Annotated in this window: 191 protein-coding genes, 6 tRNA genes and 2 pseudogenes; 106 read left to right on the forward strand and 93 right to left on the reverse strand. The window is 73.4% G+C overall.

What is annotated here, in order from left to right; all coding sequences use genetic code 11:
• Positions 1-90 precede the first annotated feature (90 nt).
• On the reverse strand, positions 91-651 hold the full coding sequence (locus tag ACIQI7_RS27455) for a hypothetical protein (protein ID WP_401114630.1): 561 nt from the start codon (positions 649-651) through the stop codon (positions 91-93).
• 134 nt (positions 652-785) lie between these two features.
• On the opposite strand from ACIQI7_RS27455, the gene ACIQI7_RS27460 reads away from it, so the two are divergent.
• The 3 genes from ACIQI7_RS27460 (at position 786) to ACIQI7_RS27470 (ending at position 4,629) form a co-directional block, all read left to right on the forward strand.
• Positions 786-1,490, forward strand: coding sequence for a response regulator transcription factor (locus tag ACIQI7_RS27460; protein WP_401114633.1), 705 nt, complete (start codon positions 786-788; stop codon positions 1,488-1,490).
• A gap of 17 nt (positions 1,491-1,507) precedes the next feature.
• Positions 1,508-3,010 carry a sensor histidine kinase gene (locus tag ACIQI7_RS27465; RefSeq protein ID WP_401115098.1) on the forward strand — a complete coding sequence of 501 codons (1,503 nt, stop codon included), beginning with the start codon at positions 1,508-1,510 and terminating at the stop codon, positions 3,008-3,010.
• Positions 3,011-3,228: 218 nt separating this feature from the next.
• On the forward strand, positions 3,229-4,629 hold the full coding sequence (locus tag ACIQI7_RS27470; protein WP_401114636.1) for a glycosyltransferase 87 family protein: 1,401 nt from the start codon (positions 3,229-3,231) through the stop codon (positions 4,627-4,629).
• A gap of 206 nt (positions 4,630-4,835) precedes the next feature.
• On the opposite strand, the gene ACIQI7_RS27475 is transcribed toward ACIQI7_RS27470, so the two are convergent.
• The gene (locus ACIQI7_RS27475) at positions 4,836-5,252 is read right to left on the reverse strand and encodes an SsgA family sporulation/cell division regulator (RefSeq protein WP_097237712.1); all 417 of its coding nucleotides are present in this window, start codon (positions 5,250-5,252) and stop codon (positions 4,836-4,838) included.
• Positions 5,253-5,657: 405 nt separating this feature from the next.
• Here ACIQI7_RS27475 and ACIQI7_RS27480 point away from each other — a divergent pair, with 405 nt between their 5' ends.
• Positions 5,658-7,295 (forward strand): RDD family protein, encoded by a 1,638-nt coding sequence (locus ACIQI7_RS27480; protein ID WP_401114639.1) that lies wholly within the window; start codon positions 5,658-5,660, stop codon positions 7,293-7,295.
• Between the two features lie 73 nt (positions 7,296-7,368).
• Positions 7,369-8,115, forward strand: a complete 747-nt coding sequence (locus ACIQI7_RS27485; protein ID WP_401114642.1) for an RDD family protein — start codon at positions 7,369-7,371, stop codon at positions 8,113-8,115.
• Between the two features lie 36 nt (positions 8,116-8,151).
• Here the strand turns inward: ACIQI7_RS27485 and ACIQI7_RS27490 are convergent, their stop codons facing one another.
• The gene (locus ACIQI7_RS27490) at positions 8,152-8,436 is read right to left on the reverse strand and encodes a hypothetical protein (protein ID WP_401114644.1); all 285 of its coding nucleotides are present in this window, start codon (positions 8,434-8,436) and stop codon (positions 8,152-8,154) included.
• Between the two features lie 278 nt (positions 8,437-8,714).
• Here ACIQI7_RS27490 and ACIQI7_RS27495 point away from each other — a divergent pair, with 278 nt between their 5' ends.
• From ACIQI7_RS27495 to mycP, 4 genes are all read left to right on the forward strand, one after another.
• Positions 8,715-9,443: an endonuclease V gene (locus ACIQI7_RS27495; RefSeq protein ID WP_401114647.1), complete on the forward strand. Its 729-nt coding sequence runs from the start codon at positions 8,715-8,717 to the stop codon at positions 9,441-9,443.
• A 98-nt stretch (positions 9,444-9,541) separates the two neighbouring features.
• Positions 9,542-9,991, forward strand: coding sequence for a hypothetical protein (locus ACIQI7_RS27500; protein WP_401114649.1), 450 nt, complete (start codon positions 9,542-9,544; stop codon positions 9,989-9,991).
• Positions 9,992-10,028: 37 nt separating this feature from the next.
• Positions 10,029-11,465: a hypothetical protein gene (locus tag ACIQI7_RS27505; RefSeq protein WP_401114652.1), complete on the forward strand. Its 1,437-nt coding sequence runs from the start codon at positions 10,029-10,031 to the stop codon at positions 11,463-11,465.
• 166 nt (positions 11,466-11,631) lie between these two features.
• Entirely contained in the window at positions 11,632-12,756 is a 1,125-nt protein-coding gene (gene mycP / locus ACIQI7_RS27510) for a type VII secretion-associated serine protease mycosin (protein ID WP_401114654.1), read from the forward strand.
• Positions 12,757-12,776: 20 nt separating this feature from the next.
• Here the strand turns inward: mycP and ACIQI7_RS27515 are convergent, their stop codons facing one another.
• Positions 12,777-13,358: a GNAT family N-acetyltransferase gene (locus tag ACIQI7_RS27515; protein WP_401114657.1), complete on the reverse strand. Its 582-nt coding sequence runs from the start codon at positions 13,356-13,358 to the stop codon at positions 12,777-12,779.
• Between the two features lie 204 nt (positions 13,359-13,562).
• Here ACIQI7_RS27515 and ACIQI7_RS27520 point away from each other — a divergent pair, with 204 nt between their 5' ends.
• Positions 13,563-14,141 carry a DinB family protein gene (locus ACIQI7_RS27520; protein ID WP_401114660.1) on the forward strand — a complete coding sequence of 193 codons (579 nt, stop codon included), beginning with the start codon at positions 13,563-13,565 and terminating at the stop codon, positions 14,139-14,141.
• A gap of 75 nt (positions 14,142-14,216) precedes the next feature.
• Here ACIQI7_RS27520 and ACIQI7_RS27525 read toward each other — a convergent pair whose 3' ends face one another.
• Both ACIQI7_RS27525 and ACIQI7_RS27530 read right to left on the reverse strand, forming a co-directional pair.
• Entirely contained in the window at positions 14,217-14,657 is a 441-nt protein-coding gene (locus ACIQI7_RS27525; protein WP_387756902.1) for a hypothetical protein, read from the reverse strand.
• 608 nt (positions 14,658-15,265) lie between these two features.
• Positions 15,266-15,937 carry a hypothetical protein gene (locus tag ACIQI7_RS27530; protein WP_401114664.1) on the reverse strand — a complete coding sequence of 224 codons (672 nt, stop codon included), beginning with the start codon at positions 15,935-15,937 and terminating at the stop codon, positions 15,266-15,268.
• Positions 15,938-16,193: 256 nt separating this feature from the next.
• Between ACIQI7_RS27530 and ACIQI7_RS27535 the strand changes: the two genes are divergently transcribed.
• Positions 16,194-17,198: a hypothetical protein gene (locus ACIQI7_RS27535; RefSeq protein ID WP_401114666.1), complete on the forward strand. Its 1,005-nt coding sequence runs from the start codon at positions 16,194-16,196 to the stop codon at positions 17,196-17,198.
• Positions 17,199-17,247: 49 nt separating this feature from the next.
• Here the strand turns inward: ACIQI7_RS27535 and ACIQI7_RS27540 are convergent, their stop codons facing one another.
• Together ACIQI7_RS27540 and ACIQI7_RS27545 are read right to left on the reverse strand one after the other, a co-directional pair.
• Complete coding sequence (locus tag ACIQI7_RS27540) at positions 17,248-17,838, reverse strand: isochorismatase family protein (protein ID WP_401114669.1); 591 nt, start codon at positions 17,836-17,838, stop codon at positions 17,248-17,250.
• Between the two features lie 293 nt (positions 17,839-18,131).
• Entirely contained in the window at positions 18,132-19,466 is a 1,335-nt protein-coding gene (locus ACIQI7_RS27545; protein WP_401114672.1) for a nicotinate phosphoribosyltransferase, read from the reverse strand.
• A 139-nt stretch (positions 19,467-19,605) separates the two neighbouring features.
• Between ACIQI7_RS27545 and clpS the strand changes: the two genes are divergently transcribed.
• The 7 genes from clpS to ACIQI7_RS27580 all read left to right on the forward strand — a co-directional run bounded on the left by clpS (position 19,606) and on the right by ACIQI7_RS27580 (position 24,443).
• A complete protein-coding gene (clpS, locus tag ACIQI7_RS27550) occupies positions 19,606-19,899 on the forward strand; it encodes an ATP-dependent Clp protease adapter ClpS (RefSeq protein WP_401114675.1) in 294 nt (97 codons plus the stop codon).
• Positions 19,900-20,029: 130 nt separating this feature from the next.
• Positions 20,030-20,602, forward strand: a complete 573-nt coding sequence (locus tag ACIQI7_RS27555; RefSeq protein WP_401114678.1) for a DUF2017 domain-containing protein — start codon at positions 20,030-20,032, stop codon at positions 20,600-20,602.
• Between the two features lie 224 nt (positions 20,603-20,826).
• Positions 20,827-22,257 (forward strand): amino acid permease, encoded by a 1,431-nt coding sequence (locus ACIQI7_RS27560; RefSeq protein WP_401115101.1) that lies wholly within the window; start codon positions 20,827-20,829, stop codon positions 22,255-22,257.
• Positions 22,258-22,312: 55 nt separating this feature from the next.
• On the forward strand, positions 22,313-22,744 hold the full coding sequence (locus ACIQI7_RS27565; protein ID WP_401114681.1) for a Mov34/MPN/PAD-1 family protein: 432 nt from the start codon (positions 22,313-22,315) through the stop codon (positions 22,742-22,744).
• A gap of 138 nt (positions 22,745-22,882) precedes the next feature.
• Positions 22,883-23,002 carry a putative leader peptide gene (locus ACIQI7_RS27570; protein ID WP_310593142.1) on the forward strand — a complete coding sequence of 40 codons (120 nt, stop codon included), beginning with the start codon at positions 22,883-22,885 and terminating at the stop codon, positions 23,000-23,002.
• Positions 23,003-23,119: 117 nt separating this feature from the next.
• Positions 23,120-23,398 (forward strand): MoaD/ThiS family protein, encoded by a 279-nt coding sequence (locus ACIQI7_RS27575; protein ID WP_030242903.1) that lies wholly within the window; start codon positions 23,120-23,122, stop codon positions 23,396-23,398.
• Between the two features lie 76 nt (positions 23,399-23,474).
• Positions 23,475-24,443, forward strand: coding sequence for a PLP-dependent cysteine synthase family protein (locus tag ACIQI7_RS27580; protein WP_401114684.1), 969 nt, complete (start codon positions 23,475-23,477; stop codon positions 24,441-24,443).
• 41 nt (positions 24,444-24,484) lie between these two features.
• On the opposite strand, the gene ACIQI7_RS27585 is transcribed toward ACIQI7_RS27580, so the two are convergent.
• Complete coding sequence (locus ACIQI7_RS27585) at positions 24,485-24,934, reverse strand: type II toxin-antitoxin system PemK/MazF family toxin (protein ID WP_401114686.1); 450 nt, start codon at positions 24,932-24,934, stop codon at positions 24,485-24,487.
• Positions 24,935-25,188: 254 nt separating this feature from the next.
• On the opposite strand from ACIQI7_RS27585, the gene ACIQI7_RS27590 reads away from it, so the two are divergent.
• Positions 25,189-25,380 (forward strand): MarR family transcriptional regulator, encoded by a 192-nt coding sequence (locus ACIQI7_RS27590; RefSeq protein ID WP_387756913.1) that lies wholly within the window; start codon positions 25,189-25,191, stop codon positions 25,378-25,380.
• A 244-nt stretch (positions 25,381-25,624) separates the two neighbouring features.
• Entirely contained in the window at positions 25,625-26,371 is a 747-nt protein-coding gene (locus ACIQI7_RS27595) for an MBL fold metallo-hydrolase (protein WP_387756914.1), read from the forward strand.
• Between the two features lie 49 nt (positions 26,372-26,420).
• Here the strand turns inward: ACIQI7_RS27595 and ACIQI7_RS27600 are convergent, their stop codons facing one another.
• Positions 26,421-27,335, reverse strand: a complete 915-nt coding sequence (locus ACIQI7_RS27600) for a branched-chain amino acid transaminase (protein WP_401114690.1) — start codon at positions 27,333-27,335, stop codon at positions 26,421-26,423.
• Between the two features lie 190 nt (positions 27,336-27,525).
• Here ACIQI7_RS27600 and ACIQI7_RS27605 point away from each other — a divergent pair, with 190 nt between their 5' ends.
• Positions 27,526-28,530: a response regulator transcription factor gene (locus tag ACIQI7_RS27605; protein ID WP_401114693.1), complete on the forward strand. Its 1,005-nt coding sequence runs from the start codon at positions 27,526-27,528 to the stop codon at positions 28,528-28,530.
• Between the two features lie 11 nt (positions 28,531-28,541).
• Here the strand turns inward: ACIQI7_RS27605 and ACIQI7_RS27610 are convergent, their stop codons facing one another.
• The 4 genes from ACIQI7_RS27610 to ACIQI7_RS27625 all read right to left on the reverse strand — a co-directional run bounded on the left by ACIQI7_RS27610 (position 28,542) and on the right by ACIQI7_RS27625 (position 34,271).
• A complete protein-coding gene (locus tag ACIQI7_RS27610; protein ID WP_387756917.1) occupies positions 28,542-29,828 on the reverse strand; it encodes an LLM class flavin-dependent oxidoreductase in 1,287 nt (428 codons plus the stop codon).
• Positions 29,825-30,880, reverse strand: a complete 1,056-nt coding sequence (locus tag ACIQI7_RS27615; RefSeq protein WP_401114697.1) for an LLM class flavin-dependent oxidoreductase — start codon at positions 30,878-30,880, stop codon at positions 29,825-29,827. The genes ACIQI7_RS27610 and ACIQI7_RS27615 overlap by 4 nt, the downstream gene beginning before the upstream one ends.
• A 423-nt stretch (positions 30,881-31,303) precedes the next feature.
• On the reverse strand, positions 31,304-32,581 hold the full coding sequence (locus ACIQI7_RS27620; RefSeq protein WP_387756919.1) for a PTS transporter subunit EIIC: 1,278 nt from the start codon (positions 32,579-32,581) through the stop codon (positions 31,304-31,306).
• 388 nt (positions 32,582-32,969) lie between these two features.
• Positions 32,970-34,271, reverse strand: a complete 1,302-nt coding sequence (locus ACIQI7_RS27625) for a PTS transporter subunit EIIC (RefSeq protein WP_387756920.1) — start codon at positions 34,269-34,271, stop codon at positions 32,970-32,972.
• A 401-nt stretch (positions 34,272-34,672) separates the two neighbouring features.
• On the opposite strand from ACIQI7_RS27625, the gene ACIQI7_RS27630 reads away from it, so the two are divergent.
• The 4 genes from ACIQI7_RS27630 to rdgB all read left to right on the forward strand — a co-directional run bounded on the left by ACIQI7_RS27630 (position 34,673) and on the right by rdgB (position 37,111).
• On the forward strand, positions 34,673-34,906 hold the full coding sequence (locus ACIQI7_RS27630; RefSeq protein WP_401114701.1) for a glucose PTS transporter subunit EIIB: 234 nt from the start codon (positions 34,673-34,675) through the stop codon (positions 34,904-34,906).
• 175 nt (positions 34,907-35,081) lie between these two features.
• Positions 35,082-35,807, forward strand: coding sequence for a ribonuclease PH (gene rph / locus ACIQI7_RS27635; RefSeq protein WP_387756921.1), 726 nt, complete (start codon positions 35,082-35,084; stop codon positions 35,805-35,807).
• Positions 35,808-36,084: 277 nt separating this feature from the next.
• A complete protein-coding gene (locus ACIQI7_RS27640) occupies positions 36,085-36,474 on the forward strand; it encodes a hypothetical protein (RefSeq protein WP_401114705.1) in 390 nt (129 codons plus the stop codon).
• Between the two features lie 31 nt (positions 36,475-36,505).
• On the forward strand, positions 36,506-37,111 hold the full coding sequence (gene rdgB, locus ACIQI7_RS27645) for an RdgB/HAM1 family non-canonical purine NTP pyrophosphatase (RefSeq protein ID WP_401114708.1): 606 nt from the start codon (positions 36,506-36,508) through the stop codon (positions 37,109-37,111).
• A 66-nt stretch (positions 37,112-37,177) separates the two neighbouring features.
• On the opposite strand, the gene ACIQI7_RS27650 is transcribed toward rdgB, so the two are convergent.
• Together ACIQI7_RS27650 and ACIQI7_RS27655 are read right to left on the reverse strand one after the other, a co-directional pair.
• Positions 37,178-37,250: transfer RNA gene (locus ACIQI7_RS27650), tRNA-Leu, on the reverse strand.
• 47 nt (positions 37,251-37,297) lie between these two features.
• Positions 37,298-37,975, reverse strand: a complete 678-nt coding sequence (locus tag ACIQI7_RS27655) for an HNH endonuclease (protein ID WP_401114710.1) — start codon at positions 37,973-37,975, stop codon at positions 37,298-37,300.
• Between the two features lie 380 nt (positions 37,976-38,355).
• On the opposite strand from ACIQI7_RS27655, the gene ACIQI7_RS27660 reads away from it, so the two are divergent.
• Positions 38,356-40,689 (forward strand): chitinase C-terminal domain-containing protein, encoded by a 2,334-nt coding sequence (locus tag ACIQI7_RS27660; RefSeq protein WP_401115104.1) that lies wholly within the window; start codon positions 38,356-38,358, stop codon positions 40,687-40,689.
• A 129-nt stretch (positions 40,690-40,818) separates the two neighbouring features.
• Here the strand turns inward: ACIQI7_RS27660 and bcp are convergent, their stop codons facing one another.
• Positions 40,819-41,292, reverse strand: a complete 474-nt coding sequence (gene bcp / locus ACIQI7_RS27665) for a thioredoxin-dependent thiol peroxidase (protein ID WP_387756924.1) — start codon at positions 41,290-41,292, stop codon at positions 40,819-40,821.
• A gap of 165 nt (positions 41,293-41,457) precedes the next feature.
• Between bcp and ACIQI7_RS27670 the strand changes: the two genes are divergently transcribed.
• The 3 genes from ACIQI7_RS27670 to ACIQI7_RS27680 all read left to right on the forward strand — a co-directional run bounded on the left by ACIQI7_RS27670 (position 41,458) and on the right by ACIQI7_RS27680 (position 43,618).
• Complete coding sequence (locus tag ACIQI7_RS27670; RefSeq protein WP_401114713.1) at positions 41,458-41,799, forward strand: DUF3618 domain-containing protein; 342 nt, start codon at positions 41,458-41,460, stop codon at positions 41,797-41,799.
• A gap of 186 nt (positions 41,800-41,985) precedes the next feature.
• Positions 41,986-42,288, forward strand: coding sequence for a co-chaperone GroES (locus tag ACIQI7_RS27675; RefSeq protein ID WP_196952357.1), 303 nt, complete (start codon positions 41,986-41,988; stop codon positions 42,286-42,288).
• Positions 42,289-42,448: 160 nt separating this feature from the next.
• A complete protein-coding gene (locus ACIQI7_RS27680; RefSeq protein WP_401114716.1) occupies positions 42,449-43,618 on the forward strand; it encodes a winged helix DNA-binding domain-containing protein in 1,170 nt (389 codons plus the stop codon).
• Between the two features lie 13 nt (positions 43,619-43,631).
• Here the strand turns inward: ACIQI7_RS27680 and ACIQI7_RS27685 are convergent, their stop codons facing one another.
• Complete coding sequence (locus ACIQI7_RS27685; RefSeq protein WP_401114719.1) at positions 43,632-45,974, reverse strand: transglycosylase domain-containing protein; 2,343 nt, start codon at positions 45,972-45,974, stop codon at positions 43,632-43,634.
• Positions 45,975-46,198: 224 nt separating this feature from the next.
• Here ACIQI7_RS27685 and ACIQI7_RS27690 point away from each other — a divergent pair, with 224 nt between their 5' ends.
• The 12 genes from ACIQI7_RS27690 (at position 46,199) to ACIQI7_RS27745 (ending at position 58,605) form a co-directional block, all read left to right on the forward strand.
• Positions 46,199-47,098, forward strand: a complete 900-nt coding sequence (locus tag ACIQI7_RS27690) for an ABC transporter permease (protein WP_401114720.1) — start codon at positions 46,199-46,201, stop codon at positions 47,096-47,098.
• Between the two features lie 175 nt (positions 47,099-47,273).
• Entirely contained in the window at positions 47,274-48,038 is a 765-nt protein-coding gene (locus tag ACIQI7_RS27695) for an ABC transporter permease (RefSeq protein WP_401115109.1), read from the forward strand.
• A gap of 24 nt (positions 48,039-48,062) precedes the next feature.
• Positions 48,063-49,025 carry an ATP-binding cassette domain-containing protein gene (locus ACIQI7_RS27700; protein WP_401114722.1) on the forward strand — a complete coding sequence of 321 codons (963 nt, stop codon included), beginning with the start codon at positions 48,063-48,065 and terminating at the stop codon, positions 49,023-49,025.
• Positions 49,026-49,195: 170 nt separating this feature from the next.
• Positions 49,196-50,518, forward strand: a complete 1,323-nt coding sequence (locus ACIQI7_RS27705; protein WP_401114724.1) for a glycosyltransferase family 2 protein — start codon at positions 49,196-49,198, stop codon at positions 50,516-50,518.
• Positions 50,515-51,816 (forward strand): nucleotide sugar dehydrogenase, encoded by a 1,302-nt coding sequence (locus ACIQI7_RS27710; protein ID WP_401114727.1) that lies wholly within the window; start codon positions 50,515-50,517, stop codon positions 51,814-51,816. The genes ACIQI7_RS27705 and ACIQI7_RS27710 overlap by 4 nt, the downstream gene beginning before the upstream one ends.
• Positions 51,817-51,931: 115 nt before the next feature.
• Positions 51,932-53,227, forward strand: a complete 1,296-nt coding sequence (locus tag ACIQI7_RS27715; RefSeq protein WP_401114730.1) for a DUF445 domain-containing protein — start codon at positions 51,932-51,934, stop codon at positions 53,225-53,227.
• 141 nt (positions 53,228-53,368) lie between these two features.
• Positions 53,369-54,436, forward strand: a complete 1,068-nt coding sequence (locus tag ACIQI7_RS27720; RefSeq protein WP_401114733.1) for an adenosine deaminase — start codon at positions 53,369-53,371, stop codon at positions 54,434-54,436.
• A gap of 184 nt (positions 54,437-54,620) precedes the next feature.
• Positions 54,621-55,202 carry a toxin-antitoxin system HicB family antitoxin gene (locus ACIQI7_RS27725; protein WP_401114736.1) on the forward strand — a complete coding sequence of 194 codons (582 nt, stop codon included), beginning with the start codon at positions 54,621-54,623 and terminating at the stop codon, positions 55,200-55,202.
• Between the two features lie 105 nt (positions 55,203-55,307).
• Positions 55,308-56,147, forward strand: coding sequence for a DUF4097 family beta strand repeat-containing protein (locus tag ACIQI7_RS27730; protein WP_401114739.1), 840 nt, complete (start codon positions 55,308-55,310; stop codon positions 56,145-56,147).
• The gene (locus ACIQI7_RS27735; protein WP_401114742.1) at positions 56,147-57,118 is read left to right on the forward strand and encodes an ATP-binding cassette domain-containing protein; all 972 of its coding nucleotides are present in this window, start codon (positions 56,147-56,149) and stop codon (positions 57,116-57,118) included. Before ACIQI7_RS27730 ends, ACIQI7_RS27735 begins: the two co-directional genes overlap by 1 nt.
• The gene (locus ACIQI7_RS27740; protein WP_401114745.1) at positions 57,115-57,894 is read left to right on the forward strand and encodes an ABC transporter permease; all 780 of its coding nucleotides are present in this window, start codon (positions 57,115-57,117) and stop codon (positions 57,892-57,894) included. Before ACIQI7_RS27735 ends, ACIQI7_RS27740 begins: the two co-directional genes overlap by 4 nt.
• Positions 57,895-58,005: 111 nt before the next feature.
• Positions 58,006-58,605, forward strand: a complete 600-nt coding sequence (locus ACIQI7_RS27745; protein WP_401114748.1) for a hypothetical protein — start codon at positions 58,006-58,008, stop codon at positions 58,603-58,605.
• 246 nt (positions 58,606-58,851) lie between these two features.
• Here ACIQI7_RS27745 and ACIQI7_RS27750 read toward each other — a convergent pair whose 3' ends face one another.
• Entirely contained in the window at positions 58,852-59,244 is a 393-nt protein-coding gene (locus ACIQI7_RS27750; protein ID WP_401114750.1) for a hypothetical protein, read from the reverse strand.
• 193 nt (positions 59,245-59,437) lie between these two features.
• Here ACIQI7_RS27750 and ACIQI7_RS27755 point away from each other — a divergent pair, with 193 nt between their 5' ends.
• The gene (locus tag ACIQI7_RS27755) at positions 59,438-59,737 is read left to right on the forward strand and encodes a hypothetical protein (RefSeq protein WP_401114752.1); all 300 of its coding nucleotides are present in this window, start codon (positions 59,438-59,440) and stop codon (positions 59,735-59,737) included.
• 54 nt (positions 59,738-59,791) lie between these two features.
• On the opposite strand, the gene ACIQI7_RS27760 is transcribed toward ACIQI7_RS27755, so the two are convergent.
• A complete protein-coding gene (locus ACIQI7_RS27760) occupies positions 59,792-60,235 on the reverse strand; it encodes a nuclear transport factor 2 family protein (protein WP_401114755.1) in 444 nt (147 codons plus the stop codon).
• A 100-nt stretch (positions 60,236-60,335) separates the two neighbouring features.
• On the opposite strand from ACIQI7_RS27760, the gene ACIQI7_RS27765 reads away from it, so the two are divergent.
• The 3 genes from ACIQI7_RS27765 to ACIQI7_RS27775 all read left to right on the forward strand — a co-directional run bounded on the left by ACIQI7_RS27765 (position 60,336) and on the right by ACIQI7_RS27775 (position 62,270).
• Positions 60,336-60,947, forward strand: coding sequence for a TetR/AcrR family transcriptional regulator (locus tag ACIQI7_RS27765; protein WP_401114759.1), 612 nt, complete (start codon positions 60,336-60,338; stop codon positions 60,945-60,947).
• A gap of 31 nt (positions 60,948-60,978) precedes the next feature.
• Entirely contained in the window at positions 60,979-61,386 is a 408-nt protein-coding gene (locus tag ACIQI7_RS27770) for a hypothetical protein (RefSeq protein WP_401114762.1), read from the forward strand.
• 431 nt (positions 61,387-61,817) lie between these two features.
• Positions 61,818-62,270 carry an iron chaperone gene (locus ACIQI7_RS27775; protein WP_401114765.1) on the forward strand — a complete coding sequence of 151 codons (453 nt, stop codon included), beginning with the start codon at positions 61,818-61,820 and terminating at the stop codon, positions 62,268-62,270.
• Between the two features lie 359 nt (positions 62,271-62,629).
• Here the strand turns inward: ACIQI7_RS27775 and ACIQI7_RS27780 are convergent, their stop codons facing one another.
• The 4 genes from ACIQI7_RS27780 to ACIQI7_RS27795 form a co-directional block, all read right to left on the reverse strand.
• Positions 62,630-63,112, reverse strand: coding sequence for a GNAT family N-acetyltransferase (locus ACIQI7_RS27780; protein ID WP_401114767.1), 483 nt, complete (start codon positions 63,110-63,112; stop codon positions 62,630-62,632).
• Positions 63,113-63,329: 217 nt separating this feature from the next.
• Positions 63,330-63,515: a DUF397 domain-containing protein gene (locus tag ACIQI7_RS27785; RefSeq protein ID WP_401114770.1), complete on the reverse strand. Its 186-nt coding sequence runs from the start codon at positions 63,513-63,515 to the stop codon at positions 63,330-63,332.
• 476 nt (positions 63,516-63,991) lie between these two features.
• Positions 63,992-64,177 (reverse strand): DUF397 domain-containing protein, encoded by a 186-nt coding sequence (locus tag ACIQI7_RS27790; RefSeq protein ID WP_401114773.1) that lies wholly within the window; start codon positions 64,175-64,177, stop codon positions 63,992-63,994.
• 11 nt (positions 64,178-64,188) lie between these two features.
• Complete coding sequence (locus tag ACIQI7_RS27795) at positions 64,189-65,034, reverse strand: helix-turn-helix domain-containing protein (protein ID WP_401114775.1); 846 nt, start codon at positions 65,032-65,034, stop codon at positions 64,189-64,191.
• Between the two features lie 228 nt (positions 65,035-65,262).
• On the opposite strand from ACIQI7_RS27795, the gene ACIQI7_RS27800 reads away from it, so the two are divergent.
• From ACIQI7_RS27800 to ACIQI7_RS27810, 3 genes are all read left to right on the forward strand, one after another.
• A complete protein-coding gene (locus ACIQI7_RS27800; RefSeq protein ID WP_401114777.1) occupies positions 65,263-65,625 on the forward strand; it encodes an ATP-binding protein in 363 nt (120 codons plus the stop codon).
• Entirely contained in the window at positions 65,622-65,894 is a 273-nt protein-coding gene (locus ACIQI7_RS27805; protein WP_401114780.1) for a hypothetical protein, read from the forward strand. Before ACIQI7_RS27800 ends, ACIQI7_RS27805 begins: the two co-directional genes overlap by 4 nt.
• 62 nt (positions 65,895-65,956) lie before the next feature.
• The gene (locus tag ACIQI7_RS27810; RefSeq protein ID WP_401114782.1) at positions 65,957-66,727 is read left to right on the forward strand and encodes a hypothetical protein; all 771 of its coding nucleotides are present in this window, start codon (positions 65,957-65,959) and stop codon (positions 66,725-66,727) included.
• Between the two features lie 4 nt (positions 66,728-66,731).
• Here the strand turns inward: ACIQI7_RS27810 and ACIQI7_RS27815 are convergent, their stop codons facing one another.
• The 4 genes from ACIQI7_RS27815 to ACIQI7_RS27830 all read right to left on the reverse strand — a co-directional run bounded on the left by ACIQI7_RS27815 (position 66,732) and on the right by ACIQI7_RS27830 (position 69,334).
• A complete protein-coding gene (locus tag ACIQI7_RS27815) occupies positions 66,732-66,893 on the reverse strand; it encodes a zinc-binding dehydrogenase (RefSeq protein ID WP_401114785.1) in 162 nt (53 codons plus the stop codon).
• Entirely contained in the window at positions 66,860-67,741 is an 882-nt protein-coding gene (locus ACIQI7_RS27820) for a quinone oxidoreductase family protein (RefSeq protein WP_401114787.1), read from the reverse strand. The genes ACIQI7_RS27815 and ACIQI7_RS27820 overlap by 34 nt, the downstream gene beginning before the upstream one ends.
• 187 nt (positions 67,742-67,928) lie before the next feature.
• Positions 67,929-69,056 (reverse strand): tryptophan dimethylallyltransferase family protein, encoded by a 1,128-nt coding sequence (locus ACIQI7_RS27825; protein ID WP_401114790.1) that lies wholly within the window; start codon positions 69,054-69,056, stop codon positions 67,929-67,931.
• Positions 69,053-69,334 carry a hypothetical protein gene (locus ACIQI7_RS27830; RefSeq protein ID WP_401114793.1) on the reverse strand — a complete coding sequence of 94 codons (282 nt, stop codon included), beginning with the start codon at positions 69,332-69,334 and terminating at the stop codon, positions 69,053-69,055. Before ACIQI7_RS27830 ends, ACIQI7_RS27825 begins: the two co-directional genes overlap by 4 nt.
• A gap of 132 nt (positions 69,335-69,466) precedes the next feature.
• On the opposite strand from ACIQI7_RS27830, the gene ACIQI7_RS27835 reads away from it, so the two are divergent.
• Together ACIQI7_RS27835 and ACIQI7_RS27840 are read left to right on the forward strand one after the other, a co-directional pair.
• Positions 69,467-70,288 (forward strand): class II aldolase/adducin family protein, encoded by an 822-nt coding sequence (locus tag ACIQI7_RS27835; RefSeq protein ID WP_387756954.1) that lies wholly within the window; start codon positions 69,467-69,469, stop codon positions 70,286-70,288.
• Positions 70,289-70,381: 93 nt separating this feature from the next.
• A complete protein-coding gene (locus tag ACIQI7_RS27840; RefSeq protein ID WP_401114797.1) occupies positions 70,382-71,416 on the forward strand; it encodes a 2-dehydropantoate 2-reductase in 1,035 nt (344 codons plus the stop codon).
• A gap of 227 nt (positions 71,417-71,643) precedes the next feature.
• On the opposite strand, the gene ACIQI7_RS27845 is transcribed toward ACIQI7_RS27840, so the two are convergent.
• Complete coding sequence (locus ACIQI7_RS27845; protein WP_401114799.1) at positions 71,644-72,165, reverse strand: SMI1/KNR4 family protein; 522 nt, start codon at positions 72,163-72,165, stop codon at positions 71,644-71,646.
• A gap of 75 nt (positions 72,166-72,240) precedes the next feature.
• A complete protein-coding gene (locus ACIQI7_RS27850) occupies positions 72,241-72,699 on the reverse strand; it encodes a MarR family winged helix-turn-helix transcriptional regulator (RefSeq protein ID WP_401114801.1) in 459 nt (152 codons plus the stop codon).
• A 66-nt stretch (positions 72,700-72,765) separates the two neighbouring features.
• Here ACIQI7_RS27850 and ACIQI7_RS27855 point away from each other — a divergent pair, with 66 nt between their 5' ends.
• Positions 72,766-74,403 (forward strand): MFS transporter, encoded by a 1,638-nt coding sequence (locus ACIQI7_RS27855; protein ID WP_401114803.1) that lies wholly within the window; start codon positions 72,766-72,768, stop codon positions 74,401-74,403.
• An 82-nt stretch (positions 74,404-74,485) separates the two neighbouring features.
• Here the strand turns inward: ACIQI7_RS27855 and ACIQI7_RS27860 are convergent, their stop codons facing one another.
• The gene (locus ACIQI7_RS27860) at positions 74,486-75,331 is read right to left on the reverse strand and encodes an SDR family oxidoreductase (RefSeq protein WP_401114806.1); all 846 of its coding nucleotides are present in this window, start codon (positions 75,329-75,331) and stop codon (positions 74,486-74,488) included.
• Between the two features lie 83 nt (positions 75,332-75,414).
• Between ACIQI7_RS27860 and ACIQI7_RS27865 the strand changes: the two genes are divergently transcribed.
• Positions 75,415-76,005 carry a TetR/AcrR family transcriptional regulator gene (locus ACIQI7_RS27865; protein ID WP_401114808.1) on the forward strand — a complete coding sequence of 197 codons (591 nt, stop codon included), beginning with the start codon at positions 75,415-75,417 and terminating at the stop codon, positions 76,003-76,005.
• A 138-nt stretch (positions 76,006-76,143) separates the two neighbouring features.
• On the opposite strand, the gene ACIQI7_RS27870 is transcribed toward ACIQI7_RS27865, so the two are convergent.
• Positions 76,144-76,710, reverse strand: a complete 567-nt coding sequence (locus ACIQI7_RS27870) for a TetR/AcrR family transcriptional regulator (protein WP_401114811.1) — start codon at positions 76,708-76,710, stop codon at positions 76,144-76,146.
• Positions 76,711-76,810: 100 nt separating this feature from the next.
• Between ACIQI7_RS27870 and ACIQI7_RS27875 the strand changes: the two genes are divergently transcribed.
• Together ACIQI7_RS27875 and ACIQI7_RS27880 are read left to right on the forward strand one after the other, a co-directional pair.
• Entirely contained in the window at positions 76,811-77,560 is a 750-nt protein-coding gene (locus ACIQI7_RS27875; protein WP_401114814.1) for an FMN-dependent NADH-azoreductase, read from the forward strand.
• Between the two features lie 7 nt (positions 77,561-77,567).
• Entirely contained in the window at positions 77,568-77,888 is a 321-nt protein-coding gene (locus ACIQI7_RS27880; protein WP_387756960.1) for a DMT family transporter, read from the forward strand.
• Positions 77,889-78,070: 182 nt separating this feature from the next.
• Here the strand turns inward: ACIQI7_RS27880 and ACIQI7_RS27885 are convergent, their stop codons facing one another.
• Complete coding sequence (locus ACIQI7_RS27885) at positions 78,071-78,778, reverse strand: TetR/AcrR family transcriptional regulator (protein WP_401114818.1); 708 nt, start codon at positions 78,776-78,778, stop codon at positions 78,071-78,073.
• Between the two features lie 80 nt (positions 78,779-78,858).
• Between ACIQI7_RS27885 and ACIQI7_RS27890 the strand changes: the two genes are divergently transcribed.
• Both ACIQI7_RS27890 and ACIQI7_RS27895 read left to right on the forward strand, forming a co-directional pair.
• Complete coding sequence (locus ACIQI7_RS27890; RefSeq protein WP_401114821.1) at positions 78,859-79,791, forward strand: zinc-binding dehydrogenase; 933 nt, start codon at positions 78,859-78,861, stop codon at positions 79,789-79,791.
• Between the two features lie 215 nt (positions 79,792-80,006).
• Positions 80,007-80,714: a hypothetical protein gene (locus ACIQI7_RS27895; protein WP_401114824.1), complete on the forward strand. Its 708-nt coding sequence runs from the start codon at positions 80,007-80,009 to the stop codon at positions 80,712-80,714.
• 44 nt (positions 80,715-80,758) lie between these two features.
• On the opposite strand, the gene ACIQI7_RS27900 is transcribed toward ACIQI7_RS27895, so the two are convergent.
• From ACIQI7_RS27900 to ACIQI7_RS27915, 4 genes and pseudogenes are all read right to left on the reverse strand, one after another.
• Positions 80,759-81,151 carry a hypothetical protein gene (locus ACIQI7_RS27900; RefSeq protein ID WP_401115131.1) on the reverse strand — a complete coding sequence of 131 codons (393 nt, stop codon included), beginning with the start codon at positions 81,149-81,151 and terminating at the stop codon, positions 80,759-80,761.
• A gap of 62 nt (positions 81,152-81,213) precedes the next feature.
• A pseudogene (locus ACIQI7_RS27905) lies at positions 81,214-81,594 on the reverse strand (SDR family oxidoreductase); the annotation flags it as partial.
• 44 nt (positions 81,595-81,638) lie between these two features.
• On the reverse strand, positions 81,639-82,220 hold the full coding sequence (locus tag ACIQI7_RS27910; RefSeq protein WP_401114826.1) for a hypothetical protein: 582 nt from the start codon (positions 82,218-82,220) through the stop codon (positions 81,639-81,641).
• An 87-nt stretch (positions 82,221-82,307) separates the two neighbouring features.
• Positions 82,308-83,657, reverse strand: a complete 1,350-nt coding sequence (locus ACIQI7_RS27915) for a LuxR C-terminal-related transcriptional regulator (RefSeq protein ID WP_401114829.1) — start codon at positions 83,655-83,657, stop codon at positions 82,308-82,310.
• 177 nt (positions 83,658-83,834) lie between these two features.
• On the opposite strand from ACIQI7_RS27915, the gene ACIQI7_RS27920 reads away from it, so the two are divergent.
• Positions 83,835-84,017, forward strand: coding sequence for a hypothetical protein (locus tag ACIQI7_RS27920; protein ID WP_401114831.1), 183 nt, complete (start codon positions 83,835-83,837; stop codon positions 84,015-84,017).
• Between the two features lie 279 nt (positions 84,018-84,296).
• Here the strand turns inward: ACIQI7_RS27920 and ACIQI7_RS27925 are convergent, their stop codons facing one another.
• Positions 84,297-85,283, reverse strand: a complete 987-nt coding sequence (locus ACIQI7_RS27925) for a zinc-binding alcohol dehydrogenase family protein (RefSeq protein WP_401114834.1) — start codon at positions 85,281-85,283, stop codon at positions 84,297-84,299.
• Between the two features lie 109 nt (positions 85,284-85,392).
• On the opposite strand from ACIQI7_RS27925, the gene ACIQI7_RS27930 reads away from it, so the two are divergent.
• Positions 85,393-85,731: an ArsR/SmtB family transcription factor gene (locus ACIQI7_RS27930; RefSeq protein WP_401114836.1), complete on the forward strand. Its 339-nt coding sequence runs from the start codon at positions 85,393-85,395 to the stop codon at positions 85,729-85,731.
• Between the two features lie 103 nt (positions 85,732-85,834).
• Here the strand turns inward: ACIQI7_RS27930 and ACIQI7_RS27935 are convergent, their stop codons facing one another.
• Together ACIQI7_RS27935 and ACIQI7_RS27940 are read right to left on the reverse strand one after the other, a co-directional pair.
• Complete coding sequence (locus ACIQI7_RS27935) at positions 85,835-87,550, reverse strand: phospholipid carrier-dependent glycosyltransferase (protein WP_401114840.1); 1,716 nt, start codon at positions 87,548-87,550, stop codon at positions 85,835-85,837.
• A 171-nt stretch (positions 87,551-87,721) separates the two neighbouring features.
• A complete protein-coding gene (locus ACIQI7_RS27940) occupies positions 87,722-88,489 on the reverse strand; it encodes a CDP-alcohol phosphatidyltransferase family protein (protein WP_401114843.1) in 768 nt (255 codons plus the stop codon).
• Positions 88,490-88,846: 357 nt separating this feature from the next.
• On the opposite strand from ACIQI7_RS27940, the gene ACIQI7_RS27945 reads away from it, so the two are divergent.
• On the forward strand, positions 88,847-89,422 hold the full coding sequence (locus ACIQI7_RS27945; protein ID WP_401114846.1) for an NUDIX hydrolase: 576 nt from the start codon (positions 88,847-88,849) through the stop codon (positions 89,420-89,422).
• Between the two features lie 84 nt (positions 89,423-89,506).
• Entirely contained in the window at positions 89,507-90,190 is a 684-nt protein-coding gene (locus ACIQI7_RS27950) for an HAD family hydrolase (RefSeq protein ID WP_401114850.1), read from the forward strand.
• Between the two features lie 34 nt (positions 90,191-90,224).
• On the opposite strand, the gene ACIQI7_RS27955 is transcribed toward ACIQI7_RS27950, so the two are convergent.
• The 5 genes from ACIQI7_RS27955 to ACIQI7_RS27975 form a co-directional block, all read right to left on the reverse strand.
• Complete coding sequence (locus ACIQI7_RS27955; protein WP_401114853.1) at positions 90,225-90,929, reverse strand: YidC/Oxa1 family membrane protein insertase; 705 nt, start codon at positions 90,927-90,929, stop codon at positions 90,225-90,227.
• 83 nt (positions 90,930-91,012) lie between these two features.
• Positions 91,013-91,306 carry a DUF6412 domain-containing protein gene (locus tag ACIQI7_RS27960; RefSeq protein ID WP_401114856.1) on the reverse strand — a complete coding sequence of 98 codons (294 nt, stop codon included), beginning with the start codon at positions 91,304-91,306 and terminating at the stop codon, positions 91,013-91,015.
• A 96-nt stretch (positions 91,307-91,402) separates the two neighbouring features.
• A complete protein-coding gene (locus ACIQI7_RS27965; RefSeq protein ID WP_401114859.1) occupies positions 91,403-91,912 on the reverse strand; it encodes a hypothetical protein in 510 nt (169 codons plus the stop codon).
• Between the two features lie 17 nt (positions 91,913-91,929).
• A complete protein-coding gene (locus tag ACIQI7_RS27970; RefSeq protein ID WP_401114862.1) occupies positions 91,930-93,330 on the reverse strand; it encodes a hypothetical protein in 1,401 nt (466 codons plus the stop codon).
• A gap of 2 nt (positions 93,331-93,332) precedes the next feature.
• Entirely contained in the window at positions 93,333-93,743 is a 411-nt protein-coding gene (locus ACIQI7_RS27975; protein ID WP_401114865.1) for a WXG100 family type VII secretion target, read from the reverse strand.
• 124 nt (positions 93,744-93,867) lie between these two features.
• Here ACIQI7_RS27975 and ACIQI7_RS27980 point away from each other — a divergent pair, with 124 nt between their 5' ends.
• Positions 93,868-94,152, forward strand: coding sequence for a type II toxin-antitoxin system Phd/YefM family antitoxin (locus tag ACIQI7_RS27980; protein ID WP_387756977.1), 285 nt, complete (start codon positions 93,868-93,870; stop codon positions 94,150-94,152).
• Entirely contained in the window at positions 94,145-94,567 is a 423-nt protein-coding gene (locus ACIQI7_RS27985; RefSeq protein WP_387756978.1) for a type II toxin-antitoxin system VapC family toxin, read from the forward strand. The genes ACIQI7_RS27980 and ACIQI7_RS27985 overlap by 8 nt, the downstream gene beginning before the upstream one ends.
• A 31-nt stretch (positions 94,568-94,598) precedes the next feature.
• Here the strand turns inward: ACIQI7_RS27985 and ACIQI7_RS27990 are convergent, their stop codons facing one another.
• Positions 94,599-95,675 (reverse strand): Gfo/Idh/MocA family oxidoreductase, encoded by a 1,077-nt coding sequence (locus tag ACIQI7_RS27990; RefSeq protein WP_401114870.1) that lies wholly within the window; start codon positions 95,673-95,675, stop codon positions 94,599-94,601.
• Positions 95,676-96,363: 688 nt separating this feature from the next.
• Between ACIQI7_RS27990 and ACIQI7_RS27995 the strand changes: the two genes are divergently transcribed.
• On the forward strand, positions 96,364-97,476 hold the full coding sequence (locus ACIQI7_RS27995) for a sensor histidine kinase (protein ID WP_401114873.1): 1,113 nt from the start codon (positions 96,364-96,366) through the stop codon (positions 97,474-97,476).
• Between the two features lie 18 nt (positions 97,477-97,494).
• Here ACIQI7_RS27995 and ACIQI7_RS28000 read toward each other — a convergent pair whose 3' ends face one another.
• Both ACIQI7_RS28000 and ACIQI7_RS28005 read right to left on the reverse strand, forming a co-directional pair.
• Positions 97,495-100,023 carry an FtsX-like permease family protein gene (locus tag ACIQI7_RS28000; RefSeq protein WP_401114876.1) on the reverse strand — a complete coding sequence of 843 codons (2,529 nt, stop codon included), beginning with the start codon at positions 100,021-100,023 and terminating at the stop codon, positions 97,495-97,497.
• Positions 100,024-100,027: 4 nt separating this feature from the next.
• Positions 100,028-100,696 (reverse strand): ABC transporter ATP-binding protein, encoded by a 669-nt coding sequence (locus ACIQI7_RS28005; protein WP_401114879.1) that lies wholly within the window; start codon positions 100,694-100,696, stop codon positions 100,028-100,030.
• Positions 100,697-101,183: 487 nt separating this feature from the next.
• On the opposite strand from ACIQI7_RS28005, the gene lanKC reads away from it, so the two are divergent.
• From lanKC to ACIQI7_RS28025, 4 genes are all read left to right on the forward strand, one after another.
• A complete protein-coding gene (gene lanKC, locus ACIQI7_RS28010; RefSeq protein ID WP_401114881.1) occupies positions 101,184-103,796 on the forward strand; it encodes a class III lanthionine synthetase LanKC in 2,613 nt (870 codons plus the stop codon).
• A 111-nt stretch (positions 103,797-103,907) separates the two neighbouring features.
• On the forward strand, positions 103,908-104,024 hold the full coding sequence (locus ACIQI7_RS28015) for a SapB/AmfS family lanthipeptide (protein ID WP_401114884.1): 117 nt from the start codon (positions 103,908-103,910) through the stop codon (positions 104,022-104,024).
• 136 nt (positions 104,025-104,160) lie between these two features.
• Entirely contained in the window at positions 104,161-105,948 is a 1,788-nt protein-coding gene (locus ACIQI7_RS28020; RefSeq protein WP_401115112.1) for an ABC transporter ATP-binding protein, read from the forward strand.
• Complete coding sequence (locus tag ACIQI7_RS28025) at positions 105,945-107,675, forward strand: ATP-binding cassette domain-containing protein (RefSeq protein ID WP_401114887.1); 1,731 nt, start codon at positions 105,945-105,947, stop codon at positions 107,673-107,675. The genes ACIQI7_RS28020 and ACIQI7_RS28025 overlap by 4 nt, the downstream gene beginning before the upstream one ends.
• 19 nt (positions 107,676-107,694) lie before the next feature.
• On the opposite strand, the gene ACIQI7_RS28030 is transcribed toward ACIQI7_RS28025, so the two are convergent.
• Positions 107,695-108,321, reverse strand: a complete 627-nt coding sequence (locus tag ACIQI7_RS28030) for a DNA-binding response regulator (protein ID WP_401115115.1) — start codon at positions 108,319-108,321, stop codon at positions 107,695-107,697.
• A gap of 274 nt (positions 108,322-108,595) precedes the next feature.
• Between ACIQI7_RS28030 and ACIQI7_RS28035 the strand changes: the two genes are divergently transcribed.
• The 5 genes from ACIQI7_RS28035 to ACIQI7_RS28055 all read left to right on the forward strand — a co-directional run bounded on the left by ACIQI7_RS28035 (position 108,596) and on the right by ACIQI7_RS28055 (position 112,847).
• Positions 108,596-109,375 carry an HAD-IIA family hydrolase gene (locus ACIQI7_RS28035; RefSeq protein WP_401114890.1) on the forward strand — a complete coding sequence of 260 codons (780 nt, stop codon included), beginning with the start codon at positions 108,596-108,598 and terminating at the stop codon, positions 109,373-109,375.
• A gap of 197 nt (positions 109,376-109,572) precedes the next feature.
• Positions 109,573-110,514 (forward strand): low temperature requirement protein A, encoded by a 942-nt coding sequence (locus ACIQI7_RS28040; protein WP_401114893.1) that lies wholly within the window; start codon positions 109,573-109,575, stop codon positions 110,512-110,514.
• Positions 110,511-110,765 carry a hypothetical protein gene (locus ACIQI7_RS28045; RefSeq protein ID WP_401114896.1) on the forward strand — a complete coding sequence of 85 codons (255 nt, stop codon included), beginning with the start codon at positions 110,511-110,513 and terminating at the stop codon, positions 110,763-110,765. The genes ACIQI7_RS28040 and ACIQI7_RS28045 overlap by 4 nt, the downstream gene beginning before the upstream one ends.
• A gap of 78 nt (positions 110,766-110,843) precedes the next feature.
• Positions 110,844-111,572 (forward strand): uracil-DNA glycosylase, encoded by a 729-nt coding sequence (locus ACIQI7_RS28050; RefSeq protein ID WP_401114899.1) that lies wholly within the window; start codon positions 110,844-110,846, stop codon positions 111,570-111,572.
• 213 nt (positions 111,573-111,785) lie between these two features.
• Positions 111,786-112,847: a glycoside hydrolase family 6 protein gene (locus ACIQI7_RS28055; RefSeq protein ID WP_401114902.1), complete on the forward strand. Its 1,062-nt coding sequence runs from the start codon at positions 111,786-111,788 to the stop codon at positions 112,845-112,847.
• 49 nt (positions 112,848-112,896) lie between these two features.
• Here ACIQI7_RS28055 and ACIQI7_RS28060 read toward each other — a convergent pair whose 3' ends face one another.
• The 4 genes from ACIQI7_RS28060 to ACIQI7_RS28075 form a co-directional block, all read right to left on the reverse strand.
• Complete coding sequence (locus ACIQI7_RS28060) at positions 112,897-114,828, reverse strand: galactose oxidase-like domain-containing protein (RefSeq protein WP_401114905.1); 1,932 nt, start codon at positions 114,826-114,828, stop codon at positions 112,897-112,899.
• A 113-nt stretch (positions 114,829-114,941) separates the two neighbouring features.
• Positions 114,942-117,053 (reverse strand): glycosyltransferase family 2 protein, encoded by a 2,112-nt coding sequence (locus tag ACIQI7_RS28065; protein ID WP_401114908.1) that lies wholly within the window; start codon positions 117,051-117,053, stop codon positions 114,942-114,944.
• Between the two features lie 631 nt (positions 117,054-117,684).
• Complete coding sequence (locus tag ACIQI7_RS28070; protein WP_401114911.1) at positions 117,685-118,422, reverse strand: 3-oxoacid CoA-transferase subunit B; 738 nt, start codon at positions 118,420-118,422, stop codon at positions 117,685-117,687.
• A 4-nt stretch (positions 118,423-118,426) separates the two neighbouring features.
• Positions 118,427-119,188 (reverse strand): CoA transferase subunit A, encoded by a 762-nt coding sequence (locus ACIQI7_RS28075; protein WP_401114914.1) that lies wholly within the window; start codon positions 119,186-119,188, stop codon positions 118,427-118,429.
• A 480-nt stretch (positions 119,189-119,668) separates the two neighbouring features.
• Between ACIQI7_RS28075 and ACIQI7_RS28080 the strand changes: the two genes are divergently transcribed.
• The 6 genes from ACIQI7_RS28080 (at position 119,669) to ACIQI7_RS28105 (ending at position 125,723) form a co-directional block, all read left to right on the forward strand.
• Entirely contained in the window at positions 119,669-120,940 is a 1,272-nt protein-coding gene (locus ACIQI7_RS28080) for a substrate-binding domain-containing protein (RefSeq protein WP_401114917.1), read from the forward strand.
• A gap of 5 nt (positions 120,941-120,945) precedes the next feature.
• Complete coding sequence (locus tag ACIQI7_RS28085; RefSeq protein ID WP_401114920.1) at positions 120,946-121,758, forward strand: ABC transporter ATP-binding protein; 813 nt, start codon at positions 120,946-120,948, stop codon at positions 121,756-121,758.
• A gap of 56 nt (positions 121,759-121,814) precedes the next feature.
• Positions 121,815-122,618 (forward strand): ABC transporter ATP-binding protein, encoded by an 804-nt coding sequence (locus tag ACIQI7_RS28090; protein WP_401115118.1) that lies wholly within the window; start codon positions 121,815-121,817, stop codon positions 122,616-122,618.
• Positions 122,618-123,484 carry a branched-chain amino acid ABC transporter permease gene (locus ACIQI7_RS28095; RefSeq protein WP_401114923.1) on the forward strand — a complete coding sequence of 289 codons (867 nt, stop codon included), beginning with the start codon at positions 122,618-122,620 and terminating at the stop codon, positions 123,482-123,484. The genes ACIQI7_RS28090 and ACIQI7_RS28095 overlap by 1 nt, the downstream gene beginning before the upstream one ends.
• Positions 123,485-123,735: 251 nt before the next feature.
• The gene (locus ACIQI7_RS28100) at positions 123,736-124,821 is read left to right on the forward strand and encodes a branched-chain amino acid ABC transporter permease (RefSeq protein WP_401114926.1); all 1,086 of its coding nucleotides are present in this window, start codon (positions 123,736-123,738) and stop codon (positions 124,819-124,821) included.
• Positions 124,818-125,723, forward strand: coding sequence for an alpha/beta fold hydrolase (locus tag ACIQI7_RS28105; protein WP_401114929.1), 906 nt, complete (start codon positions 124,818-124,820; stop codon positions 125,721-125,723). The genes ACIQI7_RS28100 and ACIQI7_RS28105 overlap by 4 nt, the downstream gene beginning before the upstream one ends.
• A 156-nt stretch (positions 125,724-125,879) precedes the next feature.
• Here the strand turns inward: ACIQI7_RS28105 and ACIQI7_RS28110 are convergent, their stop codons facing one another.
• Positions 125,880-127,157: a hypothetical protein gene (locus ACIQI7_RS28110; RefSeq protein WP_401114932.1), complete on the reverse strand. Its 1,278-nt coding sequence runs from the start codon at positions 127,155-127,157 to the stop codon at positions 125,880-125,882.
• A gap of 481 nt (positions 127,158-127,638) precedes the next feature.
• Positions 127,639-128,226 carry a DedA family protein gene (locus tag ACIQI7_RS28115; protein WP_387757067.1) on the reverse strand — a complete coding sequence of 196 codons (588 nt, stop codon included), beginning with the start codon at positions 128,224-128,226 and terminating at the stop codon, positions 127,639-127,641.
• Between the two features lie 642 nt (positions 128,227-128,868).
• On the opposite strand from ACIQI7_RS28115, the gene ACIQI7_RS28120 reads away from it, so the two are divergent.
• Positions 128,869-129,960, forward strand: a complete 1,092-nt coding sequence (locus ACIQI7_RS28120) for an LLM class flavin-dependent oxidoreductase (protein WP_401114936.1) — start codon at positions 128,869-128,871, stop codon at positions 129,958-129,960.
• Between the two features lie 201 nt (positions 129,961-130,161).
• On the opposite strand, the gene ACIQI7_RS28125 is transcribed toward ACIQI7_RS28120, so the two are convergent.
• Both ACIQI7_RS28125 and ACIQI7_RS28130 read right to left on the reverse strand, forming a co-directional pair.
• Complete coding sequence (locus ACIQI7_RS28125; protein WP_401114939.1) at positions 130,162-132,288, reverse strand: putative bifunctional diguanylate cyclase/phosphodiesterase; 2,127 nt, start codon at positions 132,286-132,288, stop codon at positions 130,162-130,164.
• 424 nt (positions 132,289-132,712) lie between these two features.
• A complete protein-coding gene (locus ACIQI7_RS28130; RefSeq protein WP_401114942.1) occupies positions 132,713-133,138 on the reverse strand; it encodes an OsmC family protein in 426 nt (141 codons plus the stop codon).
• Positions 133,139-133,411: 273 nt separating this feature from the next.
• Here ACIQI7_RS28130 and ACIQI7_RS28135 point away from each other — a divergent pair, with 273 nt between their 5' ends.
• On the forward strand, positions 133,412-133,747 hold the full coding sequence (locus ACIQI7_RS28135; RefSeq protein ID WP_387756997.1) for a chorismate mutase: 336 nt from the start codon (positions 133,412-133,414) through the stop codon (positions 133,745-133,747).
• Between the two features lie 348 nt (positions 133,748-134,095).
• Positions 134,096-134,812: a signal peptidase I gene (lepB, locus tag ACIQI7_RS28140; protein WP_401114946.1), complete on the forward strand. Its 717-nt coding sequence runs from the start codon at positions 134,096-134,098 to the stop codon at positions 134,810-134,812.
• A 30-nt stretch (positions 134,813-134,842) separates the two neighbouring features.
• Here lepB and ACIQI7_RS28145 read toward each other — a convergent pair whose 3' ends face one another.
• The 3 genes from ACIQI7_RS28145 to ACIQI7_RS28155 all read right to left on the reverse strand — a co-directional run bounded on the left by ACIQI7_RS28145 (position 134,843) and on the right by ACIQI7_RS28155 (position 138,855).
• Complete coding sequence (locus tag ACIQI7_RS28145) at positions 134,843-135,940, reverse strand: EamA family transporter (RefSeq protein ID WP_401114949.1); 1,098 nt, start codon at positions 135,938-135,940, stop codon at positions 134,843-134,845.
• 193 nt (positions 135,941-136,133) lie between these two features.
• Positions 136,134-138,557, reverse strand: coding sequence for a transglycosylase domain-containing protein (locus ACIQI7_RS28150; protein ID WP_401114952.1), 2,424 nt, complete (start codon positions 138,555-138,557; stop codon positions 136,134-136,136).
• A gap of 224 nt (positions 138,558-138,781) precedes the next feature.
• Positions 138,782-138,855: transfer RNA gene (locus ACIQI7_RS28155), tRNA-Lys, on the reverse strand.
• 218 nt (positions 138,856-139,073) lie between these two features.
• Between ACIQI7_RS28155 and ACIQI7_RS28160 the strand changes: the two genes are divergently transcribed.
• Together ACIQI7_RS28160 and ACIQI7_RS28165 are read left to right on the forward strand one after the other, a co-directional pair.
• On the forward strand, positions 139,074-139,835 hold the full coding sequence (locus ACIQI7_RS28160; protein WP_401115122.1) for a DUF998 domain-containing protein: 762 nt from the start codon (positions 139,074-139,076) through the stop codon (positions 139,833-139,835).
• Positions 139,832-140,716, forward strand: a complete 885-nt coding sequence (locus tag ACIQI7_RS28165) for an alpha/beta fold hydrolase (RefSeq protein ID WP_401114955.1) — start codon at positions 139,832-139,834, stop codon at positions 140,714-140,716. The genes ACIQI7_RS28160 and ACIQI7_RS28165 overlap by 4 nt, the downstream gene beginning before the upstream one ends.
• Before the next feature lie 103 nt (positions 140,717-140,819).
• Here ACIQI7_RS28165 and ACIQI7_RS28170 read toward each other — a convergent pair.
• The 4 genes from ACIQI7_RS28170 to ACIQI7_RS28185 all read right to left on the reverse strand — a co-directional run bounded on the left by ACIQI7_RS28170 (position 140,820) and on the right by ACIQI7_RS28185 (position 145,020).
• Positions 140,820-140,893 (reverse strand) — tRNA-Lys (locus ACIQI7_RS28170).
• A 60-nt stretch (positions 140,894-140,953) separates the two neighbouring features.
• Positions 140,954-143,041, reverse strand: a complete 2,088-nt coding sequence (locus ACIQI7_RS28175; RefSeq protein ID WP_401114958.1) for a dipeptide ABC transporter ATP-binding protein — start codon at positions 143,039-143,041, stop codon at positions 140,954-140,956.
• Complete coding sequence (locus ACIQI7_RS28180; RefSeq protein ID WP_401114961.1) at positions 143,038-144,021, reverse strand: ABC transporter permease; 984 nt, start codon at positions 144,019-144,021, stop codon at positions 143,038-143,040. Before ACIQI7_RS28180 ends, ACIQI7_RS28175 begins: the two co-directional genes overlap by 4 nt.
• Before the next feature lie 18 nt (positions 144,022-144,039).
• A complete protein-coding gene (locus ACIQI7_RS28185; RefSeq protein ID WP_355255418.1) occupies positions 144,040-145,020 on the reverse strand; it encodes an ABC transporter permease in 981 nt (326 codons plus the stop codon).
• Positions 145,021-145,352: 332 nt separating this feature from the next.
• Between ACIQI7_RS28185 and ACIQI7_RS28190 the strand changes: the two genes are divergently transcribed.
• Together ACIQI7_RS28190 and ACIQI7_RS28195 are read left to right on the forward strand one after the other, a co-directional pair.
• Entirely contained in the window at positions 145,353-147,056 is a 1,704-nt protein-coding gene (locus tag ACIQI7_RS28190; protein ID WP_401114965.1) for an ABC transporter family substrate-binding protein, read from the forward strand.
• A 549-nt stretch (positions 147,057-147,605) separates the two neighbouring features.
• The gene (locus tag ACIQI7_RS28195) at positions 147,606-148,850 is read left to right on the forward strand and encodes a low temperature requirement protein A (protein ID WP_401114968.1); all 1,245 of its coding nucleotides are present in this window, start codon (positions 147,606-147,608) and stop codon (positions 148,848-148,850) included.
• Here the strand turns inward: ACIQI7_RS28195 and ACIQI7_RS28200 are convergent.
• Positions 148,847-149,824, reverse strand: coding sequence for a LysR family transcriptional regulator (locus ACIQI7_RS28200; protein WP_401114971.1), 978 nt, complete (start codon positions 149,822-149,824; stop codon positions 148,847-148,849). The genes ACIQI7_RS28195 and ACIQI7_RS28200 overlap by 4 nt on opposite strands.
• 349 nt (positions 149,825-150,173) lie before the next feature.
• Here ACIQI7_RS28200 and snpA (ACIQI7_RS28205) point away from each other — a divergent pair, with 349 nt between their 5' ends.
• From snpA (ACIQI7_RS28205) to ACIQI7_RS28215, 3 genes are all read left to right on the forward strand, one after another.
• Positions 150,174-150,815, forward strand: a complete 642-nt coding sequence (snpA, locus tag ACIQI7_RS28205) for a snapalysin (RefSeq protein WP_401114974.1) — start codon at positions 150,174-150,176, stop codon at positions 150,813-150,815.
• A 311-nt stretch (positions 150,816-151,126) separates the two neighbouring features.
• Positions 151,127-151,750: a snapalysin gene (gene snpA, locus ACIQI7_RS28210; RefSeq protein ID WP_401114977.1), complete on the forward strand. Its 624-nt coding sequence runs from the start codon at positions 151,127-151,129 to the stop codon at positions 151,748-151,750.
• 208 nt (positions 151,751-151,958) lie between these two features.
• On the forward strand, positions 151,959-152,618 hold the full coding sequence (locus ACIQI7_RS28215; RefSeq protein WP_401114980.1) for a pentapeptide repeat-containing protein: 660 nt from the start codon (positions 151,959-151,961) through the stop codon (positions 152,616-152,618).
• A 94-nt stretch (positions 152,619-152,712) separates the two neighbouring features.
• Here the strand turns inward: ACIQI7_RS28215 and ACIQI7_RS28220 are convergent, their stop codons facing one another.
• From ACIQI7_RS28220 to ACIQI7_RS28230, 3 genes are all read right to left on the reverse strand, one after another.
• Positions 152,713-153,696 carry a hypothetical protein gene (locus ACIQI7_RS28220; RefSeq protein WP_401114983.1) on the reverse strand — a complete coding sequence of 328 codons (984 nt, stop codon included), beginning with the start codon at positions 153,694-153,696 and terminating at the stop codon, positions 152,713-152,715.
• Positions 153,697-153,842: 146 nt separating this feature from the next.
• The gene (locus tag ACIQI7_RS28225; RefSeq protein WP_401114986.1) at positions 153,843-154,382 is read right to left on the reverse strand and encodes a carboxymuconolactone decarboxylase family protein; all 540 of its coding nucleotides are present in this window, start codon (positions 154,380-154,382) and stop codon (positions 153,843-153,845) included.
• Between the two features lie 168 nt (positions 154,383-154,550).
• A complete protein-coding gene (locus ACIQI7_RS28230) occupies positions 154,551-155,357 on the reverse strand; it encodes a phosphoribosyl-dephospho-CoA transferase MdcG domain-containing protein (protein WP_401114989.1) in 807 nt (268 codons plus the stop codon).
• Positions 155,358-155,546: 189 nt separating this feature from the next.
• Here ACIQI7_RS28230 and ACIQI7_RS28235 point away from each other — a divergent pair, with 189 nt between their 5' ends.
• Positions 155,547-155,759: a hypothetical protein gene (locus tag ACIQI7_RS28235; RefSeq protein ID WP_401114992.1), complete on the forward strand. Its 213-nt coding sequence runs from the start codon at positions 155,547-155,549 to the stop codon at positions 155,757-155,759.
• Positions 155,760-155,768: 9 nt separating this feature from the next.
• Here the strand turns inward: ACIQI7_RS28235 and ACIQI7_RS28240 are convergent, their stop codons facing one another.
• Positions 155,769-158,996, reverse strand: a complete 3,228-nt coding sequence (locus ACIQI7_RS28240) for a S41 family peptidase (RefSeq protein WP_401114995.1) — start codon at positions 158,994-158,996, stop codon at positions 155,769-155,771.
• Between the two features lie 201 nt (positions 158,997-159,197).
• Here ACIQI7_RS28240 and ACIQI7_RS28245 point away from each other — a divergent pair, with 201 nt between their 5' ends.
• Complete coding sequence (locus ACIQI7_RS28245) at positions 159,198-160,916, forward strand: chitinase (protein WP_401114998.1); 1,719 nt, start codon at positions 159,198-159,200, stop codon at positions 160,914-160,916.
• Between the two features lie 119 nt (positions 160,917-161,035).
• On the forward strand, positions 161,036-162,223 hold the full coding sequence (locus ACIQI7_RS28250) for an MFS transporter (protein WP_401115001.1): 1,188 nt from the start codon (positions 161,036-161,038) through the stop codon (positions 162,221-162,223).
• An 89-nt stretch (positions 162,224-162,312) separates the two neighbouring features.
• Here the strand turns inward: ACIQI7_RS28250 and ACIQI7_RS28255 are convergent, their stop codons facing one another.
• From ACIQI7_RS28255 to ACIQI7_RS28270, 4 genes are all read right to left on the reverse strand, one after another.
• A complete protein-coding gene (locus tag ACIQI7_RS28255; RefSeq protein WP_401115004.1) occupies positions 162,313-162,942 on the reverse strand; it encodes a DJ-1/PfpI family protein in 630 nt (209 codons plus the stop codon).
• Complete coding sequence (locus ACIQI7_RS28260; protein WP_401115007.1) at positions 162,942-163,913, reverse strand: GlxA family transcriptional regulator; 972 nt, start codon at positions 163,911-163,913, stop codon at positions 162,942-162,944. The genes ACIQI7_RS28255 and ACIQI7_RS28260 overlap by 1 nt, the downstream gene beginning before the upstream one ends.
• A gap of 129 nt (positions 163,914-164,042) precedes the next feature.
• Positions 164,043-164,116, reverse strand: a tRNA-Lys gene (locus tag ACIQI7_RS28265).
• 74 nt (positions 164,117-164,190) lie between these two features.
• Positions 164,191-165,099 (reverse strand): NADP-dependent oxidoreductase, encoded by a 909-nt coding sequence (locus ACIQI7_RS28270; protein WP_401115010.1) that lies wholly within the window; start codon positions 165,097-165,099, stop codon positions 164,191-164,193.
• A 160-nt stretch (positions 165,100-165,259) separates the two neighbouring features.
• On the opposite strand from ACIQI7_RS28270, the gene ACIQI7_RS28275 reads away from it, so the two are divergent.
• Positions 165,260-166,843, forward strand: a complete 1,584-nt coding sequence (locus ACIQI7_RS28275; RefSeq protein ID WP_401115013.1) for a Na+/H+ antiporter — start codon at positions 165,260-165,262, stop codon at positions 166,841-166,843.
• Positions 166,844-167,017: 174 nt separating this feature from the next.
• A complete protein-coding gene (pgi, locus tag ACIQI7_RS28280) occupies positions 167,018-168,679 on the forward strand; it encodes a glucose-6-phosphate isomerase (RefSeq protein WP_401115016.1) in 1,662 nt (553 codons plus the stop codon).
• 133 nt (positions 168,680-168,812) lie between these two features.
• On the opposite strand, the gene ACIQI7_RS28285 is transcribed toward pgi, so the two are convergent.
• The 3 genes from ACIQI7_RS28285 to ACIQI7_RS28295 all read right to left on the reverse strand — a co-directional run bounded on the left by ACIQI7_RS28285 (position 168,813) and on the right by ACIQI7_RS28295 (position 170,066).
• Positions 168,813-168,886 (reverse strand) — tRNA-Lys (locus tag ACIQI7_RS28285).
• Between the two features lie 68 nt (positions 168,887-168,954).
• A complete protein-coding gene (locus ACIQI7_RS28290) occupies positions 168,955-169,524 on the reverse strand; it encodes a bifunctional DNA primase/polymerase (protein ID WP_401115125.1) in 570 nt (189 codons plus the stop codon).
• A 188-nt stretch (positions 169,525-169,712) separates the two neighbouring features.
• Positions 169,713-170,066 (reverse strand): hypothetical protein, encoded by a 354-nt coding sequence (locus ACIQI7_RS28295; RefSeq protein WP_387757023.1) that lies wholly within the window; start codon positions 170,064-170,066, stop codon positions 169,713-169,715.
• A 241-nt stretch (positions 170,067-170,307) separates the two neighbouring features.
• Between ACIQI7_RS28295 and ACIQI7_RS28300 the strand changes: the two genes are divergently transcribed.
• Positions 170,308-170,628, forward strand: a complete 321-nt coding sequence (locus ACIQI7_RS28300; RefSeq protein WP_401115019.1) for a hypothetical protein — start codon at positions 170,308-170,310, stop codon at positions 170,626-170,628.
• A gap of 37 nt (positions 170,629-170,665) precedes the next feature.
• Here the strand turns inward: ACIQI7_RS28300 and ACIQI7_RS28305 are convergent, their stop codons facing one another.
• The 3 genes from ACIQI7_RS28305 to ACIQI7_RS28315 form a co-directional block, all read right to left on the reverse strand.
• Positions 170,666-172,030: an AAA domain-containing protein gene (locus ACIQI7_RS28305; RefSeq protein WP_401115022.1), complete on the reverse strand. Its 1,365-nt coding sequence runs from the start codon at positions 172,028-172,030 to the stop codon at positions 170,666-170,668.
• A complete protein-coding gene (locus tag ACIQI7_RS28310; protein ID WP_401115025.1) occupies positions 172,027-173,652 on the reverse strand; it encodes a hypothetical protein in 1,626 nt (541 codons plus the stop codon). The genes ACIQI7_RS28305 and ACIQI7_RS28310 overlap by 4 nt, the downstream gene beginning before the upstream one ends.
• Positions 173,653-173,870: 218 nt before the next feature.
• Positions 173,871-175,070, reverse strand: coding sequence for a hypothetical protein (locus ACIQI7_RS28315; RefSeq protein WP_401115028.1), 1,200 nt, complete (start codon positions 175,068-175,070; stop codon positions 173,871-173,873).
• 232 nt (positions 175,071-175,302) lie between these two features.
• Between ACIQI7_RS28315 and ACIQI7_RS28320 the strand changes: the two genes are divergently transcribed.
• Complete coding sequence (locus tag ACIQI7_RS28320; RefSeq protein WP_401115031.1) at positions 175,303-175,959, forward strand: histidine phosphatase family protein; 657 nt, start codon at positions 175,303-175,305, stop codon at positions 175,957-175,959.
• A gap of 75 nt (positions 175,960-176,034) precedes the next feature.
• Here the strand turns inward: ACIQI7_RS28320 and ACIQI7_RS28325 are convergent, their stop codons facing one another.
• On the reverse strand, positions 176,035-177,657 hold the full coding sequence (locus ACIQI7_RS28325; protein WP_401115034.1) for a tetratricopeptide repeat protein: 1,623 nt from the start codon (positions 177,655-177,657) through the stop codon (positions 176,035-176,037).
• A gap of 261 nt (positions 177,658-177,918) precedes the next feature.
• Between ACIQI7_RS28325 and ACIQI7_RS28330 the strand changes: the two genes are divergently transcribed.
• The 3 genes from ACIQI7_RS28330 to ACIQI7_RS28340 all read left to right on the forward strand — a co-directional run bounded on the left by ACIQI7_RS28330 (position 177,919) and on the right by ACIQI7_RS28340 (position 179,920).
• Entirely contained in the window at positions 177,919-178,302 is a 384-nt protein-coding gene (locus ACIQI7_RS28330) for a hypothetical protein (RefSeq protein ID WP_401115037.1), read from the forward strand.
• Positions 178,303-178,407: 105 nt separating this feature from the next.
• Complete coding sequence (locus ACIQI7_RS28335; protein WP_401115040.1) at positions 178,408-179,313, forward strand: spermidine synthase; 906 nt, start codon at positions 178,408-178,410, stop codon at positions 179,311-179,313.
• 148 nt (positions 179,314-179,461) lie between these two features.
• Positions 179,462-179,920 (forward strand): GNAT family N-acetyltransferase, encoded by a 459-nt coding sequence (locus ACIQI7_RS28340; protein ID WP_401115043.1) that lies wholly within the window; start codon positions 179,462-179,464, stop codon positions 179,918-179,920.
• A gap of 77 nt (positions 179,921-179,997) precedes the next feature.
• Here ACIQI7_RS28340 and ACIQI7_RS28345 read toward each other — a convergent pair whose 3' ends face one another.
• From ACIQI7_RS28345 to ACIQI7_RS28365, 5 genes and pseudogenes are all read right to left on the reverse strand, one after another.
• A complete protein-coding gene (locus tag ACIQI7_RS28345; RefSeq protein ID WP_401115046.1) occupies positions 179,998-180,897 on the reverse strand; it encodes a hypothetical protein in 900 nt (299 codons plus the stop codon).
• A 110-nt stretch (positions 180,898-181,007) separates the two neighbouring features.
• On the reverse strand, positions 181,008-181,454 hold the full coding sequence (locus tag ACIQI7_RS28350) for a DUF4442 domain-containing protein (RefSeq protein WP_401115049.1): 447 nt from the start codon (positions 181,452-181,454) through the stop codon (positions 181,008-181,010).
• A gap of 182 nt (positions 181,455-181,636) precedes the next feature.
• Positions 181,637-181,712: transfer RNA gene (locus ACIQI7_RS28355), tRNA-His, on the reverse strand.
• Positions 181,713-181,936: 224 nt separating this feature from the next.
• Positions 181,937-182,539, reverse strand: a complete 603-nt coding sequence (gene orn / locus ACIQI7_RS28360) for an oligoribonuclease (RefSeq protein WP_401115052.1) — start codon at positions 182,537-182,539, stop codon at positions 181,937-181,939.
• A gap of 874 nt (positions 182,540-183,413) precedes the next feature.
• A pseudogene (locus ACIQI7_RS28365) lies at positions 183,414-184,419 on the reverse strand (helix-turn-helix domain-containing protein); the annotation flags it as partial.
• 1,055 nt (positions 184,420-185,474) lie between these two features.
• Here ACIQI7_RS28365 and ACIQI7_RS28370 point away from each other — a divergent pair.
• A complete protein-coding gene (locus ACIQI7_RS28370) occupies positions 185,475-186,281 on the forward strand; it encodes a GNAT family N-acetyltransferase (protein WP_401115055.1) in 807 nt (268 codons plus the stop codon).
• A 125-nt stretch (positions 186,282-186,406) separates the two neighbouring features.
• Here ACIQI7_RS28370 and ACIQI7_RS28375 read toward each other — a convergent pair whose 3' ends face one another.
• Positions 186,407-187,492 carry an HAD-IA family hydrolase gene (locus ACIQI7_RS28375; RefSeq protein WP_401115058.1) on the reverse strand — a complete coding sequence of 362 codons (1,086 nt, stop codon included), beginning with the start codon at positions 187,490-187,492 and terminating at the stop codon, positions 186,407-186,409.
• A gap of 1,148 nt (positions 187,493-188,640) precedes the next feature.
• On the opposite strand from ACIQI7_RS28375, the gene ACIQI7_RS28380 reads away from it, so the two are divergent.
• Positions 188,641-189,117, forward strand: a complete 477-nt coding sequence (locus tag ACIQI7_RS28380) for a universal stress protein (protein WP_401115129.1) — start codon at positions 188,641-188,643, stop codon at positions 189,115-189,117.
• 158 nt (positions 189,118-189,275) lie between these two features.
• Here ACIQI7_RS28380 and ACIQI7_RS28385 read toward each other — a convergent pair whose 3' ends face one another.
• The 4 genes from ACIQI7_RS28385 to ACIQI7_RS28400 form a co-directional block, all read right to left on the reverse strand.
• Positions 189,276-190,466 carry an acyl-CoA dehydrogenase family protein gene (locus ACIQI7_RS28385; RefSeq protein WP_380668090.1) on the reverse strand — a complete coding sequence of 397 codons (1,191 nt, stop codon included), beginning with the start codon at positions 190,464-190,466 and terminating at the stop codon, positions 189,276-189,278.
• A 175-nt stretch (positions 190,467-190,641) separates the two neighbouring features.
• Positions 190,642-191,628, reverse strand: coding sequence for a hydroxymethylglutaryl-CoA lyase (locus tag ACIQI7_RS28390; RefSeq protein ID WP_401115062.1), 987 nt, complete (start codon positions 191,626-191,628; stop codon positions 190,642-190,644).
• Entirely contained in the window at positions 191,625-193,883 is a 2,259-nt protein-coding gene (locus ACIQI7_RS28395) for a biotin carboxylase N-terminal domain-containing protein (RefSeq protein ID WP_401115065.1), read from the reverse strand. The genes ACIQI7_RS28390 and ACIQI7_RS28395 overlap by 4 nt, the downstream gene beginning before the upstream one ends.
• A gap of 152 nt (positions 193,884-194,035) precedes the next feature.
• Positions 194,036-195,745: a carboxyl transferase domain-containing protein gene (locus ACIQI7_RS28400; RefSeq protein WP_401115068.1), complete on the reverse strand. Its 1,710-nt coding sequence runs from the start codon at positions 195,743-195,745 to the stop codon at positions 194,036-194,038.
• Positions 195,746-195,877: 132 nt separating this feature from the next.
• Between ACIQI7_RS28400 and ACIQI7_RS28405 the strand changes: the two genes are divergently transcribed.
• Both ACIQI7_RS28405 and ACIQI7_RS28410 read left to right on the forward strand, forming a co-directional pair.
• Complete coding sequence (locus ACIQI7_RS28405) at positions 195,878-196,555, forward strand: TetR/AcrR family transcriptional regulator (RefSeq protein WP_401115071.1); 678 nt, start codon at positions 195,878-195,880, stop codon at positions 196,553-196,555.
• Between the two features lie 288 nt (positions 196,556-196,843).
• Complete coding sequence (locus ACIQI7_RS28410) at positions 196,844-200,869, forward strand: ABC transporter ATP-binding protein (protein ID WP_401115074.1); 4,026 nt, start codon at positions 196,844-196,846, stop codon at positions 200,867-200,869.
• A gap of 54 nt (positions 200,870-200,923) precedes the next feature.
• Here ACIQI7_RS28410 and ACIQI7_RS28415 read toward each other — a convergent pair whose 3' ends face one another.
• Positions 200,924-201,892 carry an ATP-grasp domain-containing protein gene (locus ACIQI7_RS28415; RefSeq protein WP_401115077.1) on the reverse strand — a complete coding sequence of 323 codons (969 nt, stop codon included), beginning with the start codon at positions 201,890-201,892 and terminating at the stop codon, positions 200,924-200,926.
• Positions 201,893-202,016: 124 nt separating this feature from the next.
• On the opposite strand from ACIQI7_RS28415, the gene ACIQI7_RS28420 reads away from it, so the two are divergent.
• A complete protein-coding gene (locus tag ACIQI7_RS28420) occupies positions 202,017-202,583 on the forward strand; it encodes an NUDIX hydrolase (RefSeq protein WP_401115080.1) in 567 nt (188 codons plus the stop codon).
• An 81-nt stretch (positions 202,584-202,664) separates the two neighbouring features.
• Here the strand turns inward: ACIQI7_RS28420 and ACIQI7_RS28425 are convergent, their stop codons facing one another.
• Together ACIQI7_RS28425 and ACIQI7_RS28430 are read right to left on the reverse strand one after the other, a co-directional pair.
• Positions 202,665-203,873 carry a hypothetical protein gene (locus ACIQI7_RS28425; RefSeq protein ID WP_401115083.1) on the reverse strand — a complete coding sequence of 403 codons (1,209 nt, stop codon included), beginning with the start codon at positions 203,871-203,873 and terminating at the stop codon, positions 202,665-202,667.
• Between the two features lie 332 nt (positions 203,874-204,205).
• Positions 204,206-205,312, reverse strand: coding sequence for an ABC transporter substrate-binding protein (locus ACIQI7_RS28430; protein WP_401115086.1), 1,107 nt, complete (start codon positions 205,310-205,312; stop codon positions 204,206-204,208).
• Between the two features lie 327 nt (positions 205,313-205,639).
• Here ACIQI7_RS28430 and ACIQI7_RS28435 point away from each other — a divergent pair, with 327 nt between their 5' ends.
• From ACIQI7_RS28435 to ACIQI7_RS28445, 3 genes are all read left to right on the forward strand, one after another.
• On the forward strand, positions 205,640-207,214 hold the full coding sequence (locus tag ACIQI7_RS28435; protein ID WP_401115089.1) for an APC family permease: 1,575 nt from the start codon (positions 205,640-205,642) through the stop codon (positions 207,212-207,214).
• Between the two features lie 272 nt (positions 207,215-207,486).
• Positions 207,487-208,443: an LD-carboxypeptidase gene (locus tag ACIQI7_RS28440; protein WP_401115092.1), complete on the forward strand. Its 957-nt coding sequence runs from the start codon at positions 207,487-207,489 to the stop codon at positions 208,441-208,443.
• A gap of 77 nt (positions 208,444-208,520) precedes the next feature.
• A complete protein-coding gene (locus tag ACIQI7_RS28445) occupies positions 208,521-209,195 on the forward strand; it encodes a nucleoside/nucleotide kinase family protein (protein ID WP_401115095.1) in 675 nt (224 codons plus the stop codon).
• Positions 209,196-209,436: the final 241 nt, after the last annotated feature.

Raw genomic sequence — 209,436 nt, forward strand, 5'->3', positions numbered from 1 at the left:
TCCCGCTGCGGCAGCAACGGCTCAATCCGAGCCCACGCAGCATCCGTTATCTCTCCTCGACCCACCACAAGATCAATTATGAGACACGGCCTAGCGGATCGCGGTCTCCACGATCGGCGGGTGGCCGTTCCAGGAGGCGAAGACCGAGTTGGCCTCGTCGCCCCGGGTGAAGTCGACCCGCAGCCACTGGCCGTTGGTCCACACCTGCATCTGCCAGCCCGGGTCCGGGGTGGCGGAGACCAGGGTGGCCCGGTCCGGCTTCAGGTCCAGCGCGACCTTGCCGCCCGGGATCGGGTAGCTCCTCACCGTGGACGTCGCGGTGGCGGCGGGGGCGGGCCTGCGGGTGGGCGGCGCGGCGGCGGCGGCGGTGGTGGCGGTCGCGGCCGGGCCGTGCGGCGCGGTGGTGGCGGCGGCGGTGGTTCGGGAGGCCGCCGGGGAAGGGGGCGTGGACTGGGCGGCGGAGCGTGGCTGGTCCGGGGTGGCGGGCGCGGAGGGCGGCGTGCCGCCGGCCTTCGGGGAGGGCAGCGGCAGCGCCGTCGGCTGCTCGAACGCGGCGCCGGTCAGCACCGCGTGCACGCCCAGCCAGGAGAGCGCCACCGCCGCCCCGGTGGCCGCCGCCCAGGCGCCGAGTTGTACCAGTCCGTTCCGCATCGTTCGCACATCCTGCCGTATTTCCAAACGGATGGAGACCGGCACCCCCGGTATTCAGCAGGGCAGTTGCACAATGTCCGGACCGGCACCCGAGGTACAGACCACTGACCGGCGATGGCGTACCGTGCAGGGCCATGGCAACAGTGCTCGTGGTCGAGGACGACCCCTTCGTACGTTCCGCCCTCATCCGCCATCTGACCGACACCGGTCACGCGGTCCGCAGCGTGGGCACGGCTCTGGAGGCGCTGCGGGAGGTCGCCCAGATCGGCTGTGACCTGGTGATCCTCGACCTGGGCCTGCCCGACCTGGACGGCAGCGAGGCGCTCAAGATGATCCGGGGCCTGACCGACGTGCCGGTGATCATCTCCACCGCCCGGGACGACGAGGCCGAGATCATCCGACTGCTCAACGACGGCGCCGACGACTACCTGGTGAAACCTTTCTCCGGGGAGCACCTCAGCGCCCGGATGACCGCCGTACTGCGCCGGTTCGGCGGCGGCGCGGCCCCCGTCGCCCAGGTGCTGCGGGTCGGCGGACTGGCCATCGACCTCCAGCGGCGGGAGGCCGCGCTGGACGGACGGCCGCTCGACCTGACCCGCCGTGAGTTCGACCTGCTGGCCTTCCTGGCCGCCCGGCCGGGCGTGGTGGTGCCGCGCAAGGAGATCCTCGCCGAGGTCTGGCAGCAGACCTACGGCGGCGACCAGACCATCGACGTCCACCTCTCCTGGCTGCGCCGCAAGCTCGGCGAGACCGCCTCCAACCCCCGCTACCTGCACACCGTCCGGGGCGTCGGGGTCCGGCTGGAGGCCGCCGGGGGCCTGGCGGAGCACCGGACGTGAGGCGGTTCGGGCGCTCGCTGCGCTGGGCCCTGATCAAGGCCGCCGTGGCCGGGACCACCATGGTCGCGCTGGCCTTCCTGATCCCGCTCGGGATGATGGTCCAGCAGACCGCCCGGGACCGGGCCTTCACCGCCGCCGAGCGGCAGGCCGCGGCGCTCGGGCCGGCCCTGGCGATCACCACCGACGAGGACGCGGTCAACCGGGCGCTGGCCAGTACGGACGCCGGCGGTCAGGGGCGGATGGCGGTGCACCTTCCGGCGGCCGGGCAGCCCGCCGGGGCGGGGGGCGGCGAGGCCGGTGCGGCCGGGCCGGCTGGTGGTGAGGCGAGTGGCGCCGGGCCGGCGGGCGGCGAGGCGGTTCGCGGTGGCGGGGGCGGCGAGCCCGGGGGCCCGGTGCTGGGGGAGGGGCGCGCCGCCACGGCCGACGTGGCCACCGCCGGCGGGCAGGGCCGCTCCTTCACCGTGAAGGTGCCCGGCGGGTACGCCCTGCTCCAGCCGGTCGCGGTGGACACCGGGCGGACCGCGGTGGTCGAGGTGTTCGTGGCCGAGAGCGACCTCACCGGCGGCGTCGCCACGGCCTGGCAGGTGCTCTCCGCCGTGGCGCTCGGCCTGGTCGCCATCTCGGTACTGGTCGCCGACCGGATGGGCGGCCGTATCGTCGCCTCCGCGCGCAGCCTCGCCGGCGCCGCCCGCTCGCTCGGCGCCGGGAACCTCTCGGTGCGGGTCCCGGTGGAGGGCAAGCAGGTCGAGGGCAGCCCCGAGGAACTGCGCGAGGCCGGGCAGGCGTTCAACACCATGGCCGACCGGGTGGTCCAACTCCTCGCCGCCGAACGGGAACTGGCCGCCGACCTGTCGCACCGGCTGCGCACCCCGCTGACCGTGCTGCGGCTCAACGCCGCCTCGCTCGGCGAGGGCGACGCGGCCGACGCCACCCGGCACGCGGTCGCCCAACTGGAGCGCGAGGTCGACCAGATCATCCGCTCGGCCCGCCGTGCCCCCGAGGACGCGCCCGCCGTCGCGGTCGGCTGCGACGCCGCCGAGGTGATCCGGGAGCGGGTCGGCTTCTGGTCGGCGCTGGCCGAGGACGAGGGGCGCCGCTGGCAGCTGGCCGGAGCCGAGCGGTCGGCGCCGGTGCCCGTCCAGCGCGGGGACCTCGCGGCCGCCGTCGACGCGCTGCTCGGCAACGTCTTCCGGCACACCGCCGTCGGCACCGCCTTCTCGGTGGACGTGCTGGCCACCGACAGCTCGGTGATCGTGCTGGTCGGCGACGCCGGACCGGGGTACAGCGACCCGGCCGCCGCCCTCAGACGCGGCGAGGGGCACGGCGGCGAGGGCTCCACCGGCCTCGGCCTGGACATCGTCCGCAAGCTCGCCGAGTCCACCGGCGGGGACCTCGCGCTCGGCCGCTCCGCGGTGCTCGGCGGCGCCGAGACCCGGCTGCGGCTGCGCACCCGGCCGGCTGCGGCGGAGCCCGCCCGGGGCGGACGGCGGCGGACCCGGGGCGCGCTGTTCCAGAAGTGACCGTCGCCCGGGGTGGCGCGCTGCGGGCGACCGGCGGCGACCTCCAGGGCTCCTGCGACGGCGACCTCCGGGCTCCTTCGACGGCGCCGTGCTCCGCCCGCGAGGAAGGAGGGCCGGTCAGAGCCGCTTTGTCACGCTTCGTAGTCGATCGTGTCCGATTCCACCCGGGTGGCATCCGGTATCGTCGCTGGTTGGCCGAGCCGTGGACGGAGTGGACAGTGACAGCGGTGCAAGACGAGCGCAGCCCGGTGCGGACCGCACCCGACCCCTCGCCCGCCCCCCTGTCGGACCGGCTGCGCCGGGCCCTCGGCGCCCCTGTCCGGGCGCTGCGCGAGGCCCCCCGCCGTCCGCTGCTGGCCGCCTCCGCCGTGGCGCTGCTGTCCCTGCTGGTGTACGCGGTGGTCCGCCACTTCGTCCACACCTCGATGGTGGACATGATCGTCTACCGGGCCGAGGGCGCCGCCGTGGCCAACGGCACCGACCTGTACGAGCTGCGCGTCACCGAGTGGAACCTGCCCGCGACCTATCCGCCGTTCGCGGCGATGCTGTTCGTCCCGACCACCTGGTTCCCGGTCCCCTTCCTCCGGGTGGCGATCACTCTCGGCAACCTCGGGCTGCTCGCCCTGCTGACCCACCTGTCCTTCAAGCTGGCCGGCTGGCCGCGCCGCGAGCTGCGGCCGATCGGCGTGGTCCTGGTGACCGGCCTCGGGGTCTGGCTCGAACCGGTCTTCACCACGCTCCGCTACGGCCAGATCAACCTCGCGCTGGCCTGCCTGGTCCTCTGGGACCTCACCCGCGCGGACGGACAGCGGAGCAAGGGCATGGCGATCGGCATCGCCGCCGGCATCAAGCTCACCCCCGGCCTGTTCGCGGTCTACCTGCTGATCACCGGCCGGGTCCGGGCCGCCTTCGTGGCGGGCCTCACCTTCCTCGGCACCTTCCTGCTCGGCGCCGTGGTCCTGCCCGACGCCACCTGGGGCTTCTGGACCAAGTACCTCTACGACTCCTCCCGGGTCGGCAAGACCTGGATCGTCGACAACCAGTCGATGCGCGGCGCCTTCGCCCGCCTGCTGCACGCCGCCGACCCCGGCACCGTCGCCACCCTCGGAGTGGGCCTGGTCGCGCTGGCCGGCCTCGCCGTCGCCGCCTGGGCCGCCCGCAGCGGCCGCTGGCTGCCCCGGGCCGAGGCCTGGGGCGTCTGCTGCGCGGCCGTCACCGCCGTACTGATCTCGCCGATCAGCTGGACCCACCACTGGGTCTGGTGCGTGCCGGTGCTCGTCCTGCTCGCCGCCGAGGCCTCGGTCGAGCACGCCCGTCCGGCCGGTGTCCGCCGGCTGCGCTGGCGGGCCGTCTTCTGGGGCACCCTGGTCGCCTTCCTGTCCTTCGCGATGTGGGCCGCGAAGCCGGTCGGCCTGGCCGTCCTCGACATGTCACCGTGGCGCCAGCTGCCGACCTCGGTCTATTCGTGGGTCGGACTCTGCTTCCTGCTCGCCGCCGCCGTCCGGATAAGGGCCCGACGGCGTTCGGCCGGCGCACCGCTGGTCCGGCTGCCCGGACAGCGGGACGTCGGCGGCCCGGACGCCGCCCGCGGTCGTCAGCAGGCCCCCGCGGCCCGCTGAGCCGGCGGGGGCGCCGCTGCCGCGTCCCTGCTTCCTGGCCTTCCTGGGCCTCCGGTCCTCGCGGTCCTTGCGGTCCTCGCGTTCCCGGTCCTTCCCTTCGTTCGTTTCCTGCCGCTTCTGCCGCCGAGCCCGCTGCTCGTCCGCGGGGTCCCGCGGGTGCTCGTACTCGTGCTGCTGAACGTGCCAGTGCACGCTGCGGCGCATGCCTAGGCGAGCAGCTCGGCGAGCGAGCCGTCCATGTCCAGCGCGGCCAGCTCGCTGCCCGGCGGGACCAGCCGGTGCGCCCGCTCCAGCCAGGCCGCGACGGCCGGCAGGGGGGCCTCCAGCAGCGCGTCGCCGGCGGGCGAGCTGAGCGCCAGGCAGAGCACGCTGCGGCGGCCCGAACGGGTCGGCCAGATCCGCACGTCGCCCTGGCCGCACGGGCGGAAGGTGCCCTCGACCAGCAGCTCGCGGGCGAACACCCAGGTCACCGGGGAGCCGGTGTCCAGGTGGAAGGTGATGTACACCGCGTACGGGTCGTGGCTGCCGTACGACAGTCGGGCCGGGACCGGGACGCTGTGCTCGGGCGAGAGCACCAGGTTGAGCTCCAGCTCGTGCTCGACGACGCTGACGGGACGCTCCATGATCGTCTTCCTCTCTACCTTCGGGCGGTGCCCGGTTCCGGGCCCCTGTGACCTTTGAGAGGGCGGTCCGCAGCGGCTCTTACACACGTTTCCGGGATTTCTTCGGGAAGTTCGGTGAGGGGTGGTGAACGGCGGGTGGCGCAGCGCGCGAGCAAAGGTCGTGCGCTGGGTTCCCTACCTTGAGCGACCCCCCGCTGTCCGGGGAATCGCGAACTTGCCGTCCTGGCTTCGCCGAGGTACTACCCTTTGTGACTGCCTGGCGACTGTCCGCCCATCGGTGGTGCCCCCACACGCGCCGAGCGCCGGGCGCGCGCCGGATCGTGCGCGCGGGTGGACGCGTCTGCGGTGGTCGGGCCCGGTCGGCCGCACCGTCCTCGTCAGGCCCTGCCAGGAAAGAAGACGCCCATGACGGACCGCCCCTTCGCCGGCGCCGGCGACCCGGCCGTCGCGCCCGGGCCCGGCTACTACCCCGACCCCTCCGTCCCCGGCTTCGTCCGGTACTGGGGCGGCTCGGCCTGGGTGCCGGGCACCAGCCGGCCCGCGCCCGCCGCCGGCGAGGTGCTGGCCCCGCCCCGGTACGCGACCCGGCGGCCCGCCCCGGAGGGGGTGCCGGCGCGGGCGGTGCCGCCGCCGGTGGTGCCGGAGGCGGTCGCGCCCGAGGTGGTCGCGCCCGACGTGGCGGTCGTGCGGGCGGCGGCTCCGCAGCAGGTGGCTGCGGAGGAGCTGGTCCCGGACGCGCTGGTCCCGGAGCCGGGCGGGCCGGCGCAGGTCGGGACGCCGGCGGGCGGGGGCGACACCGGGCCGGTGTACTTCGACCAGACCTCCGGCGGGGCGTCCTTCGTGCTCGGGCCGCGGCTGGCGGAGGTGATCGGCGGGCCGGTGTTCCGGACGGTCGACGGGCCGGGGGCGCCGCTCGGGATGCCGTCGTCGGGGCCGGCGTCGTCGGAGCCGGTGTCCTCGGGGGTGCCGTCGGGCCTCGGCGGTGCCGGACGGCCGCGGGGCGTGGAGGGGACCGGGGGCGCCGGTGCGGTGCCCGAGGCGGCCCCGCCGTCCGGTCCGTCCCCGGTCCCGGTTGCCGGGGAGTCCGGCTGGCAGGCCGATCCGCGGACGCAGCGGGGCCTGATGGAGACGGGCGGCGCACAGCACTGGGTCTCCTGGGGGGTGCTTTCGGGGGCGTCCGATGCGGACGAGGGGCGCGCGGAGCAGGAGCGCGCTCCGGCTGCCGTGGAACTGGCCGCCGCCGGCGCTCCCGTCGGCGCTCCCGTCGGGGCTCCCGTCGGGGCGAAGGCGGTGCGGGAGGCGCCGGTGCCGGCCGTCCTGGCGTCGGGCCCGGTGCCGGTGGTCGGCGAGGCGGCGCTCGCGGCCCCGGCCTCGGTGGCGGTCGCCGCGAAGACCGGGGCCGCGACCGCCGCCACCGCCGTCACTCCCGCCGCCCCGCCGCCCACCGTACGGACGGTCCGCGAGACCGCCGTCCAGCCCCGGCCGGCCGCCACCCCCACCGCCCCAGCGTCACCCCGGGCCGCCCGGCCCGCCCGGACCACCCGGGTCGTCCGTCCGGCCGGCCTCGGCCGCCGACTGGCGGCACGGACGGTGGACACCGCCGTCCTGCTGGTGGTCGCGGTCGCCGCCGGGATCCCGCTCGCCCGCTCGGTGACCGACCACCTCCAGCTGAAGGTCGACCAGGCCCGGATGGCCAGCGCCCTCGCCCGCCGACAGGTCCAGGTCTGGCTGGTGGACGACGTGGTGCTGGGCAAGATCGCCGTACTGATCGGCATCCTGCTGTTCGTCAGCCTGCTCTACGAGGTGCTGCCGGTCGCCCGCACCGGCCAGACCTTCGGCAAGCGACTGGCCCGGATCCGGGTGGTGGACGCCGCCGCCCCGGCCGCCCGGACCAGACTGGGCCTCGGCCGCTCGCTGCTCCGGTGGGCCGTGCGGCAACTGGGCACCGTGCTGCTGCTCGGCCTGGTCTGGCCGGTGTTCGACCGGGTGGCGCGGCGGGGCTGGCAGGACCGCGCGGCCCGTACCCGGGTGGTGCGGGGCTGAGGCCCGCGGGGGCCCGGAGCAAAACGGACAAAATATACCGAACATCAAGAATCCGCGATGTTCTACTCGGGGCATGAGCACCCACGACCCCTCAGGCCCCCAGCCGGAGGGGGGCGGCAAGCCCTCCTTCGACAAGCAGCCCCCGCAGCCGGGCGGCGGCACGCCGGAAAGCGAGCCGTCTGGCCCGACCCCGTCCCCGTCGACCGACCCGTCCCACGGCCCGTCCGGCGGCCCCGGCGCCTACCAGGGCACCTACGGCGGGAGCCCGTACGGCGAGCCGACCCCCGGTCAGAACCCGTACGGCGAGGACCCGTACGGCCAGCCGCCCCCCGGTCACGGCACCGGCTACGGCCCCGGCGCGTACGGCACCCCCGGCGCCGGCCCCGTCCCCGGCATGCCGCCGATCGGCAGCTGGCCCAAGCGGATCCTCGCCCGGCTGATCGACTACGTCCTGATGCAGGTCATCGGCGTGATCGTGGTGGGCCCCTTCAGCGACCTCAGCACGCGCAACGGCTCCACCGAGGCGTTCTGGCTCGGCTGCGCCCTCTACCTCGTCTACGAGGCCCTGATGCTCAGCCGGGACGGCCAGACCCTCGGCAGGAAGGCGATGAAGATCCGCGTCGCCATGCTGATCGACGGGAACACGCCCACCCCGTCCGCCGCCTGGACCCGCACCGCCGTCTTCATCCTCCCGGCCGTGGTCTGCTGCGCCGCGCTCTGGTGGATCGTCGACGGGACCTTCGGCGTCTTCGACAAGCCGTACCGGCAGTGCCTGCACGACAAGGCCGCGAAGACCGTGGTGGTCACCACGGAGGTCTGAGCGGCGGAGCGGGACGCGTCCGCGCCCGGCGGCGGATCAGCGCTGCCGGGCGTACGCGTGCCCGGCCGGGGCGGCGGCAGCGGCCGCAGCGGGGCGGGGCCCCACCGCCGGGTCCGCGGGGCCCACGGGCGCGGTGGCGGCCCTGGCGGCGACCACGGACATCCGGAGCACCGTCACCACGGTGCCGAGCGCCAGCGCGAACCCCACCAGCACCGAGACCGCGAGGACGCCCGAAGCGCCCGAAACGGCCAGCAGTGCCACCGTGGTGGCGGCGACGGTGAACGAGCCGAGGCAGGCCTGGGCGACGGAGGGGCGCGGCATGGCGGAGGTCCTTCGCGCGTCGGGGGGAACGGGCGGAAACGGTGCCGGTCCCCGTGGTCCTACCCGCGGGGGAGACGGGTACGTCCAGGCTAGCCCCCGAGCCCGGGGGCACGGGGGGCGCACGGGCTCACCCCGGGGTCGTCAGGACCGGTCGGTACGGTGAACCGCGGCCTGTCGACCGCGCACCACCACGGACCACCACGCACCACCACGCACCACCGTCTACCGCACCGCACCGCACACCACGTCACGCACCACCGCACCCGGGGGAACCGACCATGCCCATCCCCGCCGACTGGCCCACCACCGAGGCCGAGGCGCTCGCCGAGCAGGAGCGGCTGCGCCCGCTCGTCCAGGCCCACGACGACCCCGGCCGTGACGACACGGGCCGGGACGACACGGCCCCCGGCGAACTGGTCGCCGGCGTCGACGTCGCCTACGACGACGACCGCGACCTCGTCGCCGCCGCGGCCGTCCTGCTCCACCGGGACACCCTCGAAGTCGTGGAACAGGCCACCGCCGTCGGCCGGATCGCCTTCCCCTACGTCCCCGGCCTGCTCGCCTTCCGCGAACTCCCCGCCGTCCTCGACGCGTTGGCCGCCCTCACCCACACCCCCGACACCGTCGTCTGCGACGGCTACGGCCTCGCCCACCCCCGCCGCCTCGGCCTCGCCAGCCACCTCGGCGTCCTCACCGGCCTGAGCACCCTCGGTGTCGCCAAGTCCCCCTTCACCTTCGACCACCACGAACCCGACGCGCCCCGCGGCTCCTGGACCCCGCTCACCGACCCCGCCACCGGCGAGGAGGTCGGCCGTGCCGTCCGCACCAGGGCCGGCGTGAAACCCGTCTTCGTCTCCATCGGCCACCGGACCGGCCTCGACACCGCCGTCCGCACCACCCTCGACCTCGCCCGCCACTACCGCCTCCCCGAAACCACCAGGCACGCCGACTCGCTCTGCCGACGCGCCCTCGCCGACGCCCAGCGGACCGGGACGAGCGCGAACTGACCGTGCCCCGGGCGGGATTCGGGCCCGGTGTGTTAGACATGAGACACCGGGGCCCGGCCCCGACCACCAGGGACGGACGCACGGGGGAGGCGCCGAAAATGGGAGCAGGAACCACCGGTACCGGTTCTACCGGCGGAGCCGGACAGGGCTACCGCGTCGAGGTCGAACAGCTCCGCGCCTTCGCCGGCCAAGTCCGGCTGCTGCTCGCCGACTTCCAGAAGAACGCCGACGGCACCGACGCCCACGGCCGCAGCGCCATCGGCAAGAACGCCTTCGGGACCTTCGCCGAGGCCACCGAGATCCACGGCCGCTACGGCACCATGCGGGACGCGCTGCGCGACGTCCTCAACCAGCTCCAGGAAGCCGTGAACGAGGCCCAGCGGAAGGCCGACCTCACCGCCGCCAACTACGAGGAGCAGGACCACCACACCGCCGCGAAGCTCAAGCTCGGCGACGACGGCTGGTCCGTCGCGCACCCCTCCGCGAGCAGCCGGGCCGCGGCCGAGCAGAACCGCACCCCGTCCACCCGCGGCAACGCCACCGTCTGACCGCCGCCCGCCCGGACCGAACGGAGGCCGACCGCCCGTGGTCTACACCGACTTCACCAAGTACAGCCACGCCCAGCTCCGCACCATGGCCCAGGCCCTCGACCCCGGCGCGGTGATGGCCGCCGGCGACCCCTGGCGCAGGGCCGCCGACACCCTCAAGCAGATCCGCCTGGCCCTCACCAAGGCCAGCACCGAAGCCGCCACCTCCTGGGAAGGCACCACCAGCGACGCCTTCCACACCCGCATGCTCACCCTGGCCGCCAGCATCAACAACGCCGCCGCCTACGCCAACGACGCGGCCAACATCCTCCACAACACCTCCGAGGCCATGGCCAAGGCCAAGCGCGACATGCCCGAGGAACCCGGCAACTGGGACAAGGTCAAGGACACCGTCGGCGACGCCCTCTTCGGCGACGAGGACGAACACATCCCCCTCGCCGACCGCAAGAAGGCCGAAGCGGCCGCCATCATGCAGACCCTCGCCATGCACTACCGCATCGCCACCCCGGCCCTGAAGCCCCCGCCGTCACTTCAACGGCCGCCGGTCGACGAGAGCCGTGACGTGGGGGCGCAGGCCGATCCGAGTGGGGCGGCGGCAGCGGCAGCCGCAATGTTCTCGGGTACGTCGTTCGGACCCGGGGGAACGCCTGCGAGGTCAGCAGATGTGGCCGCGCCGCAGCGGCCGAAGTCCTCCCCACTTTCCGTGACGGCCGGGACCACGCCCAAGAGCGTGGCCGCTCCGACAGAGTCCGGAATCAAGGGCGGTGTGGCGCAAGCCCCACCGAAGCCGTCGACTGCCGCGAGCAATGGTCCTGGCTCCGGCATCTCGGGCACTCCGGTGTCCCGTCCGAGCGCCAGTGCGCCGAGCTCCACTACTTCCGGAACTCAGACGTCCGGGCTGAGTACGCCATCGCCCACGGGTCCGGTGAGTGGGCCGGTAACAGGTGGTGGCACGCCGACGAGCGTCAGTCCGGGGGGTCCGGCCATGCAGGCTCCCCCGGTCGGGCCTGGCTTCGGACAGAGTAAGGCCGGATTCGGGGGTAAGGAGTTCGTCGGCGGCGCGGTGCCGGTGGAGGGCCCGGGCCCGCGCGGAGACAGAGCCGTCAGCACGGGCGGTGGCGGTGGGCTCCATCCGGGTATCGGAGCCGGGAGGCCCGGGAAGTCCGGCTCCAACCAGGTGGTGGGTGGGCCCCTGGCCCGGCCCGGCGGTGCCGTCCGTGAGACGTCTCCCGGTGCCGGAGCACATGGCAAGCAGGCGTTCACGGAAGGCGGATCCGGGCTGGGAGCTCGTAGCCGGCTGAACACTGAATCAGGGGCTCGTGGCGCGGGCGTCATGGCGCCCGGTATCCCGATGAGTGAAACGCAGCGCCGCAAGAAGGACCACGGGAAGGGCGGCGAACGACCGGACTACCTCGTCGAAGACGAGGAGACGTGGGCGTCGGACAAGCCGACCAATCCGAACGTGGTGGAATGAGTTCGGTCTGCAAGGGCCAGGTGATCTGATTGCATCCCGCAGGTCGGTGATCTGCGGGATGCTCCATTGATTGGGGTGACCGGGTTTGGCGAGCCGCCTGTTGGCGCGTGGTACGGCGGTCCTTGCCGCTGGGGCCTTGATCTGGGCTGTTGCAGCACCTACGGCATTGGCTGATCAGATCAGAGATCAGCAGTGGGCTTTGAAGGCATTCGAAGCCGACGCGAAGATCTGGCCGGTCAGCCAGGGGGAAGGTGTCACCGTTGCGGTGATCGACAGCGGGGTGAACGCGGATCACCAGGACCTGACTGGACAGGTCCTTCCAGGGGCCGACTTCTCCGGTACCACGTCGGACGGCCGAATCGATGCCGACGGCCACGGCACCGGAATGGCGAGTCTGATCGCAGGGCACGGGCATGGTGCACAAGCCGGAGTGATGGGTCTCGCACCCAAGGCGAGGATCCTTCCGGTGAAGGTGAGGACGAATGAAGGCGGCCCCCTTCCGGAGCAGAACGACCTTGCGGCGGCTATTCGCTACGCGGTGGACCACGGCGCGAAAGTCGTCAACATGTCCATCGGAGGGCCGTTCCGCTTCGATTCGCAAGCCCGCAAGGCCATTGCTTACGCGGTATCGAAGGACGTCGTGCTGGTCGGAGGCGCAGGCAACAATGTCACGGATCTGAGCGTCAACTATCCGGCGGCCTTCCCCGGGGTAGTGGCTGTCGGGGCGGCGGACCCCAACGGCGGTGTATGGGGCAGCTCAAAGCCGGGCCCCGAGCTCACGCTCCTTGCCCCCGGCGTGGAGATCTACCGAGCTTCGGCGAAGTCCCTGACGAGCTACGCGATTGGGAACGGTACTTCCGACTCCACCGCCTACGTTTCCGCCACTGCCGCACTCATTCGCTCCAAGTACCCCAATCTGTCCGCCGGCCAGGTGATTAATCGCATGATCAAGTCGGCCACCCCGCCACCCGGCGGGGCGGCAGTGCCCAACAGCACTTATGGCTACGGGGTTCTGTCACCTGCGAAGGCGTTGGAGCCGAATTCCGCTGTGGACGACGGGCCCAGGGAGAACCCGCTCGTCAAACGGGTGGAATCGCTGGGCACCCCCCCTCCCGTGGATGAGGAGACCGACGAGCCCTCCGTGGAGCCCATGGTCCCGGAGGGGGACAGCGCCAGCAGCGGGAACGGGGTGGGGGGCATCATCGGGGCGGCGGCCGGGGGTGTGGTGCTGGTGGTCGGGCTCGTCGTGGGGCTCGTGGTGCGGGGGCGGCGGAGGCGGGGGGACGGGTGACCGCCGTACGGGGCGCCGTATCAGTGAGTGGCGAGCCATTCGTCGCGTAGGGCGGCCATCTGGAGGACGTCCCAGTAGCGGCTGTCCCAGTGGTGGGCCTGGCGGGAGCGGCCTTCGAGGGTGAAGCCGGACTTGCGGTAGGAGCGGGCGGCGCGTTCGTTGTACTCGAAGACTTCGAGGTGGACGCGGTGGAGGCGGATGGTCTCGAAGGCGTGGCGCAGGACCAGGAGGGTGGTCTCGGTGCCGATGCCGCGGCCGGTGCTGTCCGGGGTGAGGGCGATCCGGAAGCCGGCGGAGGAGTTGTCGGGGTCGACGTCGGTGAGGGCGGTCTCGCCGAGGAAGCGGCCGGTGGCGGGGTCCTCGACGGCGAGGTCGAGGCGGTCGGGTTGCTCGGCGCGGGTGGTGCACCACCGGTGGATCTGGTCGCGGGTGAAGGCGGTGCGGGTGCCGGTGAGCCGGTTGGTCGCCTCGTCGGCGCAGAGTTCCCACATCGGGTCGGTGTGGCGTCCGTCGAGGGGGACGAGCCGGACGGTGGGGCCGTGCAGGGTGGGCTTCACTGCGAGGGCGGCGAGATCGGCGGTATCGGCGGCGTCGGCGGTCATGGTCCTCAGGATGGACGGCCGGGTTCGGTTCGTCCACGTGTTTTGTCCGGGCGGCGGGTGCGCACCGGGCTGGAGCGCGCGCGGGGAAGGGGGCGGGCGGCGGGGGGACGCGCCGGGTGAGTGCGCCGGGGGTGGCAGCATTTCGCCGACCGCTGGCGTCATTGCCGCTGGTGGAGGCACCCCGGTGGCGGGGATGCTGGGCGCATGAGCACTCCTGAGAGCACGCCGATCGCCGTGGACGCCGCTGACGACGGGATCGTCCCGGACACCAAGGACTGGACGTGGGTGCTGGAACGCCCCTGCGCTGACTGCGGGTTGGACACCCCGCGGGTGGTCCGGGAGGAGGTCGCCGGGATGGTCCGGGCCAATGCGGAGGGCTGGCTGACGGTGCTGGCGGGGGACGTGGACGGACTGCGCCGGCGGCCGGCCCCGGGGGTGTGGTCGGACCTGGAGTACGCGTGCCACGTCCGGGACGTCTTCCGGCTGTTCGACGTCCGGCTGAACCTGATGCTGGACCGGGACGGTCCGCTGTTCCCCAACTGGGACCAGGACGAGACGGCCGTGGCCGAGCGCTACGGGGAGCAGGACCCGCGGGTGGTGGCCGGGGAGTTGGCGGCGGCCGCGGAGACACTGGCGGCGGCCTTCGAGCGGGTGGCCGGCGAGCAGTGGGAGCGGACCGGGAACCGCAGTGACGGGGCGCGGTTCACGGTCGAGTCGTTCTCCCGGTACCTGATCCACGACCCGGTGCACCACCTGTTCGACGTGACGGGCGAGCGGGTCTGAGACCGGTCCGGGGACGCCCGATCCGGAGGCGTCCGGTCCGGGGGCGCCCGGCCCGGGCCCGGCGGGGGCGCGGCGTCACCAGCCGGAGGCCTCGCGCAGCATGGTGCGGCGCAGCCGTCCGGCCACGCTGGCGGCGTCGGTGCCGATGACGTCGGCGATCTCGGGGGCGGCGAGGCCGACGACGTAGTGCAGGATCGCCAGGTCGTCGTCGGCCGGGTGCCGGTCCGGGTCGGGGGTCGCCTGGCGGGTGTGGTGCGCGACGGTGCCGCGCAGGATCTCCCAGGCGTGCGCGGTCGGGTTGGAGCTGCCCATCAACTCCCGCCAGCACGCCGCGATTTCCGCGAAGGCCTGCTGGACGGCGGTGGCCGCGGCACTGTGCTCGGTCAGCCACACGCGCGCGTAGCTGAGGTACCGGGGGCGGTGGAGTTCGCAGAACGCGGTGAACTCCAGTGGTACGTCCGCCGGCTCGCCGGGCCCCGGGGGAGGTTCGGCGGAACTCTCGTGACGGTTGGTCATCTCGGCTTCTCGAAAAGGGAGATGGACTTCTGACGGTCGATCATCTGTGCTCACTCTACGGTAGGCCCTCGGTGCGCTGGGTGACCAATCCGATGGAATGCCCGGAACCCGCCGCCGCCAGGCCGGTTCCGGTGGCGACCGGGTGCGGCGCGGCGGCGGGACGGCCGGGCTGGAGGCCGGCGACGGCCGGCCGGGCAGTACTGCGCAGTGGCGTGGGGATCGTAGGTGCGAGCGTGTCGAAGCTGGTCAGAGGGTGTAGGGCGGCTGTGACTGCAGGGCAGTTGATGTGCCACCGTAGGCCCTGAGGAGGCTGGCGTCCACGCTCAGGGCGCGAACCTGCGCCCGCGCAACCACCCGCACAACCGCACTCACGATCGTTGCGAAGATCACCACGGACGGAGGCACGGTCGTCACCGCGATGACGCCCGTACGCGTGGCGGTCGGCGGGCGGGGGAGGCGGGCGCGGAATTCGCGCGGGAGGGGCGTGCTCGAAGGCGTGCGCGAGGGAGCGCGCCGCAGGTGCCGTCGGCGTGGTGCGTCGACCGCGCCCCGGCGGTCTGGACGGGACCGGCCGGGGCGGGAGGGCGGGCGGAGCGGCCGCCGCCCGTTCAGGAGGTTGTCCGGGCCTCCCGGGGGGAGATCCGGTCGGCGGCGGTGTCCCGCTCGACCTGGGTCGGGAAGGCCTCGACGGCCCGTCGCCGGGCCGCTTGCGCGGCTGCGGCTGCGGCTGCGGCAGCGGCGGCAGAGGCAGCCGCGGCCGCAGCCGCCGTGGCTGCTCCGGCGGCGGCCTCCTCGCGGTCGCACCGGTGCGCCGCGCCCGCGGCCTGCCCGCCGCCGGAGTGCCCGCCACCGGCAAGGGCGCCGGAGGCGTGCCCGCCCCCGGTGAGCGCCCCGCCCGCGAGGGCTCCGGCGGGGTGCCCCCCGGCGGGCTGTTCCGGGTCGCGTCGCCGGCGGCCGAGCGCGGCCCGGGCGGCGTGGTCCTCGGCGGCCTGTCTAGCGGCCAGGTAGGCCTGTACGGCGGCCATGCCGTAGACGGGTTGGATGAGCTGGTGGCCCTTGAAGAAGGGCCTGGCCGGGGCGAACCCGGCGGCGACCACGAGGTCGCGGATCTCTGCTATCTCGGCCTCACTGCGGGCGGTGAAGCGGACCTCCCAGCCCTTCTTGTACGTATGGCCCTTCTCGCCGCTGCGACGGGCGGGGTCCGGGCGGCGGACGTATCCGGGCAGACGGCCGAGGCGGAGCTGGGCCGCGCGGAGGCCGGCGGTCTCGTCACGTGACATGACGCAAGCCTAGGCAATCCCCGGGGCGGGATTGACGCCTTGGGCGTCCCTCGCCGTATGCCCTTGGTCACGCTGGGTCAGACGACCAGGTCGGCGATCGTTTTCGATCACATATGACAACCTGATGAGCGTCAATTACTCCAAATGAGTGAGGGTATGAGGACTTTAGTGCGAGCTGATCCCGGTTTCGCGACGGTTGGGTAACAGTGCGTCAGGCAGCCGGTCGCGGGTCCGAACGGTTGGGGATGGTGTCGGCATGAGCTACCGGATTCCGACGCCGCCGCCGTCCCTGGAGGAGCTGGCGAAGCGTCAGCAGAACGTCGTCACCGCGAGCCAGTTGCGCGCCCGGGGCGTGCCGGCCCGGATCATCACCGAGCACTGCCGCCGGGGCGGCCCCTGGCAGCGGATGCTGCCCCGGGTCTACCTGTTGCAGGCCGCCGGTCCCACCCCGGAGCAGCGGATGTGGGCCGCGCTGCTGTACGCCGCGCAGAACGGCCGCGAGGAGGGCCGCCGGGAGGGGGCGGTGATCACCGGCGCGGCGGCGCTGGCGCTGTACGGCTTCGCCGTCGCGCCCCGGCTGCCCGCGGTGACCGGGGTGGACGTCCTGGTGCCCCGGCAGCGCCGGCTGAAGGACGTCGGCGAGGTGCGGATCCGGCGCACCGAACGGGAGTTGGAGGCCCGCTCGGTGCACGGCCTGGCCTGTGCGCCGGTGGCCCGGGCGGTGGCCGACGCGCTGGTGGAGTGGACCGCGGAGCCGGGCGACTCGGCGCCGGTGCGCGAGGTGCTGCGGGAGGCCGTCGCCCGGCCCGGGAACCGCTGCACGGCAAGGGAGTTGGTGGTCGAGCTGGCCGACGCCGGGCTGACCGACGAGCCCCGGGTGCGAGCGGCACTGGACGAACTCCTGGCCTCCGAGCGGGACTTGGCGCTGGAGCGGCTCGGCCGCCTGGCGGACGAGTGGCTGCTGCCGACCCCGCTGAACGCCCCCGAGCTGCGGATGCGCGGCGGCACGTACATCGCCGTGCCGGACCTCTACTGGCCGGAGCGGGGCGTCGCGGTGGAGGTGGACTCGGAGCTGCGCTGCGTGAGCGAGGGGGAGGCCGCCTGGGTGCGTGGCGGCCAGCACCGGATGGAGTACCTGGGCATCCGCGTGGTGTACGTCTCGGGGGCCCGGTTGGCCGCCGACCCGGACGCGGTCGGCGGCGAACTGCGCGAGGCGTACCGGGTCGGCGGGACGGACGTGGTGGAGCTGCGAGTGGTCTGAGCGGCCGCCGCCCGGCACCCGGGGCCCCGTACCCCGGCCCCTCGGTCCGCTACGAACGGACCACCGGAGTGCCGACCAGCTCGATTCCGGCCGCCCGCAGCTCCGCCAGCGCGGCGGCGGTGGTCCCCGCGGCGACCCCGGCGGTGAGGTCCAGCAGCACGCGGGTGGTGAAGCCTGCCCGGGCCGCGTCCAGCGCGGTCGCCCGGACGCAGTGGTCGGTGGCGATGCCGACCACGTCGACCTCGTCGACCTGCCGCTCGCGCAGCCACTCCACCGGACCGCGGTCGTTCTCGTCCAGCCCCTCGAACCCGCTGTACGCCGCCGAGTGGGCGCCCTTGTCGAAGACCGCCTCGACCGCGCCGGAGATGACGGCGGGTGCGAAGTTGGGGTGGAAGCCCACGCCCTCGGTGCCGGCCACGCAGTGCGGCGGCCAGCTGTCGACGTAGTCCGGCTCGTCGGAGAAGTGGTCGCCCGGGTCGATGTGGTGGTCGCGGGTGGCGAGGACGTGCTGGTAGCCGGGGGCGGCCTCGGCGATCAGGTCGGTGATGGCGGCGGCCACCTCGGCGCCGCCGGCGACGGCCAGGCTGCCGCCCTCGCAGAAGTCGTTCTGCACGTCGACGACGATCAGTGCCCGGTGCATGGCTCGCATCCTCGGATCTCGGGGGCCCGCGGGAGGCGGCGCCCCGGTGGGGGAGCCCTCGGGAGTACGCGGCCCGGCCGTGCCGGGCGCGGGGGGTCCTCGGGGAGCTCCGGGGGAACTCGGGAACTCTACGGCTGACTCTAGGGAGTGGTGCGCGGGGGCGGAAGCCCCGGGGCCGTCTTCGGACCCGCTCGCGCGGGGCGGCGACGGGCCCCGGGAGCCGGCCCGGCGGTCCGGCGGTCCGGTGGACCGATGGACCGGCGGACCGGCTGATCCGGCGAACCGGGTTCTCGTCAGTGGGCCGGCCCGGCGGGCAGGACCAGTTCGGTCGGCAGCACCGGATCGCCCTTGGACAGCTGGGTGGCCGACAGCGGCAGTGCGGCGCGGGCGCGCACGTGCCGGTCGCGGGCGGCGCTCAGCGGCTCGCGGCCGACGGTCTCGCCGCCCCGCACCAGCGGCACCTGCACCAGGTGCGGCCGCAGCTCGTCCGGGACGGGCCCGGTGCCGACCACCTCGGCCTCGGCCACGCCGTCGGCGTCGGGCCGGCGGGCCGCCCACTTGCGGCCGCCGGTGCTGGTCTTGCCACCGGCCGCGCGCTTGGCCACCGGCACCATCGGCCCGCCGTCGGTCTCGGCCCGGGCGACGAGCTTGTAGACCATCGCGCAGGTCGGGTGCCCGCTGCCGGTGACCAGGCTGGTCCCGACCCCGTAGCCGTCCACCGGGGCGGCGGCCAGGGCGGCGATCGCGTACTCGTCCAGGTCCGAGGTGACGATGATCCTGGTCCGGTCGGCGCCGAGCTCGTCCAGTTGGCGGCGGACCCGGTGGGCCAGCAGGGTGAGGTCGCCGGAGTCGATCCGGACCGCGCCCAGTTCGGGGCCGGCCACCTCGACCGCGGTGCGCACGGCCTCGCGCAGGTCGAAGGTGTCGACCAGCAGCGTGGTGCCCTTCCCCATGGAGGCGATCTGCGCCTTGAAGGCGTCCCGCTCGCTGTCGTGCACCAGGGTGAAGGCGTGGGCGGCGGTACCGGTGGTCGGGATGCCGTGGGTGAAGCCGGCCTCCAGGTCGGAGGTGGCGGCGAAGCCGGCCACGTAGGCCGCCCGGGCGGCGGCGACGGCGGCCTGCTCGTGGGCCCGTCGGGCGCCCATCTCGATCACCGGGCGGCCGCCGGCGGCGGCGGTCATCCGGGAGGCGGCGGCCGCGATGGCCGAGTCGTGGTTGAGGATCGAGAGGATCACCGTCTCCAGGATCACCGCCTCGGCGAAGCTGCCCTCGACGGTGAGCAGCGGCGAGCCGGGGAAGTAGACCTCGCCCTCGGGGTAGCCGTGGATGTCGCCGCGGAAGCGGTAGTCGGCGAGGAACCGCAGGGTGTCCTCGTCGACGACGTCCTGGTCGGCCAGCCAGTCCAGCTGGGCGGTGCTGAAGCGGAAGTCCTCGACGGCGTCCAGCACCCGGCCGGTGCCGGCCATGACGCCGTAGCGGCGGCCGCTCGGCAGGCGGCGGGTGAACACCTCGAAGACGGAGCGGCGGTGCGCGGCCCCGCTGCGCAGGGCGGCCTGCAGCATGGTGAGCTCGTAGCGGTCGGTGAGCAGCGCGGTCGAGCCGGCCGCTCGCACGGAAGTGGCGTCCATACGGATGATGCTACTACCACTTAGCGTCAGATTGACGATTTCTCGTCGAGCACGCCGGGTCGGAATCGCCCGGGTGTCCCCCGGATGGCAGCATGGGGCATGAGGGGTTACGGACGACTGTGCAGCGAGGAGGACCGGGGTGAGCGTCGCGCCCGTGGAGATCGAGCGCCCGGAGGTCGAGGGGGTGCCGGTGACCGAGCCGGACACGCCCTGGGTGACCATCGTGCACAACGACCCGGTCAACCTGATGAGCTACGTCCAGTTCGTCTTCCAGGCCTACTTCGGCTACCCGAAGGACAAGGCCCGGAAGCTGATGATGGACGTCCACACCAAGGGCCGGGCGGTGGTCTCCAGCGGTTCCCGCGAGGAGATGGAGCGCGACGTCCAGGCGATGCACGGCTACGGCCTCTGGGCGACGCTGCAGCACGACTGACGCCGGGCCGACCGGCGCCGGCGGGACGGGAGCCGACCCGACCGCTGCGGTGGCGGCCGGCTCCGGTGCGACCGGTGCCGGACCTCCGGCCGTACGACCGACGACGACGAAGACGGGCTGACCGATACAGATGGCTGGGTTGTTCGAGAGCACCGGCGGTGGTGGCGCGGCGATCGCGCTGGACGAGTGGGAGGCCTCCATCCTGCGCTCGCTGGAAGTGCAGTTGCTGGAGCTGATCGGCCCCGGTCCGGGCGCGGAGGGCGACGACCCGCTGGCCGCGCTGTTCGCCGAGGGCCCGACCGAGGCACCCGCCGACCCGGTGCTGGCCCGGTTCTTCCCGGACGCCTACGGCGACCCGGAGAAGCCGGAGGACGAGGAGGCCAGGCTCGCGTCGGGCGAGTTCCGCCGCTTCACCGAGCTGGACCTGAGGGCCCGCAAGCGGGACGACGCGCTGTTCGTCGTCCGGGCGCTGGACGGCCTCGGCGACGGCGGGGTGCTCAAGCTGGCCGCGCCCGACTGCCTGCGCTGGCTGGGCGCGCTGAACGACCTGCGGCTGGCCGTCGGTGTCCGGCTGGAGGTCACCGAGGACGACGAGGACGGCCTCTACGACCTGCCGGACGGCGACGAGCGCAAGCCGCTGGTGATGGCGTACCTGTGGCTGGGTGCCCTGCAGGAGTCGCTGCTGGAGGCCATGGCGGACTGACCTCGGGGGAGTGATCCTGCCCGATTCCGGGCAAGCCTCGGCCGTTTCGTCCAGAATGTGGACGATTGGCCGGGGCATTTCTTATGAAAATCGGACAAACCATACCAGGTTATGCTCAAATAACGCTCAGATGGACACCGCTATCCGAACTTCGCGTGGTACGACTTCTCCACCCCCGAGACCGACCAGGACGGTGCGCATTGGCCGAGAAGTTGTACGACGAAATGGTCGACAGCCCAGAGAACGCGGAGGGCTACGAGCGCGGGCTCGGCAGCCGCCAGATCCAGATGATCGCGATCGGCGGCGCGATCGGCACCGGCCTGTTCCTCGGCGCGGGCACCGCGATCTCCCGCTCCGGCCCCAGCCTGATCCTCTCCTACGCCGTCGCCGGCCTGGTGATCTTCGTGATCATGCGGGCGCTCGGCGAGCTGCTCACCTACCGCGCGGTCTCCGGCAGCTTCGCCGAGTACGCCCGGGAGTTCCTCGGCCCCTTCGCCGGTTACGTGACCGGCTGGACGTACTGGCTGTTCTGGGTCGTCACCGGCATGGCGGAGACCACCGCCGCCGCCGTCTACGTGCGGTTCTGGGCGCCCGACATACCGCAGTGGATCAGCGCGCTGACCTTCCTGGTCCTCCTCTACGCGGCCAACCTGATCTCGGTGAAGCTGTTCGGCGAGATCGAGTTCTGGTTCTCCATGGTCAAGGTCACCGCCATCATCGGCATGATCCTGATCGGCGTCGGAGTGCTGACCCTCGGCTTCAGCAAGGCCGGTGACACCGCGTCGCTCGGCCACCTCTGGCAGGACGGCGGCTTCTTCCCGCAGGGCATCGGCTCCACCGTGATGACCCTTCAGATCGTCATGTTCGCCTACCTGGGCGTCGAACTCGTCGGCGTCACCGCGGGCGAGAGCGAGAACCCCGAGAAGACCCTGCCGCGCGCCATCAACACCCTGCCCTGGCGGATCGCGCTGTTCTACATCGGCGCCCTGGTGGTCATCCTCTCGCTCGTGCCGTGGACCGAGTTCCAGCCCGGCGTCAGCCCGTTCGTCGCCGCCTTCGGCAAGATCGGCATCCCGGCGGCGGCCGGCATCATCAACTTCGTGGTGCTCACCGCGGCGCTCTCCTCCTGCAACTCCGGGATGTACTCCACCGGCCGCATGCTGCGCGACCTCGCGCTGAGCGGCCAGGCTCCGGGCCGGCTCACCCGGCTCAACGCCCGCCGCACCCCGGCCTTCGCGATCACCGTCTCCAGCCTGCTGATGGGCGTCGGCGTGGTGCTCAACTACCTCGTCCCGGCACGGGCGTTCGAGTACATCACCTCGGTCGCCACGGTCTGCGGCCTGTGGACCTGGGCGATGATCCTGATCTCCCAGATCCGCTACCGCCGGGCCTGGCGGGCCGGCCGCCTGCCGGCGCCCACCTTCAAGGCGCCCGGCGGCTCCTGGGTCAGCTGGGCCGCGCTCGCCTTCCTCGCCCTGGTCGTGGTGCTGATCGGCCTGGACCGGGACAACCGGATCTCGCTGTTCGTCTTCCCGGGCTGGGCTCTGCTGCTGGTGGTCGGCTACCAGGTGCTCAAGCGCCGCGCCCCGCAGGCCGTCCACGGCGCCGCCCCGGCCCCGGTGGCCGCCGGCGACGGGAACGTGGACACCCGCTGACCGCGCCTCGGACGCCCCGGCGGACCCGCGCCGGGGCGTGGCTATCCTGGCCCGCATGCTGACCATCACCCGAGAACTCCGCGACCGGATCGTGGCCCACGCCCGCGCCGACCACCCGGACGAGGCCTGCGGCGTGGTCGCCGGACCGGCCGGCAGCGGACGGCCCGAGCGGTTCATCCCGATGCTCAACGCCGCCCGCTCGCCCACCTTCTACGAGTTCGACTCGGGCGACCTGCTCAAGCTCTACCGCGAGATGGACGACCGGGACGAGGAGCCGGTGATCGTCTACCACTCGCACACCGCCACCGAGGCCTACCCCTCGCGCACCGACGTGAGCTACGCCTCCGAGCCGTTCGCCCACTACGTCCTGGTCTCCACCGCCGACGGCAACGGCGAGGAGGACCCGTACCAGTTCCGCTCGTTCCGCATCGTGGACGGCGAGATCACGGAGGAAGACGTGCAGGTCGTCGAGGACTACCCGGCCTGACCGGCACACCCGCCGACGCGGCCCGCCGGCCCCTGCGAGGGGTCGGCGGGCCGCCGTCGTCTCAACCCTGGGAACGTGAACATCCGGATCCCGAGACGGGCATGTCTAAGCGGGGTCGGGAATCTATACGATGAGTCCATGCGTTCCGTCGATGTGAGCACCCAGGCCCCGGGCACCCGCCTCGTGGCGCGCCTGCACATCGACCTGTGCCGGCACGCCGGCGCGATCTGTCCCGGCACGCCCGCGCGCTCGCGCTGAGAGCCGCGTCACCACCTCACCCGGGCCCGCCGCCCCGGCGACGCCGATCCCCGGGGCGCCCGCCCTGCCGCGTCCGCCGCGGCCCACCCACTTCACGACTCGCACAGGAGCGCACTCATGGCCATCGAGGTCCGCATCCCGACCATCCTCCGCACCTACACCGACGGCGCCAAGGCCGTCGAGGGCAACGGCAGCAACCTCGGGGAGCTCTTCACCGACCTCGACGCCCGGCACCCGGGCATCGCCGCCCGCTTGGTCGAGGGCGGCGAGCTGCGCCGCTTCGTCAACGTCTACCTGAACGACGAGGACGTCCGCTTCCTGGAGGGCATCTCCACCGCCCTGGCCGACGGCGACAGCGTCACCATCCTGCCCGCCGTGGCCGGCGGCGCCCGCTGACCTCCCGGCTCCCCCCGCCCCCGCAGCGGCGGGGGGAGCCGCCCCCTCCACCCCACCGCCCCGGCCGGAGGCCCCCTTGCGTTACGACAGCCCGCTCGAAGCCGTCGGCAACACCCCGCTGGTCCGCCTGCCGCGGCTGTCCGCCGCCGTCCCCGGCAACGCCGAGGGCCTGGTGAGCCTGTGGGCCAAGCTGGAGGACCGCAACCCCACCGGCTCGATCAAGGACCGCCCGGCCCTGCACATGATCGAGCGCGCCGAGGCCGCCGGCCGGCTCACCCCCGGCTGCACCATCCTGGAGCCCACCAGCGGCAACACCGGCATCTCGCTGGCCATGGCCGCCAAGCTCAAGGGCTACCGGATGGTCTGCGTGATGCCCGAGAACACCAGCGAGGAGCGGCGCGAGCTGCTCCGCATGTGGGGCGCCGAGATCATCCCCTCCCCGGCCGCCGGCGGTTCCAACACCGCCGTCCGGATGGCCAAGGAGATCGCCGCCGAGCACCCCGACTGGGTGATGCTCTACCAGTACGGCAACCCCGACAACGCGGGCGCCCACTACACCGGCACCGGCCCCGAGATCCTCGCCGACCTGCCGACCGTCACCCACTTCGTGGCCGGCCTCGGCACCACCGGCACCCTGATGGGCGTCGGCCGCTACCTGCGCGAGAAGGTCCCCGGCGTGAAGATCGTCGCCGCCGAGCCGCGCTACGACGACCTGGTGTACGGGCTGCGCAACCTGGACGAGGGCTTCGTCCCCGAGCTGTACGACGCCGAGGTGCTCACCACCCGCTTCTCGGTCGGCTCCGCGGACGCCGTTCGCCGCACCCGCGAACTCCTCCAGCACGAGGGCATCTTCGCGGGCGTCTCGACCGGCGCCATCCTGCACGCGGCGATCGGCGTCGGCCGCAAGGCGGCGGCCGCCGGGGAGCGTGCGGACATCGTCTTCGTGGTCGCCGACGGCGGCTGGAAGTACCTGTCCACCGGCATCTACACCGCCGAGTCCACCGAGGCCGCGGTCGAGGCGCTGCAGGGCCAGCTCTGGGCGTGACGCCCGTCGGCGCCGCGGGGACGGCTCCGCGCTGACGGGCGTCAGCGCTGCATCGCCCGCCGGGCCCGGGCCCAGACCTGCCCGTCCACCGTGCCGGACCGGCGGCGGAACGCCGACAGCGGCACCTCGCGCAGCTCGTCCGTCTCCAGCCAGCTGGTCCGGCCCTGCCGGTCGCCCACCGACCCGGGCGGCAGCGGCAGCACGCCAGGACGCTCGGCGCGGTGCCTGCTAGTGATCTTCGCGACGGTGGCCGTCCGGCCGTGCACCCGCAGCACCAGGCACGGGCGGTCCTTGGAGCCGGGCCCGTCCTCGAACGGCACCTGCGCCCACCAGATCTCCCGCGGCTGCGGGACGCCCCCGGTCCGCGGACCGGTCGGCCCGGCCGGGCGCGGGGCCGGACGGGTGCGCCGGACCAGCGCCGCCGCGGCGGCGGCCAGCAGCGCGACGCCCAGCAGCGCCAGGACGAGCCAGGTGGCGGTCATGCCGTTCATGCGGCGAACCGTACCGGGCCGGGGGCGAAGGCCACCAGCGGGCCGACCAAGCCGGGGCGAAGGCCACCAGCGGGCCGACCGGGCCGGAGGCGAACGCCACCGGCGCGCAGACCGCGCCGGCCGGTCCTTTGTCCGCGCATTGCTCCCGGTTCGTCACGGAACTGCCACACCGCCCGTTCCGCGCCCGGAGGCCCGGCCGTTCCCGGCGAGGCTGCGTCACGAACGTCCGCCCCCGTCCCCCCGGAGGTGCCCCCGTGACCCCTGGCCCCGAGCTGTGGTCCTACGCCGAGATCGCCCGCCACCTCAACGTCCGGCGCGAGACCGTCCGCAGCTACCGCCGGCACCGGCTGCTGCCCGACCCGGACGTCGTCGACGGCAGCGGACACCCGCGCTGGTACCCGTTCACCATCCGCACCTGGGCCCGCAACCGCCCCCGGCGCCGCTGATCCCCGGCCCGTCAACCGCCCGCGCCCCCGCCCCGGGCGTTCTGGTGATTCCGCCCACAGCCCGGCACGGGGACGGGGGCAAAGTGCCGCTCCGCCCTTACCCTCGACACACCAACGCAGTGCCACCGGCCGGTCCACCGGGCCCGGCCTGCCGTTTTCCATGCTGTTTTCCACCGGCACCGGTGGAGGACGGCGATGCCGTTTTCCAGCAGCAGCCAGGATGTTTCGGGGCGGAGGGGCTCGGATGAAACTGACCGTGGTGGGGTGCTCGGGGAGCTTCCCGTCCGCCGACTCGCCCTGCTCCAGCTACCTGGTCGAGGCCGACGGCTACCGCGTCGTCCTCGACCTCGGCAACGGAGCCCTCGGCGCCCTCCAGAACTACACCGGCCTCTACGACGTCGACGCCGTCCTGCTCAGCCACCTGCACGCCGACCACTGCGTCGACCTGTGCGCCTACTGGGTGGCCCGCAACTACCGCGCCGAGGGCTGCCCCGAGCTGTTGCCCGTGTACGGCCCGGCCGGCACCGCCGAGCGGCTCGCCCGTGCCTACGACATGCCGGAGAACCCCGGGATGAAGGAGGTGTTCGAGTTCCGCGCCCTCACCCCCGGCAGTTTCGAACTCGGCCCGTTCCGGATCGGCGTCGCCCAGGTCAACCACCCCGTCGACGCCTTCGCCTTCCGGCTGGAGCACGACGGCCGCTCGCTGGTCTACAGCGGGGACACCGGCGAGAGCGCCGAACTCGTCGAACTCGCCCGCGACACCGACCTCTTCCTCTGCGAGGCCGCCTACATCGACGGCCGCGACACCTACCGGGCCGTCCACCTCAACGGCCGCGAGGCGGGCGAGCACGCCGCCGCGGCCGGCGCCCGCCGCCTCGTCCTCACCCACATCCCCCCGTGGACCGACGCCGAGCACAACCGCCGGGACGCCGCGGCCGCCTACCCCGGGCCGGTCGAGATCGCCCGGGCCGGCGCGGTGTACGAGATCTGAGCACGCCCGCGGGGCCCGGCCCGGTGCGACCGGGCGGGCCGCGCACCGGTCACCCCACCGGCGTCAGCCAGTGCCGGTAGCGCGGATCGGCGCCGGACACGGCCGCCCGGTAGGCCTCCCGCAGCCGCCCGGTCACCGGACCGGGCGATTCGGGCAGGGCACGGTCGTCCAGTGCGCGGACCGGGATGACACCGGCCGCCGTACCGCAGACGAACAGCTCGTCCGCCGCGTAGAGGTCCGAGCGCAGCAGGCCCTCCACCCGCACCTCGACACCCAGGTCACGGGCCAGGGTGAGCAGGGTGTCCTGGGTGATGCCCTCCAGGGCGCCCGCGCTCGACGGGGGAGTGCGCAGCACCCCGTCCCGGACGGCGAACACGTTCTCCCCGGTGCACTCGCTCACCGCGCCGTCCGGCCCGAGCAGCAACGCCTCGTCGTAGCCCGCGTCGTTGGCCTCCCGGCGGGCGAGCACCGAGTTCAGGTACGGGCCGGTGGCCTTCGCGGCGGGCGGCACCGCGTTCGGGTCGTTCCGCCGCCAGCTGCTCGTCTTCAGCGTGATCCCGCCCTCTCCCTGCGGGAGTTGGCCCCGCCACTCCCAGCTCGCGATCGACACGTCGACCGGTGAGTGGCGCATGTCGATGCCCATCGTGCCGTAGCCGAGGAAGGCGAAGTGCCGCAGGTAGCAGTCCTGGTGGCCGTTGGCGCGCACCAGCTCCACCGTCGCCCTGGTCAGGTCGGCGACGCCGTACGGGAGGTCCATCCGGATCATCCGGGCGCTGCGGTGCAGCCGGCGCAGGTGCTCGGGCAGCCGGAACACCGCCGGGCCGTCCGCCGTGGCGAACACCCGGGTGCCCTCCAGCACCCCCGTGCCGTAGTGCAGGCCGTGGGCGAGGACGTGCACCCGGGCCTCCTGCCAGGGCACCAGGGCGCCGTTCCACCAGATCGTCGAAGCTTCGGTGATAGCCATGCCGGACATCCTGCGCGGCGCCGGCCCGCGGGTCAGCCCGTCGGAGCCGACCGGAACCGGTCATGACCGGGAGCGGAAACGCCGTACCGCGAAACGGACTTCACCCCCCCCTGCCACGGCCCGGCCCGCCGCCGTCTCGCGGAGCGGAAACCCCCGACCGCCGCCGCCCCGCCCTCACTAGGCTGCGCCGATGGAGAGCACCACCGGCACCGACGCCACCCAGCTCTACGCCCGGCTGCTCGCCGAACCCGGCCGGGCGCCCGAGTCCCTCCGTCCCGACTGGGCCGCCCCCCGGCTGGCCGCCGCCACCGCCGAACTGCGCGCGCTCGGCCTGCTCCAGCCGGCCGCCGGCCCAGGTGGCGCGGACGACGCCCCGGCGGACACCGCGGTCTCCGTGGACACCGCCGTACGCCAACTCCTGCTCGACGCCGACGCCCGGGTCACCGACCTGGTCGCCGCACTGCGCCGGGCCCGCGACTCCGTCGACCGGCTGCACACCGGCTACCTGCCCCTCCAGCAGCGCCACCGCGCCGACACCGGCCTCGAACTCGTCCGCGGCACCGACCGGATCGCCGCCCTGCTGGAGGACGCCGCCCGCGGCGCCCGCACCGAAGCCCTCTCACTGCGCCCCGGCCAGGACCTCTCCGGCCCCGCCCTGGCCGGCAAACTCGCCCGCGAACGCCTCGCCCTCGCCCACGGCGCCGCCCTGCGCACCATCTACCCGGCCGCCGCGCTGCGCCGCCCCGCCGTGCTGGCGCACGTCCGGGAGCTGACCGGGGCCGGCGCCCGGATCAGGGCGGCGCACTCGCTGCCGCTCTGGCTGATCGTGGTGGACGCCCGGCTGGCGATCCTGCCCGCGCCCGGCGCCGGGCCGGACGGCCACCCCCAGGGCGCCGGGGCGGCGGTGGTGGTCCGCGAACCGGCCCTGGTGGCGCTGGTCGCGGAGCTGTTCGAGTACTTCTGGTCCGCCGCCTGGACGCCGCCCGAACTGGGGCCAGGCGAAACGGAGATGACGGATCGTCAACTCGCCGTGCTGCGCCTGCTGGCGGCCGGTCTGACGGACGCGGCGATCGCGCGCAAGCTGGAGGTGTCGGAGCGTACGGTGCGCCGGCTGGTCGCCGAACTGACCGCCGGCCTGGGCGCGGAGAGCCGCTTCCAGGCCGGCGTGCACGCCGCTCGGCGCGGCTGGATCTGAGGCCCACCCGCTCAGCGCCGCCCGGGGACCGGCAGCCCGAGGTGGTCCCGCAGGGTGGGGCCGGTGTAGTCGGTGCGGAACACCCCGCGCTCCTGGAGCAGCGGCACCACCCGGTCGACGAACTCGTCCAAGCCGCCCGGGGTGAGGTGCGGGACGAGGATGAAGCCGTCGGCCGCGTCGTTCTGCACGAAGTGGTCGATCCGCGCGGCGACGGTGGCGGGCGAGCCGATGAAGGACTGCCGCCCGGTCACCTCGATCACCAGTTCGCGGCTGGTCAGCTTCTTCTCCGCGGCCACCGCCCGCCACCGTTCGGCGACGGCGACCGGGTCGGCGTGCCGCACCCGGCCCTGGACCAGGGCGCTGTCCGGGTCGGGGTCGACGGCCGGCAGCGGTCCGTCCGGGTCGTGGTCGGAGAGGTCGACGCCCCAGACCTGCTCCAGGAAGGCGATCGCGGTCTGCGGGCTCACCTGGGCCCGGCGGACCTCCCGAGCCCGCTCGGCCGCCTCGGCGTCGGTGTCGCCGAGGACGAAGGTGGCCCCGGGCATGATCTTCAGCTCGTCCGGCTTGCGCCCGTACGCGGCGAGCCGGCGCTTGACGTCGGCGTGGAAGGCCTGGCCGTCGGCGAGGGTGGAGTGCCGGGAGAAGACCACGTCGGCGGTGGCGGCGGCGAACTCGCGCCCCTCGTCGGAGTCCCCGGCCTGGATCACCACCGGGTGGCCCTGCGGCGGCCGGGGCAGCGAGAGCCGGCCCTCGACCTCGAACTGCGGCCCCGAGTGCCGGACGGGCTCCTCCCCGGCGTCCCAGAACTCCCGTGCCAGCTGGACGAATTCGGCGGCCCGGGTGTAGCGGTCGGCGCGGTCCAGGTAGCCGCCGCGGCGGAAGTTCTCCCCGGTGAAGGCGTCCGAGGAGGTGACCACGTTCCAGGCCGCGCGGCCGCCGGAGAGGTGGTCCAGCGAGGCGAAGCGGCGGGCCAGTTCGTACGGCTCGTTGAAGGTCGCGTTGACGGTGGCGGCCAGGCCGAGCCGCTCGGTGACGGCGGCCAGCGCGTTCAGCACGGTGATCGACTCGGGGCGGCCGACCACGTCGAGGTCGTGGATGAGGCCCTTGGTCTCGCGCAGCCGCAGGCCCTCGGCGAGGAAGAGGAAGTCGAACCTGCCGCGCTCGGCGGTCTGCGCGAGGTGGCGGAAGGAGGAGAACTCGATGTGGCTGCCGGCCGCCGGGTCGCTCCACACCGTGGTGTTGTTGACGCCGGGGAAGTGCGCGGCGAGGTGGATCCGCTTGAGCGGTCGGTCCGTCATCGGGTCACCTCGGCGAGGGCGGGGGACGCGGTGGAGGCGTCGGCGGGACGGGCGGCGTAGCGGCTGGCCGGGCGGGCCAGGCCGAGGTGGTCGCGCAGGGTGCGGCCGGTGTACCCGGCGCGCAGCAGTCCGGCGGAGCGCAGGGCGGGCGCGATCCGGTCGGCCAGCGCGGCCAGGTCGCGCGGCGGGTCGGCGGGGGAGAGGTGGAATCCGTCGACGCCGGTGCCGGTCGCGGTGAGTTCGGCGAGCAGCCGTTCGTCGGCGGCCCGGTCGGGCAGGGCGGACACGGCGGTGCCGAGCCGGGCGAGGATGCGAAGGCCCTCGCCGGCCCGCAGCCGCAGTTCGGTGGCGGCGCCCAACCGGGTGGCGCGGTCGGGGGCGTCGAGCAGCACCACGTCGGCGTGCCGGATCGCGGCGGCGACCCGGGCGCGGCCGCCCGGGGAGGCGTCCGGCGCGAGGTCGGCGGCGTCGACCGGCACCGCGACCACGGGGCGGCCCTGCGGCGGGCGCGGGGTGATGGACGGGCCGCGGACCGAGAACCGCGGGCCCGCGAAGTCGATGTGGTGCAGCTTGTCGCGGTCGACGAACCGGCCGGTGGCGGTGTCGCGGATCTCCGCGTCGTCCTCCCAGCTGTCCCAGAGCCGGGCGGCCACCTCGACGGCGTCGGCGGCCTCGGCCCACAGCTCGTCCCCGGCGGCGACCGGTCGGCGGCCGAAGGCCCGCGCCTCGGCCTCGGTCGTGGAGACGCCGACCAGCCAGCCGGCCCGGCCCTCGCTCGCCCAGTCCAGGGTGTTGACCGAGATCGAGGTGTGGAAGGGCTCGGTGTGGGTGGTGGTGACGGTCGGCACCAGCCCCACCCGGTCGGTCAACGGGGCGATCCGGGCGAGGGCGGCGAGCGCGTCGGGACGGCTCGGCGCGGCGGCGAAGGAGTCGTCGAGGGTGACGAAGTCCAGGGTGGCCCGCTCGGCGAGGCGGGCGAGGTAGGCGTAGTGCCCGGCGTCGAAGCGGCCGGGGCTGTCGAGGGCGGCGGACAGGTGCAACTGGCGGGGCATGGTGAGCCTGACTTCCTCGTGCGGACGCGTGCGGACACCGGCGCGGCCGTGCGGGGACACGGGGGCGCGGGAGCGCGCGGGACGCGCCGGAGCGCGGTGGCGGCCCGCGGGCGGAGCCCGTACGGGCGGGGAGGGGAAGGACCGGCGCCGGGCGGGACGTCAGCCGGGCGGCGGTGGGGGAACGGTCAGCTCAGCCGCGACATGCCGCGGACCACACGCGACCGAAGTCGATGTGGCTGCGGGTGACCAGCGGGCACGAGGCGTTCACCGCTTCAGTTGACCAGGGCGTCCGTCGGTTCGTCAACCGCCGTTCCCACGCGTGGCACGGGCCCGGGGTACGCCGAAGGCCCCGCGCCGCCGCTGGGGGAGCGGCGGGGCGGGGCCTTCGGAGCGAGGTCTTCGAGGCGGGCGGTGACGCGGGCGTCAGGCCTTGGTGACGTCCTCGATCTCGTCGTCGTCCTCGCGACCGGGGGTCTTGAGGTTGAACTTGGTGATCGCGAAGCGGAACAGGAAGTAGTAGACCGCGGCGAAGACCAGGCCGAGCGGGATGATCATCCATGGGTCGGTGGCCTTGTTCCAGGCCAGCGCGTAGTCGATCAGGCCGCCGGAGAAGGTGAAGCCGTCGTGCACGCCGAGCGCCCAGGTGACGGTCATCGAGACGGCGGTGAGCAGCGCGTGGATGACGTACAGGACCGGGGCGATGAAGACGAAGGCGAACTCGATCGGCTCGGTGACACCGGTGACGAAGGAGGTCAGGGCCAGCGACACCATCATGCCGGTGACGGCCTTGCGGCGGTGCGGCTTGGCGGCGTGGGCGATGGCCAGCGCGGCGGCGGGCAGCGCGAACATCATGATCGGGTAGAAGCCCGACATGAACTGTCCGGCGGTCGGGTCGCCCGCGAAGAAGCGGGTCAGGTCGCCGTGCACGACGGTGCCGTCGGGCTTGGTGAAGTCGCCGGTCTGGAACCAGGCGAAGGAGTTCACGAACTGGTGCATGCCGACCGGCAGCAGACCGCGGTTGACCAGGCCGAACGCGCCGGCACCGAACGCGCCGGCGCCGATCAGGGAGTCGTTCAGGCTCTTGACGGCGTCACCGATCGGGCCCCAGGCCAGACCGAAGAAGACGCCGACGCCGGTGCCGACGAAGGCCATCATGATCGGGACCAGGCGGCGGCCGTTGAAGAAGCCGAGCCAGTCGACCAGCTTGGTGCGGTGGTACTTCTGCCACAGCACCGCGGCCAGCAGGCCGATCACGATGCCGCCGAGCACGCCCGGGTCCTGGTAGACGGGCTTGACCCACTTGGTGCCGTCGACGTGCCCCTCGGAGACCGGGAACGCGGTGAGGACGTTCTTGTAGACCAGGAAGCCGACCAGCGCGGCGAGGGCGGTGGAGCCGTCCGCCTTCTTGGCGAAGCCGATCGCGATGCCCACCGCGAAGAGCAGCGGCAGGTTGGCGAAGACGCCGTCACCGGCGGTGGCGAAGACCGAGGCGACCTTGTTCCAGCCGAGGCCGTCCTTGCCGAACACGTCGTCCTGGCCGAGACGCATCAGCAGACCGGCGGCGGGGAGCACCGCGATGGGCAGCTGGAGGCTGCGGCCGATCTTCTGCAGACCCTGGAGGAGGTTCTGGCCGAACTTCTTGGCGGGGCTTGGCGAAGCCGGAGCCGTGGCGGGCGCCGGTGCCTGCGCAGACTGACTCATGGGGGTGGGTTCCTAACGGCATGGCGGTCGGTCGGGGGGAGGCACAGGGGGCCAACCGCGAACTGGTCTACACCACACGTGGTGTAGACCAGTTTTGTAGCACGGGTGGAGAAGTCGAGGAACCCCGGAAAGCGCTGTCACCGGGAAGCGCTATGAAATCGAAACCTACTTACCGAATGGCGATCATGGTAGTCGACCGCGATTGGGACTTTGGCCGATTGCGCAACAAAATCGATTTTGGCTAATCGCGCAACAAAAGCACACGGTGCCCTGCCAGCGGCGTTGGGCGCGTCGCCGCCGGGGCGGCCGGGCTTTCCGAAATGCCGAAGGCCCCCGGGCCGGGGCGGTCCGGGGGTCAATGCGGGGATAACGCCGGGGCGGCCCGGTTTCAGGCCTTGGTGACGTCCTCGACCTCGGCCTCGTCCTCCCGGCCGGGTGTTTTCAGGTTGAATTTGACGATGATGAACCGGAAGAGCGCGTAGTACACGGCGGCGAAGCCGAGGCCGATCGGGATGATCAGCCACGGCTTGGTGGCGAGCCCCCAGTTGATGACGTAGTCGATCAGGCCGGCCGAGAAGCTGAACCCGTCGTGCACCCCGAGCCCCCAGGTCACCGCCATCGAGGCGCCGGTCAGCAGCGCGTGAACGGCGTACAGGGCCGGGGCGATGTAGGCGAAGGAGTACTCGATCGGCTCGGTGACACCCGTGACGAAGGAGGTCAGGCCGACCGAGAGCATCAGGCCGTAGATCTCCTTGCGGCGGTGCGGCTTCGCCGAGTGCGCGATCGCCAGCGCGGCGGCCGGCAGCGCGAACATCATGATCGGGAAGAAGCCGGACTGGAACTGGCCGGCCGTCGGGTCGCCGGCCAGGAAGCGCGGGATGTCGCCGTGCACGATCGTGCCGTCCGGCTTGACGAACTCACCGAACTGGAACCAGACGAAGGTGTTCAGCAGCTGGTGCATGCCGATCAGCAGCAGCGCGCGGTTGAAGACGCCGAAGATGCCGGCGCCGCCCGCGCCGAGGTCGGAGAGGTTCTGCGAGAAGTCGTTCAGCCCGCGTCCGATCGGCGGCCAGACCCAGAGCGCCAGCACGGCGACGACCAGGCCCACCAGGGCGGTGATCATCGGCACCAGGCGGCGGCCGTTGAAGAAGCCGAGCCAGTCCACCAGCCGGGTGCGGTGGAACCGGACCCACAGCCAGGCCGACAGGAGGCCGATCAGGATGCCGCCCAGCACGCCCGGGTTCTGGTACGTCGCGGCCGCCGCCTTCGCCGACGAGTAGCTCACGCACTGGCCGGTCCAGGCGTCCGGCACCAGGGCCGTCCCCGCCGGGCAGCTCTCCGGGAAGGCGTGCAGGACCTTGTAGTAGACCAGGAAGCCGACCACGGCGGCCAGCGCCGTCGAGCCGTCGGCCTTCTTGGCCATGCCGATCGCGACGCCGATGCAGAACAGCAGCGGCAGGCCGAAGGAGGAGTCGAGCAGCGCCCCGCCCGCGGAGGCGAAGACCTTGGCGACGTCGTTCCAGCCGAGGCCGTCCTTGCCGAACACGTCCGGCTGGCCGAGGCGGTTGAGGATGCCCGCAGCGGGGAGCACCGCGACCGGCAGCTGCAGGGAACGGCCCATCTTCTGGAGGCCGCCGTAGAAGGTGTGCCACCTCGTGGTCCGCGGGGCCGCGGCGCCTGCCGAACTCATCCTTCGCCCTCCGAGAGCAGTTGCCGGCCGGAGGCCCCTGCGGGACCCTCGGGCAGGGCTCGGGAACACCCGGGGCCGTTCCTGCGTTCCTCGGAGTACACATATATTGGTGTAGACCACTTGGACGCAGGCCCCACTCCGGAGGCGCGAGCCCCGCTGATCGTCATCCTCGGGCGACGATCGGGAGCCTGCCCGCCGGAATGGGCCGAAAGTGGACTAACGTGGCGGACCGGACCGGCACGGGTGATGCTGGTCGCGCTGTTCGCCGGCCCGACCGCAGCCGAACCCGCGTCAGCCACCGGCACGGACCTCACCGCCAGACGGTCGAGGGACACCCCAGCACCAGCGCAGGACGGCACCCGGCAGAGCCGCCGAAGGGCCGAGACAGAGGGAGAAACCAGATGGCCAGCAAGGCTGAGAAGATCGTCGCCGGTCTGGGCGGCATCGAGAACATCGAAGAGGTCGAGGGCTGCATCACCCGCCTGCGCACCGAGGTCAAGGACGCCGGCCTGGTCGACGAGGCCGCCCTCAAGGCCGCCGGCGCCCACGGCGTCGTGAAGATGGGCACCGCGATCCAGGTCGTCATCGGCACCGACGCCGACCCGATCGCCGCCGACATCGAGGACATGATGTGAGCTGAGCCACCAGGGCTCAGGCCGCCCGGCCCGCCGACCCGCTCAGGGGGACGGCGGGCCGCGGCGCATCCGGAGCCGGGCGCTGTGACGCCGGGCACCGGCGGCCGGGAGCGGGCCCGCGGCGCGGCACCGACGCTTCGGGAAGCGGACCCCGGACCGACTACGCTCAGTGCCTATGTCACGCATCGACGGCCGCACCCCCGAACAGCTCCGCCCGATCACCATCGAACGGGGCTGGAGCAAGCACGCCGAAGGCTCCGTCCTCATCTCCTACGGCGACACCAAGGTGCTGTGCACCGCCAGCGTCACCGAGGGCGTGCCCCGCTGGCGCAAGGGCAGCGGCGAGGGCTGGGTCACCGCCGAGTACTCCATGCTCCCGCGCGCCACCAACACCCGCGGCGACCGCGAGGCCGTCAAGGGCCGCATCGGCGGCCGCACCCACGAGATCAGCCGGCTCATCGGCCGTTCGCTGCGCGCCGTGGTCGACCACCGCGCGCTCGCCGAGAACACCATCGTCCTCGACTGCGACGTCCTCCAGGCCGACGGCGGCACCCGCACCGCCGCCATCACCGGCGCCTACGTCGCCCTGGTCGACGCCGTCGCCTGGGCCCGCGACAAGAAGCTGCTGCGCGCCAAGGGCCAGCCGATCACCGGCGGCGTCAGCGCCGTCAGCGTCGGCATCATCGACGGCGTCCCGATGCTCGACCTCCAGTACGAGGAGGACGTGCGCGCCGAGACCGACATGAACATCGTCTGCACCTCCGACGGCCGCTTCGTCGAGGTCCAGGGCACCGCCGAGGGCGCCCCGTTCGACCGCGACCTGCTCGACCGGCTGCTCGACCTCGGCAGCCTCGGCTGCGCGGAGCTGGACGAGATCCAGCGCAAGGCCCTGCAGGGCTGAAACCGGCGCGGGCTGAAACCGGCGCGGGTTGAACCGGGGCGGGCCCCGCAGCCGTGGACCGGAGCGGACGCACGGTCAGCCCACCGGCGCGGACGGCCGTTCGGCCACGGTACGGACACCCGTGCCGGCCACGGACGAACGGCCCGCCGAACGGTCGGCCTGCTGTACAGGCCGGGCCCGGAGACCGTACGGTTCCCGCAGCACTCCCGCTGCGGGAACCGCGCACCTCCCGGCGCGCGTCCCACCCCACGGAACCCGCGCCCCCCAGGAGGATCGGATGCCGTCGAGCATCGCCCGCCCCGCCGCCCTCGCCGTGGCCGGACTCATCGCGATCCTTCCGCTCAGCATGGTGAGCTGCTCCGCCGCCCAGAAGGCGCTCGACTGCGGCAACACCGCGGTGAAGATCACCGGCGACCTCGCCGACGTCACCAAGGCCTACGACAACGCGAGCAACGACTCGGCCGCCGCCGGACAGGCCCTGCAGAAGCTCAAGAACGACCTCGACCAGGTCGGGAAGAACTCCAAGAACACCGACGTCGCCAAGGCCGTGACCGACCTGCAGAAGCAGGTCGAGAACGTGCAGCGGGCCGCGGACCGGAACGAGGTCCCGGACCTCAAGCCGCTCGGCGACGCGGCCGGCAACCTCACCTCGGTCTGCACCGGCTGACCGTTCCCGGACTCTCGGTAGGGTGGGCGATATGTCCACCCGCCTGATCCTCGCCACCCGCAACCAGCACAAGGTCACCGAGCTCCGCGCCATCCTGGCGGACGCCGGCCTGGACGTCGAACTCGTCGGCGCCGACGCCTACCCGGAGATCCCGGACGTCCCCGAGACCGGTGTCACCTTCGCCGAGAACGCCCTGCTCAAGGCGCACGCCCTGGCCCGCGCCACCGGCCTGCCCGCCGTCGCCGACGACTCCGGCCTCTGCGTGGACGTGCTGAACGGCGCGCCCGGCATCTTCTCCGCCCGCTGGTCCGGCAGGCACGGCGACGACCGCGCCAACCTCGACCTGCTGCTCGCCCAGCTCTCCGACATCGCCGAACCGCACCGCGGCGCCCACTTCTTCTGCGCCGCCGCCCTCGCCCTCCCCGACGGCACCGAGCGCGTCGTCGAGGGCCGCCTCCTCGGCACCCTGCGCACCGCCCCGGCCGGCGACGGCGGCTTCGGCTACGACCCGATCCTCCAGCCCCTCGGCGAGACCCGCACCTGCGCCGAGCTCACCGCCGATGAGAAGAACGCCATCAGCCACCGCGGCCAGGCGTTCAGGGCCCTCGCCCCGGTGGTCAAGGCCCTCCTGGCCTGAGGCCTGGCAGAAACGAGGATGGCCCGCTTCCCTTCGATTTGAAGGGAAGCGGGCCATTTCGCTGAGTACGCCCGGAGGGATTCGAACCCACGACAAAGCGGACCTAAACCGCTCCTCTCTACCGCTGGAGTACGGGCGCACGCCGAATCCAGCCTACCGGTAGATGGGATCGACCGAGGCCAACTTTCATTCGGCGGGTGGCTGCGTGGTGGCGTGGTTCTTGTTCCGCCCGCAGTAGGTCGGTGTGATGGAGTGGCAGTTGGGGCAGAGCAGGCGGAGGTTCTCCCGCCGGTTGTCGAGCCAGTCGCCGTTGACGTGGTCGACCTCCAGGGTCATCGGTTGCCCGAGCCAGGTCGGAGGGGTCCCGCACAGCTCGCAGACGTCGGGGTGTCCGATGTGGACGAGCATGGCGCGAAGCCGATCGCCGGGGACGCGCAGGCTTCCCGGCGGACGCCGTACCAGCAGTTCCTCGGCCGTACGCCGCGGCCCGGTCCGCTGCCCCTTGTTGTGGGCCCGCCCGGTGAAGTGGCCGGTGTCGAGCCGGTGGAAATCGATGGCCTCTCGCACCAGCGTCCGCGAGTTGCCGCAGTCGGTCATCCCGAGAGCCAGGATCACGCCACGGACGCTTCGGTGCGCGGCGACGGCCTGCGCCAGAGCATCCTTCGGAACGGCTTCGACCTTGCTACGGCCGTCGCCCCTGAACTTGAAGTGCGAGGTGTCGATGCCGAAGTGCCTGAGTCGCCTGCTCAGGTAGCTGTGCGTGCCGCCCGCCATCGGCACGTCGAGCTTGCGCATCATCTCGTTGACGCTGCTGGACTCGGCCGCGAGCGCGGCCAGCAGTTCGCGGGTGTACGTGACCGGCATGGTCATCCCCCTTCGGGCAGTCGTGCGCCCGTCCCCCGGGTATGCGAACGATCGGGGCGGGGTTCGGTTACGGGCATGCGTGGGTTTCGGCCAGGGGCGGACTGATTGCCGAGAGCTCCGACCTGTGATGTTTGGCTGTTGATTACCAATTGGTACAGACCTATTGACCTATGTGGTTCAGACCACATAGCTTCTGCGCCAATCGCAATCCCCCACGTGCGTGCTCCCCCACAGGCACGTGCCGACACTCTCTCCTGGAGGACCGAGTGTTGATCCGAAACACGGCGGAGCGGCGTCCCACCGCCGCGCACCGCCGGAAGAGCCCGGCGGCGCGGGCCGGTGTGGCCTCGCTGGCCGCGGCCTCGTTGGCCGGGCTGCTGATGGCGACGCTGGGCGCGGCGCCCTCGCAGGCGTCGGCGGCGGTCGACAACGCGGCCTGCCGCCCGGACGGCCTGTACCAGACGGCCGGGGTGGACGTCCCGTACTGCTCCGTCTACGACACCAGCGGCCGCGAGAAGATGGGCGCGGACCACCAGCGCCGCATCATCGGCTACTTCACCGGCTGGCGCACCGGCAAGAACGGCGACGCGCCGTACCTGGTGAGCGACGTCCCCTGGGACAAGGTCACCCACCTCAACTACGCCTTCGGCCACGTCGGCGGCGACAACAAGCTCTCGGTCGGCACCGACGGCCCGACCAACGAGGCCACCGGGATCTCCTTCCCCGGCGTCCCCGGCGCCGAATTGGACCCGACCCTGCCGTACAAGGGCCACTTCAACCTGCTGACGAAGTACAAGAAGCAGTACCCGAACGTCAAGACCCTGATCTCGGTGGGCGGTTGGACCGAGACCGGCGGCTACTTCGGGGACGACGGCAAGCGCGTCAACTCCGGCGGCTTCTACTCGATGACCGTCAACGCGGACGGTAGCGTCAACCAGGCCGGCATCGACACCTTCGCCGCCTCCTCGGTCGACTTCATCCGCAAGTACGGCTTCAACGGCGTCGACATCGACTACGAGTACCCGACCTCGATGAAGGACGCCGGCAACCCGCTGGACTGGCAGCTCGCCAACGGCAAGCGCGGTTCGCTGGCCAAGGGCTACGCGGCGCTGATGAAGACCCTGCGCGAGAGCCTGGACAAGGCCGGCGCCGCCGACGGCAAGCACTACCTGCTGTCGGTCGCGGCCCCGTCCTCCGGCTACCTGCTGCGCGGCATGGAGACCTTCCAGGTGGCCAAGTACCTGGACTACGTCAACATCATGTCGTACGACCTGCACGGCGCCTGGAACAAGTACGTCGGCCCGAACGCCTCGCTGTTCGACGACGGCAAGGACGGCGAGCTGGCCGCCGCCAACGTCTACGGCACCGCGCAGTACGGCGGCATCGGCTACCTGAACGCCGACTGGTCGTACCACTACTTCCGCGGCTCGATGCCCGGCGGCCGGATCAACGTCGGCCTGCCGTACTACACCCGGGGCTTCAAGAACGTCCAGGGCGGCACCAACGGCCTCTGGGGCACCGCCCCGGCGACCACCTGTCCGGCGGGCTCCGGCCTGACGGCCTGCGGTGACGGCGCGGTCGGCATCGACAACATCTGGAACGACAAGGACGACGCGGGCAAGGAGTCCCCGGCCGGGTCGAACCCGATGTGGCACGCCAAGAACCTGGAGAAGGGCATCCTGCCCGACTACCTGGCCAAGTACGGCGTCTCCGACACCGCGCTGCAGGGCACCTACACCCGCAACTACAGCTCCGCCCTGGTGGCGCCGTGGCTGTGGAACGACACCAAGAAGGTGTTCCTCTCCACCGAGGACGAGCAGTCGGTGGGCGCCAAGGCGGACTACATCGTCAACCAGGGCGCCGGCGGCGCGATGATCTGGGAGCTCGCGGGCGACTACCGGTGGGACGCCACCGCCAACGGCGGCAAGGGCCAGTACGTGCCCGGCAACACGCTGACCACGCTGATGTACGACAAGTTCAAGTCGGCGAGCCCGTACGGCGCGATCCGCTCGACGACCACGCTGCCGCAGCAAACCCTGCCGGTCGACGTGTCGTTCACCAACTTCGCGCTGGGCGACTCGAACTACCCGATCAACCCGAAGCTGCACATCGTCAACAACTCGACGCTGACCCTGCCGGGCGGTACCGAGTTCCAGTTCGACTACGGCAACTCGGCCCCGGGCAACGCCAAGGACCAGTCCGGCTTCGGCCTCCAGGTCATCAAGCAGGACAACCCGGGCCCGGGCAACGTGGGCGGTCTGAAGGGCAACTACAACCGGGTGTCGGTGAAGCTGCCGGGCTGGCAGTCGCTGGCGCCGGGCGCCTCGATCGACATGGACTTCGTCTACTACCTGCCGGTGTCCACGCCGTCGAACTGGACGGTCAACGTGGGCGGCACGCTGTACGGGATCAAGGGCGACCTGACCCGCGGTGCGGTGGACGGCGGCACGCCGACCCCGACCCCGTCGCAGACGGCCACCCCGACGCCGACGCCGACCCCCACGGGCACGGCCACGCCGACCGCGACGCCGACCGCGACCCCGACCTCGGGCGCCTGCACGGCGGCCCCGAGCTGGGACGCGGGCACCACCTACGCGACCCCCACCAAGGTCTCGTGGAAGGGCCACTACTACCAGAACAAGTGGTGGACCAAGGGCGACGACCCCGCGACCAGCGGTGCGTGGGGCGTCTGGAGCGACCTCGGGGCCTGCTGATCAGCTGATCGGCCCGGCCCGTCGAGGTGACGGACGGCGGTGGCGGTGCACCCGGTCGGGGGGTGTGCCGCCACCGCTTCTTCGCTTTCCTGGCACGCGAGCCCCGGCGGACTCAGGGCGCCGAAGGGCTCAGGCCCCGACCTTGAGGTCGCGCAGCAGCTTGGCGACGTGGCCGGTGGCCCGCACGTTGTAGAAGGCGTGCTCGACCTTGCCCTGCTCGTCCACGACGATCGTGGAGCGGATCACGCCGAGGTAGGTGCGGCCGTAGTTCTGCTTCTCGCCGAAGGCGCCGTACGCCTCCAGCGCGGTCTTGTCCGGGTCGGACAGCAGGGTGACCTTGAGGTTCTCGGCCTCGCGGAACTTGCCGAGCTTCTCCGGCTTGTCCGGGGAGATGCCGATGACGTCGTAGCCGGCGTCCGCGAGGACCTCCAGGTTGTCGGTGAAGTCGCAGGCCTGCTTGGTGCAGCCGGGGGTCAGCGCGGCGGGGTAGAAGTAGACGATGACCTTGCGGCCGGCGTGGTCGGCGAGGGAGACCTGGTTGCCGTCGGCGTCGGACAGGCTGAAGGCGGGCGCGGTGTCGCCGGGCTGGAGGCGCTCAGTCACGGTCGTACTCTCCTGGAGGCTGGGACGGACGGTCGTACCACGGCAAACTTACCTCCGATGGTGGGTGGGGCCGCGCGACCGTGTGCGGCAGCTGACACACTGGGTCAGTCACACCGATCGCACGGATCGGCGGAACGACATCGGCGAGTGAATGGGGTGGCCCGAGTGGGCGAGGCGAGGACGCAGGACAAGTCGGCGCGGACGACCGCCCAGATCGAGGCGGACATCGAGCGGACGCGTGACCGGCTGGCGGGGACCCTCGACGAGCTGGCCGTCCGTGTCCACCCGAGCACCGTCTCCGCCCAGGTGAAGGCGAAGGCGGTGGCCGCGGTCGAGGAGAGGACCGCCCGGGCGTACGTGGCCGCCAGCGGCATGGTGGAGAAGGTCAAGGCGCAGTTCGTGGACGAGCAGGGGCAGCCGCGCCGCGAGCGGGTCGTGCCGGCCGCGCTGGTCGGCGTGGGCCTGGTGCTGCTGATCGCCTCGGCCCGCAAGCGCCGCAAGGGCTGAGCACGACGGGACGGCGGGGCCGGGCGGCATCGGGCGCCCGGCCTTCCGCATGCCGGGGCAGCGTCACGCGCCGCGCCCGGGGGAGGTACCTTCGGGACCGTGAGTACCAACGACGAACCGATCCGTTCCGACGACGCGCAGGAGCCCGCCCGCCACGACCGGCTCGGCGAGAAGCTGCCGATCCGGATGCTGCACGACCGCGTGCTGGTGCGCACCGAGGGCAGTGAGGGCGAGCGCCGCTCGACCGGCGGCATCCTGATCCCGGCCACGGCGGAGCTGTCCAAGCGCTGCACCTGGGCGGAGGCCGTCGCGGTGGGCCAGAGCGTGCGCTCGGTGGAGCCCGGCGACCGGGTGCTGTACGACCCGGAGGACAAGCTGGAGGTCGAGGTCCGCGGCGCCACCTACGTGCTGCTGCGCGAGCGCGACCTGCACGCCGTCGCGGCGACCCGCTTCGGCGACACGGAGGGCTCGACCGGGCTCTACCTGTGACGGCCTGACCCCTGCCCCCACGGTGCCCCCGACCCGCGTCGGGGGCACCGTGCTTCCGCCGTGCGTTCCGCGGGCCTTCCGCCGCGCGTCCGCCGGCTCTCCGCCGGGGTGTCCGTCGTGGGCCGGAGGGGTTGTCGGTGGTGCGCGCTAGGGTCCCGGCATGAGTGTGCCGGTGATCGTTGATGCGGAGCGTCGGGCCCGGTTGGGGCGGCGGCAGTTGCTGGCGCCGTCGGTGCGGGCGGCGCGGGTGGAGGACGTGGCCGACGCGGTGGTCGGGCTGCACGCGACGGACGCGGCGACGGTGTACCTGTCGGCCTGCGCGCGGCTGGCGGAGCCCTCGGCCGCGGAGGTGGACCGGGCGCTGTACGAGGACGTCTCGCTGGTGAAGCTGCTGTCGATGCGGCGGACGATCTTCGCGGTGACGGAGGGCTTCGCCCCGTACGTGAGCTCGGCGGCGGCGCGGGCGATCGCGGCGAAGGAGCGGGCGACGCTGCTGAAGCACCTGCGGGACCACGCCGAGGGCTGGGACGAGGCCCGGCTGGCGGAGACGGAGCGCGAGGTGCTGGCCGCGCTGGCCGGGCGCGGCCAGGCGACGACCGGGGAACTGGCCCGGGACGTGCCGCAGTTGCGCGAGACGATGCTGATGTCGGCGGGCAAGGCGTACGAGGCGCGGCAGAGCGTGGGCAGCCGGCTGCTTCGGCTGCTCGCCTCGGACGGGCACGTGCGCCGCTGCCGTCCGCGCGGCTCGTGGCTGAGCAGCAGCTACCCGTGGGCGCCGGTGCCGCAGTGGCCGGAGGTGCCGGTGCGGGAGGCGAAGGCCGAGGTGGTGCGGCGCTGGCTGGCGGCGTACGGGCCGGCGACGGTCGAGGACGTGAAGTGGTGGACGGGCTGGACGTTGGGGGACGTCCGCAGGGCGCTGGCGGACCTCGGGGTGCTGGACGTGGCGCTGGCCGGCGGGGTGCCTGCGGTGGTGCTGCCGGGGGACGAGGGGCCGGTGGCGGAGCCGGAGCCGTGGGCGGCGCTGCTGCCGGCGCTGGACCCGGCGGTGATGGGCTGGCGCGGGCGGGACTGGTACCTGCGGCCGGAGGACGTGCCGGCGCTGTTCGACCGGGCGGGCAACGCCGGGCCGACGGTGTGGTGGTGCGGCGAGGTGGTGGGCGGCTGGGCGCAGCGTGCCGACGGCGAGGTGGTGTGGCGGTTGTTCCGTGGCGTCGGCGCGGAGGCGGAGCGGGCCGTGGCGGCGGAGGCGGAGCGGTTGGCGGGCTGGCTGGGGGAGGTGCGGGTGACGCCGCGGTTCCGTACCTCGTTGGAGAAGGAGCTGAGGGGCTAGGGAGCAGCGGGTTCTAGGGCGCCGCGCCGGGCGGTGTCGCCAGGTTGGTGGCGGGGCCGCCGGTGGCGCTGGGCAGGGCGGTGGGCCTGGTGGGCTGCGACTGGCTGGGTTTGGGGGCCGGGGTGGGCTGTTCCGGGTCCGCCGTGGGCCGAGGGGCCTGCGGGCTGGGGGTGGTGCCAGTGGTGGCGGTGGGCCGGGGGGTGGTGGCGGGGGTGCTGGGGGCGTGGCCGGGGGGTGTGCCGGGGGCCGGGTCGGCGCTGGTGGGTCCGCCGCCGGTCGGGGTGGTGGTGGCGCTGGGGGTGGTCCCGGCGGTGGCGGTGGCGGTGGGCCAGGGGGTGGCGTCGGGGGTGCCGCGTCCGGTCCGGAGGTCGAAGTCCTGGGTGGGGGTGCCGTCGAGCGCGGCGGCCGTGTAGGCGGTCCAGATCCGGGTGGGGAAGGCGCCGCCGTTGATCCGGGTGAGCCCGGCGGTGCCGGCCAGCGGTTCCTTGGCGTGGGTCTTCGGGTTCTCGCGGAACAGGCCGACGGTGGTGGCGAGTTCGGGGGTGTAGCCGGCGAACCAGGCGGAGAGGTTGGAGTCGGTGGTGCCGGTCTTGCCGGCGGCCGGGCGGCCGAGTTCGAGGGCGGCGGCGCCGGTGCCGCGCGGGCTGATGACGTCGCGCAGCACGTCGGTGACGGAGTCGGCGATCTCCCGGTCGAGTGCCTCGGTGGGGTTGTGTTCGGGCATCCTGGGGACGTCGACGGCGCCGCCGGCGTTGACGCGTTCGAGTTCGAGGACGGACCAGGGGGTGTGTGCCCGGCCGTGGTCGGCGAGGGCGGCGTAGGCGCCGGCCAGGTCGAGGGCGCTGGGGGTGGCGGTGCCGAGGGTCATCGAGGTGTTGGCCGGGTCCATGCCGCGGACGTCGTCGGGGATGCCGAGTTTGACGGCGGTCTCGCGGACGCGGGCGAGTCCGGCGTCCACGCCCTCCTGGGCGTAGACGGAGTTGACGGATTTCACCATGGCGTAGCGCAGGGTGACGTCGCCGTAGTCGATGTCGTCCTCGTTGGGCGGGGCGTACGGGGTGGGGCCGCCGGTGACGGGGCGTTCGCTGGTGCCGTCGTAGCGGGACTCGGTGGTGATCGGGCGGCCGTCGGGGGCGTGTTGGGCGACGAGGCCGGCGGCGAGGTCGATCGGTTTGAAGGTGGAGCCGATCTGGTTGTCCTGGCGCAGGGCGTCGTTGTAGGGCTGTTTGGCGTAGTCGGGGCCGCCGTAGACGGCGACGACCCGGCCGGTGGCGGGTTCGACGGAGGCGCCGGCGACCCGGACGTCGGTGTCGGTGTCGGGGCGGCCCTTGGGGTCGAGCTCGCCGGTGAGCTGTTCCTGGACGGCCTTGACGAAGGCGTCCTGCCGGGGTTTGTCGAAGGTGGTGGTGATGCGCCAGCCGCCGGCCTTGAGGGTGGCGGCGTCGAGGGTGCCGGAGGAGACGAGGTAGTCGTCGGCGACGCCGACCAGGTAGCCGGCCTGGCCGGCGAGGCCGGTGGCGGGCTGGGGGTCGACGGGTTCGGGGAAGGCGGTGGCGGCGCGGTCGGCGGGGGTGACGAAGCCGAGTTGGACCATGCCGTCGAGGGCGTAGTTCCAGCGGGCGACGGCCTTCTCGCGGTTGGCGGGGGTGGCGGTCCTGACGTCGTAGCGGCTGGGGGCCTGGAGCAGGGAGGCGAGGTAGGCGCCCTGGCCGAGGGTGAGCCGGGAGACGTCGACGCCGTAGTAGGCGTGGGCGGCGCTCTGGATGCCGTAGGCGCCGCGGCCGAAGTAGCTGCTGTTGAGGTAGCCGGCGAGGATCTCGCGCTTGTCGCGCTGCTGGTCGACCTTGAGGGCGATGAGCAGTTCGCGGCCCTTGCGCTCGATGGTGCGGTCCTGGGTGAGGTAGTAGTTCTTGACGTACTGCTGGGTGATGGTGGAGCCGCCCTGCATGCCCTTGCCGGTCAGGGTGTTCCAGCCGGCCCGTAGCATGCCCTTCAGGTCGATGCCGCGGTTCTGGTAGAAGGTGCGGTCCTCGGCCGAGACGACGGCCTGCTGGGTCTGGAGCGGGATCTGGTCGATGGTGACGTCGGTGCGGTTGACGGCGCCGGTGCGGGCGATCTCGGTGGTGCCGTCGGCGTAGAGGTAGATGTTGTTCTGGGCGACGGCGTGGGCGTTGGGGTCGGGCACCGGGACGATGACGTAGAGCACGGCGAAGCCGCCGACGGCGAGCAGGAACAGTGCGGTGAGGGTGCCGAGGGTGACCCGCCAGGTGGGCAGGAGCCGGCGCCAGAGCGGGAGGGCGCGACGGGCCTCGCGGCGGGCGGCCCGTTTGGCCTGGCGGCGGGTGCTCAAGGTCATGCCGAGATTATCTGCTATTTGATGCCGGATCAGGCTGGAAAACCGGGTGCGAGTGGTGCGGGCCGGAGGTACGGTGAAAGGTGAAAACCGCATAGCGCACCCGCTTCCGCAGCTCCGTCCGCCGGCCCGGCACCCCCCGGGTACGGCCGGTCGGGGCCGCTGGGGCGTGCGCGCCGGGTGCTCGCGGGCATCCGTCTGCCCGCATTTGTCGACAAGGAGACAATATGCTGAACACCGCCTCCGCCGGAGCGCGTCCCCCTGATCCCCCGGTGGCCCCGGCCGCCTCCCCCGGGCTCGACGCCCTCCTCCGGTTCCACGCCTCCCTCGGGCTCTACGCCGCCGTCGCCCGCGGCGCCTTCCGCCGCCACTCGACCTACCGGGCCGCCACCCTGGCCGGCGTCTTCACCAACACCGTCTTCGGCTGCATCCTCGCCTACACCTTCGTCGCGCTCTGGCAGGCCCGCCCCGGCCTCGGCGGCTACGACGTGAGCCAGGCCATCACCTTCATCTGGGTCTGCCAGGGGCTGATGCCCACCACCGCGATCTTCGGCGGCGGATTCGAGGACGACGTCCAGACGCGGTTCCGCAACGGGGACATCGCCGTCGACCTCTACCGGCCGGTGGACTTCCTGGGCTGGTGGCTGGCGAGCGACCTCGGCCGGGCCGGCTACCACCTGCTGGTGCGCGGCGGTGCGCCGCTGCTGATCGGCTCGCTGCTCTTCCACTTCCGGCTGCCCGAGCGGCCGCTGACCTGGCTGGTCTTCCTGCTGTCCGTGCTGCTCGCCGAGGTGGTCAGCTTCGGGCTGCGGTTCCTGGTCGCGCTCACCGGATTCTGGCTGCACGACTCCGAGGGGGTGCGCTCGGTGACGCTGGTGGTGACGATGTTCCTCTCCGGGATGCTGCTGCCGCTCACGCTCTTCCCCGGCGGGCTCGCCGACCTCGCCCGGGTGCTCCCGTGGGCGACGCTGGCGCAGGTGCCCGCCGACCTGTTCCTGGAGCACACGACCGGCGCCGCCGTGCTCGGGCCGCTCGGTCTCCAACTCGGCTGGGCTGCCGCGCTGCTGGCGGCCGGGCGCGGCGTGCAGGCGCTCGCGACCCGCAAGGTGGTGGTCCAGGGTGGCTGACACCGGCTCCGACGCCCGTACCCTCGGCTCCGGCGCCCCTGCCGCAGGCTCCGGCACCCGTACCCTCGGCTCCGGCGCCCCTGCCGCAGGCTCCGACGTCGGCTTCGACCTCCCGGCCGACCGGCTCCTCGCCCGCACCCGCTGGGCGGTGCGCTCCTGGTGGCTGTGCGCCGCCATGTGGACCCGCTCGATCATGTCCTACCGGGCCTCGTTCGCGATGATGCTCACCGCCAACGCGGTGGTCACCTTCCTCGACTTCGCCGTGATCATCCTGATGTTCCGGCACACCGCCACGCTCGGCGGCTGGACCCTGCCCGAACTCGGCTTCCTCTACGGCACCTCCGGCTTCGCGCTCGGCACGGCCAACCTGCTGGTCGGCAGCAGCGACGCGCTCGGCGAGCGGATCCGGACCGGCACGCTGGACGTGATGCTGATCCGGCCCGCGCCGGCCCTCGCCCAGCTCTGCGCCGAGCGCTTCTCGCTGCGCCGGATCGGCCGTCCGGTCCAGTCGGGGGCGGTGCTGGCCTGGTCGCTCGCCGTCCTGGACGTGGCCTGGACCTGGGACCGGGTGCTGCTGGTGGCCGTCCTGCTGCTCAGCGGCACGACCATCTTCTGCGCGGTCTGGATCGGCTTCGCCTGCCTGCAGTTCTGGTGGGGCGAGGCCGAGGAGCTCCAGAACTCCTTCACCTACGGCGGCGGCGTCATGCTGCAGTACCCGCCGACCGTCTTCGCCAAGGAGCTGGTCGCCGGGGTGGTCTTCGGCGTCCCGCTGGCCTTCGTCAACTGGCTGCCCGCCCTGTACGTCCTCGGCCGGCCCGACCCGCTCGGCCTGCCCACCGCCTTCCAGTTCGCCTCCCCGGCCGTCGCCGCGCTCTGCGTCCTCGCCGCCGGGCTCGCCTGGCGGGCCGGGCTGCGCGCCTACCGCGGCACCGGCAGCTGAACCCCCACCCCTGAAGGAGCGTCCATGGCACTGATCGAACTCCACGACGTCCGCCGCAGTTTCACCGTACGGACCCGCACCGGCCGGTTCCGCCGGGCCAGGCGCGAGGTCCGGGCGGTGGACGGGCTCGACTTCACCGTCGAGGCAGGCGAGTGCGTCGGCTACATCGGGCCCAACGGGGCCGGCAAGTCCACCACCGTCAAGATGCTCACCGGCATCCTCGTCCCCAGCTCCGGGCGGCTGCGGGTGGCCGGCGTCGACCCGGCCCGCGAACGCGTCGCGCTGGCCCGCCGGATCGGCGTCGTCTTCGGCCAGCGCACCACCCTCTGGTGGGACCTGCCGCTGCGCGACTCCTTCGAACTCGCCCGCCGGATCTACCGCGTCCCCGACGCCCGGTACCGCGAGAACCTCGACCGCTGCGTCGAACTGCTCGACCTCGGCGGCCTGCTGGACACCCCGGTGCGCCAGCTCTCGCTCGGCCAGCGGATGCGCGGCGACCTCGCGGCGGCGCTGCTGCACGACCCCCGGGTGCTCTACCTGGACGAGCCGACCATCGGCCTGGACGTGGTCAGCAAGGGCCGGGTGCGCGAGTTCCTGCGCGAGGTCAACCGGGACCGGGGCACCACCGTGCTCCTCACCACCCACGACCTGACCGACATCGAGCAGCTCTGCGGCCGGGTGATGGTGATCGACCACGGCCGGGTGGTGTACGACGGCGGGCTGGAGGGCCTGCACGCCACCGGCCGCAGCGAGCGGACGCTGGTGGTGGACCTCGCACAGGAGCTCGCGCACCCGGTCGAGGTGCCCGGGGCGCGGGTCACCAGGGTCGAGGGGCCGCGCCAGTGGCTGGCCTTCCCGGCCCAGGAGAGCGCCGCGCCGATCGTGGCGGCGGTCGCCGCGCGCTATCCGCTGGTGGACCTGTCGGTGCGCGAGCCGGCCATCGAGGACGTGATCGCCCGGATGTACGCGGAGGCCGCGACCGGCTGACGGCACGGCCGGGGCCCGCCTCCGGACTCCCGGCCACCGAGCGTACGTGCGGTGGCCGGGAGTGTGTTCCGTTCCCGTCGCCCGTGCGGATGATCATCGTGACCCCGGACCCCCGGCACGAGTTGACCCGGCAACACTCGCCGATGCCGGAACCGGAGGCCCTCCGTCCGATGGCCGTTCCCGACGTGACCGCGGTGGTCGCGGTCCACGACACCGCGCCCTACCTCACCGCCTGCCTGGACTCACTGGTCGGGCAGTCCCTGGCGCCGGGGCGGCTGGAGGTGGTGGCCGTGGACGACGGCTCCACGGACGGCGGCGGGGAACTGCTGGACGGGTACGCCGCCCGCCACCCCGGGTTGTTCACGGTGGTGCGCCGGCCCCGCTCGGGCGGCCCGGCGGGGCCCGCCAACCGCGGCCTGGAGCTTGCCCGCGGCCGCTACGTGCTGTTCCTCGATGCCGGCGACCGGCTCGGCGAGGAGGCGCTGGAGCGGCTGGTCGCGGCCGCCGACGCCTGGGGCTCGGACGTGGTGGTGCCCAAGCAGGCCGGGGTGGACGGGCGGCCGGTGCCGCCGGGGGCCTTCCACACCGACGCCGCGTCCGTGGGCTTCGCCGACTCCGCGCTGGCCTGGGCGCTGGGCGGCACCAAGCTGTTCCGGCGCGACCTCCTGCGGCACCACGGGCTGCGCCGGGACGAGCGGTTGAAGGCCTTCTCGGAGCAGCTGTTCACCCTGGAGGCCTGCCTGCGGGCGGCCCGGGTGTCCGTCCTCGCCTCCTACGACTGCTGCTTCCCGGGGCCGCACGGGGCCGGGGGCGACGCCACCGGGCGGGCCGGGGTGCTGGACCGGCTGCGCGGGATCGCCGCGCTCCAGCAGGTGGGCGCCGACCTGGCCGGCCCGGGCGCGGAGTTGGACGCCATCCGGGTGCGCGGCTTCGGCCGGGACGTGCCGCGGCTGCTGCAGGACGGCTTCCTGCTGCTGGCCGCGGACGTCCAGGAGCGGGTGTGCGTCGAGGTCACCCGGCTGGTCGAGCGGTTCGGCGCCCGCGAGGTGTACCACCGGCTGCCGGTCGCCGAGCGGGTGCGGCTCGAACTCGCCTGCACCGTACGGCCCCAGGCGCTGCGCAGCCAGATCCGCTTCGAGGCGGCGCACGGCGATCCGCCGGTGGTGGCGGACGGGCGGCGGCGGTACGCGGGCTACCCGGCGTTCCGGGACGACCGGCTCTGCCTGCCGGACGAGCTGTTCCTGCTGCGGGAGGAAGCGGCCGAGGGGGCGGTCAGGGGGCCGGCCGAGAAGCCGGCCGAGAAGTCGGTCAACGGGTCGGTCAACGGGTCGGCCGAGGAGTGGCTCGGGGTGGCGGTCGGGGAGGCCGCCCCGCCGCTCGACCTCGCGCGCCAGCTGTGGCGCGGGCTCGTCCCGGCGCAGGTGCGGCGCGGGCTGCGGCGCCACCCGGCGTGGCGCCGGCTGGCCGACTCGGTGAACGGAGGACGGGGATGAGCCAGGACGTCTGCGTGGTCGGGCTGGGCCGGCTGGGCCTGCCGCTGGCGGTGCAGTTCGCGCTGAAGGGCCACCGGGTGACCGGCGCGGACATCGCGCCCGGCGTGGTGGACTGCGTCAACCGGGGCGTGCCGCCGTTCCCCCGGGAGGCGGGTTTGGACCAGGCGCTCAAGCGGGTCGTCGCCGAGGGCCGGCTGCGGGCCACCACCGACACCACGGCCGCGGCGGCCGGGGCCGAGGTCGTGGTGCTGGTCGTCCCGCTGGTCACCGCCGCCGACGGCACCCCGGACTTCGCCCCGCTCGACGCGGCCACCGACGCCGTCGCGGCCGGGCTGCGCCGGGGCGCCCTGGTCAGCTACGAGACCACCCTGCCGGTCGGCACCACCCGGGAGCGCTGGGCGCCCCGGCTGGCGGCCCGGTCGGGGCTCGCGGCCGGGACGGACTTCGCACTGGTGTTCAGTCCGGAACGGGTCCGCATCGGACGGGTCCTCGCCGACCTGCGGCGCTACCCCAAGCTGGTCGGCGGCCTGGACGCGTCCTCCACCCGGCGCGGCGGCGAGTTCTACCGGGCGGTGCTGGACTTCGACCCGCGCCCGGACCTGCCCCGGCCCAACGGCGTCTGGGAGCTGGCCTCGGTGGAGGCGGCCGAGTTCAGCAAGCTCGCGGAGACCACGTACCGGGACGTCAACATCGCGCTGGCCAACCAGTTCGCCCGGTACGCGGACGAGGTCGGGGTGGACTTCGCGGAGGTCGTCGACGCCTGCAACTCCCAGCCGTACAGCCACCTGCACCGGCCGGGCATCGCGGTCGGCGGGCACTGCATCCCGGTCTACCCGCGGCTGTACCTGTGGAACGACCCGGGCGCGACGGTGGTCCGGGCGGCGCGCGAGGCCAACCTGGCGGTGCCGGAGTACGCGGTGGGCATGCTCGCGGGGGCGGTGCCGGGCGGGATCGCCGGGCAGGGCGTGCTGGTGCTCGGCGCCTCGTACCGGGGCGGGGTCAAGGAGACGGCGTACTCCGGGGTGTTCCCGCTGGTCGAGGCGGTGCGCTCGGCGGGCGCGCGGCCGTACGTCAGCGATCCGCTGTACGAGGCGGAGGAGTTGGCGGCGCTCGGGCTGCCGCCGCACCTCGGGGAGCCGGTGGTGGCGGCGGTGCTGCAGGCGGACCACCCGGAGTACCGGGACCTGACGCCGGTGGACCTGCCGGGGGTGCGGGTGCTGCTGGACGGGCGGCGGTGCACGGACCCGAAGCGCTGGGCGGGCACGGACGTGCGGCGGATGGTGCTGGGCGGGGGGTGAACGCCCGTCCGGCGCGGGGCGTGAACCCCCGTCGGTCCGGCGTGCAACTCCTGGCCGGAGCGCGTGATCGCGAGGCGCGCCCCCGTCCGCGCCGGGCACCGGGCAGACTGGCGGGGTGAGTGACGATGCCTTCAGCGGGACCGGCCCCGGAGTCCGGTTCACCGCGGCCGACGAGGAGAAGAGACGCGGCGTCCGCCGGATGAAGACCATCGCGACCGGCCTGCTGGCCTTCGCGACCCTGGTCTTCGCCCTGGCCACCTGGGCCGGGGCGGCCGGCGCCGGACCCTGGGCGGGGTACGTGGCGGCCGCCGCCGAGGCGGGCATGGTCGGCGCGCTGGCCGACTGGTTCGCGGTGACCGCGCTGTTCCGTCGGCCGTTCGGCCTGCCGATCCCGCACACCGCGATCATCCCGACCAAGAAGGACGCCTTCGGCCGCTCGCTCGGCGACTTCGTCGGCGAGAACTTCCTCTCCGGGCACGTGGTGCGCGGCCGCCTGGCGGCGCTCGGCATCGGCCGCCGGCTGGGGGAGTGGCTGGCCGCGCCGGGCAGTGCCGAGCGGGTCACCAAGGAGGCCTCGGCGGCGCTGCGCGGCCTGCTCGCGGTGCTCCGCGACGACGACGTGCGGGCGGTGGTCGCCGAGGCGGTGACCAGGCGGGCCGCCGCCACCTCGGTGGCCGAGCCGATGGGCCGGATGCTCGGCAAGGTGGTCGCCGACGGCGGGCACCACGGGGTGGTGGACCTGGTCGCGGTCCGGGCGCACGGCTGGCTGACCGCCAACCACGAGGAGGTGGTCCAGAAGGTCACCCAGAAGACCCCGGGCTGGACGCCCCGGTTCATCGACCACCAGGTCGGCGAGCGGGTCTACAAGGAGCTGCTGCGCTTCGTCACCGACATCCGGGACGACCCCGACCACCCGGCCCGCGGCGCGGTCGACAAGTTCCTCGCGGACTTCGCGACCGAGCTGCAGACCGACCCGGAGACCATCGCCCGGGTCGAGCGGGCCAAGGGCGAGCTGCTGACCCGCCCCGAGGTGCAGGACCTGATCAACTCCACCTGGGCGGCCGTGCGCACCCTGGTGATGGGCGCCGCGGAGGACGAGGACAGCGAACTGCGCCGGCGCATCCGCGACGGGGTGCGCCGCTTCGGCGAGCGCCTGGCCACCGACCCGAAGCTCCAGGCCAAGGCGGACGGCTGGCTCCAGGACGCGGCCCAGTACCTGGTCGACACCTACCGCGCCGAGATCACCTCGCTGATCTCCGAGACGGTGGCGGGCTGGGACGCCGACGACGCCTCCCGCAAGATCGAGGCCAACGTCGGCCGCGACCTCCAGTTCATCCGGATCAACGGCACCGTGGTCGGCGCCCTGGCCGGGCTGCTGATCCACACCGTGGCGGTCGCGCTCGGGGGGTGATCGCCCGGTGGCGGTCGCGATCAGGGGTGATCACCGGTCGGCGGTTCCGGGCACGGCCTATCCTTGGCGGCACTGTCGTCGGTGCGCGTGACGCGTGACGTCGCGCGTGAAGAAACGTGAAGAAGGAAGAAGGGAACGACCGTGGTCCAGCCGGACGGAAGTCGGATCGGGAACCCCACAGAGCGGAGCATCGAGGCGTTCATCGCCGGGATGCCCAAGGCGGAGCTGCACGTCCACCACGTCGGCTCGGCCTCGCCGCGCGTCGTCGCCGAGCTGGCCGCGCGCCACGCCGGCAACTCCAAGGTGCCGACCGACCCGGCGGCGCTCGCCGAGTACTTCACCTTCACCGACTTCGCGCACTTCGTCGAGGTCTACCTGAGCGTCGTGGACCTGGTCCGGGACGCCGAGGACGTCCGCGCGCTCACCTACGGCGTGGCCGAGGACATGGCCCGGCAGAACATCCGGTACGCCGAGCTGACCATCACCCCGTACTCCTCGGTCCGCCGGGGCATCCCCGAGGTCGCCTTCATGGAGGCGATCGAGGACGCCCGGCTGCGCGCCGAGAAGGAACTCGGCGTGGTGCTGCGCTGGTGCTTCGACATCCCGGGCGAGGCGGGGCTGGAGTCGGCCGAGGTGACCGCCCGGCTGGCCACCGAGCGGGCCCCCGAGGGCCTGGTCAGCTTCGGCCTGGGCGGCCCGGAGATCGGCGTGCCGCGCCCCCAGTTCAAGCCGTACTTCGACCGGGCCCGGGCGGCCGGCCTGCGCAGCGTCCCGCACGCGGGCGAGACCACCGGGCCGGAGACGGTCTGGGACGCGATCCGGGTGCTCGGCGCCGAGCGGATCGGGCACGGCACCCAGGCGGTGAAGGACCCCGCGCTGATCGACCACCTGGGCGAGCACCGGATCCCGCTGGAGGTCTGCCCGACCTCCAACATCGCCACCCGGGCCGTGGAGCGGATCGAGGACCACCCGATCAAGCGGATGGTGGACGCCGGGCTGCTGGTGACGGTCAACAGCGACGACCCGCCGATGTTCGGCACCGACCTCAACACCGAGTACGCGGTGGCGGCGCGGCTGCTGGACCTGGACGAGGCCGGGGTGGCGGGGCTGGCCCGCAACGCCGTCGAGGCCTCCTTCCTGGACCGGGCGGGCAAGACCCGGCTGACCGGGGAGATCGACGCCTACCTGGCGGGCTGGCAGCAGCCGTAGCCTCCGCTCCCCGCGTTGCGCCGCGTGGCGCCGCGTTCCCCCCGTTTCCCCTGGTGAACCGCCCCGTCGACCCCGGTCGGCGGGGCGGTTCCGTTGTCGGCGCCAGGGCCGTTTCGGGGGATGGCGCCAAAGTGGTGCCACTAATGACTCGACATGGCGCCAAGGCTGTGCCAAGCTATCGGACATGGACCTCACGCCGTACGTGGAAAACCTCCGGAACGAGCTCGCGGTGGCCGCCGCCACCGGCGGGGACGAAGCCCGCGCGCTGGCCGAGCGGCTGACGCTCCCGCTGGAGTCGGCCGTGCGGCTCACCCTGCTCAACGCGCTCTCGGCCGCCATGGGCGAAGTCACCCGTGACCTCGCCCCCGGCTCGGTGGACGTGCGGCTGCGCGGCCTCGACCCGGAGTTCGTGGTGACGGCGCCGCCCGGATCGGACGCCTTCCACGGCGATCTGCCGCCGGTGGTGCCGCCGGTGGCACCGGTGGTGCCACCCGTGGTGCCGGTGGTGCCGCCGGTGGCGCCCTCGGGGGCAGCGGAGCCGGACGAGACGGGCACCGCCCGGATCAACCTCCGCCTGCCCGCCCACCTCAAGGCCCGGGCGGAGGAGGCCGCCGCCGAGGCCGGCCTCTCGCTCAACGCCTGGCTGGTCCGGGCCCTGGCCGGTGTGCTGGAAGGCGGCGAGCCGGCCCGCCGTCCGGTGGCCGACCCGCCCGGCCGGGTCGCTCGCAGCGTCGGCGGCCAGGGCTTCACCGGCTGGGTCCACTAGTACCTCCGCAGTACCAGCAACGTCTGCACCACCTTCTGCACCTTCGACGTCACCCCCGCTCCCACCAGCGGGAACACCCACACGAGTCAAGAGGACGGGACAGCCATGCCTACGTACGAGATCGACGGTCCGATTTCCGCCATCCTCGAGTTCGACATCGGCTCGGTCTGGATCAAGGCGGGCAAGCGCACCGACGCCGTGGTCGAGGTCCGGCCGGCCAACCCGGCCAAGGAGGCGGACGTCAAGGCCGCCGAGCAGACCCAGGTCGACTTCTCCGGCGGCCGGCTCGGGATCAAGACCCCCAAGCAGCGCTCCGTGTTCACCAGCAAGAAGGGCGGGATCGAGATCCTGGTCGAGCTGCCGGCCGGCTCCGACGTCCACAGTGAGTCCCCGATGGCCGAGTTCGTCACCGAGGGGCCGCTCGGCGACTGCCGGCTGAAGACCTCGCTCGGCCGGATCCAGGTCGAGAGCGCCGAGAACGCCCGGCTGGACAGCGGCTTCGGGGACGTCCGGCTCGGGGCGACGACCGGGGACGCCGAGGTGTCCGGCGCCGGCCGGATCGAGATCGGCTCCGTCGGGGGCCGGCTGACGGTCAAGAACAGCATCGGCGACACCGAGATCGACGAGGTGCACGGCGAGTTGCACGCCAACGCCTCCAACGGCCGCATCCACATCGGCGTGGCCGAGGGGAACGTGGACGCCAAGTCGGCGCACGGCCACATCCGGGTCGGCCGGGTGGTCCGCGGCCAGGTCACCCTGCAGACCAGCCTGGGGGACGTGGAGGTCGGCATCGCGGAGGGCACCGCGGCCTGGCTGGACGTGCACAGCAAGGTCGGCGGCGTCCGCAACGACCTCGGGCCCACCCAGGGCCCGGGCGACGCGATGGAGACGGTCGAGGTCCGCGGCCGCACCCAGGTCGGCAACGTCGTCGTCCGGAGGGCCTGATGGCGGCCGTCTCGGCAATCCCGGCGAGGCCGGTGGTCCCGGCCGGCCCGGCGATCTCGGCCGTCGGGCTCACCAAGTCCTACGGGGACAAGGCGGTCCTGAAGGGCGTCGACCTGGAGATCCCGGCGGGCAGCGTGTTCGCGCTGCTCGGGCCCAACGGCGCGGGCAAGACCACCACCGTGGAGATCCTCTCCACCCTGATCCCCGCCGACGGCGGCTCGGCCCGGGTGGCCGGGCACGACGTGGAGCACGGGGCCGACGGGGTGCGCCGGGCGATCGGGGTGACGGGCCAGTTCTCGGCGGTGGACAACCTGCTCACCGCCGAGGAGAACCTCATGCTGATGGCCGACCTCAACCACCTCCGCCGTCGGGAGGGGCGGAGGCGGACGGAGGAACTGCTGCGGCGCTTCGACCTCACCGAGGCCTCCCGCAAGCCCGTCGCCACCTTCTCCGGCGGCATGCGGCGCAAGCTCGACCTGGCGATGACCCTGGTCGGGGACCCGAAGGTGATCTTCCTGGACGAGCCGACCACCGGGCTGGACCCGCGCAGCCGGCGCACCATGTGGGAGATCATCCGGGGACTGGTCGCCGACCACGGGGTGACGATCTTCCTCACCACCCAGTACCTGGACGAGGCCGACCAACTCGCCGACCGGATAGCCGTCCTGGACGGCGGCCGGATCGTCGCCGAGGGCACGGCCGAGGAGCTGAAGCGGCTCGCCCCCGGCGGGCGGATCCGGCTCCAGTTCGCGGACGCCGCCCGACTGACCGCCGCGGCCGCGCTGTTCGAGTACGCCAGGGCCGACGCCGAGGCGCTGCGGCTGGAGATCCCGGGGGACAACTCCGTCCTCACCGTGAAGGCCGTGCTGGACGCGCTCGACAACGCGTCCGTACCGGCCGAGTCGCTGGTCGTGGAGACGGCCGACCTGGACGACGTGTTCCTGCAGCTCACCGGGGAGGGTGCGCGATGAGTACGGCCACGGGAACGGCCGGCTACGTGCTCGGCGACTCGCTGACCATGCTGCGCCGCAACCTCAAACACGCGCTGCGGTACCCGTCCCTGACCTTCGCGGTCGTGGTGATGCCGGTCATGATGCTGCTGCTCTTCAACTACGCCTACGGCAGCACGCTGGGCGCCGGCATCGGCGGCGGCGACTACATCGACTACGTGACGCCCGGCATCGTGCTGATGGCGGCCACCTCCGGGTCGCTGGTCACCGCGATCGGCATCTGCACCGACATGACCGAGGGCATCGTCAACCGCTTCCGCACGATGGCCATATCGCGGTCCGCCTTCCTGGCGGGGCACGTGGTCGGCAGCGTCGTCCAGACCATGATCGGGCTGGTGCTGGTGATCGGCGCGGCCCTGGCGATGGGCTTCCGGCCGAACGCCGGGCCGGTGGAGTGGCTGGCCGCGACGGGCCTGCTGCTCTTCCTCACCGTCGCCCTGACCTGGATATCGGCCGGCATCGGCCTGGTGGCCAAGACGGTCGAGAGCGCCAGCAACATGCCGATGCCGCTGCAGTTCCTGCCCTTCATCGGCAGCGCCATCGTGCCGACCGACTCCATGCCGACGGCACTGCGCTGGTTCGCCGAGTACCAGCCCTTCACGCCCATGATCGAGACCCTGCGCGGGCTGCTGCTCGGCACCGGGATCGGCACCAGCGCCTGGAGCGCCCTGGCCTGGTGCACCGTGCTGACGCTGATCGGCTTCTTCTGGTCGAGGAGCGTCTTCTACCGGCGGTGACGGGGGTACGGCCGGTAGCCGGAGCGGCCCGGACGACGGAGCACCCGTCGTCCGGGCCGTCAGGTGTCCCCGTAGTAAAGTCCCGGCAAAGGACGACTCCGGGGGGAGCAAATGACAGGCACGCGCCGCAGGCAGGTCGTGTGGTGGCTCAGAGGCGCGGCGCTGGTGGCCTTCCTGGTGTACCTGCCGGGCTACTTCTCCTCCCGCCAGGGCGGGTTGGTCGAGGTCGAGCGCTGGCTGAACCACCCCGTGCTGCTGCTCGGGACGGCGGTCGCGCTGGCCATGGCCTCGGCGGTGGCCCAGTTCGAGTTCCGTACCCGGTGGGCGCAGATCGGCTGCGCGGCCGTCCTGTCACCGCTCCTCGTCGTCGGCGCGGCGGTCGGGGCCCTGGCGTACTTCTTCGGGGGCGACGGCCGACTGGTCGACCGCAAGCCCGACCCGGACCGCTCCGACCGCGTGCTGAGCATCACCGACATCGCCTTCTCGATCGACCCGGTCTACCGGGTGGAGCTGGTGTCCGGTACCGGCTGGTCGGCCCGCCACTGGAGCCTCGGTACGTGGGGCGATGAGGAGGGCTTCCTCCGGGCCGACTGGTCCGGTCCGGGCGAGATCACGGTGACGCTGGAGCACGAGACCAGGGTCTTCACCGTCGACAAGGGCGGGACGCTGGGCGAGCCTTCGGTGACGCCCAGGCCCCGGCGGTCCCTGTAGTAGGGTCCGCGCCGAAGGTCGGTCGAGCAACGCCGGGGGGGCGGGGGATGACAGCGGCACGCCGCAAACGGATCGCATGGGGGCTCAGAGGTCACGGTCTTCGATGTCCGCCCGGACGGGAGCCTGAGCGCTCCCCGGGAAGCACCCCGACCCCAAGCCCGTTCATGCATCGTTGAGGCTTCGTCGGGGCCGGCCCTCCTCGCGTTGCCGGGGGAGGGCCCGGCCGCCGGGCTCGGCGGTAAGGCGTCACCAGCGGTCGATGCCCATGGTGGCGGCCGCGCTGTGGACGGCGTTGTAGTGCGGGATCGACATGTCGGACTTCTTCTGGTCGGCCGGCAGGTTGCGGTCGGCGGCGCGGAACTCGTCGCGGGCCTCCGCGAGCAGGCTGGTGCCGTGGGAGACCGGGACGTCCTTGGTGCCGTGCGCCGGGTGGGACTTGGCGGCCGTCTTGCTGCCGGCGTTGATGAGGGTGCCGCGCGCCTGGTTGTAGTCGGCGACCTTGATCGTCTTCGGGTTGCGGACTTCCGCTTGGGCCTCGGCCGTCGACGGTGCCTGCTCGGCGGCCACGGCGGCGGGAGCGGCGGTGAGCGCACCCGTCACGAGGACGGTCGCGAGGGCGTTCCGAAGGGTCCTGTGCATGAGGGTGTCCTTCCGATGGGAAATCGTCGGGGATTCGCCCCCGTCCGTGAGCACCGGAACAGTCGGGATGCGAACGTCTCGGCCCTACCCGGGGCTCCGGTGCCGGAAAACCGGCTTCCGCTCGGGAAGTTCGCCGACGATGAGATCAGGCCTTTTCGCGATTTTTCTTCAATAGCACTGATGGAGTGACGAGATGGAGACCGATCAGCCCAGTCCCGGCGACATCGAGCGGTGGTTCGAGGCCGTCGCGGACGGCCGGGCGAGCCGGGACGAGGCCGACCGCTGGGCGGCGCGGTGGTTCCTCGACGACGACCTGCGGTGGGACGAGGTGTCCTGGTGGGCCCTGGATCTGCTGCACGGCATCGATCTGCGGGTCGGCCCCGGCGGCCCGTACCTGCACGACGAGGAGCAGGTGCGGGAGTGGCTCGCCGAGTTGAGGCGCCGTCGCGGCGTCCACGAGTCCGGCGGCGGCCCGACTCGGTTCGGCGGGTGAGGTGCCCGGCGGGGCGAGGGGGCGACGGGGCGGGGCTACGCCGTCGGGTGCGGGTCAGGCCTGCCGGTCCAGCGCGGCGAGCAGTTGGCCCGCGCGTCCGTCCGCCACGGCGAAGGCGAGGTGGTCGTGGTAGTCGCGGGTCTCGACGATCAGGCCGTCCCGGACGCGCAGGACCTGGATGTTGGGGGTGCGGAAGGTGCGGCCGGTGGCGGGGTGCAGGGCCTCGTAGTCGAACTCGGCGACCACCACCTCGGGGTCGTCGGTCCCGTGGACGTGGATGTTCTCCGCGCGCAGCCGGATGGCGTCGGCGGCCGCCAGGGCGGCGAAGCGCTGACGGAGTTCGTCCCGGCCCTGGATGCGGCGCGGGGGAGTGGGCGAGAAGACGATCTCCACCACGGCGTCCTCGGCGTAGAGGGCGGGGAGTTCACTCCACCTGCCCGCCGAGATGAGCTCCAACAGCCGTGCGTGGACCTCGCGGGGAGTGGCTGGTGCGGACATGGCCGACCTCCGGGATCACGCCGCCTACAATCGGATAGGCGACTCCGTTTCCGACGATACGGATACGCCACTCCGTTTGTCCAGGGATGGCGAGGTCCTCATGACGTCCGATCAGACTCCGTCCGGCGGCGGCGCGAGGCCCCTGCGGGCCGACGCGAGGCGCAACCGTGCGCGACTGCTGGAGGTCGCCGAGGCGGTCTTCACCGAGCGGGGCACCGGCGCGTCCACGGAGGAGATCGCCCGGGCGGCGAAGGTCGGCATCGCCACCGTGTTCCGGCACTTCCCGACGAAGGAAGCGCTGCTGGAGGCGGTGCTCGTCCGGCGGCTGGAACGCATGGCCGAGGAGGGCCGACGCCTGGCGGAGGAGGCCGGGCCGGGGGATGCCCTCTTCGCCTTCTTCGATCTGGTGCTGGACCAGTCTCCGGCCAAGAACGCCTTCGCCGCGGCCCTCGCGGACGCCGGAGTCGACATCCGGGCCGCCACCTTCGACGCCGGACGCGCGGTGCGCGAGGTCCTCACCGCACTCCTCGAAGGCGCTCAGCGGGCCGGAGCGGTGCGGCGGGACCTGGAGGTGCCGGAACTGACGGCGATCCTGGTCGGCACCTGCCGCATGCTGGAGCACCTGGACGGCCACCCGGAGGCCGCCGCGCGCGCCCGCGCGGTCGTCCGCGACGGCCTGAAGGCGGGGGCGTCCGCTCCGTTCGACTCGTGATCGATCCGCCCGCAACGCCCCGGAAGGCAAGATGACTCGCTCCTCCACCGCCGCCCTGCTGGGCGTCACGGCCCTGATGCTGCTCGAAACCGTTGCGATCGTTCTCTTCTTCTGCATCGCCGTGCCGCTGTTGGCGGGAGGTATCGCCTTCGAGGACGAGATGGCGCCCACGCCGCGCTTCCTGCCGTACGGCTCCCTGGCCACGGGAATCGTCATGGCCGGAGTCAACGGGTGGGCGGTCAGGGGGTTGTGGGCGATGCAGTACCCGGGTAGGGCGTCCCGGGGTTCCGCTGCCTTGATGGCGGCGGGATCCGTACACGTCGTGCTGCTTGGCTACGGCCTGCTGTCGGGGGAGCACCTGTTCACGCTCTTCGCGGCGGCGGTGCTGGCGCTGCTCGCCGTACTCGTGCGGCCCGCGTTCGCGAAGCCTCCGGTCTGAGGCGCGGAGGCCGGCTGCCGTGGGGCGAGGGTGTTCCAGTGCGAAATGCGGAAGAGTCCGGCACCCTGGTGGATGCCGGACTCTTCCGACTGTGGAGCGCCAGGCCCGGGTTGCACGGACTCTTCCTACTGAAAGTAGGACGTGCTCTGGTAGCACCGCTGACGCCTGACGGGAGATCATCTCCCGCGCGACATCAGGAATATTAGCAGCTCAGTGCCCATGCTCCGAATCGTGGGCCCGGGAGGGTCAGGCCGGGGAAATCGGGAGAGCTCGGCGGCGGTGATCCGTCTGGTCGGCGTGCGAGGTCGGCTTCGGCGTGGTGCTGGGCGGGTTGAGCAGCGCCCCGAGTGGGTGGCGGATCTCCTATAGTCCCTTCTCAAGATCCCGGACAACGGCATCCAGACGAACAACATCCGCAGGGGGGACGTGCGATGGGCAGCACCAAGAGCGACTCGTACGAGGGTTTCTCGGCCGACGAGCGCGCCGCGATGAAGGACCACGCCAAGGAGATGAAGGCGGCCGCGCGCCGCACCTCCGCGGCGGAGAAGGCCGCAGAGGCGGCACGGGAGGTCCTGGAGAAGATCGCCGAGATGCAGGACTCGGACCGGATCATGGCCGAGCGCGTCCACGCCGTCGTCACGGCGAACGCCCCGAGCCTCGCGCCGAAGCTCTGGTACGGGATGCCCGCCTACGCACTCGACGGCAAGGTCGTCTGCTTCTTCCAGAGCGCGGAGAAGTTCAAGTCGCGCTATGCCACGCTCGGTTTCAGCGACCAGGCGAAGCTGGACGAGGACACGATGTGGGCGAACGCGTTCGCCCTGATCGAGGTCACCCCCGAGGTGGAGGCGCGGATCGTCGCGCTGGTGAAGCGGGCCGTGGGTTGAGCCGCGACGCCGACTTTCCCGCCAGGCGCCGGATGTCGGTCACGTCGTAGCCCACCGGCTCGTCCGGCTGTACGTACGGGCACATGTCCGCCGTGTGGCCGGGCCGCCGGCCCCGGCAGTGCTTGCACTCGACCGCGGAGCCCGACGGAGCCCGGTCAGTCCGTCGAACTCCGGTGAGGCGCGCGGATGCCGGAATGCGGAAGGGTCCGACATCCTGGTGGATGCCGGACCCTTCCGACTGTGGAGCGCCAGGCCCGGGTTGCACGGACTCTTCCTACTGAAAGTAGGACGTGCTCTGGTAGCACCGCTGACGCCTGACGAGGGATCGTCTCCCTCGCGACATCAGGAATATTAGCAGCTCAGTGCCGGTGCGACGAATCGTGGCCGTGGAGCGCTCTCGTCATGAAGGTGCTGTTCGGGTCGGGCCGGTAGTCCGCGAAGGGTTCGCAGGGGACGAACCCGAACTTTTCGTACAGCTTCCTGGCCGGCAGGAAGAAGTCGGTCGAACCGGTCTCCAGGCTCAGCCTGGTGAAGCCCATGCGGGTGGCCTCGGCGATGATGTGCTCCAGCAGCAGGGAGGCGACGCCGCTCCGCTTGCGGAGGGGGCTCGTGCGCATCGACTTGAGTTCGGCGTGGTGGGCGTCCAGGCGCTTGATCGCGCCGCAGCCGACCAGGACGCTGCCGTCCCGCACCGACCAGAACGTGATCCCGGGCCGGCGGAGGGCGTCGAGGTCGAGGGCGTGGGTGCTCTCCGGCGGGGAGGTGGCCCGCATCTGCCGGACGTGGTCGGCGAGGAAGTCGGCGATCTCGGGACCGGAGAGGTCGTCCGTCGCGATCTGCACTGTTGCTCCTGTGTCGAGCCGTGAACGCGGAAGGGTCCGGCATCCTGGTGGATGCCGGACCCTTCCGACTGTGGAGCGCCAGGCCCGGGTTGCACGGACTCTTCCTACTGAAAGTAGGACGTGCTCTGGTAGCACCGCTGACGCCTGACGGGAGATCATCTCTCTCGCGACGTCAGAAACAGTAGCAGGTCAGCGCCCGTGTGCCGAATCGGTGGAGTCAGGCGTCGAACTCGCCGGCGCGGATGGCGGAGACGAGGTCGCGCCACTCGTCCGGCGTGAGTTGGGCGATGGCGTCGGGTCGAAGGCTGCTGCGGACGAAGACGGCGTCGCCGGCCACGGCCACTTCGGGGCAGTTGTTCGCGTTGGCGCACGACGAGGGCCGTGTCCAGGGGAGCTCATCCATGATCGATATCTCCTTCTTGAGCTTCGCGATCAGGTCGCGAGAACCTTCACCCGAGAGAGACTGATGAGTCATCCGCTCGATGATGCCACGGTCAGTGTTCAGAAGCTCTGTCGTGGGAAGGGAAATCGGCCCATCGACCGACTCGTATTGGACTGAATCGAGGTGAGGGATGGGCCCTTTCGCATAGATGATGGCCTGGCCGGACCCCATGAAGCCATCCGGCTCTAACGTGACCACCCGTAGCGACAGGTGAGGACGCGCTGGGGGCGGGGAACGCGGAAGGGTCCGGCATCCACCAGGATGCCGGACCCTTCCGACTGTGGAGCGCCAGGCCCGGGTTGCACGGACTCTTCCTACTGAAAGTAGGACGTGCTCTGGTAGCACCGCTGACGCCTGACCGGAGATCATCTCCCTCGCGACGTCAGGAGCAGTAGCAGCTCAGCGCCCGTATGCCGAATCGGGTGCGCGCTGGGGAGTCAGACGGCGAACTCGCCGGCGCGGATCGCGGAGGCGAGGTCGCGCCACTCGTCGGGGGTGAGTTGGGCGATGGCGTCGGGTTGCAAGCTGCTGCGGACATAGACAGCTTCGGAAGTGAAGGCCACCTCCGGACAGTTGTTTCCATCTCCGCACGCGGTAGGCCTTTGCCAGGCGAGTTTATCCATGACGATTCCTCTCAGAGGGTCTTCACTATGCGGAAGATGAGGTCACGCGACTCGGCAGGGCCGAGCGCGCGATCCCTCATCGCCGCAATGACGTCCTGATAGTTCTTGAGCTGGTTCACATCGGTCAGGAACGTGGGTGTACCGATGGAATCGAGCTGCACGGTGTCCAAGCGCGGAACCGGACCTCGCGCGTACATGACTGCCTGGCCAGCTCCCTTGAAGCCGCCGGCCCGGAACTCCACCACGCGCAATGTCACGTTGGGGAGTTCGGACAGCCTCAATAGGTGATCGAGTTGAGTGCGGGCCACGGCTGCTCCTCCGAACATCATCCGGAGTGCGGCTTCGTGAACGATGGCCTCGTATGGCATGGGATCGTTGCGAGTGAGGAGCTGCGCTCGGCGCATGCGGTTCTCCACTCGTGCCTCGATGTTCAGCGGCCGCAGCGGCGGATATACCTCGCGGAATATCTCCCTGGCCGTGTCTTCGGTCTGCATCAGGCCCGGCACATGGCAGATCTGATAGGTCGCCAGTCCGTGCGCATGATGTTCGACCTCTGAGATATCAAGCAGACCAGTGGAGACGAGTCCACGGTGGTCCTCCCACCAGCCCTTGGACTTGTCCCCCGCCATCGCCGCAAGCGCGTCGACGTAGGCGGCGTCGCCTTCCTCGTACTCGGATGCAAGGGCGATCACTCGCTCGGGGGTGATGGCGTACATCCCCTGTTCGATGAGTGTGATCTTCGTGCGATTCAGCCCGAGGACGGCTGCGGCCTCGGTGGTGGTCATGCCGGCCGCATCGCGCATCTTTCGTAGCTCGATACCGATCCGCTGCTTGCGTGCGCTCGGAGTTTGGGGCATGAGACCAAGCATCTACCGCAGCGGCGGTGAGAGTCCAGCCACTCTTTTTGAGGACATGTTCCCAACTCTATGGCACTTGTTCCACACCTTGCCCTACAGTCTGTGATGCACCGATCACCGAGCGGAGCGTCAGTAACGCTGCTCGGGCACCGAAGAACACCCATGTCCAGTGGGTTCGTTCACGGCGACGCATCCGCCGGTCTCACCCTTCCCCCTCCGGGAGACGCTGTGCGTGACCTCAACTCCCCCTCCCTCACCCTCTCCCGCGACGCCCTGCGCGACGGGATGACCAGTGCCGGTTGGCCGCCCTCCCTCATCGCGGACGCCGAACTCGCCATGGTCGAACTTATCGTCAATGCCTGGCGCCACGGTGAGACCGCCTCTCCGGTCATCCTGATCCACCACCGCGCCAACACCCTGCGCGTCGCGGTCTCCGACCGCAGTCCGCTGCCCCCGGAGGTGGGCCCCCTCGCCCTCCTCTCCGAGACCGGCCGGGGCCTCCAGCTCGTCGCCGGCCTCACCCACCGCTGGGGTGTCGACCCCCGACACCTCGGCAAGACCGTCTGGTTCGAGCTGGACGGCGTCGCGTGAGCGCCCACCACCCGATCCACCCCGCCGACCCGGCCCTGCTCCACCTCACCTCGCGCCAGGTCGCCGAGCTGATCGTCGAACTCCGGACCGAGGGCCGCGAGTTCGGCCTCCTCTGGCCGTCCGCGATCCCCGGTGACATCAACCTCCGGGGTCATCGCCTGGTCGACGTCGGCAACATCCCGGCCAGCACCCTGATCAACCTCCTCGCGCTCATCCGCGAGTTCAGGCGTAGCCGGGACGTGTGCCACTGCCGCTTCGAGGGTCCTTAGGGGTCCTCCGCCGCCCGGCCGATGGGAGACTCGCCTGGAACCTCGCTATCCAAGGAGCCCCTATGGCGACAGGCGCCACCGACCAGCCCGGTCCGGCAACGTCCATACCCGGCAGCAGAGTTCTCGATCTCCTGGACAAGGCCATCGAGCTCCAGACCCCGCTGGTGCGCAAGAACATCGCCCGCGCCCGGCAGCGGAACCCGGAGGCGACCCCGGAGCAGGTGATCCGCAACCTGGAACGCATGTACGTCAGCGCCCTGGCCGGGACGGGTGCCGCGGTCGGCGGAGTCGCCGCCGCTCCCGGTGTCGGCACGGGAGTGGCGCTGGCCCTGTCGGCGGGCGAGTTCCTCTCCTCCTTCGAGCTGAGCGCCCTCTTCGCGCTCTCGGTGGCCGAAGTCCACGGCGTCCCCATCGACGAGCTCGAACGCCGCCGGACGATCGTCATGGGCGTCATGCTCGGCGGGAGCGGCGCCGGCACCATCACGAAGGTGGCCGAGCGTACCGGGCAGCACTGGGGCCGCCAGGTCGTCGCCAAAGTGCCCATGGAGACGCTGCGTCGGATCAACAAGATCCTCGGGAGGCACTTCGTCACGAAGTACGGGACAAAGCAGGGCATCATCGTTCTCGGCCGGGTGGCGCCGTTCGGCATCGGCGCCGTGATCGGCGGCGGCGCCAACGCGGGCCTCGCCGCTCTGACGGTGCGGGCCTGCCGCCGCGCTTTCGGCCCGGCTCCGACCTCGTGGCCGGAGCCGGAGCGCGACGCCCCCTCAATGCCGCCGGAGTGGGCTACCGAGGAGGACGGGAAGTCCGACAGGGAGATCCCGGCGCCGTGATGGATCAGCTCTGCGTCTCCTCGTGGCGTCCCAGAGCGGCCGCATCGGGGACGAGGAGGAGCTTGCCGGTGGTACGCCGAGCCTCCAGATCGCTGTGGGCCTGGGCGGCCTCGGACAATGCGTAGCGGCCCGTTACGGTGACCTCGAGTGCCTTGGAGCGCACCACTCGAACACATCGGCGGCCCGTCGGAGCAGCTCGGACCGATCGGCGATGTAGTCCCCGAGGCTGGGCCGGATCAGGGTCAGCGAACCGCCGTGGGCGAGCCGCATCGGATCGAACGGCGGCACGGCACCACTTGCCGCGCCGAAGAGCACGAGATGGCCACGGGCGCGCAGGCTGGCGAGGCTCGCGTCGAAGGTGTGCGCGCCGACGCCGTCGAAGACCACCGGCAGTCCCTGACCGCCGTTGAGCCGCCTCACCTCGGCTGCGAGATCGTCGACCGCGGAGGAGATGATCACCTCGGCGGCTCCGGCACGCTTCGCCAGCCCGGCCTTCGCCGTGGTCGACGTCGTGCCGATCACCCTGCCGCCGAGATGGGTGATGAGCTGGGTCAGAAGAAGCCCCATGCCACCGGCAGCCGCGTGCACGAGCACCGTGTCGCCTTCCTGGACCGGGTAGGCGTCCTTGACGAGGTAGTGCGCGGTCATGCCTTGGAGGAGCACGGCGGCGGCTGTCTCGAAGCCGATGTCGTCGGGCAGCGGCACCAGCCGGGAGGAGTCCACGACGGCCCGCTCGGCATACGTGCCGGGAGTCTCCACCCAACCGACCCGGTCCCCCACTGCGACGTCCGCGACACCGGGACCGACTTCGACGACCGTGCCGGCGCCCTCAGCGCCCGGGGTGAAGGGCAGCGGGAGGCTGTACCGGCCCTCGCGGTGGTAGACGTCGAGGAAGTTGACCCCGGATGCGGCGACCTCCACGACCGCCTCGCCCGGACCGGGCCGCGGCTGGTCCACCTCGGCCTCCTGCAGCACCTCGGGACCGCCCACTTCGTACACCTGAATCGCTCGCATGACCCCTCCAATAACGGCTCAGCCCCCACCAACCCCGTTGACGGCGATCCGATTCCCGGTAAGGGGCGATACACCCAGGCCGGGGCAGGAGGCGATGATGTGCGCCATCCGTCAGGCAGTCGTGGTCACCGGCGCGGGCACGGGCCGGGGGACACGATGCCCGCTGTGGTCGTGCGCCGATGTCGAGTCAGTCCTCCGCCCGCGCATAGGTGTTGAAGCGCAGGTACAGCCCGATGTGTGCCGGAACACCCGGTGCGATGGTCCGGTAGCTGCACAGCTCCTGCACGCCGGTGTCCCCCTCCGGCAGCCCGGCCGTCAGGCGGCTCAGGACCTCGGCGTGCGGGCGCGGGTCGACTCCCTCGATCCGCATCAGCTCCGCGATGCGCTCGGCGGCCTCGGCGTCGCCGCGGGCGTTACCGGGCAGCCGCAGGTAGACGTTGGCCTCCTCGGGGCCGGTCGCACCCTCCCGGAACGCCAGGCAGGTCATCGGCTCGTTGTCCACGATCCCGCCGTCCCGCCCGTAGATCACGGCCCGTGCGCGGGCCGCCCGCGCCGGGTCGTGGCGGCGCGACAGTGCGGCCACCGTGTCCAACTCGTCCATCGGCATGGGGAGGTGGCGGAAGTAGACCTTCACCCGGGAGGCGCTTCCGCCGTCCAGGTCGAGGGCGAAGAACTCCACCTCGTGGCCGCGCCGGGCGAGTTCGTCGCAGCGCCGTCCCACCGGCTCCCAGGCCGCAGCCAGCCCCAGTCGGTGCATGGCCTCCGCCATCACCTCGTGGGTGCGGTCCAGGCCGTGCGCCTGCGGGTTGAGGTAGACCTTGTAGTGCGGACGCTCGCCGGGCTGCCAGGCCAGGGAGTGCCAGACGGTGGGCCGGTTGCGGTCGGGATCGGGCGTGACGAACAGGTCCTCGACGTCGAGGTACCGCGCGATGCTCGTTCCCGGCCGATCGGCGAGCCGGCGGGTCAACTGCCGGCCGGCTTCCTGGCATCCGAGCGGTGTGCGGTCGGCGCTCAGCGACTCGAACAGGATGCGGACCTCCGGCCGCCCCGCCTTCCAGCTGACGGAGAGCTCGGCGGGGAAGCCGTCGGAGGAGACGAACGAGGGCGGAGTGCACCGCGTCCCGATGGGCTGGGCGCCCCACGGGCTGAGCACGTCCCGCAGGTCCCGCAGCACGCGGGCGATCTCCGGCTCGCGCGTCCCCAGGCCCCGGCAGACGGCTGTCCACTGCTCTTCCAGGAACTGCCCGAAGCTCTTGTCCGGGGCCTGGAAGGGGGCCGGGGCGGGTGGGGCGTAGCGAAGCTGTGGGACGGTCACCGGCCCGACTGGTTGGGCTCGTTGAGCTGCGGAGCCACGTCCTGGTTGGGCTCGTTGAGCTGCGGAGCCACGTCCTGGTTCGGCTCGTTGCGCTGGCCGACGACCGACTGGTTGGGCTCGTTGAGCTGCGGAGCCACGTCCTGGTTGGGCTCATTGCGCTGCACCACGACCGACTGGTTGGGCTCGTTGAGCTGGCCGGCGACGGCGGCCGACGCGCCGCCGAGCAGGGCCGCACCCGTGGCGACTCCAATTGCCAGCGTTGCCAGTACCTTGCGCATCATTGCTCCTCCCCCTGATCGATGATCAGATTGATCATAGCCACAGGGCTGGTCCCAAAGGTATGAATCTTTCGAACGCATCTTTGGTTCGATCCGCCCTGCCCGTCCACCGCCGCAGCCCCGGGAGTCGCCATGTCCGCACCGCAGCAGTCCGCCGACCCGTACGCGGCGACCGGCGTCGTCGGCCCGGCCCCGGAGGGGGTGACCCTGCCGCTGCCGCCGGTCTTCGACTCGGTGGAGGAGGAGCGCCAGTACCGCAAGGAGCAACTGGCGGCCGGGTTCCGGCTGTTCGGCCGGTTCGGCTTCTCGGAGGGCGTCGCCGGGCACATCACCGTCCGCGACCCGGAGAACCCGAGCTGGTTCTGGGTGAACCCGTTCGGCATGAGCTTCAACCAGATCAAGGCCTCCGACCTGATCCTGGTCGACCACGAGGGCACCCTGCTGCACGGCAACCGGCCGGTGAACCGGGCCGCGTTCGCGATCCACTCCCAGGTGCACGCCGCCCGCCCGGACGCCGTCGCCGCCGCGCACTCGCACTCCCTCTACGGCAAGGCCTTCTCCAGCCTCGGCATCCCGCTCGACCCGATCACCCAGGACGCCTGCGTCTTCTTCGAGGACCACGGCCTGTACAGCGACTACCGGGGTGTCGTCACCGAGACCGAGGAGGGCAAGCGGGTGGCCGCCGCGCTGGCGAGCCACAAGGCGGTGATCCTGCAGAACCACGGCCTGCTCACGGTCGGGCAGTCGGTGGCCGAGGCGGTCTGGTGGTTCGTCACCATGGAGCGCTCCTGCCAGGCGCAGCTGCTCGCGATGGCGGCCGGCACCCCCAAGCTGATCGACCGCGAGACCGCGCTGATCACCCGCGACCAGATCGGGACCTCGCTGGCCGGCTGGTTCCAGGCCCGGCCGCTGTGGGACCAGATCACCCTCTCCGACCCCGACCTCTTCGACTGACCGGCTTCCCCGGTCCCGTTCCCCCTTCCGGGCCCCTGTCCGACCTCGCCACCGTCCTCGCCACCGTCCTCGCCCCCGCCCTGGAGCAGCCCCGTGTCCACCGCCCCCGCCCAGCGCAGGCTCCGGATCGCCGTGTTCGGTGCCGGTTCCATCGGCTGCCACCTCGGCGGCATGCTCGCCTCGACCGCCGAGGTCGCCCTGATCGGCCGCCCGGCGGCGATGGCGGCGATCGACGCCGAGGGGCTGACCCTCACCGGCCCGGGCGAGGCCCGACGCGAGGTGCGGGAGCTGACCGTCGCCACCGACCCTCGGGCCGCGGCCGGCGCCGACTACGTCCTGGTGACGGTGAAGTCCGCCGACACCGCGACCGCGGCCCGGGAGCTGGCCCCGCAGCTCGGCCCCGACACGGTGGTGGTGAGCTTCCAGAACGGCCTGCGCAACGCCGACGGGCTCGCGGCCGCGCTGCCGTCCCACCGGGTGCTGGCCGGCATGGTGCCGTACAACGTGGTGCGGACCGGCGCCGCCGCCTTCCACCAGGGCAGTGCCGGGTCGCTGATGCTGGCCGACGAGGAGGGGGCCAACGCGCTCGCCGGGGCGGCCCGGGCGAGCGGTCTGCAGCTGGAGCTGCGGGCGGACATGCCGGCCGTCCAGGCGGCGAAGCTGCTGATGAACCTGAACAACGCGGTCAACGCGCTCTCCGGCCTGCCGCTGCGCGACCAGGTCGGGCAGCTGGCGTACCGGCAGTGCGTGGCGCGCTGCCAGCGGGAGGCGCTGGCGGCGTTCCGGGCCGCCGGGGTGGCGCCGGCCCAGCTCGGGCCGGTGCCACCGGAGGTGATGCCGCAGGTGCTCGAACTGCCGGACGCGCAGTTCCACGAGCTGGCCGGGGCCAGCCTGCGGATCGACGCCACCGCCCGCTCCTCGATGTGGGAGGACCTCCAGCGGGCCCGCCCCACCGAGATCGACTCGCTCCAGGGCGAGATCGTCGCCCTCGCCGAGCGCCACGGCCTCACCGCCCCCGCCAACGCCCGGCTGATCGCCCTCGTCCGCGAGGCCGAGACGGCCGCCCCCGGCACCGCCCCGCAGTGGTCCGGCCCCGCCCTCCTCGCCGAACTCATCCCGGCCGGGTAGCGCGGCGCCGGCGCGGCGCGCAGGGTGGCCGATCGTGCTCGGCCGGGGGAGTCCGGACAGAGCCGCGCTCCTACCCGCTGCACAGGAAGTCGGCCGGGCTGACTTCCTGCGCGCGGATCGGCAGCCGCTTGTCAGGCGGGTGCCCGGCCGCGTCGTGCGGGGCATGCTCGGGCCTGCCCGTACCGGAGACCCCGCCCTGCCACGGCGCCAGGCCGGCTCGCGTCACGTCAGGTCAGCGGGCGGTAGAACGGCTGGTCCGGGGCGAAGTTGTGGGAGTGCACCGTGACGTCCTCGCCCCTGAGGTACGCCAGCAGCCAGTCGCCGAAGGCCAGTTCGTCGTAGGGGACGTACTCCAGGGTGTCCGTCTCCAGCACGCCCATGCCCCAAGGGGCCGACGGCCCGTCCGGGACCCGCAGGAAGACGAACTCCCCGGTGGTGGCGGTGGCGACCGGCAGCAGCTCGCCGGGGCCCGAGCCGGCCGGGGCGGGGAGGAACTCCGCGTCGTCCTCGTCGCTCCAGTGCTCGATCCACTCGCGGATCTTCTCGCCCAGGTTCCGGACCGGGTGGCCGGGGTGCTCCAGGTACAGCTGCTCGTTGATCTCCACCGGGCCGTAGGCGTCGGTGAACTCCCGGAAGTCGGCGGGGAGGGAGACCCCGAGCTCCCGCTCCAGCCGCGCCCAGGGGGCCGGGTCGGACCAGTGGAACCCGGGTGCCCCCAGCAGTGCCTTGATCTCGTCGAGTGTCGCCATCACGTTCCCCTCGTGTGTGGACCCGGGCGAAGACTACGGTCTGCCGCCGCACGCGAGGACTCCGGTGTCGTCCCGTCAACCCCGAGGCCAGGGGCGGCCGTCGAGGCGTTCGATGCCGGTGTTGAAGCGGCGCAGGTACTCCGCGAAGCCGGCGATGTCCTCGTCCGGCCAGTCGGCCATCACCAGGTTCAACGCCCGGACGTGCGCCTCCCGTTCGCTGTCCAGACGGCGCCGGCCCTCCTCGGTCAGGCGGAACTTGCGGGCGATGCCGCCGTCCGGGTCCGGGATGCGGTCGAGGAGGCCCACGCTCTTCAGCGCCGCCGTCTGGCGGTTGAGGGTGGAGACGTCCAAGCCGAAGGCGTCGCTGAGCTGGCCGATCGACATGGGCCCCTGGGCCTCGACCCGGCTGAGCAGGATGTAGGCGCCGCGTTCGAGCTGGCTGCCCTCGGGGCGGCGGTCGTCGACCTGGTTGAGGTCGCGGTGCCGGGCGAACACCAGGAATTCGAGGGCGACCTCGTGTGTGGGGCTGGCCATGTCGAAGTCCCTTCATCACCGCGTTGACCTGCGGGTTCTTCGTCGATCACGTCCAGTATGCCAGAGATGTGCGCAACCCACACGATGTGCATGGCGCACATCGTGTGTAGCCTGATCTGGCTGTGCTATCTGCACATGGTGTGCAAAGCACACACTCCTGCTTCCCCCGACCGCCCGAGGAGGCCCGTCATCAACGGCCCCGCCCCCACCGCCCGCACCGGTCCGATCGTGGCGACGCTCGCCTTCACCGGCACCGTCGCCGCGATCATGCAGACCCTGGTCACCCCGCTGATCAGCGAACTCCCGCAACTCCTGCACACCACCGCGTCCAACGCCTCCTGGGTCATCACCGCGACCCTGCTCTCCGCCGCCGTCTTCGTCCCGATCAGCGGCCGCCTCGGCGACCTCCTGGGCAAGCGGACGATGCTCATCGCCTCCTGCGTCCCGCTGCTGCTCGGCTCGGTGCTGTGCGCGGTGGCCGACTCGGTGGTACCGATGATCGCCGGCCGGGCGCTGCAGGGGATGGGCATGGGCCTGGTGCCGATCGGCATCAGCCTGCTGCGCGACGTCCTGCCGCCCGAGCGGCTCGGCTCGGCGATCGCGCTGGTCAGCGCCTCCATGGGGATCGGCGGCGGCCTCGGCCTGCCGATCGCGGCGGGCGTCGCCGACTACGCCAGCTGGCGTGTGCTGTTCTGGGGCACCGCCGTGCTGACCGTCGTCATCATCGGCATGCTCTGGAGCGTCGTCCCGGCTCCCGCCGCCACCGGCCACCGCCCCACCGGCGGCCGGTTCGACTTCGTCGGCGCGATCGGTCTGAGCGTCGGCCTGGTCTGCCTGCTGCTGCCCGTCTCCAAGGGCGGCGACTGGGGCTGGGGCAGCACCCGGACCCTCGGCCTGTTCACCGCCTCCGCCGCGATCCTGATGCTCTGGGCCCGCTGGGAGCTGCGGGTCGGCGACCCGCTGGTGGACCTGCGGGTCACCGCGCGCCCGCGGGTGCTGCTGACCAACGCCGCCTCCGTCCTGGTCGGCTTCGGGATGTACGCCCAGGCGCTGATCGTGCCGCAGCTGCTCCAGCTGCCGGAGGCCACCGGCTACGGGCTGGGGCAGTCCATGCTGGCGATGGGCCTGTGGATGGCGCCCGGCGGGCTGATGATGATGGTGGTCTCCCCGCTGGGCGGCAAGCTGTCGACCGCGCGGGGACCCAAGTTCACCCTGGTCGCCGGTGCGCTGACGATCGCCGTCGGGTACGGGCTGGCGCTGCCGCTGATGGGCTCCACCTGGGGCGTGCTGATCGTGACGATCGTCTGCAACAGCGGTGTGGGCCTGGCCTACGGCGCGATGCCCGCACTGATCATGAGCGCGGTGCCGCTGTCCGCCACGGCCTCGGCGAACAGCTTCAACACCCTGATGCGCTCGCTGGGTACCTCGGTGTCCGCCGCCGTGATGGGCGTGGTGCTGTCGCAGATGACCATCTCCCTGGGCGGGCACGCCCTGCCGTCGGAGAGTGGCTTCCGGGTCGGCCTGGTGATCGGCTGCGTCGTCGCGCTGATCGCGGCCGCCGTCGCCGCCGTCATCCCCGTGCCGCCGGCTCCCCGGCTGCGGGCCGTCCCCGCCCCGGCGGGCGCGGACGCGGAGGCGGTTGGCGCGGAGGCGGCGGACGCCCGCACGACGGGCGCCGAGGCGGCGAAGCCGACCACCGCCTGAGCCCTGCCGAGCTCCGCCCCGGGCGTGCACCGCGCCGCGCACGCTCCGTGCGCTCGGCGCGCGTCCGGGGCGCCGGCCGGCACTACCGGAACGCCGGCAGGTTGCGCTCGACCCAGGCCCGGAAGGGCGCGGCCGGGCGGCGCAGCACGGTCGCCACGTCCGGGCTGACCGCCTGCTCGGCCGGGAGCGGGAGGCCGAGGACGTCCAGGGTCCCGGCGATCACCTCCTCGGGCATGAACCGTGCCAGGTGCGCGTGGGCCTGCTCGCGGGACAGCTCGACGAAGGCCACCTCCTCGCCCAGGGCCTCGGCGATGACCTCGGCCTGCCGGCGCGGCCCGATCGCCTCGGGCCCGGTCAGCTCGTACGTGCGGCCGCCGTGCCCGTCCTCGCGCAGCACGGCCGCGGCCACCGACGCGATGTCCGCCGGGTCGACGACGGGCAGCGCCACCTCGCCGAACGGCGCGAAGACCGTCCGCTCCGTACGGACCGTCTCGGCCCAGGCGAAGGCGTTGGAGGTGAAGCCGCCGGGGCGCAGGACGGTGAACTCCCGCCCGGAGGTGCGCACGGCGGCCTCGAACTCCCGCAGCCGGGCGTGCGAGGGCGCGTCCGGCCGCGTGGCGCTGACCTGCGAGGACACCAGGACGATCCGCTCCACTCCGGCGTCCGCGACCGTCTTCAGCAGGACGTCCGGGCTCTCGCCGTGGCCGTTGAGCTCGCCGCCCAGTACGACGAACAGCGCGCGGGCCCCTTCGAGCGCCGGGCGCAGGCCGGCGGCGTCGCCGAGCCCGCCCCGTGCCCAGCGGACCCCGGCCGCGGGGTGGGCGGGTTGCGGCTGCCGGGATACGGCCACCACCTGCTCGCCCGCCCCGGCCAGCAGCTCCACCAGCGTCCGTCCGATGTTTCCGGTCGCGCCCGTCACCGTGATCATTTCCGCCCCCTGGGGATTGAGTTAGTTGGCTGACTGAGAAAGACCGTAGCCTCCTCCGCGGGCGGCTGTCTATAGTCAGTCGGGTGACTGACTCAGTGAACCGGCGCACGGCGGCGTCGCAGAAGCGGCGACGGCTCACCGCGGCGGCGGCCCGGGTGCTGCACGAGCAGGGCGTCGAGCGCACCACCCTCGCCGACATCGCGCGCGAGGCGGACGTCCCGGTCGGGAACGTCTACTACTACTTCAAGACCAAGGACGAGCTGGTCCGCGCCGCACTCTCCGAGCACAGCGCGCACCTGGACGAACTCACCGCCGCACTGGAGCAGTTGCCCGATCCGCTGGACCGCCTCAAGGCGCTGGTCGAGGCCTGGGTCGGCCGGCGCGACACCGCCGCCCGGCGCGGCTGCCCGACCGGCACCCTGGCCGTCGAACTCGACAAGCGCGCCGACGGGGACCTCGACGCGGAGGCCGGCGCGGTGATCCGGCGGCTGCTCGACTGGGCCGCCGGTCAGTTCCGCGAGCTGGGCCTGCCCGATCCGGACGGCCTGGCCCTCACCCTGGTCGCCGGGTACCAGGGCATGTCCCTCCTCGCCAACGCGCTGCGCGACCCGGACGTCATGACCCGCGAAGGGGGCCGCCTGCTGAGCTGGCTCGACTCCCTGCGGGGCGCGTAAATCGCCCACCGGGCGGGCCCGGTGGGCCCGGCGGGTGTCGCGCACGCCCCGCGCGCCCCGCGCGCCCCGCGCGCCCCGCGCGCCCCGCACGTCCGGAACGCACGCCCCGCCCGGCAGGCCTCGGCCGCCCCCGGGGCCTCAGTCGCCGAGCATCCGGTGGGCGAGCAGGTGGAGCCCCGCCTCGACGCGTTCGGGGGAGACGCCCCGGTCGCGGTGGTGGCGGTACAGCTCCGGGGCGAGCGGCGCCAGCAACTGATCGGCGAGCAGGTCCGGGTCCTCGGCCCGGGCCGCCGCGGCCAGCATCCGGACGTGTGCGCGCCAGAAGCCGTAGGCGCCGGTGGCCAGTCGGGCCGGGCCGGTCTCGGCGCCGAGCAGCAGGTGGGAGTGGCGCTCCAGCAGGTGGACCATCGCCGAGTAGAAGGCGCTCAGCCGCTCGGCCGGGGTGGCCGCCGGCTCCGGGCCCAACGGGCCCTCCCCGCGCAGGAGTCGCTCCTGGATCTCGTGCTCATGGGCGTCCAGCAGGGCGCGGGCGATCGAGGCGCGGTCGGGGTAGCGGCGGTAGAGCGTGCCGCGGCCGACGCCGGCCGCCCGGGCGATGTCCTCCATGGTCACCGTGGACGGGTCGCGGGTCGTGAACAGCTGCTCGGCCGCCCGGAGCACCTTGAGGCGGTTGCGGGCGGCGTCGGCGCGTTCGGCTGGTGGCATGGACCGATCCTAACAAGTGGACGCTGCGTCCACTTGGGGACTAGCATCGGCACCAGTCAAGTGGACGCCGTGTCCGCTTACGGCTTCCAGGAGTACCGTCATGCCGCAACTCCTCCACCTCGACGCCAGCGCCCGCCGCGGCTCGTTCTCCCGTCGGATCGGCGCGGCCTTCGCCGAGGCCTGGCGCGCCGAAGCGCCGCAGGGCGGCTACACCTACCGCGACCTCGCGGCCCAGCCGGTGCCGCCGATCGGCGAGGCCTGGACGACGATCTGCGACACCATGCTCCGCGAGGGCATCGTCGAGCCCGGCCGCTACGCCGAGGCCGTCCGCACCGACGCCGAGCGCGCGGCCTGGGCCGTCCTCGAACCGCTGCTCGCCGAACTTCTCGCCGCCGACGTCGTCCTGATCGGCTCGCCGATGTACAACTTCGGCGTCCCGGCCCAGCTCAAGCTCTGGATCGACCAGGTCACCTTCCCGAAGATGAACCTGCGGCCGCGGCGCTTCGTGGTCGCCTCCGCCCAGGGCGGCTCCTACCGGCCGGGCATGCCGCGCGCGCCCTTCGACCACCAGACGCGCTACCTGGTGGACTTCTTCCAGGGGCACTACGCGGTCGAGGACACCCTGGTCATCGGCGCCGAACTGGCGAACGCGACGGTGGACCCGGCGCTGGCCGAACGGCTCCCACTGCACGAGGAGTCGCTGGCCGCCGCCCTGGCCGGGGCCGCCGAGGCCGGGCGGCGGCTGGCGCGCGAGGCGTCGGAGGCAGGGGAGGCGTCCGGAGCGGGCGAGGCGTCCGGGGCCCGGGAGGCGTCCGGGGCGGGCGGGGTGCGCGCCGGCGGGCGGGGGTGAGGCGGCCGTGTCCTGGCTCGTCCTGCTCGCCGCCGGGCTGGTCGAGGTCGTCTGGTCGCAGAGCATCAAGCCGACCGACGGCTTCACCCGCCCCGGCCCCACCGCGCTGTGCGTCCTGCTCGGCGCGCTCTCCGTCTACCTGCTCTCGCGGGCCATGCGCGACCTCCCGGCCGGGCTCGCCTACGCGATGTTCACCGGCATCGGTACGGTCGGCGCGATCACGCTCGGGACCGTCCTGCGGCACGAGTCGCTCGGCGCGGGCCGGGCGGCCGCGTTGGCGCTGATCGTCGCCGGGCTCGTCCTCGCCCGGCTCACCGCCGCGGACTGAGAGCCGCGCTGAGCCCCGCCGCCCTGCGGGGCGGCGCTCACCCCCCGTCGCCCTGCCGGGCCACTCACCCCCGCCGCGCTGCGGCCGGGCCGGGCTCAATCCCCGCCGCCCTGCCGGGCCACTCACCCCCGCCGCGCTGCGGCCGGGCCGGGCTCAATCCCCGCCGCCCTGCCGGGCCGCGCTCAGCCCCGTCGCGGTTCGACCGTCGCCGCGAGCGCGCCCGGCAGTTCGGCGCAGGCCGCCCGGAGCCGCCGTACCAGGTCCGCGCGGGTGTGCCCGGACGGCTGCGCCACCCAGCCGTCCATCGCCTGGTGGAACGCGGCGACCAGCATGTCCACCGCCAGCCGGGTGCGCAGCGCGGCGCCCGCCCCGGGGCCGTCGAGGGCGAACCGGCGGTCGACCGCCGTCACCGCCTCCCGGGTCGTCCGTTCGCAGAAGGCCAGCCCGTGGGCGTCCATCGAGGGCGTCCGGGCGGCCAGTCGGCGGCTCGCCAGGGCGCGTTCGGCCCAGCCGTCGGCCGACATCCGGTCGATCGCCTCGGCGAGGGTCCGCTCCAGGACGGTCATCAGCCGGCCGTCGTCCGGCGGGCGGCTCTCCAGCACCTCCAGGAACGTCGTCCACAGGTCCTGGGTGGGCGCCATCGCGACGTCTTCCTTGCTGGTGAACGCGCGGAAGAAGGTCCGCTTGGAGACCTCGACGGCCTCGCAGAGCCGGTCCAGCGTCACCCCGTCGAAGCCGTGCTCGCCGAACAGCTCCAGGGCGGTGTCGATCAGCGCCTGACGGGTGCGCAGCTTCTTGCGCTCGCGCAGCGGGAGCTTGGCGGCCGCGGACTCGGGGGCCTGTTCGGCGCCCCGCCGCGGTGCCGTGGCGGTGGCCTTCTCGGGAGTCATCGCGGTCAGTCTAGTGGGGATCGTCATGCCACCTGTAGGCTTATGCCACTCAGTGGCAGAATCTATGGGGAGGATCCTCCATGCGCGCACTCCTGGTAGACCGCTCGGCCCCCGGCGGCCTGCGCCTCGGCACGGCCCCGGACCCCGAACCGGCGCCCCACCAGGCGCTGGTGCGGGTCACCGCGACCTCGCTCAACTACGGCGAGGTCGCCTTCGGCCTCGACATGGCCCCCGAGGGCACCGTCCTCGGCTGGGACGCCGCCGGAATCGTGGAACGCGCCGCCGCCGACGGCTCGGGCCCCGCCGCGGGGACCCCGGTGGTCACCCTGATGCCCGCCGGTGGCTGGGCCGAACTGCGGGCGGTGGACACCGGGTTGATCGGCGCCGCGCCCGCCGGGGCCGACCTGGCCGCCCTCGCCACCATTCCGGTCGCCGCCGCCAGCGCCCTGCGCGCGCTGCACCGTATCGGCCCGCTGCTCGGCCGCAGCGTCCTGGTCACCGGCGCCACCGGCGGCGTCGGCCGCTACGCCGTCCAGCTCGCCCGGGCGGCGGGCGCCCACGTCGTGGCGTCCACCGGCTCGCCCGACCGGAACGGCGAACTGCTGCGCCGGCTCGGCGCCCACGAGGTGGTCGCCTCGCCGAAGGAGGCCGCCGAGCCGGTCGACGGCGTGGTCGACGTCGTCGGCGGCCCCCAACTGGTCGAGGCCTACCAGGCGTTGGGGCCGGGCGGCACCCTGGTCGCCACCGGTCACAGCTCCGGGCAGGGGGAGGACTTCGCGTTCGGCACCCTCTTCGGCGACGCGGACCGGCACGACCGCTCGGTGGTCTCCTTCTACCTCCTCGGCTGCACCGGCCTCGGCCGCGACCTCGGCTGGCTCGCCCACCGGGTGGCGGCGGGCGAGCTGGACCCGGGCATCACCTGGCGCGGCGACTGGGACGACGCGGCCGAGGCGGTCGACGCCCTGCTCGGGCGGCGGCTGCACGGCAAGGCGGTGCTGACCATCGGCGGCTGAGGACGCCTCGCCCTCCGGACCCGTCCGCGCCCCCGCGGGGCCGTCGTCCACGCGCCCCCGCGCGCCCGCCCGTGCGCGCGGCTGACCGGGCCGCCCCGGCGCGGCCCCGCCCACTCGGACGGGTCAGGAGCTGTCGCTGCGGAGCGGGATGTTGCCAAGCATGGGGACGTACGGGCCCCTCGGCCGCCCCGCCCCGACCAGGAGAGGGATCCTCGGTGCGTGAACTCCACAGTCCCCCCAGCCACGGCCGACCCGGCCACCGTCCGCCGCCCGGCCGCGCCCCGGGCGGTGAGCGGCGACCGGTCCGGACGTGGACGCCCCAGCGCACGGTCGCGCTGATCGTCGCGGCGGCCGGCGCCCTCGTGCTCGCCGCCTGCGGCAGCAGCTCCTCGGGTACGGCGGCCTCGCCCACCGCCACCCCGCCCGACGCGGGCGCCTTCTCCGGCGAGCCGCCCTCCGCCGTCGCCTCCGCCGCGGAGTCGCTGCTGGCCTCGGCGTCCGCCGCGGCGGCCTCGGCCTCGGAGGCGTCCGCGGCGGCCACCGCCTCCAACGCCGCGGCGGCGTCCGCCTTCGAGGCGTCCGTCTCGGCGCAGCAGGCGATGACCAGGGAGAAGGCCGCCTCGGTGCTCGACGGGGTGACGGACGGCGGCAACGCGCTGGGCGACGTCACCGTCACCGGCATCGCGCGGCAGAACACCGGCGGCCTGCACGCCGTGGTCGTCACCATCCAGAACCGGGGGACCGCCGCGGCCTCCTACGCCGTCCAGGTCGACTTCACCGACACCAGCGGCAGGACCGTGGACAGCTCCGTCGTCGGCGCCGAGAACGTCCCGGCGAACGGCAAGGCCCAGCCCGTCGCCTTCAGCCGGCAGCCGGCGGACATGACCCTGCTGCCCGTGGTGGTCAAGGCCGTCCGCTACTGACGACGCCGCAGCGCCCGGGCGCCGCACTGCCCACCGCCTTCGGCCTAGCGGAAGTCCGCCGCGTGATCCCGCACCCAGCTGCGGACGTCGCGCGGCGGACGCCCGAGCACCTGGCGCACGGTGTCGGTCACCCGCTCCGGCTCGCGCGTGAACGACTCCCAGGCGCGCAGCCGGGCCGCCACGAACGCCGCGTTCCCCCAGGCGGCGGTCAGCTGCTCGCGGGCCGTCTCCACCGGCAGTTCCTCCCAGCGCACCGCTACGCCCAGCTCCTCGCCGATGATCCCGGCCAGCTCGGCGTGCGAGAGCGACTCCGGGCCGGTGACCACGTACCCGGCCCCGTCGTGCCCGTCCTCGGTGATCGCCCGCACCACGACGTCCGCGATGTCCCGCTCGTGCACCAGCGAGCGCCGCGCCCGCCCGTACGGCCAGCGGACCACGCCCTCCCGCACGTGGTCCGCCCAGGCCAGCAGGTTGCCCGCGAGTCGATCGCCCGGACGAAGGTCCAGCCCAGGCCCGACCGCCGGATCAGCCGCTCGATCTCCTGGTGGAAGACCACGGCGGGCTCGTCGTCGGCGAGGTCCGCCACGTCCGCCGAGAGGTAGACGACGCGTTCGGCGTGCCGGGCGATCAGCTCCACCACCCGGGGCTGCACGGGCAGCCCGGGCCACATCAGGTAGACCGCCTCCACCCCGCCGGCCAGCGCCGGCTCCAGGCTCTCGGGCGCCGTCAGGTCGCCCTGGAAGGCCTCGACCCCGGCGGGCAGCACGGCCTTGGCCGTGTCCCACACCAACGCCCGTACCTTGTGGCCGCCTTCGGCCAGGGTGGCCGCAACGTGCCTGCCCACACTGCCGGTTGGGCCGGTCACCAGTATTCCGGTCATGCCCGGGCCCAACGCCGGGCGGCCGGGGTCTGTGCCCGGGGCGGCTACCAGCCCGACTCCACCGGGCCGACGGCGGCCAGCCCCACGTGCCGGGCCAGCCACTCGGCGCGCCGGACGTCGCCCGCGCGGAAGTGGAGGAACACCGTGTGGTCGTCCGACGGCCGGTCGTAGTCGACGTCGCGGCTGTTGAGGGCGATCTGGACACCGGCGTCCTTGGCCCGGACGTCCAGGCCGAGTTCGGGGACGGCGGGCCAGGCGAAGCCGTTCCAGGACAGTGAGGCGGGTGAGGAGCCGAGGAGGCCGAGGAACCGGTCCTCGATCGTGCCGACCGGCCGCTCGTCCCACTGGAAGGAGAACGGGGCCAGTTCGTCCACTCTGGGGTCGCCCGCGGCCAGCAGCCGCCGGGCCTCCTCGTACCCGACGCCGTGCTCGCCGGCGCCCGGGTACACCTGGTCGGGGAAGGCCTCGAACAGCCGCCGGGCCTCCGCCGCCGTTAGCTCCTCCGCGTAGGCGTGGGCCTCCGTCGAGCGGCGGTGCACGGTGATCCCCAGCAGCCGCTGGGCGGCTTCGTAGGCGACCCATCGGTTGGGGGTGCGCAGGACCGGCAGGACGTTCGAGGTGCTCACGGCGGTAAGTCAAGCAGGCCGGGTACGGAGAGTCATCCGGGTTTGCGCTGCACCGGTGCCGGTGGGTTACGTCACGCCGGAGCCGGGTTACGTGACGCCGTCCTGTTCCCGCTCCTGTCCGCGTTCCCGCTGCCGGGTCCGGTAGGCGCGGGAGCGGCAGCGGGGAGAGCAGTAGCGCGGCGGGCGGCCGCCCGGGCGCCGGCCGGCGGGGGAGGGGGTGGACGCCGTCAGCGGGCCGCCGCACGCGGGGCAGGACTCCGTCGGTGCGGGTTCCCCGGCCTCGGCGGCGGCCTCGGCGGGTGCCGGGTGCGAGGTCAGGCCCAGCCGTTCCGCGACCACGCCGGCCTGGAAGCGGCTGTGGGCGCCGAGGCTGTCCAGCAGTTCGGAGACGTGGCGGCGGCAGGTGCGCAGGGAGATGCCCAGGCGGCGGGCGATGGATTCGTCCTTGAGGCCCTTCGCGAGCAGCACCAGGATGCTCTGCTTCATCGTCTTGGTGACGTCGTGCGCGGCCTGCGGGCCGGTGGCGAACGGGGTCGCGTTCTCCCAGTCCCGCTCGAAGACCGTCAGCAGGTAGGAGAGCAGGTCCGGCTCCCGGATGATCAGCGCGCCGCCGGAGCTGGCGGGCAGCAGGGCCAGCGAGCCGTCCACGATGATCAGCTGCGGCAGCACCTCCGGCAGCGTCCGGATCTCGGCGCCCGCCTCGATGAGCTGCTCCGCGTGCACCCGGGTGGGCTGGTCGAAGCGGGTCGCGTGCTGGTAGAGGCTCCGCATCCGGATCCCCCGGTCGAGCAGCGCGAGGTCGCGCGGGAGCGCCTCGCGCAGCGCGGCCGGGGGGAACGACCCGCCGTGCTTGGAGACCAGCACCTCGCTGCGGCAGGAGTCGATGACGTCGGCGAGCAGCGAGCGAACCGCGAACTTGTCCGGCAGGCGGTCGATGGTGCCCTGGGGGAAGGCGTGCTGGCGGGCCTGGAGGTAGACGGGCACCAGCGCCGCGAGGCCGTCGCGCTGGCGCTGGATGAGCCGCCGCTGCTCGCGCAGGGCCTCCTCCCGGGCACGCAGGGCGGTGTCGCGCGCGGAGAGCAGCTGCGCGGTCGCGGCCTGGGGGCTGACGGGCTGCCAGGCGATGGTGGCGCCGGTCGGCGCGGAGCCGGCGAGCGGCGCGCCGGCCGTGGGGGTTTCGGGTGCCGGGCCGTCGGGTAGCGGGGCTCCGGGTGCCGGGCCGTCGGGGGCGCGCAGTTCCTGGAAGAGGCAGGCGCCGGTGAGCTGCCGGACGGCCGCCTCGCACTCCGGCAGGCTCAGGCCGGTCTCCGACGCGGCCTGGGCGAGGGTCGCCGGGGTGAGGCGCTCGTGCACGACCGTCCACCGGTAGAGCGTGACGGCCGCACTGTCGAGCGCGGGTACGTCGGCGGTCGCGTCGGGGCCGGTCCCGGGGTCCATCGCATGCCTCCTCAAGCTGCCAGGCAGGCTCATGATCCCTTGTGGGGGATGCCGTGGCCATCCGCCGACTGGCAGGGTGGCGATCACGGGCCGGGCGATGCCGCGGGAACTGCGGAAACGTCCGAAACGTGTGGAACTGTCCCCGAAGTGATGGGAGTTGTCGTCATGCGAGGAATCGTGACGCGGACACTGGCCGCGGTCGCGCTGGGTGCCGCCGCCTGGTTGGGCGGGGTGGTCCCGGCCGGTGCCTCCGTGTCCGACGACGCGACGCTGACGGACTCCACCGTCGCCACCGGTCACACCTGCATCCAGACGACGGCCTGGGGCGACGCCTGGTGCCCGGCCGGGCCGCTGAGCTGACGCGTCGTCGCCGGTGACGCCCGACCCTCATCCCTCTTCGAAAGGTAGCCTGTCATGCATATGGCACTGAAGCGTTCGGTCCGTACCGCTCCCACCGCCACCGGCCGGGCGGGCTCCGCCCCTGCCGCCTCCACCGCCAGGGCGGCGAGCCCGGCCGGCCGCTGAGCCCCGGCGAGTAGCGCGCCCTGCACGGGAAGTCGGCGGAGTCGACTTCCCGTGCAGGGCGCGTTGCCGTTCCGGGCGCGCCTGGCGGCTGGCGCCTGGCCTCGGGCGTCGGGTTCAGCCGCCGACGCGCACCACGTACTTGCCGGTCGCCCGGCCCTCCTGCATGGCGTCGTGGGCGGCCGGAACGGTGTCCAGGCCGGGCAGTTCGGTGACCGGCAGCTCCAAGCCGCCGTCGGCGACGAGGTCGAGGACCCGGCGGATGGCGCGGGCCAGGCGCTCGGGGGCGGTGGCGGCCAGGCCGCGGTGGCTGAAGCCGGTGAGGGTCAGGTTGCCCGCCATCAGGCGGCTGAGCGGGGGCAGGTCGGCGACGGCGCCGCCGCTCGCGTTGCCGAACAGCACGATCCGTGCGCCGGGCGCCGCCACGGCCAGATCGAGGTCGAGGGCCGCGGTGCCCAGAGGGTCGAGCACCAGGTCGACGCCCCGGCCGCCGGTGGCGGCGCGCACGGCCTCGGCCGTGTCGTCGCCCCGGGCGAAGGCGTGCCGGTAGCCGGAGGCGACCGCGGCCGCGGCCTTCTCCGCCCGGCCGACCGTGCCGATCAGTCGGCCGCCGCCGAGCAGCGGGACCAGCCGGGCGACGGCGTTGCCGATCCCGCCGCCCGCCGAGTGGACCAGCACGGTGTCCCCGGCGGTGAAGCGGCCGGCGTCGGTCAGCAGCAGGAGCGAGGTGGCCAGACCCAGCGGGACGGCGGCGGCCTCGCGCAGCGCCACCCCGTCGGGGAGCGGCACGGTGAGCACGGCCTCCGCGAGCACCACCTCGGCCAGTCCGGCGCCGACCGGCGCGGCGACCACGCGGTCGCCCACCGCCAGTCCGGTGACGCCCGCGCCGAGCTCGCGGACCGTACCGGACACCTCCTTGCCGGGCCGGTACGGCCACTCGGCGGCGTACGCGGCGTCGCCGCGGCGGGTCATCACGTCCACGAAGTTCAGCCCGGCGTGGGCGACGTCGATCGCCACCTGCCCCGGTCCGGGGTGCGGTGCGGCGATCTCCTGGACCTGCGAGTTCTCGGATCCACCGGGTGCGGTCATCACCAGTGCGCGCATGTCGGGCCCCCTCGGCTACGATGTTCGACGAACGACGAAATTGGTGCTGGGAAGTGGTACCACACCGTTTCCATGGATGTCGAACATCGCAGATCAGGGAGGTCGACACATGCCACGAAGCACCCGCCGCCGACCGGCGCTCGCGCACCCCGGGACCGAGGAGATCGACCTCTTCGACATCCTGCACGCGCTCTCCGACCCCACCCGGATGACCATCGTCCGCATCCTGCGCGCCGAGTCCGAGCGGGCCTGCGGCACCTTCCCGGTGGACGTCGCGCCCTCCACCCTGAGCCACCACTTCAAGGTGCTGCGCGAGTCCGGCCTGATCAGCCAGCGCGAGGAGGCCAACCGGCGCTTCTCCGCCCTGCGCACGGTCGACCTGGAGCGGCGCTTCCCCGGCCTGCTCGACACCGTCCTCGCCGCCCACGCCCGGACGGTGGGCGAGTAGGCCCGCAGCTCCGTGGTCCCGGGTGGGCTCGGCGGCGGTGCCGGTGTCGGCAGGTGGGCGGGGCGGGCTCGGCGGCGGTGCCGGCCGGTGGGCCGAGGAGGGCTCAGCGCCGGTGCCATACCGCCCAGTTCTGCTGGGCGTCGAACCGTTCGACGTACCAGTCGGCGGGGTGGTCGGGCCAGTACGCCTCCGGCGGCCGGCCCGCCTCGGGCAGTGGGAGGACCATGACGTTCGCCTCCGCCGGGACGGGCTGCCAGCGCGGGTCGCGGAACCACACCCGTCCCCGGTAGACCTCGAAGGTCTGGGCGGCCCGCAGCGACCAGTCGACGTCCCACGCGAACACCACGTCGTCGTCCTGGTCGATCCCGGAGGCGCGGGTGAAGCCCGTGGCCAGGCCCTCCCGCCCCACCGAGTGCGGCCGGGCGACCTGCGCGGTGATCGTCACGGTCGCGAAGGCGGCGAACAGCGCCAGCGAGACCCCGAGCGCCCCGAGCACCCGGCGGCCCCCGGCGCCGCGCAGCAGGACCACCCCGCCGAGCACGACCAGCGCGGCGGCGGAGGCACGGGGCATGTCCAGCCGGCCCCAGTCGGAGGCGAGGAACGAGACGTCGGGCAGGCTCCACGGGATGAAGTTCGACGTGCGCAGCTCCGCGCCGGCCGCCAGCGTCACGGCCCCCGCGAGCAGCAGGACGAGCCCGGCCGTCACCGCCGCCGCCCGGCGCAGCGCGCGGCGCCGGTACCCGGCGAGCACCGCGACGCCCGTCACGAAGGCCGCCGGGACGAGGCAGGAGGTGTAGCGGGCGTACACCCAGTCGTCGACCCGGCCGTCCGGCGGCAGCGCGGCGGCGGAGGCCAGTGCGGTGCCGAACAGCAGCGCCACCAGGACGCCGCCGGTGATCCGCGATGCCCGCGGCAGGCGGCGGTCGAACAGCGCGTACAGGCAGGCGACGACGGCGAGTCCGCCGATGCCCCAGGTGGAGGTGATGAAGTACCAGGTCTGGCCGGCGGTCCGGGCGAGGGTCCGCCCGGCGAGCGCCGGGTCGGCCAGGCCCTGCCAGAGGAGGCTGCCGACCGCGCTCTCCTGGACGGTGAACCGCGCGTGCAGCCAGGCGGCCAGAAGTTCGGCGCCGAGCACGCCGAGGCCGAGCGCCGCGAGCCCCGCCGCGGTGGCGCGCCACGGCGCCCGGCGCAGCACCAGCACGCCGAGCAGGACGGCGGCGGTCAGCGCGACCACCACGCCGCCGCGGTCGTGCACCGCCATCGCGTAGCCGGCCGAGGCCCCCGCCCCGGCGGCGTGCCAGGCGCGGCGGCGCGGCGGGCCGTCGGCGAGCCAGCCGTGCAGGCAGAGCAGCCAGGCGAGCACCAGGACGGGCAGGACGGCGTCGGTCATCGCGAACTGCGAGTAGAAGACCACCGGCGGCAGCAGCGCGGTCGCGGCGGCGAAGAGGTAGCCGGGCCGGCGGTCCAGGCCGAGGCGGCGCAGCGCGACGTAGGCGAGCGGGAGGACCGTGGCGTTGACGGCGGCGTTGACGCCCATGACCAGGTGGTAGGCGGTCACCGGATCGTCGGCCAGCCGCAGCGCGGGGGAGATCAGCAGCGGGTAGCCGCCGGGGACGACCACGCCGACCGGGATCTCGGTCGCCGAGCCGCCGGCCAGCACGCGGGCCAGGGCGAGGTAGGAGTCCTCGTCGGGGTGGACGGACGGGAAGCTCATCTGCCGGACGAGGGCGAGCCGGAACAGCAGCTCGGCGAGGTACCCGGCGAGCAGGACGACGGCGGGCCGGGTGGCGGCCGTCCGGATCGTCGTGCGGGGCGGCATGGAGGTGCCCCCTTCGGTCGGAACAGTCGGGCGACTGTATATGTCGTTGGACTGAATATGTAGTCCAACTGGTTCCGAGGAAGGAGCGTTCCCGGCGGGTTCCGGCGGTTTCCGGCTGTTTCGTACGGCCCTACGGCTTCACGCGCGTGGCTGTCCCCGCGCCCGGGCCGCTCAGCGCAGCCGCGAGGAGGACAGGATCGACGCCAGGTGGGCGACCACCATGCCCCAGGTGATCAGCGTGATGCCCGCGAGCGTCCACCGCGTCGCGTCCAGGTCGCCGAGCCCGGCGTCCACCGCGGCCGCCGCCAGCAGCACCAGCGAGGCCTCGATGCCGTTCGTCACCCGGTGGATCTTGAACACCGAGGCGACCCTGCGGGCCGTCGCGATGCCCTGGGAGCGCGGCTGCGTCGACTCCTCGGTCGCCGGGAGCTGCCCGCTGCGGGCCCGGGCCACGTCCACCAGGTCCGTCGAGGCCTTGAGCAGCACCACGCCCAGCGCGGCCGCCAGCCCCGCCGACACCCACAGCTCCGAGCCGCCGCGCGCCGCCCGTACACCCGCACCGATCATCAGCGCGGCATCCGCCAGGTAGGCGCCGAGCCGGTCCACGTACACCCCGGCCATGCTGAACCGGCGCTTCCAGCGGGCCACTTCGCCGTCCACGCAGTCGAACAGCAGGAACAGCTGGAACAGCACGACGGCCAGCACCGCGCCGGTCAGGCCGGGGATCAGCAGGGCCGCGCCGCCGCCGACCCCGCACGCCACCATCACCCAGGTGAGGGTGTTCGGCGACACCGGGGTGCGCACCAGCTGCCGGGTGGTCCGCAGCGAGATCCGCCGCATGTAGAGCCGGCCCGCCCAGTGCTCGCCGTTGCGGCTCTGAAGCTTGGCCTGCGGCTGGCACACCTCGCGCAGCTCGGCGAGCGCCGGAGCAGCCACCATGACGACATCCCTCCACCTGTCCCGAAACGATCACCACAGGCTACGGCCTCCGGGGAGACGCCCGGACCAGCCGGTACGCCGCCGTCCGTACCGGAAGCGTCCGCCGGTGGAAGGCCTGTGGAAGGCCCGTCGAACGCGCAGTGGACCCGGCCGCCGTCCGGCCCGGGCCCGGTCCGCTCGGGCGTCCCGGGCCCCGCGCCCGTCGGCGAAAACCGGTGGGCCGCCCGAACGCCCCCGGGCTAGGCTGCGCGGGTTCGCCGGAACCCGAAGCCCGAAGCCCGGGGCCCGACCGCCCCCTTCCGCACGCCGGTCGACGCGGTCCGCGCCGCCCCGGAGCGGAACGAGGAGCACAGACCCATGGTGACCACGGGAAGCCCGTCCCAGAGCCCCGACCTGGCCTTACTACTGGACGACCACCGCCCGCAGGGCCCGGTGGAGAGCGCCGACCACGAGCGGGCCCGCCGCCTCCTCGGCGTCGCCGACGCCTGGAACCGGAGCACCTTCCCGCTCCACTTCACCGCCTCCGCGCTGATCGTCCACCCGCCGACCCGCCGCGTCCTGCTGCGCTGGCACGTCCGTCAGCAGGCCTGGCTGCACGTCGGCGGCCACGGCGACCCGGGGGAGACCCGGCCGCTGGACATCGCCCTGCGCGAGGGCCTGGAGGAGACCGGCCTGACCGACCTCACCCCCTGGCCCGGCCCCGCCCTCGTCCACCTCGCCGTGGTGCCCGTCCCCGCGTCGCCCACCGAACCCGCGCACGAGCACGCCGACCTGCGCTTCCTGCTGGCCACCGGCACTCCGGAGCAGGCCCGGCCGGAGAACCCGGCGTCCCCGCTGGAGTGGCTCACCGTCGAGGAGGCCGGGCGGCGGACCACCGAGGAGAACCTCCGGGAGACCCTCGACCGCGCCGCCCGCCTGCTGCCGGCCGTCTGACCCGCTGCCGCTGCCGCCCGACCGACTCCTGCCGCCGCCCGGCTCCTGCCGCCGCCCGACCGAATTCCTCCTGGAGACCACCGGATGCACACCGACCAGATCCTGATCTTCGACGCCGACGACACGCTCTGGGAGAACAACGTCCTCTTCGAGCGGGTCATCGACGGCTTCCTGGACTGGGTCGCCGCCCCCGCCGAGCACGAGCGCACCAGGGCCCTGCTCGACGAGATCGAGGCCGTCAACTCCGCCACCCTCGGCTACGGCGCCACCGTCTTCCGGCAGAGCCTCGCCGACTGCCTGCACCGGCTCAACGGCCGCACCCCCACCGCCGACGAGCTGGCCCGGATCGAGGCCCTGCTCACCCCGCTGACCAGCCGGAACGTCGAACTGATCGCCGGCGTCGCGGACACCCTGGCCGCCCTCGCCGACCGGCACCACCTGCTGCTGCTCACCAAGGGCGACCAGGGCGAACAGCAGCGCAAGATCACCGAGTCCACCATCGACCACCACTTCCGCGGCGTCCACATCGTCGCCGAGAAGTCGGTCGACACCTACCGGCGGCTCACCGCCGACCTCGGCCTCGACCCCGACCGGACCTGGATGATCGGCAACTCGCCCAAGTCCGACATCGCACCCGCCCGCCGGGCCGGCCTGCGCACCGTCTTCATCCCGCACCAGCACACCTGGGTGCTGGAGCACGCGGAACTCGGCCCGGAGGAGGCGACGCTGCAGCTCGGGACCTTCCCCGAGCTGCTGCGCCACTTCTGACCGCGGCTTGTCGATCGCCGGCCGGCGTGGCTGATCAGGCGACCAGCGCGGCCGCCGGCACGGGCGTCCCGTCCCGGTACAGCCAGGCCCGCTCGGCGGCCGACCAGACGCCGGCCGTCAGCAGGTAGAGCACGGCGGCCACCGGCACCAGCGCCGCGAACAGCACCGACCCGAACGACAGGTACGGCAGCAGTCCCGCCCCCGGCTGCGGGGCGGACTGCGCCGCCGCCGTCGCCGCGGCCGCGCGCCGGGCCCGGCGGAAGTTGACGTACCCGACCACCGCCAGCCCGGCGAACAGCACCCCGAACACCGCCCACTGCCCGGCGCCGTGCGCGCCCGTGACGTGCAGGCCCAGCGGAACGCCGAACAGGGTGTCGTCCAGTAGGTCGTTCGGGGTGGTGAACAGGCGGTACATCACCGAGAAGAACGGAACCTGCACCAGCAGCGGCAGGCACCCCGCGAACGGCGACACCCGCTCCTCCCGGTACATCTCGGCCAGTGCCTCCCGCAGCCGCTCCGGCCGGTCCCCGTGCCTGCGCCGCAGCGCGGCGACCTTCGGCGCCAGCCGCGCCCTGGCCTTCTCCCCGCGCGCCGCCGCCCGCGCCAGCGGATGCAGCGCCAGCCGGACGGCGACGGTGAACAGGACGATGGCCGGCGCGGTCGGCACCAGGTGGGCGACGGCGGCGACGACGGCGTGCGCCAGGGCGACGGCAGGATCGAGTACAGCGAGTACGGACATGGCGAAGCGAGCCCTCCGGGGTCTCATGACATGAGTGGTCGGCGGAGGGCGGCCGTGCGGAACTGCCTACGGAACGAGGGGTTTCACGCGGCCGCCAGGGCCGCTCCCGGCGCCCTGGGGCGTCGCCTGCCCCGGGCGTCCGGATCACGCTGCGGAAGGAACGCCGTACCGAACGCCCGGCGCCGCAGCACCCCGCTGCGCACGGCCGCCGGCGCCCGCGTGCCCGAGAGCCGCGCCCCGGCCAGCGCCCCGGCGACCGCCCCGGCCACCAACACCACGGCCGCGACGGCGGCAACCGACGCGAGCGTCCCGCTGTCGGCCGCCAACTCCCCGGTCAACACCCGGAGCAGGCCCAGCAGCATCGCAACCACGGTCACGGCGCGCTCCCCCTCCCGGTGTCCCATCGGCTCCCTGACGTACCAGCAGGACGATCCTACGGCCCACCCGGTTCCCGCATCCACCACGGAACCCCCCTACGGTGCGTCCCCCGCCTCCACCCACACCCGGGTGCCACCGTCCGCCTCCGTCGCCAGCCGGAGCGTCGCCGCGAGCCGCTTGTTGTGCCCGGGCAGCGGCTCGGCGAGGAAGGAGCCCTCCCGCAACGGTCCCGCCGCCTTCGGGTCCGGCGCCCCCGCCCGCTGGAAGCCGGTCACCGACCACCCACCGAGAGAAATACCAGTGCCCGGCTTCACCGAGATCCCCAAGCCCGCCAGAAACGCCTGCTCCTCACCCGGCGGCAGCCGGAACGCGAGGAACGCCTGGTCGTCCTGGAGGCCCTTCAGGTACGACCATCGCACCTCGGTCGCCGACGCGGGCGGCCGCACCCGCGAGAACTCCGCGACGAACTCCGACGGCACCGTCAGCCATGACCCGGGCCGACCGCTGTTGTCCGGCGGATGCTCCACCTGGTCCCGCAGCCAGTAGATCCCTCCCACGGCGGCCCCCACGAGCACCAACGGCACCATGAGCACCAGCAGTAGCACCCATCGTCCCTTCCGCGTCACTGTGTCGTCCTCCCCGGGGCGGTAGGTTCGTCGAGTTGGATGGTGATCGGCTGGGTCCTGCCGACGATGTCGAACTCCTTGGCGAGTCCGGTCTGGTGCAGCGTCGCCATGTCGTGGTCCGTGACGGTGGTGCCGGCGATCGGCGTGGTCTTGCCTTCATCCCAGTTGTAACGGTCCCAGACGTTGACCTGGTACTGCAGCGACACCTGCGGCTTGCCGTCCGGTCCGGGGACGGCTGTCGCCACTCCGGATGTGAGGTACGGGTAACTCCCGATCGCGAAGTACCAGTTCTCGTCCTTGAAGCGGCGGTGTTCAACCGGGCTCTCGACGGGGATCGAGACCGGAACGCCTCCCGACTTCTCGAATGCCTCCACCGCGGCCTGGCGCCACTTGTCCTTGTTGGCGGCCAATTGGGCAGTCGCGCTCGCCTGGAAGTCGGCGTCGTCACGAAGCACGGGTTCGACGGCCAGGCTCAGGGGCGTTCCGTCGCCGTCCAGATAGTGCGCCATGTTGCGGGCGGCATCCGGGTAGCCCGCGAGCGCACCGCCACCGACCATGCTCGCGACCTTCACTCGCATCATCTGGTCGGCGATACCCGGCTCGCGGACTCCCCATAGCCCGGCCCCCTTGTCCGGCGAGGACCACTCGTACTCGGTCGGCCCCAGCACCCCGGCCTTGATCAGCCTGTCCGAATCGGCCGCGAGCAGCCCGGCCCGCAGGGCGGGATCGAGCGCCGCCCACCACTCCTTCCGGGCCCTGGGGTCGGTCGGCATGCCCATGGCCCCCTCCAGGTCGCTCAGGGCGTTGCCGGCCCCGTACGGATGCGTCGCCGGGTCGACCTCCTCCGGGTCGAGCGCGCGCAGAGCCGTGGCCACGGCGTTGTCGGCTTCGGTGGCTTCCGTCAGGGCCGCGGTCATGACCTGGACGTGCTGCCGCACCTCGTCCCACTTCCGCTTCTGGTAGGCGATCGCCTCGGGGTCGTTGCGTTCCCCGGGCGGCAGGTCGGGCAGCGTGGTCGTGCCGTCGTCGGCCACGGTCGCGCCGAGGGCCTCGGCGTCGCCGATCGCCCGCAGCAGCTTCTGCTGGGCCCCGGCCAGGGCCTTCCTGGCCTGGTGCAGCGCGGCGGCGACGGCCAGCGCCTCGAAGTGGAAGGCGTGCAACTCGTCGGCCAGGAACCCGATCTCGCGTACGGCCTCGTCAGCGGCCGCGCCGGTCCAGGGCCGACTCCCGGACCCGGGGGCCGCGTACGGGCCGCCGCCGCCCGAGAGAGGGCGGAGCACGCCGGAGCGCAGCTGGCCGACGAGGTGCTCCACATGGCCGGAGACGCCGTTCCAGGTGCCGCCCGCGTGGTCGAGGGAGTCGAAGGACGCGTGGCGGAGCAGGGCGAAGGTCACCATGGTCACGGCTCCTTGAAGCCGCCGGCGGCGGCGTTGTCGGCCGCCTGGTAGCTGCGGGCGGTGGCGTCGAGGCGGTCGGCGGTCAGGCCGAGCCGGTGGTCGAGGCTGTTCCAGCGCTCCTTCCACCAGGTGAGCGACTGGGACAGCGCGGGGCCGCCGGCCCACCCGCCGGCCAGTGCCTGGACGGCCGCGGCGGTGTCGGGCTCGACGCGGCCGACGGCGAACCGCAGCTCACCCTGTAGCCGTCGGGATTCGCCGGCGGCCTGCTGGAGCACGGTCGGCTGGACCAGGACGGTCGGGCCGGTGCCCGTCCACGGCCCGGTCGGACGGGACGGGTCGGCAGGATCACGGGCGGGTGGTGTGTCCTGGCCGTAGAGCCAGGGATTCTGGTCCCTCTCGCTGGTTCCGGTCATGACAGAAGCCCCCTCTGTTCGATGATCGGTGTTCGAACCTAGCGGATCGGGCGCGGTCGACGAGGGCTTTCGGCGGGGTCGTCCGGGTGTAGCCAGGGGTGCTACGCGGGGCTACCGTGGAGGGATGAGGACGATTACCCAGCGGGAGTTCCGGAACAACTCCGCCGCGGTGATGGACGCGGTGGAGGCGGGGGAGACCTTCCACATCACCAGGAACGGGGTCGAGGTCGCGGAGCTGCGGCCGGTGTCCGGGAGGCGGCGGCTCACGGCGGAGGAGCTGGTGGCGCGGCACGTGAAGCTGCCGCGGGTGGACTACCAGCGGATGCGCAAGGAGGCCGAGGAGTACTTCGGGCCCGAGGAGCTGGTGGGGGACGAGGGCGACGACCCGTTCGAGCGGCGGCGTGGCTGAGCGCCGCAGAGCGTCCCGGCGGCGGCCGGCCGGGGTGCTGGACACCTGTGTCTACATCGACCTGGCGCTGCTCAACCCCGCCGACCTGCCGGCCGTGCCGGAACTGACCGCGATCACCTTCGCCGAGCTGCAGCAGGGCGTGTCGATGGCCCGCGATCCGGTCAGCCGGGCGGACCGGCTGGAGGTGCTGGGCGCTGCCATGGCGGACTTCGACCCGCTGCCCTTCGACGCGGCGGCCGCCGCCCGCTACGGCACCCTGGTCACCCTCACCATCGCCGCCGGCCGGCAGCCGCGCCCGCGCCGGATCGACCTGATGATCGCCGCGGTCGCCTCGGCCCACGGGCTGCCGCTGTACACCCGCAACCTGGCGGACTTCCGAGGGCTGGGCTCGGCGGTGGAGGTCATCGGGGTGTGAGGACGGCGGTCCCGCGCCGCTTGGACGGCGGTCAGCCCAGGCGGACCGCCGTCCCGGTCGCCGCGGAGGCGCGGGCCGCCTCCAGTACGGCCAGGGCGGCCACCGCGTCGCGCGGGTCGACCGGGGGCGGGGTGCCCGGGGTGGCCAGGGCGGCGGCGATGCCCGCGTAGAAGACGGGGTAGTCGCCCGGCTCGGTCGGCAGCGAGATCGCGGACTCGTCGGTGCCGAGGGTGCCGTAGTGCGAGGGCTGGTCGGCGCCCCAGGGGCGGGTGCCGTCCGGGCGCAGGCCCGCCCGCAGGTCGGCCTCCTGCGGATCCATGCCGGGCTTGACGTAGCCGGCGGTGTCCCCGAGCACCCGCAGCCGGGGGCCGATCAGCGGGGTGATGGCGCTGGTCCACAGGTGCGAGCGGGTGCCGGAGGCGTGGGTGAGGGCCAGGAAGGCGTCGTCGTCCACCACCGCGCCGTCGCGCCGCACGTCGATCTCCGCGTACACCGTCTCGACCGGCCCGAACAGGGTGAGCGCCTGGTCGACCAGGTGGCTGCCCAGGTCGTACAGGGTGCCGCCGACCTCGGCCGGGTCGGCCAGCTCCCGCCAGCCCGGCTTGGGCTTGGGGCGGAAGCGCTCGAAGCGGGACTCGAAGCGGTGCACCCGGCCGAGCGCGCCGCCGTGCACCAGCCGGCTCGCGGTGAGGAAGTCGCCGTCCCAGCGCCGGTTGTGGAAGACCGAGAGCAGCACCCCCCGCTCCTCGGCGAGCCGGCACAGCTCCAGCGCCTCGGCGGCGGTGCCGGCCAGCGGCTTGTCCACCACGGTGGCCAGGCCGGCCCGCAGGGCGGCGCGGGCGAGCGGCGCGTGGGTGCGGTTCGGCGAGGCGATGACGACCAGGTCGAGCGCGTCCGGGTCGGCGAGCAGCTGCTCGGGGGTGTCCACGGCGCGGGCGCCGGGGTGCTCCCGCGCCAGCTGGGCACGCCGCTCGGGGTTGGCGGTGACCACGGCGTCCAGCCGCAGCCCCGGCGTGGTGGCGATCAGCGGCGCGTGGAACGCGGAGCCGGCCAGGCCGTAGCCGATCAGGCCGACGCGGGACGGACCGGGGGTCGTCTGCGGGTTCATGCGCCTACTCAATCACGAGGCACCCGGTTGCTCCCGGTTTCGGCGGAACGGCCGCCGCCAACCGTCGACCGCCCGGCAGCCGCGTAGTGGTGGCAGTGGCACTGTGTAGCCCTCCGGCGGGACGGCCTCTGTCGTTACTACCGCGCCGACGAGACCCGTATCCGCCTGTACAGCTCACGATCTTGCCGTGAGGTCCTGATTCCGGGCTGCTCCAACCGGATCATGAAGTGCTGAGAGCCATCCACGGACAGGGAGAGCGGGGAAGCGGGAAAGGTCGTCGAAGTATCGTCGCTCCGGACACGGCACCGAAGCCCCGTCGTTTTTCGGTGCACGGTAGGTGTTCCGGTCTTCGTCCCGGCTTTGTCCGGATGCGATCGCCGTCCCGAGCGCTGCGACTGCTCCGACCTCGGGTCGTCGACAACCCGACTCCGCCGTTTCCGGTCAATAACGGAGTGTTGCAACATCATTGCGCACGGGAACTATGCTCTTGACGGGGTGCGTGGGGGCGTGTCGTCTGCGAAGCGGGCTCCCCATGCTGATGGCATGACGAGACGTCCACGGGGAGATGGCTTTGGGTCACAGCGTGCACGGGATCGATGATGAGCACTCCGCGAGGTGGCCGACTGGGCGACTAGCGTCCCGGTGGCCCAGAGACCCCCTGTCGCGCCTCACTCAGGGCATCGTCGTCATGGTGGCCGTCGGCTTCTTCGCTGCCTCGGTAGTGGCTACCGTCCGCAACCGCGACGGACTGCCGTACCAGCTGTCAGCCATCGTCGTCCTGATACTGCTGCTGGGCTTCCAGATCGTGCACGCAGGCCCATGGCGCCTGGAGCGGATCTGGTGGCCGTGGAGCCTGTTCGTTCACGGGCTGCTCACCTATCTGCCGATCCTGGTGTTCGACGGGTCATGGGTCGGCATCCCCGGCTCCTTCGCCGGATCGGTACTGCTGACGGTCGCCGCGCCGCGCTCCTGGATCTCCTTCTCGGCATTGGCGGTAAGTCAGTACCCGCTTTGTGCAGTGCTTGGCGGCACATTCGGTCAGTGCGTCAACGCCGTCGTCTCAACCGTCGTCGGCGGCATCGTCGTCTACGGCGTGGCCCGGCTCGCGGACCTGACCGCCGAATTGCGGGAGGCCCGAACGGAGCTGGCGGAGCGCGCAGTGGATCAGGAGCGGTTGCGATTCGCGCGCGACCTGCACGACCTGCTCGGCTACAGCCTCTCGGTGGCGGCACTGAAGTGCCAACACGCGGAGCGGCTGGCGGTGAAGGATCCGAAGCTGGCGCAAGAGAAAATCTCCGAGGTGCTGGTGATGGTGCGGCAGGCGATGGCGGACACTCGTTGGATCTCCAGCGGTGACTTCCAGATGTCCCTGGCACGGGAATCCCGTTCGGCCGCATCGGCGCTGCGGGCGGCCGGGATCAGCGTCGAGGTCGAGCTGCTCTGCGGGGCGCTGCAGCCGGATGCCGACGCCGTGCTGGCGACGGTGGTGCGGGAAGCGGTCACCAACATGCTGCGGCACAGCGTGCCCCGGCAGTGCCGGATCCGGGCGGTCCGGGACGACGTCGGCGCCGTGCGCCTGACGGTCTCCAACGACGGCGTCCCGGCGGCTGGCGTACCGGGGGAGCCGAGCGGCGGGCGCGGCATCGACAACCTCACCGAGCGGCTGCTGGCGGTCGGTGGACAGCTGACTGCCAGGAAGGGCGAATTCGGCTGGTTCCACCTGTCGGCCGTTGTCGAGGCCGCGGCCGTCCGACCGCAGGCCGACAGGCCAGGGCCGCTAGTGCCCCCCAGGGCCGCCTGACCACCCGGGACCGGTCGGCTAGTCGCGAACCTCCATCGCCTGGACCGGTTCCCTCCGCAGCGCCAGCCGGGTGGTCAGCAGCACGGTGCCCACACCCAGCGCCGCTGCCCCGCCCAGTACCCCGGCCGCCCAACTCGCGGGCAGCGACGGCCAGGCAGTCCCGGTGAGCGCGAGGCTGACCGGGACGAGGACGGAGGCCGTGATCGCCGCGCCGACGGTGAGCGCTACGGCGACCGTGATCCCACCCTCCCATGCCATCATCCGCAGCACCTGGCGGTCCGTGGCGCCCACCAGTCGCAGCAGGGCGAACTCGCGCAGCCGTTCGGTCGTTGCCATCACCAGGGTGTTGACCACGGCGATCGCGGTGAACAGACTGATCATGCCTAGTAACAGCCGACCCACCGCAGTGGTCGCTTCCTGCTGCTGTCGGCGCGTCTCGTCGTAGTCTGCCCGGTCGCTGATCCGGGCCATCGGGAAGGCCGAAGTGAGGCCATGGAGTTCCCGCTCAACCTGCTGCGGATCGGCTTCTGGAGTGGTGCGGACCAAGACGGTCGGCGACAGTGGGTTCGGTGCGTGGGCGGCGGCGAATTCGGCAGGCAGCATCGCATCGGCGAACCGTGCGTCGCGGTCGTAGACGGCGACGACCGTGGCTGTGCTGCTGACGCCGTCCCTCCAGTCGATCCGGACGGTGGAGCCGACGCCGGCCTTGAGGGCAGCGGCCGACCGCTGACCCAGCGCGATGCTCTCGCCGCGCAGCCGGTCCAGCGAACCGGCTGTCACCCCGGGGTCGACCAATCGCTCCAGCCCCTGTGGGTCGAAGATCCGGGCGTCTACACCCCTGGTGTCGGCGGTGTCGACGGACACCAGGGCGGTGGTGAACACCAGCCCGCTGGCCGCTTCTATCCCCGGCAACTCTCGTACCGCGCTGACGAATTCCGGGGGCAGGCCGACACTGCCGGACTGAATCACGTGATCGGCCAGCAGTCGTCGGCCGTCCTCGGACACGTTGGCCTGAGCCTTGATCATCGGGACGAAAAGCACCGTGCCAGTGAAGGACACCGCTAGCACCAGCGGGGTGACGGCGGCGGCGAAACGGCGGGGCTGGGCTCGCAGGGCAGCGGACGCGAGGAATCCGGCGACCGGGAAGAGCCTACTCACTGGGCCGCCGATTGCCACACTGGCGACCCGGCCGATCAGCGGTCCGAGCAGGGCGACACCAAGTAGCAGTGCCAGCACCATGCTTTCGGCCGTGCCGGCGCCGCTGCGGCTACTCGTCGACCCGCCCAGTACCGCGCCGCACACGGCGAGCGTCACAAGGCCGAGCCCGGTCCGGATCCAGCCGATGCCGGGCGGCGCCATCGAGGAATCGCGCAGCGCCTGGGTGGGCTCGACCCGGGAGGCGCGGCGAGCGGCGGCCCAGACAGCGAGCTGCGCGGTGACGACTGCGCCGCCGAGGACGACCAGCGGGGCGGTCGGCCCGATGTGTAGCGGCACGTCCGAGCTGACCACCCCGCGATCGACCAGTCCGCCCCGTATAAGCGTGGCGAGGCCGATCCCCAGCGGCGTGCCGATCACCGCGGCCGCCACGGTCAGGACCAACGTCTCCAGCGCGATCATCCGCCGCACCTGGCCGGTGGTGGCGCCGACCGCCCGCAGTAGGGCCATCTCGCGCAGCCGCTGCTGAATGGACAGTGCGAGCGCCCCGGCCACCACGAAAACCGAGACGAACAGCGACAGCACGCCCATTGTCCCGGCGAGTGAGGAGAGGCCATCTCCGGGCCGGGAAGTCCCGGCGAATTCCAGTTCGCCGCGCTCGTCGCCGGTGCGGGTCCGGGGCTCGGTCCAGTGCCCGTCGGCGTTCTGCGGCCGGGCGGCGGCCAGCGCCTGCCGAGCCTGCGCGGCCAGTGTCAGCGGGTCGGTCCCGTCTTCGGCGGTGATGCCGATCGCGTCGGCGCCGGTCGTCGTCCCGGTGAGCCGGGCGGCCTGCTCGGCGCTGAAGAACAGCGCGCTCTGGCGGGACAACTCCTTCGGCGGCGAGGCCAGTCCGGCCACGGTGTAAGTGCGCGGTGCCTCGGTGGTGGCCAGGCGTACGGCACTGCCAGCTGTGACTCCGGCGCGGGCGGCGGTGGCGGCGTCGAGGACCACCTCGTCGGGCCCGACCGGGGCGCGGCCGGAGGTCAGCCGGAACGGTGCCAGGACGGCGCTCGTCCAGGCGTGCCCGAGTGAAGGGCTGCCATGCGGGCCGGACAGGACCTTCCCGCTCTCGGTGATCACCGCCGCAGGGAAGGAGACGTCCGGGACGGTTGCCGTGACGCCGGGCAGTTCGGCGAGCCGGTCGGCTAGCGGCCCCGCGTCGGGGATGCGGGTGTAACCGCCGATCACGACCGGGGCCGCCGCATAGCGCTCGGTGGGTGTGCCCGCGCGCAAGGCGGACTCCAGCAGGACGCCGCAGCCGACAGTCAGGACGAGGGCGAAGGTGAGCGCGGTGAAAGCGCCGGCGAAGCCGGCCTTCCGGGCGCGCACCGTCTGCCAAGCCAGCAGGAGCATGTCGTCAGCGCCTTCCCAGGAGGGTCATCCGTTCGGCGACCCGTTCGGGGGTGGGCCCGTCCAGGACTTCGGCGAAGCTGCCGTCGGCCAGGAAGTAGACCCGGTCCGCGTAGGAAGCGGCGACCGGGTCGTGGGTCACCATGATCACGGTCTGCCCCAGCCCGTCCACCACGTGTCGCAGCAGCCGTAGGACCTCGGTCGCGGTACCGCTGTCCAGGGCGCCGGTGGGCTCGTCCGCGAAGACCACCTCGGGGCGGGTCACCAGGGCCCGGGCTATCGCCACCCGCTGCTGCTGGCCGCCGGACAGTTGGGCGGGTAGGTGCCGCACCCGCTCGGTCAGGCCGGTCCGTTCGACGATCTCAGCCAGCCAGGCCTTGTCCGGTCGACGTCGGGCCAGCCTCAGCGGCAGGGTGATGTTCTGCTCCACCGTCAGCGAGGCGAGCAGGTTGAACGCTTGAAAGACGAAGCCGATCCGCTGCCGACGCAGGACCGTCAGCTCGTTCGGGTTCAGTGCCACCAGGTCCCGGCCGGCCAGCCGGACCTGCCCGGAAGTCGGCCGGTCGAGTCCGGCGGCGCAGTGCAGGAAGGTGCTCTTCCCGGACCCGGACGGTCCCATTACTGCGGCGAACCCGCCACGCCGGAACTCCATCGACACCTCGCGGAGCGCGTGCACGGCGCCCGCTCCATGCCCGTACACCTTGCTCACCTTGTCGAGCCGTACCGCCGGGCCTGGATCGGAAAGGGAATGAGCCCGTTCCGGATCGCCGGAATCCGCAGTCCGCGAGAAAACGGGAATCCCCTCCTCAGTGTGCCGCCTTGCCCCCGTACCGGTGGCCAGCCTAGCCAAGACCACGCACCGGCGTGACGGCTGAACCGTCCGATCCGGCCGGACGGTCGCCCGGAAGGGCCCCTCGTGGAGAACCCGCGGTTGAACCCATGTGAATCGCATGGAGAATTCCATGGAGTACGGCGTAGTCAAAGTGCGATTCAAGTGCAATGATCGATCGCGTTCGACGCAATCGAACACGGATCGCCGGGAAGCTGGTGGATCTCATTCCCTGGTGCGGCCGTCCGGAATTACGTCGACCATGACGATATTTTTCCACCGGCGTTGTCAAGGGCAAGCCGGAATCTCTTCGGAGAAGTCACGGGGGTGGCGAATGTCCAAGCATTACGACGTGTACTGTATGGCCGATCCGACCTTCTTCGATTCGCCCACCGAGTTGAAGGAGGAAGGCCTGGACTTCGCCCTCTCCGGCCGACCGGTGCCCGAGAGTTGGAGCCGGATCGAAGACGGCGACTGGGTCATCTACCGCCCCGAGAGCGGTGAGCCGCTGCCCAGGCAGGGCTGGAAGGTCCACACCTCCGGCCGCCAGCAGAACGCCGACCGGATCCTGGGCGAGGTGGCGGACTACTGTTACGCCGAGCGCATCCCGTTCAAGCACCTGGCCGGCCGACACATCCTGCAGGCCCGGAACATGAAATACGCCCACCGGGGCTCCAGCGGCAAGCTCGTCACCATCTACCCGCGCGACGAGGCCCAGTTGAAGGCCGTGCTGGACGCCTTGGAAGCGCGAATCGGTGGTGAGGCCGGCCCGTACATCCTGAGCGACCTGCGCTGGAACGAGGGCCCCCTGTATGTACGGTACGGGGGCTTTGCCGAGCGGCACATGGTGTCCGAGCACGGTATCCCGGTCCAGGCCATCGAGGCGCCCAACGGCACGCTGGTGCCCGACAAGCGCGAGCCGGCCTTCCAAGTCCCGGAGTGGGTGGACCTGCCGGACTTCCTGGTGCCGCAGCTGGAGGCCCGCCGGAAGGAGTCGCTCGAGGGACTGCCGTACCGGATCGAGCAGGTGCTGCACTTCTCCAACGGCGGCGGCATCTACACGGGCGTGGACACCCGAAGCGGGGAGCGAGTCGTACTCAAGGAGGCCCGCGCCTACGCCGGCCTGACCAACGACGGCCTCGACGCGGTCGAACGTCTCCAGCACGAGCGGGACATCCTCGAACTACTCGCCGGGCTGAGCGTGGTGCCCAGGGTGATCGACTACTTCACGGTCGGTGACCACCACTTCCTGGTTGAGGAGTTCCTGGACGGCCAGCCGCTCAACAGGTACTTCGGGCAGCGCTACCCGTACAACAAGTCCCGGGCGGACCAGACGGAAATCGCGGAGTACACGGACTGGGCGCTCGGGATCTGCCAGGCCGTCGAGGAGGCGGTCGACGCCCTGCACGGGCGTGGCGTGGTCTTCGGCGACCTGCACCCGTTCAACGTGATGGTCCGCCCGGACGGCAGCGTCGCGCTGATCGACTATGAGGTCGCCTCCCTCGTCGATGCGCAGACCAAGCCCGCGCTCGGCAACCCCGCCTACGCGGCCCCGCGCGACCGGACCGGCTTCGCCATCGACCGCTACGCCCTCGGCTGCATCCGGCTCGCGATGTTCATCCCGCTGACCGCGATGCTCCGGCAGAGTCTCGGGAAGGCCCGTCACCTGGCCGACGAGATCGCTCGGCGCTTCCCGGTACCGCGCGAGTTCCTCGACGCCGCGATGTGCGACATCCTCGGGCCGGGCGGCTCGACCAGCACGGACGGGCGGCCGTCCACCGGTACCCCCGCGACGGTCTTCGAGTCAGCCGCCCTGCCGCTACCGACCCCGGACCACGATGCCTGGCCCGCCATCCGCGAGTCGCTCGTCGGCGCGATCCTCGCAAGCGCCACCCCGGACCGCGACGACCGACTGTTTCCCGGCGACATCGAGCAGTTCGGCACCGGCGCGCTCAACATCGCACACGGCGCCGCCGGAGTGCTGTACGCACTGGATGCGACCGGCGCCGGCCGTTTCCCGCACCATGAGCAATGGCTGCTGAAGCGCGCCCTGCGCAAGGACATCCGGGCCCGGTTGGGCTTCTACGACGGTCTGCACGGCGTGGCCCATGTGCTCGACCGCCTCGGCCACCGCACCGCCGCGCTGAACGTCCTGGAGCTCTGCCTTGCAGAGGGCTGGGAACGGCTGGGCTCCGACCTGCAGAGCGGCCTGTCCGGTCTCGCGCTCAACTTCGCGTACTTCGCCGGCGCAACCGGCGAGTCCACGCTGCGCGAGGCCGCACTCCGGGCCGCCGACCTGGTGGCCGAACGGCTGGGCGGCGCGGAAGACGTACCCGAGACCAGCGGCGGACGCCATCCGTACGCCGGACTCATGCGGGGCTCCGCCGGGCCGGCCCTGATGTTCGTCCGGCTGTACGAACAGACCGGCGACCGGGCCTTTCTGGACTTGGCCGCCACCGCCCTGCGGCAGGACCTACGCCGCTGCCTGACCCGCGCCGACGGCGCGGTTCACGTCAACGAGGGCTGGCGCTCGATGCCCTATCTCTCCACCGGCAGTGCGGGCCTGGCGATCGTCCTGGAACGCTATCTGGCGCACCGCGAGGACGAGCAGTTCCGCGCCGCCGCCGACGGCGTGCGGATCTCCTCGCAGGCCGAGCACTACGTGCTGTCCGGCCTCTTCAACGGTCGGGCCGGAATCCTGCATCACCTCGTCTCGACGTCCCGGCTCGCGCAACCGGTCGACGACCCGGACGTGGCCGTGCAGATCAGGGCACTCTCCCTGCACGCCCTCGCCTACCACGGCCAGCTCGCTTACCCGGGCGAGCAGCTTCTCCGGCTGTCGATGGACCTCGCCACAGGCTCTGCGGGCGTCCTGCTCGCCCTCGGCTCGGCCCTCGGCGATACGCCGGTCCACCTGCCCTTTCTTGGGCCGGCCCGGACCTCCTGAACCGGCCGACACCCTGACCGGCGCGCGGACGTGCGCCCCACTGACTCCCCTCTGCTCCAGGAGGGGTGCCCGCAAGGGCAAGACCGATATCCAGCGGAAAGGAAGAGAACCATGGCGCTGCTTGACCTGCAGACGATGGATCTGCCCACCGAGGCCGAGGAGATGGCCCCCATGGACAGCGGCCAGAGCACCAACTGCTCGAACTCCAGCTGGTTGTGGTGCAACTGACGCCGACGTAGCTAGTCGGTCAGGCCTCCCGGTCCTGAGCGGAATCCCGCCCAGGACCGGGAGGCCGGCGCACTTCACCCGCACGACCGCATGGCGGCACCCGCAGACCACCGCGACGACCTGGAGAGGCAGAGTGATGACCGAGTTCCCAGCAGCGGCCGACGGGACCGTGTCGACACCCGGCCGGGCGGCCGACCGCCTGCTGCTGCGTGCGGTACGGCAGGCCGGTGGCTGGGCCGTTCTCCTGGTGCTCGCGGCCCTCGGCAGCATGCTGGTCCAGGTGCTACTGCCCGCAATGGTCGGTGCCGCCGTGGACAGCGCGATGTCCGGCCGGACAGACGACGGGCGGATCACCACGTGCACGGCGGCGATCGCCGTGTTCGTCCTCTGCGAGGTGCTGTCCGACCTCGCCGCCGGCCGGAGTTCCGCCGTCGGCACGGCCTGGTTGCGCCGGGCCCAGCTCGCCCACCTGCTCACGCTCGGCGGGCGGGCCGCCGTCCGCTTCAATCCCGGAGACCTCACGGCCCGGTTGATCGGGGGCGCCGTCGACGCGGGCGCTTCCGCGGAGGTAGCCGTCTGGGCGGCACTCTCCGTCCTGCCGACTCTCACCAGCGTGGTCGCACTCTGGCTGATCGATCCCTGGCTGGCCCTCACCTTCCTGGCCGGCATGCCTGCACTGGTCTTCTTCCTGCGCTCATACGCCCAGGACATGTCGGCCCTGATCGCCCGGTACCAGAAGGTCCAGGGCGCCATCGCCGCAGGCTTCGTCGAGGCCTTGGGCGGCATGCGGACCATTGCGGCTGCGGGCACGATGGACCGGGAGGCGGAGCGGGTGCTGCGGCCGCTCCCGGAGCTGAGCGGCCTCGGCCATGACTTCTGGCGGGCACAGACCAAGATCGCCGCTAAAAGTGCCCTGTTGGTACCGCTCTTGGAGGTCGCCGTGCTGTCGGTGGCAGGCTTCGGGCTGGCCGTGAACCGGGTCACTCTGGGCGAGATGCTGGCGGCCTCCCGGTACGCCGCCCTGGGCGCAGGCGTCGGCATGACTGCGATGTTCCTTGGCCGCCTCGCCCGCGCCCGGGCCGGTGCCGGGCGCATTCAGGAGGTGCTTGCGGAGCCCGTCATGCAGTATGGCACCGGGGCGCTCCCACCAGGCCCCGGCTGCCTCGAACTCCGCGCGGTCACCATGCGGGTGGACGGGCAGATGCTGCTCGATGGTCTCGACCTGACTGTGCCGGGCGGGACGTCGCTCGCCATCGTCGGACGCTCCGGTACCGGAAAGTCGCTGCTCGCAGCGCTGGCCGGTCGATTGACGGACCCACAGTCGGGAACCGTGCTGCTCGACGGGGCTCCTTTGTCCGAGCTGTCACGCGAGGAACTGCGCGGTGCGATCGGGTACGCCTTCGAACGCCCGGCCCTACTTGGAGGAACGGTCGGGGAAGCCATCGCGCTGGACGACGTGACGGAGACGGACCGGCCGAGGCTCTCCCGGGCCGCCGCGGCCGCCTGCATCGATGCCTTTGTCGACCGCCTCCCGGCGGGCTACCGCACCGACCTGCGAAGTGTGCCGATGTCTGGCGGTGAGGCCCAACGGATCGGTCTGGCAAGGGCATTCATGCATCGGGGGCGGGTTCTGGTGCTGGACGACGCGACCTCCAGCCTGGATACCGTGACCGAATTCCGGGTCAGCACTGCGCTCACTACCGAGTTGGCCGGCCGCACGCGCCTGATCATCGCCCACCGGGCCTCCACCGCCGCGCGGTGTGACCTCGTGGCCTGGCTGGACGGTGGTGGTATCCGACGGATCGGCCCGCACAGCGAGCTCTGGGGCCTGCCCGAGTATCGGGCGATTTTCCAGCCCGACCCGCCCGCCGACGAATACCGGCCTGAAAGGGCATGCCCCAAGTCCGCCGAGGTCGGCGCGTGAACGGGACGCCTGAGATCTCGCTCCGACTCGAACTCCTTGCCCCGCTGCGCCGCTGCCCGCGGGTGGTCGCCCAGCTGGCGCTATGGTCGGCGGTCGAGGCACTGCCCGGGTTCGCAGCCGGCCGGCTGGTGGCCGGATCGGTCGACTCCGGCTTCGGTGCCGGCCGTCCGGCGGTCGGCATGGCCTATTTGGCCCTGCTCGGAGTCGCCGTGTTCGTCGGCGCGTGGGCGACCCGCCAAGTCTACCCACGGCTGGCGGCCCTGGTGGAACCGCTGCGGGACGACCTGGTACGTGGAGTGGTCACCGGCGGGCTGCGCGCTGCGTCGACGGCCCCCGAGCGGCCCGACACCTCAGGCGTTGCCCGGCTGACCCAGCAGGTGGAGATCGTCCGCGAGGCGTACGCCGGGATCACCATGGTCGTCCGCAGGTTCGTCTTCAGCGTCGGCGGTGCGCTCCTGGGCATGTGCTTCCTGGAGCCGCTGGTTCTGGCCGTGGTCCTGCCGCCGCTGCTTGCCGCGGCATGCCTGCTGGCCCTGATGCTCCGCAGCGCGACGGATGGCCAGCGGAACCTGCTGCTCGCCGACGAGCGGCTCGCCGCCGAGGCGGGCGCGGTCGTCGCCGGCTTGCGCGACGTGACCGCAGCCGGCGCCGAGGGGTGGACCGGTGACCGGCTCTCGGCGGCGGTCGACCAGCAGGCTCGGGCGGCGCAGCGCGTAGCCCGACTGACCGCCGGCCGGACCCTGGTGCTGGCCGTCGGCAGCTGGCTTCCGTTGGTCATGCTGCTGTCCACGGCCTCTGGGCTGTCCAGCCATGGCGTGACGGCCGGCGCGCTGCTCGGCTCGGTCACCTACATCATGCAGGGACTCCAACCCGCCTTGCAGACTCTGGTCCAAGGCCTGGGAGGCAGCGGGGTTCGGCTGGCCGTCACCCTGCGGCGGATCCTGGAATCCGCCCCGCCCGAATCCACCGCGCCGGCGGCCAGGCCTTCGCCGCGCGCGCCCGGCCCGTACGGCGTCGAGCTGAGAAAGGTCAGCTTCGCCTACAGTCCCGGTGCCGAGCCGGTGGTCCGCGACCTCGACCTGACTATTGGCCCGGGGGAGCACCTGGTGGTGGTCGGGCCCAGCGGTATCGGGAAGTCGACCCTGGCCGGCCTGATCGCCGGACTGCTCCGGCCGACCAGTGGCGAGGTGCGCCTGGGCGGGCGCCCACTGTCCGACGACCCCGCCGATCGCGCCCGCCACCGCGTCCTGATCCCCCAAGAGGCGTACGTCTTCGCCGGCACCCTCGACGAGAACCTGCGCTACCTCAATCGCGATGCCGGTCCCGGGGACGTGAACCGGGCGGTGGCCGCCATCGGCCTGGAACGGCTGGTCGACCGGCTCGGCGGCTACCTGGCGCAGATTGCGCCGGACGCGCTTTCGGCTGGCGAACGCCAGCAGATCGCGCTGGTCCGCGCCTACCTGTCCCCGGCCGAGCTGGTCGTCCTGGACGAGGCCACCTGCCACCTGGACCCGACTTCCGAGGCCCGGGCCGAGGATGCATTCATCCGCCGCCCGGGATCCTTGCTGGTCATCGCGCACCGGATGAGTTCGGCGCTGAGGGCCGAACGGGTCCTTGTCATGGACGGGACTGCCGCTGTCGTGGGCAGCCACGAGGAACTGCTGGCACTCTCTGGCCTCTACCGCGACCTCACCGGTCACTGGCAGCGTCCCGCCGGAGCCCACTGAGGGCGGCCGTACGCGGGCGTCAGCCGATCCGTGGTCCGACGGACAGCCAGCCCATCTCTTCGGCGATCCGGACCGCATCCACCCGGCTGCGTCCTCCGGTCTTGGACACGGCGGCGGCCAGATGGTTGCGCACGGTGCCTGCCGAGATGAAGAGGCGGGCGGCGATTTCGGTGACCGAGGAGCCCTCTGCCGCGAGTCGAAGCGTGTCCAACTCCCTTGGTGTCAGCGGGTTCTCCTGTACGTTCAGGGCGGCTAAGGCCAGCTCCGGAGCGATGGCGCGTTCCCCGGCGGCCACCTTCCTGATCGCCGCAGCCAGTTCCTCGGCCGGGGCGTCCTTCCCCAGGAAGCCGAGAACGTGGGCAGAGAGCGCACTGCGCAGGTACGCCGGCCGTGCCAGCCCAGTGAGGACCAACGTGCCACACGCCGGGAGCTTCTGGTGCAGTTCGGCCGCGGCTCGCAGCCCGTCTAGCCCGGGCATGTCGATGTCGAGGATTGCGACATCCGGCCGCACTTCCAGCGCGGTCGGCACGACCAGATCCCCGCGGCCCACGTCGGCGACGACCTCCAGATCGTCCTCGTATGCGAGGAGGGCGATCAACGCGCTGCGCACCATGCTCATGTCCTCGGCTAACAGCACTCTGATCATCATCAACTCCCCCTGTCGGATGACCGTCACGCACAGCCTCCATTAGACAACACGCTCTGGCTCAGTGTGTGGACAGTTTCGGTGCGGCCGTCGTTTGTCCAGTGGGATCCCCGGGCCGGGAGGTAGGGCCGGTCGACTGCCTCGTGCTTGCGCCTCGGACGACTAGGCTGGTCGGCGTTGGGGCAGCCTGTGGCGCCCGGCCGGCCGAGGGTGTCCGGTCCGGAGCGATGTGCGAGATCGTTCAGAACCGTTGCAAGACCGAGGAGACACCTACGTGGCAGAGCGCAAGCCCATCGAGTCCTGGCTGACCGACATGGACGGGGTCCTCATCCACGAGGGCACGCCGATCCCCGGGGCGGAGGAGTTCCTGCGCAGGCTGCGGGAGTCCGGCAAGCCCTTCCTGGTCCTCACCAACAACTCCTTCTACACCCCGCGCGACCTCAGCGCCCGGCTCGCCGGGATGGGGCTGGAGGTGCCGGAGGAGTGCATCTGGACCTCCGCCCTGGCCACGGCCAGTTTCCTCAAGAGCCAGCGGCCGAAGGGGACCGCGTACGTGATCGGCGAGGCGGGGCTCACCACCGCGCTGTACCAGGCCGGTTACGTGCTGACCGACAACAACCCCGACTACGTCGTGCTCGGCGAGACCCGCACCTACTCCTTCGAGGCGCTCACCAAGGCGATCCGCCTGATCAACCAGGGTGCCCGGTTCATCTGCACCAACCCGGACGAGACCGGCCCCTCCACCGAGGGCGTGCTGCCGGCCACCGGCTCGGTCGCGGCCCTGATCACCAAGGCGACCGGGGTCGAGCCGTACTTCGTCGGCAAGCCCAACCCGCTGATGATGCGCGAGGCGCTGAACACCGCCGGCGCGCACTCCGAGACGGCGGTGATGATCGGCGACCGGATGGACACCGACATCGTCGCGGGCATGGAGGCCGGCATGGAGACTATCCTGGTGCTCACCGGCCTGACCTCCGCCGCCGACGTGGAGCGCTTCCCGTACCGGCCGACCCGGGTGGTCAAGTCGATCGCGGACCTGGTCGAGCTGGTCTAGGGGCCCTTGTCGGGTCCGTCGTGGGCCCCTTCGTCGGGCCGGCCCCGGGCAGCGCATCCGGCGGTCCGCGTCGGACCGGTGCCTGGCGGGAACCGGCGGAGACGCCCTAACCTCTGCGGTGCTGTCGTGGGCCCCGTTCCGGTCGATCGCCGGAGCGGGGCCGCTTCGTACCTGCGGGGAGGGCCGGGCGGATGGGCGTGACGGGGGAGTCACAGGGGCTGGGGGAGAAGCGGGTCACCTGGGCGGAGCTCTACTTCGACCTGGTGTTCGTCTTCGCGATCACCCAGGTCTCCGGGCTGCTGCACCACCACCACGACGTGGCCGGGCTGGTCCGGGCGCTGGTGGTGTTCGTGCCGGTGTACTGGTGCTGGGTGGGCACCACCGTGCAGGCCAACATCCGGGACGTGGACAACCTGCGGGACCGGCTGGGCATCCTGCTGGTCGGGCTGGCCGGCCTGTTCATGGCACTGGCGGTCCCGGGTGCGTACGGCGGGCGGGGCGTGCTGCTCGGCGCCGCGTACTGGCTGGCCCGGGTGGTGCTGCTGCTCCTGGTGGTCCGCATCCCGGGCGCGTGGCGCGGGCCGTACGGGGTGGGCGTGCTGGTCAGCGGGCCGCTGCTGGTGGCGGGCGGGCTGCTGCCGGAGGGGCCGCGGCTCGCGCTGTGGGCGGCGGCCGCGCTCGGCGACCTGGCCGCGCCGCTGGTATTCCGGCGGCGGCTCGCGGTGGTGGCGTACCATCCGGCGCACATGCCGGAGCGGTTCGCGCTGTTCCTGCTGGTGGTGCTCGGCGAGTCGATCGTCGGGATCGGCGGCACGGCGGCCGCGGCCCGGCTGGACGCGGCCGAACTCGCCACGGTGGCAGTGGCGTTCACGATCTCGGTGGGCCTGTGGTGGCAGTACTTCGTGTGCGCAGCGGACGCCATGCGGCACGCCGTGGTGATCGCCGACTCGCGCCGGGACCTGGTCCGGCGGGTCTTCCAGTACGGGCACCTGGCGCTGGCCGCCGGCGTGATCGGGGTGGCGGTCGGCTTCGGGGAGACGGTCGCGGACCCGCGGCGGGCGCTCGGCGCGGGGCCGGTGGCGCTGCTGTACGGCGGGTGCGGGCTGTACCTGCTGGCTTCGGCTACACGCGCTGGATGATGTTCCGTCAGGTCGCGGCGACCCGGATCGCCGCGGCGGGGGTGGTGCTGGCGCTGCTGCCCGCGATGGTGCGGCTGCCGGCGCTCGCGGTGCTGCTGGTGCTCGCGGTGCTGCTGGTGGCGCTCAACGTGGTGGAGCACCTGCGGGTGGAGCGGCGGGTGGCGGAGCGGAGGGACGTGGAGCGGGAGGTGGATCCGGCGACGGAGCGGGCGGTGGCCGCCCGGAGCCCGGAATCCGCTCCGGGGGAGTGAGTTGTCGGTGGGGCTGTGTAGCGTTCGGGGTGAAAGAGGGCGTGCGGCGCAGCAGCCGCGGTGTGGGAGGTAGATGTCGTGACGGACACGGTCGAGGCGGGCGTGGTCGAGGCCGGCGCGGGCGGCGGGCTGGAGCTGCCCGAGTCCTGGCGCGGGGTGCTGGGCGCCGAGACGGAGAAGCCGTACTTCGCCGAGCTGGCCGCCTTCGTGGCGGCCCAGCGCGCGGAGCACGAGGTGTTCCCCCCGAGCGGCCAGGAGTTCGCCGCGCTGGAGGCCACCCCGTACGACAAGGTCCGGGTGCTCGTGCTCGGCCAGGACCCTTACCACGACAACGGCCAGGCCCACGGCATGAGCTTCTCGGTGCTGCCGGGCACCAGGACGCCGCCGTCGCTGCGCAACATCTTCAAGGAGCTGGACGCCGATCTGGGCATCCCGGCCCCGGACAACGGCTACCTGATGCACTGGGCCGAGCAGGGCGTGCTGCTGCTCAACGCGGTGCTCACGGTCCGCGCGCACGAGGCCAACTCGCACAAGGCGAAGGGCTGGGAGAAGTTCACCGACGCGGTGATCAAGGCGGTGAGCGACCGCGAGGAGCCGGTCGTCTTCGTGCTGTGGGGCAACTACGCGAAGAAGAAGCTCCCGCTGATCGACACCACCAGGCACGTGGTGGTGCAGGGGGCGCACCCGTCGCCGCTGTCGGCCAAGCTGTTCTTCGGCAGCCGTCCGTTCTCGCAGATCAACGCCGCGCTGGACTCCTTCGGCGGCGAGTCGATCGACTGGCGGGTGCCGAACCTGAAGGAGGCCTGAGCCCGGCGGGAGCGCCTCGGGTGGTGCTCCCCGGGTTCCGAGCGTCGGTGGCCGTGGGCCGGGCGGGTTCGATGTCCCGTTCGCCCACGGCCACTTGCCGTTCACCGGCGGTGGCCGTCGGCCGGTTCCGGGTGTGCTTAGCTGGTGCCGACCGGTCGCCGGACCGGTCCCGGGGAGGGGCGGTACGTGCGCGGGCTGGGGCGGACAGGGACGTTGCGGGGGGCCGCGGGGGCGCTGCTGGCCGGGGTGGTACTGGCGGCCGTGTCCGGCTGCGGCGGCTCGGCGGGCGGTGGCGCACCGGGCGCCGCTCCGGGGGCGGGGCAGAGCTCGGCCGCGGTCACCGGCCCGGGTTCGGGCGGGGCCGGCGGCTCGGGTGCGGGCGGGGGCCTGGCACAGATCCCCGGACAGACCTTCTACGTCTCCGACCGGACCAACGCCGCCCACCAGGTGACCGCGCTGCGCGGCCAGGGCCGGACCGCGGAGGCCGAGACCCTGCTGCGGATCGCCGCCCAGCCCTCCTCCCAGTGGCTCGGCGAGCAGGGCGCCAGGGAGATCGCCGAGCAGGTGAGCCGGCGGGCCACTGAGGCGGGCCGGACGGCGGTCTTCGTCGCGTACGACATCCCGCACCGCGACTGCGGCCAGTACTCGGCCGGCGGCGCCCCCGACGCGGCCGCCTACCGGGCGTGGATCACCGGTGTCGCCCAGGCCCTCGGCGACCGCAAGGCCTGGGTGGTGCTGGAGCCGGACGCCGTGGCGCACACCCTGGACACCTGCGGGATCAAGGGCGACCTGGCCGCCGAGCGGTACGGCCTGCTCGCCTTCGCCGTCCAGGAGCTGAAGAAGAACCCGAACGCGCGGGTCTACCTGGACGCGGGCAACCCCGGCTGGGCCCAGGACCCGGAGGAACTGGCCGCCGCCCTGCGCAAGTCGGGCATCGCGGCGGCGGACGGCTTCGCCGTGAACGTCGCCAACTTCTACGACACCGACCGGAACGCGGCGTACGGCGCCAGGCTCTCCGCGGCCCTGGGCGGGAAGAACTTCGTCATCGACACCAGCCGCAGCGGCAACGGGGCGCTGGGCGGCGACGCGTGGTGCAACCCGTCCGGGCGGGCGCTCGGCGAGCGGCCGACCACCGAGACCGGCCGGCCGGGGGTGGACGCCTACCTGTGGATCAAGAACCCGGGGGAGTCGGACGGCGACTGCGGCCGGGGCGAGCCCCGGGCGGGCGAGTTCTGGCTGCCGTACGCGCTGGGGCTGGCACAGGCGGCGCGCTGAGGCCGCCGGCGCCTGAGGTTGCGCGGACGCCCGCGGTCGCGCCCGGGCGTCAGTCGGTGACCTGGATCCAGCGGGCGACCGACGGGGTGCCGGCGGCGTCCGTCAGGAACAGCATGTACCAGCCCGGCGGCAGCAGGTTGGGGTTGCCGGGCAGGGTGAGCGAGACGCCGTCCGCCGTCCGTCCCGTGACGTCCAGGGCCACCGAGCGCTGCTCGACGTCCGTCACGTGGGTGACCGAACTCGGCCTGATCAGCTTGGCGGTGGCGACCGCCTCCGGCCGCGCCGTCCCGACGGTGACGGTGCCGCCGAGCCTGGCCGCCTCCGGAACGGCCCCGACCTGCGGGCGCTCGCCGTGGTACAGGTACGGCGGGGTCCAGATCTCGATGCGCTGCTCGAAGCCGCCCGGCTGGGTCTCGGCCTTGTCCGCGAAGAGCGGGTTGGAGCCCAGCACGGCGACCCGGCCGTCCGGCAGCAGCAGCGCCTCGGAGTGGTAGTCACGACCGACGGTCGGCTCGGCGGCGGTGCTGAAGCTGTTGGAGTCCGGGTGGTACACCTGCGCCTTGAGCAGGTCGCTGTCGCCCCGGCCGCGGTAGCCGCTGGAGCCGCCGGTGGTGAAGACGGTGTCGTCCGGGAGGATCACGCTGTTGAGGTAGCGGGTGCCGCCGGCCGGCAGGTCCGGGCCCGGGGCGAAGGAGGGCACGGCGGAGGAGAGGTCCGCGATGTCGGTGCGGGCCGTGGACAGCGGGGACTCGCCGACACCGCCGCCGCCGAGCACCATCACCTTCTGCGCCTGCGCGGGCGGCAGCAGCACCGAGGAGGAGGTCTCGGTGAGGCCCGGGTCGCGCAGGCCGGGGACGGGCTGGAAGGCCCCGTTCGACAGGTCCCACACGCCGGGCTCGCGGCCTTTGTCGCCGGGGCCGTACCCGCCGTTGGAGCCCGAGTAGAAGAGCTTGCCGGAGGCGGTGAGGAAGATCGCCGGGTAGGTCGGGAAGTAGTGGTCGGGGCCCTTGGACCAGGACTTGCTCTTCGGGTCGTAGATCTCGTTGTCGTTGCCGTCGAGGATCTCCCCGGTGTCGTCCAGCCCGGAGACGGTGACCACCCGGCCGTCGCCCAGCCCGGTCAGCGTCGGGTACCAGCGGGCGTGGGCCATGTCGGTGACCGGCTCGTACAGCTCGGTGTCCGGGTTGAACTCGAAGGCGGAGCGGATGCCCTGGTACTCCTGCTTGTCCAGGGTCAGCTTCTCGTTCTGCCCGTACAGGTTGTGGGTGTCGGCGCCGCTCAGGCCCTTGATCCGGTACTGGGCGGGGGAGCCGGAGACGTACTCCGGGCCCGGGCCGACCGCCTCCACGTACACGTGCTGCTCCCCGGCGGTGACCACGGTCTGCCTGCCGGAGCCGGTCTTGGTCGCGGCCGGGACGGTCACCGGGGCGGTGCTGGCGTACTCGTGGCCGTCCGGGGAGACGAAGACGGTGCCCTTCGGGAAGGTCCGGTCGCGCTCCGGGCTCTCGTTGCGCACCCGCATGATGCCAGCCGCCTTCTTCACGGCGCCGGCCAGCTTCTCGTAGCGCTGGGTGCCGCCGGCCACCAGGACGCGGCCGTCCGGGAGCGAGGTGTGGCCGCCGCAGAACATGTCCGCCGGGGTGGGGACCAGCTTGTAGGTGTTCCCGGCCGGGTCCCAGAGCAGGCTCTTGAAGGTGCCCGCGTCGAACTGCTTCTCGTCGTTGCCGGAACCCGCCACGATCAGGACCTTGCCGGTGCGCAGCAGGGTCGCGTGCACGGCGTTGACCCGGAACTCGGCCGGCAGCGACAGGGTCTGCCAGTGGCCGTACCGCGCCTTGTACTCGGGCCGGTTGATCACGTAGTGGTGGTACTGCTCGGAGGCGAAGCCGAGGACGGCCGGCGCGTTCATCCCGGCCACGGTCAGCGCGACGGTGCTGCCGAGGGCGAGGCGCTTGGTGCGGCCGGCCTTGTGGATCTTCACGGTGGGTGCTCCCCTCGGGAGGCGGTCGGGGGCGGGGCGGTCGGGGGCGGCTCTGGTGCGGATCGGTGCGCGGCGCTGTTCGGTATGGGGCGCTGTTCGGTGGACGGTGCTGCTCAGTGGGAGGGCGTGCCGCTGCGGGCGTGGTCGGGTGCGGTCCCTACGGGCCGGGCGGGCGGTGCGGACGGTTCGGGCGGTTCGGGCGGTTCGGGCGGTGCGGGCCGGGGCGCCGTCGGGGCGGGCTGGGGCGGGCCGGTGAGCCGGGCGGCTCGGGGGTCGCGGGCGTGGCGCGGGCGGCGCCTCTCCAGGACGACCCTCGGGGCCGCCGTCGGGCCGCCGGTGACGGTGAGGGTGGCGGTGGGACGGGTCCGGCGGCGGCGGACGGCGTCGCCCGCGCTGATCAGGACCGGCAGGAGGGTGAGCGCCAGGGCGATCCAGGCCCAGGTGCGCATCGCGGCGTGGTCGTAGCCGGTGAAGTAGGAGGCGGTGATCGCGCCGCCGAACACCAGGGTCCAGAACAGGTGGAAGCGGAAGGTGCCGAGCCGGTCGGTGCTGGCCGAGCGGCCCTTCGGCGTCACCACGAAGCGGCTGCGGCGGCGTACCAGCGCCTGGAGCAGCGAGGCCGCGTAGACCGGACCGCAGAGCGCGGACATCGCCATGCCGGCGACCCCGGAGGAGCCGGCCGGCTCGTGCGGGCTCACGTTGTGCTTGCGGTTCCAGGTGTAGAGGAGGAGCTGGAGCGCGGCGGCGTCGCTGTAGAGCATCATCCAGATCTCCGAGGAGACGTGCACGCCCGAGGCGCCGAAGCCCAGGTAGAGCACGCTGGACAGGCCGCCGAGCAGCCAGGTGAGCGCCGCCATCGGGTAGAAGCCCACCATCAGCGAGTAGTTGAGCAGCCGCCCGGGCGACAGCCGCCACAGCACCCGCCAGTACTGGGTGAGCAGGGTCTCGTAGGTGCCGCGGCTCCAGCGCAGTTGCTGGGAGAAGAAGTCGGTCCAGGAGGACGGCCCCTCGCCGACCGCGAGCACGTCCGGGGTGTACACGGACTTCCACCGTTCCCCGGTCTGCGGGTTTCGGCGCCGGTGGAACTCCAGACCGGTCGCCATGTCCTCGGTGATGGAGTCGTACAACCCGCCGATCGACTGGAGCGCGCTGATTCTGACGGCGTTGTTGGTGCCCACGAACATGGGCGCGCCGTAACGGTTTCCGGCGCGTTGGATGAGGGCGTGGAAGAGGTACTGCTGGCTCTCGGAGAATTTGGTGACGGCAGAACCGGAGCTGCGGTAGTTCCCGTACACCTGGGGCCCGACCACGAATGCCACGTCGGGGTCGCGGAAGTAGCCGAGCATCCGCTCGCAGAAGTCCGGCAGCGGGACGTGGTCGGTGTCCACGGACACCCAGAACTCGTAGTCGTCGCCGTGGGCCTGGAGCCAGGCGTTGTAGTTGCCGTGCTTGGTTCCGGCGCGGAACCTGCCCTTCGGCCGGTTCCAGTGCGGCCGGCCGGCGCGACTGAAGTGGCGGACGCCCAGCTCGGTGCAGAGCGCCTGCATTGCAGGATCGTTTCCCTCGTCCAAGAGCCATACGTCGTACGGACCGTCGTGCCGCACGGCCCGGGCCGCGGTCAGGGTGGCCCGGACCATCTCCGGCGGCTCCTTGCCCGGCACGCAGGTGGTGAGGAAGGCGACCCGGGTGCCGGACTCCGGTGTCACCGGGACCGGGTCGCGGGCGACCAGGGTGGCGTGGGTGTTGGAGACGACGTTGACCAGCCGGAACACCTCGACGACGGCGATGATGCCGATCATCACCTTGTCGCCGAGCAGCACCAGGCCGTTCGTCTCGTCCAGCCGCTCGGGCCAGTGCTCCGGCAGCAGCAGCCAGACCAGCAGCACCGCCTCCACCACGGGGGCGGCCATCAGCAGCAGGGCGGCGCGGATCCGGTGCGGCTCGCGGCGCAGCAGGCTGCGGTAGCGCACGCGGTAGGGGGTTCCGGGGGGCGGTTCGTACGGGGCGGGGGTGTACGACGTGGCCGGTTCCGGCCAGTAGACGCCGGCGCCGAGGTCGTCGTCCTCGTCAGGGTCGTGGGCCGGGCCCGCGAGACGGCTGAAGTGGCCGTAGTCGTACGGGGCTTCGGGTACGGGAAGGTCGCTCAGGGCGGCCTCGTCAAGCTGCCCGGCACCTCGCCCATGGGCCGTTCCGACGCCCTTTCGCCGTGAGAACGGCTTGGTCATGGCTGCTCCCCCCGGAGTTCGAGACTTGGTCGGCTCGCTCGGCTCGCTCGGCATCTGCGTGGGCTTGCCTCGACTCGGAGCCGTCCGGGGCGGAGCAGGGGGAACCGGTCGGAATCGGCTGGAACGCGGCCCGGCGAACCGCGGTCCTCCGGCGGTTTCCGGGCTGTCCAGCACATTTCGGCGTGTGCGGCCGGTTCAGTGGTGCGTCGGTACGTCGGTACGGCGGCCTCGAATCCGGGATCCCGATGCACTTTCCAGCTTCCCCTCCGGACACGTCGGGATCCTTGACCTCCTCAACTCTCCCTGAGCGCAACGGTGATCGCAACCAATCCGGGAGATCACCGCCGCCCAGGCGTGAAGATGCCGTGGTTCCCGACCGATCCGGTGGGTGTGGGTGCTATTGCGGCGAATTCGTTCCAAGCCGGGCGGCGGACGCGTGGAACTCGGAGGCGGAGACGGGCGGTTGAGAAGGCGGGCGCGGAGTCAGTGGAACCGGCCGGACCGCCCTCGGGGCGATCCGGCCGTGTGCGCGGGAGCCGTGCTGGGGTCGGGCTGGGCCCGTGCCGGGTCGGTGGCGGGTTCGCGCTGTCCGCGGTGGAGCCGTGCTGGGGTCGGGCTGGGGCTGGACCGGTCAGAGCGGCGGCAGCAGGGCGGCGCCGGTCGCCGCCTGCACGTCCGCGAAGTCCACTCCCGGCGCCGTCTCCACCACCCGTAGTCCCTCCGGGGTCACGTCGACCACCGCGAGGTCCGTGACGATCCGGTCCACGACTCCCCGGCCGGTCGCGGGAAGCGACAGCTGCTCGACGATCTTCGGCGAGCCGTCCCGGGCGGTGTGCTCCATCACCACGATCAGCCGACGGGCCCCGTGCACCAGGTCCATCGCGCCGCCCATGCCCTTGACCATCTTGCCGGGGATCATCCAGTTGGCGAGGTCCCCGGCGGCCGACACCTGCATCGCGCCGAGCACCGAGACGTCGATCCGCCCGGCCCGGATCATGCCGAAGGAGAAGGCGGAGTCGAAGTACGAGGCGCCGGGGGCGACCGTCACCGTCTCCTTCCCGGCGTTGATCAGGTCGGCGTGCTCGGCGCCGTCCTCCGGGTACGGGCCGACGCCGAGGATGCCGTTCTCCGAGTGCAGCACCACCTCGACGCCCGGCGGGAGGTGGTTGGGGATCAGGGTCGGCAGGCCGATGCCCAGGTTCACGTACTGGCCGTCGCGCAACTCGCGCGCGGCGCGGGCGGCCAGGGCGTTGCGCGGGTCGAGGGCGAGGGCCGGGGCCTCGGCGACGTCCGGTGCGGGCGTGGACGCCGGTGCGGGGGTGGTCGCAGCGCGGGCGGCGGTCTGGATGACGGCGGTCTCGGTGGGCATCGGGTCAGGCCTCCTGGCGTGCGGGGCGGACGGTCCGGCGCTCGACGCGGCGGTCCAGGGGGTCGGCGGCCACCACCCGGTCGACGTACACCCCGGGCAGGTGCACCGCGTCCGGAGGGAGTTCGCCCGGCTCGACGATCCGGTCCGCCTCGACCAGGGTGGTCCGGCCTGCCGCCGCGCAGAGCGGGTTGAAGTTCCGGGCGGCGGCGTGGAACACGCAGTTGCCGTGCCGGTCCGCCACCTCGGCCCGGATCAGCGCGAAGTCCGCCCTGATCGCCTCCTCCAGCAGGTACCGGCGGCCGCCGAACTCGCGGACCTCCTTGGGCGGGGAGGCCAGGGCCACCGATCCGTCGGCCGCGTAGCGCCAGGGCAGCCCGCCCTCCTCGACCTGGGTGCCGACCCCGGCCGGGGTGAAGAACGCCGGGATCCCGGCCCCGCCTGCCCGCAGCCGCTCGGCCAGCGTGCCCTGCGGGGTCAGCTCCACCTCCAGCTCGCCGGAGAGGTACTGCCGGGCGAACTCCTTGTTCTCCCCGACGTACGACGAGGTCATCCGGGCGATCCGGCCCGCCCGCAGCAGCAGGCCCAGCCCCCAGTCGTCCACCCCGCAGTTGTTCGAGACCACCCGCAGCCCGGTGGCACCGGAGTCCACCAGGGCGCCGATCAGCGTGCTCGGGATGCCGCAGAGGCCGAAGCCGCCGACGGCCAGCACCGCGCCGTCGGGGATGTCCCCGACCGCGTCGGCGGGGGAGTCCAGGACCTTGTCCAAGGGGTCACCTCGTGAGGGAGTTGGGAGGAGGGGATGCGGGTGGGAGCGGGCGGTGCGAGGGGCCGCGGGAGGAGTACGCGGGAGGGAGGGACGGGGGCAGGCGGGAGAGCAGCTGGGAGGGGTGGCCGGCGGGCTTCGGGAACCGCGCGGAGCCCGTGGCCGCACCAGGCCGGGCTGGGGTCCTGCCTGGGCCGGACCGGGTCGGGCACGCCGCTGGGGTGGCTGCCGCCGGACGGGCTCCGCGCCCCTCCACCGTCACCGGCCGGGGCCGCGTCAGCCATGGCGGCCGCCCCCACGGGTGAGCGGGGAACCGTGTCGGTGTCCCACACCCCGGTGCCCGCAGAACAGCGGCGGGCCGACGGTATGGAGGCCGACGCCACACCCCGATGGCCTGATGCGTCGACCGGGCACATGTCGCCGCCCCCACCGCACACCTACGGTTCCCGCAATCACCCCGCCGCACCTCAGGAGTCGGTCATCATGCGCAGCTCGACAACCCCCTCCAGGACCGCCGCCGGCGCCGGCCCGGGTGACTCCCTGACCGGTGGCCCGGCCCGGAAGCTCGCCGCCCTCGCGGCCTGCGTCCTGCTCGCCTCGGGCTGCGCCAAGGCCGGTACGGCCGGGACGAGTGCGGCGGACGGTGGGACGAAGGGCCCGGTCAAGGTCGGCCTGGTGTACTCCAAGACCGGGCCGCTGGCCGCCTACGGCAAGCAGTACCTGGAGGGCTTCAAGGCCGGCCTGAGCTACGCGACCAAGGGCACCGGCGCGGTCGACGGGCACAGGATCGAGTTCGAGGAGCAGGACGACGCCGGCGACCCGGCCAAGGCGGTGTCCGCCGCCAAGGACCTGATCGGCAAGGGCTACAAGGTGCTGGCCGGCTCCACCGCCTCCGGTGTGGCCCTCCAGGTCGGCCCGATCGCCGCCCAGAACAAGGTGCTCTTCATCAGCGGACCGGCCGCCGCCGACAAGGCCACCGGCCTGAACAAGTACACCTTCCGTTCCGGCCGCCAGTCCTACCAGGACATCAGGACCGCGGCCTCGTTCGTCGGTGACGCCAAGGGCAAGAAGGTCACCGTGCTCGCTCAGGACAACGCCTTCGGCCAGGCCAACGTGGCCGCCGTGAAGGCGGTGCTCGGTGCCGAGGGGGCGACGGTCGACCAGGTGCTCGCCCCGCCGAGCGCCACCGACCTCACCCCCTTCGCCACCCAGGCCAAGACCGCCAAGCCCGACCTGCTGTTCGTCGCCTGGGCCGGCGACACCGCCTCGGCCCTGTGGACGGCGCTCAACCAGCAGGACGCGTTCGCCGACACCAGGGTCGTCACCGGCCTCGACCTGGCCGCCTCCTACCCGCTGTTCGGCCCGGCCGGCGAGAAGATCTCCTTCCTGAACCACTACTTCGACGGCGCCGCCGGCACCCCGGTGGAGAAGGCCATGACCGAGGCCGTCACCGCCGCCGGAGGGAAGACGGACATCTTCACCCCGGACGGCTTCACCGCCGCCCAGATGATCGTGCACGCCGTCGAGTCCAACCACGGCTCCGCCGACGACACTTCGGCCCTGGTCAAGGCCCTGGAGGGCTGGAGCTTCGACGGAGTGAAGGGGAGGACCACCGTCCGCGCCGAGGACCACGCGCTGCTCCAGCCGATGTTCCAGGTGCGGCTGACCGGCAACGGCGCCGCCGCCAAGCCCTCGGTGGAGAAGACCCTGACCGCGGACGAGGCGGCACCCCCGGTCACCCCGATGGCGGGCTGATCCCGATGTCCGGCCGTACCGCCTCCACTCCTTCCACCGCCTCCGGGTCCTCCGGGCCGTCCTCGTCCTCCTCTCCGGTGCTGCGTCTGGACGGGCTCGGCTGGGCCGTCCGCGGCGTGCCGATCGTCGAGGACGTCTCCTTCTCGGTCGGCGAAGGCGAGTTCATCGCCTTCATCGGGCCCAACGGCGCCGGCAAGACCTCCCTCTTCAACCTGATCTCGGGCATCTACCCGGCGACCCACGGCAGCCTCCACCTCGACGGCGCGGACATCACCGCCGAGGCGGTGCACGCCAGGGCCCGCCGCGGGCTCGGCCGCACCTTCCAGACCTCCTCCCTCTGGCCGGGCACGACGGTCGCCGACCATGTCCGCCTGGCCGCCCAGGCGGCGGCCGGGCCGAGTGCCTCGTACCGGCTCTGGCGCCGGGCCGACCGCTACGAGCAGCAGTTGGCCGACACCCTGGAACGCACCGATCTCACCCACCGCGCGGACACCCTGGCCAGTGCGCTCTCGCACGGGGAGAAGCGCAAGCTGGAGCTGGCCGTCCTGCTGGTCTCCGAGCCCCGGCTGATCCTGCTGGACGAGCCGATGGCCGGTGTCAGCGCGGAGGAGGTGCCCGCCCTCACCGCGCTGATCCGTTCCGTGCACCGTGACCTGGGCCGGACCGTCCTGATGGTCGAGCACCACATGGACGTCCTGCTCGGCCTGGCCGACCGGCTGGCGGTGATGCACCACGGCACCCTGCTCGCCCTGGACACCCCCGAGGCCGTGATGGCCGACCCGACCGTGCAACAGGCCTACCTGGGTGAGGCGTTGTGACCTCCTCTCCGTTCTCCGCTCAGCGCCCGTCTCCTGCGGCGCACTCCGCCTCCTCGCTGTCGCCGGCTGTCGATCCCCTCCTCTCCGTCCGCGATCTGCGGGTGGTCATCGACGGGCTGCACATCCTGCACGGTGTCGACTTCGACGTGGCCCCCGCCGGGGTGACCGCTCTCTTGGGCCGCAACGGCGCCGGAAAGACCACCACCGTCAAGGCTGTCATGGGCCTGGTGCCGCGTACCGGAAGCATCCGGCTCGCCGGTGCCGAACTCTCCTCCCTTCCCACGCATCTGGTCGTGCGCCATGGCATCGGCTACGCGCCCGAGGACCGGGGGATCTTCGCCGGCCTCACGGTCGCCGAGAACCTCCGCCTCGCCGAGCGCGCCGCTGGGATCGGGGACGGGGCCGGTGAGCCGAACTACGCGCTCGTCCACGAGCTCTTCCCCGAACTCAAGCAGCGGGCCGGACAGTTGGCCGGGACGCTCTCCGGCGGCCAGCAGCAGATGGTGGCGATCGGCCGGACGCTGCTCAACCGCAACCGGTTGATCATCGCCGACGAGCCCACCAAGGGCCTGGCCCCGAAGGTCGTCGCCGAGGTGGCCGAGGTGCTGGCCCGTGCGGCCGAGGCCGTGCCCGTCCTGCTGGTCGAGCAGAACCTCGCCCTCGTCCGCCGGCTGGCCGGCACCTGTGCCGTCCTGGCCGACGGGCGCACCGCCCACCACGGGGACACCGCCGAGCTGTTGGCCGACGAGGAGGCCGCCCGCCGCCTGCTCGGCGTCGGCTCCCGTCACCCGCTCGCCGGCGGGCCCCGGCCCGCCGCCTCCCCGGCCACTCCCGTCGTCACCGCCGAGGTGAAGCCCTGATGGACACCGTCGTCCTCCTTTTCTGTACCGGGCTCGGTCTCGGTGCGCTGTACTTCCTGGTCGCCTCCGGTCTGTCGCTGATCTTCGGTCTGATGGACGTGCTCAACTTCGCGCACGGCGCCCTGCTCTCCATCGGCGCCTATGCCACCTGGTGGGCCGGCGTCGAGGCCGGCTTCTCCTTCTGGCTCGCTGTGCCGTTCGGCACCCTGGTCGGGACGGCCGCCGCCGTCCTGCTGGAGCTCTTCCTGATCCGGCCGCTCTACAGCCGCCCGCGCGACCAGATCCTTGCCACCGTCGGGGTCGGGTTGGCCGTACCCGCCCTGCTGATGGGGATCTGGGGCGCGGACTCCCGCCCCTTCCCCCAGCCGGAGCTGCTGTCCGGCACCTGGCGCGTGCTCGGTGCGACCGTCCCGGTCAACCGCTTCGTGCTGGTGGCCGCCGCCGCACTGTTGCTGCTCACTCTTCGGTTGTTCCTCGCCCGCACCCGCTACGGACTGATCGTCCGGGCCGGCGTCGAGGACCGGGCGATGGTCACGGCGCTCGGCATCGACGTCCGGAGGGCGTTCACCCTCGTCTTCGCCCTCGGTGGGGCGGCCGCCGCGCTGGGCGGCGCCCTCGGCGGCCTCTACTTCGGTTCGGTCAATCCCGGCCAGGGGACCGGCCTGCTCATCTTCGCCTTCGTCGTGGTGGTGATGGGCGGCATGGGCTCCGTGACCGGAGCCGCCGTCGCCTCGGTGGGCGTCGGCCTCGTCCAGCAGTTCGCCAACTACTACACGGGCGCCGGGCTCGGCGACCTCTCGGTCGTCGTCCTGCTCGCCGTGCTGCTTCTCGTCCGACCCCGTGGACTCACCGGGAGGCTCGCGTGAGCGCCGAAACACCGATCACGAGCACCGGCGGCCCCACGGCCGGCCGCAGCGCCGCCGTTCCGGCAGGGGGGACTGACACCAGCCCTGCCGTGACCACCATGCCAGCAGAGGGGACTGACACCAGCTCCGCCGACACCGCCACTGTGGCAAGGGGGACTGACACCGGCCTTGCCGAGACCCATTGTGAGCACAGGGCCGGGTCCGGCGCCATCCCTCGAACAGGTGATTCAGTCACTAATCGCTGGACAGTCGTGCACGGAGCGCTACGCTGGTGGCCGATCGCCCTGCTGATCACGCTCCTTGTCGCCCCATACAGTGCGCTTCCCGTCCCGGGACTGCTCGACGGCCCGCTCGGCAGCCCCGGAAGCCTCCAACTGCTCGCCCTGTGCCTGTTGTACGGGGCCCTCGCCACCGGTTACGACCTCCTGCTCGGTCGCACCGGACTGCTCTCCTTCGGCCACGCGCTCTACTTCGCCACCGGCCTCTACGCCACCGACCTCGGCATGCTGGAGCTGCGACTGCCGTTCGCCGCCGCCGCGGTGTTCGGTGTCGCCTGCTCCGTGCTGCTGGCCCTGCTGCTCGGCTCGGTCAGCCTGCGCGTCACCGGCATCGGCTTCTCCATGGTCACCCTGGCCTTCGCCCAGGCCGGCTCGATCCTCGTCCAGCGCAACCCCGGTGGCGTCACCGGCGGCGAGGAGGGCCGCTCCGCCCCGGCCGAGCTGCTGCCCGACGGGCTGCTCGGGATCGAGAACACCGCCAACCTCTACTGGATCGCCGTCGGCTACCTGGTGCTGACGCTCGCCACGGTCCACTGGGCCGTCAACTCGCCGATGGGCCGGGTCTGGGAGGGCATCAGGGAGAACGAGCGCCGGGTCGAGGTGCTCGGGCTGCGGCCGTACGGCTACAAGCTGGTCGCCTTCGTGCTGGCCGGCGGGCTCGCCGGGCTGGGCGGGGTGGTCTACCTGCTGCTGACCGGCGGCGCCACCCCGCAGGCCGCCACCTCGGACGCCACGCTCGCGCTCCTGGTCATGGTCGTCCTCGGCGGCTCCGGCACCCGTTGGGGGCCGCTGCTCGGCGGGGTCCTCTACACCTGGGCGAGCCACCGGCTCGGCGACCTCGCCAACTCGTCGACCGTCGCCGACCTGCCGGCGGCGCTGCGGGTGCCGCTCTCCCAACCCCTGTTCCTGCTGGGCGCGCTGTTCGTCGCCGTGGTCTACCTGCTGCCCGGCGGCCTGGCTAGACTGCCTGCCCGCATCCGCGCCGGCCGGTCCGGTCGGTCCGCTCCGGCGCCGGCCGGCCTCGGAACCGCCCACCCCACCGGAGGTACCCCCGCGTGAGCCAGTCGCCGCTGAAGCCCGAGGAGTTGACCGTCTCCGTGCCCGGTGGGGACCTGGCCGTCCTGCGCTGGCCGTCCGACGACCCGCGGGCCCCGACGGTCGTGGCGGTGCACGGCATCACCGCCAACGGCCTCGCCTGGTACGAGGTCGCCCGTCGGCTGGCCGGCCGGGTCACCCTGCTCGCGCCCGACCTGCGCGGCCGCGGCGCCAGCCGCTCTGTCGCCGGACCGTACGGACTGGGCCGGCACGCCGACGACGTGGCCGCGCTGATCGGCACCCTCGGCTCGGGGCCCGTCATGATGGTCGGCCACTCGATGGGGGCCTGGGTCACCGCCCTGGCCGCCGTCCGGCACCCCGACCTGGTCCGGCGCGTCCTGCTGGTCGACGGGGCGGTGACCTTCCCGCTGCCGCAGGGCGTCCACGAGCAGGACGCCCTGGCCGCGGTGCTCGGCCCCGCGCTGGCCCGGCTGTCCACCACCTTCCCGGACCGGGACGCCTACCGGGAGTTCTGGCGCGGGCACCCCGCCTTCGTCGGCGAGTGGACCGAGGGGATCGACGCCTACACCCAGCGCGACCTCGTCGGCGCGGAGCCCGAACTGCGTTCCTCCTGCGTGCTGGAGGCCGTGCAGACCGACGGCGCCCAGGTCCTGCTGGACGAGGACGCGGCCGCCGCCGTGCACCGGCTGCCCTGCCCGGCCGACCTGCTCTGGGCCGAGCGCGGACTGCTCGACGAGCCGCAGGGCCTCTACGACCACGCGCGGATCGGGCTTGCCGGGCTGGATCCGGAGAAGGTGACGGCCGCGCCGGTGCCGGGCACCAACCACTACTCGATCCTCTGGGGCGAGGCCGGGGCGGACCGCATCGTCCGCATCCTGCTGGCGGACGCCCTCGCCGTCGGGTAGCCGAGCCGGCCCGGGAGCCGACCGGGACGGCGGCGGCCGGCGGGTTCGAGACCCGCCGACCGCCGCCGGTGCTTCGGCCGTCCGCCGTTCGACGCGTCAGGCCGGTACGCCGGTCCGACGCGCCGGCCCGGTACGCCGGTCCGGATCGGCCCGGTGTCAGCCGGCCGTGCCGAGGAAGCTCTCCCAACCGCCCGCCGGGGCCTGCCCGACGTTGAGCGAGCGCAGCTTGCGCAGGGTGGACTGGTCCTGCACCTCCAGCCACTCGACCAGCTGCTTGAAGGAGACCAGCCGGACGTCGGGCTTGCCGGCGACGGCCTTGAGGGTCTCCTCGACGGCGTCCATGTAGATGCCGCCGTTCCACTGCTCGAAGTGGTTGCCGATGAAGAACGGCGCGCGGTTGCTGTTGTACGCGCGCTCGAAGCCCGCCAGGTAGGAGTTCGCGGCCTGGGTGCGCCACTCGCCGTACATGGCCGGGTCGCCCTTGGTGCTGCCCTTGGACTGGTTGGCCAGGATGTTGTAGTCCATCGACAGGACCTGGAAGTTGTGCCCGGGGAACGGGATGGACTGCAGCGGGAAGTCCCAGACCTTGCCGTCCTGCACCTTCTGCGGCCATATCTGCAGGCCGCCCGAGGAGCTGGCGTCGTACTTCCAGCCCAGCTTGGCGATGGTCGGCAGCAGCGCCTTCTGGCCCTCCAGGCACGGGGTGCGTCCGCCGATGAGCTCCTTCTTGTAGTCGAAGGGGAGCGGGTCGACGTCGGTGAAGCCGGTGTTGGTCCGCCACTGGGTGACGAAGCCGATCGCCTGGTCGATCTCGCTCTGCCAGTCCTCCGGGGTCCACACGTTGACCCCGTTCTTGTCCGGACGGCTGGAGCAGAAGTGCCCGTTGAAGTGGGTGCCGATCTCGTGCCCGGCCAGCCAGGCCTGGCTGATGAGCTTGAGCGTGCTCTTCACCGCGCCGTCCGACAGGTACGGGATGTCGGAGGCGCCGACCGAGTGCTTCGGCGGGTGGTACAGGTCGGCCTTGCCCTTGGGCAGGGCGTAGATGCCCGAGAGGAAGAAGGTCATCGTGGCCTTGTGCTGCTCCGCCAGCTTCAGGAAGCGGGGGAACTGGCCGTCCTCGGTGCCGCCGGCGCCGTCCCAGGAGAAGACCACGAACTGCGGCGGCCGCTCGCCCGGCTTGAGCTTCTCGGGCTTGGGCTGGTTCGGCTGCGGGCCGGTGTCCGCGTTGGAGCCGTCGCCGATCGGAGTGCCCTTGGGCACCACCGCCTGGGTGGGGTCGCCGGTGCCGCTTTGGGGGGTGCTCGTGCTGCTGGGGCCGGGAGAGGCGGAACCCTGGCCCGAACCGGATCCGCCGCTGGAGCAGGCCGCGACCGCGCCGAGGGCCGCGGTCGCAGCGGTCGCACTGAGCACCGTCCTGCGCGAGATGCTGGTCATGGTCTCCCCTGGGTGCCGATGCCGGTGGTGAGGGCGGTCCGCAACCGCACCGGTCAAATCGGGCAATTGATGATTATTCCGCCGTTAGCATGTCATGCCGCCGCAACGGCCACCAAGGTCGTCGAGCACTGACGACTCTCAACACGCTGGGCGCATCCGGCTGGGCTGCGGAGATGCGTCGACTGTTGCCGTCCTGTGACGCTGTCCACCCCCGTGCGGCCCGGTCAGTACGGTACCTCCGGGCAGCCCGCTCCCCGGTGGAGTTCGTCAGCGTTCGGCCCGGTTGATCGTCCTTTTGGGAAAACTTTTGCCCCTTGCGGGGCCGGGCGGACCCGAAGCCCGCTACGGGGCGCGCCGACCGGAACGGGACGGCCGGCGCATGTCGGCCGGGGCGGGGAACGGGCGGCCGGAGCGCGTCCGCCGGAGCGGGACGACCAAGGGGCGCGGGCGCACCGTCAGGGAGCGGTCGCCGGTCGGACCGTCAGAGCGCGGCGAGCCGCCGGGTGCGGCGCACCATGCGCGCGATCGCGGTGCTGATGGCGGTCGCCGCCGCGCAGGAGACCACCAGGCTCAGCCAGGCGGTGTTGAACCAGTGGCTGTTCAGCCAGCCCAGCGTCACGATGTAGGCGGCCCAGATCAGCGCCGCCAGTGCCGACCAGTGCAGGAACCGGTGCGGATGGGTGGGGGAGTGGCCGATGGCCAGGTCGAGGACGGTCCGCCCGGCCGGGACGAACCGTGCGATCACCACCATCGCGGCGGCCGCGCCGTGCGGGCGTTCGACCAGGGCCTGTTGGACCCGGGTCACACTGGCCGCCAGTTTCGGGCGCCGGGCGAGCCGGCGGTGCAGGACCGGGGCGCCGCGCCGGGCGAGGTTGAGCAGCAGGAGGTCGCCCAGGAAGGAGGCCACCGCCACGCCAAGTCCGAGCATCAGGGGCGCGCCGTTGATCTGCGACGTCTTGAGCACGGCCAGGATGACCAGCGTCCCGCTGGGGATGAACGGAAGGAGGGCGTCCCCGAGCACGGCGACGAGCGCCAGCGCGCAGATCCACGAGGATCCGACCGCCGCCACGAAGTTCAAGGCCCTTACTCCCTCCACGCCTCCCGGGGGAGCAGGTGGCTGCAGGGGTCAACGCTAGCGCCTCGACTTTTCATGCCATGAAGCACCCCGGTATGGCATGGATCACGGCCGCTGATTCCGGCCGCGCTCCGGGCGGCGGACCGTGCGACTTGGCCGGTCGTGCGGTCGGGCCGGTCGGCGGGCCGCCCCGGCGGCGAAGGGCCGCCGCAACTGGAACGAGCCCCCGGGGCGGGGTGCCGCGCCGAGGGCTCGCAGTGATCGTCCGGTGCTGGTCCAGCCCGACGATCTTGCTGGTGGAGTGCGGGTCCCGCTCCGGCGACCCGCTCCTGATCCCCAGCCTGCCGGACGCCCGCCCGCTGCCGCGAGACCTCGTGCTGGCGACTTCCGGCGCTGGCGGGAAGTCGCCAGCCGTGTCCGTTCGCTGGCTCTGCGTCAGCCGGGCCTTCAATCCGACTTCCGTGCGAAATGGCCGAAACCCGACTGGACCCTGGCCGGACGACATCCCGGAGGCGGGAACAGTCAGCCCCCGGCCGTGGTTGACCCCCGTCGGCGACAGCGACCGGCGGGCCACCCGGGCCCGCGCGGTCAGCCATGACGGCCGGCTCAAGGACGGCAGCCAGGAGGGCGGACGGGATGACCACCGAGGACCAGCAGGAGCACGCGACCGGGCCGACGGCCGACGCGGCGATCCGGGGCACCGCCCGGGGAACGGCACCCGCTCCGCTCTCGATCCTCGACCTGGCCACCGTCGGCGTCGGCCACACCCCCGCCGAGGCCCTCGCCGCCACCACCGAGCTGGCCCGCCGGGCCGAGCAGTGGGGCTACCACCGCTTCTGGGTGGCCGAGCACCACGGCATGCCCGGGGTGGCCAGCTCCACCCCCGCCGTCCTGCTCGCCCACCTCGGGGCCAACACCACGACGCTGCGGCTCGGCTCCGGCGGCGTCATGCTCCCCAACCACGCCCCGCTGGCCATCGCCGAGCAGTTCGGCCTGCTGGAGGCCCTGCACCCCGGCCGGATCGACCTCGGACTCGGCCGCGCCCCCGGCACCGACCCGGCCACCGCCCGGGCGCTGCGCCGCGGCCTCGCCGAGGGCGCGGACGACTTCCCGCAGCAGCTCGCCGAGCTGACCCACTTCCTCGACGGGGACTTCCCGGACGGCCACCCGTACGCCCGGTTGACGGCCGTCCCCAAGGGTGAGAACCGCCCGCCGGTCTGGCTGCTCGGCTCCTCCGGCTTCAGCGCCCAGCTGGCCGGCCGCCTCGGCCTCCCGTTCGCCTTCGCCCACCACTTCAGCAGCGCCAACACCCTCCCGGCGCTGGACCTCTACCGGTCGTCCTTCCGCCCCTCCGCCGTGCTCGCCGAGCCGTACGCGCTGATCGGCGTGAGCGCGGTCGCCGCCGACGACGAGTCCTCGGCCCGGCGCCTGGCCCGCTCCGCCGCCCTCGGCATGCTCCGGCTGCGGCGCGGCAACCCCGGCCCGATCCCCACTCCGGAGGAGGCCGAGCAGTACCCGTACAGCCCGGTCGAGGCGGACTTCATCGACAGCTGGCTCGACAACGTCGTGCTCGGGGACCCGGGCCGGGTCGCCGACGGGCTGGAGGCGCTGCGCAAGCGGACCGGCGTGGACGAGCTGATGGTCACCTCGCACATCCACGGCCACGAGGCCCGCCTCCGCTCGTACGGCCTGATCGCCGAGGCGTACGGCCTGACGTCGACCGCGTGACGGCGGCGCCCCGGCGATGGTCCCGCGACGACCTCCCCGCGATGACCTCCCGGAGGCGCCGCCCCGCCGTCGGGAGGGCAGGAACAGCCTGACGGGAACGACCCGGCGACAGGAACGTGCCTGACGGGGACGCCGCGACGGCGACCGCGTGACCGGCCGCCGCCCCGTCGCGGCCCACGCCCGGCAGCCGAGTCCCCCGCCTCAGCCCCGGCGGCTGCCGCCGTCCAGGGCGGGGCGGCCCTCGCGGAGTATGGCCGCGACCAGCTCGGCCTCGCCGGGGCGGGCGAAGTACCAGCCCTGGGCGGTGTCGCAGCCGGTCAGCCGCAGGCGCTCGGCCTGGGCGGCGCTCTCGATGCCCTCGGCGGTGACGGTCAGGCCGAGGGTGTGGGCGAGCTGCACCATCGCGCCGACGATCTGCTCGTCCGCGTCGCTGCGGCGGGAGCCGAGCTCCGGACGGCCGGGGCGGTCCGCCGGGGCGGGCTCGCGGAAGCCCTCGATGAAGGTGCCGTCCAGCTTGAGCACGTGCACCGGCAGCCGGGAGAGGTAGGCCAGGTTGGAGTAACCGGTGCCGAAGTCGTCGATCGCGATCCGCACGCCCATGTCGGCGAGCGCCTGGAGGGCCTGGAGGGGTCGGCCGCCGGGGCCGAGCAGGGCGCTCTCGGTGATCTCCAGCTGGAGGAGCCGGGCCGGCAGGCCGGTGCGTTCGAGGGCCCGGGCGACGTCGGCGACGATGTCGGAGTCCCAGATCTGGCGGGCGGCCAGGTTGACGCTCACGAAGGTCTCGGTCTCGGGGAACTCGGCGAGCCACTGCCGGGCCTGCCGGCAGGACTCCTCCAGCACCCAGGTCCCGAGCGGCACGATCGCGCCGGTCTCCTCGGCGAGCGGGATGAAGCGGTCCGGGGAGAGCGTCCCGTAGCGGGGGTGGCGCCAGCGGACCAGCGCCTCCGCGCCGTGCACGGTGCCGTCGGCCAGCCCGACCAGTGGCTGGTACTCGATGGTGAACTCGCCGCGCTCCAGTGCCGGGCGCAGCGCGGTGGCGAGCAGTTGCCGGGTGAGCTGGTGGGCGCCGCGGTCCGGGTCGTAGAGGGTCCAGCGGGCGCGGCCGTCGGCCTTGGACCAGTAGAGCGTGGCGTCGGCGTCCTTGACCAGGTCGGTCGGGGTGGTCTCGTGCACGGACCGCTCGACCACGCCCACGCTGGCGGTGATCACCAGCCGGTGCCCGGCGACGTCGAAGGGACGTTCCAGCATCTCCAGGATCCGGTCGGCCAGCTCGGTCAGCTGCGCGATGCCCAGGCTGTCGGTGACCAGGACGGCGAACTCGTCGCCGCCCATCCGGGCCACCAGATGGGTGTCGCGCCCCTCGAACCCGTGCCGCAGCCGGGTGGCGACGGCGATCAGCAGCTGGTCGCCGATGTGGTGGCCGAGCGCCTCGTTGATCGCCGCGAAGCCGTCCAGGTCCAGGTAGCAGACCCCCACCCGGCGTTCGCCCGAGGCCCCGGTCGGGCCCGTCCCGTCGGCCGGGGCGAGGCAGGCGGCGTCGAGCCGCTCGAAGAAGGAGGCGCGGTTGGGCAGCCGGGTCAGCGGGTCGTGCAGGGCCTGGTACTCCAGCCGGTCGCCGAGCCGGCGCTGCTCGGTGATGTCCTCCACCAGCGCCAGGGTGTAGAGCGGTTCCCCGGCGCCGTCCCGGATCAGCGAGACGGTGACCTTGCTCCAGACCGTGTGGCCCTCGCGGTGCTTGAGCTGCTTCTCCACGCGGAACCGTTCCCGCTCCCCGTGGACGAGTTCGGAGAAGAGCCGGTCCGGCATGCCCTCCGGGTCGATGATCTCGTGCAGGTGGGTGCGGACCAGGTCTCCGACGCCCCGTCCGATCAGGGTGGCGAAGGCGGGGTTGACCTCGATGATCCGGTCCTCGGCGTCGATCAGGGCCATGCCGATGACGGCGTCGCAGAAGGCGGCCCGGAACCGGGACTCGCTGGCCCGCAGCGCGGCCAGCAGCCGGTCGGTGCCTCCCTCGGCCCCCTCGGTGCCACCGTCCGTCCGGCCGGTGCCGCCGTCGGCGAGGGCCCGGTCCCGGTCCCGGTGGGCGTCGGCGGTGAGCGGGGCCGAACAGGTCGGGCAGAGCAGCAGTTCCGGCTCCGCGAGCGTCCCGCAGGCGCTGCGGGCGGTGACGGCCCCCGCGCCCGGCCCGGTGTCCGGTCCGGCGCCCGGCCCGGTGGCGGATCCGGCGGCCGGTCCCGGGACCGGCGGGGCGAGGTGGCGGTGGCGCGGTGATCCCTCGTGCCGCACGCCCCGGTGGTGTGCGTCGGCCCCCTCGTTCTGGCCCGGCACGGCATGCTCCCGTCCGCTGCTGACGCTTGACGATGGTCCGGCCGGCCAGTCGGGACCCGGCGGTCGGCTCCGCACTCTGTCGTGGTCCTCGGAGTCGGTCCGCTACGGGCCGCCCGTCGTGGGGCGCCGGCGCGCGGGGACCCACCGGAAGGACAGGGCGCTGCGGCCGATCATAGGCCGCGACGGCAACGCGCGGTGACCGCCGGCAGGGTGATTCGCCCGGTTTGTGATCATGAATGGCGGTACGTGCAGACGCCCCCGGTGCACATCACATGATGTGCACCGGGGGCGCGTGCGCCGAAGCTGCGCCCCTGGGCGCCGGTCGCGCGCCGGAAGTGGCGCGGAACGGGCCGGGGGCCGAGGGGCGGAGGGGTCCGGAGGCGGTGCCGGCGAGAGGTGAGAAAGGAAGGGGAGAGGCGGTGGCTCAGGCCAGCGAGGCCGACAGGGTGATGGTGGTGCCGGTCAGGGCCTGGCTGACCGGGCAGTTGGCCTTGGCGTCCTCGGCGGCCTTCACGAAGCCCGCCTCGTCCAGCCCGGGGACCTCGCCGACGACGGTCAGGTGGATGCCGGTGATGCCCGTCCCCGGCTGGAAGGTGACGTCGGCCCGGGTCTCCAGCTTGGTGGGCGGGGTACCGGCGCCGGTCAGGCCGTGCGAGAGGGCCATCGAGAAGCAGGCGGAGTGGGCGGCCCCGATGAGTTCCTCGGGGCTGGTCCTGCCGTTGGGCGTCTCGGCGCGGGCGGGCCAGGAGACGGGGAACTCGCCGATCCCGGAGGAGGCGAAGGTCACCAGCCCCTTTCCGTCGATGAGGTTGCCCTCCCACGCGGTGGTGGCGGTGCGGGTGGTTGCCACGGTCGGTTCCTCCAGTGTCGAGGGAGTGTTCGAGCGGTCACGTCAGGTCATGCGCGCCCAGCCTACGGGCAGACGCCGCGACGGTCCGGTGCGTCACGCCGCGGCGGTCGGGCGGAGTGCGGAGCCGTCGGCCGGTCCCGGACCGGCGTCCGGATCGTGGACGGTTCCGTCCGACGGTGCGGGGCCGGAGCGGGGGCCCTGTTAGATTTGCCCGGGCCCGAGCCCGGCCGCCGTACGGCCGGGCGCCCACCGCAGACACCGGGAGCCGCCCCGATGACGGACCACTCCACGACCCCCGAGACCGGCCTGACCGAGGGGATCGACGACGCCGTACGGGCCGAGCTGACCAGCCTGCGCGAGAGCATCGACAACATCGACGCCGCAGTGGTCCACATGCTGGCCGAGCGCTTCAAGGCGACCCAGCGGGTCGGCCGGCTCAAGGCCGAGCACAAGCTGCCGCCGGCCGACCCGGCGCGCGAGCGGGACCAGATCAAGCGGCTGCGGGAGCTGGCGGCGGGGGCGAAGCTGGACCCGGTCTTCGCGGAGAAGTTCCTGAACTTCATCATCGCCGAGGTCATCCGTCACCACGAGGCCATCGCCCGCGCCTGAGACCCGGCCCCGGCGGCCCAAAGCCGTAAGACCCGGCCCCGCCGGCCCGGCCCCCCGCCGGCCCGGCCCCCCGCCGGCCCGGCCCCGCCGGCCCGGAGCTTCCGGCCCGGGGCCCGGGCTCCGGCCCCGAGCGGTCACGAACGGCCCAAGGGCCGGTTCCCCGGGCGGCCCCGGGACACCCGGGGATGTCGGCGGCGGCTAAATGACCGATTTCGTCAGGCTCCACGGTTGGCGTAGCGTGCAGACTTCCCCAGCCGGAGAGGTGGAGCAGCGACGATGGCGGTGAACCTGCCCGAAACGCCCAGTGGAGCCGGAGCCCCCAGCGACTCCGCGTCGAACGCTCACGGGGTGTCCGGCGGCCGCGCCGAGGCCCGTCGTCGGGCGCGCGGTTCGCGCGGTCGCAAGGCCCGCCGCTCGGGCCGGCGCCCCCGTCCGTGGTGGATCGAGCTGCCGTTGATGGTGGCGGTGGGCCTGGTGGTCGCGCTGCTGATCAAGACCTGTCTGTTCCAGGTGTTCACCATCCCGTCCGGCTCGATGGAGAACACCCTGCGGATCGGCGACCGGGTCGGCGTGAACAAGCTGGCGCCGCTGACCGGCTGGGAGCCGGAGCCGGGGCAGCCGGTGGTGTTCAAGGACCCGGGGGGCTGGCTGCCGCCGCAGCCCACCGACCCCAACCCGGTCACCAACGCCGTGAGCTCGGTGCTCGGCTTCGTCGGCCTGGTGCCGCCGAAGGACGACAACTACCTGGTCAAGCGGGTCATCGCGACCGGCGGCCAGACCGTGCAGTGCCAGGGCACCACGCTGACCGTCGACGGACGGAAGGTCGACGAGCCGTACCTCCACCCCGGGGACGACTCCTGCGCCGGGCTGGACTTCGGGCCGGTGAAGGTGCCCTCGGGCTACGTCTGGGTCGAGGGCGACCACCGCAGCGACTCCGCGGACTCCCGATACCACCAGCACGGCCCGGGTGGCGGCGCCGTGCCGGTGGACGACGTGGTCGGCCCGGTGTCGGCCGTCGTGTGGCCGCTCGATCACCTCGACTGGTTCGGCTGGACCGGCCGCTGACCCCGCCCTCGGCGGTGCCCGGTCACCCGGTCACCCGGTCACCCGGTCACGTGCTCCGGCTCCGGCTTCGGCCTCTTCGGTCCCGGAGACGCCGGGACCGCCGGCTCCGGACTCGGCAGCACGGGCTCTCGAAGCCGTGGATCCGCCGCCCCGGGAGCCGGTCGTCCCGGCCCCCTCGCTCCCCGGCCCCGCGCCCGCCTCCGCGGGCTTGCTCGCCTGCGCCGCGAAGGCGCCGGTCAGCACCAGCAGGCCGCCCGCGATCTGCGGCAGCCCGAGGTGCTCGCCGAGCAGCACCCAGGCGGTCACGGTGGCGACCACGGCCTCCAGATTGGCGACCACCCCGGCGATCGGCGGCGAGAGGTAGCCGACCGAGATCACGCCGGTCAGGTAGGCGAGCACGGTCGCGATCAGCACCATCCACGCGGCCGGGAGCAATGCGGGCAGGGAGTGCCCGTTCATCACCACCGACCCGCCCAGCAGGCCCCAGTCGGCCTGCCACGGTCGGGTGAGGGCGGTGAGCAGCACGGCGCCGACGAGCAGCCCGAAGGCGCTGACGGCGAGCGGGTCGACCGGGCGGTCGCCGTGCCGGCCGGCGTCGGCGAGCACGAAGTAGCCGACCTGGCAGACGGCCGCGCCGAGGGCGAACAGCACGCCCAGCGCGTCGAAGCTCAGACCGTTCCAGACCTCGACGACGCAGGCCAGTCCGGCCACCGCGACGCCGGCGCCGACGGCCGCGCCGCGGGTGATCGGTTTGCGCTGGACGAACTTGACGTAGCCGATCAGCAGCGGCGGCCCGAGGTACTCGATGAGCAGGGCGACGCCGACCGGGATGCGGGAGATCGCCGCGAAGTAGCAGGCCTGGACGCCCGCCACGGCGAGCAGGCCGAAGCCGAGCAGCAGGCCGGGGCGGCGCAGTACGGCGTGCCGGTGCCGGTAGGCGACCGGGAGGAGCGCCACCGCCGCCCCGGTGACCCGGAGCCACACGACGTGCAGCGGGGAGAGCCCGGCCTCTATCAGCGGCTTGGCCGCGGTGCCGGAGCCGCCGAAGGCGACGGCGGAGACCAGCGCCAGGCCGAGGCCGAGGGTTCTGCCCGAAGGGAGGGTGGGCGAGGCCGTTGATCTGTGCACCGCCGCATTGTGACAGTCATACGAGTGATCGGGTAAGGCGCCATTCCGTCATTTGGTCCTGCCCACAACTGTGCGGAGTGGCGAACTCACCCGGACCGGGGAGCCCGGCCAACCCGGCCCCGGGAACCCGGCCTCGGGAACCCGGCGCCGGAGAGCCCGCCCCCGCGAGCCCACCCCCGCCACTCCCCGCCCGTCAGCCCCCGGAGCCCGACCCGGCACCCGCCCCCGCGAGCGCGTCCGACCCGCCCGTGGGCTGGGTGGTCGGCTGGGTGGTCGGGGCCGTGGTCGGCGGGGTGGTCGGCGTCGGCTTCGAGGTGGGCCGGGGCGGCCTGGTGGGCTGGGTGGTCGGCTGGCTGGTCGGCGGTGCCGTCGGCGCGGTGGTCGCGCCGCCGTCCGTGCCGCCCGACGGGGTCGAGCCCGAGCCGTCGCCCGGCGTCGTGGTGGGACCGGCGCTGGGAGCGCCGGTGGGGGCGCCCGTCGACGGGCCGCTGCTCGGCGTGCTCGGGGCGGTCGGCAGGTCGGTGGCGCCCGCGGAGTCGCCGCCGGCCGGGGTCGGGAAGTCGCCGACCGGCTGGCCCTTGAGCGCGGCCTTCATGTAGCTGGTCCAGATCTGGGCCGGGTACTGGCCGCCCGCCGCGCCGTCGATGCCGCCGACGCCGCTCAGGCTGACCTGGGCGCCGTTGGCCGGGTCCTGGCCGAACAGGGCGACCGAGGTGACCAGCTCGGGGGTGTAGCCCACGAACCAGACCGACTTCTGGTCGTCGGTGGTGCCGGTCTTGCCCGCCGCCGGACGGCCCAGCGCCTTCGCCCGCCAGCCGGTGCCGCCCGGGTCGCTCACCACGCCCTGGAGCATCGAGGTGACCTGGTTGGCGGTGTCCTCGCTGATCGCCTGGGTGGTCTTGTGCGCGGGCAGCGCGACGTTCTCGCCCTCGCGGTCCACCGACTGGACCAGCCACGGGGTGATCTGCCTGCCGCCGTTGTCCAGCGTGGCGTACACGCCCGCCATGTCGAGCACGCTCGGGGTGGCCGCGCCCAGCGGGATGGACGGCACCGGGTCGAGGCCCGGGGTGTTGCCGGGCAGGCCCATCGCGATGGCGGTGTCCTTGACCTTCTGCAGCCCGGTGTCCTGCGCCAGCTGCGCGAACGCCGAGTTCACCGACCAGTCGGTGGCCTGCTGGAGGCTGATCTGGCCGTAGCTCCTGTCGCCCTCGTTCGGCGGGGCGTACGGGGTGCCCTTGCCGCCGCGGACCTTCCGGCCGCTGGTGCCGTCGTAGACCGTGCGCGGGGTGACGGTGCGGCCGTCCTGGGTCCTGGCGTCGTTCTCGAAGGCGGCGGCCAGCGCGATCGCCTTGAACGTCGAGCCGGCCTGGTAGTCGCGCCGGGTCGCGTTGTCGACGTAGTGCTTCACGTAGTCGACGCCGCCGTACAGGGCGACGACCGCGCCGGTCTTCGGGTCCACCGAGGCGGCGCCGGCCTGGGCGGCCGCGTCCTTCTTCCGCTTGTCCGGGTTCAGGGTGTCGTGCAGCTGGGCCTGGACGGAGTCCTGGAGGGCCTGCTGACGGGACGGGTCGATGCTCAGCTTGACCGTGTAGCCGCCCTTGGCCAGCTCGGCCTCGCTGATCACCCCGCTGGAGGTGAGGTACTGGGTGGCCGCGTCGACCAGGTAGCCGGCCTGGCCGGACAGGCCCGGGTTGGGCTGCGGGTCGCGGACCTCCGGGAAGGCGGTCCGCGCCCGCTCCTCCGCGGGGAGCCAGCCCTCCTTGACCATGCCGTCGAGCACGTAGTTCCAGCGGTTGACGGCGTTCTGCTTGCCCGCCGCGGTGGCGGTGGCCACGTCGTAGGCGCTCGGCGCGTTCAGCAGGGTGGCCAGGTAGGCGCCCTGGGCGGCGTCGAGGGCGGACGCGTCGACGCCGAAGTACGCCTGGGCGGCGGCCTGGATGCCGTAGGCGCCGCGGCCGTAGTAGGAGGTGTTCAGGTAGCCGGAGAGGATGTCGTCCTTGCTCTCGGTGGCGTCCACCTTGATGGCGATGAACAGTTCCTTCACCTTGCGGCTGATGGACTGCTTCTGGTTCAGGTACGTGTTCTTCACGTACTGCTGGGTGATGGTGGAGCCGCCCTGGGTGCCCTGGCCCTTGGCGGTGTTGATCGCGGCCCGGGCCAGGCCCTGGACGTTGACCGCGCCCTCGTTGTAGAAGTCCCGGTCCTCGGCGGCCAGCGCGGCGTGCTGGGCGGCCGGGGAGACCTTGTCCAGGGTGACGTTCTGCCGGTTGGTCTGGCCGGTGCGGGTGAGCACCGAACCGTCCGAGTAGAGCCAGGTGTTGCTCTGGGCGGTCGCGGCGGCGTGTGCGTCCGGCACCTTCACCAGGGCGATCCCCAGCGCGAACAGGCCGATGCCGAGCAGCAGCGCCGAGCCGGCGCCGAGCAGGGTCATCCGCCAGGTGGGTATCAGCCGGCGCCAGCCGGTGCGCTTGGGGCGGCGCGACTTCTTGCCGCCGGACCCGCCGGACCCGCCGAACCCGACGGACCCGCCGGCCGGGCCGGTGGTGCGCTTGAGCCGCTTGACCGGGCGGAGGCTGATCGACGGCGAGCGACGGCCGCTCTGGGCGTTTCTGGACAAAGCGCGGCCTTTCCTGCGGGCGCACCGGGGCAGCCTGCACGGACGGGGACATCGGCGGTTGGGGACCTTTGTCCCGATTCCGGTTTTACTGCCCTGGACGAGCAGAACGGGCCGGATGGCTCCGGCGGATCGCCAATCGAGACCGACATCACACGCAAAACGGACGTCGAAGGCCAAAAAATCGGGGAGCCCCTCGCTGCTGCGAGAGGCTCCCCAACTGTCTGTGCGCCGCCAGGGACTCGAACCCCGGACCCGCTGATTAAGAGTCAGCTGCTCTAACCAACTGAGCTAGCGGCGCCTGCTGACCTGGAAAACAATACACGCTTCCGAGGGGTGCCTCCGACCACCGCGGCGGCCGCCGTCCGATCCGTCCCTTTCCTTCCGGTTGGGGCGGAGTTCGCCGCTGGTTAGGGTGGAACGGTGCCCAGCTCCCAGCCAGGACACCCGCGAGCACGACCCGGCGGGCCAGGACGCGGCAGGTCGGGACACCGCGCCGCACGGACGACGGTCGCCGCCCTGCTGCTGCTCAGCGCCGTGGCGTACACCGCCTGGGTCCTGGAGGTCGTGCTGAGCACCGGGCTCGACCCGGTGCAGGCGTACATCAGCGAACTCGCGGCCGAGGACCAGCCGCTGGGCGGCCTGTTCCGGGCCACCGACCTGGCCGCCGGGCTCTGCCTGCTCGCCGCCGCCGGCACCGCCCTCGCCACCGGCCGGGCCGGAGCCTCCCGGCGGCACCGCTGGGCGCTGGCCGGCTGGTCCGCGCTGGCCCTGTTCGGCGCCGCGACCGCCGCCGACTCCCGGCTGCCGCTCAGCTGCACCCCCACCAGCGACGAGATGTGCGCCGCCCGGGAGACCGCCGGGCTGGTCCCCGCCACCCACACCGCGCACGCCGTCACCAGCAGCCTCGCCATGGCCGGGGCGCTCGCCGCGCTGGTCTCGCTCACCGTGGCCGCACGGCGCTACCGCTGGTGGGCGCCGGTGCGCCGGTTCGGCCCCTGGCTGCTGGGCGCGGAGCTGCTCGCCACCGGCTGGAGCCTCGCCTCGATCGCCGCCTTCCAGGCCGGGCACGGCACCTGGGCGCTCGGGGCCGGGCAGCGGCTGCAGGTGCTGCTGGTCGCGCTCTGGCTCGGCCTGCTGGCCCTGGGCGTGGCCCGCTCCGCCCGCCCGAACCCGCCCGACGCCGACGGCGCCGAGCGGCACGGCCAGGACAGTGATGAGCGGAGCGGCGACGGCCGGCACCGCCCGCCCGAGCCGCTCCCCGACCGGAGGCCGGCATGAGCGTTCCCGGGGCGGAGGCCGACGGCCGGACGTGTTTCCTGCGCGTCGACGGCGTCCCGCTGCACGTCCGCGTCGAGGGCGACGGTCCGCCCTGCCTGCTCTCCGGCGGCCTCGGCAGCAGCTGGTTCGACTGGGACCTGGTCGTCCCGTTCCTCACGCCCTACCGCACCGTGGTCCGCTTCGACCGTCCCGGCTACGGGCTGAGCGCCGCCGAGCCCGCCACCGGGCGGCCCGCGCCGACGGCGGCCGGCGAGGCCGGGCGGATCCGGGCGGTGCTGGACGGCCTCGGGCTGCGCGAGCCCTGCACCGTGGTCGGCCACTCGCTCGCGGGCTTCCACGTCGAGGCCTTCGCCCGGCTGCACCCCGAGCGGACCGCCGGGCTGGTGCTGGTGGACGGCAGTGTGGAGGCGGGGGTCCGGCCGTACCCGGCGCCGGCCGCGCGCGACCTGGCGGCCCGGGCGCTGGCCGGTGCCGCCACCGCCCTCGCCGTGCCCTACCTGCTCGGCCCGGCCGTCCGCCGGACCACGGCCCGGCTGTCCACCGTCCGCCGCGAGGACCTCGCCCCGGCGCCGCTGGTCCGGCGCTGCTACCGCACCGGGCGGGCCCTGCGCGCGCTGCTGCGGGAGAACGGCCGCTACCTCGACACGGCCGCCGAGCTAAACCGGCTGCGGCGCACCCGGCCGCTGGCCGAGGACCTGCCGGTCACCGTGCTGGCCGCCGACGACGGCTGCCGGACCCGGCGCGCCGAGGACTGGCTGGCCCGGCAGCGGGAGCTGGCGGCCCTGCTCGGGGCGGACTTCCGCACCACCGCCCCCGCCGGGCACCTGGTGATGTTCGACCGTCCGGACGCGGTGGCCTCGGCGGTGCTCGACACCCGCTGAGGCGTCCAGCGGCACTCACCGGGCACCCGCTGCAACCCGCTGGCCGGGGCCCGGAAACGCCTCAGGCCGCCCACCGGAGTGGACGGCCTGAGACCTTGCCATGTGCGCCGCCAGGGACTCGAACCCCGGACCCGCTGATTAAGAGTCAGCTGCTCTAACCAACTGAGCTAGCGGCGCCTGCTGACGTCGAAGACTCTACACGCCGCCGACCCGATCCACCGAATCGCGTTCGAGTGGCTACCGTCCGCCACCCCCTCCGGCCGTCGGCTCCGGGTGGTGGCAGGCCGCCTGGTGGTCCGCCGTCGGCGCGCCGCCGACCAGGGCCGGCCGCTCCTGCTCGCAGCGGGCCCGGTCGGCCGGGGCCGTGAGCCCGGCGTAGCGGGGGCAGCGGGTGCGGAAGACGCAGCCGGTGCGGCGCTCGGTGGGCGGGGGCGGGTCGCCGGCCAGCAGGATGCGGTCGCGGGCACGCTCGGCGGCGGGGTCGGGGAGCGGGACGGCGGAGAGCAGGGCGCGGGTGTACGGGTGACGGGGGTGGTCGAAGACGGCGGAGACCTCGCCCTGCTCGACCGTCCGGCCGAGGTACATCACACTGACCCGGTCGGCGAGGTGGCGGATCACCGAGAGGTCGTGCGAGACGAACAGGTAGGACAGGCCCAGGTCGGCCTTGAGCGTCTGGAGCAGGTTGAGCACCCCGGCCTGGATGGAGACGTCCAGCGCGGAGACCGGTTCGTCCAGCACCAGCAGCTCGGGCCGGACGGCGAGTGCCCGGGCGATCGAGACGCGCTGGCGCTGGCCGCCGGAGAACTGGTGCGGGTAGCGGACGGCGTGCTCCGGGTCGAGGCCGACCTGGCGCAGCAGCTCGGGCACCCGGCGGGCGATCTCCTCGCGGGGGGCGCGCTGGGCGAGCAGCGGTTCGGCGACGATGTCGCCGACCGGCATCCGGGGGTCGAGGCTGGCCATCGGGTCCTGGAAGACGATCTGCACCCGGGCCCGGAGCCGGTGGGCCTCGGCCCGGGTGAGCGCGGCGGTGTCCCGGCCGAGCAGTTCGATCCGGCCGGTCTCCGGGGCGCCGAGCCGCAGCAGTTCGAAGAGGGTGGTGGACTTGCCGGAGCCGGACTCGCCGACCAGGCCGAGGGTCTCGCCCTCCCGCAGGTCTAGGTCGACGCCGTCCACCGCGTACACCTCGCCGACCTTGCGCTTGAACACCGTGCCCTTGAGCAGCGGGAACGTCTTTCCGAGCCCGCTCACCGACAGCACCGGGGTGCGGGCGGAGCGGTCGCCGGGGCCGGCGGTGGCGGTGGGCGGCTCCGGGACGGGGTAGACCTCGGCCGGTGCGGGACGCCGCTCGGCGAGCTCGGCCGACCGTACGCACGCCGACAGGTGGCCGTCCGTCCCTTCCAGGGCGGGTTCGACCGCGGAGCAGCGCTCCTCCGCCAGCGGGCAGCGGGCCGCGAACGGGCAGCCCGGGGGCAGTTCGGCCATCGGCGCCGGGGCGCCGGGGATCGGCACGAGCGGGCCGCCGCGCCCGTCCAGCCGGGGCAGCGCGCCGATCAGGCCGAGCGAGTACGGGTGGCGCGGGGCCGCGAACAGCTCGTCCACCCCGGCCGTCTCGACCACCCGGCCGGCGTACATCACCGCGACCCGGTCGGCCGTCCCGGCGATCACCCCGAGGTCGTGGCTGACCAGGACGAGCGCCGCGCCGGTCTCCCGGCGGGCGGTGCGCAGCACGTCCAGCACCTGGGCCTGGATGGTGACGTCGAGCGCGGTGGTGGGTTCGTCGGCGAGCAGGACGTCGGGCTCGTTGGCGACCGCCATGGCGATCATCGCGCGCTGGCGCATGCCGCCGGAGAACTCGTGCGGAAAGCTGTCCAGGGCCCGGTCGGGCGCCGGGATGCCGACGAGGTCGAGGAGTTCGGCGGCCCGGCGGCGCGCGGTGGCCTTGTCCACCCGCTGGTGGATCCGGACCGCCTCGGCGATCTGGTCGCCGATCCGGTAGACCGGGGTGAAGGCGGAGAGCGGGTCCTGGAAGACCATGGCGATCCGGCGGCCGCGGATCGCGGCGAGCTCCCGGCCCGGCAGTCCGACCAGTTCCCGGCCGTCCAGCCGCACCGAGCCGCTGACGCTCGCGGTGCCGGGCAGCAGCCCGAGCACGGACAGCGCGGTGACGGACTTCCCGGAGCCGGACTCGCCGACGATGCCGAGGGTCTCGCCGCGCCGCAGGGTGAGGTCCACCCCGCGGACGGCGGGGACCGGGCCGTCGGGCCCGGCGAAGTCCACCCGGAGGTCCCGGACGGCGAGCAGCGGGGTTTCGACGACGGTGGTCACGGGCGCTTCCTACGGCTGGCGGCACGGGGGCCGCTGACGGAACGACGGGTGCGGGGTGAACGGCGGGCGGACCGCGAACGGCGGGGCGCCGACCCGGAGGTGGGGTCGAGGGCGTCGCGCAGCCCGTCCCCGATCAGGTTGACGGCGAGGACGAAGACCACCAGCAGCCCGGCGGCGAAGTAGAACAGCCAGGGGAACACCGGGGCCTCGCTCGTCCCGGCGGCGAGCAGGGTGCCGAGCGAGACGTCCGGGGCCTTGACCCCGAAGCCGAAGTAGGAGAGCGCGGTCTCGCTCATCACGGCGCCGCCGACCGCGATGGTGGCGTCGATGATGAGGAAGGAGGCGACGTTCGGCAGGATGTGCCGGCTGATGATCCGCAGCGGTCGTACGCCCATGAACCGTGCGGCGCGGACGAACTCGCGCTCGCGCAGCGAGATGGTCATCGAGCGGACCACCCGGGCGGTGATCATCCAGTTGAACAGCGCGAGCAGCAGGACGAAGGCGATCCAGCCGGCGCTCTTCAGCCGGCCCGAGACGATGGTGATGATCAGGAAGGACGGGAAGACCAGCAGCAGGTCGACCAGGAACATCAGGCTCCGGTCGGCCCAGCCGCCGAAGTAGCCGGCGCAGGCGCCGACCAGGGAGGCCAGCACGGTGGAGAACAGCGCCACCAGCAGGCCGATGACCAGAGACTTCTGCAGCCCGCGGACGGTCTGGGCGAAGACGTCCTGGCCGACCCCGTTGGTGCCGAACCAGTGCTGGGCGGACGGGGGTTGGTGCAGCGCGGAGAAGTCCGGCGCGGCGTAGTCCCAGGGCGTGAGGTACGGGCCGCCGAAGGCGAGCGCGAACAGCAGCAGGACGACGACGGCCCCGGCGACGGCGCCGCGGGCGGCGAGCAGCCGGCCGAGGACGAGCCGTCCGCGGCCGGTGGACCGGGGGGCGGCGGCCGGGGCGGGGGAGTCGGCGACGGTGGTGGTCATGGTGGGGATCGCCTCCGGTCAGGACCGCACGCGCGGGTCGAGGGCGGCGTGCAGGGTGTCGGCGAGGAAGCCGGAGGCGAGGACGACGACGGCGGTGAAGAGGTTGACGGCCACCACGGAGTTGACGTCCTGTTCGTTGATCGACTGGATCAGCCACTCGCCCATGCCGTGCCAGCCGAAGATCGTCTCGGTGAAGATCGCGCCGGTGAAGATGCCCAGGAAGCTGTAGGCGAACATGGTCGACATCGGGATCACCGCGGTGCGCAGCCCGTGCCGGAGCAGCGCCTGCCGACGGGTGAGCCCCTTGGCCTCGGCGGTGCGCAGGTAGTCGGAGCCGAGCACGTCGAGCATGGTGCCGCGCTGGTAGCGGCTGTAGGTGGCGAGGCCGCCGAGGGCCAGCGAGATGGTGGGCAGCAGCAGGTGCAGCGCCCAGTCGGCGAGGTGGGTGCCGAGGCCGCCGGTGAGGCCCGGGGTCTCGTAGCCGGTGAACGGGATGACGTCGTGGCCGGCCGCGTCCTTGGCGGCGATGGCGCCGTTCTTGAGGAAGAGCGCGACCAGGAAGACCGGGGTGGAGAGCAGCACGAAGGACAGCACGGTGAGCAGCCGGTCGGAGAGCCGGTACTGGCGCACCGCGCTCCAGGCCCCGGCCGCGACGCCGAGGACCATGCCGAGCAGGCTGCCGATCAGCAGCAGCCGCAGCGATACCCAGACCCGGCGGCCGAAGTCGTCGGTGACCGGGGTGTCGTGGATGGTCCGGCCGAGGTCGCCGTGGAGCAGCCCGCCGGCCCAGTGGCCGAAGCGTTCGACGACCGGGGTGCGGTCGTTCAGGTTGAGCGCGGTGAGCTGGCGCTCGACCGATTCGGCGGCCGGGCGGGGGACCTTGGCGTCGAAGTAGGTGCGCGGCTGCAGGGCGGTCGCGGAGATCGCGTACGCCAGGAAGACGGCGGCGATCAGCAGCACCGCGTAGTAGCTCAGCCGCTTCGCCAGGTAGCGGAGCATCAACGGCCGCCCGTCGCGGTGCGGGTGGGGCCGACGCGTCTGGTGGGCATCGGGTGGTGGCCTTCGTTCCGGGCCCGGTCGGGGCGTCAGTGGGCGGGTGGGGAGCGGGATTCGGGAAAGCGCTGGTCAGAGTGAAGCACCGGGTCGCTGAGGTGGTGTTGCGCCCGTGTTGCCGCGTGTGACTTTTGGATCAGGTGTGCGTTCCTCCCCCTGGTGGCGGATCTGATCCGCTGTTACGTTCTGCTCGCCCGGTGCCGAATTGGCTGCCCACGCTCAAGCCTCGTCACACCTCGCGCGCCCCGACTCGCGTCACCAATCCCAGGGGGACCCTCATGGACGCTTCCACCACGGCCCGCCGTCTCGGCCGGGCGACCGCCCTCGCCGTCGCCGTCGCGCTGGCGGTCACCGCGTGCAGCTCGGGTGGGGGCGGCTCGTCCGGCGACGTGGCCAAGACCGAACCGCCGGGCACGGGTGCCAACGACCTCAACCCCAAGCCGGCGGACCAGCTCAAGGACGGCGGGGAGGTGCGCTTCCCGCTGTACCAGTGGATCACCCAGTGGAACCCGCTGCAGGTGGACGGCTTCTACGGCTCCGCGGTGTCGATCATGCGCAACCTGGAGCCCTCGCTCTTCACCACCGACGCCGCCGGCACCTTCCTGCCCAACCCGGACTACCTGGTGGACGCCAAGGTCACCTCGACCTCGCCGCAGGTGGTCACCTACAAGCTCAACCCCAAGGCCAAGTGGTCGGACGGCAAGCCGCTCGGCTACCTGGACTTCAAGGCCGACTGGCAGGCCGCGAGCGGCAAGGACCCGGCGTACAACGTCTCCGACCCCTCCGGCTACGAGCAGATCTCCGCGGTCGAGGAGGGCGCGGACCCGACCGAGGTGAAGGTCACCTTCGCCGAGCCGTACGCCGACTGGCAGAACCTGTTCCGCCCGCTGATCCCGGCGGCCGGCATCTCCACCCCGGACGACTTCAACAAGGGCTGGGTGGAGAAGATCCCGATCACGGCGGGCGCGCTGAAGGTCGGTACGGCGGACAAGACCGCGCAGACCCTGACCCTCGTCCCGGACCCGGCCTGGTGGGGCACCAGGGCCAAGGTCGACAAGATCACCTTCCGGGTGATGTCCCAGTCGGCGACGACCCAGGCGTACCTCAACAACGAGATCGACTACGCCGCGGCCGGCACCGCCACCGCTTACGGGCAGCTCAAGAACGCCAAGGACACCGTGATCCGCAGCGCCAGCCCGTGGGACGAGGTGCACATCTCCTTCGGCGGCTCGGGCGCGCTGGCCGACCAGAAGGTCCGCCAGGCGCTCGGCAAGGCGCTGGACCGCTCCGCGCTGATCAAGATCGCCAACAACGGGGTGCCGGTGGAGTTCAAGCCGCTCGGCAACCACATCTTCATGCCCAACCAGACCGGCTACCAGGACACCTCCGGCGAGTGGGCCAGGTTCGACCTGGCCGCCGCGAAGAAGCTGCTGGACGAGGCGGGCTGGAAGGAGGCCGGCAGCGGTCAGCCGCGCACCAAGGACGGCCGGCCGCTGGAACTGCACTGGGTGCTCAACGACTCCACCCCGCAGGCCCAGATCGACCTGGCCACCGCGGCGGTGGCGATGTGGCAGGCGGCCGGTGCCAAGGTCAGCCTGGACAAGGTGCCGGCGAACGACTTCTTCACCAAGTACGTGAACCCGGGCAAGTTCGAGATCGCGAGCTGGCGCAACACCGACTCCTTCCCGCTGTCCAAGAGCCTGTCCAACTTCCGGCTGCCGGTGGGCGACAACAGCTTCAGCAACCCCTCGCGACTGGGCAGCCAGGAGATCGACGACCTGCTGAAGAAGGCGGCCGGGGCGGTCGACCCGGCGGAGGCCGCGAAGCTCTACAACCAGGCGGACGCGAAGATCTGGGAGCTCGGCCACACCGTCGAGCTCTACCAGCGGCCGGAGGTGGTGGCGACTCGCAAGGGCCTGGCCAACTACGGGGCCTTCGGCCTGGCGGGGGAGGACTACAGCAGGATCGGCTGGGAGAAGTAGCCGCCGCCGTGACGAGGCGGGCCGCACGGCAGGCGCTGGCGAGCAGCGCGGTGATCACGAGGCCGGTGGCGCGGACGCGGGAGGATCGGCCCTGCCGCCCCCGCTGTCCCGCCACCCGCCTTGACCTTCCGCGTTGCCCGCAGGCCGCCCGTGTCGTGGGGCCCGACCGGGCCCGCGCTCTTCCAACCGGGGAAGAATCTAGCGGCGCCCCGCCCGCGCGCGACGCAGCGCGCGGGACGCGCCCGGAAACCCGCCGAGGTGTCACCCGGTTCGCGCACCGGAGCGTCAACTAGGGCTGACGGTAAGGAAAAAAGGGACATTCAGGGCCATCGCGGCCGGGGGTGCGCGGGGTTCCCCCCGCGCCCCCGAGCGCCCGCACGGCCGTGCCCGAGCGCCCGCACGGCCGCGCCCGGGAGCGCGTACGCCGCCGTGCCCGAGCGCGCACACGGCCGCGCCCGAGCGTGCACACCTGCCGCGCCGGTGCGTGCGCCGGGCCGGGAGCGCTGCCAGGATGCGCGGGACGATCCCCCGACTCCCGGAGCCGTACCGATGGCCAGTGACCCCGCCGCCGCGGCACCCCGCAGCCACCCCGTCGACCCGCCGCCGGTGCGCCGGATGGTCCCGCGCGACCGGCACGAGCCGCACCGGGTCGCCACCCCGCTGGAACTCTTCTTCGACCTCTGCTTCGTGGTCGCGGTCGGCCAGGCCGGGCGCGAACTGGCCCACTCGCTCGCGGCCGGGCACTACGGCGACGGCCTGCGCGGCTACGCGCTGGCCTTCTTCGCGATCTGGTGGGCCTGGATGAACTTCACCTGGTTCGCCTCCGCGTACGACGTCGACGACGTGCCGTACCGGGTCACCACGCTGGTGCAGATCGCCGGGGTGCTGATCCTCGCCGCCGGGGTGCCCCGGCTGTTCGCCACCCAGGACCTGACGCTGGCGATCGCCGGCTACGTGGTGATGCGCCTGGCGATGGTCACCCAGTGGCTGCGCGCGGCCGCCAGCGAACACGGTCTGGCGCGCCGGGTCGCGCTGGGCTACGCGGTGGGGATCACGCTCTGCCAGGTCGGCTGGGTGGTGATGCTGTTCCTGCCGCAGGGCGCCCGGCCGTACGCCGTCCCGGTCGGGGTGCTGTGCGAGCTGGCCGTGCCGGTGATCGCCGAGCTGCGGCTGCGGACCGCCTGGCACCCGCACCACATCGCCGAGCGGTACGGGCTGTTCACCCTCATCGTGCTCGGCGAGACGGTGGCGGCGGCGACCGTCGCCGTGCAGTCGGCGGTGGACGAGCACGAGGGACTGGGCCGGCTGGTGCCGGTGGCGGTCGGCGGGCTGCTGATCTGCTTCGCCGCCTGGTGGATCTACTTCGCCCGGCCCGTCCACGAGCACCTGCGCTCCAACCGGCAGGCGCTGGTCTGGGGCTACGGGCACTACCTGGTGTTCGGCTCGGCGGCGGCGATCGGCGCCGGGCTGGAGGTGGCGGTGGAGTCGGCGGTGCACAAGGCGCACATCTCCGCGACGGCCGCCACCGCGACGGTCACCGTGCCCACCGCGCTCTACCTGGCCACCGTCTGGTTCCTGCACTCCCGGCACACCAAACGGGGCGCGGTGGCCCAGTCGGTGGCACCGGTGGGGGCCGTGCTGGTGCTGGCCTGCACCGCGCTCGGCGACTCCGGGGTGCTCGCGGCGGGCCTGGTCTGCGCGCTGATGGTGGCGGTGGGCGTGCTGGTCCACGGCCTGGAGAGCAGGCGGGCGCAGGCCGGCCGGCCGAACCGCGGCGCGGGGGCCGACGGCTAACCGGCCCGCCCCAGCAGCACCGGCTCGTGCCGGGCCAGCCAGTCCACGTAGGCCGGGTTGTCCTTGGCCAGGTCCAGGTAGGCGGCCCGCAGTTCGCCGTACAGCGCGTCCAGGGCGGGCGCGCTGAGCACCCGCGGACGCCAGGTGAACAGCAGGCGGACGGCCAGCGGGTCCCCGTGCACCGGCCGGACCACCGTGCCGGGCCCGGGCAGCGAGGTCGGCTGGCAGGGGCGGACGGCCTCGCCGGAGGCGACCAGCTCGGCGGCGGTGGCGTTGTCCCGCACCTGCACCACCCGGGGGTTGAGCCCGGCCTCGCTGAACACCCGGCGCATGGCCGCGTACTCGTGGTCGGCGGTCGGGTCGACCATCCAGGTGTCCTCGGCGAGGTCGGCCAGGTGGACGACCGGCCGGGCGGCGGCCGGGTGCCCGGCGGCGAGCGCGACGAACTGCGGCTCCCGGGCCATCAGCACCCGCTGCTCGGCGTCCGGCGGCACCCGCAGCGGGAAGCCCTCGCTCTCGTACACGAAGGCCACGTCCAGCTGGTCGGCGGCGACCATCCGCAGCAGTGCGCTGGCCGAGACGTCCACGTGGATGGTGGTGTCGGTGTCCGGCAGCCGCTCGTGCACCCGGCGCAGCCAGGCCGCGACCGCCCGGTTGCCGACACTGCCGATCCGCAGCCGCCGCTGCCGCCCGGGGGCGGCCGAATCCCGCGCCTCCTGGCGGGCGGCGGTCACCAGGGCGGCCATCTCGGTGATCACCGGCCGGGCCCGGGAGAGCACCGAGTGGCCGAGCGCGGTGGGCCGGCTGCCGGTCTGCTCGCGGGTGAACAGGGTGCCGCCGATGGCCCGTTCGATGCGGTGCAGCTGAGTGGTGAGGGAGGGCTGGGTCATGCCGAGCTGGAGCGCGGCCTTGCGGAGGCTGCCGGTATCGGCGATCGCGCACAGCACCCGGAGGTGTCTCACGTCGAGCTCCACGTCGGGAGCATAATCGCCGTCATGCTTCCTCGCCAAGGACATGACAGGCATTCAAGGGCACGCCGACGGGCCGGCCGGCGAACCGGTCGGCTCGGAGCGCGGCGCGACCGCCCGGCGGGACGCGTCGCGAACAGCCGCGGACGGGCGGCGAACAGGCCCCGATCGGGCCGCCATGCGGCCGGGCTATCGCCGGTTGGCATCATCCCCGAGGGCCCCGGGCGGGTCGAAGCTCGGGGGACAGCAACCCGCCCCGGCCGCGCCGCCGGGGCGGCCCCCACCGTGCGCCGCCCCCGGGCCCGGCCCCCACCGGCCCCGGCGAGCCGGCGCACCGCGAAACCGGAGCCCCTACATGAAGCGATCCGTGCTGTCCGCCGCCCTGGGCCTCGCCCTCGCGGCCGGCCTCGCGACCCTCCCCACCACCACCGCCACCGCGGCGCCGGCCGCCCCGGCCGTCCAGGGCTACACCCCCTCGACGCACGCCGACTCGGCCGCCGAGACCGCGGACCACCGGGCCTTCTTCCAGGCCGTGATGGCCTCCGCCAAGGCCCGGCAGGCGGCGAACCCGTGGCTGCTGACCGTCACCGTCACCTACGACACCGCGAACGCGCCCTCCTTCACCGGCGAGATATCCCAGGCCGCGCAGATCTGGAACAGCTCGGTGGGCAGCGTCCGGCTCCAGGAGACCGGCGGCTACGGCGACTTCTCGTACTACGAGGGCAGTGACAGCCGGGGCTCCTACGCGAGCACCGACGGGCATGGCCACGGCTACGTCTTCCTCGACTACCAGCAGAACCAGCAGTACAGCTCGCTGCGCGTGGTGGCGCACGAGACCGGGCACGTGCTCGGCCTGCCCGACGACTACTCCGGCCCGTGCAGCGAGCTGATGTCGGGCGGCGGCCCCGGCCCGTCCTGCACCAACCCGTACCCCGACGGCAACGAGCGCGGCCAGGTCGACTACCTCTGGGCGAACGGTCTTGCCGCGCGGAACTGACGCGGTCCGCGGGCGGGTTCGGAGCGGCGGTCCGCTCGGCCGGAATCGAGCGGCCCACCGCTCCGGGTACTTCCCCGAACGGGAGCCTAGCCGCCGCCGGAACGGAATGCCAGGGGCACGGTTGAGTCAAGACGAGGAAAAGTCGGCTCAATTCCGCTCCACAACAGGGGTATTGGACGGTGCTATCGCGGGTTGGCATCATCCGCGCACGCACCGGGTTGCCCGAAGCTCTGGGGACACCACCCGTTGACCAGGTGTCCCCCGAGCCGGCCCCCAACCGGCCACGTCACCTCAGGAATCGGAGCCCCCACATGAAGCGATCCGTGCTGTCCGCCACCCTCGGCCTCGCCCTCGCGGCCGGCCTCGCGGTACTGCCCACCACCGCCGCCGCCGCGGCGCCGGCCGCTCCGGCCGTGCAGGGCTACACCTCCTCGACCTACGCCGGCTCGGCCGAGGAGGCCGCCAACAACCAGGCCTTCTTCCAGGCCGTGATGACCTCCGCCAAGGCCAAGCAGGCCGCCAACCCGAGCCTGGCGGTCGTCACCGTCACCTACGACGCCAGCTCTGCCCCGACCTTCCGCAACCAGATATCCCAGTCCGCGCAGATCTGGAACAGCTCGGTCGCCAACGTCAAGCTGCAGTCCGGCTCGGCCGCCGACTTCCGCTACTACGAGGGCAACGACAGCCGCGGCTCGTACGCGAGCACCGACGGCCACGGGCGCGGCTACGTCTTCCTCGACTACCGGCAGAACCAGCAGTACAGCTCGGTGCGCGTGGTGGCGCACGAGACCGGGCACGTGCTCGGCCTGCCGGACCACTACACCGGTCCGTGCAGCGAGCTGATGTCGGGCGGCGGCCCCGGCACCTCCTGCACCAACGCCTACCCGAACAGCACCGAGCGCAGCCGGGTCAACTCGCTCTGGGCGCGCGGCTGACCGAGGGCCCGTCCTCGCGGTGAGCAGCCCCGGACCGGCCGCCTCGGCGCGGCCGGTCCGGGGCTTCGCCGGTTCGGGCGGCCGCGCCGTGCCTGCGGTCGTTCGCCCGCGCCGCCCGGTCGCCGTGCCGCCGCTGCGGGGCGTTGTCGGTGCGGCGTGCGAGCATGCGGGCGAGACCCCGCCGCCCCGACCGCCAGGAGCCACCGCCATGTCCCGTGCCGTCCCCGACCGGCTCGCCGACCTCCCGTACGCCGAGCTGCTGCGCCCGCACACCGGGCCGCTGCGCAGCGACGAGCGGTACGACACCGCGCACTTCGACGGCGGCGAGCACACCGACGAGTCGGGTGCCGGGGCGGCCTTCCTGGAGTGCGCCTTCACCGGTGTCGCGCTCAGCGGGGTCAAGCTGCGCCAGGCCCGGTTCAACGAGGTGTGGGTGCGGGCCGGCCGCTGGGTCGCCTGCGACCTCAGCGACTCGGAGTGGCAGGACAGCTCCTTCGTCGGCGGGGTGCTCGCCGGGGTCGCCGGGTACGGCTCGGCGCTGCGCCGGGTGGTCTTCCGGGGCTGCAAGCTGGAGGCGGTCAACCTGCGTTCGGCCGTCCTGCGGGACGTCGTCTTCGAGGACTGCCTGCTGCGCGACGTGGACTTCGGCGGGGCCAGGCTGACCGAGGTCTCCTTCCCCGGTTCCACGCTGGAGGAGGTCCGGCTGCGCGGCGCGACGCTGAGCCGGACCGACCTGCGCGGCGCCGTCCGGCTCGGCCTGGCCGACGGCCACCAGGGCCTGCGCGGCGCGGTCATCAGCTCCACCCAACTGCTGGAGCTGGCGCCCCAGTTCGCCCACGCGCTGGGAATCGACGTCAAGGACCGCTGAACGCGCCCCACAGTCCGGCCGCCCGGTGACGCCCTGCCGCGCGGGCCCGACCGCCCGGGTGGGCGGCCGGACCCGCGGCGACTCGGGGGCGGCCCTACGTCCAGGGGGAGGACGGGAACCAGATGTAGCCGAGCCGGCCCAGGATCCGCAGGTCCCAGTACACGACGGTGAAGACCCCGGCGACCAGGAAGGCCGCGGCGGTCAGCACGCTGATCCGGGCGGGCCTGGCCGCCAGCCGGCGCTGCAGCCGTCCGCCCAGCCCGTAGGTGAGCAGTACGAACAGCAGCGCCATGACCGCGATGTTGCCGATCGACTGCAGGAGGAACGCGCCGGCGCCGTAGAGCGGGTTGTGGGTGTTGGCGGCGTGCCGGAAGAGGTCGCGGAAGAGCGGGTACGGCCGGCCCACCAGGAAGCCGCCGATCAGCACGCCGACGAGCACCAGCGGTGCGTTCGGGAAGCGGCGGGAGAGGCCGGCCAGCGGGTCCCGGATCAGGCCGACGGCGGCCAGTCCGAGCACGATCATCACGAGCCCGATCAGGCCGAAGGTCGTCATCGACTGTATCGACCGGGGCGTCAGGCCCTTGCTCGCGGCCGTCGAGAACTGCGGCATGTGCGTGCCGACGAGGCCGACCAGGGCGCCGTAGGCGGCGGAGACCGGGGCCATGCCCGCGAAGATCCAGCCCAGTGGCCGGGCGACGTGCAGCAGCCTGCCGCGCAGCGACGGCGTCTGCCCGACCAGCGGGCCGACCGCGCCGAAGGCCGCGATGTTGCAGGCGGTGAACGAGCCGGCCAGCCCGGTGACGAAGGCGAACAGGATGCCGGAGAGCACTCCGGTGATGGGAGTGCGGTGGGCGTCGTGCCCGAGCAGGGCGTCGGCGCTGCTGAAGCCGATCTCGTCGTCGACCAGCTTGGCGTTCCAGGCGTACGCCAGCAGGAGCCCGCCGGCGGTGCTGAGCAGCAGGGTGAGCCAGCGGCGGCGGGGGAAGTCGCCGGTGACGAACAGTGAGGTGCGGGAGGCGGGGCGGCGCGGATCCGGGTCGGCCAGGGCGTTCGGCCGGCCCGACGCGAAAGTGCTCATGGCGGTGTCTCTCTTCGGCAGGGGACGGTGCTCGAGCGCTGACATCCTGCCGGTGCGGCCGATCGGCCGCTTCTTCCATCGTGCCCTGTCGGCACGCCGCCGGACGCCGCCGCCGGGTGCCCGCCCGGCGGCGCCGTCCGCGTGGTTCAGTCCTCCCGGCCGTAGCCGGAGTCGACGATCCGCTTCGCCCCCTCGGCGTAGTAGCCCGGGTCCGCGGGCAGTTCGGTGGCCAGGCCGTCGACGTACCGGTTGTACATGCAGAACGCGGCGGCGATCAGCACGGTGTCGTGGATCTCGGTGTCGCCGGCGCCGGCCTCGCGGGCGGCCGCCACCGCCTCCTGCGAGACCGGACCGACCTTCTCCTGCACCTCCGCGGCGATCCGCAGCAGGGCGCGCATCCGCTCGCTGAGCGGCGCGGCCGAGGGGTCGGTCAGGGTGGCCTTGACCAGGTCGTCGCCCCCGTCCAACTGCGCCGCGGCGAAGGCGCTGTGGGCGCCCTCGCAGAAGCGGGTGCCGTTGAGCCGGGAGACGTAGGCGGCGACCAGCTCGCGTTCGCCCCGGCTCATCGGGGCCGGGGCCCGCAGCAGCGCGTCGGCGAGCATCCCCAGCGGGGCCGCAGTGTCCGGACGCAGCGTCAGCAGGCCGCTGATCCCCGGCAGTCCGTTGTCGATGGCGATGTGCGGCACGGAGAACTCCCTCGTCTGGGACGGACGGACGACGCTCCATCGTCACGGCTGCCGGGCCGGGCCGACAACTCCGAGATTGCCCTGGAACGCCGTCCGGCCGCTCGGACGAACGGTCCGCCACGCGAACGGGCCGCTCAGGCGAACGATCCGCCCCGGGGAACGGGCGGCTCAGCCGAACGGGCCGCGGGGGAACCACGGGTCGTGGACCTCCCGGGGGCCGTCCGGCGTCAGCAGGGTCAGGCTGTGGGCGCCGGAGGCGTACTCGGCCAGCTGCACCGAGCCGTGCCGGGTCTCCAGTTCCGCCTGCACGGGCAGCGGCAGCTTGGTCAGCGCCCGCCGCAGCTGCAGCGCGTCGCGCCGGCTGATCGGCTGGGGGGAGCGCAGCACCAGCCGCAGCGGGCTGAGCGGCCCCGCCACCGGCACCCCGGTGCCCAGCTCGTAGCCGACCGCGCCGATCGGGCCCCAGGGCATTCGGTGGTCCGCCACCAGCCGGTCGACCTCCGGCAGCAGGGCCAGCGCCGGGATGCCGGCCAGCCGCTCGGGGGCCAGCCGCGCGCGCCGTTGGACGAGCTGTTCGGGCCGCAGCGTCCGGGCCACCGCCGCCCAGGGGGCGAGCGCGTCCAGCCGCTGCCCGGGGCGCGGCCCGCGCACGGTCACCGGGAACCACAGTTCGGGGGCCGCCTCCGGGTCCCGGGTGCAGCGCTGCGGGTGCGGTAGGTCCACCGGGTGGCCGACCGCGGCGGGCGCCCGGCCGACCGTCACCCAGGGGTACGCCCGCAGCACCGCCCGGGCCCAGAGCGGCAGTTCGCCGCCCGCGAGGGGCCGCAGCGAGCTGGGGCACTGCATCAGCAGCAGGTCGTGGGTGCCGGGCAGGCGCCCGTCCAGCGCGGCCAGCGGGCCGACCCGCCGGCGCGGTCCGTCGTGCGGGTCCTCGGCGGTGCGCCGGGCGTGGCTTCCGGGATGTGCGACGGTCACAGCGGGCTCCAGAGGGTGGCGTCGATTTTCGCCGACGACCCCACTGTCCGCGCGCCCGGGGGCCCTCGGCTACGGCCGTTCGGCGCGTCCACCAGGGACCAAGGGCTCAAGGTGCGTCCGGGAGGACCGGGTGTGAGAGTGGGGGCAGCCCGGTATTCCGACCTTCCGTCCATCCCGTTTGGAGGAGTCATGGGCATCTTCGACAGGTTGTTCCACCGGCCGCAGCAGGAGTCCACCGGGCAGGACGCGGCCCAGCGCGCCGCCCTCGCCCACGACGAGTCCGCCGACGCGTACGGCGACGACACCGAGCGCGGTCGCGACCAGCGGGAACGGCTCGCCCAGGAGGAGGCCGACCGGCGTGCCGCCGAGAACATGACGGCCGAGGGCGACCCCTGGGACTGAGCCCGGGGATCAGTTCGTCCGCGGCGGCAGCGGCGGCCGCCGCAGGTCCGGCCGGGGCGTGGACTCCGGCGGGGGCGCCGCCGCGGGCGCGTCCTCCAGCAGTTCCAGGGCCAGCTGGACGGCGGCGAACAGCTCCGGGTGGCGCCCCCGCGCCCAGTCGCGCGGGGTGCGCAGCACGTGCACGTCCGGCTCCACGCCCCGGTTCTCCACCGACCAGCCGAGCCCGCCGCCGAACCAGGAGGCGTTCTTCGGCACCGAGATCTGGGTGCCGTCGCCGAGGGTGTGCCGCCCGCTCATCCCGACCACCCCGCCCCAGGTGCGGGTGCCGATCACCGGGCCGAGCCCGAGCAGCTTGATCGCCGCGATGATCACGTCGCCGTCCGAGCTGGTGGCCTCGTCGGCCAGCGCCACCAGCGGTCCGCGCGGCGCGTGCCGGGGCCAGCGCACCGGCCGGCGGTCCCGGGTGAAGTCCCAGGCCAGGACGTGCCGGGAGAGCTTCTCCAGCACCAGTTCGGAGACGTTGCCCCCGGCGTTGCCGCGGACGTCCAGCACCAGCGCCGGCTTGTCCAGCTCGCGCCGCAGGTCCCGGTTGAACTGCGCCCAGCCGGATCCGCCGAGGTCCGGGATGTGCAGGTAGCCGCACCGCCCGTCGCTGAACTCCCGGACCAGGGTGCGCCGTCGGGCCACCCAGTCCTGGTAGCGGATGGGCCGCTCGTCGGTCAGCGGGGTGACCACGATCCGCCGCACCGGGCCGTCCGGGCCGCTGCGCAGGGCCAGTTCCAGGGTGGTGCCGCCGGTGCCGGCCAGCAGCGGAAGCGGTCCGCGCAGCGGGTCCACCGGGCGGCCGCCGACCTCCAGGAGCTCGTCGCCGTCCCGGACGCCCTGGGCGGCCAGCGGGGCGCGGGCGCGCGGGTCGGAGCTCTCGCCGGGCAGTACCCGGTGGACCAGCCAGCGGCCCTCGGGGGAGCGGTGGGCGTTGGCGCCGAGCAGGCCGAGCGGCTGCTGGGCGAGGGTCGGGCCCTCGGCGCGCCGCGAGGGGGTGACGTAGGCGTGCGAGGTGCCGAGTTCGCCGAGCAGTTCGCGCAGCAGGTCGGCGAAGTCGTCGGGGGAGCAGATCCGGTCCAGCAGCGGCTCGTACTGGGCGACCAGCGCGGGCCAGTCCAGACCGGACATCCGCTCGTCCCAGAACTGGTCCCGGACGATCCGGGCGGCCTCGTGGTAGGCCTGGCGCCACTCGGCGGCCGGGTGCACGGTGTGGGTGATCCGGCGGAGGTCGACGGTGGTGCCGGCGGCGGGGGCGGTGACCGGGACCACCCGCAGGGTGCCGGCCGAGTAGACCGCGATCGAGCCGCCGTCCCCGGAGACCGCGTAGCCGTCCAGCCTGTCGACCAGGGTGCTGCGGGTGCCCCGGGCCAGGTCGAAGTGCTCCAGGGAGGGGCGGCCCGAGGTGTCCTCCGGGCTGGCGAAGGTCTGTCCGAGGGTGCCGGAGATCGGCCAGCGCAGCCAGACCAGGCCGCCGCGCACCGCGTCGGTGGCCGAGTACTTGGAGGCGATCACCGGGAACTGGAGCAGCCGCTCGCCGATGCCCTCCCGGTCGACCCGGACGGTGCCGTCGCCGCCTCCGTCGCCGTGCGGGGGGCCGTCCTCGGCGGGGGCGGCGAACGGCGAGGGGGTGTCGGCGGCGAGCGGGACGAGGTACGGGCGGCAGCCGACCGGGAAGGAGAGGTCGCCGGTGTGCACGTCGTGGACCGGGTCGAAGCCGCGCCAGGACAGGAAGGCCAGGTAGCGGCCGTCCCGGGTGAACACCGGCTGCTCGTCCTCGAACCGGCCGTCGGTGACGTCGGTGGTCGCCGCGGGCGCGTCGGTGCGGGTGAGCCGGATGCGGCGCAGCGAGCGTCCGGCGACCGGCTCGGACCAGGCGATCCAGTGCGAGTCGGGGGAGAATCGGGCGCTGGAGCACGGTCCGTAGCCGGAGGCGGCCAGTTCGCGCACCTCGCCGTCGGCGGCGGAGACCAGCAGCAGCCGCCCGTCCGAGGTGGTCGCGGCGAGCCGGGTGCCGTCGGGGGAGGCGGTGAGCTCCAGGACGCGGCCGATCCGCCCGGCGGCGAGTACCCGGTGGCGGTGCTTCTCCGCCCCGGGGTGGCCCGGCGGCTCGGTGCGGCCGGGCAGCGGCACCACCTCGATCGCGTCGGCGCCCTCGGCGTCGGTGATCCAGGCCGCCTCGCCGGTGTGCCCGAGCACCACCGGCAGCCGGGTGCGCACCCCGGGGGTGTCGGCGAGCACGCGGGCCGGGCCGTCCTTGTGGGTGAGCCAGTACTGGCTGCCGCGCACGGTGACCACCCCGGCCCGGCCGGTCTGGTCGCAGGCGAGGTCCTTGACCTGGCTCGCGGCGTTGACCTGGTACGGGCGGCGGCCGGCCCGGGCGCCGCCGAGCGGGACGCGCAGCCGGCGCGGGGCGGGGGCGTCCAGGCCGTCCAGCAGCCAGAGGTCGCCGGCGTGCTGGTAGACGATCCGGGTGCCGTCGGTGGCGGCCTCGCGGGCGTAGTAGGAGGCGTGGTCGGTGTGCCGGCGCAGGTCGGTGCCGTCCGGGCGGCAGGAGTAGACGTTGCCGATGCCCTCGTGGTCGGAGAGGAAGGCGATCCGCCCGCCGACCGGCATCGGGGCGGCGAGGTGTCCGGTGTGTCCGGGCAGGATCCGCTCGCCGTCCACCCAGAGCCGGCCGGTGGCCCCGCCCCGGTACCGCTTCCAGGCGGCCGGCTCGTGCGGGGCGGCGCCGGTGAGCAGCACGGTCCGCTCCCGGCTCATCTGGGCGTCACCGACCGGCCCCCAGGGCATCCGGCGGCCGGGGGAGCCGTCCGGCGGCAGGGCGTGCGCCCAGGTGTAGTGGCCGAAGGGCTCGTGGTAGGAGGTGACGGCCAGCACCTCGCCGTCCGGCAGCCAGCCGCGCACCCGGGTGTCCTGGCTGCCCCAGAAGCTGAGCCGGCTCGCCGGGCCGCCCTCGACCGGGGCGGTCCACACCTCGGGGGTCAGGGCGGACCAGCTGGTCCAGGCGAGGGTGGTGCCGTCGGGGGAGAAACGGGGGTGGCTGACCCGGGTGCGGTCGCAGCCGACCCGCCAGGCCCGGCCGGTGCCGGTGCCGTCGGCCTCCAGCGGGGCGACCCAGACGTCGTCCTCGGCGGTGAAGGTGAGCAGGCCGCCGTGCAGGTGGGGGTGGCGGAGGTAGCCGGGCGGGATCACTCCTCCATCCTTCGACGGGGTGTCACCCCCGGCAACCGGAGGAGAGCGGGAACCGGTCTGGACCATTGACACCGTACGGCCGGATCCACTTCAGTGGTCTAGTCCAACTTGGGTGCCAGGCCGGGCCGTTCCCCCCACTGGCGCGTGCTCCGGCGTGCCCTCGGACGTCCCCCACGACCGCGCCATCGCAGGAGCACCCGCATGCGCAGAACACCCATCCCCGGAACCCCGGCCAAGGGCAGCCGCGCGGCCGTCGCCGCCGGTACCGCCTCCGCCGTCGCCGCGGCCGCCCTGGTCGGCGTCACGCTGGGCCTGGCGCCCGCCGCCTCGGCCGGCGAGTTCCTGACCAACGGCGGCTTCGAGTCCGGCTCGCTCGGCCCCTGGACCTGCGCCGCCGGCTCCGGCAGCGTCGTCACCGCCCCGGTGCACAGCGGCGGCCGGGCGCTCGCCGCGGCCGCCACGGCCGGCGACACCGCCCGCTGCGGCCAGACCGTCACCGTCGCCCCGAACACCACCTACACGCTCAGCGCCTTCGTCAACGGCTCGTACGTCTACCTGGGCGTGGACGGCGGTGGCCCGAGCACCTGGACGCCGGGCACCGGCGGCGGGTACCAGAAGCTCAGCCTCAGCTTCACCACGGGAGCGAGCCAGACCAGTGCCACCGTCTACACCCACGGCTGGTACGGCCAGGGCACCTACTACGCGGACGACGTCTCGCTGGACGGCCCGGGCACCCCCAGCCCGACGCCCACGCCCACCGTCTCGCCGACCGCGACCGCCTCGCCCACCGCGACTCCGACGGGCACGCCGACCGCGACCGCCTCCCCCACCGCGACTCCGACGGGCACCCCGACCGGGACGCCCACCGGAACCCCGACGGGCACGCCCACCGGCCAGCCGGCCGGCAGCCACGCCCTGGTCGGCTACCTGCACGCGAGCTTCGCCAACGGCGCCGGCTACACCCGGATGGCCGACGTCCCGAACTCCTGGGACTTCATCAACCTGTCCTTCGGCGAGCCCACCTCCGTCACCTCCGGCGACATCCGCTTCAACCGCTGCCCGGCCGCCGAGTGCCCGGGCGTCGAGTCGGACGACGAGTTCAAGGCCGCCATCGCCGCCAAGCGCGCCCAGGGCAAGAAGGTGCTGATCTCGATCGGCGGCCAGAACGGCCAGGTCCAGCTGACCAGCACCGCCGCCCGGGACGCCTTCGTCGGCTCGGTCTCGGCGATCATCGACAAGTGGGGTCTGGACGGCCTGGACATCGACTTCGAGGGGCACTCGCTCTCCCTCAACACCGGTGACACCGACTTCCGGAACCCGACCAGCCCGGTCATCGTCAACCTGATCTCCGCGCTGAAGACCCTCAAGGCCAAGTACGGCCCGGGCTTCGTGCTGACCATGGCGCCGGAGACCTTCTTCGTCCAACTCGGCTACCAGTACTACGGATCCGGCCCGTGGGGCGGCCAGGACCCGCGCGCCGGGGCGTACCTGCCGGTCATCCACGCGCTGCGCGACGACCTCACCCTGCTGCACGTCCAGGACTACAACTCCGGCTCCATCATGGGCCTGGACAACCAGTACCACTCGATGGGCGGCGCCGACTTCCACGTCGCGATGACCGACATGCTGCTCAAGGGCTTCCCGGTGGCGGGCAACGCCGACAGGGTGTTCCCGGCGCTGCCCGCCGCCAAGGTCGCCATCGGCATGCCGGCCACCACCAACGCGGGCAACGGCTACGTCGCCCCGGCGGAGGTGAACAAGGCGCTGGACTGCCTCACCAAGCTGGCCAACTGCGGGACGTACGTGCCGCGTTCGGGCGCGCAGCCGAACCTGCGCGGGCTGATGACCTGGTCGATCAACTGGGACCGGTTCGGCGGCCAGGAGTTCTCCCGGAACTTCAACGGCTACTTCGGCCGCTGAGCCGGAGGCCCGCTGACCCGACGGCCCGACGGCCCGACCGCCCGACCGCCCTTGCCGCCTGACCGCCCGTGGGACCGTGCTTGAACCTGACACCGGTGTGAGGTCCAAGCATGGTCCCCATGGCGACCACACAGCTCACGACCCCGGTACCCCACAAGCCCTTTCCCCTGTCGGCCCTGCTCGCGCTGGCCACCGCCGTCTTCGTCACCGGCCTCACCGAGAACCTGCCCGCGGGCGTGCTGCCCGGGATGAGCGAGGCGCTCGGCGTCAGCGAGTCGGCGGCCGGGCAGACCGTCACCGTCTACGCGATCGGCTCCGCCGTCACGGCGATCCCGCTCGCCGCGGCCACCACCGGCTGGGGCCGCAAGCGGCTGCTGCTCACCGCGATGGCGGGCTTCGCGGTGGCCAACACCGTCACCGCGGCCTCCACCAGCTACCCGCTCACACTGGCCGCCCGCTTCCTCGCGGGCGTCGCGGCCGGCCTCGCCTGGGCCCTGCTGGCGGGGTACGCGCGCCGGCTGGTGCCGGTCGGGCAGCAGGGCCGGGCGATGGCGGTGGCGATGGCGGGCGTGCCGGTGGCGCTGTCGCTGGGAGTGCCGGTCGGCACCTTCCTCGGGCAGGTGCTCGCCTGGTGGGTGCCGTTCCTGGCCATGACGGCACTGGCCGTCGGCGTGATCGGCTGGATCGCGGCGCTGCTGCCGGACCAGCCCGGGCAGCCGGCCGGTGAGCGGGTAGCGGTCCGCCACGCGCTCACCGTGCCCGGCGTACGGCCGGTGCTCGCCGTGACGGTGCTCTACGTGCTCGCGCACACCATCCTGTTCACCTACATCGCGCCCTTCCTGGACCGGGCCGGCCTCGGCGGCGCCACCGGCACCGTGCTGCTGGTCTTCGGGGCGGCCTCGCTGATGAGCGTCTGGCTGATCGGCGTCCACATCCACCGCCGGCTGCGGCAGCTGACGATCGGCGGCGCGCTGCTGGTCGCGCTGACGGCGGCCGTCCTCGCGGTGTGGTCCGGCAGCGCGCCGCCGGTGTACGTCGCGGCGCTGTTCTGGGGCCTGGGCTGGGGCGGCGCCCCGACCCTGCTCCAGACCGCCCTCGGCGACGCGGGCGGGGAGCGGGCGGACGCCGCCCAGGCCGTGCTGGTGACCCTGTGGAACGCGGCGATGGCGGGCGGCGGCGTGGTCGGCGGCCTGGTCCTGAGCGGCCTGGGCACCGGTGCCCTGCCCTGGACGGTGCTCGCGCTGATGCTCTCCGTCCTCGCGGTGGCCACCGCCGCCCGCCGCCACGCCTTCCCGCCCCGGCGCTGAGACCGCCCGGTGCCGAGACCGTCTGTGCCGAGACGGTCTCGGCACCGGGACAGCCCGGCGCCGGGACAGCCCTGTCCGGCCTCGCCCGGCTAGCGGACCATCAGCCGGTTCACCGCCTCGACCACCTCGGGAGACGCCTTCGCCAGGGCGCCCGCCGAGTACGGCGGCTGCGGGTCGTACTCGATCAGCAGCTGGATCGCCTGCGCGGTGGTGTCCCCGCTGATCCGGCCGGCCAGCGTCAGGGCGAGGTCGATCCCGGCCGAGACCCCGGCGGCGACGGCGTACTTGCCGTCGATGACGACCCGCTCGGTCCCCGTCGGTTCCGCCCCGTATCCGGCCAGCCGGTCCAGCACGCTCCAGTGCGAGGTGGCCCGGCGGCCCTTGAGCAGCCCGGCGGCGCCCAGCAGCAGCGAACCCGAGCAGACCGAGGTGGTCCAGGTGGTGGTCGCGTCCACCCGGCGCAGCCAGTCGAGCAGCGCCTCGTTCCCGAGCTGGGCCTGGGTCCCGGGCCCGCCGGGCACCAGCAGCAGGTCGGCCGAGTCGACCTCGTCCAGGGCGGCGTCCGCGGTGACCGCCAGGCTGCCGACGTCGTTGCGCACCGGCCCCCGTTCGGCGGCGGTGAACACGACCTCGGCGCCGGGGATCCGGGACAGCACCTCGTACGGGCCGACCGCGTCCAGCGTGGTGAACTCGGGGTAGAGCAGGATGGCGATGCGCATCAGTGACCTCCGGTGGGTTCGGGTCGGAAACGGCGTCGGTACTCGGCGGGCGGGGCGGCCAGGGCCCGGACGAAGGCGCGCCGCATCGCCTCCGGGGTGCCGTAGCCGCAGTGACGGGCGACCTCCTCGATCCCGTCGTCGGTGTCCTCCAGCCGGCGCCGGGCGGCCTCCAGCCGGACCCCGTCCACGTACCGGCCCGGGGGCACCCCGACCTCGGCGGCGAAAGCGCGGGCGAAGTGCCGCGGCGACAGCGCCGAGCGGCGGGCCAGCTCCCCGACCGAGAGGTCGGCCTCCGGGTGCTCGGCGATCCACCGCTGCACCTCGCGCAGCGGCTGCCGGGCCGCCACCTGGGCGGCCAGCTGGGCGCTGAACTGGGCCTGGTTGCCCGGCCGGCGCAGGAAGACCACCAGGTGACGGGCGATCACCAGGGCCGTCTCCCGTCCGAGGTCCTCCTCCACCAGGGCGAGTGCCAGGTCGATCCCGGCGGTGACCCCGGCCGAGGTGGCGATCGGGCCGTCCCGGACGTGGATCGGGTCCGGGTCCACCTCGACGTCCGGGAACCGCCGGGCCAGCGCCTCGCAGTGCGCCCAGTGGGTGGTCGCCCGGCGACCGGACAGCAGCCCGGCCTCGGCGAGCAGGAAGGCCCCGGTGCACACCGACACCACCCGCTCTGCCCGTCCGGCCAGTTCCCGGATCCGTGCCACCAGGGCCGGGTCCGGGTGCCTGGTGCCCTCCCCGCCGGGAACCACCAGGGTGTGCACCGGTCCGGCTCCGGCGAGGTCGGCGTCCGGCAGCAGCCGCAGTCCGCTGGAGGCCCGCACCGGCCCGCCGCCCGGTGCGGCGGTGGTCACCCGGTACGCGTCCGGCTGCCCGGAGGCGGAGCACGCCCCCGTGAAGACCTCCACCGGGCCGGTCACATCGAGGCTCTGCACGCCCTCGTAGAGGACGACGAGCACGCTGCGTCCTGTCATGCGACCAGCCTGTCAGCGGGCCGTGGTGGCAGCAATGACCTGTTTCCCACCTTTCCTGCCACCCGCCGCGGGCGTACGCGGAAACGCCGGAAGGCCCCCCGCTCTCGCGAAGGGCCTTCCGGCTGTCTGTGCGCCGCCAGGGACTCGAACCCCGGACCCGCTGATTAAGAGTCAGCTGCTCTAACCAACTGAGCTAGCGGCGCCTGCTGACGTGGAGAACATTACCTGGTCAGCAGCCGAAACTCACAATCGGCCCGGGCCGGGAGCCCGGCCGCGCTCACACGGTCAGCACCACCTTGCCCCGGACGTGCCCGGCGGCGACCAGCCGGTGCGCCTCGGCGACCCGCTCCATCGGGAACGTCTCCTCGACCTCCAGCCGCAGCCCGCCGGCCTCCCAGAGCTCCACCAGCTCGGCCAGCCGCTCGGCCGTCCGCTCGCCGCGCAGCCCCCGGACGCCCAGCCGCTCGGCGCCCGGGTAGTCGACCACGGTGCCGATCCGGTCCCGGTCGGCGACCAGCTCGACGGAGGCTTCCAGGGCGCCCCGGCCGGCGGCGTCGAAGGCCGCGGTCACCCCCTGCGGCGCCACCGCCCGGACCCGCTCGACCAGCCCCTCGCCGTACGTGACCGGCACCGCGCCGAGCTCCCGCAGGTACCCGTGGTTGCGCTCGCTCGCGGTGCCGACCACCGTGGCGCCCCAGGCCCGGGCCAGCTGGACGGCGACCGTGCCGACCCCGCCCGCGGCGCCGTGCACCAGCACGGTGTCGCCCGGGCCGACGCCCAGCGCGGTGAGCGCCAGGTGGGCGGTCTGGCCGGAGGCGGAGAGCGAGCCGGCCTGCTCCCACGGCATCCCGGCGGGCTTGGCCACCAGCCGGCCGGCGTCGACGGTGACCAGTTCGGCCTGGCAGCCCAGCACCCGGAAGCCCAGCACCTCGTCCCCGACCCGCCGGTCCCCGGCGTCCGGGCCGAGGGCCTCCACCACCCCGGCGAACTCGTTGCCGAGGACGAACGGCGGCTCGACCGCCAGCCCCGGCGGCCGGAAGCCCTCGCGGATCGCGAGGTCCACCGGCTGCACCCCGGCCGCGTACACCCGCACCCGCACCTCGCCCGGCCCGGGCTCCGGGTCGGGCACCTCCCCGACCCGGAGGACCTCCGGACCGCCGCCGCCCGTCACGGTGACCGCCTTCATGCCTGTTCCCGCCCCTCGTCGATCCTTCCGATGCCGACGATCCTCGGACTTGAAGTGCGCTTGAGGTCAAGCCGCTGTTCAGCGTGTCGACACTATTGAGCGCATTGTCAGATTTATCCTGGGCGGCGCTCAGCCGTCCGTCGTCGAGAGGAACCTCCCCGTGGGCCAGCTGCCCCTGTTCTTCCTGGTGCTGCTCGCCTCCGTGGTGACCATGCCGCTCGGTCGGCGGACCGGAGTGCCGCAACCGGTGCTGATGACCCTGCTCGGCATCGTGATGGCGCTCGTCCCGCAGATCCCGGACGTCACCATCGAGCCGGAGCTGATCCTGCCGCTGGTCCTGCCGCCGCTGATCTTCGCGGTGGCCCGGCGCTCCTCGGTGCGCTACTTCAAGGCCAACGCCCGCTCGATCCTGCTGCTGGCGGTCGCCCTGGTGGTGGTCACCACGGTCGCCGTGGCCGGCACCGTGCACTGGCTGCTGCCGACCCTGCCGCTGGCCGCCGCCATCGCGCTCGGCGCGCTGGTCTCCCCGCCCGACCCGGTCGCCGCCGTCGCGGTGGCCGGCAGCGTCGGGCTGCCCCGTCGGCTGGTGTCGATCCTGGAGAGCGAGGGGCTGTTCAACGACGTCACCGCGATCGTCATCTACACGCTGTCCATCGAGGCCGTGGTCAGCGGCGACTTCTCGGCCGGGCACGCGGTGCTGCGCTTCGTGCTGTCCGCGGTGCTGGCGGTGGTGGTCGGCGTCGCGCTCGGCTGGCTCAACACCAAGCTCGCCGAACGGCTGGACGACCCGACCCAGCAGGTCGCGCTCAACCTCCTGGTGCCCTTCGCCGCCTACGCCCTGGCCGAGGAGCTCCACGGCTCCGGCGTGCTCGCCGTCGTGGTCTGCGCGCTGTACCTAGCGGAGCGGGCCTCCGACGCGGACGCCGTCTCCTACCGGCTGGTCGGCAACGCCTTCTGGGAGGTGGTCGAGATCCTGATCACCGGTGTCGCCTTCGGCCTGATCGGCCTGGAGCTGGCCACCGTGCTCAAGGAGGCCGGCCGCGGCTGGACCGGCTTCCTCGGCGACGCCGCCGTGGTCATCGCGGTGGTCGTCGGGGTCCGGCTGCTCTGGCTGCTGCCGGCCGGCTGGCTGTCGAAGAAGCTGCGCTCCGGCGACGAGGAGGACACGCCGTTCAGCTGGCAGGAGAGCGTGATCCTCTGGTGGTCCGGCATGCGCGGCGTGGCCACCGTCGCCCTGGCGCTCGCCATCCCGCTCACCCTGCACTCCGGCGAGGACTTCCCCGAGCGCGGACGGCTGGTCTTCATCGCCTTCAGCGTGGTGCTCTTCACCCTGCTGGTGCAGGGCCTCACCCTGCCCTGGCTGGCCAAGCGCTTCGAGCTGGACATCGACCGGGACGGGCACGAACAGGCCGTGCGCCAGCTCTGGTGGCGGGCCGCCAAGGCCGGGCTCCGGCGCCTCGGCGAGCTGGAGGAGCAGGACCGGCTGCCCGCCGAGGTCGCCGACCGCCTGCGGGACCGTCAGCACGACCGGCTGGCCCGGCTCTGCCCGGAGAACTACGCCGAGGAGGAGGCCGCCGAGGCCAGGCTGCGGATCGCCCAGTGGCGGGCCGCCCGGGACGTCGAGCAGGAGATGATCGCCGCCTCCCGGCGCGAGATGCTCGCCGCCCGCAGCGAGCCCGGCGCCGATCCGGAGCTGGTCGACCAGGTGCTGCGCGGACTGGACCTGCGCTCCGAACGGAAGTGACGGACTGTCCGCCCCCGCCGGGCGGAATGTGCGTGACCGGCCCCGGGGTTGCATAGGCTGAACCCGGGCAGGCCGTCAACGGAGTCGGCGCACCACCAGTACCCGCACGACCTCGGCGAACCCTCACGCCTGGCCCTGCCGGTTTCTGCACCCAGATGAATCGAGGACCCACCGATGTCGGAGACCCGCGCCGACGCCCGCACCCCGCTGGACCGCACCCCGCAGTGGGCCGCCCTGGCCAAGCACCGCGCCGAACTGGGCGACACCCACCTGCGTGAGCTGTTCGCCGCCGACCCGGAGCGCGGCCGCCGCTACACCCTGCAGGTCGGCGACCTGCACGTGGACTACGCCAAGCAACTGGTCACCGACGAGACGCTGGAGCTGCTGCGCGAGCTGGCCGCCGCCACCGGCGTCGCCGAGCTGCGGGACGCGATGTTCCGCGGCGAGAAGATCAACAACACCGAGCACCGGGCCGTCCTGCACACCGCGCTGCGCGCCCCGCGCGACGCCGTGATCGAGGTCGACGGCGAGAACGTGGTGCCCGCGGTGCACGCCGTCCTCGACAGGATGGCCGACTTCGCCGACCGGGTCCGCGGCGGCGAGTGGAAGGGCCACACCGGCAAGCCGATCCGCACCGTCGTCAACATCGGCATCGGCGGCTCCGACCTCGGCCCGGCGATGGCCTACGAGGTGCTCCGCTCGTACGCCAAGCGCGACCTCGACGTCCGCTTCGTCTCCAACGTGGACGGCGCCGACCTGCACGAGGCGGTCCGCGACCTCGACCCGGCCGAGACGCTGTTCATCGTCGCCTCGAAGACCTTCACCACCATCGAGACCATCACCAACGCCGTCTCCGCCCGCGACTGGCTGCTCACCGGGCTGCGCGCCGGCAACGACGCGGTGGCCAAGCACTTCGTCGCGCTGTCCACCAACGCCCAGGGCGTGCAGGACTTCGGCATCGACACCGCCAACATGTTCGAGTTCTGGGACTGGGTCGGCGGCCGCTACTCCTACGACTCGGCGATCGGCCTCTCGCTGATGATCGCCATCGGCCCGGACGCCTTCCGCGAGATGCTGGACGGCTTCCACCTGGTCGACGAGCACTTCCGCACCGCCCCGGCGGAGCGGAACGTCCCGCTGCTGCTCGGCCTGCTCGGCGTCTGGTACGGCGCGTTCTTCGACGCCCAGGCGCACGCGGTGCTGCCCTACTCGCACTACCTGTCCAAGTTCACCGCCTACCTCCAGCAGCTGGACATGGAGTCCAACGGCAAGTCGGTGACCCGCGACGGCACCCCGGTGGACTGGCAGACCGGCCCGGTGGTCTGGGGCACCCCCGGCACCAACGGCCAGCACGCCTACTACCAGCTGCTGCACCAGGGCACCAAGGTCATCCCGGCCGACTTCATCGGCTTCGCCAAGCCGGTCGCCGACCTGCTCCCCGGCCTGGTCGCCCAGCACGACCTGCTGCTGGCCAACTTCTTCGCCCAGACCCAGGCGCTGGCCTTCGGCAAGACCCCGGAGGAGGTCGTCGCCGAGGGCGTGCCCGCCGAGCTCGTCCCGCACAAGGCCTTCAAGGGCAACCACCCGACCACCACCATCCTGGCCGGCGAGCTGACCCCCTCGGTGCTCGGCCAGCTGGTCGCGCTCTACGAGCACAAGGTGTTCGTCCAGGGCGCGGTCTGGAACATCGACTCCTTCGACCAGTGGGGCGTCGAGCTGGGCAAGGTGCTCGCCAAGCGGATCGAGCCGGTGCTGCTCACCGGTGAGGGCGCCGAGCAGCTGGACAGCTCCACCGCCGAGCTGGTCGCCCGCTACCGGGAGCTGCGCGGCCGCTGAGCCGGGCCCGACCGGGCCGTCCGCTCCGGCGGGCGGCCCGGCGCCGAGGGCCTCGTTGCGTCGGTCCTCGAAGGCCCGGACCGGAAAACGCCGGAAGGCCCTTCGCTCTCGCGAAGGGCCTTCCGGCTGTCTGTGCGCCGCCAGGGACTCGAACCCCGGACCCGCTGATTAAGAGTCAGCTGCTCTAACCAACTGAGCTAGCGGCGCCTGCTGACAGAGAAGACTCTAGCAGCGCCGTGCGGCCGAGCCAAAATCGAATACCGGCCGCCCCGCGTTCACCCCCCGGCCACCGGGGCCGCCCCGGCCGGGACCGGCTCGCGCGCCGCCCGCACGCAGGCCCAGAGCACCACCGCGGCGCCGGGCAGCCGGGGCTCCCGCCCCTCCGGCGCGACGATCCACCGGCCGGCGCCCTGCCCCGGGGAGTCCGGGCTGTTCACCATCCGCTGCAGGGGCGGCACGGTCACCGCGTCGCCCCTGCCGTGGCACAGCAGCGGCGGCACGTCCCGGGCCCACTCCTCCCAGGCCAGCAGCCGGCGCAGCCGGGGCGCCGCGCCCGGCTGGACGAACAGCAGCAGCCGCCCGCGGTGGGCGGCCACCGGCCCGCAGCCCGGCCCGGACGCCCACAGCTCGTCCAGCACGCGGCGGCCGAACAGCGCCGGCATGCTGATCACGTCGAAGGCGCGCCCGCAGGGCAGCACCGAGGACGCCCAGGGGCGGCTCTCCCACAGGGCGCGCATGCTGCGCGGGTACTCGCTGGCGGAGGCGAGCCAGGCCTCCCCGGCCGCGTCGACGTACTCCACCGACGGGTGCACCACCGAGGGGTACACCACCGACTGCCGCGTCACCGACTGCCGCGTCACCGACTGCTGCGTCACCGACTGCTGTGTCCAGATCTCCACGGGGAGCAGCCTGCGCGGCGGGTGCCCCCGGCGGGACGGAAAGCGCGGTTCGCCGGACAGCGCGGCGGGGGACGGCGTACCCTTCCCCGCCGCGCATATGCCAGGGGCCCTTGCCCGGGTCGACGCTCGGGGGCTCAGTCCTCGTGCCGGCGCGGCTGGAGCAGGGTGCGGCCGTACTCGATCATCTTGGCGGCGTAGTCCGGGGTCCAGTCGGCCCGCCGACCGACCTCGGCGTCGGACAGCGCGTCGAACCGGCGCGGGTCGGCGAGCTGGGCGGCGGCGACCGCCTGGAAGTCCGTGGCCCGCTCGGCGGCGGCCCGGAAGGCCAGGGCCAGTTCCGTGGAGCGGCGCAGCAGCTCCGCCGGGTCCTCGATCGACTCCAGGTCGAAGAATCGTTCCGGCTCGGGTTCGGCGGACTGCGGCTCGAACAGCAGCTGCACCGGACGTACGCGCCTGGTGGGCTCGGACGACTCTGGGGAGTCGGGCATGGACGGACACCTCCGGGTCTCGGGTGGGGGAGGACGGAATCTGCTCCGGGCTGCGCCGCCCGGTCGTGGCCGCCGTCCATTGTCTCGCGGCGGTGGCCGGTAGCGGAACGGTGCGCACGCAAGCGCTATTCCCCGGCGCGCGCCGGGCGTGCGCCTCGCGCGCCCAGTGTCCTGGTCGCATGCGAACCGGTTGGCAGGGTGCCGCGGACGTACCGACCAGTCACAGAACCGGGAGATCCCCATGAACAGGCGAAAGATCCGCTCCGTCGGCGTCCTGCTGGCCGCCCCCGCCCTGCTCGGCCTGGCCGCGGCGACTCCGGCGGTCGCCGAGGAGACGGCGAAGGTGGTGGTCGGAGAGCCGAGCGCCCCTGACGGCTGGTCGTCGGCGACCTGTCCGAGCGGCACCCACCTGACCGGTGGCGGGTACGTCCTCATGCGCGAGGAGCCCACCACCGTGGTCTACAACGGGCCCGCGCCCGACCAGGAGCCCCCCACCACCTGGTGGGTGCGGGCCAAGAACGAGTCCGTCCGGGCCTTCGCCGTCTGCGAGACCGAGGACTGAGCCCTACCGGCGACCGAGCCCTACCGAGGGCCGAGCCCTACCGCAGGTGCACCCGGTGGCCGCTCAGGTGGTGCAGCACCTGGTGGTTGGCCTCCCAGCCGTCCGGGAAGGCCACCGGCACGCCCAGCTGCACCGGCTCGGTCGCGGGGTGCTCGTCCAGCAGCTCGGCGATCCCGGCCCGGGCCACCACGATGCAGGCGTGCCGGTGCCGGGAGGCGAGCACGCAGAGCCGGCCGGTCTCCAGGTGGAAGGCGGTCGCGTCAGGGCGCCCGGAGAGCGGGTGCAGCACCACGGTGACGTCGTACTCGCGGCCCTGCAGACGGTTGGCGGTGTCCACCGTGACGGCCGGGCCGGCCGCCCCGTCCACCGGCACGCCCGCCCTGAGCAGTGCCGCGCGCACCGCCGCCGCCTGGTCCCGGTGAGCGGTGCCGACGGCGATCCGGTCCGCGGTGAGCGGGGCCCCGCCCTGTTCGGAGTGGGCGGTCAGCCCGCGCTCCAGCAGCCGGCGGACGGCCGCCGCGACGGCCGCCACGGCCTGCGGGTCGGTCCGTACGGTGTGCCTGGCGGGCAGCTCCAGCAGGGCCCAGCCGTGCTCGGCGGCCCGGTCGATCGCCGCGTCCAGGGCCGAGCCGTCCGGGCGCACGGCGGCCGTCAGCCGGCGGTCCGCCGGGCCGGTGCCGGAGCGGAACGGCGTGTACGGGTAGAAGGCGCGCGAGATCAGCGGCGCGGCGCTGGCGGGCAGCCGCCAGGAGACCGGCAGCCGGTGCGGCTCGATCTCCGGGTTGTGCGCCAGCATGGTGACCACCGCGCTGCTGGACGGGTCGTACGACAGCCCGGCCCACTGCTCGGTGCCGACCACGGTGAACGGGTCCAGCTGGCCCGGGTCGCCGACGAACAGCGCCCGCTCGAACAGCCGGGCCACCGCGAGCAGGGCGTCCGAGCGCATCTGGTACGCCTCGTCGACGATCGCGTGCCGCCACGGGGCCTCGGCCCGCACCCACTGCCACTTGGCCGAGGTGGAGATCACCACGTCCTGCTCGACCAGGTCGGCGACCTTGTCCGAGGGCGTGACGTTGGCGTGCTTCAGCACCTCCGGGGCGGGCCGGGAGTCCGCGGCGTGCAGCCGGCCGATCGTCAGGTCCGGCGCCTTCTCGGCCAGTCGGCCGACCAGGTCGTCCACCTGGCCGTTGGTCTGGGCGACGATCATCAGCCGCTCGCCGGCCCCGACCAGCTCGCGGGCGGCCCGCACCACGAGCGTCGACTTCCCGGCGCCGGGCGGGGAGTCCACCACCACGCCGCGCGGGGCGCCGGCGGGCGGGTGGACGGTGGCCGCCAGGATCCGGGCCACCGCGGCGTCGGCGGCCGCGCCCGGGGCCTGGTCGGGGGTCGTCGGACGGCTCATTCCCACTCCTCGGAGGCGGACGGGGCGGGCACGGGAGCGGCGCCGGGCGGGCCGCCGTGGGTCCACGGGGTGTCGTCCGGCTCGGGCAGCGGCGCGGACTGGCGCACGGTCAGCTCGAACAGGGTGAAGGTGACCGACTCGCCGGGCTCGGGCAGGCTGCCCGGCTCCGGCTCCTTCCTGCGGCCCATGCCGGAGAGCACCCGCAGGGTGAGGGTGCCCTCGGCGGTGTCCACCGCCACGATCTCGGCCTTCTGCGCCGACGGCGCCGCCCCGCCCTCCGGCCGGGGGGACGCCCAGACCCGGTGCACCTCCCGGCCGAGGTCCGCGTGCGGGCGGTCGGCGGTGCGCAGGGTGACCAGCGGGCGCGGCTTGGGGGAGCGGCCGGTGGTGTCCCAGTCCGGCACCACCTCCGTGACCACCCCGCTGAACGCCTCGCCGGCCAGCCGGTGCTCGGCCATCGCCAGCGGGTCGTCCAGCGCCTCCTGGACGTCGAGCCGGGCCTGCTCGCGCTCGCGCTGGGCGAGCTTGCGGGCCGCGGTGACGGCGTCGTCCTGCCGGGGCTGCGGCGGCTCGCCGGCCGCCAGCCGGTCCCGGTGGCCGGTGTAGGACCAGCGGTCGCCGGTCCAGCGCTCCGCCAGGTGTCCGGCCGGCGGCAGGGCGCGCAGCAGGTCCAGGCCCTGCCAGACGTCGTGCCAGGTGGGCAGCAGGACGGACGTCAGTGCCTCCTCCAGCGCCGTCACCGCGGCCCGCACGGCCGTCCGGGCGCGCGCGGCGGCGGCCTCGTCGCGCTGCTCGGTGCTGTGCCGCAGGGCGCTCACGGCGGAGTCGTAGCGGGCGATCGCCGGGGCGAGCACGACCTCGTCGAAGCGGGGGTCGGTGGCCGGGCCGGCCGGCGGGTGCAGCAGCTGCCCCCGGTCGTCCCGGGCGGACTCGGCCAGCTCGGCCGCCTGCGCGCCGGTCAGGCCGGGCGGCGGGCGGTGCCAGGCGAGCCGGGCCGCCAGGTGCTGGTCCTCCAGGTGGCTCTGGCCGGTCGCCCAGTGCCGGGCCAGCAGTCCGGTCATCGGCAGCAGCAGCGAGGAGCCGGGCACCTGGGCGCGGTCGGTGAGGTGGGTCAGCCAGCGGCCGAGCAGCGGCACCCGCACCGGCGCCGGGTACGGGCCCGGCTCCTCGTCCTCGGCGGTGCGGCGGAATCGGGTCGAGCGGCCGATCAGGGCGAGGTGGTGCACGCCCGCGCTGTTCGGCACGATCAGCTGCGGGGCGTCCGCGCACAGCTCGCGGAACACCTGGGTCTTCTCGCCGGTCTCCGGGTCCTTCTCGGAGCCCTCGATCTGCTCGACGTCCTCGGCGAAGGACTCCAGGTAGGGCAGCAGGTCGGCGGCCAGCTCGGCCAGGAAGTCGAACCGCAGGGTGCGGTTGAGCGGCTGCGGCACCAGGTGCAGCCGGGGCGCGTCCCGGTCGGTGCCGAGCATCACCGCGAGGGGCGCGCCGGACTCGCCGGCGGCGGTCAGCGGGACCAGCACCATCGGGCGGTCCGACAGGTGCCGGTGCCGGACGGTGGCCAGCGGCTCGGCCCGGCCGCTGCGGACGGCCTCCAGCCGGGCGAGGGTGGTCAGGAGACTCATGCGCCCGCCCCGCTCCGCTCGGCAGGGGCATTCGCCCACCCGCGCCTCTTGATGATTCGCTCGCTGCGCTCGCTCATGCGCCCGCCTCGCTCCGCTCGGCAGGGGCATTCGCCCACCCGCGCCTCTTGATGATTCGCTCGCTGCGCTCGCTCATGCGCCCGCCTCGCTCCGCTCGGCAGGGGCATTCGCCCACCCGCGCCTCCCGACGATTCGCCCGCTCATGCGCCCGTCCCCAGCGCTTCGGCGCGCAGGGCGGCCGCGTAGGCCAGGCGCTCTGCGGCTTCGTCCGCGCCGTCCAGGTCGCCGCTCTTCGTGCCGGCGGCGGCCAGCGCCTCGGCGACCGTACGGATGCTGCCCAGCTCGCCGCGCACGCCCCGGCCGAGCTGCTCGACCCGGTCGTCGCAGCGGGCCCGGGCACGGCAGTGGAAGCCGAGTTCGCAGGTGGAGAGGCAGTCCGGGCTGTAGGCGGCGGGCACCGCCTCGACCGAGGCGGTCAGCTGTTCGGCGGTCCGGGCCGGCGTGCCGTCCTCGTCGGCGGCCAGGTCGAAGTCGGCGTCCGGCGGCAGCACCGCCAGCAGCCGGCCGATGCCGGTCATCCGGCTCAGCTGGCGGCGGGTGGTGGCCAGTTCGCGGCGGACGTCCACGGCGACCGCGGTCGGCCGGTTGCCGAAGTCCTTCGGGCAGACCAGCAGCACGCTGGTGCGCGGACTGCCCGGCAGCCGCTGCTCGGTGTACGGGTCCTCGGCGAGCGGCTGCCCGGCCGCCGCGGCGGCGGCCTGCTGGAGCGCCAGCACGTACACGGCCGCCTGCCGGGCGGCCGCGCCGACCTTGGCCGGGTCCGCGCTGCCGTCCAGCACCGGGAAGGACTTGATCTCGACCACCGTGCACCGCCCGCCGTGCACCACCAGCGCGTCCGGTTCCAGGTAGGCCGTGCTGCCGGCCACCCCCAGGCGCAGCATCGGGTGGTCCAGCAGCGTCCAGGCCTCCGGGTCGGCGGCCGCCCGGGCCAGTGCCTCGGCCGTCCGGTCGGCGCGCACCGCCGGGCCGGAGCGGTGCAGCAGGTCCGGCACCTGGAGCGGGGCGTGGCCGTCCGCCGGGACGCCGAGGTGGTGGCGGAGCGGCTCCAGCAGCGGGGCGTAGCCGTCGGCCTTCAGCCGGGACTCGAAGATCACGCCGCGGGCGATGGCGAAGGGGGACTGGCCGAAGGGGGCGGGGCGGCCGAGCCGGGCCGCCAGCGCCGACTTGTCCACCCCGGCCGCGTCGAGCACGGCGCGGCGGTGGCAGCCCGGGTTGGCGGCGAGCGCGGCGAGGGAGCGGGCGTTCAGACTGCGCTGCGGGGCCGGTCCGCGCAGCTCCGCGAGCCGCTGGGCGAGCGGCTCAGCGTGCCCGCGGGGCGGGACGTTCGTCGAGACGTTCATGGTGCGGCCCAGTGTCGCATCCGGGTCCGACAACGCGGCGCGGACGGGCCGTTCGCGACCTGCCCGGCGGCCCCGGCCGGATGCCCGGCACGTCGCGGGCCGCCGGCCCCGGCGACCGTCACCGCCGGCGACGGCCCCCGCGATCGTGGCCGCCGTCCGGGTGGGGGATCATGGAGCCCGGTGCTCAAGGGTGAGACCGACCGTTGCCACCGCCCCGTTCCGAGGAGCCCCCATGCCCGCCCGAATCGTGCTGGTCCGCCACGGCGAGACCGAGTGGTCCGCCACCGGCCGCCACACCGGCCGCACCGACATCCCGCTGACCGAGGAGGGCCGGGCGATGGCCCGGGCCCTCGGCGCCCGCCTGACCAAGGCCCCCTGGAACGGGCTGCCGGACGCGCTCGTCTACACCAGCCCGCTCGGCCGGGCCGAGGAGACCTGCGAGCTGGCCGGCTTCGGCGACCGCGCGGTGGAACGCCCCGAGCTGCTGGAGTGGGACTACGGCCAGTACGAGGGCCGCACCGGCGCGGACATCCGGGCCACCGACCACCCCGGCTGGCTGATCTGGCGCGACGGGGTGCCGGGCGGCGAGAAGCTCTCCGAGGTGGCCGCCCGGGTGGACGCCTTCCTGGCGGGCCTCAACGAGGAGCACGGCGTCCCGGAGCAGGACACCACCGTGATGCACTGCGCCGACCAGGACGTCGTCCTGTTCGCGCACGGCCACCTGCTGCGCATCCTGACCGCCCGCTGGCTGGGCCTGCCGCCGGAGTTCGCCCAGCGGTTCAAGCTCGGTACGGCCGCGCTCTGCGTGCTCTCGTGGGAGTACGGGGCTCCGGCGGTGGAGGTCTGGAACGACCTGTCCCACCTGGAGGGCCTGACCGCCGGGCACTGACGCCCTGGCCGCCGCCGGACCGCTCCCGGGCCCCGCTTCCGGGCCCTGCTCCGGGCGAGGGCCGGCCGCCTTCCGCTAGGCGGCCGTCGCCCGGTCGTAGTCGGCCAGGAACCGGCGCACCTCGGGCACCGCGACGTGCGGGCGCAGCCGTCCGGCGGTGTCCGCGAGCATGCTCCGGATCCGGGCCGAGCGCACGTCGCCGAACAGTGCGACGGCGGCCGATCCGTGGTGCGCCGCGCCCGCCAGGTCCCCGCGGCCGAGCCGGTCGTGGGCCAGTTCGGCGGTGTACAGCACCCGGTTGCGGACGAAGTGCGGCTTCTGGAGCGTTATCGCCAGCCCGGCCTGCTCGCTGGCGCGGTCCCAGTCGCCGAGCGCCGACCAGCACTGCGACTGGAGGCCGGCGATCTCGGCCTCGCTGAAGAAGGACATCCACTCCGGGTCCTGCTCGCCGGGGCCCCGGTCGAACAGGGTGTACGCCCGGCCGAGCGCCCGCTCGCAGGAAGCGCGGTCCTGCAGCAGCGCCCAGGCACCGGCCTCGCGCATGGCCAGCAGGGCGAGCAGCCGGTCGGAGTCCAGCTCCCGGGCGGCGGCCTGCCCGGCCTGGGCGGCGCGCAGCGCCTCGCGCGGACGGCCGGCGTCCCGGGCGAGGAAGGCGCTGTTGCAGAAGACGTGCGCCTCCAGGGCGGAGTCCCCGGCCATCCGGGCGGTGGCGAGCGCCTCGGAGTAGAACGAGCGGGCGTCCGCGAGCCGGTTCGAGTCATGGGCCAACCAGCCGACGGAGATGGCGAGTTCGCCGGCCCCGGACTGGAGCCGGCGCTCCGTCTCGGCGCTGTGGTCGCACTCGTTGAGCAGCACGTACGCGTTGCGCAGCGACTGGCCGGCGAGCTCGTACAGGGCGTCGGCGCCGTGCGCGTCGTCGGCCAGCCGGATCTCCCGGACGGCCTGTTCGACGCGGAGCACCTCGGCGGTGCCGACCCGGCGCAGCGGCGCCACCGGCCCCGGCCGGCCGGGCACCGGCGGTTCGCCGCCGAGCAGCGACGGCGCGGTGAACTCCGCACCGGGGAGGGCGGTTCGGCCGGCGGGCGCACGGGAGGCGTGGTCGGCGCCGGCCTGCCGGCCGGCGGCCGCGGCCGGTCGGTCGATGCCGATCACGGCGGCCAGCGCGGTGGTGCCGCCGGCCAGGAACGTACGGCGACGCACGTCGTCGTTCTCCTCGTCGAGATAGGGCGATCCATCGGGCCCCCGGGGCACCGTGCCGGGACTCGGCCACGCGGGCCCGTCCGGCGCGGTTGGATCCGCGTACGGCGAGGCAGCGTACGGGAGTTGAGTGGAGAGTGGTGAGCGCGGGGCGGGCAGGGGCGGGAACGTCGGGTGGAGCGGAGGCGGTTCGCTCCGCCCGCCGTGCCCGACCGCCGAGCGGCGGCGGACGGAGGTCCGGGAGGCGAAGCCGAGGTCGGCGAGCGTGCGGTCCGGCCACATGTGCCGGAACACCCGCTCGTAGGCGTAGTTGGGGCAGCGGATCTCACCGGACTCGATCCGTCCGACGTAGCGGGCGTCGCAGGACACGTGCTCGCCGATCTCGCGGGCGGCTCTGCGGACGGCCGTGGCGAACTCGCCGGGAGAGCGGTCGCCGCGCAGTGCGCGCATCACGAGGTTGGGGGACGGTCGGTTCGGCTCGGCCGGTGGGGTGGCTGCCATGGCGCCGAGAGTACTCGGAGTCACCGGTCGGACACATTCGGTTGGTGGGACATCGGTCATCAATCCAGGGCAAAAGGGGCGATGTTGCGGGATATCCGCCATGAAATGCCATGCCTTGCTGTAATGCGCCCCGTGGCCTGCTCCGCCCCCGCCGCGTTCTCCTGGTACGCGGAAAGCCCATGCCGTCGCCCGGCCGGTCCCAAGCCCGGCGACCCCTCCCAGCGGCTGTGCTTCCGGACCCGACGAGGTACAGGAGGTCCCATGACGGCCACCGGACTGCCGCAGCACCGACCCGTCCCCGGGGGAGTGCTCGCCGGCACCTGCGACACCGTGACCGTCGCGCTGCGGCACGGTCTGGAGGCCGTCGACATCCTGAGACTGCGCCGCGCCTGCGGAGCCGTGCTGCAGAGCCGCAACGGCAGCACCGTCTCCTTCCTCGTCCCGGCCGGCACCTGGGAGACCTGGCACCTGCCCGGCAGCACCTGTACCTCGGGCGCGTTCGTGCCCGCCGCCACCGACCCGCGCTGGGTGATCCCCCCCTCCGGCGTCGGCCGCACCGCCCGCCCCACCGACGCCTGGGTGCTCCGTTCCGCCCTCTGCGAGGCCGCCTGCACGCTCACCGCCGGCGGCCTCGGCCCGTTCTAGCGGGCGTGCCGCGCGGATCCCGCCGGGCCCGTCAGCCTCCGGCGGGGCCCCCGCGACACGCCCCTGACCTGTGGGTGTACCGCCCCGGCGGCGATAATGGCCGCCATGGGACGAAGCAGCAGAGCCGCGCGCACCCCGGAACCGGCGGCCACCACCGGACCGGGCGGACGCACCCACGCCCAGGGTGCGCTCAGCCGTCCCGTCGGCTCCGGCCTCGCCGAGCTGCGCCCCGACCGCGACCGCCCCGCCGCCTGGTCGCTGCTGATCGACGGCGCCCCGCAGTCCCTGGTCGACCTCGCCGACCCCACCCACCTCGGCTTCGAGTACCAGCGCCGGCTCGGCCACCTGATCGACCTGGTCGCCCCGCCCGGCCGCCCGATCACCGTCCTGCACCTCGGCGGCGGCGCCCTCACCCTCGCCCGCTACACCGCCGCGACCCGGCCGCGCTCCCGCCAGCAGGTCGCCGAGATCGACACCGCGCTCACCGAACTCGTCCGCGCCGAACTCCCGTTGGAACGCGGCTGGCAGATCAAGGTGCGCGGCGCGGACGCCCGTAGCGTGCTGGAGCGCACCCCCGAGGGCGGCGTCGACCTGGTGATCGCCGACGTCTTCTCCGGTGCCCGCACCCCGGCCCACTGCACCACCGTCGAGTTCACCACCCTCGCCGCCCGGGCCCTCGCCCCCGGCGGCTGGTACGCCGCCAACATCGCCGACGGCGGCGCCCTGCCCTTCGCCCGCTCCCAGGTCGCCACCCTCGGGGCGGTCTTCCCCGAGCTGTGCCTGATCGCCGACCCCGCCGTGCTGCGCGGCAAGCGCTTCGGCAACCTCGTCCTGGCCGCGGCCCACACCCCGCTCCCGATCGCCGACCTCACCCGCCGCGCCGCCTCCGACTCCGCCCACGCCCGGGTCGAACACGGCCGCGCCCTCACCGACTTCGCCGCCGGCGCCACCCCGGCCACGGACGCCACGGCGGCCCCGTCCCCGGAACCCCCGCCGGGGGTCTTCCGCTGACGGCCCGCTCGTCGGCGCCCGGCCTGCGCGGCCGTGTGCGTACCGCCGTACTCCTCCGCGCCGCGCCGCCGACCGAAAAACGTTGGCGGACGACCGAACCGAGGCCGACAATGACGCTGCCGTCCGGCCGTCGACCTCGGGGAGCGCCATGCAGATCAGACCGGCCCGGCCGGAGGACGCCGCGCTGCTCACCGGCATCGCGCTGCGGTCCAAGGCGTACTGGGGCTACGACGAGGTGTTCATGGACGCCTGCCGGGAGGAGCTGACCATGGACGCCGGCGTGATCGAGCGCTCGGCCACCGTGGTGGCCGAGGACGGCGGGCGGGTGCTGGGGTTCGTCTCGCTCTCCGGAGCACCGCCGACCGGATCACTGGACCAGCTCTTCGTCGAGCCCGAGTGGATCGGCCGCGGGGTCGGCCGCGCGCTGTTCGAACGGGCCAGGACCCTCGCCGGGGCGCTCGGTCTGCGCAGGCTCACCATCGACTCCGACCCGAACGCGGAGCCGTTCTACCTGGCGATGGGGGCGGTCCGGATCGGCAGCGTCCCGTCCGGCTCGATCCCGGGGCGTGAACTCCCGCAGCTGGTCCTGGACCTGGCCGCGGCCTAGGCCGGCGACCGGAGCGCCGCTGCTCGTGCCGACCGCGCTCGCGGTGTGGCCGGAGGCCCGGGCCCGCTCAGTCCGGCTCAGTGGCCGCGCGGCAGTCCGCGGTGCTTGCACATGGCGGCACCGGTGAGCAGCAACCCGGCGGCGATGGGGGCGAGGACGGCGGTCAGGGTGGCGGAACCGTCGCCGGAGGTGGTCGCCGCGGCGGTGTCGGCGATGGCCACCGGGTCGGGCGTCCCGCCGTCGTCCGATGCGGGGGGAGCGGCGGAGCCCGCCGTCCTGCCGAGCGCGGTGGCGGGCCCGGCCTCGTCGGCGGTGGTGGCCGCCGCCTCCTGGAGCAGCGGTTCCCCCACCGCCTCGCGGTGCCGGGGAACGCCGGGGCGGGCGGCGTCGGCGCGGCGCCGGGCGGTGGAGGGCGGGTCGGCGGGACCGCCCTCGCGGGAGGCGTGCGATCCGTCGGGCCGGGACCGGGCGGGGGCGGTGGCGAGCAGGCCGGAGGCGAGTGCGAAGGCGTCGGGGACGGCCGCCCGCTGACCGGGCAGGGGCAGTCCGCCGGCCCGGATGCGTTCCCGGAGGGTGCCGCCGACCGCACCGGCGGCCCCGGTGATCCCGTCGGTCGGGCCGTCGCCGGCCGGTTCCCCGGCCGGTCCGGGTGAGCGGTCCGGCGGCCCGACCGCCGACGGCCCGGACCCGACGGGACGTTCGGCTGACTGCCCGTCGAGGGCGGGTCCGTCGAGCACCGGGCGGTCGAGCACCGGGGCGCCGGGAAGCGCGCGGCGGACGGCGGGCCGGGTCGGATCCGGCGGGTCGACGGCGGCCGCGTACGCGCCGGGGGCGCCGAAGCCCCAGAGCTGTGCGAGCAGGGCCCCGGCGGCTGCGACGGCACGGGGGCGGGGCAGCCACCGGGCGATCCCGAGGCGGGCACCCGCGACGCCGCGGGGGGCGGGTGCCGGGGGCTCGGTCGCGTGATTGGCTCGCACGTGAGTCGAGAACGAGCGGCCGGTCGGTGAGGTCACGCCCGCCGTCACGGACAGTCATCGTACGAGTGGCCCCGGGGCCGGCGCTCCCGGGGCCACCGACCGCGTGGCGGTCAGGAGTTGGGACGCAGGGTCCAGGTGACCGTCATCACTCCGGTGACGGCGCCGTCGGCGCGGGTGATCTCGACGGTGACCGGGAACTCGGGGCGGCCGCCGGCGTCCAGCTCGGCGACGACCTCGGCGGCCGGGCGGCCGAGCACGGCAGTGGCGGTGACCTCGCCCATGGCGAGCTTCTTGTACGCGATCTCGGCGTTCACGGCGAGCGGCACGGCCCGGGACAGCTGGGCGCCGAAGGCGGCGAGCACGATGCAGCCGCTGGCGGACTCGGCCAGCGTGAACATCGCGCCGGCGTGCGGGCCGCCGAGGTGGTTGTGGTACGCGGGCTGGTCCGGGAGTTGGAGCACGGCGCGCTCCGGGGAGGTCTCCAGGTACTTCAGGTTCAGGGTGTGCGCCATCGGCACGGTGTCGTCGAGCATCTTGCCGATCGTCGGTGTGGTCATGGCCGCGATGTTACTAGTCAGTAGCTACCGGTGGCAGGGGCCGGGCGGAACTCGACCCGTGGGGCGGGTGTGACGGGGCGCACATACCGGTGGGGGAGCGGGCAACTGAGGCCGTGCACGGTTGAGGGGGCGCGAAAACGCCTGAGGGGCCGATCTCTTGAAGAGATCGGCCCCTCAGGCTCTGGGGTGAGTGACGGGACTCGAACCCGCGGCCACCTGGACCACAACCAGGTGCTCTACCAACTGAGCTACACCCACCATCTGTCCGGTCCGTTCCCGCTCTCGCGTTCCCGTTCCGACAGGAAGAACTCTACAGGATCCGAGAGGGTGCTCGCGCCAGGGTTCCGTTCGGACGGACGCGGGCACCCTCTCCGACCCTCCGGCGGGGTTCCGCCGGGCGGTCCGGGCCCAGCTTGCCGGACAGTTCCGGGCCCAGCTCGCCGGGTGGGCGCCGGGCTCAGCCTGCCGGGTGGGTGCCGGGCTCAGCCCGCCGGGGCCTGGTACTTCCCGGCGATCGCCCGCGCGGTGTCGGCGTCCGGTCCGGGCTGCGGGACGAACACCGCCTCGCGGTAGTACCGCAGTTCGTTGATGCTCTCCCGGATGTCGGCGAGCGCCCGGTGGTTGCCGCCCTTCCGCGGGCTGTTGTAGTACGCCTTCGGGTACCAGCGGCGGGCCAGCTCCTTGATCGAGGAGACGTCCACGATCCGGTAGTGCAGGTGCTTCTCCAGGGTCGGCATGTCCCGGGCCAGGAAGCCGCGGTCGGTGGCCACCGAGTTGCCGCACAGCGGGGTCTTCCCGGCCTCCGGCACGTGCGCGCGCACGTAGGCGAGCACCCGGGCCTCGGCCTCGGCCAGGGTCACGCCCTGCTCCAGCTCCTCCAGCAGCCCGGAGGAGGTGTGCATCGTGCGCACCACCTCGGGCATGTTCGCCAGCGCCTCCGCCGGCGGCCGGATGATGACGTCCACGCCCTCGCCGAGGATGTTCAGCTCGGAGTCCGTCACCAGCACCGCGACCTCGACCAGGGCGTCCTGGACGAGGTCGAGGCCGGTCATTTCACAGTCGATCCATACCAAACGGTCATTCACGCAACTCACCCTACGGCGCGATCACGCGCCGCGGGGACCGGTGGAGCCGAGCGGGGCGCCTCGGCCTGGCGCTCCTCCGGCCCGTCGTGCGCGCCGTGGCCGTCCGGGTGCTCGCCCTCCCGGCCGGTCCGGACCGCGTGGCCGTCCCGTCCGGTCCGGGCCTCGCGCGCCGTCCGGGCACCCTCGGCCGCGGGCCGGCCGGCCTGGCCACGGGCCTGCGGAGCCCGGGCCTGGCGACCGCGGAGCTCGCCCGTCCCGGAGCCCGGCTGCCCTGCCGGGCCCGGCATCCGTCCGGCGGCCGCGCCGTGACCGCGCCCGGCCGCGCCCGGCTCCTCGGCGGGCCGCTCGGCCGCGCTGCGGTGCCCCTGGCCCTGGCCGCGGGCCCCCGGCTGCGGGAGGCCGTCCTCCGCCGCAGCGTGCTCGGCGGTGCGCGGCGGACGTCCGGTCCCCGCACCCGGTCCGGCCTGCGGCGGAACGACCGGAGGCCGCAGCGCGCCGCGGCCCGCCGCACCCTGCTGCCCGGGGTGCGGCTGCTGCGCGGACTGCTGGTGCGGGTACGGCTGACCGGCGCGGGCGTGGAAGGGCTGGCCGGTCGGCGTCCCGACCTGGCCCGGACCGAACCCGCCGGGCTGGCCGTGCGCTCCCGACTGCCCGTGCTGCTGGCCGTGCTGACCGTGCTGGCCGTGGGCCACCTGCTGGCCGTGCGGACCGACCGGCACCGGCGACCCCGGCCCGGCCGGGAACGGCTGCGCCGACGGCACGCCGTGCGCCCCGCCGAACACCGGCCCGCCCGCCGGGGCGACCGCGCCCGTCGGGTGCGGCAGCGCCCCGGGCAGCCGGAGGTCGCCGAGCGGACCGGTCGACGCGGACGGCTGCTGACCGGGCCGGCGGGCCCGGTAGCTGGTCCGGTACGCGGCCGGGGAGACCCCGAGCTGGCGGCGGAAGTGTCCGCGCAGCGCCACCGGCGAACGGAACCCGCACCGGCGCGCGACGTCGTCCACCGACAGTTCCGAGGTCTCCAGCAGCCGCTGCGCCTGGAGCACCCGCTGGGTGATCAGCCACTGCAACGGCGCGCTGCCGGTGAGCGTGCGGAACCGCCGGTCGAAGGTGCGCCGGCTCATGTACGCGCGAGCCGCCAGCACTTCGACGTCGAACTGCTGGTTGAGGTTCTCCAGCGCCCACGTGACCACCTCGGCCAGCGGGTCGTTGCCGATCTCCTCCGGTAAAGACTGATCGATGTACTGGGCCTGTCCTCCGCCGCCGCGGCGGCTCGGCACCACCAGCCGGCGGGCCAGCGCGTTGGCCGCCTCGGCGCCGTGGTCGCTGCGCACCACGTGCAGGCAGAGGTCGATGCCGGCGGCGGTGCCGGCCGAGGTGAGCACGTCGCCGTCGTCGACGAACAGCTCGCGCGGGTCGACGTGGACCCGCGGGTAGCGCTTGGCGAGCGTCGGCGCGTACATCCAGTGGGTGGTCGCCGGGCGGCCGTCGAGCAGGCCGGCGGCGGCCAGGACGAAGGCGCCGGTGCAGAGCCCGATGATCCGGGCGCCCTCGTGGTGGGCCTTGCGCAGGGCGGTGATCGCCTCGACCGGCGGGGGCTGGGAGATCGAGCGCCAGGCCGGTACGACGATCGTGCCGGCCCGGGCGAGCGCCTCCAGACCGTACGGGGCGGAGAGGGTCAGGCCGCCGGTGGTGGCCAGCGGGCCCTCCTCCCCGGCGCAGACCAGCAGGCGGTAGCGGGGCACCCCGGCGTCCTGGCGGTCCACACCGAAGACGGAGAGCGGGATGGAGCTCTCGAAGATCGGGGCGCCGCCGAAGATCAGCACCGCGACGGTCTCCCGGCGGCGCCGGCCGGACAGCTTGCGGGGGGCGGAGGCCGTCACCGGGGTCTGGGAGCCGTTCGCGCCGGGGCCGCCGTGCCCCAGCGGGGCGTGCCCGTGGCCGTGGCCGGAGCCGGCGCCGAGCGCGAGGCCGCCGAGCGGGGCGCCGCCGGGGCCGGGGGCCGCGGCGGAGGCGCCGTTCGGGCCCGGGGCGCCGCCGCCGTAGCCGGAGTAGCCGGGGTGGCCGCCGTAGCCGGGGTGGCCGGAATGGTTGGGGTGGCCCGGGTGGGCGAGGTGTCCGGGATGGCCGGAATGGTTCGGGTGTTCGCTGCCGTAGCCCGGGCCGGGGTTGACGGCTCCTCGGTTGACGGGCTGTCCGCCGTAGGGCGGTCCACCGAAGGACGACTGGCCGCCGAAGGCGGGTTGGCCGCCGTAGGGGGACTGGCCCCCGTAGGGCGCCGTCGCGCCGTGGTCCGCGGCGCCCGGCGCCGCACCGTGGCCGATGCCGCCGCCCGTTCCGGGGGAGGGCACCGCGGAGTACGGGGAGTGCGAGGCGGCGCCCGAGCTGCCCGGAGTGCCGGAGGTGCGGGTGGTGGCGATCGAGGCGGTGCCGGTGCTTCTCGCGGACCGACCCGCGTTCCCCGCCGCCTCCTGGCCGCTGTCAGGACCCGCGTCGCTCCTGCTCACCCTGCTCAAGGCGCTCAAGCCCCCTCGGTGGTGTGGTGTGGGTGGTGCGGCACTGCTAGCCAAGATCGAAATCTATCGGGCGGACCATTGCCGTTGTGACAAGTTCACCATCCGACGCTATGTCGACATGGCAATTTGGCGTGATGCATTCGATCACGAAGCGTGGCACCCGTCGACCTTTCTGGGAAGAGGGCCGGGGTAACGGTGGCTGGTTGTCGCGGGGCGGTTCCTGGGGCGTCCGGCTCCGGTGCGCCCGGCCGGCAGGTCTGGGCTGCGGATTTGCCCAAGCGGGAGGGATCGGCGCGAAATTGACCGAAAATCGGCGGTGCACGAGGGGGCGCACGGGGAGAAGTCGTGCGCCTCCCAGGCTTCATCCGGCCAAGCCCAGGACGGCGGAACCGGCAACCGGACCGCCGGGTTACGGTCCTGCCGTGAACACCGACAGCCGGCTCGAACGGGCCAACGACAACGCCGCCGCCTTCTGGCTCGCCCAAGCCCGCGTCCACGGCTGGCGGTCCCGCACCCGTCCGGGGCTGACCGCGGTCCGGTGCGCCCGCACCCCGGACGACGCCCACCGCTTCGTGGTGACCCGGCCCTACGCCGAACCGGGTGCCCTGGAGCAGGAGTTGGCGGACCTGATGACCGAGTGGTCGACCATGCGCTGCACCGTGGAGGACCCGTACGACGGGCTCGACCTCAGCGGCCTCGGGGCCACCCGGATGCCGGTCATGCCGGTGATGGTCCGCGACCCCGGACCGGTCGAGGGAGCCACCGCCGTCCTGCCCGCGGTCTCGGAGGCCCACGGGGGCGGGGTGCTGACGGTCGATGAGGCGAAGGACGGCGACGGCTTCGCGATGGTCGAGCGGGCGGTGGTGGAGGGCTTCCCGCTGCCCGCCCGACAGCCCTGGGTCCGGGGCGAGGCACTCCCGGAACGACTGCTGGACGTGCCCGGCTGGCGGGGCTGGCTCGGCCGCGTCGACGGCGCGGTGGCGGGCACCTGCCTCACCTACGACGACGGCCGGGCCACCGGCGTGTACTGGGTCGCCACCCTGCCCGACTGGCGCGGCCGGGGGGTGGCCCGCGCCGTCCTCCAGACCGCCCTGGCCCACGCGCACCCGGACCGCCCGGCCACCCTGGTCGCCACCTCGCTCGGCGAACCGCTCTACCGCAAGCTCGGGTTCGTCGAGCGGGCCCGCACCTGCTGGTGGACCAGTACGTCGGTCGAGCCGACGGAGTAGCCGGGGCGGGTGGGGTAAGGGGAGCGGGCGGGGCAGGCGGGCGGCTGACGACAGCGGCCGACGGCTGGCGGGCGGGTGGGGTAGGCCTCGGGGACGGCGGAGGCGGAGGGTGGGGGAGCGGGGCGCTACTGGGCGGCCGCCACGGTGGCGGGTGGGGCGGCGGGTGCGGCGCTACCGGCCCCGGAGCGGGTGGCGAGGGGCGTCGGGCGGACGGCTGCGGTCGTGACGACGGCCGGGACCGGTGCGGGGCGGAGAGCGTCCGCGGCCCGGCCTGCTCGGCCGCCGGCACCCGCTCCGGCCTCCGTGCGGGCTTCGGCGATCACGGCAAACCCGCTGGATCGGTTTCGGACACCCGGCCCGCCTGCGGGGACGGGTTCGCCGACCGTCCCGGCGGTGGCGGGGACGGATGCACTCGGACCCTCCTGAGCGGCCACCGCGGGACGTGCGCCGGACCGTGCGCCGACCAGCGCCGTCGCGCGTACCGGCATCCCCGCTGCCGCCTTCCGGAGCGGCCCGTCGGAGCGGACGCCCGGCCGGGGCGAGGGCGCGTTCCGCGCGGCCAGCACCTGGCCGACGGCCTCCGGCAGACCGGCCGCCTTCAGCGTCGGCCGGTAGCCGCTCTCCGCCCACGGCCGGCCGTGGTGCAGCCAGACGCTGCGCAGCCCGGCCAGTTCGGCACCGGCGATGTCGGCGGGCGCGTGGTCCCCGATCATCCAGGTGTGTTCGGCCCAGTCCCCGGTGGGGGCGACGCCGCACCGCTGGGCGGCCAGCTCGAAGATCAACGGGTCCGGCTTGACGCAGTCGGCCTCCTCCGAGATCACCCAGCCGTCGACCAGCGGGCCCAGTCCGGTCCGCCGGATCTTCTCCAACTGCGGCCGGGTGCCGCCGTTGCTGACGATCCCGAGCGTCCACCCGGCGGCCCGGGCGGCACGCAGCGCCTCGATGTGCCGGGGCGGGCAGTGGATGTGGGAGTTGATGCCGCGTCGGTAGTGGGCAATCAGGAAGTCGGCGGAGACGTCCAGCCCGTAGCGGCGCCGGACCGCCGACAGTACGGTGCTGCGCGGTACGTAGCCGCCGCCGTCGAGGGTGATGAACCAGTCGAGGTCGCCCGGTGGGAGATCGTGTTCGGACAGGAGGTCCTGCGCCCAGGCCCGGTACGCGGCGTCCCGGGGCAGCAGGGTGTTGTCGAGGTCGAACAGGAGCAGGGGCATGCCAAGCATGGTGCCAGCGCCCACGCCTATGCACCTGGCAAATGCCAGACGGCGTCGCGAAGCCGTACGGAGTGGCCGAAACGGCCTCCGCGGGCCCGTGGCGGGTGGTGACCTGTGGGGCGGCCGGGGCTGTCGGGGCAGGTCTGACGTCACGGTTCGCGACGCACCGCAACGGATCGTCGCCGATCCATGACAGTCCGGTCACGGTGTCCCGTGGGGCTGTTGCGCCGCCCGGTCCGCTCAGTCAAGCTCCAGGGAACCTCTTTTCCGGAGGGGGCGCGATCGCCTCTCGGCGGGGCGCACTGCCTCGGCGGGCGCATCCCCCTTTCGCGGGAACAACGCCGCTCCGGGGCTTCCCCGTTGGGCGGGGCCCCCTGCCCGTCGTACTCTGAAAGGAACAGGTCACATACGGTGCTGCGCGGCGCAGACCGACGTCATCCCGTGGGCGGGCCTGCTGCCCGGGCAGCGTTGTCCTCCTCTCCTGTCGGCCCCTCTCCATCGAAGAGCCGTGAGCCATGGCTGGTTTTGAGCCTCCCCGACCGGTTGAACCGGACACGCCCCGCAGCGTGGGCCCGGACGGCGGGCCTCCCTCCGACCGCTCCGACGGCCGGGCCGAGGCGCGTGCCGACCAGCGTGGTGACGATCGTGGCGACCACGGTGAGGACGACCGCGTTGACCACCTCCGGGACGACCCCGACGGCGGCCGGGACGGCAGTCGGGACGGCGGCAGGGGTGACCGCAGCACGGGCGGCGACCGCGTGGACGGGCCTGCCGGCGGACGTGCCCACGGACGCGCCGACGTGCAACCCACCGCGTCCTCGGGTCGCGTCCCGGGTGGGCGGACGGAGCGCGAGCCGGCCGACGCCGCCGAGGAGGCCGAGGCGTCCGGAACGGCCGGCGAGGCCCGGTCGGCCGACGCCGCACCACCGGCGGAGCCAGGGGAGCCCGCCCCGGAGCGTGACGGCTCGCCGGGCTTCGCGCGCGCTCTGCGCGGCCTCGCCCGTCGGGGCAGCCTCGCCCGCCGTGACCGGCCAGGGCCCCGCCAGCGGCGTGGCGGGCCCCTGGCCGACCCCGCGGGGTCTCCGGTGACGGGCCGCCCGGGCCCGGGCGCAGAGCGCCCGCAGGCGCCCTCCGGTTCGGCTGACCCGCTGGGCGGGCACGCCGAGCCGTCCGGACGGGGCGCGCCGGCGCCGTCCCTCGACCCGGTGTTCCAGCACGGCGTGGTGGTCGGCTTCGACGGCTCGCTGTCGAGCGAGCGCGCCCTCGCCTACGCCGTCGGCATGGCCCGCCGTTCGCAGTGCGGCCTGGTGATCGTGCACGTCGCCAACCGCCTGCCCGCCACGGTCTGGGCAGGCTGCGAGCCGCCCGTCTTCGTCGACCTCCCCGACCACCGGACGGAGGTGCTCGGCCTGGAACTCGCCTGTGCGGACTTCCTCGCCGGGGTGCCGTGGATCCTGGTCGAGCGCGGCGGGGACATCTGCCACGAGATCGAGGAGGTCGGCCGTGAGTACGCCGCCGACGCGATCGTCGTCGGCACGACGCACGGTTTGCTCGGCAAGATCTTCGGTTCGGTCTCCGGGCGGCTGGCGCGGCGGGCCAACCGCCCGGTGATCGTGATCCCCTGAGGCCTCGTCGCCGAGGTTTCCCCCGAAGCCTCTCCCTGGTCTCCTCCTGATGCCACCTCCACTGTTCGGACACCCCGACTCTCGTCATGGCGCCGTGCGTTGAGCGGTGTTCAGGCCCGGTGGGCGGGGCTCAGGAGGAGACGATCAGGACATGGTCGTCACGAACCGACGCCGAGCTCCCGGGCGATGAGCATGCGCTGGACCTCAGACGTGCCCTCCCCGATTTCCAGGATCTTGCAGTCGCGCCAGAAACGGGCGACCGGGAATTCGTTCATGAAGCCGTACCCGCCGTGGATCTGGGTCGCCTCGCGGGCGTTGTCGACGGCGGCCTCGGACGAGTACAGCTTCGCGATCGCGGCCTCCTTCTTGAACGGTTCGCCGTGCAGCAGCCGGGAAGCGGCGTCCCGCCAGGCCAGGCGGGAGGTGTGGGCGCGCAGCTCCATGTCGGCAAGCTTGAACTGGATGGCCTGGTTGGCGCCGATCGGCCGGCCGAAGGCCCGGCGCTCGCCGGAGTACTTCACGGACTCGTCGACGCAGCCCTGGGCCAGGCCGGTGGCCAGGGCCGCGATCGCGATGCGGCCCTCGTCGAGGATCCGCAGGAACTGGGCGTAGCCTCGGCCACGCTCGCCCAGCAGGTTGGCCGCGGGAACGCGGCAGTCGGTAAAGGACAGTTCGCGGGTGTCGGATGCGTTCCACCCGACCTTCGAGTACTTCTTCGAGACCTGGAAGCCGGGGGTCCCGGTGGGCACGATGATGGACGAGATCTCCCGCACAGGCGAGCGGAATTCGCCCTCTTCACTCGAACGAGCGATCGGTTCGGTGAGCGCGGTGACGGTGACCAGTCCGGTGATGTCGGTGCCGGAGTTGGTGATGAAGCACTTGGTGCCGTTGATGACCCACTCGTCGGTGGCCTCGTCGTAGCGCGCCGTGGTGCGGGTGGCCCCCGCGTCCGAGCCGCCCTCCGGCTCGGTGAGGCCGAAGGCGCCGAGGAGTTCGCCCGAGGTCAGCCGGGGCAGCCACTCGCGCTTCTGCTCCTCGGTGCCGAAGCGGTGGATCGGCATCGCGCCGAGCGAGACGGCGGCCTCCAGGGTGATCGCCACCGAGGAGTCGACGCGGGCGAGCTCCTCCAGGGCGAGGCCGAGGGCGAAGTAGTCGCCGCCCATGCCGCCGTACTCCTCCGGGAAGGGCAGGCCGAAGAGCCCCATCCGCCCCATCTCCCGGACGATCTCGTAGGGGAACTCCTCCCGCTCGTAGAACTCGCCGATCTTCGGCGCCACCACGTCCTGGGCGAACTCGGCGACCGTGCGCCGCAGTTCCTCGTACTCGCTGCTGAGCCTGTGGTCGAGCATGGTGATCCTCCTGGCGCCCGGCCGGGTCGGCCGCGGACGTGAGCGGGGTGACCGGCGTCCGTCGGACGGTGTGACGGACGCACGATGTGATGGACGGACGGATGTCGAGCGGTGCGGATGGAGCGCGGCGCCGACCGGGTGCTGCGGACGGCCGGTGCCGGGACGGGGCGGGCGGTCAGCCCCCGGTGGAACCGAGCAGTGCCTGGACGGTGCGGGACGGGCTCGGGCGGCCGAGGCGCTCGGCCATCCAGCCGCTGGTCGCGACGAGGGAGCGCAGGTCGACGCCGGTCCGGATGCCGAGGCCGTGCAGCATCCAGACCAGGTCCTCGGTGGCCAGGTTGCCGGTGGCGCTCTTCGCGTACGGGCAGCCGCCGAGGCCGCCCGCCGAGGCGTCCACCGTGGTGACGCCCTCGCGCAGCGCCGCCAGGGTGTTGCTGAGCGCCTGGCCGTAGGTGTCGTGGAAGTGCACGGCGAGCCGGTCGACCGGGACGCCGGCCCGGGCGAAGCCCGCCAGCAGGGCGCCGACCTGGCCCGGTGTGGCGACGCCGATGGTGTCGCCGAGGCTCAGCTCCGCGCAGCCCAGCTCCAGCAGCTGCACGCCGAACCGGACCACCTGGTCGACCGGGACGGGGCCCTCCCACGGGTCGCCGAAGCACATCGACAGGTAGCCGCGGACCGCGACCCCGGCCTCGGTGGCCCGGGCCACGACCGGGCGGAACATCGCCATGGCCTCGTCCGCCGAGCGGTTGAGGTTGCGGCGGGCGAAGGTCTCGGTGGCGCTGGCGAACACCGCGATGTCGGCGGTGCGGTGGGCGAGCGCGCGGTCCAGGCCGCGCTCGTTGGGCACCAGCACCGGCAGCCGCAGGCCGGGGTGGCGCTCCGGCAGGTCGGCGAGCCTGGGGACCAGCTCCTCGGCGTCGGCCAGCTGAGGTACCCATTTCGGGTGAACGAAGCTGGTGGCCTCGACGGTGCGCAGCCCGGCGGCGGCGAGCCGGGCGATGAACTCGGCCTTCACCTCGACCGGGACCAGGGACTTCTCGTTCTGCAGGCCGTCGCGCGGTCCGACCTCGTGGATCCGGACCTCCTCGGGCAGGCCGGGGGCGCGGACCGGGGCGGGCAGGCCCAGGTCGAGGGCGTCGGGCTCGCGGGCGGGGGCGGTCACGACCGGACCTCCGCGGGCTCGGCGGGGGCGGCCGCCGGCTCGGCCGGGGCGTCCCCGGTCGCCGGGTCCTCGACCGGGTCGACCACGACGAGCAGGTCCTCCATCGCGACGGTGGCGCCGGCGGTGGCCCGCAGTTCGGCCACCACGCCGTCGTGCGGCGCGGCGATCACGTGCTCCATCTTCATGGCCTCCAGCACGAGCAGGGGCTGTCCCTTGCGGACCGTCTCGCCCGTCGTGGTCTTGACGACGGTGACGGTGCCGGGCATCGGGGCGGTCAGGGCGCCGTGGTGCGCCCCGGCCCCGGCGGCGCTCTCGACGACCGGGTCGTAGGCGTGCAGCGGCCAGGCGTCGCCCTCGGTGCCGAGCCAGGTCACCGGTCCGGCGGCGAGGCCGGGAGTGGCGTCGGTGGCCAGCGAGAACGTGGTCCGGAGGCCGTCGACGGTCAGGTGCAGCCGGTCCCCGGCCAGGGTCGCGCGGGCGCGGTGCGCGGGGCCCTCGGCGAGCCGGAGTTCCACCTCGTGGGTGGGGCCGGCGGAATTGTCAGTGGCATCGGCTACGTTGCCCGCAGTGATCGAACGGATGCGCACCGCCACCGGGTCCTGGCCGGGGGCTCGGAGTCGGTGGGTGGTCCAGGCGGGGGTGCCGCCCAGGCGCCAGCCGGAGGGAAGGGAGAACGGGTCGGTCCAGCCGTCGGGGTCGGCGGCCGGGGTGAGTTCCAGGTGCCGCGCCAGCGCGGCCGCGTAGTAGAGGAGGTGAGCGGGAGACGGCGGCTCGGCCGCCGCGGGCGCGTCCGGGGCGGTCGCGGTCGTGGGGGAGTACGGCGCGGTGAGCAGGGCCGGCTGCTCCTGGGCCGTCCGCTCCACCAGGCCGGTGTCCAGCCGACCGGCGGCGACCTCGGGGTGTGCGAGCAGTCGGCGCAGGAAGCCGGTGTTGGTGGTGACACCCAGGATGCGGGTGTCGGCCAGCGCCGCGCGGAGCCGGCGCAGCGCGGTCGGGCGGTCGGGCCCGTACGCGATGACCTTGGCGAGCATGGGGTCGTAGGCGCTGGTGACGACGGTTCCGGGGGCCACCCCGGAGTCGACCCGGATGCCCTCGCCCCGGGGCTCGTCCAGGGTGAGGATGCGGCCGCCGGTGGGCAGGAAGTCCCGTTCCGGGTCCTCGGCGCAGATGCGGGCCTCGATGGCGTGGCCCTGGAAGGAGATGTCCGACTGGGCGAATGAGAGCGGTTCACCGGCGGCGACGCGCAGCTGCCACTCGACCAGGTCGAGCCTGGCCGAGTCCGCGCCGACCGCGACGGCGAGTTCGGTGACGGGGTGTTCCACCTGGAGACGGGTGTTCATCTCCATGAAGAAGAAGTCCCGCACCCCCTCGGCGGCGGAGGCGGGGGCGTCCGGGTCGATGCCGGGGACGATGAACTCCACGGTGCCGGCGCCGGTGTAGCCGCAGGACTCCGCGGCGCGGACGGCCGCGGCGCCCATCGCGGCGCGGGTCTCGGCATTGAGGAGAACGGAGGGAGCCTCTTCGATCAGTTTCTGGTGGCGGCGCTGGAGGCTGCACTCGCGCTCGCCGAGGTGGACGGTGGTGCCGTGGGCGTCGGCGAGCACCTGCACCTCGATGTGGCGCGGTCGGTCGATCCAGCGCTCCAGCAGCAGGGTGTCGTCACCGAAGGCGGTGCGGGCGACGCGGCGGGCTGCGGCGATCTCGGTGGGCAGGTCGGCGGGGTCCCGTACCAGGCGCATGCCCTTGCCGCCGCCACCGGCGGACGGCTTGAGCAGGACGGGGTAGCCGATCTCGTCGGCGGCGGCGACGAGTTGCTCGTCGGTGGGCGCCGTGGCCTGGCTGCCGGGGACCACCGGAACGCCGGCGGCCCGGACGGCCTCCTTGGCATTGATCTTGTCGCCCATCAGCTCGACCGCACCGGGAGGTGGTCCGATGAAGACGAGGCCCGCGTCGGCGCAGGCGCGGGCGAAGCCGGGGTTCTCGGCGAGGAAGCCGTAGCCGGGGTGGACGGCCTGGGCGCCGGTGCGGCGGGCGGCGGCGAGGATCTGGTCGGTCCGCAGGTAGGTCTCGGCCGCCGAGCTGTCGCTGCGGTCGGCCGGGCCGAGCCGGACCGCGACGTCGGCCTCGCGGACGTGCGGCGCGTCGGCGTCCGCGTCGCTGAACACGGCGACCGAGCGGACGCCGAGTCGCCGCAGGGTGCGGATCACCCGCAGGGCGATCTCGCCGCGGTTGGCGACCAGAACTGTGTCGAACATGGGAGGCGTTCCTCCGGGTCGAGGGGAGCCGTACGAAGGAGGTGGCGGTGGGCGGTCGGGGCGCCGGCTCGGGTGGGCCGGCGCCCCGGGGAGTCACACCCGGAAGGGAGGGATCACGGACGCAGGGGTGACACGAGCCGGACGGGGCGGGATCACATGCGGAAGACCCCGTACGGAGCGGGCGGTGCCAGCGGGGCGTTGGCGCAGGCGGTGAGGGCGAGACCGACGACGGTGCGGGTGTCCATCGGGTCGATCACGCCGTCGTCCCAGAGCCGGGCGGTGGCGTAGTAGGCGTTGCCCTGGCGTTCGTACTGCTCGCGGACGGGGCGCTTGAACTCCTCCTCCGCCTCGGCCGGCCACTGCTCGCCGTGCGCCTCCAACTGGTCGCGGCGGACGGTGGCGAGGACGGAGGCCGCCTGCTCGCCGCCCATCACGGAGATCTTGGCGCCCGGCCACATCCACAGGAAGCGGGGTGAGTAGGCCCGGCCGCACATCGAGTAGTTGCCGGCTCCGTACGAGCCGCCGATCACCACGGTCAGCTTCGGGACGCGGGTGCAGGCGACGGCGTTGACCATCTTGGCGCCGTTCTTGGCGATGCCGCCCGCCTCGTACTGCCGGCCGACCATGAACCCGGTGATGTTCTGGAGGAAGAGGAGGGGGATGCCGCGCTGGTCGCACAACTCGATGAAGTGGGCGCCCTTGAGGGCCGACTCGGAGAACAGCACGCCGTTGTTGGCGACGATGCCGACCGGGTGGCCGTGGATCCGGGCGAAGCCGGTGACCAGGGTCGAGCCGTACTCGGCCTTGAACTCGGCGAACCGGCTGCCGTCCACCAGGCGGGCGATCACCTCGCGCACGTCGTAGGGCGTGCGCGGGTCGACCGGCACGGCCCCGTACAGGCCCGCCGGGTCGACGGCCGGCGGCTCGACCGGGGTGAGCGGCCACGGCCTGGCCTCGCGCGGGCCGAGCCCGGCGACGATGTTGCGGACGATGGAGAGGGCGTGGGCGTCGTCCTCGGCCAGGTGGTCCGTCACGCCCGAGGTGCGGGAGTGCAGGTCGCCGCCGCCCAGCTCCTCGGCGGTGACCACCTCGCCGGTGGCGGCCTTCACCAGCGGCGGCCCGCCCAGGAAGATCGTGCCCTGGTTGCGGACGATCACGGCCTGGTCGCTCATCGCCGGGACGTAGGCGCCGCCGGCCGTGCACGAGCCGAGCACGGCGGCGATCTGCGGGATGCCCGCGGCGGAGAGCCTGGCCTGGTTGTAGAAGATCCGGCCGAAGTGGTCGCGGTCCGGGAAGACCTCGTCCTGCATCGGGAGGAAGGCGCCGCCGGAGTCCACCAGGTAGACGCAGGGCAGCCGGTTCTCCAGCGCGACCTCCTGGGCGCGCAGGTGCTTCTTCACCGTCATCGGGTAGTAGGTGCCGCCCTTGACGGTGGCGTCGTTGGCGACCACCACCACCTCGCGTCCGGCGACCCGGCCGATGCCGGCGATCACACCGGCCGCGGGGGCGGCGCCGTCGTACATCCCGTCGGCGGCCAGCGGGGCCAGCTCCAGGAACGGGGACGCCGGGTCGAGCAGGGTGTCCACCCGGTCGCGGGGCAGCAGCTTGCCGCGCGCGGTGTGCCGGGCGCGGGCCTTGGCACCGCCACCCAGGGCGGCCGCGTCGAGCTTCGCGCGCAACTCGGCGACCAGGGCTCGGTGCGCCTCGGTGTTGGCGCGGTAGGCCTCCGAGCCGGGGTCGACCGAGCTGCCGAGCCGGGGGGCCGGTGCGGCGGCCGCGGACGGTGCGGCGCCGGGCGCCGCCGTGCCGGTCGCTGCGCTGAGCCGGACACCGGTGGGTGTGCCGGCGGTTGAGATGACCATTCCCAAGAGCTCCCTTGCCCTCGGCACCAGGTGGGCAGCCGGGTGCGGTCCGCCCGTGATCGCCACGTTAATTAACGTTAACTTACGCAGCCAGGTTAACGACCGATAACCCGACTGTCTACGATGGGCGGCATGCCGAACGTCCCCGCCGCCTCCGCGCTCCCCCGTCGCGACCAGATCCGCCGGGAGGCGGCGAGGCTGTTCGCCGCCCGCGGCTTCCTCGGGGTGGGCGTGGACGAGATCGGCAAGGCCGTCGGGATCAGCGGGCCCGGCCTCTACCGCCACTTCGCCGGCAAGGACGCGATGCTCGCGGACCTGCTGATCGGCATCAGCGAGCGCCTGCTGGACGAAGGGCGCCGCCGGGCGGGCGGCGGCGAAGGCCCGGTCGCCGCACTGGACGCGCTGATCAGCGGCCACGTCGACTTCGCCCTCGACGACCGGGACCTGATCACCCTGCACGACCGCGAGCTGCTGAACCTCAAGGAGGAGGACCGCCGCACCGTCCGCCGCCTCCAGCGCGGCTACGTCGAACTGTGGGTGGACGTGGTCCGGCAGGCCTACCCGCCGCTGGCCGACCCCGCCGCCGAGCCGGTGGCGCGCGCCACCGTGCACGCCGTCTTCGGCCTGATCAACTCCACCCCGCACAGCCTCGGCCCGAACCCGGACCAGGGGGAGCGCGCCGCCCTCCAGCGCGACGGCATGGCCGCGCTGCTCCACACCCTCGCCCACGGCGCGTTCGCGGCGGCCGCGGACTCCGCCGCCGGCCCCGGTGACGGCCCTCGCGACGATGCGGCGTCCGCGGGGTCCTGAGCCACGCGGGCCCCGCGCGCCTCGGCGGTCGGCCCGTCCCGGGACCTAGTCCCAAAGGACGGCGCCCGCCCGCCCCTGGCCGCTGGGTGCCGTGCGTGCCGTCGGTGACCCTGGAGGCGGCCGGAGAGGAACCGGCCCTGCGCGTGTTCGATCGGGAATCAGCGCAGGCCGCAGGCTGTTGGCCTGTCCGCCGGACCGGACGATCCGGGCTGCCCCGGCCCGCCCCGACCTCGCCCGGGTCGGAAACGGCGTGGCGGCCACCCGACGAAATGGTTAGCATCCCTAAATATGCCTGAGACTCACGGATCCACGGTGGAGCAATCCCCGAGCGGCCCCCCGGCCCCCGGCCCGACCCCGGAGGTCCCCGTCGACAGTCCGCAGGGCGCCGCCGAGAACGCCGGAGCGGCCGCCGAAGACGCCGAGCCCGCCGCCGAGAAGACCGAGTCGGCCGGCTGGCTGCGCCGTCTGGTCGGCTACAGCTGGCGGTCCCGTCGCAGCCTTCTGCTCGCCTTCGGCGCCTCACTCCTCGGCATGGCCGTCACCGCGTTGGTGCCGCTGGTCACCAAGCTGATCATCGACGACGTCATCGTCGCCCACACCCGTTCGCTGGCCCCCTGGGCGGTGGTGCTCCTGCTCGCCGCCCTCGTGGTCTTCGGCTGCACCCAGGTCCGCCGCTACTACGGCGGCCAGCTCGCGCTCGACGTCCAGCACGACATGCGCAGCGACCTGTTCCGCTCGCTCGGCCGGCTCGACGGCCACCGCCAGGACCGGCTGGACACCGGCCAGGTGGTCGGGCGCGCGACCTCCGACCTCCAGCTGGTCAACGGCCTGCTCTCGATGCTGCCGATGATGACCGGCTACCTGCTGATGTTCGTCATGTCGCTCGTCGTGATGGTCTGGCTGTCCCCGCCGCTCACCCTGATCGCCCTGGTCATGGCCCCCGCGCTGTGGTGGGTCTCGGTGCTCAGCCGCAAGCGCCTCTTCCCCGCGACCTGGGCCGCCCAGCAGGAGGCCGCCGCCGTCGCGGGCGTGGTGGACGGCGCGATCGGCGGCGTCCGCGTGGTCAAGGGCTTCGGCCAGGAGGCGCAGGAGCTCGACAAGCTGGAGACGGCCTCCCGCAACCTCTTCGCGGCCCGGCTCCGATCGATCCGGCTGAACGCCCGCTACAACCCGGCGATGCAGGCGATCCCGGCGCTCGCCCAGGTCGGCGTCCTGGCCTTCGGCGGCTGGCTGGCCGTCGACGGCCGGATCACGCTCGGCACCTTCGTCGCCTTCTCCACCTACGTCGCCCAGATGACCGGCCCGGTGCGGATGCTGACCATGGTCATCACCGTCGGCCAGCAGGCCCGGGCCGGCGTCGAGCGCGTGCTGCAGCTGGTCGACGAGCGCCCGCTGGTCCAGGAGCGCCCGGACGCCCGCACCCTGGACCTCGCGCACGGCGCCACCCCGGCGCACGGCGACACCCCGGCGAGCGGCGCCCCCGTCGGAGCGCTGACCCCCGACGTCGCCCTGGAGTTCGACCAGGTCGAGTTCCGCTACGACCCCGAACACCCCGCCCCCGTCCTGCACGGCCTCAGCCTGAAGCTGGCCCCCGGCGAGACCCTCGCCCTGGTCGGCGCCTCCGGCTCCGGCAAGTCGACGGTGGCCCAGCTGGTGCCCCGCTTCTACGACCCCGCCGCAGGCACCGTCCGCCTGTACGGCCACGACCTGCGCGACCTCACCCTGGACTCGGTCCGCGCGACGGTCGGCATCGTCCCCGAGGAGAGCTTCCTCTTCTCCGAGTCGGTCCGCACCAACATCGCCTACGGCCGCCCGGACGCCACGGACGAGCAGGTGGTCGCCGCCGCCCGCGCCGCCCAGGCCGACGAGTTCGTCCGCGCGCTGCCGGACGGCTACGACACCAAGGTCGGCGAGCAGGGCCTGACCCTCTCCGGCGGTCAGCGCCAGCGCATCGCACTGGCCCGGGCGATCCTCACCGACCCCCGGATCCTGCTGCTGGACGACGCCACCTCGGCGGTGGACCCGCAGATCGAGGCGGAGATCCACGACGCGCTGCGCTCGGTGATGACCGGCCGCACCACGCTGCTGATCGCCCACCGCCGCTCGACCCTCCAACTCGCCGACCGGATCGCCGTCCTGGAACGCGGCCGGCTGCTGGACCTCGGAACCCACGAGGAACTCGAAGCCCGATGTCCCCAGTACCGGGCCCTGATCACCGACCCCGAGGCCGGTCGCACCGGTCGGCAGTCCACCTCCGAGGAGGCAGCCCCCGAGGGGGCGGCGGCCGAGGGGGCAGCCGCCGAAGCGGCGCCCGCTACGGATTCCGCAACGCAGCCCGCAACGGCGTCCGGGCGGGAAACCGAGCAGCAGGCCGCCGCCGGAACCGGCGGACCCCAGGCCGCCTCCGCCCCCGCCCTCCCCACCCTCCCCACCCCCGCCCTGGCCAAGGCCGCCCGTACCGCCGACGCCGACTTGCTGGACAAGGTCGCGGCCCTCCCGCCCGCCTCCGACACCCCGGCCGTGCCCCGCGCCGAGGCCGAGGCCGGCGACCCCGACTTCACCCTCTGGCGCCTGCTGCGCGCCTTCCGCACCCCGCTGCTCATCGCCCTCCTGCTGGTCGCCCTGGACGCGGCCGCCGGGCTGGTACTGCCGGTGCTGATCCGGCACGGCATCGACGAGGGCGTCCGCAAGGGCCTGATGGGCGGCGTCGCGGTGGCCTCGCTCACCGCCCTCGTCGTGGTCCTGCTGGACTGGGCGGTGCAGGGCGCCGAGAACCGGGTCAGCGGCCGTACCGGCGAGCGCGTCCTCTACACGCTCCGGCTCAAGATCTTCGCCCACCTCAACCGGCTCGGCCTGGACTACTACGAGCGCGAGCTGACCGGCCGGATCATGACCCGGATGACCACCGACCTGGACTCGCTGACCTCCTTCCTCCAGACCGGCATGGTCACCGCCGTGGTCAGCCTGCTGACCTTCGCCGGGATCTTCGCCGCCCTGCTGATCATCGACGCCGGCCTGGCCCTGGTGGTCTTCGCCGTCCTGCCGCTGCTGGTGATCGCCACCCTGGTGTTCCGCAAGAAGTCCAGGGACCAGTACGAGCGCTCCCGCGACCTGATCAGCGCCGTCAACGCCGACCTCCAGGAGAACGTGGCCGGCATGCGGATCGTCCAGGCCTTCCGCCGCCTGGACACCAACACCGACCGCTTCGTGGCCCGCGGCATCGCCTACCGCGACGCCCGGGTCCGGGCCCAGCTCTACATCTCGCTGTACTTCCCGTTCGTCCAGTTCCTCTCCAGCCTGGCCGCCGCGCTGGTGCTGATAGTCGGCGCCGCCCGGGTCGACGCCGGGACGCTGACGGTCGGTGCGCTGGTCGCGTACCTGCTGTACATCGACCTGTTCTTCGCGCCGGTCAACCAGCTGTCCCAGGTCTTCGACGGCTACCAGCAGGCCTCGGTGGGCCTCGGCCGCATCCGCGAGCTGCTGCGCACCCGGACCACCACCGCCGAGGCGGCCGACCCGGTGCCGGTGGCCAAGGGGCTGCGCGGCGAGATCTCCTTCGAGGGGGTCGGTTTCGCCTACAACGGCGGTGCGGACGGCGCCCCGACGGTGCTGAGCGGCGTGGACCTGCACATCCCGGCCGGGCAGACGGTGGCGCTGGTCGGTGAGACCGGAGCCGGCAAGTCGACGCTGGTGAAGCTGGTCGCCCGGTTCTACGACGCGACGGAGGGCACCGTCCGGGTGGACGGGGTCGACCTCACCCGCTACGACCTGGCGCAGTACCGCCACCGCCTGGGCGTGGTGCCGCAGGAGGCGTACCTGTTCGCGGGCACGGTCCGCGAGGCGATCGCGTACGGCCGGCCGGACGCCTCGGCGGCCGAGGTCGAGGCGGCGGCCCGGGCGGTCGGCGCGCACGACATGATCGTCCGGCTCTCGGGCGGCTACGACCACGAGGTGGCCGGCCGCGGGCGCAACCTGTCGGCGGGCCAGCGCCAGCTGATCGCGCTGGCCCGGGCCGAGCTGGTCGATCCGGACATCCTGCTGCTCGACGAGGCCACCGCGGCCCTCGACCTGGCCACCGAGGCGATGGTCAACCAGGCCGCGGACCGGCTCAGCGGCGGACGTACCACCCTGGTCATCGCCCACCGGCTGACCACCGCCGAGCGCGCCGACCGGGTGATCGTGCTGGACCACGGCCGGGTGGTCGAGGACGGCACCCACACCGAACTGCTCGCCCGGGGCGGCGCCTACGCCCGGCTCTGGCAGGCGTTCATCGCCGACGGCCACCCGGCGGTCGAGGCCGTCGCCGCCGGATAGGGCCCTCCCCCCGCCGGCCTGCGAACCGCCTGGCGGCCCGTCACGCACGGGCCGTCAGGCGGCGATCAGTGCGGCCAGCAGACCCGAGGCGTCGATCCCGCGCGGCAGGTCGCTCACCTGGCCGTCCCCGACTTCGACCACCCGCCAGCCGGAGCCGTCCGCCCGGCTGGCGAGGTCGGTGGTGACGAAGCGGCAGCCGAGCCTGCGGACCAGCGCCGGAACGTGGGTGAGGTCGGGCTCGACGGCCCGGCGCGGGGCGTCCGGGTGCGGCCCGACCAGGACGGGCCGGCCGTCGAGCCACCACACCCGGGCCTCCACGGCCCGCCCGTCACCGTCAACGGCGTCAGCGCCGTCAGCGCCGCCCATGACCGGTTCCGTGTCCGGCGCCATGACCGGTCCTTCCGCCGGGACGCCCGCGCGCTCGAACTCCTCGTACCGCCGCAGCACCACGCCGCCCGCCAGGAACTCGCCCTGCAGTTCGACGAACCGTTCCACCACCCGGCCGACGGCCGCCAGGTCGGCCAACTCGGGTACGTAGCAGGCCTCGTGCCACTCGTGCTTGCGCGACTTCACGTAGTCCTTGACGATCGCCGGCCCCTGCCCGCCGAGCCGGGCCACGGCCTGCGCCAACTCGGCCGGACCGGGCACCACCGGTCCGTCGGACGGGATCCACGCACTGGCCGGGGTCGCGCCCTCGAACACGTCGTACCAGCCGGGCAGTTCGTGGGCCGTCGCGTAACCGTGCGCGCTGGTCAGCAGGTTGCCGCCACGGGCGGCGAGCGCGGCGGCGAAGTCGGCGTACCGGGCGGAGGGCAGCATCCAACCCCGGTACCAGAGCGGGCCGCTGTCCCTCGGCACCCGCCGGACGGCCTCCTCGGCCCGGCCGGCGAGCAGCCCGTCGTGGTCGACCAGGTGGTGGTCGCCGCCCGACTCCCGCAGCATCCTGGCCTCCCAGGCGAAGTGCGGGTCGGGCCGGCGCGGGTTGAGCGGATCGGCGGGAAAGATGATCGCGGGTACGGGCATGGCCGTCAGGGTACGGCCGCCCGGCGGGTCCCGCGCCCGCCACGACGGACCGGCCGGATCGAGCACCCGACCGGAGTGCCGAAACCGCTCGACGCCTCCGGGCGACCGCTGCGAGAGTGACCCGATGCGAAATCTGCTGCGTTCCCCCAGACGCCGGCCGAGGCAGGCCGCCCGCACGGTGGTCCTGGACGAGAACGGCTCGGTCTTCCTGCTCCGTTCGGACAACGACGAGGTCGGCGTGCACTGGACCATGCCGGGCGGCGGACTGGAACGGGGCGAGACCCCGTGGGACGGCGCCCGGCGCGAGCTGTGGGAGGAGACGGGCTGGAGCGACCTCGAACCCGGCCCGCTGCTCTGCACCTGGGAGCACGACTTCACCTGGCACGGCACCCCGGTCCGCCAGTACGAGCACATCTACCTCACCGGCGGACCGCACCGCGGCCCGGTCGGCGACGTCAGCACGGTGCACGCCCTCGACCGGATCCTGGACTGGCGCTGGTGGACCCCTGCCGACCTCGCCGACGAGAACGCCGACGCGCTCTGGCCGCCCGCGCTGCCGGAACTGCTGGACGCGGTCCGCGCCGGCTGGGCGGTGGACGGGCGGCCGCCGGTGCCCGTGGACCTCGGGTACGTCCCGAACGCTCCGGCCACCCGCCAGGCCCGCCCGGCCCGCTCGTCCGAGGACGGCTGACCGCCGCTGACCGCGCTTGGGCGTGGCCGAACGGGGCTGAACGTGGTTGAACGCGGCTGAACGGGGCCCGGCGGAGCGGGACTACGCGCGCCCGCCGCGCCGGGCCCGTCCGGCCGGAGCGGGCTCCCAGCCGTGCAGTTCCAGCTCCCGGTCGTGCAGCGCGGCGGGGTTCATCAGCACCGTCAGCCGGGCGTCGGCCAGTTGCTCGAAGCCGAGCCCGGTGGCGGTCAGCAGCTGGTCGGTCGACACCGAGACGGCGATGGCGGGCCGCCAGGACGGCAGCACGACCAGGCAGGTGCCGAGGCCGACCCGGATCGGCCGGGCCGCCACCCGGACCGGCTCGCGTTCCTCCGGCCGACCGGGCGCCTCGACGGGCCCGGGGCTGCCGCCGATCAGGATGCCGAGCGGCGGTTCGGCCCACGAGGCCCCGGCGGACGGGCCGGTGGAGGGACCGGCACCGGGACCGGTAGCGGGACCGACGACGAAGGAGCCGGCCGCGCCGTCGCCCCGGACGTCGGCTCGAACTCCGGCCCCGGCTCCGAGCGGCGGCACCTGCGCCACCGCTCCCGCCGCACCGCCGGGTCCGTCCGTCCATCCGGCGGCACCCGGCAGGCCCGTTCCGGTCGGGCCGGACGCGGCCGTCTCCCGTGCGGTCGCCCCCTGCCCGGTCTGGTCGGCCTGCGGGTGCATCCGGCGCAGTCGCCGTGAGGGCGACGGCCGCCGGGACACCAGGATCCGCGGCTCCTCGCGCACCGGACGAGGGGCCGGCACGGACAGGGAGCCCTCGGACGGCGCGGCGACGGACCCGAACCGGACGAATCCGGCCCCGGCTCCGGCCCCGCTCCCGGTCGGTCCGTCGAGGGCCCCGGGTGTCGCGGCAGCGCGGTCGGTGGAAGCACCGGGCGCGGCGGGACCGTCCTCGGCCTGCGCGTCCGTGTCTTCCTCCGCGTCCGCGTCCGCGCCGAGCAGGGCCCGCACCTCGGTGACCGGTCGGTGGCACGCCTCCGCCAGCTCGGCGACGGAGCGGCCCTGGGCGCGCGCGGTCCGCAGCCGGTCGGCGAACGCCGCCCGCAGCCGCTCGGTGGTCGGATCGCCGTCGGCCGGGCCGCCGTCGGCCTCCGGACCGGGCGCGGTCGGGACGGGCGGAGCCTCCGCGTCGTACCGGCTGCGCGGCCGCGGCACCGAGTCGTGGCGCGGCGCACCGCCCTGGCGCGCCGCCCCGTCCGGGGTGCCGGGTGCGGCCGCACCGGGCTCGGCGGCGGTCGCGATCGAGCACATCGGGCCGGTCACGGTGGACGGGGGAGACGATCCGTTGCTGTCCCCGGGCGGACCGGGCAGGGACGGGTCGGTTACGGCGGGATGGAGCGAGGTCATCGGCGGGCCCTTCGGGGAATGGTCCCGACGATCCTCCCGCACCAGGCGATCAGCTCCAAGCGTCGGACCCGACGGAGTGCGCGATACCACCGCGAGAAGGCCGCGACACCCCTGCGGGACCGTCGCGGAGCCACCCCCGGATCGTCCAGGACAGCGTCCGGCGAACACCGTTGCCCCCGGCGGGGGTCGACGCCCGGTACCGCCCGTCGACCCCGCGCTCACCGCCGGCCACACACCGCCGGGTGGGATCAACTACCGGGCGCGACGAAGCCCTTGAGGTCGGAGAGCACCGCGTTCGCCGCCATGACACCGAGCCCGAGGAACCAGGTCTCGTCCGAAACCGGCCGGGCCTGACCGGACTTGACCGCACCGAGGGTCTTCCAGAGCGCGCCGCCCAGCACCGCGTCCTGGTTGGTCGAGCTGGGGCTGCCGTACACGCCGTAGAAGATCCAGTCGGCGTCGGCCTTGTCGATCTGTTCCGGGCTGACCTCCACCGCGAGCTCCTGGACCTGCTCGATCTTGGGCTGCGGCAGCGGCACGTCGGTGAGGATGGTCCCGATGAAGGAGAGCTCGGCGTAGAGCCGGGTCCGGCCCGGCATGAAGCGCAGCGGCGTGATGGTGGGCCGTTTGTCGCCGAGCTTCGCGCCGATCGCCGAGGCCGCCGCCTGGTACGCGTCGAGCTGCGCCTTGGCCTCCGCCTCCAGGCCGAACACGCTCGCGTTGAGCAGGAAGTTCTGCTTCCAGGGGTAGCCGGGGCGCAGCGAGAAGACGGTCGGCGCGATCTTGGAAAGCTGCGCGTACTGGTCCTGGGCGCGCAGCTGGCTGCCGAGGATCAGGTCCGGCTTGAGCGCGGCGATCGCCTCCAGGTTGAGGCTGTTGATGGTGCCGACGGCGGCGGGGCTGCCGGCCTTGTCCTTGAGGTAGGACGGCAGGGACTTGGAGCCGTCGGTGTGCACGACGCCGACCGGCTGGACGCCGAGGGCGACGACGTTGTCGAGCTCGCCGGTGTCCAGCACCACGATCCGGGTGGGCCTGGCCGGGATGACGGTCTCGCCCATCGCGTGCCTGACGGTGCGCGGGTAGACGCCGGGGGCGGCGTCGGTGCCGAAGCCCTTCATCTTCTCGACCACGGTCGCGTAGTCGTCGCCGCCCTGCTTGACCGACTTCTGGTTCGGGGAGGAGCCGCCGCCGGCCGGGGTCGAACCGCCGCTGCCGCCGGATCCACCGGAGCTGCCGCAGGCGGTGAGCAGTCCGCCGAGGCCGAGCACCGCCCCGCCGGCGATCGCCGTGGCGAGGAACCGGCGGCGGCCGGAGGTGCGGGGGGAGAGGGCCAGGTCGTCGGAGGTGGGGGACACGCGACGCTCCGTTCACGGGTTGAGATTAGGTTAGGCAAACCTATCCGATTCCGGCGGCGGTGGACTTCCGACCCTGCCTGCGGTGCGGGGGCAAACCATGTCGAACCTTGGCAAAACGGAGTAATTCTCTTGACCCGACACCTTTGAAACAAAGGTACATGCGTTGACAGGCCGTTAATACATCAGACTGCGTGCGCCCTGCAAGGAGGAATCGAAGCACGTGGTTCAGATCACCAAGGGTTGGTCTACTCAACCTTCCGTACCCGCATCTAGGGTGCGCTGGTGTTTGATCAGCAGCTCTCAGAGCACACGAGCAGCGGCCGGGCAATGGCGCCCGGCGCTCCGCAGGGTGCCCCGGTCAGTGGCACCAGTGGTGGAGTCCCCGCAGATCAGGGGACCGCTGGGGGAGCGGGGGACAAGGGTCTACGGGGCGGTTCCGTCGGCCTGTTGAGCAGTGTGGTGCTGGGCGTCTCGACGGTCGCCCCGGTCTACTGCCTGACCGCCACACTCGGCCCGACCGTCACCGCGGTCGGCGTCCAGATGCCCGCGGTGTTCCTCGCGGGCTTCCTGCCGATGCTGCTCGTCGCGTTCGCGTACAAGGAGCTGAACAAGGCCTTCCCGGACTGCGGCACGTCCTTCACCTGGGGCGTCCGGGCCTTCGGGCCCCGGGTCGGCTGGATGGCCGGCTGGGGCCTGACGGTGGCGACCATCATCGTGCTCTCCAACCTGGCCGGGGTCGCGACCGACTTCCTGTACCTGATGCTCGGGGAGATGACCGGCAGCGACTGGGTCACCGAACTCGACCAGAACAAGGCCGTCCACCTGCTCACGGTGGTCCTGCTGATCGCCGGCGCCACCGCGATGAGCTACCGGGGGATGACCGCCACCAAGTGGTTCCAGTACGGCCTGGTCGGCCTCCAGCTGGCCGTCCTGGTGCTCTTCTCCGTCATCGCCATCGGCAAGGCGGCCGCCGGCGACCTGCCCGACTCGGTCGGCTTCTCCTTCTCCTGGCTCAACCCGCTCGAGGTCAGCTCGTTCAGCGCGTTCACCGCCGGCCTGTCGCTGTCGATCTTCATGTACTGGGGCTGGGACACCTGCCTGACCATGAACGAGGAGACCCAGGGCAGCGCCAAGACCCCCGGACGCGCCGCGATGATCTCCATGGTCACCCTGGTCGGCTCGTACCTGCTGGTCGCGATCGCCTCCCAGATGTTCGCGGGCGTCGGCAGCACCGGCAACGGCCTCGGCAACCCGGCCACCGCCGACAACGTCTTCGCCGCGCTGGCCCGCCCGGTGCTCGGCTCGCCGTGGAGCATCCTGCTCTTCCTGGCCGTCGTCGCCAGCGCCGCCGCCAGCCTGCAGACCACCTTCATCCCGGTGGCCCGCACCCTGCTCGCGATGAGCGCCTACCGCGCCGTGCCGCCGCGCTTCGGCGCGGTCCACCCGCGCTACCGCACCCCCGGCTACGCCACCGTCGCGGCGGGCATCGCCACCGCGGTCTTCTACGTCGGCATGAGCCTGATCAGCGAGAACGTCGTCCAGGACACCATCCTGGCGCTCGGTCTGATGATCTGCTTCTACTACGCGCTGACCGCCTTCGCCTGCGTCTGGCACTTCCGCCGGTCGCTGCGCACCGGTGCCCGGGACCTGCTGCTCAAGGGCGTCGCCCCGCTCCTCGGCGGTGTGCTGCTCAGCGCGGTCTTCCTGCAGACCCTCACCGATGCCTGGGCCCCCGACTACGGCAGCGGTTCGGTCCTCGGCGTCGGCTCGGTCTTCGTGATCGGCGTCGGCATCCTGCTGCTCGGCGCCGGGCTGATGACCTGGTACGGCTTCGTCCGGCCGGAGTTCTTCCGCGGCGAGACGCTGCACAAGGACACCCAGGCGCTGGTCGTGGAGGACTGACACCACGACCGTCGGGCGCGTGAAGCGCTTCCCTGGCCTGTGCTGCCGGCCGTCCTGGAACGGCCACCAGCACAGGCCTGCGCAGGGCCGTCCGGGATGGACGGCCCTGCCGCGTTTCCCGCGCTCCAGCAGGACGCCTTCCGCGGATCCCGGCAGCGGACCGCCACCCGCGCACATCGGCCGGTCGACCCAGGGGCATATCGTCACCGGGCGGTCGCGGCCACGGGGCGACCGCCCGCATCCCGCTCCCGCGCCCGAAAGGCGGCCCGGCCATGGACCAGCACCCGACCACAATCGGCCAGGGGCTGACCCGCCCGTCGCACCTGAGCCCCGGCGACCACATCGCCGTCATCGCCCCCAGCGGCCCCGTCGACGCCGAACGCCTCGCCGCCGGGTGCGCGATCCTCCGCTCCTGGGGGCTGCGCGTCACCGTCGCTCCGCACGCCCTCGACACCCACCCCGCCCTCGGCTACCTGGCCGGCACCGACGCCGACCGTGCCGACGACCTCCGGTCCGCCTGGCTCGACCCCACCGTCGACGCCGTCATCTGCGCCCGCGGCGGGTACGGCGTGCACCGCATCGTCGACCTGCTCGACTGGACCGCGATGCGCACCGCCCGGCCCAAGCCCTTCATCGGCTTCAGCGACGTCAGCTCCCTGCACGAGGCCTTCGCCCAGCGCCTCGGCCTCGCCACCCTGTACGGACCGCTGGCCGCCGGGGCCTCCTTCGTCTCCGACGGCCCGACCGCCGAGCACCTGCGCCGCACCCTCTTCGACCCCGCCGCCGTCACCGTCCTCACCTCACCCACCGCCGCCCCGCTCGTCCCCGGCCGGGCCCGCGGCGTCACGGCCGGCGGCTGCCTCCACGTCCTCACCGCCGAGCGCGGCACGCCCGCGGCCCGGCCCTCGTACGAGGGCGACATACTGCTGCTCGAGGACGTGAACGAACACCCCTACCAACTCGACCGGCTGCTCACCCAGCTCCTGCGCTCCGGCGCCCTCGACGGCGTGGCCGGCCTGGTCCTCGGCTCCTGGGAGGGTTGCGGACGGCCCGAACGGGTCCGCGAGGTGATGCTCGACCGGCTCGGGGGGCTCGGCGTCCCCGTCCTCTGGGAGCTGGGCTTCGGCCACTGCCCGTCCACCCTCACCGTGCCGCTCGGCGTTCCCGCCCTGCTCGACGCCGATGCCGGCACCCTCACCCTGAACCTGCCCGCGCTCGCCGACCGCTGAGCAGGCCGACCGCCGAGCAATCCGAGCGCTGAACAGACCGAGCGCCGAGCAGACCGGCCGCTGAGTAAGGTGCGGCCATGAACGAGGACCGCCTCACCGCCCTTGCCCTCGACTTCCTCCACGGCCCGGGCAGCAACGCCCGCACGATCCTCGGACTTGCCGGCCCGCCCGGCGCCGGCAAGTCCACCCTGGCCCGCCACCTGGTAGCCGAGGTCGAACGCACCGAGGGCCCCGGCACCGCCGCCTACGTCCCGCTCGACGGCTTCCACCTCTCCGGTACCCAGCTCGACCGCCTCGGCCTGACCCACCGCAAGGGCGCCCCGAGCACCTTCGACGCCCACGGCTACGTCGCCCTGCTGCGCCGCATCGCCGGCGACCGCTTCCAGGACATCTACGTGCCGGACTTCGACCGCACCCTGGACGAACCGGTCGCCGCCCGTCATGTGGTCCGCCCGCACACCCGTCTCGTCATCACCGAGGGCAACTACCTCGCCTCCACCGACGCCCCCTGGTCCGACGCCCGCCGACTGCTGCACGAGCTCTGGTACGTGCACACCGACGACGACGTCCGCGAGGAGCGCCTGCTCCGGCGCCACCGCGACGGCGGCCGCGACGAGGCCGCTGCCCGCCACTGGGTCACCGGCAACGACCGTCCCAACGGGGAGTACGTGAAGCCCGGCCGGACACTCTGCACGAGGACCGTCTCCGGGACGGGTTTGCCTCCGGCGCCCGACAGGGGTAGTGTTTTCTAGTCGCTCGGCAGGGAGCACCGGACACGCGTCTGCGCGGACGGTCCCGGGGCGGCCAATCCTCTGAAACACCACTTCCGGCTGGTGCCGGTCGTTTCGCTTTTTCGCGTGACGGCCTGGTGCTTATTCGGCGTGCACGTTTAATTGGGTTGCGGCTGGATTCGCTTTTCGGAGCGGGGATCGGCTAGAGTTTGAAACGTCGGACGGGGCGTCAAACCCCGGAAGGCACCGGCGAGTTGGATGA

It is taken from the genome of Kitasatospora sp. NPDC092039 (assembly GCF_044756065.1).
In the GTDB taxonomy this organism is placed as follows: Bacteria; Actinomycetota; Actinomycetes; order Streptomycetales; family Streptomycetaceae; genus Kitasatospora.

Bases quoted from the DNA above. Each gene is read 5' to 3' on its own strand.
- ACIQI7_RS27455 (WP_401114630.1), bottom strand. From the start codon at position 651: ATGCGGAACGGACTGGTACAACTCGGCGCCTGGGCGGCGGCCACCGGG.
- ACIQI7_RS27460 (WP_401114633.1), top strand. From the start codon at position 786: ATGGCAACAGTGCTCGTGGTCGAGGACGACCCCTTCGTACGTTCCGCC.
- ACIQI7_RS27475 (WP_097237712.1), bottom strand. From the start codon at position 5,252: ATGGAGCGTCCCGTCAGCGTCGTCGAGCACGAGCTGGAGCTCAACCTG.
- ACIQI7_RS27480 (WP_401114639.1), top strand. From the start codon at position 5,658: ATGACGGACCGCCCCTTCGCCGGCGCCGGCGACCCGGCCGTCGCGCCC.
- ACIQI7_RS27485 (WP_401114642.1), top strand. From the start codon at position 7,369: ATGAGCACCCACGACCCCTCAGGCCCCCAGCCGGAGGGGGGCGGCAAG.
- ACIQI7_RS27490 (WP_401114644.1), bottom strand. From the start codon at position 8,436: ATGCCGCGCCCCTCCGTCGCCCAGGCCTGCCTCGGCTCGTTCACCGTC.
- ACIQI7_RS27495 (WP_401114647.1), top strand. From the start codon at position 8,715: ATGCCCATCCCCGCCGACTGGCCCACCACCGAGGCCGAGGCGCTCGCC.
- ACIQI7_RS27500 (WP_401114649.1), top strand. From the start codon at position 9,542: ATGGGAGCAGGAACCACCGGTACCGGTTCTACCGGCGGAGCCGGACAG.
- ACIQI7_RS27515 (WP_401114657.1), bottom strand. From the start codon at position 13,358: ATGACCGCCGACGCCGCCGATACCGCCGATCTCGCCGCCCTCGCAGTG.
- ACIQI7_RS27520 (WP_401114660.1), top strand. From the start codon at position 13,563: ATGAGCACTCCTGAGAGCACGCCGATCGCCGTGGACGCCGCTGACGAC.
- ACIQI7_RS27525 (WP_387756902.1), bottom strand. From the start codon at position 14,657: ATGACCAACCGTCACGAGAGTTCCGCCGAACCTCCCCCGGGGCCCGGC.
- ACIQI7_RS27530 (WP_401114664.1), bottom strand. From the start codon at position 15,937: ATGTCACGTGACGAGACCGCCGGCCTCCGCGCGGCCCAGCTCCGCCTC.
- ACIQI7_RS27535 (WP_401114666.1), top strand. From the start codon at position 16,194: ATGAGCTACCGGATTCCGACGCCGCCGCCGTCCCTGGAGGAGCTGGCG.
- ACIQI7_RS27540 (WP_401114669.1), bottom strand. From the start codon at position 17,838: ATGCACCGGGCACTGATCGTCGTCGACGTGCAGAACGACTTCTGCGAG.
- ACIQI7_RS27545 (WP_401114672.1), bottom strand. From the start codon at position 19,466: ATGGACGCCACTTCCGTGCGAGCGGCCGGCTCGACCGCGCTGCTCACC.
- ACIQI7_RS27555 (WP_401114678.1), top strand. From the start codon at position 20,030: ATGGCTGGGTTGTTCGAGAGCACCGGCGGTGGTGGCGCGGCGATCGCG.
- ACIQI7_RS27560 (WP_401115101.1), top strand. From the start codon at position 20,827: ATGGTCGACAGCCCAGAGAACGCGGAGGGCTACGAGCGCGGGCTCGGC.
- ACIQI7_RS27565 (WP_401114681.1), top strand. From the start codon at position 22,313: ATGCTGACCATCACCCGAGAACTCCGCGACCGGATCGTGGCCCACGCC.
- ACIQI7_RS27570 (WP_310593142.1), top strand. From the start codon at position 22,883: ATGCGTTCCGTCGATGTGAGCACCCAGGCCCCGGGCACCCGCCTCGTG.
- ACIQI7_RS27575 (WP_030242903.1), top strand. From the start codon at position 23,120: ATGGCCATCGAGGTCCGCATCCCGACCATCCTCCGCACCTACACCGAC.
- ACIQI7_RS27585 (WP_401114686.1), bottom strand. From the start codon at position 24,934: ATGAACGGCATGACCGCCACCTGGCTCGTCCTGGCGCTGCTGGGCGTC.
- ACIQI7_RS27595 (WP_387756914.1), top strand. From the start codon at position 25,625: ATGAAACTGACCGTGGTGGGGTGCTCGGGGAGCTTCCCGTCCGCCGAC.
- ACIQI7_RS27600 (WP_401114690.1), bottom strand. From the start codon at position 27,335: ATGGCTATCACCGAAGCTTCGACGATCTGGTGGAACGGCGCCCTGGTG.
- ACIQI7_RS27605 (WP_401114693.1), top strand. From the start codon at position 27,526: ATGGAGAGCACCACCGGCACCGACGCCACCCAGCTCTACGCCCGGCTG.
- ACIQI7_RS27610 (WP_387756917.1), bottom strand. From the start codon at position 29,828: ATGACGGACCGACCGCTCAAGCGGATCCACCTCGCCGCGCACTTCCCC.
- ACIQI7_RS27615 (WP_401114697.1), bottom strand. From the start codon at position 30,880: ATGCCCCGCCAGTTGCACCTGTCCGCCGCCCTCGACAGCCCCGGCCGC.
- ACIQI7_RS27620 (WP_387756919.1), bottom strand. From the start codon at position 32,581: ATGAGTCAGTCTGCGCAGGCACCGGCGCCCGCCACGGCTCCGGCTTCG.
- ACIQI7_RS27625 (WP_387756920.1), bottom strand. From the start codon at position 34,271: ATGAGTTCGGCAGGCGCCGCGGCCCCGCGGACCACGAGGTGGCACACC.
- ACIQI7_RS27630 (WP_401114701.1), top strand. From the start codon at position 34,673: ATGGCCAGCAAGGCTGAGAAGATCGTCGCCGGTCTGGGCGGCATCGAG.
- rph (WP_387756921.1), top strand. From the start codon at position 35,082: ATGTCACGCATCGACGGCCGCACCCCCGAACAGCTCCGCCCGATCACC.
- ACIQI7_RS27640 (WP_401114705.1), top strand. From the start codon at position 36,085: ATGCCGTCGAGCATCGCCCGCCCCGCCGCCCTCGCCGTGGCCGGACTC.
- rdgB (WP_401114708.1), top strand. From the start codon at position 36,506: ATGTCCACCCGCCTGATCCTCGCCACCCGCAACCAGCACAAGGTCACC.
- ACIQI7_RS27655 (WP_401114710.1), bottom strand. From the start codon at position 37,975: ATGCCGGTCACGTACACCCGCGAACTGCTGGCCGCGCTCGCGGCCGAG.
- ACIQI7_RS27660 (WP_401115104.1), top strand. From the start codon at position 38,356: ATGGCGACGCTGGGCGCGGCGCCCTCGCAGGCGTCGGCGGCGGTCGAC.
- ACIQI7_RS27675 (WP_196952357.1), top strand. From the start codon at position 41,986: ATGCTGCACGACCGCGTGCTGGTGCGCACCGAGGGCAGTGAGGGCGAG.
- ACIQI7_RS27680 (WP_401114716.1), top strand. From the start codon at position 42,449: ATGAGTGTGCCGGTGATCGTTGATGCGGAGCGTCGGGCCCGGTTGGGG.
- ACIQI7_RS27685 (WP_401114719.1), bottom strand. From the start codon at position 45,974: ATGACCTTGAGCACCCGCCGCCAGGCCAAACGGGCCGCCCGCCGCGAG.
- ACIQI7_RS27690 (WP_401114720.1), top strand. From the start codon at position 46,199: ATGCTGAACACCGCCTCCGCCGGAGCGCGTCCCCCTGATCCCCCGGTG.
- ACIQI7_RS27695 (WP_401115109.1), top strand. From the start codon at position 47,274: ATGTGGACCCGCTCGATCATGTCCTACCGGGCCTCGTTCGCGATGATG.
- ACIQI7_RS27700 (WP_401114722.1), top strand. From the start codon at position 48,063: ATGGCACTGATCGAACTCCACGACGTCCGCCGCAGTTTCACCGTACGG.
- ACIQI7_RS27705 (WP_401114724.1), top strand. From the start codon at position 49,196: ATGGCCGTTCCCGACGTGACCGCGGTGGTCGCGGTCCACGACACCGCG.
- ACIQI7_RS27710 (WP_401114727.1), top strand. From the start codon at position 50,515: ATGAGCCAGGACGTCTGCGTGGTCGGGCTGGGCCGGCTGGGCCTGCCG.
- ACIQI7_RS27725 (WP_401114736.1), top strand. From the start codon at position 54,621: ATGGACCTCACGCCGTACGTGGAAAACCTCCGGAACGAGCTCGCGGTG.
- ACIQI7_RS27730 (WP_401114739.1), top strand. From the start codon at position 55,308: ATGCCTACGTACGAGATCGACGGTCCGATTTCCGCCATCCTCGAGTTC.
- ACIQI7_RS27735 (WP_401114742.1), top strand. From the start codon at position 56,147: ATGGCGGCCGTCTCGGCAATCCCGGCGAGGCCGGTGGTCCCGGCCGGC.
- ACIQI7_RS27740 (WP_401114745.1), top strand. From the start codon at position 57,115: ATGAGTACGGCCACGGGAACGGCCGGCTACGTGCTCGGCGACTCGCTG.
- ACIQI7_RS27745 (WP_401114748.1), top strand. From the start codon at position 58,006: ATGACAGGCACGCGCCGCAGGCAGGTCGTGTGGTGGCTCAGAGGCGCG.
- ACIQI7_RS27750 (WP_401114750.1), bottom strand. From the start codon at position 59,244: ATGCACAGGACCCTTCGGAACGCCCTCGCGACCGTCCTCGTGACGGGT.
- ACIQI7_RS27755 (WP_401114752.1), top strand. From the start codon at position 59,438: ATGGAGACCGATCAGCCCAGTCCCGGCGACATCGAGCGGTGGTTCGAG.
- ACIQI7_RS27760 (WP_401114755.1), bottom strand. From the start codon at position 60,235: ATGTCCGCACCAGCCACTCCCCGCGAGGTCCACGCACGGCTGTTGGAG.
- ACIQI7_RS27765 (WP_401114759.1), top strand. From the start codon at position 60,336: ATGACGTCCGATCAGACTCCGTCCGGCGGCGGCGCGAGGCCCCTGCGG.
- ACIQI7_RS27770 (WP_401114762.1), top strand. From the start codon at position 60,979: ATGACTCGCTCCTCCACCGCCGCCCTGCTGGGCGTCACGGCCCTGATG.
- ACIQI7_RS27775 (WP_401114765.1), top strand. From the start codon at position 61,818: ATGGGCAGCACCAAGAGCGACTCGTACGAGGGTTTCTCGGCCGACGAG.
- ACIQI7_RS27785 (WP_401114770.1), bottom strand. From the start codon at position 63,515: ATGGATGAGCTCCCCTGGACACGGCCCTCGTCGTGCGCCAACGCGAAC.
- ACIQI7_RS27790 (WP_401114773.1), bottom strand. From the start codon at position 64,177: ATGGATAAACTCGCCTGGCAAAGGCCTACCGCGTGCGGAGATGGAAAC.
- ACIQI7_RS27795 (WP_401114775.1), bottom strand. From the start codon at position 65,034: ATGCCCCAAACTCCGAGCGCACGCAAGCAGCGGATCGGTATCGAGCTA.
- ACIQI7_RS27810 (WP_401114782.1), top strand. From the start codon at position 65,957: ATGGCGACAGGCGCCACCGACCAGCCCGGTCCGGCAACGTCCATACCC.
- ACIQI7_RS27820 (WP_401114787.1), bottom strand. From the start codon at position 67,741: ATGCGAGCGATTCAGGTGTACGAAGTGGGCGGTCCCGAGGTGCTGCAG.
- ACIQI7_RS27830 (WP_401114793.1), bottom strand. From the start codon at position 69,334: ATGCGCAAGGTACTGGCAACGCTGGCAATTGGAGTCGCCACGGGTGCG.
- ACIQI7_RS27835 (WP_387756954.1), top strand. From the start codon at position 69,467: ATGTCCGCACCGCAGCAGTCCGCCGACCCGTACGCGGCGACCGGCGTC.
- ACIQI7_RS27845 (WP_401114799.1), bottom strand. From the start codon at position 72,165: ATGGCGACACTCGACGAGATCAAGGCACTGCTGGGGGCACCCGGGTTC.
- ACIQI7_RS27850 (WP_401114801.1), bottom strand. From the start codon at position 72,699: ATGGCCAGCCCCACACACGAGGTCGCCCTCGAATTCCTGGTGTTCGCC.
- ACIQI7_RS27855 (WP_401114803.1), top strand. From the start codon at position 72,766: ATGTGCGCAACCCACACGATGTGCATGGCGCACATCGTGTGTAGCCTG.
- ACIQI7_RS27860 (WP_401114806.1), bottom strand. From the start codon at position 75,331: ATGATCACGGTGACGGGCGCGACCGGAAACATCGGACGGACGCTGGTG.
- ACIQI7_RS27870 (WP_401114811.1), bottom strand. From the start codon at position 76,710: ATGCCACCAGCCGAACGCGCCGACGCCGCCCGCAACCGCCTCAAGGTG.
- ACIQI7_RS27875 (WP_401114814.1), top strand. From the start codon at position 76,811: ATGCCGCAACTCCTCCACCTCGACGCCAGCGCCCGCCGCGGCTCGTTC.
- ACIQI7_RS27885 (WP_401114818.1), bottom strand. From the start codon at position 78,778: ATGACTCCCGAGAAGGCCACCGCCACGGCACCGCGGCGGGGCGCCGAA.
- ACIQI7_RS27890 (WP_401114821.1), top strand. From the start codon at position 78,859: ATGCGCGCACTCCTGGTAGACCGCTCGGCCCCCGGCGGCCTGCGCCTC.
- ACIQI7_RS27915 (WP_401114829.1), bottom strand. From the start codon at position 83,657: ATGGACCCCGGGACCGGCCCCGACGCGACCGCCGACGTACCCGCGCTC.
- ACIQI7_RS27925 (WP_401114834.1), bottom strand. From the start codon at position 85,283: ATGCGCGCACTGGTGATGACCGCACCCGGTGGATCCGAGAACTCGCAG.
- ACIQI7_RS27930 (WP_401114836.1), top strand. From the start codon at position 85,393: ATGCCACGAAGCACCCGCCGCCGACCGGCGCTCGCGCACCCCGGGACC.
- ACIQI7_RS27935 (WP_401114840.1), bottom strand. From the start codon at position 87,550: ATGCCGCCCCGCACGACGATCCGGACGGCCGCCACCCGGCCCGCCGTC.
- ACIQI7_RS27940 (WP_401114843.1), bottom strand. From the start codon at position 88,489: ATGGTGGCTGCTCCGGCGCTCGCCGAGCTGCGCGAGGTGTGCCAGCCG.
- ACIQI7_RS27945 (WP_401114846.1), top strand. From the start codon at position 88,847: ATGGTGACCACGGGAAGCCCGTCCCAGAGCCCCGACCTGGCCTTACTA.
- ACIQI7_RS27950 (WP_401114850.1), top strand. From the start codon at position 89,507: ATGCACACCGACCAGATCCTGATCTTCGACGCCGACGACACGCTCTGG.
- ACIQI7_RS27955 (WP_401114853.1), bottom strand. From the start codon at position 90,929: ATGTCCGTACTCGCTGTACTCGATCCTGCCGTCGCCCTGGCGCACGCC.
- ACIQI7_RS27970 (WP_401114862.1), bottom strand. From the start codon at position 93,330: ATGGTGACCTTCGCCCTGCTCCGCCACGCGTCCTTCGACTCCCTCGAC.
- ACIQI7_RS27975 (WP_401114865.1), bottom strand. From the start codon at position 93,743: ATGACCGGAACCAGCGAGAGGGACCAGAATCCCTGGCTCTACGGCCAG.
- ACIQI7_RS27980 (WP_387756977.1), top strand. From the start codon at position 93,868: ATGAGGACGATTACCCAGCGGGAGTTCCGGAACAACTCCGCCGCGGTG.
- ACIQI7_RS27990 (WP_401114870.1), bottom strand. From the start codon at position 95,675: ATGAACCCGCAGACGACCCCCGGTCCGTCCCGCGTCGGCCTGATCGGC.
- ACIQI7_RS27995 (WP_401114873.1), top strand. From the start codon at position 96,364: ATGGTGGCCGTCGGCTTCTTCGCTGCCTCGGTAGTGGCTACCGTCCGC.
- ACIQI7_RS28000 (WP_401114876.1), bottom strand. From the start codon at position 100,023: ATGCTCCTGCTGGCTTGGCAGACGGTGCGCGCCCGGAAGGCCGGCTTC.
- lanKC (WP_401114881.1), top strand. From the start codon at position 101,184: ATGTCCAAGCATTACGACGTGTACTGTATGGCCGATCCGACCTTCTTC.
- ACIQI7_RS28015 (WP_401114884.1), top strand. From the start codon at position 103,908: ATGGCGCTGCTTGACCTGCAGACGATGGATCTGCCCACCGAGGCCGAG.
- ACIQI7_RS28020 (WP_401115112.1), top strand. From the start codon at position 104,161: ATGACCGAGTTCCCAGCAGCGGCCGACGGGACCGTGTCGACACCCGGC.
- ACIQI7_RS28030 (WP_401115115.1), bottom strand. From the start codon at position 108,321: ATGATCAGAGTGCTGTTAGCCGAGGACATGAGCATGGTGCGCAGCGCG.
- ACIQI7_RS28045 (WP_401114896.1), top strand. From the start codon at position 110,511: ATGATGTTCCGTCAGGTCGCGGCGACCCGGATCGCCGCGGCGGGGGTG.
- ACIQI7_RS28065 (WP_401114908.1), bottom strand. From the start codon at position 117,053: ATGACCAAGCCGTTCTCACGGCGAAAGGGCGTCGGAACGGCCCATGGG.
- ACIQI7_RS28070 (WP_401114911.1), bottom strand. From the start codon at position 118,422: ATGCCCACCGAGACCGCCGTCATCCAGACCGCCGCCCGCGCTGCGACC.
- ACIQI7_RS28080 (WP_401114917.1), top strand. From the start codon at position 119,669: ATGCGCAGCTCGACAACCCCCTCCAGGACCGCCGCCGGCGCCGGCCCG.
- ACIQI7_RS28085 (WP_401114920.1), top strand. From the start codon at position 120,946: ATGTCCGGCCGTACCGCCTCCACTCCTTCCACCGCCTCCGGGTCCTCC.
- ACIQI7_RS28095 (WP_401114923.1), top strand. From the start codon at position 122,618: ATGGACACCGTCGTCCTCCTTTTCTGTACCGGGCTCGGTCTCGGTGCG.
- ACIQI7_RS28110 (WP_401114932.1), bottom strand. From the start codon at position 127,157: ATGACCAGCATCTCGCGCAGGACGGTGCTCAGTGCGACCGCTGCGACC.
- ACIQI7_RS28120 (WP_401114936.1), top strand. From the start codon at position 128,869: ATGACCACCGAGGACCAGCAGGAGCACGCGACCGGGCCGACGGCCGAC.
- ACIQI7_RS28135 (WP_387756997.1), top strand. From the start codon at position 133,412: ATGACGGACCACTCCACGACCCCCGAGACCGGCCTGACCGAGGGGATC.
- ACIQI7_RS28165 (WP_401114955.1), top strand. From the start codon at position 139,832: ATGAGCGTTCCCGGGGCGGAGGCCGACGGCCGGACGTGTTTCCTGCGC.
- ACIQI7_RS28180 (WP_401114961.1), bottom strand. From the start codon at position 144,021: ATGACCACCACCGTCGCCGACTCCCCCGCCCCGGCCGCCGCCCCCCGG.
- ACIQI7_RS28185 (WP_355255418.1), bottom strand. From the start codon at position 145,020: ATGCTCCGCTACCTGGCGAAGCGGCTGAGCTACTACGCGGTGCTGCTG.
- ACIQI7_RS28190 (WP_401114965.1), top strand. From the start codon at position 145,353: ATGGACGCTTCCACCACGGCCCGCCGTCTCGGCCGGGCGACCGCCCTC.
- ACIQI7_RS28195 (WP_401114968.1), top strand. From the start codon at position 147,606: ATGGCCAGTGACCCCGCCGCCGCGGCACCCCGCAGCCACCCCGTCGAC.
- snpA (WP_401114974.1), top strand. From the start codon at position 150,174: ATGAAGCGATCCGTGCTGTCCGCCGCCCTGGGCCTCGCCCTCGCGGCC.
- snpA (WP_401114977.1), top strand. From the start codon at position 151,127: ATGAAGCGATCCGTGCTGTCCGCCACCCTCGGCCTCGCCCTCGCGGCC.
- ACIQI7_RS28215 (WP_401114980.1), top strand. From the start codon at position 151,959: ATGTCCCGTGCCGTCCCCGACCGGCTCGCCGACCTCCCGTACGCCGAG.
- ACIQI7_RS28220 (WP_401114983.1), bottom strand. From the start codon at position 153,696: ATGAGCACTTTCGCGTCGGGCCGGCCGAACGCCCTGGCCGACCCGGAT.
- ACIQI7_RS28235 (WP_401114992.1), top strand. From the start codon at position 155,547: ATGGGCATCTTCGACAGGTTGTTCCACCGGCCGCAGCAGGAGTCCACC.
- ACIQI7_RS28245 (WP_401114998.1), top strand. From the start codon at position 159,198: ATGCGCAGAACACCCATCCCCGGAACCCCGGCCAAGGGCAGCCGCGCG.
- ACIQI7_RS28250 (WP_401115001.1), top strand. From the start codon at position 161,036: ATGGCGACCACACAGCTCACGACCCCGGTACCCCACAAGCCCTTTCCC.
- ACIQI7_RS28255 (WP_401115004.1), bottom strand. From the start codon at position 162,942: ATGCGCATCGCCATCCTGCTCTACCCCGAGTTCACCACGCTGGACGCG.
- ACIQI7_RS28260 (WP_401115007.1), bottom strand. From the start codon at position 163,913: ATGACAGGACGCAGCGTGCTCGTCGTCCTCTACGAGGGCGTGCAGAGC.
- ACIQI7_RS28270 (WP_401115010.1), bottom strand. From the start codon at position 165,099: ATGAAGGCGGTCACCGTGACGGGCGGCGGCGGTCCGGAGGTCCTCCGG.
- pgi (WP_401115016.1), top strand. From the start codon at position 167,018: ATGTCGGAGACCCGCGCCGACGCCCGCACCCCGCTGGACCGCACCCCG.
- ACIQI7_RS28295 (WP_387757023.1), bottom strand. From the start codon at position 170,066: ATGCCCGACTCCCCAGAGTCGTCCGAGCCCACCAGGCGCGTACGTCCG.
- ACIQI7_RS28300 (WP_401115019.1), top strand. From the start codon at position 170,308: ATGAACAGGCGAAAGATCCGCTCCGTCGGCGTCCTGCTGGCCGCCCCC.
- ACIQI7_RS28305 (WP_401115022.1), bottom strand. From the start codon at position 172,030: ATGAGCCGTCCGACGACCCCCGACCAGGCCCCGGGCGCGGCCGCCGAC.
- ACIQI7_RS28310 (WP_401115025.1), bottom strand. From the start codon at position 173,652: ATGAGTCTCCTGACCACCCTCGCCCGGCTGGAGGCCGTCCGCAGCGGC.
- ACIQI7_RS28315 (WP_401115028.1), bottom strand. From the start codon at position 175,070: ATGAACGTCTCGACGAACGTCCCGCCCCGCGGGCACGCTGAGCCGCTC.
- ACIQI7_RS28320 (WP_401115031.1), top strand. From the start codon at position 175,303: ATGCCCGCCCGAATCGTGCTGGTCCGCCACGGCGAGACCGAGTGGTCC.
- ACIQI7_RS28325 (WP_401115034.1), bottom strand. From the start codon at position 177,657: ATGGCAGCCACCCCACCGGCCGAGCCGAACCGACCGTCCCCCAACCTC.
- ACIQI7_RS28330 (WP_401115037.1), top strand. From the start codon at position 177,919: ATGACGGCCACCGGACTGCCGCAGCACCGACCCGTCCCCGGGGGAGTG.
- ACIQI7_RS28335 (WP_401115040.1), top strand. From the start codon at position 178,408: ATGGGACGAAGCAGCAGAGCCGCGCGCACCCCGGAACCGGCGGCCACC.
- ACIQI7_RS28340 (WP_401115043.1), top strand. From the start codon at position 179,462: ATGCAGATCAGACCGGCCCGGCCGGAGGACGCCGCGCTGCTCACCGGC.
- ACIQI7_RS28350 (WP_401115049.1), bottom strand. From the start codon at position 181,454: ATGACCACACCGACGATCGGCAAGATGCTCGACGACACCGTGCCGATG.
- ACIQI7_RS28375 (WP_401115058.1), bottom strand. From the start codon at position 187,492: ATGCCCCTGCTCCTGTTCGACCTCGACAACACCCTGCTGCCCCGGGAC.
- ACIQI7_RS28385 (WP_380668090.1), bottom strand. From the start codon at position 190,466: ATGCTCGACCACAGGCTCAGCAGCGAGTACGAGGAACTGCGGCGCACG.
- ACIQI7_RS28395 (WP_401115065.1), bottom strand. From the start codon at position 193,883: ATGTTCGACACAGTTCTGGTCGCCAACCGCGGCGAGATCGCCCTGCGG.
- ACIQI7_RS28400 (WP_401115068.1), bottom strand. From the start codon at position 195,745: ATGGTCATCTCAACCGCCGGCACACCCACCGGTGTCCGGCTCAGCGCA.
- ACIQI7_RS28405 (WP_401115071.1), top strand. From the start codon at position 195,878: ATGCCGAACGTCCCCGCCGCCTCCGCGCTCCCCCGTCGCGACCAGATC.
- ACIQI7_RS28410 (WP_401115074.1), top strand. From the start codon at position 196,844: ATGCCTGAGACTCACGGATCCACGGTGGAGCAATCCCCGAGCGGCCCC.
- ACIQI7_RS28415 (WP_401115077.1), bottom strand. From the start codon at position 201,892: ATGCCCGTACCCGCGATCATCTTTCCCGCCGATCCGCTCAACCCGCGC.
- ACIQI7_RS28420 (WP_401115080.1), top strand. From the start codon at position 202,017: ATGCGAAATCTGCTGCGTTCCCCCAGACGCCGGCCGAGGCAGGCCGCC.
- ACIQI7_RS28435 (WP_401115089.1), top strand. From the start codon at position 205,640: ATGGCGCCCGGCGCTCCGCAGGGTGCCCCGGTCAGTGGCACCAGTGGT.
- ACIQI7_RS28440 (WP_401115092.1), top strand. From the start codon at position 207,487: ATGGACCAGCACCCGACCACAATCGGCCAGGGGCTGACCCGCCCGTCG.
- ACIQI7_RS28445 (WP_401115095.1), top strand. From the start codon at position 208,521: ATGAACGAGGACCGCCTCACCGCCCTTGCCCTCGACTTCCTCCACGGC.